The sequence below is a fragment of the Streptomyces aquilus genome (genome assembly GCF_003955715.1).
Lineage (GTDB): Bacteria > Actinomycetota > Actinomycetes > Streptomycetales > Streptomycetaceae > Streptomyces > Streptomyces aquilus.
Genome location: NZ_CP034463.1, coordinates 6,546,362 through 6,770,234, shown reverse-complemented (window position 1 = coordinate 6,770,234; position 223,873 = coordinate 6,546,362). Strand labels below are relative to the sequence as shown.

Annotated in this window: 220 protein-coding genes and 2 pseudogenes (2 of these 222 cut by a window edge); 92 read left to right on the top strand and 130 right to left on the bottom strand. The window is 70.2% G+C overall.

The annotated features are described in order from the left end of the window. The 6 genes and pseudogenes from fabG to EJC51_RS48895 all read right to left on the bottom strand — a co-directional run. A protein-coding gene (gene fabG, locus EJC51_RS31370) for a 3-oxoacyl-ACP reductase FabG (RefSeq protein ID WP_079308114.1) crosses the window boundary here: on the bottom strand, positions 1–587 show its 5' portion. It extends 208 nt beyond the left edge of the window; the window shows 587 of its 795 coding nt (coding positions 1–587); its start codon is at positions 585–587; its stop codon lies beyond the left edge, outside the window. A 15-nt stretch (positions 588–602) separates the two neighbouring features. After that, positions 603–878: an acyl carrier protein gene (locus EJC51_RS31365; RefSeq protein WP_126274148.1), complete on the bottom strand. Its 276-nt coding sequence runs from the start codon at positions 876–878 to the stop codon at positions 603–605. A 30-nt stretch (positions 879–908) separates the two neighbouring features. Beyond that, positions 909–2,102: a ketosynthase chain-length factor gene (locus EJC51_RS31360; protein ID WP_126274147.1), complete on the bottom strand. Its 1,194-nt coding sequence runs from the start codon at positions 2,100–2,102 to the stop codon at positions 909–911. Then, the gene (locus EJC51_RS31355) at positions 2,099–3,370 is read right to left on the bottom strand and encodes a beta-ketoacyl-[acyl-carrier-protein] synthase family protein (RefSeq protein ID WP_126274146.1); all 1,272 of its coding nucleotides are present in this window, start codon (positions 3,368–3,370) and stop codon (positions 2,099–2,101) included. The genes EJC51_RS31360 and EJC51_RS31355 overlap by 4 nt, the downstream gene beginning before the upstream one ends. Beyond that, on the bottom strand, positions 3,367–3,699 hold the full coding sequence (locus tag EJC51_RS31350; protein WP_126277201.1) for a TcmI family type II polyketide cyclase: 333 nt from the start codon (positions 3,697–3,699) through the stop codon (positions 3,367–3,369). The genes EJC51_RS31355 and EJC51_RS31350 overlap by 4 nt, the downstream gene beginning before the upstream one ends. Before the next feature lie 75 nt (positions 3,700–3,774). Further along, a pseudogene (locus EJC51_RS48895) lies at positions 3,775–3,951 on the bottom strand (TcmI family type II polyketide cyclase); the annotation flags it as partial. Positions 3,952–4,106: 155 nt separating this feature from the next. Between EJC51_RS48895 and EJC51_RS31340 the strand changes: the two are divergent. Beyond that, complete coding sequence (locus EJC51_RS31340; protein WP_166682922.1) at positions 4,107–4,532, top strand: nuclear transport factor 2 family protein; 426 nt, start codon at positions 4,107–4,109, stop codon at positions 4,530–4,532. Between the two features lie 62 nt (positions 4,533–4,594). Here EJC51_RS31340 and EJC51_RS31335 read toward each other — a convergent pair whose 3' ends face one another. From EJC51_RS31335 to EJC51_RS31305, 7 genes are all read right to left on the bottom strand, one after another. Next, complete coding sequence (locus EJC51_RS31335) at positions 4,595–4,789, bottom strand: ferredoxin (RefSeq protein ID WP_097268555.1); 195 nt, start codon at positions 4,787–4,789, stop codon at positions 4,595–4,597. A gap of 11 nt (positions 4,790–4,800) precedes the next feature. Next, complete coding sequence (locus EJC51_RS31330; protein ID WP_165951184.1) at positions 4,801–6,021, bottom strand: cytochrome P450; 1,221 nt, start codon at positions 6,019–6,021, stop codon at positions 4,801–4,803. Between the two features lie 100 nt (positions 6,022–6,121). Beyond that, positions 6,122–6,823, bottom strand: a complete 702-nt coding sequence (locus EJC51_RS31325) for a response regulator transcription factor (protein WP_244362939.1) — start codon at positions 6,821–6,823, stop codon at positions 6,122–6,124. Positions 6,824–6,961: 138 nt separating this feature from the next. Further along, positions 6,962–7,390, bottom strand: coding sequence for a nuclear transport factor 2 family protein (locus EJC51_RS31320; RefSeq protein ID WP_126274143.1), 429 nt, complete (start codon positions 7,388–7,390; stop codon positions 6,962–6,964). 221 nt (positions 7,391–7,611) lie between these two features. After that, on the bottom strand, positions 7,612–8,133 hold the full coding sequence (locus EJC51_RS31315; RefSeq protein ID WP_126274142.1) for a hypothetical protein: 522 nt from the start codon (positions 8,131–8,133) through the stop codon (positions 7,612–7,614). 148 nt (positions 8,134–8,281) lie between these two features. Next, the gene (locus tag EJC51_RS31310; protein ID WP_166682921.1) at positions 8,282–8,929 is read right to left on the bottom strand and encodes a TcmI family type II polyketide cyclase; all 648 of its coding nucleotides are present in this window, start codon (positions 8,927–8,929) and stop codon (positions 8,282–8,284) included. Between the two features lie 62 nt (positions 8,930–8,991). Continuing rightward, positions 8,992–10,506, bottom strand: a complete 1,515-nt coding sequence (locus EJC51_RS31305; protein ID WP_126274140.1) for an MFS transporter — start codon at positions 10,504–10,506, stop codon at positions 8,992–8,994. Between the two features lie 356 nt (positions 10,507–10,862). On the opposite strand from EJC51_RS31305, the gene EJC51_RS31300 reads away from it, so the two are divergent. Next, positions 10,863–11,522, top strand: a complete 660-nt coding sequence (locus EJC51_RS31300; RefSeq protein ID WP_126274139.1) for a TetR family transcriptional regulator — start codon at positions 10,863–10,865, stop codon at positions 11,520–11,522. Here EJC51_RS31300 and EJC51_RS31295 read toward each other — a convergent pair. After that, complete coding sequence (locus tag EJC51_RS31295; protein WP_126274138.1) at positions 11,454–12,170, bottom strand: response regulator transcription factor; 717 nt, start codon at positions 12,168–12,170, stop codon at positions 11,454–11,456. The two genes, EJC51_RS31300 and EJC51_RS31295, sit on opposite strands and share 69 nt — an antisense overlap. Positions 12,171–12,492: 322 nt before the next feature. Here EJC51_RS31295 and EJC51_RS31290 point away from each other — a divergent pair, with 322 nt between their 5' ends. The 3 genes from EJC51_RS31290 to EJC51_RS31280 are packed head-to-tail and all read left to right on the top strand — an operon-like array spanning position 12,493 to position 13,644. Then, positions 12,493–13,074 (top strand): Uma2 family endonuclease, encoded by a 582-nt coding sequence (locus EJC51_RS31290; protein ID WP_126274137.1) that lies wholly within the window; start codon positions 12,493–12,495, stop codon positions 13,072–13,074. A gap of 44 nt (positions 13,075–13,118) precedes the next feature. Then, on the top strand, positions 13,119–13,388 hold the full coding sequence (locus EJC51_RS31285) for a type II toxin-antitoxin system Phd/YefM family antitoxin (protein WP_126274136.1): 270 nt from the start codon (positions 13,119–13,121) through the stop codon (positions 13,386–13,388). Next, positions 13,381–13,644 carry a type II toxin-antitoxin system RelE family toxin gene (locus tag EJC51_RS31280; protein ID WP_126274135.1) on the top strand — a complete coding sequence of 88 codons (264 nt, stop codon included), beginning with the start codon at positions 13,381–13,383 and terminating at the stop codon, positions 13,642–13,644. The genes EJC51_RS31285 and EJC51_RS31280 overlap by 8 nt, the downstream gene beginning before the upstream one ends. Before the next feature lie 134 nt (positions 13,645–13,778). Here EJC51_RS31280 and ychF read toward each other — a convergent pair whose 3' ends face one another. After that, positions 13,779–14,867 carry a redox-regulated ATPase YchF gene (gene ychF / locus EJC51_RS31275; protein WP_097268539.1) on the bottom strand — a complete coding sequence of 363 codons (1,089 nt, stop codon included), beginning with the start codon at positions 14,865–14,867 and terminating at the stop codon, positions 13,779–13,781. A 191-nt stretch (positions 14,868–15,058) separates the two neighbouring features. Between ychF and EJC51_RS31270 the strand changes: the two genes are divergently transcribed. Beyond that, the gene (locus EJC51_RS31270; protein ID WP_126274134.1) at positions 15,059–15,598 is read left to right on the top strand and encodes a DUF6542 domain-containing protein; all 540 of its coding nucleotides are present in this window, start codon (positions 15,059–15,061) and stop codon (positions 15,596–15,598) included. Between the two features lie 25 nt (positions 15,599–15,623). On the opposite strand, the gene ppgK is transcribed toward EJC51_RS31270, so the two are convergent. Then, on the bottom strand, positions 15,624–16,367 hold the full coding sequence (gene ppgK / locus EJC51_RS31265; protein ID WP_126274133.1) for a polyphosphate--glucose phosphotransferase: 744 nt from the start codon (positions 16,365–16,367) through the stop codon (positions 15,624–15,626). A 29-nt stretch (positions 16,368–16,396) separates the two neighbouring features. Continuing rightward, positions 16,397–17,398, bottom strand: coding sequence for a 4-hydroxy-3-methylbut-2-enyl diphosphate reductase (locus EJC51_RS31260; protein ID WP_126274132.1), 1,002 nt, complete (start codon positions 17,396–17,398; stop codon positions 16,397–16,399). A gap of 114 nt (positions 17,399–17,512) precedes the next feature. Here EJC51_RS31260 and EJC51_RS31255 point away from each other — a divergent pair, with 114 nt between their 5' ends. From EJC51_RS31255 to EJC51_RS31240, 4 genes are all read left to right on the top strand, one after another. After that, positions 17,513–18,883 (top strand): APC family permease, encoded by a 1,371-nt coding sequence (locus tag EJC51_RS31255; protein ID WP_126274131.1) that lies wholly within the window; start codon positions 17,513–17,515, stop codon positions 18,881–18,883. 141 nt (positions 18,884–19,024) lie between these two features. Further along, positions 19,025–20,233 (top strand): exodeoxyribonuclease VII large subunit, encoded by a 1,209-nt coding sequence (gene xseA, locus EJC51_RS31250; RefSeq protein ID WP_126274130.1) that lies wholly within the window; start codon positions 19,025–19,027, stop codon positions 20,231–20,233. A gap of 9 nt (positions 20,234–20,242) precedes the next feature. Then, the gene (locus EJC51_RS31245) at positions 20,243–20,479 is read left to right on the top strand and encodes an exodeoxyribonuclease VII small subunit (RefSeq protein WP_059192564.1); all 237 of its coding nucleotides are present in this window, start codon (positions 20,243–20,245) and stop codon (positions 20,477–20,479) included. Positions 20,480–20,623: 144 nt separating this feature from the next. Next, positions 20,624–21,214 carry a malonic semialdehyde reductase gene (locus tag EJC51_RS31240; RefSeq protein ID WP_126274129.1) on the top strand — a complete coding sequence of 197 codons (591 nt, stop codon included), beginning with the start codon at positions 20,624–20,626 and terminating at the stop codon, positions 21,212–21,214. A gap of 67 nt (positions 21,215–21,281) precedes the next feature. Here the strand turns inward: EJC51_RS31240 and EJC51_RS31235 are convergent, their stop codons facing one another. After that, positions 21,282–21,815: a DUF4245 domain-containing protein gene (locus tag EJC51_RS31235; protein WP_126274128.1), complete on the bottom strand. Its 534-nt coding sequence runs from the start codon at positions 21,813–21,815 to the stop codon at positions 21,282–21,284. Between the two features lie 127 nt (positions 21,816–21,942). Here EJC51_RS31235 and glpX point away from each other — a divergent pair, with 127 nt between their 5' ends. Then, positions 21,943–22,977 carry a class II fructose-bisphosphatase gene (glpX, locus tag EJC51_RS31230; RefSeq protein WP_109498213.1) on the top strand — a complete coding sequence of 345 codons (1,035 nt, stop codon included), beginning with the start codon at positions 21,943–21,945 and terminating at the stop codon, positions 22,975–22,977. 83 nt (positions 22,978–23,060) lie between these two features. On the opposite strand, the gene EJC51_RS31225 is transcribed toward glpX, so the two are convergent. Then, positions 23,061–23,438, bottom strand: a complete 378-nt coding sequence (locus EJC51_RS31225) for a WhiB family transcriptional regulator (RefSeq protein WP_079083058.1) — start codon at positions 23,436–23,438, stop codon at positions 23,061–23,063. 185 nt (positions 23,439–23,623) lie between these two features. After that, positions 23,624–24,328, bottom strand: coding sequence for a DUF1707 SHOCT-like domain-containing protein (locus EJC51_RS31220; protein ID WP_126274127.1), 705 nt, complete (start codon positions 24,326–24,328; stop codon positions 23,624–23,626). A gap of 176 nt (positions 24,329–24,504) precedes the next feature. Here EJC51_RS31220 and EJC51_RS31215 point away from each other — a divergent pair, with 176 nt between their 5' ends. The 4 genes from EJC51_RS31215 (at position 24,505) to EJC51_RS31200 (ending at position 30,825) form a co-directional block, all read left to right on the top strand. Beyond that, complete coding sequence (locus EJC51_RS31215; protein ID WP_126274126.1) at positions 24,505–26,172, top strand: fumarate hydratase; 1,668 nt, start codon at positions 24,505–24,507, stop codon at positions 26,170–26,172. A gap of 151 nt (positions 26,173–26,323) precedes the next feature. Then, complete coding sequence (locus EJC51_RS31210) at positions 26,324–27,709, top strand: class II fumarate hydratase (protein WP_126274125.1); 1,386 nt, start codon at positions 26,324–26,326, stop codon at positions 27,707–27,709. Between the two features lie 73 nt (positions 27,710–27,782). Beyond that, positions 27,783–28,475: a cytidylyl-2-hydroxypropylphosphonate hydrolase gene (gene fomD / locus EJC51_RS31205; protein ID WP_126274124.1), complete on the top strand. Its 693-nt coding sequence runs from the start codon at positions 27,783–27,785 to the stop codon at positions 28,473–28,475. A gap of 292 nt (positions 28,476–28,767) precedes the next feature. Next, entirely contained in the window at positions 28,768–30,825 is a 2,058-nt protein-coding gene (locus tag EJC51_RS31200) for a SpoIIE family protein phosphatase (protein WP_126274123.1), read from the top strand. A gap of 54 nt (positions 30,826–30,879) precedes the next feature. Here the strand turns inward: EJC51_RS31200 and EJC51_RS31195 are convergent, their stop codons facing one another. Further along, positions 30,880–33,186 carry a transglycosylase domain-containing protein gene (locus tag EJC51_RS31195; protein ID WP_126274122.1) on the bottom strand — a complete coding sequence of 769 codons (2,307 nt, stop codon included), beginning with the start codon at positions 33,184–33,186 and terminating at the stop codon, positions 30,880–30,882. 248 nt (positions 33,187–33,434) lie between these two features. Between EJC51_RS31195 and EJC51_RS31190 the strand changes: the two genes are divergently transcribed. The 5 genes from EJC51_RS31190 to EJC51_RS31170 all read left to right on the top strand — a co-directional run bounded on the left by EJC51_RS31190 (position 33,435) and on the right by EJC51_RS31170 (position 38,224). Further along, positions 33,435–34,367: an SPFH domain-containing protein gene (locus EJC51_RS31190; RefSeq protein ID WP_126274121.1), complete on the top strand. Its 933-nt coding sequence runs from the start codon at positions 33,435–33,437 to the stop codon at positions 34,365–34,367. Beyond that, positions 34,313–34,591 carry a type II toxin-antitoxin system antitoxin gene (locus EJC51_RS31185; RefSeq protein ID WP_399578471.1) on the top strand — a complete coding sequence of 93 codons (279 nt, stop codon included), beginning with the start codon at positions 34,313–34,315 and terminating at the stop codon, positions 34,589–34,591. The genes EJC51_RS31190 and EJC51_RS31185 overlap by 55 nt, the downstream gene beginning before the upstream one ends. Before the next feature lie 104 nt (positions 34,592–34,695). Further along, complete coding sequence (locus EJC51_RS31180; RefSeq protein WP_126274119.1) at positions 34,696–35,220, top strand: PadR family transcriptional regulator; 525 nt, start codon at positions 34,696–34,698, stop codon at positions 35,218–35,220. Then, positions 35,217–35,903, top strand: coding sequence for an ABC transporter ATP-binding protein (locus EJC51_RS31175; RefSeq protein WP_126274118.1), 687 nt, complete (start codon positions 35,217–35,219; stop codon positions 35,901–35,903). Before EJC51_RS31180 ends, EJC51_RS31175 begins: the two co-directional genes overlap by 4 nt. Next, positions 35,900–38,224: an ABC transporter permease gene (locus EJC51_RS31170; RefSeq protein WP_126274117.1), complete on the top strand. Its 2,325-nt coding sequence runs from the start codon at positions 35,900–35,902 to the stop codon at positions 38,222–38,224. Before EJC51_RS31175 ends, EJC51_RS31170 begins: the two co-directional genes overlap by 4 nt. Before the next feature lie 59 nt (positions 38,225–38,283). Here the strand turns inward: EJC51_RS31170 and EJC51_RS31165 are convergent, their stop codons facing one another. The 4 genes from EJC51_RS31165 to EJC51_RS31150 form a co-directional block, all read right to left on the bottom strand. Then, complete coding sequence (locus EJC51_RS31165) at positions 38,284–38,712, bottom strand: hypothetical protein (RefSeq protein ID WP_126274116.1); 429 nt, start codon at positions 38,710–38,712, stop codon at positions 38,284–38,286. A gap of 4 nt (positions 38,713–38,716) precedes the next feature. Continuing rightward, positions 38,717–39,112 (bottom strand): roadblock/LC7 domain-containing protein, encoded by a 396-nt coding sequence (locus EJC51_RS31160; RefSeq protein WP_207924771.1) that lies wholly within the window; start codon positions 39,110–39,112, stop codon positions 38,717–38,719. Positions 39,113–39,154: 42 nt separating this feature from the next. Next, positions 39,155–40,078 carry a MarR family transcriptional regulator gene (locus EJC51_RS31155; protein WP_341870678.1) on the bottom strand — a complete coding sequence of 308 codons (924 nt, stop codon included), beginning with the start codon at positions 40,076–40,078 and terminating at the stop codon, positions 39,155–39,157. A 178-nt stretch (positions 40,079–40,256) separates the two neighbouring features. Further along, the gene (locus tag EJC51_RS31150; protein ID WP_126274114.1) at positions 40,257–41,225 is read right to left on the bottom strand and encodes a hydrogen peroxide-inducible genes activator; all 969 of its coding nucleotides are present in this window, start codon (positions 41,223–41,225) and stop codon (positions 40,257–40,259) included. Positions 41,226–41,361: 136 nt separating this feature from the next. Here EJC51_RS31150 and EJC51_RS31145 point away from each other — a divergent pair, with 136 nt between their 5' ends. Both EJC51_RS31145 and EJC51_RS31140 read left to right on the top strand, forming a co-directional pair. Next, a complete protein-coding gene (locus tag EJC51_RS31145) occupies positions 41,362–41,916 on the top strand; it encodes a peroxiredoxin (RefSeq protein WP_126274113.1) in 555 nt (184 codons plus the stop codon). 6 nt (positions 41,917–41,922) lie between these two features. Next, positions 41,923–42,456, top strand: coding sequence for an alkyl hydroperoxide reductase (locus tag EJC51_RS31140; RefSeq protein ID WP_126274112.1), 534 nt, complete (start codon positions 41,923–41,925; stop codon positions 42,454–42,456). Here EJC51_RS31140 and EJC51_RS31135 read toward each other — a convergent pair. The 5 genes from EJC51_RS31135 to EJC51_RS31110 form a co-directional block, all read right to left on the bottom strand. Next, positions 42,416–43,795 (bottom strand): AI-2E family transporter, encoded by a 1,380-nt coding sequence (locus EJC51_RS31135; protein ID WP_126274111.1) that lies wholly within the window; start codon positions 43,793–43,795, stop codon positions 42,416–42,418. The genes EJC51_RS31140 and EJC51_RS31135 overlap by 41 nt on opposite strands. A 161-nt stretch (positions 43,796–43,956) precedes the next feature. Continuing rightward, entirely contained in the window at positions 43,957–44,640 is a 684-nt protein-coding gene (locus EJC51_RS31130) for an aggregation-promoting factor C-terminal-like domain-containing protein (RefSeq protein WP_207924772.1), read from the bottom strand. Positions 44,641–45,039: 399 nt separating this feature from the next. Continuing rightward, on the bottom strand, positions 45,040–46,365 hold the full coding sequence (phoH2, locus tag EJC51_RS31125) for an RNA 5'-3' helicase PhoH2 (protein ID WP_126274109.1): 1,326 nt from the start codon (positions 46,363–46,365) through the stop codon (positions 45,040–45,042). 315 nt (positions 46,366–46,680) lie between these two features. Further along, entirely contained in the window at positions 46,681–47,454 is a 774-nt protein-coding gene (locus EJC51_RS31115; protein WP_059192585.1) for an isoprenyl transferase, read from the bottom strand. Positions 47,455–48,302: 848 nt separating this feature from the next. Further along, complete coding sequence (locus EJC51_RS31110; RefSeq protein WP_126274107.1) at positions 48,303–49,121, bottom strand: class I SAM-dependent methyltransferase; 819 nt, start codon at positions 49,119–49,121, stop codon at positions 48,303–48,305. Between the two features lie 116 nt (positions 49,122–49,237). Here EJC51_RS31110 and EJC51_RS31105 point away from each other — a divergent pair, with 116 nt between their 5' ends. After that, positions 49,238–49,726: a DinB family protein gene (locus tag EJC51_RS31105; protein ID WP_126274106.1), complete on the top strand. Its 489-nt coding sequence runs from the start codon at positions 49,238–49,240 to the stop codon at positions 49,724–49,726. A gap of 108 nt (positions 49,727–49,834) precedes the next feature. Here the strand turns inward: EJC51_RS31105 and EJC51_RS31100 are convergent, their stop codons facing one another. From EJC51_RS31100 to EJC51_RS31070, 7 genes are all read right to left on the bottom strand, one after another. After that, complete coding sequence (locus tag EJC51_RS31100) at positions 49,835–50,728, bottom strand: LLM class flavin-dependent oxidoreductase (protein ID WP_126274105.1); 894 nt, start codon at positions 50,726–50,728, stop codon at positions 49,835–49,837. Positions 50,729–50,769: 41 nt separating this feature from the next. Further along, positions 50,770–51,441, bottom strand: coding sequence for a hypothetical protein (locus EJC51_RS31095; RefSeq protein ID WP_244362935.1), 672 nt, complete (start codon positions 51,439–51,441; stop codon positions 50,770–50,772). A 38-nt stretch (positions 51,442–51,479) separates the two neighbouring features. After that, complete coding sequence (locus tag EJC51_RS31090) at positions 51,480–52,067, bottom strand: hypothetical protein (RefSeq protein WP_126274103.1); 588 nt, start codon at positions 52,065–52,067, stop codon at positions 51,480–51,482. A 97-nt stretch (positions 52,068–52,164) separates the two neighbouring features. Beyond that, on the bottom strand, positions 52,165–53,529 hold the full coding sequence (locus tag EJC51_RS31085) for a hypothetical protein (RefSeq protein ID WP_208870755.1): 1,365 nt from the start codon (positions 53,527–53,529) through the stop codon (positions 52,165–52,167). Further along, entirely contained in the window at positions 53,526–53,846 is a 321-nt protein-coding gene (locus EJC51_RS31080) for a hypothetical protein (RefSeq protein ID WP_126274102.1), read from the bottom strand. The genes EJC51_RS31085 and EJC51_RS31080 overlap by 4 nt, the downstream gene beginning before the upstream one ends. A 121-nt stretch (positions 53,847–53,967) precedes the next feature. Next, a complete protein-coding gene (locus EJC51_RS31075) occupies positions 53,968–54,993 on the bottom strand; it encodes a hypothetical protein (protein WP_425276812.1) in 1,026 nt (341 codons plus the stop codon). Continuing rightward, positions 54,981–55,637 carry a hypothetical protein gene (locus EJC51_RS31070; protein ID WP_207924774.1) on the bottom strand — a complete coding sequence of 219 codons (657 nt, stop codon included), beginning with the start codon at positions 55,635–55,637 and terminating at the stop codon, positions 54,981–54,983. Before EJC51_RS31070 ends, EJC51_RS31075 begins: the two co-directional genes overlap by 13 nt. Positions 55,638–55,978: 341 nt before the next feature. Here EJC51_RS31070 and EJC51_RS31060 point away from each other — a divergent pair, with 341 nt between their 5' ends. The 3 genes from EJC51_RS31060 to EJC51_RS31050 all read left to right on the top strand — a co-directional run bounded on the left by EJC51_RS31060 (position 55,979) and on the right by EJC51_RS31050 (position 57,736). Beyond that, complete coding sequence (locus EJC51_RS31060; protein ID WP_126274101.1) at positions 55,979–56,359, top strand: DUF192 domain-containing protein; 381 nt, start codon at positions 55,979–55,981, stop codon at positions 56,357–56,359. 220 nt (positions 56,360–56,579) lie between these two features. Then, positions 56,580–57,320, top strand: a complete 741-nt coding sequence (locus EJC51_RS31055) for a DUF4232 domain-containing protein (protein WP_126274100.1) — start codon at positions 56,580–56,582, stop codon at positions 57,318–57,320. Positions 57,321–57,358: 38 nt separating this feature from the next. Beyond that, the gene (locus EJC51_RS31050; protein WP_079308016.1) at positions 57,359–57,736 is read left to right on the top strand and encodes a nuclear transport factor 2 family protein; all 378 of its coding nucleotides are present in this window, start codon (positions 57,359–57,361) and stop codon (positions 57,734–57,736) included. A 19-nt stretch (positions 57,737–57,755) separates the two neighbouring features. On the opposite strand, the gene EJC51_RS31045 is transcribed toward EJC51_RS31050, so the two are convergent. From EJC51_RS31045 to EJC51_RS30970, 16 genes are all read right to left on the bottom strand, one after another. Further along, positions 57,756–58,136, bottom strand: a complete 381-nt coding sequence (locus EJC51_RS31045; protein ID WP_244362933.1) for a hypothetical protein — start codon at positions 58,134–58,136, stop codon at positions 57,756–57,758. Further along, positions 58,133–60,163 (bottom strand): PrsW family glutamic-type intramembrane protease, encoded by a 2,031-nt coding sequence (locus EJC51_RS31040; RefSeq protein WP_126274099.1) that lies wholly within the window; start codon positions 60,161–60,163, stop codon positions 58,133–58,135. The genes EJC51_RS31045 and EJC51_RS31040 overlap by 4 nt, the downstream gene beginning before the upstream one ends. Before the next feature lie 2 nt (positions 60,164–60,165). Beyond that, a complete protein-coding gene (locus EJC51_RS31035; protein ID WP_126274098.1) occupies positions 60,166–60,792 on the bottom strand; it encodes an OmpA family protein in 627 nt (208 codons plus the stop codon). Positions 60,793–60,800: 8 nt separating this feature from the next. Beyond that, entirely contained in the window at positions 60,801–61,388 is a 588-nt protein-coding gene (locus tag EJC51_RS31030; RefSeq protein WP_126274097.1) for a hypothetical protein, read from the bottom strand. Positions 61,389–61,422: 34 nt separating this feature from the next. Beyond that, positions 61,423–62,022, bottom strand: coding sequence for a pilus assembly protein TadG-related protein (locus EJC51_RS31025; protein WP_126274096.1), 600 nt, complete (start codon positions 62,020–62,022; stop codon positions 61,423–61,425). Beyond that, positions 62,022–62,216, bottom strand: coding sequence for a Flp family type IVb pilin (locus tag EJC51_RS31020; RefSeq protein ID WP_079308008.1), 195 nt, complete (start codon positions 62,214–62,216; stop codon positions 62,022–62,024). The genes EJC51_RS31025 and EJC51_RS31020 overlap by 1 nt, the downstream gene beginning before the upstream one ends. A gap of 96 nt (positions 62,217–62,312) precedes the next feature. Further along, complete coding sequence (locus tag EJC51_RS31015; RefSeq protein ID WP_126277195.1) at positions 62,313–63,149, bottom strand: response regulator transcription factor; 837 nt, start codon at positions 63,147–63,149, stop codon at positions 62,313–62,315. Further along, positions 63,149–64,576, bottom strand: a complete 1,428-nt coding sequence (locus EJC51_RS31010) for a sensor histidine kinase (protein WP_244362931.1) — start codon at positions 64,574–64,576, stop codon at positions 63,149–63,151. Before EJC51_RS31010 ends, EJC51_RS31015 begins: the two co-directional genes overlap by 1 nt. A gap of 15 nt (positions 64,577–64,591) precedes the next feature. After that, the gene (locus EJC51_RS31005) at positions 64,592–65,479 is read right to left on the bottom strand and encodes a DUF5936 domain-containing protein (RefSeq protein WP_126277193.1); all 888 of its coding nucleotides are present in this window, start codon (positions 65,477–65,479) and stop codon (positions 64,592–64,594) included. Between the two features lie 24 nt (positions 65,480–65,503). Further along, positions 65,504–66,448 carry a type II secretion system F family protein gene (locus EJC51_RS31000; RefSeq protein WP_126274095.1) on the bottom strand — a complete coding sequence of 315 codons (945 nt, stop codon included), beginning with the start codon at positions 66,446–66,448 and terminating at the stop codon, positions 65,504–65,506. A 12-nt stretch (positions 66,449–66,460) separates the two neighbouring features. Then, positions 66,461–67,798, bottom strand: a complete 1,338-nt coding sequence (locus EJC51_RS30995) for a TadA family conjugal transfer-associated ATPase (RefSeq protein ID WP_126274094.1) — start codon at positions 67,796–67,798, stop codon at positions 66,461–66,463. 13 nt (positions 67,799–67,811) lie between these two features. After that, on the bottom strand, positions 67,812–68,177 hold the full coding sequence (locus tag EJC51_RS30990) for a TadE/TadG family type IV pilus assembly protein (protein ID WP_126274093.1): 366 nt from the start codon (positions 68,175–68,177) through the stop codon (positions 67,812–67,814). 1 nt (position 68,178) lies between these two features. After that, positions 68,179–68,499 (bottom strand): pilus assembly protein, encoded by a 321-nt coding sequence (locus EJC51_RS30985; RefSeq protein WP_126277192.1) that lies wholly within the window; start codon positions 68,497–68,499, stop codon positions 68,179–68,181. Positions 68,500–68,570: 71 nt separating this feature from the next. Beyond that, entirely contained in the window at positions 68,571–69,827 is a 1,257-nt protein-coding gene (locus EJC51_RS30980) for a CpaE/TadZ family protein (protein ID WP_126274092.1), read from the bottom strand. A gap of 7 nt (positions 69,828–69,834) precedes the next feature. Further along, on the bottom strand, positions 69,835–70,542 hold the full coding sequence (gene cpaB / locus EJC51_RS30975; RefSeq protein WP_126274091.1) for a Flp pilus assembly protein CpaB: 708 nt from the start codon (positions 70,540–70,542) through the stop codon (positions 69,835–69,837). Between the two features lie 40 nt (positions 70,543–70,582). Then, positions 70,583–71,425, bottom strand: a complete 843-nt coding sequence (locus EJC51_RS30970; RefSeq protein WP_126274090.1) for a hypothetical protein — start codon at positions 71,423–71,425, stop codon at positions 70,583–70,585. 322 nt (positions 71,426–71,747) lie between these two features. Here EJC51_RS30970 and EJC51_RS30965 point away from each other — a divergent pair, with 322 nt between their 5' ends. Beyond that, positions 71,748–73,442 carry a chitinase gene (locus EJC51_RS30965; RefSeq protein ID WP_126274089.1) on the top strand — a complete coding sequence of 565 codons (1,695 nt, stop codon included), beginning with the start codon at positions 71,748–71,750 and terminating at the stop codon, positions 73,440–73,442. A 13-nt stretch (positions 73,443–73,455) separates the two neighbouring features. Here the strand turns inward: EJC51_RS30965 and EJC51_RS30960 are convergent, their stop codons facing one another. The 5 genes from EJC51_RS30960 to EJC51_RS30940 all read right to left on the bottom strand — a co-directional run bounded on the left by EJC51_RS30960 (position 73,456) and on the right by EJC51_RS30940 (position 78,848). Next, complete coding sequence (locus tag EJC51_RS30960; RefSeq protein WP_126274088.1) at positions 73,456–73,746, bottom strand: hypothetical protein; 291 nt, start codon at positions 73,744–73,746, stop codon at positions 73,456–73,458. A 38-nt stretch (positions 73,747–73,784) separates the two neighbouring features. Continuing rightward, positions 73,785–75,950 carry an RNA polymerase recycling motor ATPase HelR gene (helR, locus tag EJC51_RS30955; RefSeq protein ID WP_126274087.1) on the bottom strand — a complete coding sequence of 722 codons (2,166 nt, stop codon included), beginning with the start codon at positions 75,948–75,950 and terminating at the stop codon, positions 73,785–73,787. Positions 75,951–76,080: 130 nt separating this feature from the next. Further along, positions 76,081–77,310, bottom strand: coding sequence for a glycosyltransferase (locus tag EJC51_RS30950; RefSeq protein WP_126274086.1), 1,230 nt, complete (start codon positions 77,308–77,310; stop codon positions 76,081–76,083). A gap of 150 nt (positions 77,311–77,460) precedes the next feature. Further along, positions 77,461–78,450, bottom strand: a complete 990-nt coding sequence (locus EJC51_RS30945) for a hypothetical protein (protein ID WP_126274085.1) — start codon at positions 78,448–78,450, stop codon at positions 77,461–77,463. Continuing rightward, the gene (locus tag EJC51_RS30940; protein WP_126274084.1) at positions 78,447–78,848 is read right to left on the bottom strand and encodes a hypothetical protein; all 402 of its coding nucleotides are present in this window, start codon (positions 78,846–78,848) and stop codon (positions 78,447–78,449) included. Before EJC51_RS30940 ends, EJC51_RS30945 begins: the two co-directional genes overlap by 4 nt. A gap of 144 nt (positions 78,849–78,992) precedes the next feature. Between EJC51_RS30940 and EJC51_RS30935 the strand changes: the two genes are divergently transcribed. Both EJC51_RS30935 and EJC51_RS30930 read left to right on the top strand, forming a co-directional pair. After that, the gene (locus tag EJC51_RS30935) at positions 78,993–79,502 is read left to right on the top strand and encodes a SigE family RNA polymerase sigma factor (protein WP_126274083.1); all 510 of its coding nucleotides are present in this window, start codon (positions 78,993–78,995) and stop codon (positions 79,500–79,502) included. Between the two features lie 57 nt (positions 79,503–79,559). After that, a complete protein-coding gene (locus tag EJC51_RS30930) occupies positions 79,560–80,849 on the top strand; it encodes a hypothetical protein (protein ID WP_244362929.1) in 1,290 nt (429 codons plus the stop codon). On the opposite strand, the gene EJC51_RS30925 is transcribed toward EJC51_RS30930, so the two are convergent. Then, the gene (locus EJC51_RS30925; protein WP_126274082.1) at positions 80,825–82,141 is read right to left on the bottom strand and encodes an Nramp family divalent metal transporter; all 1,317 of its coding nucleotides are present in this window, start codon (positions 82,139–82,141) and stop codon (positions 80,825–80,827) included. The two genes, EJC51_RS30930 and EJC51_RS30925, sit on opposite strands and share 25 nt — an antisense overlap. A gap of 42 nt (positions 82,142–82,183) precedes the next feature. Further along, positions 82,184–82,639 (bottom strand): ATP-binding protein, encoded by a 456-nt coding sequence (locus EJC51_RS30920; RefSeq protein WP_126274081.1) that lies wholly within the window; start codon positions 82,637–82,639, stop codon positions 82,184–82,186. Between the two features lie 233 nt (positions 82,640–82,872). Between EJC51_RS30920 and EJC51_RS30915 the strand changes: the two genes are divergently transcribed. Continuing rightward, positions 82,873–84,219 carry a M14 family metallopeptidase gene (locus tag EJC51_RS30915; RefSeq protein WP_126274080.1) on the top strand — a complete coding sequence of 449 codons (1,347 nt, stop codon included), beginning with the start codon at positions 82,873–82,875 and terminating at the stop codon, positions 84,217–84,219. Here EJC51_RS30915 and EJC51_RS30910 read toward each other — a convergent pair. Continuing rightward, positions 84,216–84,722 (bottom strand): hypothetical protein, encoded by a 507-nt coding sequence (locus tag EJC51_RS30910; RefSeq protein ID WP_126274079.1) that lies wholly within the window; start codon positions 84,720–84,722, stop codon positions 84,216–84,218. The genes EJC51_RS30915 and EJC51_RS30910 overlap by 4 nt on opposite strands. A gap of 127 nt (positions 84,723–84,849) precedes the next feature. Here EJC51_RS30910 and EJC51_RS30905 point away from each other — a divergent pair, with 127 nt between their 5' ends. Next, a complete protein-coding gene (locus EJC51_RS30905) occupies positions 84,850–85,773 on the top strand; it encodes an adenosine kinase (protein ID WP_126274078.1) in 924 nt (307 codons plus the stop codon). 81 nt (positions 85,774–85,854) lie between these two features. Beyond that, the gene (locus EJC51_RS30900; protein WP_126274077.1) at positions 85,855–87,729 is read left to right on the top strand and encodes a caspase family protein; all 1,875 of its coding nucleotides are present in this window, start codon (positions 85,855–85,857) and stop codon (positions 87,727–87,729) included. Here EJC51_RS30900 and EJC51_RS30895 read toward each other — a convergent pair. The 7 genes from EJC51_RS30895 to EJC51_RS30865 form a co-directional block, all read right to left on the bottom strand. Continuing rightward, complete coding sequence (locus tag EJC51_RS30895; RefSeq protein WP_126274076.1) at positions 87,726–88,379, bottom strand: RES family NAD+ phosphorylase; 654 nt, start codon at positions 88,377–88,379, stop codon at positions 87,726–87,728. The genes EJC51_RS30900 and EJC51_RS30895 overlap by 4 nt on opposite strands. A 44-nt stretch (positions 88,380–88,423) precedes the next feature. Then, positions 88,424–89,125 (bottom strand): hypothetical protein, encoded by a 702-nt coding sequence (locus EJC51_RS30890; protein ID WP_126274075.1) that lies wholly within the window; start codon positions 89,123–89,125, stop codon positions 88,424–88,426. Continuing rightward, complete coding sequence (locus tag EJC51_RS30885) at positions 89,122–90,243, bottom strand: macro domain-containing protein (RefSeq protein ID WP_126274074.1); 1,122 nt, start codon at positions 90,241–90,243, stop codon at positions 89,122–89,124. The genes EJC51_RS30890 and EJC51_RS30885 overlap by 4 nt, the downstream gene beginning before the upstream one ends. Positions 90,244–90,402: 159 nt before the next feature. After that, positions 90,403–91,884: a GntP family permease gene (locus tag EJC51_RS30880; RefSeq protein WP_126274073.1), complete on the bottom strand. Its 1,482-nt coding sequence runs from the start codon at positions 91,882–91,884 to the stop codon at positions 90,403–90,405. Positions 91,885–91,994: 110 nt separating this feature from the next. Further along, positions 91,995–92,405 carry a RidA family protein gene (locus EJC51_RS30875; RefSeq protein ID WP_126274072.1) on the bottom strand — a complete coding sequence of 137 codons (411 nt, stop codon included), beginning with the start codon at positions 92,403–92,405 and terminating at the stop codon, positions 91,995–91,997. Then, positions 92,402–93,166: an IclR family transcriptional regulator gene (locus EJC51_RS30870; protein ID WP_126274071.1), complete on the bottom strand. Its 765-nt coding sequence runs from the start codon at positions 93,164–93,166 to the stop codon at positions 92,402–92,404. Before EJC51_RS30870 ends, EJC51_RS30875 begins: the two co-directional genes overlap by 4 nt. Next, positions 93,163–94,194 carry a sugar kinase gene (locus tag EJC51_RS30865; protein WP_126274070.1) on the bottom strand — a complete coding sequence of 344 codons (1,032 nt, stop codon included), beginning with the start codon at positions 94,192–94,194 and terminating at the stop codon, positions 93,163–93,165. The genes EJC51_RS30870 and EJC51_RS30865 overlap by 4 nt, the downstream gene beginning before the upstream one ends. Before the next feature lie 135 nt (positions 94,195–94,329). On the opposite strand from EJC51_RS30865, the gene EJC51_RS30860 reads away from it, so the two are divergent. Continuing rightward, positions 94,330–95,610 carry an amino acid deaminase gene (locus EJC51_RS30860; protein WP_126274069.1) on the top strand — a complete coding sequence of 427 codons (1,281 nt, stop codon included), beginning with the start codon at positions 94,330–94,332 and terminating at the stop codon, positions 95,608–95,610. Between the two features lie 11 nt (positions 95,611–95,621). Next, positions 95,622–97,205: an N-acyl-D-amino-acid deacylase family protein gene (locus EJC51_RS30855; RefSeq protein ID WP_126274068.1), complete on the top strand. Its 1,584-nt coding sequence runs from the start codon at positions 95,622–95,624 to the stop codon at positions 97,203–97,205. Between the two features lie 3 nt (positions 97,206–97,208). Here EJC51_RS30855 and EJC51_RS30850 read toward each other — a convergent pair whose 3' ends face one another. Both EJC51_RS30850 and EJC51_RS30845 read right to left on the bottom strand, forming a co-directional pair. Continuing rightward, positions 97,209–98,123, bottom strand: a complete 915-nt coding sequence (locus EJC51_RS30850) for a S1 family peptidase (RefSeq protein WP_126274067.1) — start codon at positions 98,121–98,123, stop codon at positions 97,209–97,211. Positions 98,124–98,307: 184 nt separating this feature from the next. Beyond that, positions 98,308–98,979, bottom strand: coding sequence for a hypothetical protein (locus EJC51_RS30845; RefSeq protein ID WP_126274066.1), 672 nt, complete (start codon positions 98,977–98,979; stop codon positions 98,308–98,310). Positions 98,980–99,104: 125 nt separating this feature from the next. On the opposite strand from EJC51_RS30845, the gene EJC51_RS30840 reads away from it, so the two are divergent. The 6 genes from EJC51_RS30840 to EJC51_RS30815 all read left to right on the top strand — a co-directional run bounded on the left by EJC51_RS30840 (position 99,105) and on the right by EJC51_RS30815 (position 105,383). Beyond that, a complete protein-coding gene (locus EJC51_RS30840; RefSeq protein WP_097268373.1) occupies positions 99,105–100,316 on the top strand; it encodes a pyridoxal phosphate-dependent aminotransferase in 1,212 nt (403 codons plus the stop codon). A gap of 75 nt (positions 100,317–100,391) precedes the next feature. Continuing rightward, the gene (locus EJC51_RS30835) at positions 100,392–100,787 is read left to right on the top strand and encodes an SCO4983 family protein (protein WP_126274065.1); all 396 of its coding nucleotides are present in this window, start codon (positions 100,392–100,394) and stop codon (positions 100,785–100,787) included. 247 nt (positions 100,788–101,034) lie between these two features. Continuing rightward, on the top strand, positions 101,035–102,108 hold the full coding sequence (locus tag EJC51_RS30830) for a substrate-binding domain-containing protein (protein WP_126274064.1): 1,074 nt from the start codon (positions 101,035–101,037) through the stop codon (positions 102,106–102,108). Next, positions 102,105–103,274: a toxic anion resistance protein gene (locus EJC51_RS30825; RefSeq protein WP_126274063.1), complete on the top strand. Its 1,170-nt coding sequence runs from the start codon at positions 102,105–102,107 to the stop codon at positions 103,272–103,274. The genes EJC51_RS30830 and EJC51_RS30825 overlap by 4 nt, the downstream gene beginning before the upstream one ends. Beyond that, positions 103,271–104,797 carry a substrate-binding and vWA domain-containing protein gene (locus EJC51_RS30820; RefSeq protein WP_126274062.1) on the top strand — a complete coding sequence of 509 codons (1,527 nt, stop codon included), beginning with the start codon at positions 103,271–103,273 and terminating at the stop codon, positions 104,795–104,797. The genes EJC51_RS30825 and EJC51_RS30820 overlap by 4 nt, the downstream gene beginning before the upstream one ends. Beyond that, complete coding sequence (locus EJC51_RS30815) at positions 104,784–105,383, top strand: hypothetical protein (RefSeq protein ID WP_126274061.1); 600 nt, start codon at positions 104,784–104,786, stop codon at positions 105,381–105,383. Before EJC51_RS30820 ends, EJC51_RS30815 begins: the two co-directional genes overlap by 14 nt. Before the next feature lie 2 nt (positions 105,384–105,385). On the opposite strand, the gene EJC51_RS30810 is transcribed toward EJC51_RS30815, so the two are convergent. From EJC51_RS30810 to EJC51_RS30780, 7 genes are all read right to left on the bottom strand, one after another. After that, complete coding sequence (locus EJC51_RS30810; RefSeq protein WP_126274060.1) at positions 105,386–106,558, bottom strand: hypothetical protein; 1,173 nt, start codon at positions 106,556–106,558, stop codon at positions 105,386–105,388. Continuing rightward, a complete protein-coding gene (locus tag EJC51_RS30805; protein WP_126274059.1) occupies positions 106,555–107,352 on the bottom strand; it encodes a PP2C family serine/threonine-protein phosphatase in 798 nt (265 codons plus the stop codon). Before EJC51_RS30805 ends, EJC51_RS30810 begins: the two co-directional genes overlap by 4 nt. 3 nt (positions 107,353–107,355) lie before the next feature. Further along, a complete protein-coding gene (locus tag EJC51_RS30800) occupies positions 107,356–108,117 on the bottom strand; it encodes a vWA domain-containing protein (protein WP_126274058.1) in 762 nt (253 codons plus the stop codon). 32 nt (positions 108,118–108,149) lie between these two features. Continuing rightward, complete coding sequence (locus EJC51_RS48305; RefSeq protein WP_208870752.1) at positions 108,150–109,076, bottom strand: hypothetical protein; 927 nt, start codon at positions 109,074–109,076, stop codon at positions 108,150–108,152. 91 nt (positions 109,077–109,167) lie between these two features. Continuing rightward, positions 109,168–109,524, bottom strand: a complete 357-nt coding sequence (locus tag EJC51_RS30790) for a hypothetical protein (protein ID WP_244362925.1) — start codon at positions 109,522–109,524, stop codon at positions 109,168–109,170. 85 nt (positions 109,525–109,609) lie between these two features. Beyond that, entirely contained in the window at positions 109,610–110,572 is a 963-nt protein-coding gene (locus tag EJC51_RS30785) for a serine/threonine-protein kinase (RefSeq protein WP_244363474.1), read from the bottom strand. A 277-nt stretch (positions 110,573–110,849) separates the two neighbouring features. Beyond that, complete coding sequence (locus EJC51_RS30780; RefSeq protein WP_126274055.1) at positions 110,850–112,682, bottom strand: phosphoenolpyruvate carboxykinase (GTP); 1,833 nt, start codon at positions 112,680–112,682, stop codon at positions 110,850–110,852. Positions 112,683–113,021: 339 nt separating this feature from the next. On the opposite strand from EJC51_RS30780, the gene trhA reads away from it, so the two are divergent. From trhA to EJC51_RS30760, 4 genes are all read left to right on the top strand, one after another. Continuing rightward, positions 113,022–113,735: a PAQR family membrane homeostasis protein TrhA gene (gene trhA, locus EJC51_RS30775; RefSeq protein WP_126274054.1), complete on the top strand. Its 714-nt coding sequence runs from the start codon at positions 113,022–113,024 to the stop codon at positions 113,733–113,735. Positions 113,736–113,871: 136 nt separating this feature from the next. Continuing rightward, positions 113,872–115,410, top strand: a complete 1,539-nt coding sequence (locus tag EJC51_RS30770) for a DHA2 family efflux MFS transporter permease subunit (protein WP_126274053.1) — start codon at positions 113,872–113,874, stop codon at positions 115,408–115,410. Positions 115,411–115,421: 11 nt separating this feature from the next. Beyond that, on the top strand, positions 115,422–116,051 hold the full coding sequence (locus tag EJC51_RS30765; protein ID WP_126274052.1) for a TetR/AcrR family transcriptional regulator: 630 nt from the start codon (positions 115,422–115,424) through the stop codon (positions 116,049–116,051). A gap of 33 nt (positions 116,052–116,084) precedes the next feature. After that, the gene (locus EJC51_RS30760; RefSeq protein WP_126274051.1) at positions 116,085–116,810 is read left to right on the top strand and encodes a Mut7-C RNAse domain-containing protein; all 726 of its coding nucleotides are present in this window, start codon (positions 116,085–116,087) and stop codon (positions 116,808–116,810) included. A gap of 22 nt (positions 116,811–116,832) precedes the next feature. Here EJC51_RS30760 and EJC51_RS30755 read toward each other — a convergent pair whose 3' ends face one another. From EJC51_RS30755 to EJC51_RS30730, 6 genes are all read right to left on the bottom strand, one after another. After that, the gene (locus EJC51_RS30755) at positions 116,833–119,232 is read right to left on the bottom strand and encodes a galactose oxidase family protein (RefSeq protein WP_126274050.1); all 2,400 of its coding nucleotides are present in this window, start codon (positions 119,230–119,232) and stop codon (positions 116,833–116,835) included. After that, the gene (locus EJC51_RS30750) at positions 119,229–120,401 is read right to left on the bottom strand and encodes a glycosyltransferase (RefSeq protein ID WP_126274049.1); all 1,173 of its coding nucleotides are present in this window, start codon (positions 120,399–120,401) and stop codon (positions 119,229–119,231) included. Before EJC51_RS30750 ends, EJC51_RS30755 begins: the two co-directional genes overlap by 4 nt. Continuing rightward, positions 120,398–122,008 carry an ArnT family glycosyltransferase gene (locus EJC51_RS30745; RefSeq protein WP_126274048.1) on the bottom strand — a complete coding sequence of 537 codons (1,611 nt, stop codon included), beginning with the start codon at positions 122,006–122,008 and terminating at the stop codon, positions 120,398–120,400. Before EJC51_RS30745 ends, EJC51_RS30750 begins: the two co-directional genes overlap by 4 nt. Continuing rightward, complete coding sequence (locus EJC51_RS30740) at positions 122,005–123,273, bottom strand: glycosyltransferase (protein WP_126274047.1); 1,269 nt, start codon at positions 123,271–123,273, stop codon at positions 122,005–122,007. The genes EJC51_RS30745 and EJC51_RS30740 overlap by 4 nt, the downstream gene beginning before the upstream one ends. A gap of 141 nt (positions 123,274–123,414) precedes the next feature. Continuing rightward, complete coding sequence (locus tag EJC51_RS30735) at positions 123,415–125,448, bottom strand: thioredoxin domain-containing protein (RefSeq protein WP_126274046.1); 2,034 nt, start codon at positions 125,446–125,448, stop codon at positions 123,415–123,417. A 49-nt stretch (positions 125,449–125,497) separates the two neighbouring features. Then, complete coding sequence (locus tag EJC51_RS30730) at positions 125,498–126,769, bottom strand: recombinase family protein (RefSeq protein WP_126274045.1); 1,272 nt, start codon at positions 126,767–126,769, stop codon at positions 125,498–125,500. Between the two features lie 158 nt (positions 126,770–126,927). On the opposite strand from EJC51_RS30730, the gene EJC51_RS30725 reads away from it, so the two are divergent. Beyond that, entirely contained in the window at positions 126,928–130,128 is a 3,201-nt protein-coding gene (locus EJC51_RS30725; RefSeq protein WP_126274044.1) for a tetratricopeptide repeat protein, read from the top strand. Between the two features lie 53 nt (positions 130,129–130,181). Here the strand turns inward: EJC51_RS30725 and EJC51_RS30720 are convergent, their stop codons facing one another. Both EJC51_RS30720 and mca read right to left on the bottom strand, forming a co-directional pair. Further along, positions 130,182–130,436: a hypothetical protein gene (locus EJC51_RS30720; RefSeq protein WP_207924775.1), complete on the bottom strand. Its 255-nt coding sequence runs from the start codon at positions 130,434–130,436 to the stop codon at positions 130,182–130,184. Next, positions 130,429–131,289, bottom strand: a complete 861-nt coding sequence (gene mca / locus EJC51_RS30715) for a mycothiol conjugate amidase Mca (RefSeq protein ID WP_165951214.1) — start codon at positions 131,287–131,289, stop codon at positions 130,429–130,431. The genes EJC51_RS30720 and mca overlap by 8 nt, the downstream gene beginning before the upstream one ends. Positions 131,290–131,449: 160 nt before the next feature. On the opposite strand from mca, the gene EJC51_RS30710 reads away from it, so the two are divergent. After that, positions 131,450–131,848, top strand: coding sequence for a DUF4307 domain-containing protein (locus EJC51_RS30710; protein WP_126274042.1), 399 nt, complete (start codon positions 131,450–131,452; stop codon positions 131,846–131,848). Between the two features lie 168 nt (positions 131,849–132,016). Then, positions 132,017–132,517, top strand: coding sequence for a transcription elongation factor GreA (greA, locus tag EJC51_RS30705; protein ID WP_126274041.1), 501 nt, complete (start codon positions 132,017–132,019; stop codon positions 132,515–132,517). Between the two features lie 58 nt (positions 132,518–132,575). On the opposite strand, the gene EJC51_RS30700 is transcribed toward greA, so the two are convergent. The 3 genes from EJC51_RS30700 to ilvA all read right to left on the bottom strand — a co-directional run bounded on the left by EJC51_RS30700 (position 132,576) and on the right by ilvA (position 135,802). Next, complete coding sequence (locus EJC51_RS30700; protein WP_126274040.1) at positions 132,576–133,433, bottom strand: ABC transporter permease; 858 nt, start codon at positions 133,431–133,433, stop codon at positions 132,576–132,578. Next, positions 133,430–134,407, bottom strand: coding sequence for an ATP-binding cassette domain-containing protein (locus EJC51_RS30695; protein ID WP_126274039.1), 978 nt, complete (start codon positions 134,405–134,407; stop codon positions 133,430–133,432). Before EJC51_RS30695 ends, EJC51_RS30700 begins: the two co-directional genes overlap by 4 nt. A gap of 156 nt (positions 134,408–134,563) precedes the next feature. Continuing rightward, positions 134,564–135,802, bottom strand: coding sequence for a threonine ammonia-lyase (gene ilvA / locus EJC51_RS30690; protein WP_126274038.1), 1,239 nt, complete (start codon positions 135,800–135,802; stop codon positions 134,564–134,566). A gap of 163 nt (positions 135,803–135,965) precedes the next feature. Here ilvA and EJC51_RS30685 point away from each other — a divergent pair, with 163 nt between their 5' ends. From EJC51_RS30685 to EJC51_RS30675, 3 genes are all read left to right on the top strand, one after another. Next, complete coding sequence (locus EJC51_RS30685) at positions 135,966–136,472, top strand: MarR family winged helix-turn-helix transcriptional regulator (RefSeq protein WP_179143498.1); 507 nt, start codon at positions 135,966–135,968, stop codon at positions 136,470–136,472. Between the two features lie 183 nt (positions 136,473–136,655). Further along, entirely contained in the window at positions 136,656–137,159 is a 504-nt protein-coding gene (locus tag EJC51_RS30680; protein WP_126274037.1) for a sigma factor-like helix-turn-helix DNA-binding protein, read from the top strand. A gap of 115 nt (positions 137,160–137,274) precedes the next feature. Next, positions 137,275–137,523, top strand: a complete 249-nt coding sequence (locus tag EJC51_RS30675; RefSeq protein WP_126274036.1) for a hypothetical protein — start codon at positions 137,275–137,277, stop codon at positions 137,521–137,523. A 12-nt stretch (positions 137,524–137,535) separates the two neighbouring features. Here the strand turns inward: EJC51_RS30675 and EJC51_RS30670 are convergent, their stop codons facing one another. After that, complete coding sequence (locus EJC51_RS30670; protein ID WP_126274035.1) at positions 137,536–138,693, bottom strand: cystathionine gamma-synthase; 1,158 nt, start codon at positions 138,691–138,693, stop codon at positions 137,536–137,538. 143 nt (positions 138,694–138,836) lie between these two features. On the opposite strand from EJC51_RS30670, the gene EJC51_RS30665 reads away from it, so the two are divergent. The 4 genes from EJC51_RS30665 (at position 138,837) to EJC51_RS30650 (ending at position 142,053) form a co-directional block, all read left to right on the top strand. Next, the gene (locus EJC51_RS30665; protein ID WP_097268305.1) at positions 138,837–139,955 is read left to right on the top strand and encodes a hypothetical protein; all 1,119 of its coding nucleotides are present in this window, start codon (positions 138,837–138,839) and stop codon (positions 139,953–139,955) included. Between the two features lie 74 nt (positions 139,956–140,029). Further along, positions 140,030–140,698 (top strand): peptide-methionine (S)-S-oxide reductase MsrA, encoded by a 669-nt coding sequence (gene msrA, locus EJC51_RS30660; RefSeq protein ID WP_126274034.1) that lies wholly within the window; start codon positions 140,030–140,032, stop codon positions 140,696–140,698. Between the two features lie 105 nt (positions 140,699–140,803). After that, positions 140,804–141,424: a hypothetical protein gene (locus EJC51_RS30655; RefSeq protein ID WP_208870751.1), complete on the top strand. Its 621-nt coding sequence runs from the start codon at positions 140,804–140,806 to the stop codon at positions 141,422–141,424. A 59-nt stretch (positions 141,425–141,483) separates the two neighbouring features. Continuing rightward, positions 141,484–142,053: a DUF4291 domain-containing protein gene (locus EJC51_RS30650; protein WP_126274032.1), complete on the top strand. Its 570-nt coding sequence runs from the start codon at positions 141,484–141,486 to the stop codon at positions 142,051–142,053. Here the strand turns inward: EJC51_RS30650 and EJC51_RS30645 are convergent. The 4 genes from EJC51_RS30645 to EJC51_RS30630 form a co-directional block, all read right to left on the bottom strand. Further along, positions 142,015–143,265 (bottom strand): MFS transporter, encoded by a 1,251-nt coding sequence (locus EJC51_RS30645; protein ID WP_244362923.1) that lies wholly within the window; start codon positions 143,263–143,265, stop codon positions 142,015–142,017. The genes EJC51_RS30650 and EJC51_RS30645 overlap by 39 nt on opposite strands. Positions 143,266–143,270: 5 nt before the next feature. Next, complete coding sequence (locus EJC51_RS30640) at positions 143,271–144,008, bottom strand: GntR family transcriptional regulator (RefSeq protein ID WP_126274030.1); 738 nt, start codon at positions 144,006–144,008, stop codon at positions 143,271–143,273. Between the two features lie 95 nt (positions 144,009–144,103). After that, entirely contained in the window at positions 144,104–144,868 is a 765-nt protein-coding gene (locus EJC51_RS30635; RefSeq protein ID WP_126274029.1) for an SDR family oxidoreductase, read from the bottom strand. Between the two features lie 120 nt (positions 144,869–144,988). Next, entirely contained in the window at positions 144,989–145,372 is a 384-nt protein-coding gene (locus tag EJC51_RS30630; protein ID WP_126274028.1) for a VOC family protein, read from the bottom strand. Between the two features lie 191 nt (positions 145,373–145,563). On the opposite strand from EJC51_RS30630, the gene EJC51_RS30625 reads away from it, so the two are divergent. Continuing rightward, complete coding sequence (locus EJC51_RS30625; RefSeq protein WP_126274027.1) at positions 145,564–147,018, top strand: vWA domain-containing protein; 1,455 nt, start codon at positions 145,564–145,566, stop codon at positions 147,016–147,018. Next, entirely contained in the window at positions 146,993–147,967 is a 975-nt protein-coding gene (locus tag EJC51_RS30620) for a toll/interleukin-1 receptor domain-containing protein (protein ID WP_166682920.1), read from the top strand. Before EJC51_RS30625 ends, EJC51_RS30620 begins: the two co-directional genes overlap by 26 nt. Before the next feature lie 57 nt (positions 147,968–148,024). On the opposite strand, the gene EJC51_RS30615 is transcribed toward EJC51_RS30620, so the two are convergent. Further along, a complete protein-coding gene (locus EJC51_RS30615) occupies positions 148,025–149,065 on the bottom strand; it encodes an NAD(P)-dependent alcohol dehydrogenase (protein WP_126274025.1) in 1,041 nt (346 codons plus the stop codon). A gap of 172 nt (positions 149,066–149,237) precedes the next feature. Here EJC51_RS30615 and EJC51_RS30610 point away from each other — a divergent pair, with 172 nt between their 5' ends. Further along, complete coding sequence (locus tag EJC51_RS30610; RefSeq protein ID WP_126274024.1) at positions 149,238–150,176, top strand: helix-turn-helix domain-containing protein; 939 nt, start codon at positions 149,238–149,240, stop codon at positions 150,174–150,176. A gap of 11 nt (positions 150,177–150,187) precedes the next feature. On the opposite strand, the gene EJC51_RS30605 is transcribed toward EJC51_RS30610, so the two are convergent. Continuing rightward, positions 150,188–150,958 carry a group II truncated hemoglobin gene (locus EJC51_RS30605; RefSeq protein WP_126274023.1) on the bottom strand — a complete coding sequence of 257 codons (771 nt, stop codon included), beginning with the start codon at positions 150,956–150,958 and terminating at the stop codon, positions 150,188–150,190. A gap of 149 nt (positions 150,959–151,107) precedes the next feature. On the opposite strand from EJC51_RS30605, the gene EJC51_RS30600 reads away from it, so the two are divergent. From EJC51_RS30600 to EJC51_RS30585, 3 genes are all read left to right on the top strand, one after another. Continuing rightward, positions 151,108–152,565: an ABC transporter permease gene (locus EJC51_RS30600; protein ID WP_126274022.1), complete on the top strand. Its 1,458-nt coding sequence runs from the start codon at positions 151,108–151,110 to the stop codon at positions 152,563–152,565. Between the two features lie 157 nt (positions 152,566–152,722). Continuing rightward, the gene (locus EJC51_RS30595; protein ID WP_126274021.1) at positions 152,723–153,406 is read left to right on the top strand and encodes an ABC transporter ATP-binding protein; all 684 of its coding nucleotides are present in this window, start codon (positions 152,723–152,725) and stop codon (positions 153,404–153,406) included. Between the two features lie 261 nt (positions 153,407–153,667). Beyond that, positions 153,668–156,919 carry a S8 family peptidase gene (locus EJC51_RS30585; RefSeq protein ID WP_126274020.1) on the top strand — a complete coding sequence of 1,084 codons (3,252 nt, stop codon included), beginning with the start codon at positions 153,668–153,670 and terminating at the stop codon, positions 156,917–156,919. Positions 156,920–156,995: 76 nt separating this feature from the next. Here the strand turns inward: EJC51_RS30585 and EJC51_RS30580 are convergent, their stop codons facing one another. Continuing rightward, the gene (locus tag EJC51_RS30580) at positions 156,996–158,261 is read right to left on the bottom strand and encodes a L,D-transpeptidase (RefSeq protein WP_126274019.1); all 1,266 of its coding nucleotides are present in this window, start codon (positions 158,259–158,261) and stop codon (positions 156,996–156,998) included. A 249-nt stretch (positions 158,262–158,510) separates the two neighbouring features. Continuing rightward, positions 158,511–158,855: a hypothetical protein gene (locus EJC51_RS30575; protein ID WP_126274018.1), complete on the bottom strand. Its 345-nt coding sequence runs from the start codon at positions 158,853–158,855 to the stop codon at positions 158,511–158,513. Between the two features lie 110 nt (positions 158,856–158,965). Between EJC51_RS30575 and EJC51_RS30570 the strand changes: the two genes are divergently transcribed. Both EJC51_RS30570 and EJC51_RS30565 read left to right on the top strand, forming a co-directional pair. Continuing rightward, a complete protein-coding gene (locus EJC51_RS30570; protein WP_207924777.1) occupies positions 158,966–159,256 on the top strand; it encodes a hypothetical protein in 291 nt (96 codons plus the stop codon). Between the two features lie 42 nt (positions 159,257–159,298). Further along, entirely contained in the window at positions 159,299–160,087 is a 789-nt protein-coding gene (locus EJC51_RS30565; protein ID WP_126274017.1) for a hypothetical protein, read from the top strand. 59 nt (positions 160,088–160,146) lie between these two features. Here EJC51_RS30565 and hutH read toward each other — a convergent pair whose 3' ends face one another. The 3 genes from hutH to EJC51_RS30550 form a co-directional block, all read right to left on the bottom strand. Next, positions 160,147–161,685: a histidine ammonia-lyase gene (hutH, locus tag EJC51_RS30560; protein WP_126277189.1), complete on the bottom strand. Its 1,539-nt coding sequence runs from the start codon at positions 161,683–161,685 to the stop codon at positions 160,147–160,149. 79 nt (positions 161,686–161,764) lie between these two features. Beyond that, on the bottom strand, positions 161,765–162,919 hold the full coding sequence (locus EJC51_RS30555; RefSeq protein ID WP_126274016.1) for a GGDEF domain-containing protein: 1,155 nt from the start codon (positions 162,917–162,919) through the stop codon (positions 161,765–161,767). A 133-nt stretch (positions 162,920–163,052) separates the two neighbouring features. Further along, a complete protein-coding gene (locus EJC51_RS30550; protein ID WP_126274015.1) occupies positions 163,053–163,847 on the bottom strand; it encodes an enoyl-CoA hydratase/isomerase family protein in 795 nt (264 codons plus the stop codon). Positions 163,848–164,074: 227 nt separating this feature from the next. On the opposite strand from EJC51_RS30550, the gene EJC51_RS30545 reads away from it, so the two are divergent. Next, positions 164,075–164,704: a hypothetical protein gene (locus EJC51_RS30545; RefSeq protein ID WP_244362921.1), complete on the top strand. Its 630-nt coding sequence runs from the start codon at positions 164,075–164,077 to the stop codon at positions 164,702–164,704. 79 nt (positions 164,705–164,783) lie between these two features. Here the strand turns inward: EJC51_RS30545 and EJC51_RS30540 are convergent, their stop codons facing one another. Both EJC51_RS30540 and EJC51_RS30535 read right to left on the bottom strand, forming a co-directional pair. Beyond that, entirely contained in the window at positions 164,784–165,899 is a 1,116-nt protein-coding gene (locus EJC51_RS30540; RefSeq protein ID WP_126274014.1) for an adenylate/guanylate cyclase domain-containing protein, read from the bottom strand. A gap of 199 nt (positions 165,900–166,098) precedes the next feature. Further along, complete coding sequence (locus tag EJC51_RS30535; RefSeq protein ID WP_126274013.1) at positions 166,099–166,959, bottom strand: biotin--[acetyl-CoA-carboxylase] ligase; 861 nt, start codon at positions 166,957–166,959, stop codon at positions 166,099–166,101. A 110-nt stretch (positions 166,960–167,069) separates the two neighbouring features. On the opposite strand from EJC51_RS30535, the gene EJC51_RS30530 reads away from it, so the two are divergent. Then, positions 167,070–168,665: an acyl-CoA carboxylase subunit beta gene (locus tag EJC51_RS30530; RefSeq protein WP_126274012.1), complete on the top strand. Its 1,596-nt coding sequence runs from the start codon at positions 167,070–167,072 to the stop codon at positions 168,663–168,665. A gap of 8 nt (positions 168,666–168,673) precedes the next feature. Beyond that, positions 168,674–168,883 carry an acyl-CoA carboxylase epsilon subunit gene (locus tag EJC51_RS30525; RefSeq protein WP_126274011.1) on the top strand — a complete coding sequence of 70 codons (210 nt, stop codon included), beginning with the start codon at positions 168,674–168,676 and terminating at the stop codon, positions 168,881–168,883. Here the strand turns inward: EJC51_RS30525 and EJC51_RS30520 are convergent. Continuing rightward, the gene (locus tag EJC51_RS30520) at positions 168,880–169,962 is read right to left on the bottom strand and encodes an SGNH/GDSL hydrolase family protein (RefSeq protein ID WP_126274010.1); all 1,083 of its coding nucleotides are present in this window, start codon (positions 169,960–169,962) and stop codon (positions 168,880–168,882) included. The genes EJC51_RS30525 and EJC51_RS30520 overlap by 4 nt on opposite strands. A 132-nt stretch (positions 169,963–170,094) precedes the next feature. Between EJC51_RS30520 and mmpB the strand changes: the two genes are divergently transcribed. Together mmpB and EJC51_RS30510 are read left to right on the top strand one after the other, a co-directional pair. Continuing rightward, positions 170,095–170,223, top strand: a complete 129-nt coding sequence (gene mmpB / locus EJC51_RS49230) for a morphogenic membrane protein MmpB (protein ID WP_126274009.1) — start codon at positions 170,095–170,097, stop codon at positions 170,221–170,223. Positions 170,224–170,245: 22 nt separating this feature from the next. Then, entirely contained in the window at positions 170,246–170,866 is a 621-nt protein-coding gene (locus EJC51_RS30510; RefSeq protein ID WP_126274008.1) for a Maf family protein, read from the top strand. Here EJC51_RS30510 and EJC51_RS30505 read toward each other — a convergent pair. Next, positions 170,835–171,332, bottom strand: a complete 498-nt coding sequence (locus EJC51_RS30505; RefSeq protein WP_126274007.1) for a hypothetical protein — start codon at positions 171,330–171,332, stop codon at positions 170,835–170,837. The two genes, EJC51_RS30510 and EJC51_RS30505, sit on opposite strands and share 32 nt — an antisense overlap. Positions 171,333–171,695: 363 nt before the next feature. On the opposite strand from EJC51_RS30505, the gene EJC51_RS30500 reads away from it, so the two are divergent. After that, entirely contained in the window at positions 171,696–173,468 is a 1,773-nt protein-coding gene (locus tag EJC51_RS30500; protein WP_126274006.1) for an acetyl/propionyl/methylcrotonyl-CoA carboxylase subunit alpha, read from the top strand. Positions 173,469–173,554: 86 nt separating this feature from the next. Here EJC51_RS30500 and EJC51_RS30495 read toward each other — a convergent pair whose 3' ends face one another. Together EJC51_RS30495 and EJC51_RS30490 are read right to left on the bottom strand one after the other, a co-directional pair. After that, positions 173,555–174,253: a hypothetical protein gene (locus EJC51_RS30495; RefSeq protein ID WP_126274005.1), complete on the bottom strand. Its 699-nt coding sequence runs from the start codon at positions 174,251–174,253 to the stop codon at positions 173,555–173,557. Positions 174,254–174,357: 104 nt separating this feature from the next. Then, positions 174,358–175,347: a helix-turn-helix transcriptional regulator gene (locus tag EJC51_RS30490; protein ID WP_126274004.1), complete on the bottom strand. Its 990-nt coding sequence runs from the start codon at positions 175,345–175,347 to the stop codon at positions 174,358–174,360. Between the two features lie 250 nt (positions 175,348–175,597). On the opposite strand from EJC51_RS30490, the gene EJC51_RS30485 reads away from it, so the two are divergent. After that, the gene (locus EJC51_RS30485; protein ID WP_126277187.1) at positions 175,598–176,140 is read left to right on the top strand and encodes a TetR/AcrR family transcriptional regulator; all 543 of its coding nucleotides are present in this window, start codon (positions 175,598–175,600) and stop codon (positions 176,138–176,140) included. Between the two features lie 81 nt (positions 176,141–176,221). Here EJC51_RS30485 and EJC51_RS30480 read toward each other — a convergent pair whose 3' ends face one another. Further along, positions 176,222–177,154 (bottom strand): DeoR/GlpR family DNA-binding transcription regulator, encoded by a 933-nt coding sequence (locus tag EJC51_RS30480; RefSeq protein ID WP_244363472.1) that lies wholly within the window; start codon positions 177,152–177,154, stop codon positions 176,222–176,224. Positions 177,155–177,356: 202 nt separating this feature from the next. Further along, entirely contained in the window at positions 177,357–178,805 is a 1,449-nt protein-coding gene (locus EJC51_RS30475) for an NAD(P)H-quinone dehydrogenase (protein WP_126274002.1), read from the bottom strand. A 96-nt stretch (positions 178,806–178,901) separates the two neighbouring features. Here EJC51_RS30475 and EJC51_RS30470 point away from each other — a divergent pair, with 96 nt between their 5' ends. From EJC51_RS30470 to EJC51_RS30455, 4 genes are all read left to right on the top strand, one after another. Next, a complete protein-coding gene (locus tag EJC51_RS30470; protein ID WP_126274001.1) occupies positions 178,902–179,339 on the top strand; it encodes a gamma-glutamylcyclotransferase family protein in 438 nt (145 codons plus the stop codon). A 112-nt stretch (positions 179,340–179,451) separates the two neighbouring features. Beyond that, positions 179,452–180,276, top strand: coding sequence for a purine-nucleoside phosphorylase (locus EJC51_RS30465; RefSeq protein ID WP_059192697.1), 825 nt, complete (start codon positions 179,452–179,454; stop codon positions 180,274–180,276). A gap of 108 nt (positions 180,277–180,384) precedes the next feature. Next, positions 180,385–182,019, top strand: coding sequence for a phospho-sugar mutase (locus EJC51_RS30460; RefSeq protein WP_126274000.1), 1,635 nt, complete (start codon positions 180,385–180,387; stop codon positions 182,017–182,019). Positions 182,020–182,151: 132 nt separating this feature from the next. Then, the gene (locus EJC51_RS30455; RefSeq protein ID WP_399578655.1) at positions 182,152–183,321 is read left to right on the top strand and encodes a hypothetical protein; all 1,170 of its coding nucleotides are present in this window, start codon (positions 182,152–182,154) and stop codon (positions 183,319–183,321) included. Between the two features lie 9 nt (positions 183,322–183,330). Here the strand turns inward: EJC51_RS30455 and EJC51_RS30450 are convergent, their stop codons facing one another. After that, on the bottom strand, positions 183,331–184,956 hold the full coding sequence (locus EJC51_RS30450; protein ID WP_126273999.1) for a hypothetical protein: 1,626 nt from the start codon (positions 184,954–184,956) through the stop codon (positions 183,331–183,333). A gap of 133 nt (positions 184,957–185,089) precedes the next feature. Next, a complete protein-coding gene (locus EJC51_RS30445; RefSeq protein WP_244362919.1) occupies positions 185,090–185,740 on the bottom strand; it encodes a PH domain-containing protein in 651 nt (216 codons plus the stop codon). Positions 185,741–185,846: 106 nt separating this feature from the next. On the opposite strand from EJC51_RS30445, the gene deoC reads away from it, so the two are divergent. The 3 genes from deoC to EJC51_RS30430 are packed head-to-tail and all read left to right on the top strand — an operon-like array spanning position 185,847 to position 189,131. Then, entirely contained in the window at positions 185,847–186,812 is a 966-nt protein-coding gene (deoC, locus tag EJC51_RS30440) for a deoxyribose-phosphate aldolase (RefSeq protein WP_373559687.1), read from the top strand. 5 nt (positions 186,813–186,817) lie between these two features. Further along, positions 186,818–188,254: an aldehyde dehydrogenase family protein gene (locus tag EJC51_RS30435; protein WP_126273997.1), complete on the top strand. Its 1,437-nt coding sequence runs from the start codon at positions 186,818–186,820 to the stop codon at positions 188,252–188,254. Further along, positions 188,247–189,131 (top strand): aldehyde dehydrogenase family protein, encoded by an 885-nt coding sequence (locus tag EJC51_RS30430; protein ID WP_126273996.1) that lies wholly within the window; start codon positions 188,247–188,249, stop codon positions 189,129–189,131. The genes EJC51_RS30435 and EJC51_RS30430 overlap by 8 nt, the downstream gene beginning before the upstream one ends. A gap of 80 nt (positions 189,132–189,211) precedes the next feature. Here the strand turns inward: EJC51_RS30430 and EJC51_RS30425 are convergent, their stop codons facing one another. Next, positions 189,212–189,622 (bottom strand): hypothetical protein, encoded by a 411-nt coding sequence (locus EJC51_RS30425; RefSeq protein WP_126273995.1) that lies wholly within the window; start codon positions 189,620–189,622, stop codon positions 189,212–189,214. Positions 189,623–189,682: 60 nt separating this feature from the next. On the opposite strand from EJC51_RS30425, the gene EJC51_RS30420 reads away from it, so the two are divergent. Both EJC51_RS30420 and EJC51_RS30415 read left to right on the top strand, forming a co-directional pair. Continuing rightward, complete coding sequence (locus EJC51_RS30420) at positions 189,683–190,390, top strand: uridine kinase family protein (protein WP_126273994.1); 708 nt, start codon at positions 189,683–189,685, stop codon at positions 190,388–190,390. A gap of 31 nt (positions 190,391–190,421) precedes the next feature. Further along, entirely contained in the window at positions 190,422–190,754 is a 333-nt protein-coding gene (locus tag EJC51_RS30415; protein WP_126273993.1) for a DUF6281 family protein, read from the top strand. 179 nt (positions 190,755–190,933) lie between these two features. Here the strand turns inward: EJC51_RS30415 and EJC51_RS30410 are convergent, their stop codons facing one another. Further along, positions 190,934–191,677, bottom strand: coding sequence for a SigE family RNA polymerase sigma factor (locus EJC51_RS30410; RefSeq protein ID WP_059192707.1), 744 nt, complete (start codon positions 191,675–191,677; stop codon positions 190,934–190,936). Between the two features lie 244 nt (positions 191,678–191,921). Here EJC51_RS30410 and afsQ1 point away from each other — a divergent pair, with 244 nt between their 5' ends. The 5 genes from afsQ1 (at position 191,922) to EJC51_RS30385 (ending at position 195,730) form a co-directional block, all read left to right on the top strand. Next, entirely contained in the window at positions 191,922–192,599 is a 678-nt protein-coding gene (gene afsQ1 / locus EJC51_RS30405; RefSeq protein WP_013001223.1) for a two-component system response regulator AfsQ1, read from the top strand. Next, complete coding sequence (locus EJC51_RS30400; protein ID WP_126273992.1) at positions 192,596–194,164, top strand: sensor histidine kinase; 1,569 nt, start codon at positions 192,596–192,598, stop codon at positions 194,162–194,164. The genes afsQ1 and EJC51_RS30400 overlap by 4 nt, the downstream gene beginning before the upstream one ends. Continuing rightward, on the top strand, positions 194,161–194,775 hold the full coding sequence (locus tag EJC51_RS30395) for a hypothetical protein (RefSeq protein ID WP_126273991.1): 615 nt from the start codon (positions 194,161–194,163) through the stop codon (positions 194,773–194,775). The genes EJC51_RS30400 and EJC51_RS30395 overlap by 4 nt, the downstream gene beginning before the upstream one ends. Positions 194,776–194,879: 104 nt before the next feature. Beyond that, positions 194,880–195,419 (top strand): VanZ family protein, encoded by a 540-nt coding sequence (locus tag EJC51_RS30390; protein WP_126273990.1) that lies wholly within the window; start codon positions 194,880–194,882, stop codon positions 195,417–195,419. A gap of 101 nt (positions 195,420–195,520) precedes the next feature. Then, a complete protein-coding gene (locus EJC51_RS30385) occupies positions 195,521–195,730 on the top strand; it encodes a PspC domain-containing protein (protein ID WP_059193179.1) in 210 nt (69 codons plus the stop codon). 75 nt (positions 195,731–195,805) lie between these two features. On the opposite strand, the gene EJC51_RS30380 is transcribed toward EJC51_RS30385, so the two are convergent. Then, the gene (locus EJC51_RS30380) at positions 195,806–196,165 is read right to left on the bottom strand and encodes an ATP-binding protein (protein WP_126273989.1); all 360 of its coding nucleotides are present in this window, start codon (positions 196,163–196,165) and stop codon (positions 195,806–195,808) included. A gap of 141 nt (positions 196,166–196,306) precedes the next feature. Continuing rightward, entirely contained in the window at positions 196,307–197,470 is a 1,164-nt protein-coding gene (locus EJC51_RS30375) for an adenosine deaminase (RefSeq protein WP_126273988.1), read from the bottom strand. Between the two features lie 113 nt (positions 197,471–197,583). Between EJC51_RS30375 and EJC51_RS30370 the strand changes: the two genes are divergently transcribed. After that, complete coding sequence (locus tag EJC51_RS30370; protein ID WP_126273987.1) at positions 197,584–198,345, top strand: prolyl oligopeptidase family serine peptidase; 762 nt, start codon at positions 197,584–197,586, stop codon at positions 198,343–198,345. 96 nt (positions 198,346–198,441) lie between these two features. On the opposite strand, the gene EJC51_RS30365 is transcribed toward EJC51_RS30370, so the two are convergent. Further along, complete coding sequence (locus EJC51_RS30365; protein WP_126273986.1) at positions 198,442–199,401, bottom strand: LysR family transcriptional regulator; 960 nt, start codon at positions 199,399–199,401, stop codon at positions 198,442–198,444. Between the two features lie 63 nt (positions 199,402–199,464). On the opposite strand from EJC51_RS30365, the gene EJC51_RS30360 reads away from it, so the two are divergent. Together EJC51_RS30360 and EJC51_RS30355 are read left to right on the top strand one after the other, a co-directional pair. Beyond that, positions 199,465–200,733, top strand: coding sequence for an MFS transporter (locus EJC51_RS30360; RefSeq protein ID WP_126273985.1), 1,269 nt, complete (start codon positions 199,465–199,467; stop codon positions 200,731–200,733). A 178-nt stretch (positions 200,734–200,911) separates the two neighbouring features. Next, positions 200,912–201,934, top strand: coding sequence for a sigma-70 family RNA polymerase sigma factor (locus EJC51_RS30355; RefSeq protein WP_126273984.1), 1,023 nt, complete (start codon positions 200,912–200,914; stop codon positions 201,932–201,934). A gap of 30 nt (positions 201,935–201,964) precedes the next feature. Here EJC51_RS30355 and EJC51_RS48890 read toward each other — a convergent pair. After that, a pseudogene (locus EJC51_RS48890) lies at positions 201,965–202,207 on the bottom strand (STAS domain-containing protein); the annotation flags it as partial. Positions 202,208–202,371: 164 nt separating this feature from the next. Between EJC51_RS48890 and EJC51_RS30345 the strand changes: the two are divergent. Next, on the top strand, positions 202,372–203,292 hold the full coding sequence (locus EJC51_RS30345) for an AEC family transporter (protein ID WP_126273983.1): 921 nt from the start codon (positions 202,372–202,374) through the stop codon (positions 203,290–203,292). 1 nt (position 203,293) lies between these two features. Here the strand turns inward: EJC51_RS30345 and EJC51_RS30340 are convergent, their stop codons facing one another. The 9 genes from EJC51_RS30340 to EJC51_RS30300 all read right to left on the bottom strand — a co-directional run bounded on the left by EJC51_RS30340 (position 203,294) and on the right by EJC51_RS30300 (position 213,796). Continuing rightward, the gene (locus EJC51_RS30340; RefSeq protein ID WP_126273982.1) at positions 203,294–203,881 is read right to left on the bottom strand and encodes a Uma2 family endonuclease; all 588 of its coding nucleotides are present in this window, start codon (positions 203,879–203,881) and stop codon (positions 203,294–203,296) included. Between the two features lie 74 nt (positions 203,882–203,955). Further along, positions 203,956–205,239, bottom strand: a complete 1,284-nt coding sequence (locus tag EJC51_RS30335) for a thymidine phosphorylase (protein ID WP_126273981.1) — start codon at positions 205,237–205,239, stop codon at positions 203,956–203,958. Between the two features lie 69 nt (positions 205,240–205,308). Continuing rightward, positions 205,309–205,698 carry a cytidine deaminase gene (locus tag EJC51_RS30330; RefSeq protein ID WP_126273980.1) on the bottom strand — a complete coding sequence of 130 codons (390 nt, stop codon included), beginning with the start codon at positions 205,696–205,698 and terminating at the stop codon, positions 205,309–205,311. Further along, positions 205,695–206,957: an ABC transporter permease gene (locus EJC51_RS30325; protein WP_126273979.1), complete on the bottom strand. Its 1,263-nt coding sequence runs from the start codon at positions 206,955–206,957 to the stop codon at positions 205,695–205,697. Before EJC51_RS30325 ends, EJC51_RS30330 begins: the two co-directional genes overlap by 4 nt. Continuing rightward, positions 206,957–208,078, bottom strand: coding sequence for an ABC transporter permease (locus EJC51_RS30320; RefSeq protein WP_126273978.1), 1,122 nt, complete (start codon positions 208,076–208,078; stop codon positions 206,957–206,959). Before EJC51_RS30320 ends, EJC51_RS30325 begins: the two co-directional genes overlap by 1 nt. Beyond that, positions 208,075–209,718 (bottom strand): ABC transporter ATP-binding protein, encoded by a 1,644-nt coding sequence (locus tag EJC51_RS30315; RefSeq protein ID WP_126273977.1) that lies wholly within the window; start codon positions 209,716–209,718, stop codon positions 208,075–208,077. Before EJC51_RS30315 ends, EJC51_RS30320 begins: the two co-directional genes overlap by 4 nt. Before the next feature lie 247 nt (positions 209,719–209,965). Continuing rightward, a complete protein-coding gene (locus EJC51_RS30310; RefSeq protein ID WP_126273976.1) occupies positions 209,966–211,012 on the bottom strand; it encodes a BMP family lipoprotein in 1,047 nt (348 codons plus the stop codon). Positions 211,013–211,233: 221 nt separating this feature from the next. Then, positions 211,234–212,316: a BMP family lipoprotein gene (locus EJC51_RS30305; protein ID WP_399578676.1), complete on the bottom strand. Its 1,083-nt coding sequence runs from the start codon at positions 212,314–212,316 to the stop codon at positions 211,234–211,236. Positions 212,317–212,575: 259 nt separating this feature from the next. Then, positions 212,576–213,796, bottom strand: a complete 1,221-nt coding sequence (locus tag EJC51_RS30300; protein ID WP_126273975.1) for an amidohydrolase — start codon at positions 213,794–213,796, stop codon at positions 212,576–212,578. A gap of 443 nt (positions 213,797–214,239) precedes the next feature. Here EJC51_RS30300 and EJC51_RS30295 point away from each other — a divergent pair, with 443 nt between their 5' ends. Further along, positions 214,240–214,554, top strand: a complete 315-nt coding sequence (locus EJC51_RS30295) for a hypothetical protein (protein WP_126273974.1) — start codon at positions 214,240–214,242, stop codon at positions 214,552–214,554. On the opposite strand, the gene EJC51_RS30290 is transcribed toward EJC51_RS30295, so the two are convergent. Beyond that, a complete protein-coding gene (locus EJC51_RS30290; protein ID WP_126273973.1) occupies positions 214,523–214,843 on the bottom strand; it encodes a hypothetical protein in 321 nt (106 codons plus the stop codon). The genes EJC51_RS30295 and EJC51_RS30290 overlap by 32 nt on opposite strands. A 90-nt stretch (positions 214,844–214,933) precedes the next feature. On the opposite strand from EJC51_RS30290, the gene EJC51_RS30285 reads away from it, so the two are divergent. Continuing rightward, complete coding sequence (locus EJC51_RS30285; RefSeq protein WP_126273972.1) at positions 214,934–215,593, top strand: class I SAM-dependent methyltransferase; 660 nt, start codon at positions 214,934–214,936, stop codon at positions 215,591–215,593. Positions 215,594–215,609: 16 nt separating this feature from the next. Here EJC51_RS30285 and EJC51_RS30280 read toward each other — a convergent pair whose 3' ends face one another. The 4 genes from EJC51_RS30280 to EJC51_RS30265 all read right to left on the bottom strand — a co-directional run bounded on the left by EJC51_RS30280 (position 215,610) and on the right by EJC51_RS30265 (position 220,421). Further along, a complete protein-coding gene (locus EJC51_RS30280) occupies positions 215,610–216,701 on the bottom strand; it encodes a hypothetical protein (protein WP_126273971.1) in 1,092 nt (363 codons plus the stop codon). Between the two features lie 46 nt (positions 216,702–216,747). Then, the gene (locus EJC51_RS30275; protein WP_097268165.1) at positions 216,748–217,689 is read right to left on the bottom strand and encodes an N-acetylneuraminate synthase family protein; all 942 of its coding nucleotides are present in this window, start codon (positions 217,687–217,689) and stop codon (positions 216,748–216,750) included. Positions 217,690–217,704: 15 nt separating this feature from the next. Then, a complete protein-coding gene (locus tag EJC51_RS30270) occupies positions 217,705–218,922 on the bottom strand; it encodes an N-acylneuraminate cytidylyltransferase (protein WP_126273970.1) in 1,218 nt (405 codons plus the stop codon). Between the two features lie 131 nt (positions 218,923–219,053). Continuing rightward, positions 219,054–220,421: a DUF6716 putative glycosyltransferase gene (locus EJC51_RS30265; protein ID WP_126273969.1), complete on the bottom strand. Its 1,368-nt coding sequence runs from the start codon at positions 220,419–220,421 to the stop codon at positions 219,054–219,056. A 198-nt stretch (positions 220,422–220,619) separates the two neighbouring features. On the opposite strand from EJC51_RS30265, the gene EJC51_RS30260 reads away from it, so the two are divergent. The 3 genes from EJC51_RS30260 to EJC51_RS30250 all read left to right on the top strand — a co-directional run. After that, the gene (locus EJC51_RS30260) at positions 220,620–221,606 is read left to right on the top strand and encodes a glycosyltransferase family 2 protein (protein WP_126273968.1); all 987 of its coding nucleotides are present in this window, start codon (positions 220,620–220,622) and stop codon (positions 221,604–221,606) included. 1 nt (position 221,607) lies between these two features. Further along, the gene (locus tag EJC51_RS30255; protein ID WP_126273967.1) at positions 221,608–222,936 is read left to right on the top strand and encodes an alpha-2,8-polysialyltransferase family protein; all 1,329 of its coding nucleotides are present in this window, start codon (positions 221,608–221,610) and stop codon (positions 222,934–222,936) included. Positions 222,937–223,074: 138 nt separating this feature from the next. After that, a protein-coding gene (locus tag EJC51_RS30250; RefSeq protein ID WP_126273966.1) for a hypothetical protein crosses the window boundary here: on the top strand, positions 223,075–223,873 show its 5' portion. The gene runs 173 nt beyond the window's last position; only the first 799 of its 972 coding nucleotides appear in the window; its start codon is at positions 223,075–223,077; the stop codon falls past the right edge of the window.

Sequence of the window (223,873 nt, the reverse complement as noted above, 5' to 3'; positions counted from 1 at the left end):
GGCGTCTCCACATAGCCGGGGCAGACGGCGTTGACGGTGATGCCGGTGGGGGCGAGTTCGTTGCCGAGCGCCTTGGTGAAGCCGACGACACCGTGCTTGGAGGCGGAGTACGGCGCCCCGAGGACCACGCCCTGCTTGCCCGCGGTGGAGGCGATGTTGATGACGCGGCCGCGGCTCTTGTCCCGCATGCCGCCGGTGGTGAGGACCTCGCGGGTCAGCCGGAAGACGCTGTTGAGGTTGGTGTCGACGATGTCGTCCCACAGCTCGTCGGTGAGGTCGGCGGTCACCCCGCCGCCGCTGATGCCCGCGTTGTTGACGAGCACGTCGACCGTCCCGAACCGGTCGACGGCCGCGCGGACGTAGCCGCGTACGGAGTCCACCGAGCGGACGTCGAGGACGGCGCCGTCCACCTCCAGGCCCTCCTCCTGGAGTCGCTTGACCGTGGTGAGCACCTTGTCCTCGGTGCGTGAGCCGATGAAGACCCGGTGTCCCTGTTCGGCCAGCAGCCGGGCCACGGCCAGGCCGATCCCGCTGGTCGCGCCGGTCACGAGGGCGACGCGCCGCTCCTGCTGTGTCGTGTCGGTCATCTCTTCGCGTTCCTTTCAGGCGGCCGGTGCGACGAGGTGGTCAGCGACGGCGCCGATGAAGGCGCGCGGTGTGGTGGCGTCGCCGATGACGGACTCGTCGAGGTCGATGCCGTACTCCCGCTCGATGCGGCTGGCGGTCTCCAGCAGAGCGAGCGAGTCGTAGCCGATGTCGCTGAACTCGGTGTCGAGGACGTCCTGGGCGTCTCCGTCGAGGCCGCCGCCCTCGGGGGCGCCGGAGCCTTCGAGGAGGATGCGCTTGAGGTCGTCGAAGGTGAACGTGGGCTGGGACATCAGGTTTCTCCTCAAGATGCTGAAAGGCGGTCAGGAGCGGACGACCATCACCGAGTTGAAGCCGCCGTGGCCACGGGCCAGGACGAGGGCCGTGCGCAGTGCGGCGGGGCGGGCCTGGGCGCCGACGAGGTCGAGACCGTGGCGGTCGGCGGGGTCGGTATGGACGGTCGGCGGGATCAGGCCCTCCCGCAGCGCGAGGAAGGCGGTGGCGAGGTCCAGGGCGGCGGCGCCGGCGTACAGGCGTCCTGTCATGGTCTTCGGGGCGGTGACCGGGACGCCCCGGTGACCGAAGACCGCGACGATCGTCTGCGCCTCGATCCGGTCGAGTTCGGGCTCGGCGGCGGCGTCGGCGAAGACGACGTCCACGTCGGAGGGCGCCAGGTCGGCGTCCGCCAGGGCCAGTTCGATCGCCTTGCGCAGGCCCGGTTCGCGGCCGTCGAAGGTGGCGGCGTACCCGGCGATCTCGCCGTACACCCGGGCCCCGCGGGCGCGGGCGGCGTCGGCCGCCTCCAGGATGAGCAACGCGCCGCCCTCGCCCGGGACATGACCGGCGGCCCGCTCGTCGAAGGGCAGATAGGCGCGGCCGGGATCGTCGGCCGTGCTGAGCCGGCCGCTGGTGTGCAGTCCGACCCAGCCCCAGGAGCACAGCAGGGCGTCGACGGCTCCCGCGACCACTAACGAGGTGCCCTTGCGGATCTGCCGCCGGGCCTGCGCCACCGCGTCGAGGCCGCCGGCCTGGTCGGTGACGACGACGCCGCTGGGGCCCTTCATGCCGTTGCGGATGGAGATCTGGCCGGTGTTGACGGCGTAGAACCAGGCGAAGGACTGGTACGCGCTGACGTACTCGCCGCCCTTGCTCCACAGGCTCTTCAGCTCGTGCTGGCTGAACTCGAAGCCGCCCGCGGAACTCGCGGTGATGACGCCCATGTCGAAGGCCGGCAGGTCGGCGGGGCGTACCCCGGCGTCCGCGAGCGCCCAGTCCGCGGCGACCAGGGAGAGCCGGGTGACCTGATCGGTCTGCGGCATGAGCCGGCTGGGCAGGTGCTCCTCGGCGGCGAAGCCGGCTATCTCGCCGGCGAGCTTCGCCGGGTACGGTGCCGCGTCGAAGCGCGTGAGCGGGCCGATGCCGCTCTTGCCGACGCGGGTCGCGCTCCAGTAGTCCTTCGTGCCGAGCCCGTTGGGGGCGGTGATCCCCAGGCCGGTCACCACCACGGAGGCCGTCATGCCGCCGTCCTTTCGGGTCGGGCCAGCACCATCGCGCTCTGGAACCCACCGAAGCCGCTGCCCACGGTGAGGACCGTGTCGACGAGCTGGTCGCGGGCGGTCAGGGGCACGTAGTCGAGGTCGCACTCGGGGTCGGGCGTGTGCAGGTTCGCGGTCGGCGGTACGACGTTGTGGCGGATCGCGAGGACGGACGCGGCGATCTCGATGGAGCCGATCGCGCCCAGCGAGTGTCCGACCATCGACTTGATGGAGCTGACGGGGGTTCGGTACGCGTGGTCGCCGAGGCTGCGCTTGAAGGCGGCGGTCTCGTGCCGGTCGTTCTGCTTGGTGCCGGAGCCGTGCGCGTTGATGTAGTCGACGGCCGTGGGGTTCATGCGGGCCTCGTCCAGCGCGACGGTGATCGCCTGGGACATCTCGGCGCCGTCGGGGCGCAGGCCCGTCATGTGGTACGCGTTGCTGCGGGTGGCGTATCCGGCGATCTCCGCGTGGACACGGGCGCCGCGGCGTCGCGCGCTCTCCAGCTCCTCCAGGACGAACACCGCGGCGCCCTCGCCAAGGACGAACCCGTTGCGGGTGCCGTCGAAGGGGCGGGAGGCGTGCTCGGGGTCGTCGTGGCGTGGCGTGGTCGCCTTGATCGCGTCGAAGCAGGCCATCGTGATCGGCGAGATCGGCGCGTCGGTGGCGCCGGCGACCATGACGTCCGCGGCGCCCTCCCGGATGAGGTCGACGGCGTACCCGACCGAGTCGAGCCCGGAGGTGCACCCGGCCGACACCACGCTGCTCGGCCCCTGCGCCCCCACGGCGCGGGCGACCTCGGCGGCGAAGGAACTCGGCACGAAGTGGTTGTAGAAGAACGGGTCGGCGTAGGCGTGGTCGACCAGGTCGAGCCGGCCGCCGTCGCTGACGGCGCGGTAGTCCTCGTCGAGGCTCATGGTGGCGCCGACCGCGCTGCCGATGGTGACGCCGATCCGGTACGGGTCCAGCGCCTCGGTGTCGAGCCCGCTGTCGGCGACGGCACCGCGCGCGGCGACCACCGCGAACTGCGCGGCCCGGTCCATGCGCCGCACCTCGTGCGGGGTGAGACCGTGGGCGTACGGGTCGAAGTCGATCTCGGCGGCCACCCGTGAACGGAACTGGCCCGGGTCGAAGAAGGTGATGCCGCGGGTGGCGGTGCGGCCCTCGCTGAGCAGGGACCAGAAGGCGTCGGTGCCCACCCCGCCGGGCGCCAGCACCTCCATCCCGGTGACGACCACGCGACGCCCGCTCATACGGCGGCCTGCCAGCTGTAGAAGCGCGTGGCCATGGCGTCGGAGGGGGAACGCCAGGTCTGCGGGTCGAAGACGGTGATGTACGGCAGAAGGTCCTGCTGGATCTGTACGAACCGCGGGTCCAGCTTGGCCTGTTCGATCAGTCGGCCGCCGTCGGCGGACTCGAAGTCCTGGATGTGGAAGTACAGGCCCTCGCAGGCGAAGAGCTGGCGGCGCCGGGTGCCCATGGTGTGCGGCAGTTCGGTGCCGGTGTCGAAGTCGGCGAACAGCTTCGCGACGGTGTCGAGGTCGGACTCGTCGAGCCGGGCCACGATCATGGTGCTGTGCATCCGGTGCGGGTGGGCGACCGGCTGTCCGTGCCACGCGTAGAAGCGGGTCGCGACCGTCTCCAGGGCAGCGGTGACCGGCTCGTGGGGCTCGGCATGGTCCAGCAGCTGGACGTACACGCCCCTGTATTCGAAGAGTTGGCGGCGCAGGAGATTCCGGGTGCCGGACGGTTCGGCGTCGGATTTCGCGAAGTCCTCGGCAATCTGTTCAGCGCTTCCGGGTTTGATCCGGGCCACTATGACACTGCTGTGCATATGTCCTTCTCCATCACGGGAAGCCGTTGATGAGTTCGAGTCTTCCGAGGCCCAATACAGGTTTCAATACAGGCAAGTTCAGGTCTTGTCAGAGGTTCGTCAGAAGATTTCAGGAAAGTGGCGCAGGTGCCTTTCGGGTGCGCAGGATCACAGCCATGACAGATATCGAGGACTTCTTTCGACTCCAGGCTCTGGTGGCCCGTTTCGCGCGTGCGGTCGATCTCCGCGACCACGAGGCGCTGTCCGCGCTGCTCGTCCCGGACGTGGCCATGGAGCTGCTGCCGGACATCCGGATCGAGGGCCGTGCGGCGCTGGCCGGCATGCTCCGGGACGACCGGGTCTGGGCCACCACCATGCACACCGTGGCGAACGTGCTCCCCGAACTCCACGGCGACCGCGCGACCGTGCACGCGAACATCACCGCCGTGCATGTGAGCCCGGGCGGCCCGGGCAAGCACTTCGACCTGGGCGCCCGCTACACCTTCACCGCCGTGCGTGAGGAAGAGAGTTGGCTGTTGTCCCGGATCGGGATCGAGCCCGTGTGGACGACGGGCGACGACCACGGCATGCACGACCACTGACGAACGGGCAGAAGCCGCGCCGGTCCCGCCGGCGCGGCTTCTGTGTGGGGGGACCGCGGGGGTCAGTCCTCCGCGAGGGACAGGGCTTTGGCCGGGCAGATGAAGACCGCCTTGTGGGCGGCGGCCTCGTCGGCGCCCCGCGGCCGCTCGATCAGGACCTTGACCAGCCCGTCGTCGTCCTGGTCGAAGATCCTCGGATCGGTCCGTACGCACTGCCCCGCGCCGATGCAGCGGTCGTGGTCCTTCTCCAGTCGCATGGCGCTCTCCTTCACCAGGTCACGGGCAGTTCGTAGAGGCCGTAGACGAGGGCGTCGCTCTTGAAGTTCAGCTCCTCGGCGGGCACGGCGAGCCGGAGGTCGGGCAGCCTGCGCAGCAGCGTGTCGAAGACGACCTGGAGCTCGACGCGGCCGAGGTTCTGGCCCAGGCATTGGTGGGGGCCGTAGCCGAAGGCCACGTGGTGCCGGGAGTCGCGGGAGAAGTCCAGCTCCTCCGGGTCGTCGAAGACGGCGGGGTCACGGTTGGCGGCGAAGGTGGAGGCGATGACGGCCTCGCCCTTGCGTATGAGGACGCCGCCGATCTCGACGTCGTCCATCGCCAGCCGGTGCGCGCCGAAGTCCGGGATCGTGTAGAAGCGCAGGAGTTCGTCGACGGCCTTGGGGGTGTTCGCCGGGTCCGCCTTGATCTGGGCGAGCAGTTCCGGCCTGGTCAGCATCGAGAAGACACCGAGGTTGATCATGTTGGCGGTGGTCTCGTGGCCGGCCAGCAGAACCAGCAGGCACAGGCTGGCGAGTTGGGGCCGGTCGATGCCGCCGTTCCGCCGCTGGAGCTCGATCTGGCGGCTGAGCAGGTCGTCGCCGGGGTTGGCGATCTTCTCCTCGACGAGCTTGTCCATGTACGCGCGCAGTTGGACGGAGATGTCGATGCGGCCCTGTTCGTCGGTGGTGCGGCGGAGCAGGACTTCGGCCAGCTCCATGAAGTACTCGTGTCCCTCGTAGGGCATACCGAGGATCTCGGAGACCACCAGCGAGGGCACGGGCAGGGAGAAGACCTGGTTGAGGTCGACGGGCCGGGGCAGCTTCAGCATCTCGTCGATGAAGTGGTCGACGATCTCCTGGATGCGCGGCTTCATGGCGGCGACGCGGCGGACCGAGAACTCGCTGATGACGGGCCGCCGGGCCGCCGAGTGCTCCGCACCGTCGAGGATGATCATGAAGGGGGCGTGCTTGGCGAGGGCCGCGTTCTGCCCGGGGACCACGACCGGGAACTCCTTCTTACGGCGGTCCGAGCTGAGCTTGGGGTTCGACATCACGGCCCGCACGTCCTCGTACTTGGTGACCAGCCAGGCCTTTCCGCCGTCCGGGAGGACCACCTGACTGACCGGCGCCTCCTCCCGGAATTTCGTGTAGACCGGCGGAATGGCGAAAGGGCACGTGCGCTGAATGGGAAAGCTGACGAGTTCACTGGTCTCGTCGATATCGGTGTTCGTCATGTCACCCCTCGTTCGGAGTTTCCGCTTCCTGCGGTCCGACGATAACGAGGGAAATTACATGTACGGGTTCAGCGAACGTCAATTCAACGGCAATGTACTGTCAGCGCATGCTGCGGAGTTTGAAACCGACCCCGCGGACGGTGACGATCCATTCCGGTCCGCCGAGTTTGCTGCGCAGACTGCTGACATGGGTGTCGACCGTGCGGCGCGACCAGGACTCGCCCCACACCTTGCGCATGATGGACTCCCGCGAGATCACCTGCCCCGGGGCGCTGGCCAGCAAGGCGAGCAGATCGAACTCCTTGCGGGTGACCGGCACCGGCCGGCCGCTCATCTCGACCTCGCGCGAGTCGCTGTCGATCCGCAGAGGGCCGTGTTCCAGCACCGCCCCGCCGTCGGCGTCCGGGGCGGTGTGCGGGGCGCGGCGCGCGCGGCGCATCACGGCGTCCAAGCGGGCCATGAGCTCGCGGATGCCGTAGGGCTTGATGACGTAGTCGTCGGCGCCGGCCTGCAACGCCAGCACACAGTCGAGTTCGGAGGCGCGCGAGGTGACGGTGATGACGGGGATGTCGCCGGCCACCCGGATCTCGCGGCAGACCTCGAGGCCGTCCAGATCGGGCAGGTCGAGGTCGAGCAGGACGAGGTCGGCGGTCTCGAACCAGGCCAGTGCCTCGGCGCCGGAGTCGACGGCGTCGACATGATGGCCGTGTCGCTCGAGTGCCTCGGTGAGGGTCGCACGGTCGGCCCTGCTGCCTTCGACGACCAGGATCCGCCAGGTGTCCGCGAGGTTCCGGACGGGCACCGGCGATGAGGTCGCCGCACCGGTTCGGCTGCCGAAGGTCGCTCGGGCCGTCGTACGGTGCTCGGTGTCGTGGGTTTCGAGTATCTCTGGTCGAGAACTCGCTTTCACTTGTGCTGATCGCATAAATGCCCACCCAACTCAGTCCGGCGGGTTGCCGGTCTTCCATATCAGGTCGAACGAAAGACGGGAAAGGCGCCAGCCCCGCTCGGTGCGCACCGCGTCGCCGGTGACACAGGTGCCCGACACATAGTGCGGTCGTATCTCGCCTTCCCGCTCGTGGTGCACATGCACGGACGTCATGTTGGCGCGGAGCGTCGCCCGGTTCCCGGAGACGCTCACGACCGACGGCGTGTTCAGATGGTGCGTTCCGGCCCACATGGCCAATGCCCGCCGGTGGTATTCGGCGAGTCCGTCGATGCCGGTGTGCCGACTGATCGGGAATTCGATGACGACGTCGTCGGAGAACAGCTCGGCGGCCCACTCGTCGTCGAGTTTGTCGTAGTCGAGCCCGAGGACATAGCGATCGAGAAGTTCACCTATTTCAGCTTTTGACCATCTCGGATCCACGATTCCACCCTCCAGCTTCCCCCTTGGTCACGCAAGCACAACCGTAGCCATGTGAGTGGCTTCACCACGGATCGATTCCTTCACGAAACCACAGGGGTTCGTTAATTTTCCTTGACGTTCTGCGGACATCGAAAAAGAAACGTCCGCAGCGGTACCGGGCCCGGGCACCGCCAGCGTACACGAGTCGAACTCACAACGGAATCAGAGTTGCTCTTTAATTCTTACGACTCCACATTCAGATTGGCTCGCACGATCTGTACGACCTCGGATCGATCATGCACGGAGGGGACAACGGGCAGGTCACGCAGCCGTCGGCGCAGCTTCCGGCTCTCCGCGCCGGCGTCCGGGTGGGAGGAGCCGGCGAAGTGGACGGTGACGAGGTTCGGGTAGACCGTGGCGAGATCCCGCCTCCACACGTCGAGCACGTGTTCGGCGGCGGCGTCGAGATGGAAGACGAGGCGTCCGTGTCCGTCGCGGTGGCGCAGTTCGAGTCGGCCGGGCATGCCGCGGACGAGGCGCAGACCGGGGGCGAGCCGGTGGACCAGGTAGCCGAGGAGGATCGGCTCCGCGTCCAGGTGCAGACAGGCCGGGCCCGCCGATGCCGCGCGGATGCCGAGGACGCCCTCGTCCAGGGGCTCGACGTCCCGCGCGTACTCGGTGAGCGCCTCCCCCATCCGCTGCTCGATGCTCAACTGCCCCGCGCACACCGCCTCGTCGGCGGTACGGCTCTGCTGTCCTGCCATCGGTCGCCTCACGCGTCTCGGCGTTTGTCCGTATTGCTGTGTGTTGCTCTGTGCTTGTTCGAGGGTGGCCGTGCGGCCGGGCCGGGCCGACACTGCCGTCCGGTCCGGCCCGGCCGCCGCCGCTGTCAGCGGCTCTTCGCGTGGTACGTCAGGACGCCTCCCATCCGTAGAAGCGGATCGCGTGCCCGTCGGGTGTCGGCTCCTGCGGGGCGAGGCGCGGCAGTTCACGCAGCACGTGGCCGAACCAGATGTCCGTCGCGGCCTTCTGCGCGATGTCCGCGTCGTCGCGGCGGGCGTGGTCCTGGATGTGGATGCACAGGTCCTTGAAGACGAAGAGCTGGCGTCGGCGGATGCCCATCAACTGCGCGGTGGCGTCGAAGTCCCGGAAGATCTCGGTGACTTCGGGAATGGCGTCGGCCTCCATCCGGGCGAGAGTGACGGTGGTCTCCGTCGGCCCGGGCCTCCCCTCCGGCTCCCCCTCCCAGGCGTAGAAGCAGGAAGCCGCCGAGTCGGCCGGGGAGTTCCACGTCTCGGGCTCGTACGGCGTCACGAACGGCTGGAGGTCGACCGAGAGCCTGGCCATGCGCGGGTCGGACTTGGCCTTCTCCAGTGCGGCTTGGTCGGACTTCTCGACGAAGTCGTACAGGTGGACCTGGACACCGTGGTGGATGAACAGCTGGCGGCGGTGCAGTCCGATCAGCCCCGGGATCTCCGTGCTGTCGAACTCCGCGAACAGCTTCGACACCTCGGGGATCGCGTCCCGATCCATCTTCGAGACGGTAACCATGCTGCGCATGTGCATCACTTCCTCGTGGGAGAGCCTCGGGTTTGCGGTGCGTTCGGTGACGCTGTTGTCGGCTAGGCGACCGGCGCGGTCTCCGACTTGGGCAGCTTGGCCGCGGATTCCGCCGGGCGGCTCTTGGTGGCGACCGCCGAGAGCAGCAGGCCGACGACCGCGATGGCGGCGCAGACGACCAGCAGCAGGTCCATGCCGCCGAGGAACGCCGTCTGGACGTCGTGGAGCATCGAGTGGTCGCCGAGCCTGTCGGCCACGGCCACTCCTGATCCGACGCCGTCGGAGATCGGCTCATGGTCGAGCGGGCCGAGTTCGGAGTGGTACCGCGTGGACAGCACGGTGCCGAGCACGGCCACGCCGGTGGTGCCGGCGGCCTGGCGCAGCGCCGACAGCAGGGCCGATCCGGCGCCGGCCCGCTCGGGGGTGAGCGCGCCCACGGCCAGGGACATGGAGGTGGGCAGCACCAGGCCGATGCCGAGGCCGACGACGACCATCCAGGTGGCGACGAAGCCGTACGAGGTGTCGATGTCGGTCATCGCGCCGAGCCCCATGCCGAGCGCGAGGGCCCCGAAGCCGAGCATCAGCGTCAGCTTGAGACCGATCTTGTCGCTCAGGCCCTCCAGGAAGTTGGAGGCCACCAGCAGACCGCCGATCATCGGCAGCATCCGCAGACCGCTGCCGAGCGAGTCGACGCCGAGCACCGACTGGAAGTACAGCGGGATGGTGAAGAACAGCCCGAACATCGCGAAGGCGTTGATCAGCTGGAAGAACGTCCCCATGCGGAATCCGCGGTCGCCGAAGAGGCTGAGGTCGGCGAGGGCGTGTTCCCGGGTGCGCTCCCAGGCGACGAAGCCGATGATCAGCAGCAGGCCCGCGCCGAAGGTCGCCCAGGCGATGCCGTCGCCCCAGCCCTCGTCGCCGAAGCGGATCAGGCCGTAGGTCAGTCCGACCAACCCGGCCGCCGAGAGCAGCACGCTCACCGGGTCGATGGGCCGGCGGGTCTGGCTGCGCGTCTCCGGCACCAGCAGGCCCACCGCGAACGCCCCGATGATGACCGTCGGGATGTTCACCAGGAACACCGAGCCCCACCAGAAGTGGTCGAGCAGCAGTCCGCCGACGATCGGGCCGAGCGGCATGCCGAGGGTCACCGCGGTGATCCACACGGTGGTGGCGCGGCCGCGCTCCGCCGGGTCCGGGAAGAGCACCGGGATCATCCCCATCGACAGGGACATCAGCACCGACGCCGCGACCCCGAGCAGCACCCGCGCCATGATCAGCTCGGTCGACGACGAGGCGAACGCGCACCAGACCGAGGCGCCGCCGAACAGCACCAGCGCCCCGAACACGAACTTCTTCCGCCCGAACCGGTCCCCGAGCGCACCGGCGGGCAGCATCACGCCCGCCAGCGTCAGCGTGTACGCCGTGCTGAACCACTGCAGCGCCGCGGTGCCGGCGTGCAGATCACGGGCCAGCGTGGGCAGGGCGATGTTGAGCACCGTCATGTCGAGCCCCACGGTCAGCATCGCGAGTGCGAGTGCGCCGAGGGCCAGCCAGCGACGCGTTGCGGTGACTTCCATGAGCTCCCCTCAAATTTTCGAAGTAACTACGAGTTCAGAGTAGATACGAGATTCCGGTACGTGTCAATACCGATGCACTCAGCTTCCGTACTCACTCGTGGATACACTTCGACAAGGAGGTGTCTCAGCAGGTCAGAAGGGGTGAGGCAGGGAGGTCGAGGCTCCCGGCCGGAGGCATGGCGGGCCTCGGTAAATGGGGACAAAACATCCAGTACGGCCGTCGGGGCGCGCCTCCGACCAGCCTCTTCTCGCTGACGATCACAGACATACCGCGGCCCGGCCCTGTACGCTCACTCAGCGGATCGGCGCCCCTGATGCCGCGCCGAGGACGACGGTCGTTGCGAGAGGGTGCCGGAGTGGCGGGACTGCGAGAACGGAAGAAGGCGCAGACGCGCAAGCGCCTGGCGGACACCGCGTTCACCCTGTTCCGCGAGCGCGGATTCGAGAACGTGACCGTCGCGGAGATCGCGGACGCCGCGGAAGTGGCGGTGAGCACGCTGTTCGCGTACTTCCCGTGCAAGGAGGCGCTGGTCTTCGACGCCGAGGACGAGTACGAACGCGCACTGACGGCGGCGGTCCGCGACCGCGCGCCCGGGACGTCGATGCTGGACGCGCTGGAGGCACATCTGGTGCCCGCGGCGCAGCCCGCCCCCGACGGTCCGTCCGGCGAGGACTTCGTCGAACTGGTCAAGTCCACACCGGCGTTGCTGGAGTACGCCGGCCGGGTGCGGCGGCACTGGGAGGCGAGCCTCGCCGCCACGCTCGCCGAGGAGGCCGGGGTCCCGGAGGGCGACCTGCTGACGACGACGCTCGCCCGTTTCGTGCTGGAGGCCAACTTCCTCGCCACGTACGGCGATCACTCGCCGGAGGACCTGAAGGCCGTCTTCGACCGGCTGCGCCACGGCTGGGCGGACTTCGGCACCGGCACGGGGCAGCCGGTACGGGGATCAGGCCTTGGCCATCATGAATCCGACGCCTCGAACCGAGACGATCAGGCCACGGTCACCCAGCTTTGAGCGAAGATTGCTGATGTGCGTGTCGACGGTGCGCTGGGACCAGGAACTCCCCCACACCGCACTGACGATCTCCTCGCGTGAGATCACCTTTCCGGGATTTCGCGCGAGGAGCAGAAGCAATTCGAATTCCTTGCGGGTCAGCCGCGGAGAACGCCCGCCGTATTTCACTTCCCGCTTCTGTACGTCGATGCTCAGCCGCCCTCTTTCCAGCAGTGGGGGCGCCTGCCCGCAGGACGAGGCCCGCCGCATGACAGCGCCGATCCGTGCCATGAGTTCGCGCAGTCCGTACGGCCGCGCCAGATAGTCGTCGCCGCCGGCCCGCAGGGCCAGCACGGTGTCCAGTTCCGAGGCGGCCGAGCCGATGAAGATGACGGGTGTGTCGGTGGTGGCCCGGAGCAGGCGGCACACATGCAGCCCGTCCAGGTCCCGCAGCTTCATGCCGAGCAGGACGAGGTCGTACTCGCGGGCGCGATCCAGTGCCTCCTGGCCGGTTTCCACTGCCTCGACGTCCTGTCCGCTCCGGGACAGGTCGGCCACGAGGATCTCCCTGCTCGCCGCATCGCTCTCCACGACGAGGATCGTCCACGGGCCCACCTCCCCGGACCTCTGCTCCGGCAGCGCGGACGACACCGCTAAAGGCGAGCCCATAGAAATCTCCCCCAAAATCTCCGCAGGTCTGACTAGATGAGCCTAGCCTCACATGAGCGCGCACCTGCTTCAACGGTTTTCCGGTCGCTCACAGAAAGCGCAACACCGCCTTAACGGCCCCCTCCCCACAACAAAGGACAGCCTAAGGGAAGTTAAAGAAACGATTTAGAGAACAAAGGGCAGGGAAAGCAGAGGACATTTTCCGGACACCCCGATTCCGGAAGGGCGGAACATGAAAAGGAATGCGCCCGGCCCCGCACCGTCACACCACCGCTACGCGGATCACGCGCCCCAGCCCTCGTCCAGTCGCTACCGTTGGGCCATGACCGCACTGCCCGACTGGATGCGCCCGCCGCGCGAGGAAGGCTGGTTCGCGGAGGACCTGGACCGCCTCCCCGAGGCACCCCGCCACACCGAGCTGATCGACGGAGCGCTTGTCTTCATGATGTCGCCGCAGAGGTGGTGGCACGGCCACCTCGTCACCATGCTCACCGTCGCTCTCATGGAGCAGGCGCCCGGCGATGTCAGGGTCGGCCGCGAGATGACCATAAAGCTCGACGAGCGAAACCGGCCCGAGCCGGATCTGCTGTTGACAACGGCCGACTACGACGGAGACCGCACCTGGTTCGCGCCGGACGAGGTGCGACTGGTCATCGAGGTCGCCTCACCCGAGTCCGCGCACCGGGACCGCACGGTCAAGCTGCGCAAGTACGCGGAGGCCGGCATCCCGCACTACTGGTGCATCGAGGACGAGAACGGCGCCCCTGTCGTCCACGTCTACGAACTCGACGAACCGACTGGCGCCTACGCACCCGCCGGCATCTTCCGGGGCACCCTGAAGCGCCCCGTGCCGTTCGAGATCAGCCTGGACCTCGACAAGCTCACCCCGCCGCGAAGCAACTAGGACCCAGATTGTGTACACATGGCACACTCGGTACGCTTGAGCGCATGACGCGGCCGCTGCCCACAGAGTCCATCCGCGACGTGCGCGCCCACCTGGCGGAAGTCGTGGAGCGTGCGGACCGCGACGACGTACCCACGGTCATCACGCGCCGGGGCAAGGAAGTCGCCGCCGTCGTCTCCATCGAGGTGCTGCGCAAGTACCAGGAGTGGGAAGAGCGCGAGATCAACCGGATCATCGACGAGCGCATGGCCAACCCGGCACCCGGCATCCCGATCGAGGACATCATGAGGGAGACGCTGGCGCGCGGTGAGTGAGTATCGGACCGTCTTCCGACCGGAGGCGCAGGCCGAGCTTCGGAAGATCCCTCGCGACATGGCGCTGCGCATCCTGGCCAAGCTGACCGAACTGGAGAGCGATCCCCTCGGGTTCGACACCACCGCGCTCGTGTCGCAGCCGGAACGCCGCCGGCTGCGAGTCGGCGACCACCGGGTCGTCTACACGATCGACAACGGAGAGCTCGTGGTGTGGGTCGTCCATGTGGAACACAGGTCTACCGTTTACGGGACCTGACTGCCGCTGACCCCGCGTCAGAACATCCAGCACCCATCCAGCACGGTGACGGCGAAGGGGTCGGACTCGACAGAGTCCGACCTCTTCTGACCTGCATGTTTGCCACGTCAGCGACGTGGTGTCATTTCATCCGCTCAGACGTTGAAGCGGAACTCCACGACATCCCCGTCCTGCATGACGTACTCCTTGCCCTCCATGCGCGCCTTGCCCTTCGCGCGGGCCTCGGCGACCGAGCCGGTCTCGACCAGGTCGTCGAAGGAGATGACCTCCGCCTTGATGAAGCCCTTCTGGAAGTCGGTGTGGATCACACCGGCCGCCTCGGGGGCCGTGGCGCCCTTCTTGATGGTCCAGGCGCGGGATTCCTTGGGGCCGGCCGTGAGGTAGGTCTGGAGGCCGAGGGTGTTGAAGCCGACGCGGGCGAGGGTGGCCAGGCCCGGCTCCTCGGCGCCGACCGACTCCAGGAGCTCCAGCGCGTCCTCCTCGTCGAGCTCGGCGAGGTCCGCCTCCAGCTTGGCGTTGAGGAAGATCGCCTCGGCGGGGGCGACCAGGGCGCGCTGCTCGTCCTTGAAGGAGTCGTCGGTCAGCTCGTCCTCGTCGACGTTGAAGACGTAGAGGAAGGGCTTGGTGGTGAGCAGGTGCAGGTCGTGCAGGAGCTCGGCGCGCTCGCTGCCCTGGACCAGGCCCTGCGAGAAGAGGGTGTCGCCCTTCTCCAGGATCTCCTTGGCCGCCTCGACCGCCGCCACCTTCGGAGCCACGTCCTTCTTGATCCGCGACTCCTTCTGGAGGCGCGGCAGGACCTTCTCGATGGTCTGGAGGTCGGCGAGGATCAGCTCGGTGTTGATCGTCTCGATGTCGTCCTTGGGCGAGACCTTGCCGTCGACATGCACGACGTTCTCGTCCTTGAAGGCACGGATGACCTGGCAGATCGCGTCCGACTCACGGATGTTCGCGAGGAACTTGTTGCCCAGGCCCTCCCCCTCGGAGGCGCCGCGCACGATGCCCGCGATGTCGACGAAGTCGACCGTCGCCGGGAGGATGCGCTGCGAGGAGAAGATCTCGGCCAGTTTCGTCAGACGCGCGTCCGGGACGCCCACGACGCCGACGTTGGGCTCGATCGTGGCGAACGGGTAGTTGGCCGCGAGCACGTCGTTCTTGGTCAGGGCGTTGAACAGGGTCGACTTGCCGACATTCGGCAGACCGACGATTCCGATCGTGAGCGACACGTTGCGACTTCCCGTACGTGAGGAGGAGAGGAGTGGACGAGGGCTGGGGCAGGGCCTGCCCTGGCGGGCCGATCCACCAGTCTACGGCGTGCACGGGCCCGCCCCGGCGACGAGTCGAACGCTTGGCCAAGGTCCGCCCCTCGGCGTGTCTGAGGGGGGATTCTGCACATAAACCGACCTAAGTTGGTCCAGTGGAGCAACACAGGACGCGACCCCCCAACATCCGAGCGCGCCGCGAGAGGCCTTCCCTGCCCCCGCAGGCGGCCCGCGGCGGGCGCCGTCCTGCCGCGGCGGCACCCGTACGACGCCCGGCCCCGCCGGTGGTCCAGGCGGTCCGCCGCTTCCCCAACCCGCGGCTCACCGGGCTCGGCGGCGGTCTGTTCTGCGGGGCGGCCATGCTCGCGCTCGGCGCCTTGAACGCGCTGCTGTTCGGCTCGTCGCTGACGGCGTACGGGGTGCTGTTCCTGCCGGTGTGCGTGCTGACGGCGGTCTGGGTCCGCCGCGGCGATCTCGCGACCGCGCCCGTGGTGGTGCCGATCGCCTTCGCGGCCGGCCTGGTGCCGGTCGCCGACGGGGAGGGGGTCGGGGGCCGCCTGATGGGCCTGGTGACCGCCCTCGCCACGCAGGCCGGGTGGCTGTACGGGGGGACGCTGATCGCCGGCCTCATCGTGACCGTACGGAAAGTCCGCCTGATGGCCCGCAGGCGGCGGGCGAACCGCCGCCCCGGGTGAGCCACGGCTACGGCTCCTCCTGCTACTACTGCTTCGCCGCCCGCATCGCCGCCCCGACGATCCCCGCGTTGTTCTGCAACTGCGCCGGGACGATCTCCGCCTTGATGCCCTCGATGTGCGGCAGGAACTTGTCCGCCTTGCGGCTGACGCCGCCGCCGATGACGAACAGCTCGGGCGAGAAGAGCATCTCGACATGGGCGAGGTACTTCTGGACCCGGCGGGCCCAGTGCTCCCAGGTCAGCTCGCCGTCCTCCCTGGCCTTGCTGGAGGCGCGCTTCTCGGCGTCATGGCCGTGCAGTTCGAGGTGGCCCAGCTCGGTGTTGGGGACGAGGACGCCGTCGACGAAGAGCGCGCTGCCGATGCCGGTGCCGAAGGTCAGCAGGATGACGGTGCCGCGGCGGCCGTGACCGGCGCCGAACTCCATCTCGGCGACGCCCGCCGCGTCCGCGTCGTTGACCACCGTCACCGGCAGACCGCCGAGCCGCTCGCTGAACAGCGCACGCGCGTCGGTGTCGATCCAGCTCTTGTCGACATTGGCCGCCGTACGGATCGTGGCGCCGCCGGTGACCACGCCCGGGAAGGTCAGCCCGACCGGTCCCGTCCACCCGAAGTGGTCGACGACCTCCTTCACACCGTCCGCCACCGAGTCCGGTGTCGCCGGGTGCGGAGTGAGCACCTTGCACCGCTCCTGGGCGAGGTCGCCCCTCGCCAGGTCCACAGGGGCGCCCTTGATCCCGGATCCGCCGATGTCCACGCCGAAGATCTGCATGGCCCCACGTTACGACGGACGACTGACCGTCACTCCCCGGAGGTGCCCTTGCGCTCCGCGACCAGGGCCGCGGCCTCCTCGCGCAGATCGCGGCGCAGCTCCTTGGGCAGCGAGAAGGTGATGGACTCCTCGGCCGCCTTCACCAGCTCGACGTCGCCGTAGCCGCGCTGGGCGAGGAACTCCAGGACCTCTTCGACCAGCACCTCGGGCACGGACGCGCCGGACGTGACGCCGACCGTGGTCACGCCCTCCAGCCAGGCCTCGTCGATCTCGCTCGCGAAGTCGACCAGGTAGGCCTCGCGGGAGCCCGCCAGCTTGGCGACCTCCACCAGGCGCTTGGAGTTGGAGGAGTTGCGGGAGCCGACCACGATGACCAGCTCGGCCTCGGCGCCCATCTGCTTCACCGCGAGCTGACGGTTCTGCGTGGCGTAGCAGATGTCGTCGCTGGGCGGGGAGATGAGCTTCGGGAACTTCTCCTTGAGCGCGTCGACGGTCTCCATGGTCTCGTCGACGGACAGGGTCGTCTGGGACAGCCAGACCACCTTCGACTCGTCGCGGACCTCGACCTTGGCGACGTCGGCGGGGCCGTCGACGAGCTGGATGTGGTCGGGGGCCTCGCCGGAGGTGCCGATGACCTCTTCGTGGCCCTCGTGTCCGATCAGGAGGATGTCGTAGTCCTCGCCCGCGAAGCGGACCGCTTCCTTGTGGACCTTGGTGACCAGCGGGCAGGTGGCGTCGATGGTGGCGAGCTTGCCGCGCGCGGCCTCCTCGTGGACGGCGGGGGCGACGCCGTGCGCCGAGAACATGACGATGTTCCCGGGCGGCACCTCCTCCGTGCGCTCGACGAAGATGGCGCCCTTCTTCTCCAGGGTCTGCACGACGTACTTGTTGTGGACGATCTCGTGCCGGACGTACACCGGAGCGCCGTACTGCTCCAGGGCTTTCTCGACGGCGATCACGGCGCGGTCCACGCCCGCGCAGTAGCCCCGGGGGGCGGCGAGCAGGACACGGCGGCCAGGCGAAGCAGTCATGCGTCCCATCGTAAGGCCGCGCTCGAGCGGTCCTTGAGCGCGCAGGCGGCGAGACTGGCCGGGAAGTGTGAAGGACGGGAAACGCGCGACGACAGGCGACTGACGGAGGCATCGATGTCCGGGACCGACACGGCGAACCGAGCGCCCGACACGGGCCACGACCTGCGACGCAGTCTCGGCTTCCGGGACCTGGTGGTCTACGGGCTGCTTTTCATCGCCCCCATGGCGCCCGTCGGCGTGTTCGGCACGCTGGACGCCAAGTCGCACGGCGCGGTCGCGCTCGTCTACGTCGTGGCCACGGTGGCGATGGCGTTCACCGCTTTCAGCTACGCGCAGATGGTGCGGGTGGTCCCCCGCGCGGGCTCGGTGTACGCCTACGCGCGCGTGGCGCTCGGCAAGGACGTGGGGTTCGTCGCCGGGTGGATGGCGATGCTGGACTACCTCCTCATCCCGGCGGTGGCCTACCTGTTCTCCGGGATCGCGATGAACGCGCTGGTCCCGGAGGTGTCGCGGTGGGTGTGGACGGCCCTCGCGGTCGTCGTCACGACGCTGCTGAACCTGTGGGGTGTACGGGCGGCGGCCCGGGTCGGGTTCCTGGTGCTGGCGATGGAGATCGTGGTGCTGCTGGTCTTCGTGGTCTCCGCGGTCGTGGTCCTCGCGCGCGACGGCGCGGAACGCGGCTGGCTGTCGCCGCTGTCGGGGGACGGCACGCAGGGGGCGTTCGCGCTGACGGCGGTGATCGGGGCGGTGTCGGTGGCGGTCCTCTCCTATCTGGGCTTCGACGCGATCGCGTCCTTCGCCGAGGAGGTCACCGGCGGCTCGGAGAAGGTGGCGCGGGCCGTGCTGTTCTGCCTGGCGTTGGCGGGTGTGCTGTTCGTGGCGCAGACGTATCTGGTGGCGCTCCTGGAGCCGGTCACGTCCGCCGAGCTGGCCGCCGACCCGGGCAAGCAGGGCTCCGCCTTCTACGACGCCGTCGACGTGTCGGTCGGCACCTGGCTGCACGACCTGGTGGCCGTCAGCAAGGCCGTCGGCGCGGCGTTCGCGGCGCTGGCGGGACAGGCCGCGGCGGGGCGGCTGCTGTTCGCGATGGGCCGGGACCGGCGCCTGCCGAGGGCCCTGGCCAGGACGGACTCGGGCGTGCCGCGGGTGGCGCTGCTGGTCGCGGCCGTGATCACGCTGGTCGCGGCCGTGTGGGCGGCCCGTCGGGACGACGGCATGGACCATCTGGTGTCGGTGGTCGACATCGGCGCGCTGACGGCGTTCACACTGCTGCACGCGAGCGTGGTGAGCTGGTTCGCGGTACGGCGGGCCGGGGGCCCGGTGAGCTGGTGGCGGCATGTGGCGATGCCGGTGCTGGGCGCGGCGATCACGATCGCGGTGATCGTGGAGGCGTCGGGGGCGGCGCAGGTCGTGGGGGCGGTGTGGTTCGTGGTGGGGGTGGCGGTGCTGGTCGGGCAGCGAGGGCGGGTGGGCGTCGACGGGTGAGGCCCTCCGCGGCCGGGTGGCCGATCGTGACGGTGTCGCGGGCGAGGCCCGTGCCCGGGACGGCGGCCGGGGCCGCTCCCGCGAACGCCGCGCAGCACGCAACCCCTTTCGATGTCGGTGCCTGCGGTTACGCTCACCGGCATGGCTGTGAACACGTCCGCGGAATCCCCCATCCCCGTCGGTGAGGTGTCGCGGCTCATCGGGGGCTGGATCGACCGGCTCGGGGCCGTGTGGGTGGAGGGCCAGATCACCCAGCTCTCCCGCCGCCCCGGCGCCGGCGTCGTCTTCCTGACGCTGCGCGACCCGTCGTACGACATCTCGGTGAGCGTCACCTGCTACCGGCAGGTGTTCGACGCGGTCGCCGACGTGGTGAGCGAGGGCGCGCGGGTGGTCGTGCTGGCGAAGCCGGAGTGGTACGCGCCGCGGGGGCAGCTGTCGCTGCGGGCCGCCGAGATAAGGCCCGTGGGCGTCGGTGAACTGCTCGCGCGTCTTGAGCAGTTGAAGAAGGCGCTGGCCGCGGAGGGGCTGTTCGCGGCCGAGCGGAAGAAGCCGCTGCCGTTCCTGCCGCAGCTCATCGGCCTGGTGTGCGGGCGGGCGTCGGCCGCCGAGCGGGACGTGCTGGAGAACGCGCGCCACCGCTGGCCCGCCGTCCGCTTCGAGGTGCGCAACGTGCCGGTGCAGGGGGTGCACGCGGTGCCGCAGGTCGTGCAGGCGGTCAAGGAGCTGGACGAGATCGACGCGGTGGACGTGATCATCGTCGCGCGGGGCGGTGGCAGCGTCGAGGATCTGCTGCCGTTCTCCGACGAGCAGCTCGTCAGGACCGTCGCCGACTGCCGTACACCGGTCGTCTCCGCGATCGGGCACGAGCCGGACACCCCGCTCCTCGACTACGTCGCCGACCTGCGCGCGTCCACGCCCACCGACGCCGCCAAGAAGGTCGTACCGGACGTGGGCGAGGAGTTCGAGCGGGTGCGGATGCTGCGGGACCGGGCGCGGCGGTGCGTGGAGGGGTTCATCGAGCGGGAGGAGCGCGGGCTTGCGCACGCGCTGGCCCGGCCGTCGATAGAGGACCCGCATCGCATGATCGACGAGCGTGCCGACCAGGTGGCCTCCCTGGTCGACCGGACCCGGCGCTGTCTCGGGCACCACCTCGACCGCGCCGAGTCCGAGCTGACGCACACGCACGCGCGCGTGGTCGCGCTGTCGCCCGCGGCGACCCTGAAGCGCGGGTACGCGGTCCTGCAGAAGGCCGACGGCCATGTCGTGCGCGACCCGGAGGAGGTCGCGGGCGACGAGGTGCTGCGGGCGCGGGTGTCCGAGGGTGAGTTCACTGTCCGAGTCGACTCTTAGGGTGGGCGCATGACCAGCAGCAAGGTGGATGAGGCGCTCGGCTACGAGCAGGCGCGGGACGAGCTGATCGACGTCGTACGACGGCTGGAGGCGGGCGGTACGACGCTGGAGGAGTCCCTCGCGCTCTGGGAGCGGGGCGAGGAGCTGGCCAAGGTGTGCCGGCGGTGGCTGGAGGGGGCGCGGGCGCGGCTGGACGCGGCACTGGCGGAGGAAGAGGAGGCCGAGGACCAGGAAGCCGGCGAGTAGTCGACAGACCGTTCACTGTGAAGCGGATCACTAGGCCCCGCTTTTGGTTGAACCTTGAAATTTACTGGCGTACGGTCATGCCTGTCAGCCGAAACGGACCGCGGTCCGGTAACGGACCCAGGCTACAGCCGAGGAAGCCCCCGTATGTCTCTCGTTCTTGACCCCGCCGCCCAGGACCTGCTGTTCCGCGAGGCCCACACCGCGAACGCCTTCGCCGACGAGCCGGTGACGGACGAGCAGGTCCAGGCGATCTACGACCTGGTCAAGTTCGGCCCGACCGCCTTCAACCAGACCCCGCTGCGCATCACGCTGGTCCGCTCCGCCGAGGCCCGCGAGCGCCTGGTGCAGCACATGGCCGAGGGCAACCAGGCCAAGACGGCCACCGCCCCGCTGGTCGCGATCCTCTCCGCGGACAACGAGTTCCACGAGGAGCTGCCGACCCTCTTCCCGGCCTTCCCCCAGGCCAAGGACCTCTTCTTCAGCGAGCGCCCGGCCCGTGAGTCCGCCGCCCGCATGAACGCCGCCCTCCAGGCCGCGTACTTCATCGTCGGCGTCCGCGCCGCCGGTCTCGCCGCCGGCCCGATGACGGGCTTCGACCACGAGGGCGTCCGCAAGGAGTTCCTCGACGACGACCACACCCCGCTGATGGTCGTCAACATCGGCAAGCCGGGCGAGAACGCCGCCTACCCGCGCTCGCCGCGCCTCGCCTACGACGACGTCGTCACGACCGTCTGAGCGACACGCAGACATGGGAAAGGCCCCCGGCCGCACGCCGGGGGCCTTTCCCATGCCTACGGGGTGACTACTTCGCCTTCAGGGCCTTCGCCATCTGCGTCAGCTGGTCGTAGCCGCCCGTGCCGGCCAGGACGGTCGTCGCGCCCTCGCCCTCGTGCACGAGCGCGTCGTAGCGGCCGCCGTCGTAGCGGGTCCAGGTGCGGCCGCCGATCTCCGCGGTGGTCTTCGTCTCCTCGCCGCCCTGGCTGGCGGTGTCGATGAACGCCTCCGGCTTCTGCGTCGCCGACTGTTCGATCTGGGCGTACTCACCGCCCGGGGTGGAGAAGCCCAGGTGCCAGGACTCGTCGTCTGCACCGTCGTAACGGACGGAGGTCGCCTTCCAGGCGGCGGACAGCCCCTCGGGCGCGAGCACCGGGTACGAGGCCGCACGCCGCGCCGTGAGCAGCTCGACGCGGTAGTCGACCTGCTTCACCTCGGGATCGGAGTCGTCGTGCGGGATGAACAGGTAGATGACCCCTGCCATGACACCGATCAGGCCCAGGGAGAGCACCATGTCCCGGACCGTCTTCTGCTTGCCGCTTCTGCCGTTCGAACCTGCCACGCCCCCTATCGTCGCAGGTGCCCGGCCCGCTCATCCGTGGGGTCCCCTGCTCATTTTGTCGGACTGACGATAGAGTCGAGGATCGAACCCTCATCCGGCCGTCGTCGTATCAGAAAGGTGCGCCTCGATGACCGAGCATCATCATCTGCCGTCCGAACTCGAAGTCCCCAGTGAAGCCCCCGACCGCAACCTCGCCCTGGAACTCGTCCGGGTGACCGAAGCCGCCGCGATGGCCGCGGGCCGCTGGGTCGGGCGCGGCGACAAGAACGGCGCCGACGGTGCCGCGGTGCGCGCCATGCGGACCCTCGTCTCCACCGTGTCGATGAACGGCGTGGTCGTCATCGGCGAGGGCGAGAAGGACGAGGCGCCGATGCTCTTCAACGGGGAGCGGGTCGGTGACGGCACCGGTCCCGAGTGCGACATCGCCGTCGACCCGATCGACGGTACGACGCTGACGGCCAAGGGCATGCCGAACGCGATCGCCGTGCTGGCCGCGGCCGACCGGGGGTCGATGTTCGACCCGTCCGCCGTGTTCTACATGGACAAGCTGGTCACCGGTCCCGAGGCCGCCGACTTCGTCGACATCAACGCGCCGGTGTCCGTGAACATCCGGCGGGTCGCCAAGGCGAAGCGCTCCACGCCGGAGGACGTGACGGTGGTCATCCTCGACCGGCCGCGGCACGAGGGGATCATCAAGGAGATCCGGGAGGCCGGCGCGCGGATCAAGCTGATCTCCGACGGTGACGTGGCGGGCTCCATCTACGCGCTCCGCGAGGGCACCGGCGTCGACATGCTGCTGGGCATCGGCGGTACGCCGGAGGGGATCATCTCGGCCTGTGCGGTGAAGTGCCTCGGGGGCACGATCCAGGGCAAGTTGTGGCCGAAGGACGACGAGGAGCGGGCGCGGGCGATCGACGCCGGGCACGATCTCGACCGGGTGCTGATGACCGACGACCTGGTCTCCGGGGACAACGTGTTCTTCGTCGCCACCGGGATCACGGACGGGGAGTTGCTACGGGGTGTGCGGTACCGGTCGGAGACCGCCACGACCGACTCGATCGTGATGCGGTCGAAGTCGGGGACGGTGCGGAGGATCGATTCCGAGCACCGGTTGAGCAAGCTGCGGGCTTACAGCGCGATCGACTTCGATCGGGCGAAGTAGGCAGACACCCCAAGGGGGTGCGGACCCCTGGTGATCACGAAGGGCGCCCCCGGTGCGGTGGGGGCGCCCTTCGTCGTTGCTGTCTAGCCTGCCTGCGCTATGCGGTCCGTCGTCCTGGCCGCCTTTTTCAGTTCCATGTCGCGGCGGCGGCGCCGGGCCAGGACCACTCGGCGCTCCGCGGCGGTCAGGCCGCCCCAGACGCCGTAGGGCTCGGGTTGCAGGAGGGCGTGCTCGCGGCACTCGACCATGACGGGACAGCGGGCACAGACCCGCTTCGCGGCTTCTTCGCGGGAGAGGCGCGCCGCGGTGGGTTCTTTGGAGGGGGCGAAGAACAGGCCGGCCTCGTCGCGGCGGCACACCGCCTCGGTGTGCCATGGTGCGTCTTGGTCCCTGTCTCGCACTGGCACCCGCTGAGCCGGAACAACAGCTACCTGCAGGGACGAATGCGGCGGTTGCAGCACGGTCTACTCCTGACGACGGCTTCGCGAGCGAGAGACGATGCAGCAAGGCCTACCCGTTGTACGCGTGCCTATGCACTGAGTTCCGAACCGCTGGATTCCGGGTGGTGCCGCGCGGGACCGAGAGTGGGCTGCGAGTGGACCGCGAGCGGACCAACTCCCTTCGGGCGGCCTCGGATTCACAACCGTCAACGGTCCAGGTGTTTGCGCAAACTCCTGTCGACCTTGTGCTGGACGCGATCGAGAATGTCCGCGACGAGCCTGCCGCGACGGGGCCTGCCCTCGATGTTGCCGAGGACGGCCCAGCCGTCCACGTAGACCACCGGGGCCGCGGGGTCGGCCGCGTCGAGCGTGTGCACCTCGAAGTTGCCGAGGACACCGCCGCCGGTGCCGCGCAGCGACACGTTCTCCGGGACGCGGACCTCGATGCTGCCGAAGACCGAGATCGCCTTGACCACGACCTGCTGGTACTCGAAGAGGGCCTCGCTGAGATCGATCTCGACGCTGCCGAAGATCGCGTACGCGTGGATACGGCGACCCGCGCGCCAGCGGCCCTTGCGGACGGCCGTACTGAACACCGCGACCACGTTCTCGTCGGGCTCGACCGGGACGGCGCCCACGGTCGGGCGGTTCGGGGCCACGGCGTACGTCGTCGCCGTCTCCCGGCGGGCGTGCGCGGCCGGCAGGTCCTGGATGAAGACGTCCAGCTCGCCCACGGTCTTGGCGGCCAGCACGCCCTCGACCCGCTCGGCGTGCTCGTCGGCGGTCAGACGCCCCTCGGCGAGCGCCTCGCGCAGGATGTCCGCGACGCGGTCGCGGTCCGCGTCGGAGGCGCGCAGGTCGGCGGAGACGGGCGGGGTCGGCTGCGGCAGGTCCTGCTTCTGAAGGTCCACGGCAGCAGCGTACCCAAACGCGATAGATCGCGACTAGGCCTGTGGAAAACCCGGCGGCACCCAGGATCCGACCAACTGAGCCTTACCTCACAAGCTTCCCGCCTTGGACAGGTTCTAGGCTGGTGAGGCCTGCCAACGGAGGCCGGCCCCGTCGTTCGAGTGAGGAATGGGCTGAGATGCCTGAGTTCGCGTACACCGATCTGCTCCCCATGGGAGAGGACACCACCCCTTACCGGCTGGTGACCTCCGAGGGTGTCTCCACCTTCGAGGCCGACGGGCGCACGTTCCTCAAGGTCGAGCCGGAGGCGCTGCGCAAGCTCGCCGAAGAGGCCATCCACGACATCCAGCACTACCTGCGCCCGGCCCACCTGGCCCAGCTGCGCCGGATCATCGACGACCCCGAGGCGTCGAGCAACGACAAGTTCGTGGCCCTCGACCTGCTGAAGAACGCGAACATCGCGGCGGCGGGCGTCCTGCCGATGTGCCAGGACACCGGCACGGCGATCGTGATGGGCAAGCGCGGCCAGAACGTCCTCACCGAGGGCGGTGACGAGGCGGCCCTGTCGAAGGGCATCTACGACGCCTACCAGAACCTGAACCTGCGCTATTCGCAGATGGCCCCGCTGACCATGTGGGACGAGAAGAACACGGGCTCCAACCTCCCGGCGCAGATCGAGCTGTACGCCACCGACGGCGGCGCCTACAAGTTCCTGTTCATGGCGAAGGGCGGCGGCAGCGCCAACAAGTCCTTCCTCTACCAGGAGACGAAGGCCGTCCTGAACGAGGCCTCCATGATGAAGTTCCTGGAGGAGAAGATCCGTTCGCTGGGCACGGCCGCCTGCCCGCCCTACCACCTGGCGATCGTGGTCGGCGGCACGAGCGCCGAGTACGCCCTGAAGACGGCGAAGTACGCCTCCGCGCACTACCTGGACGAGATCCCGGCCGAGGGCTCGGAGCTGGGGCACGGCTTCCGGGACAAGGAGCTGGAGGAGAAGGTCTTCGAGCTGACGCAGAAGATCGGGATCGGGGCGCAGTTCGGCGGCAAGTACTTCTGCCACGACGTACGGGTGGTGCGCCTCCCCCGCCACGGCGCCTCCTGCCCGGTGGCCATCGCGGTCTCCTGCTCGGCGGACCGCCAGGCGGTGGCCAAGATCACGGCCGAGGGTGTCTTCCTGGAGCAGCTGGAGACGGACCCGGCGCGGTTCCTGCCGGAGACGACGGACGAGCACCTGGACGAGGCCGGTGACGTCGTCAAGATCGACCTGAACCAGCCGATGGAGTCGATCCTCGCGGAGCTGACGAAGTACCCGGTCAAGACCCGCCTCTCCCTCTCCGGCCCGCTGGTCGTGGCGCGCGACATCGCGCACGCCAAGATCAAGGAACGCCTGGACGCGGGCGAGGAGATGCCGCAGTACCTGAAGGACCACCCGGTCTACTACGCCGGACCAGCCAAGACCCCCGAGGGCTACGCCTCCGGTTCCTTCGGTCCGACGACGGCCGGCCGTATGGACTCCTACGTCGAGCAGTTCCAGGCGGCGGGCGGCTCGAAGGTCATGCTGGCCAAGGGCAACCGGTCCGCCCAGGTCACCAAGGCCTGCGACACCCACGGCGGCTTCTACCTCGGCTCCATCGGCGGCCCCGCCGCCCGCCTCGCCCAGGACTGCATCAAGAAGGTCGAGGTCGTCGAGTACGAGGAGCTCGGCATGGAGGCGGTCTGGAAGATCGAGGTCGAGGACTTCCCGGCGTTCATCGTGGTGGACGACAAGGGCAACGACTTCTTCCAGGACCCGGCACCGGCGCCGACGTTCACGACGATTCCGGTGCGGGGGCCGGGGCTGGCGTAGTTCGTCGGGCTGGCGTAGTTCGTCGGGCTGGCGTAGTTCGTCGGGGCGGCGGGGGTTCTCTTCGCCCCCGCCGCACCTAACCGTCCCATCCGCTGAGCCCATCCGGCCCACGTCCCGGAACAACCCCGGCTCCTGGACCGCTGTACCCGGCATGAGCGAATACCGCATCGAGCACGACTCCATGGGCGAGGTCCGTGTCCCCGTCGACGCCAAGTGGCGGGCGCAGACGCAGCGGGCCGTCGAGAACTTCCCCATCTCCGGGCAGCGGATCGAGCGGGCGCACATCGAGGCGCTCGCGCGGATCAAGGGGGCCGCCGCGAAGGTGAACGCGCGGCTCGGGGTGCTCGACAAGGATGTCGCCGAGGCCGTTCAGGAGGCGGCCGAGGAGGTCGCCCGCGGGGACTGGGACGAGCATTTCCCCATCGACGTGTTCCAGACCGGGTCCGGCACCTCGTCCAACATGAACACCAACGAGGTCATCGCCACCCTCGCCACCGAGCGGCTGGGCCGGGACGTGCATCCCAACGACCATGTCAACGCCTCGCAGTCCTCCAACGACGTCTTCCCGTCCTCCATCCACATCGCCGCCACCGCCGCCGTCACCCGTGATCTCATCCCGGCCCTGGATCATCTCGCCAGCTCCCTCGGACGCAAGGCCGAGGAGTTCGCCGACGTCGTGAAGTCCGGGCGGACCCACCTCATGGACGCGACGCCCGTGACCCTGGGGCAGGAGTTCGGCGGGTACGCCGCCCAGGTGCGGTACGGCGTGGAGCGGCTCTACGCGTCCCTTCCCCGGCTCGCCGAGCTGCCGCTGGGCGGGACCGCCGTCGGGACCGGCATCAACACGCCGCCCGGCTTCTCCGCCGCCGTCATCGAGGAGGTCGCCCACGTCACCGGGCTGCCGCTGACCGAGGCCCGCGACCACTTCGAGGCGCAGGGCGCGCGGGACGGGATCGTCGAGACCAGTGGGCAGCTGCGGACCATCGCGGTCGGGCTGACGAAGATCGCCAATGATCTGCGGTGGATGGCCTCGGGGCCGCGGACCGGGCTCGCCGAGATCTCGCTCCCCGACCTTCAGCCCGGCTCCTCGATCATGCCGGGGAAGGTCAACCCCGTCATCCCGGAGGCCGTGCTGATGGTCTCCGCCCAGGTCGTCGGCAACGACGCCACCGTGGCCACGGCCGGCGCCGCCGGGAACTTCGAGCTCAACGTGATGCTGCCGGTCATCGCGAAGAACGTGCTCGAGTCCATCAGGCTGCTCGCCAACGTCTCCCGGCTGCTCGCCGACCGGACCGTCGACGGGATCGTCGCGCACCGCGAACGCGCGCGCGAGTACGCCGAGTCGTCACCCTCCGTCGTCACCCCGCTCAACAAGTACATCGGGTACGAGGAGGCCGCCAAGGTCGCCAAGAAGGCGCTCGCGGAGCGCAAGACCATTCGTCAAGTCGTCCTGGAGGGCGGGTATGTGGAGCGGGGGAATCTCACCCTCGAACAGCTCGACGAGGCGCTGGATGTCCTGCGGATGACGCATCCGTAACAACACTCGCCACCCCCGGAGAACCGTGACGCGTGCCGCAGCGTCGTATGCCCATGGCACCTAATATCTGTGCATGGCAGAGGGTGGAGCGGTGAGAGCGGCGGAAGCGGGTACGGCGGCGTCCTTCTGGGAGCCCGGGAGTCAGATCCTGTGGCGCTACCGGGAGAACGGCGGCCGCCGCTTCCACATCGCACGCCCCGTGACCGTCGTGCGGGACGACCCCGAGCTGCTCGCCGTGTGGATGGCACCGGGGACCGAGTGCGTGAAGCCAGTGCTCGCCGACGGCACGCCCGTGCACGCGGAACCGCTGGAGACCCGGTACACCAAGCCCCGTGCCGTCCAGCGCGACCGCTGGTTCGGCACGGGCGTGCTGAAGCTGGCGCGGCCCGGCGAGCCCTGGTCGGTGTGGCTGTTCTGGGAGCCGGGCTGGCAGTTCAAGAACTGGTACGTGAATCTGGAGACGCCGCTGACGCGTTGGGACGGCGGGGTCGACTCCGAGGACCACTTCCTCGACATCTCCGTGCACCCGGACCGCAGTTGGCACTGGCGCGACGAGGACGAGTTCGCGCAGGCCCAGCGCGACGGCCTGATGGACGCCGGACAGGCCGAACAGGTGCTGGCGGCGGGCCGCTCGGCGGTGGAGGTGATCCACGCCTGGGGCCGGCCGTACGCGGACGGCTGGCAGCACTGGCGCCCGGATCCGTCCTGGGCCGTACCGTTGCTCCCGGAAGACTGGGACCGTACGCCCGCGCACGTGTCCTCATGAGACCCTTGATGCGCCCCCGGGCAACAAACGTAGGATCGTCCTCCGCAAGAGCGCGCGGCGGCAACTACCGGAGCGCGCACTGAGCTTGACCATTCGTCACCGAGGGGCGGCAGGACGTGATCGAGGGGTACGAGGGCAACACGGACGCGGTCGGACGGTCCGGCCGTGGCACAGGAACTGCCTCTGACCACGCGGGAATTCCGTTCCTGAGGCAGGTAATCCGGGTATCGGCATTTCTGCGGGACGAACTGCACGCGCGGCGCGCAGCCCCCAACGGACGGAATCGACACGCGTGACGGAGCAGCCCACCTCCTTCGAGCGCCCCCAGACGGGCGCCGACCCCGCGGACCCCCGCGGGGCGCTCCTGCGTGCCTCCACGCCCCCGCACAACGCCTTACCGGTACAAGCCCGCGCCGGCGAGACACCTGCTCCCGGATCCGACATGACCACACCGCCGCCCGGCAGCGACCCCGAGCACTCCCAGCCCACGGTCGCCGCCGAGCCCGACACCCACCGACCGAGGCCCGTGTCCGAGCTGCCCGACGTGATCCCCGCCCAGACCGGGGGCGACTCCGCGTCCAGTGAGCGGCGTACCGGACAGGGCCTGCCGCCCGGCCGGCCCACGCCGATGCGACGGGACGGGGACCGGCTGCGCTTCGTGGGCGCGGCGACCCGGCGGATCGCCCGCGGCATCGACCTCGACGAGATCGTGATGGGGCTGTGCCGGGCGACCGTGCCGACGTTCTCCGACGCGATCCTGGTTTATCTGCGCGACCCGCTGCCGGTCGGCGACGAGCGTCCCACCGGCCCGCTGGTGCTGCGGCTGCGCCGCACGGACCGCATCCCGGAGGAGCGGGACACCGAGGGCGGTTTCGTCTCGCCGGCGCTCCAGCCGGAGCCGACGGAGCTGACCGAGCTGTCGGCCGTCACCGCCGAGCTGTGCGAGGTGCGGACGGGGGGTGCGCTCGCCGAGGTGCTGCGGGGCGTACGTCCGGTCTTCACGGACTCTCCGGCGGCCCGCGCCGCGCTGCCGGAACTGCTCGGCGAGGGCGGCGAGTTGAGCGTGCCCGCCGGTCAGCGGGCGATCCTCGCCCCGCTGCGCGGCCGGCGCCGGGTGATCGGCGCCGCGCTGTTCCTGCGCCGCCCGGACCGCATCGCGTTCGAGCCGGACGACCTCCTGGTCGCCGCCCAGCTCGCCACGCACAGCGCGCTGGGCATCGACAAGGCGGTGCTGTACGGCCGTGAGGCCTACATCGCCGACGAACTCCAGCGCACGATGCTGCCGGAGACCCTCCCGCGCCCCACCGGCGTCCGACTGGCCTCGCGCTATCTGCCGGCCGCCGAGACCGCGCGCGTGGGCGGCGACTGGTACGACGCCATCCCGCTGCCGGGCAGCCGCGTCGCGCTGGTCGTCGGTGACGTGATGGGTCACTCCATGACCTCGGCCGCGATCATGGGCCAGCTGCGGACCACCGCGCAGACGCTGGCCGGGCTCGACCTGCCCCCGCAGGAGGTGCTGCACCACCTCGACGAACAGGCGCAACGGCTCGGCACGGACCGGATGGCGACGTGTCTGTACGCCGTCTACGACCCGGTCTCGCACCGGATCACCATCGCCAACGCCGGGCATCCGCCGCCGGTCCTGCTCCACCTCGGTGGGCGGGCCGAGGTGCTGCGGGTGCCCCCGGGCGCGCCGATCGGTGTCGGCGGCGTCGACTTCGAGGCCGTGGAGCTGGACGCCCCGGCCGGAGCGACCCTGCTCCTCTACACGGACGGGCTCGTCGAGTCCCGGCTGCGGGACGTGTGGACCGGCATAGAGCAGCTGCGCGAGAAGCTCGCCGCGACCGCCCAGCTGACCGGCCCCGACCATCCGCCGCCGCTGGAGGCCCTCTGCGACGAGGTGCTCGACATGCTCGGCCCCGGCGACCGGGACGACGACATCGCGCTGCTCGCCGCCCGCTTCGACGGGATCGCGCCCAGCGACGTGGCGTACTGGTTCCTGGAGCCGGAGGACGCGGCGCCCGGCCGTGCCCGGCGACTGGCCCGACGGGCCCTGTCGCGCTGGGGCCTCGAGGAGATGAGCGACTCGGTGGAGCTGCTCGTCAGCGAGGTCGTCACCAACGCGGTGCGCTACACCTCGCGACCGGTGACGCTGCGGCTGCTGCGGACCGATGTGCTGCGCTGCGAAGTGGGCGACGACGTGCCCCAGCTGCCCCGGCTGCGCCAGGCGCGGGCCACGGACGAGGGCGGCCGCGGCCTGTATCTCGTCAACCGGCTGGCACGGCGGTGGGGGGCGACCCGGCTGAGCACCGGGAAGGTCGTCTGGTTCGAGCTGAACCGGGGCGGCTAGGGCCGGTAGGACACGGAGAGAGGGCGCCCGGTTTCCACCGGGCGCCCTCTGTGCTTACTGTCCGTCCCCCGGGTCCACCGGGTCCTCCGGGAGGCCGTCCGTCGGCGGCCTCGTCGTCGGCGTCTGGGTCGGGGTCTGGGTGGGCGTCTGGGTCGGGGTCTGGGTGGGCGTCTGCGTAGGAGTCTGCGTCGGGGGCTCCGTCGTCGGCTCCTGCGTGGTCGGCTCCTCGGTCGGCGTCTGCGTCGCCGACTGGGTGGGCGACGGCGTCCAGGACGGCTCGACCGCCGCGCCCTGGTCGGTGTCCAGGTCGAACTCGGCGGACGTGGACGTCACGCCGAACATGTACGCGGCCCAGATCTGCGCCGGGAAGCCACCGCCGTTGACGCGGTCGAAGCCGCCGGCGCCGTACATCTTGGCCTGTCCCGGCTTGCCGTGGTTCTCACCGAACAGGCCCACCGAGGTGACCAGGTCGGGGGTGTAGCCGGTGAACCAGGCCGACTTGTTGTCGTCGGACGTACCCGTCTTGCCCGCGACCTCCTGGCCGTCGCGCAGCGGGTTGTCGCGGACGGACGTCTTGGCCGTACCGTCGTCGACCACGCCGGTCAGCACCGAGGTCACCGTGTCCGCGGTCTCGCGGCTGATGACCTGCTCGCCGATCGGGTCCGGCATCTCGACCTTGCTGCCGTTGCGCTCGGCCGACTTGATGATGGTCGGGGTGACCTTCTTGCCGTGGTTGTCGAGGGTGGCGTAGACGCTGGCCATCTGGATCGGGCTCGCGCCCATGGTGCCGAGGGTGTAGGCGGGCAGCGCCTTCAGGTCGCCGGTGTCCATGCCGAGCTTGTCGGCGGTGTCCAGGACCTTGTCCATGCCGACGTCGACGCCCATCTGCGCGAAGACGGAGTTGATGGACTTGTTCATCGCCGTCTGGACGGTGACGTCGCCGTAGTCGGTGTCGTCCTCGTTCTCCGGGGCGAAGGCGATGTCGCTGCCCTTCACGGGCCGCTTGCTCGTGCCGTCGTAGACCGTGCTCGCGCCGATCTCCTTGCCGTCCTGGGTCTTGGCGCGCTCCTCCAGGGCGGCGGCCAGGATGACCGGCTTGAACGTCGACGCGGGCTGGTAGTCCTCGCGGTTGGCGTTGTTGTAGTCGTGCTTGATGTAGTCCACGCCGCCGTAGAGCGCGACGATCTTCCCCGTCTTGGGGTCGACGGAGACGGCGCCGGCCTGGATGTTCTTGTCGACCTCGCGCTTCTTCGGGTCGAGCTTCTCGGTCAGCTGGGTGTTGACCGCCTTCTCCAGCTGGGCCTGCTTCTTCTTGTCGATGTTCAGGGTGATGGTCCAGCCACCCTTGTCGTACTGCGCCTGCGCCTCGTCCTCGCTGAGACCGTCCTGCTTCATGAGCTGCGCGACGAGCTGCTGCTTGGCGAGCTTGACGAAGTAGCCCTTCTGCCCCTTGAGCCCGGCCTCGGCCCGCTGCTTCTTCGGAACCGGGAACTGCATGTCCGCGCGCTCGCCGGCGTCCAGCCAGCCCTCCTCGACCATGTTGTCGAGGACGTAGTTCCAGCGTGCCTTGACCAGCTTCTTGCCGTAGTCCGAGGCGACCGCCCAGTCGTACTGGCTGGGCGCCTGGAGCAGCGCGGCGAGATACGCGCCCTGCTCGACGCTGAGCTGGTCGGCGTCGACACGGTAGTACGCCTGCGCGGCGGCCTGGATGCCGCTGGCGCCGCGGCCGTAGTAGCTGGTGTTGATGTAGCCCTCGAGGATCTCGTCCTTGGACTTCTGACGGTCCACCTTGAGCGAGATCACCAGCTCCCTGAGCTTGCGGGTGATCGTCTGGTCCGGGGTCAGGTAGTAGTTCTTGACGTACTGCTGGGTGATCGTCGAACCACCCTGCTTGCCCTTGCCGGACAGCGTGTTGAGCAGACCGCGGGCGGTGCCCTTCAGGTCGACGCCGGAGTCCTGGTAGAAGCTCTTGTTCTCGGCGGCGACGAAGGTGAGCTGCACCTTCTTGGGGATCTTGGCGAGCTCCACGTTCTCGCGGTTCACCTTGCCGTCCCGGACCAGGACGTCGCCGTTGCTGTACTTGATGGTGTTGCTCTGGAGCTTGGCGTCGGCGTTCCCCTCGGGAACCTCCACCATCATGTACAGCACGATGAAGGCGCCGATGCCGAGCAGGCAGAAGCCGAGGAACGTACCCAGGATCTTCTTCCAGGTGAACAGCCTGCGTATGAGGCTCTTCTCGGCGCCCGCAGCCGCGCCACGGGTGCCGACGCTGCCGCTTGCGGCCGGCCGCGACGAACGGCGCTTGGGCGCGGCGCGTCGACCGCCGCGCTGCCGCGCTCGTCTTTCTTCCGCTCGTCCCATGGGTCCGTTCCGCTCCGCTTCGTTCATGTGTGCACGTCGGTCACACAGGTTCGCCGCTCAGGTCAGCTCAGAAAACTAACATCGGGAGATACGACAAAGGGCTGCCGATCCGGTCTTTTGCGGACGTGACAATCAGCACCCGCCCCCATGGAACCGACGTGCGAAGCGCGCAAAGGGTTGCTCTCGCCGGAAAAAGTGATATCAATTAGATAGACCAACGCTAGACAGCAGAAGAACCGGGGGAACCCATGACCACACACGACGCCACCACTGCCGACGTACCCGAGATGCCCGCCCCGCGCGTGCGGGAGTTCGCCGCGCACAGCATCGGCGGCGGACTCGCCCTGCTCCTCGGCCTGCTGGGGCTGTTCGCCGGTGCCGGAATGATTGCGGGCGCTACGGCGGTGTCGGCGACCGGCGGGAAGGCGGCGCTCATCGTCGGCGGCATCCTGGTCGGTCTCGCCGCCTTCCTCGCCATGTGCGGGCTGAACACGGTGGCGCCGGGCGAGGCGCGGGTCGTGCAGCTCTTCGGGCGCTACCGGGGGACGATCCGGCAGGACGGCCTGCGCTGGGTGAACCCCTTCACCTCGCGCACCAAGATCTCCACCCGGGTCCGCAACCACGAGACGGCGGTCCTGAAGGTCAACGACGCCTACGGCAACCCGATCGAGCTCGCCGCGGTCGTGGTGTGGCGGGTCGAGGACACCGCGCAGGCCACCTTCGAGGTCGACGACTACATCGAGTTCGTGTCGACGCAGACCGAGGCGGCCGTGCGGCACATCGCCATCGAGTACCCCTACGACGCCCACGAGGAGGGCGGTCTCTCGCTGCGCGGCAACGCCGAGGAGATCACCGAGAAGCTCGCCCTCGAACTGCACGCGCGCGTGGAGGCGGCCGGTGTGGAGATCATCGAGTCCCGCTTCACGCATCTCGCGTACGCTCCCGAGATCGCCTCGGCGATGCTCCAGCGGCAGCAGGCCGGCGCGATCGTCGCGGCGCGGCGGCAGATCGTGGACGGCGCGGTGGGCATGGTGGAGGCGGCGCTCGCCCGGATCAGCGAGCAGGACATCGTCGAGCTGGACGACGAACGGAAGGCGGCCATGGTCTCCAACCTGATGGTGGTGCTGTGCGGGGACCGCGCGGCCCAGCCCGTCCTCAACACCGGCACCCTGTACCAGTGACGGACGAGTCCACGCCGAAGGCACGGCGGCCGCAGCAGCGCAAGCAGGTGCTGCTGCGGCTGGACCCGTCGGTGTACGAGGCGCTGGCCCGGTGGGCCGGGGACGAGCTCAGGTCGGCGAACGCGCAGATCGAGTTCCTGCTGCGCAAGGCCCTCGCGGACGCCGGCCGGCTGCCGGGCGAGGCCAAGCCGATCCCCCGCCGGGGGCGACCGCCGACGCAGTAGCAGAACCGTGACAATCGGCTCTCACCTGTGCCTTCACGCTTCCCGCAGCCCTCTACACACTCCGCGTATACACACCGGGTATACGCCGTGTGTACAGTCCTCCCATGTCCATCGGTCACACCCTCCTGGGACTCCTGGAGTCCGGGCCCCGCCACGGCTACGACCTGAAGCGGGCCTTCGACGAGAAGTTCGGTCACGACCGGCCGCTGCACTACGGCCAGGTCTACTCGACGATGTCGCGGCTGCTGAAGAACGGCCTCGTCGAGGTCGACGGCATCGAGCCCGGCGGCGGGCCCGAGCGCAAGCGGTACGCGATCACCGAGGCCGGCATCACCGACGTACAGCGGTGGCTCGCCACGCCCGAGAAGCCCGAGCCGTATCTGCAGTCGACGCTCTACACCAAGGTCGTCCTCGCCCTGCTCACGCACCGGGACGCGGCCGACATCCTCGACTCCCAGCGCTCGGAGCATCTGCGGATGATGCGGATCCTCACCGACCGCAAGCGGCGGGGAGACCTCGCGGATCAGCTCATCTGCGACCACGCCCTGTTCCATCTCGAAGCCGATCTGCGCTGGCTGGAGCTGACCGCCGCGCGCCTCGACAAACTCGCCCAGGTGGTGGCCCAGTGACTCCTGCCGGTTCCCTGCTCGTGGCCGACGGCCTGCGCAAGACGTACGGCCCGACCGTGGCGCTCGACGGCGCCGAGTTCTCCATCCACCCCGGTGAGGTCGTCGCCGTGATGGGCCCCTCCGGGTCCGGCAAGTCGACGCTGCTGCACTGTCTCGCCGGGATCGTGACGCCCGACTCGGGCTCGATCCTGTACAACGGGCACGAGATGGCGACGATGAACGACGCCCAGCGCAGCGCCCTGCGGCGCTCGGAGTTCGGTTTCGTCTTCCAGTTCGGCCAGCTCGTCCCCGAGTTGACCTGCGTGGAGAACGTCGCGCTGCCGCTGCGGCTGAACGGCAGCTCCCGCAAGGAGGCCGAGAAGACCGCTCTGACGTGGATGGAGCGCCTGGAGGTCGACGACCTCCGGAAGAAGCGGCCCGGCGAGGTCTCCGGCGGTCAGGGCCAGCGCGTCGCCGTCGCCCGGGCGTTGGTGACCAGCCCGCGCGTACTGTTCGCCGACGAGCCGACCGGCGCGCTCGACTCGCTCAACGGCGAACGGGTGATGGACCTGCTCACCGACGCCGCCCGGTCCACCAACGCCGCCGTCGTCCTCGTCACGCACGAGGCTCGGGTGGCCGCCTACTCGGATCGCGAGATCGTCGTACGCGACGGCAAGTCCCGGGACATGGAGCGGGCCGTATGAGGCAGTGGGGGCGGGACCTCGCGATGGGGGTCCGATTCGCGTTCGCGGGGGGACGCGAAGGCTGGGTGCGGGTCCTGCTGACGGCCGTCGGGGTGGGGCTCGGGGTGGCGCTGCTGCTGCTGACGACCGCGATCCCGAACGCCATGGCGACGCGCGACGCGCGGGAGACGGCGCGCTCCGACATGACGTACAGCGCGACCCGGCTGAAGAAGGCGGACGACACCCTCGTCGTCGGGGCCATCACGACGACCTACCACGACAAGAACGTGCGCGGCCGAGAGTTGGAGCCCGAGGGGCCCAAGGCACCGCTGCCGCCGGGCGTTTCGGCCTTCCCGGCGCCCGGCGAGATGGTGGTCTCGCCGGCGCTGAAGAAGCTCCTGGAATCCGACGACGGGAAGCTGCTGCGGCAGCGGCTGCCGGAGCGGATCGTCGGAACCATCGGGGAGAGCGGGCTGATCGGCTCGGCCGAACTCGCCTTCTACCGTGGCGCCGAGAACCTCGCACCGAAGATCGACGGCGGCAGCGTGGACCGCATCAAGCGGTTCGGCGCCCCGCAGCAGCCCTCGGATCCCCTGGACCCGGTGCTGATCCTGCTGATCCTGGTCGTCTTCGCGGTGCTGCTGACACCCGTCGCCGTCTTCATCGCGGCGGCCGTGCGGTTCGGCGGCGAGCGCCGCGACCGGCGGCTCGCGGCGCTCCGGCTGGTGGGCTCCGACGCCCGGATGACCCGGCGGGTCGCGGCGGGCGAGGCGATGGCCGGGGCCCTGGTCGGCCTGGTCCTGGGGGCCGGGTTCTTCCTGATCGGACGTCAGATCGCGGGCTCCGTCGAGGTGTTCGACTACAGCTTCTTCCCGAGCTATCTCAACCCCTCCCCGCTGTTGGCCCTGCTGGTCGCCGTCGCGGTGCCCGCGGCCGCCGTACTGGTCACCCAGTTCGCGCTGCGCGGGGTCGTCATCGAGCCGCTCGGTGTGGTGCGTACGGCGAAGCCCTCGCGCCGCCGGCTGTGGTGGCGGCTGCTGCTGCCGGTGGGCGGGCTCGCGATGCTCTACCCGATGATCGGCCAGGGGCGCGAGAGCGGGAACTTCAACCAGTACCTCACCATCGGCGGCGTCATGCTGCTGCTGGTCGGTGTCACCGCGCTGCTGCCGTGGGCCGTCGAGGCCGTGGTGGCCCGGCTCGGCGCGGGCCCGGTGGCCTGGCAACTGGCGGTACGCAGACTCCAGTTGAGCAGCGGTACGGCGGCCCGCATGGTGAACGGCATCGCGGTGGCGGTGGCCGGCGCGATCGCCCTCCAGATGCTGTTCGCGGGGGTCGACGGCCAGTACACGGAGCGGAAGACGGAGAAGGTCACCGGCATGCAGATGGCTGTGGACGTGCCCTCCGGAAGCCCGGTGGCCGCGGCCAAGGAGAAGTTCGCCGCGACCCGGGGCGTCGAGTACGTCTACGACCTCTCCGAGGGGTACCTCGGCAACAGCCGCACCGACCCGCAGAACTTCGCCCCGGTGTCCGTCGGCACCTGCGCGTCCCTGCGCAAGGTGGCGAAGCTGCCCTCCTGCCGGGACGGCGACGTGTTCGTCCTGCGGCCCGGCGACTACGCCTACGACACGAAGAAGATCGTCAAGAGCGGCAGCAAGCTCTGGTTCGACGACTCCGACGACGACAAGACGACGAAGTCGGTGCCCTGGACCGTCCCGGCCGGCCTCAAGACCGTTCAGGGCACCACGGATGCGGACCGGACCGGCCGCGCGGGCCTGCTGATGACACCCTCGGCGCTGCCCGCCGGAGCCGACCGGCTGCTCACCGGCGAGCTGTATCTGGGGCTCGACAACGCCGTGCCCGACGCCCTGGAGTACGTCCGCAACACAGGGGCGACCATCGACCCGTACAACGAGCCCATCCAGTTCGTCTCCAGCCTGCGCGACAAGAACTACGCCGCCATCCGCGGCGGCCTGTTCGTCGGCGCCACCTGCGTGCTGCTGCTGATCGGCGCGAGCCTGCTGGTCTCCCAGCTGGAGCAGCTGCGCGAACGCAAGAAGCTGCTGTCGTCGCTGATCGCCTTCGGCACCCGGCGCTCCACGCTGAGCCTGTCGGTGCTGTGGCAGACGGCGATCCCGATCGGCCTCGGGCTGGTGCTGGCCGCGGCGGTGGGGCTGACGCTGGGTGTGGTCCTGCTGAAGATGACGGACACCCCGGTGTCCGTGGACTGGGCGAGCGTGCTCCAGATGACGGGCGCGGGCGCCGCGGTCGTCCTCGCCGTCACCCTGCTCAGCCTGCCGCCGCTGCTGCGGCTGATGCGGCCGGACGGTCTGCGCACGGAGTGAGCGAGGCCAGGGGCCCTTCCGACCGGGAGGGCCCCTTTCGCGCGTTCAGCGGCCGTACGTCACAGGCTGTACTCCCGCACCACCCGCCTGACCTGGGCGAACAGCATGCCCACATTCACCGACTTACGGCACACCACCACGGCCACCACGTCCTGCTGCTCGCTCAGCCGCACGAACAGGTGGGTGAGGTTCTCGCTGTTGACGAGGATCTCCTGGAAGAAGTGGTTGTCACTGCTGACCCCGCGCCGCTCCTTGAAGACGTCCTCGATCATCACGACCGTGCGGCCCTGGAAGAGGTCGAGGGTCGCGCCCGCCAGCAGGTCCAGGACCTCGGGCGGGTGGTTGTCGACGGTCTCGTACGACAGCAGCATGCCTGTGGACATGTCGACCACGCCCGCCGCCACACAGTCCGGGGCGTCGGTGCGGAGGGATTTGACCAGGCCCATCACCTGGTCGGAGAAACCGGGGGTCATACGCTTCGTCGCCATCCCTTCAGACTCCTTCCGCCGCCTTCTCGGCGGGCGCGCTCAGGATCGTGTCGATACGGTCCAGGGCCGGTTGAGTGGCCCGGTGCAGCCTGTCGACGTCCATGCCCTCGTCACCGATCACGACCATGAGCGCGGTGTCGCCGACGGCGTAGAAGGCGGCACAGCCGTGGCTGCCGTAGGTCACCGTGCGGCGCAGGGTGCCGCGGGCGGTGGCGCCGACGGTGCGGCGCGCGAGGCCGAGACCGGCCGCGGCGAGGGCGGCGAGGCCCTCCGGGTCGATCGAGTCGGCGGTGTCGGCCGCGATGAGCAGCCCGTCGGCGGCCGCGACCGCGGTGTCGGTGATACCGGTCACCTGTTCCCGCAGTCCCCGCATTTCCAGAGCCAGTGCTTCGCGATCCATGCAATCAACTCCCCTATTTCTGTTCACATCTGGTCGGCTTCTTCATTTCGGGGCTCCGTTTCGCAGGCGGAAGAACCCTTTCCAGCTCGCTCCGGTCCTTTCCGGGGCAAGTGCTTCGGCGATACCGCTGGCGCCGGGACGTCTGCGAGGCAGTTCGTCGGGCACGGCGGGCGGTACGGCGCTGACGGGCGGCGCGGCCGTTCGCGATGCGGCCGGCTCCGGTTTCCGCTGCCGGACACCCTGGCCGTCGGGAGGCGGGCGGACCGGGATGGGGACGGGTGCCTCCGGGCACTCCAGGAGCCCGTCGGCGAGCATGCGGGCCACCTCCACGGTCACCGTGTAGACCCCGCGTCCGGTGCGGAAGGCCAGGTCACGGGCGGTGCTGCGGCCGTCTGCCTGGTCGAGCAGGGCGCGTTGCAGGGGGGTGAGCGGGCCGTGGTCCACACCGGGGACGGGGTTCGGGCGCTCACGGTCGGGGCGCAGCGGGTGCGGCAGGGTCGCGAGGGCGGCGAGCCGGCGGGTGGCGTCCTGGAGCAGCCGTACGCAGGTCTCGCCGACGGCGACGGTGGCGAACGGCTCGGCCTCGGCGACGCGTTCACAGCCGTGCACCCGCCCGGCGACGATCGCGAAGACCGCGTCGTACAGCGCCATCACACAGACGACCCTGAGCTGGGCGGCTCCGGCGTGGCCGCGGGCGACCAGCCCGGTAGCGGGCCAGCGCTCCCCGCCCGACTCCCGTACCACCTCGGCCCATTGCTCGCCGCTGACCCGTCCCGAGCGCAGCAGGAGCGTCTCCGGGCCGGGTGCCCCGGGGCTCTCGGCGCCCACGACCAGCCCGGCCCGCAGATGAAGGGTGCCGCCGGGCGCCCCCGCCACCCGCAGCTGTCCGCTGAACTCCTCGCGCCCGCACCGGTGCAGGGCGTGCGCCAGAAGGTCGTAGCCGACGCGGTCGAGGGAGTACCGCATGCCCGCCATCACTCCCCCTGGCATTTCGTACATACGCCTGGCGCGTAGCACTGAGGGGGGTAGGTGTATCAGCCGTAGGGCATATGTCGGAGGGAGTATTCCTACCTGCCGCCACCTGACGGAATTTGAAGTTCGGCGCCGCACAATTCGCTTTGTTCGGCGGTCATTTGAACGATTCTCAGGCGAGATTCTCCGGTCGATCGAGCACCCGGACGGGCAGCGGGCGCAGCGCTTCCCGCAGGGCGCCGGACAGTTCGCGGTACTCCGCGCCGCGGGCCGCGCCGGTGCGCATGGCGAGGGCGACCCGGCGGGCCGGGGCGGGTTCGGCGAAGGAGGCGGTCAGGAGCCGGTCGCTGCGGGAGGTCTCGACCCGGACCGCGGTCCGCGGCAGCAGGGTCACCCCGAGGCCGCCGGCGACGAGTTGGACCAGGGTGGCGAGTCCGGCGGCCGTGGTGGTGACGGGGGCGTCGGCGCGTCCGGCCTCGCGGCAGATGTCGAGAGCCTGGTCGCGCAGGCAGTGCCCCTCGTCGAGGAGGAGCAGGTTGAGCTCCTTCAGCGCCTCGCGCGGGATGCCCTCGCGTCCGCCGAGCGGATGCCCGAGGGGGGTGACGAGCACGAAGTCCTCGTCGAAGAGCGGGAGTTCGACGACCCCGGGCACCCCGAGCGGGACGGCGAGCAGCAGCAGGTCGAGGCGGCCGGTGGTGAGGCCTTCGATCAGGCTGGTGGTCTGCTCCTCGTGCACCTGGAGGTCGAGGTGCGGATAGCGGTCGTGGACGAGCTTCAGGACGGTGGGCAGGAGATACGGCGCGACGGTGGGGATGACACCGAGGCGCAGCACGCCGGTGAAGGGGGCGCGTACGGCCTCGGCCTCCTCCATGAGCGCCCCGACCTCCTCCAGCACCGCCTTGGCCCGTACGGCGAGCCGCTCGCCGGCGGGTGAGAGCAGCACCTTGCGGGTGGTGCGCTCCAGCAGCGTGACCCCGAGGGTCTCCTCCAGCGCCGACACGGCACCGGACAGGGCGGGTTGGCTCATGCCGATCGCGGCGGCGGCGTCCCGGAAGTGGAGGTGCTCGGCGACGGCGGCGAAGGCCCGTAGCTGGGCGAGGCTGGGCTGGCGCCTCTTGGCCCCGACGCTACTCACGGTCACTGATAGCTCCTCTCGATCAACACGCCCAAGTGTAGCGATTTCCGCAATCAATGCTCCTTGTGGAACCATCACTCCCGTCCAACCCACGGGAAAGGCCCTTCACAAGAGGGCGCTTTCCTCGCTGCAAGGAGAGTTTGTGCTCACTGTCGGTGACAAGTTCCCCGCGTTCGAACTGACCGCCTGCGTCTCGCTGGAGAAGGGCAAGGAGTTCGAGACGATCAGCCACAAGTCCTACGAGGGCAAGTGGAAGATCGTGTTCGCATGGCCCGCCGACTTCACGTTCGTGTGCCCGACGGAGATCGCCGCCTTCGGCAAGCTGAACGAGGAGTTCGCCGACCGCGACGCCCAGATCCTCGGCTTCTCCGGCGACTCCGAGTACGTCCACCACGCCTGGCGCAAGGACCACGACGACCTGCGCGACCTGCCCTTCCCGATGCTGGCCGACACCAAGCGCGAGCTGATGCGCGACCTGGGCATCGAGGGCGAGGACGGCTTCGCCAAGCGCGCGGTCTTCATCGTGGACCAGAACAACGAGATCCAGTTCTCCATGGTGACCGCGGGCTCGGTCGGCCGTAACCCCAAGGAGGTCCTGCGGGTCCTCGACGCGCTCCAGACGGACGAGCTCTGCCCGTGCAACTGGACCAAGGGCGACGAGACCCTGGACGCGGCCAAGCTGCTCGCCGGGGAGTGACCTGAGATGTCCCTCGACTCCCTCAAGTCCCGCATACCGGACTACGCCAAGGACCTGAAGCTCAACCTCGGCTCGGTCATCGGCAATTCGGACCTCCCGGCCCAGCAGCTGTGGGGCACGGTGCTGGCGACCGCGATCGCCTCGCGCTCCCCGATCGTGCTGCGCGAGCTGGCGCCGGAGGCCGAGGCGAACCTGTCGTCCGAGGCGTACCAGGCGGCGAAGGCGGCGGCCGCGGTGATGGCGATGAACAACGTCTTCTACCGCACCCGCCACCTGCTCTCCGACCACGAGTACGGCAACCTGCGCGCCGGTCTGCGGATGAACGTCATCGGCAACCCGGGCGTCGACAAGGTCGACTTCGAACTGTGGTCCTTCGCGGTGTCCGCGATCAACGGCTGCGGCATGTGCCTGGACTCCCACGAGCAGGTCCTGCGCAAGGCGGGCCTGGAGCGCGAGGTCGTCCAGGACGCGTTCAAGATCGCGTCGGTGGTCCAGGCGGTCAGTGTGACGCTGGAGGCTGAGGCGGTTCTGGCCGAGTAGCGGCCGCTTCCCCTTCACCCGGGTCCGGGGGCGCCGCCCCCGGACCTTCCGCGTTCTCGGCCACCGCGGGGGCGGGCGGTGACGGCGGCGCCGCCGTCTCGCGTGCGTACGCCCGCAGATAGCCGACCACCGTGTTGGTCACCGCGACCAGCGGCACCGCGACGACCGCGCCGCCGATCCCGGCCACCATGCCGCCCGCCGCGACCGACAGCACCACCGCCAGCGGGTGCACCCGCACCGCGCGGCCCAGGATGAACGGCTGGAGGATGTGGCCCTCGATCTGCTGCACCGCGAGCACGACCGCCAGGGCCATGACCGCCGTGAACACGCCCTGCGTCACCAGCGCGACCACCACCGCCAGCGCCCCGGACACCACCGCGCCGACCAGCGGGATGAACGCGAACAGGAAGATGAAGACCGCCAGCGGCACGGCCATCGGGACACCCAGGAAGTAGATGCCGAGGCCGATGAAGATGGCGTCGATCAGGGCGACTATCACGGTCCCGCGCACATAGGCCGTCAGCGTGCGCCAGGCCCGCGGACCCGCGCCCGCGACGCCCGGCCGGGCCGCCGCCGGCACCAGCTTCAGCGTCCACTCCCAGATGCGCCGGCCGTCGTACAGCAGGAACAGGGTGGAGAAGAACGTCAGCAGGATGCCGGTCAGCGCCTCGACGACGACCTGGACGCCCTCCAGGCCCGCGGACGTGATCTGGTCGGTGTTGGCGCCGACCGCGTCCGCGAGGTTCTTGGAGATCTGGTTGATCTGCTTCTCGGTGACGTGGAAGGGGCTCTTCAGCAGCCAGTCGCGCAGATCGTCGATGCCGTTCTGGATCTGGTCGGAGAGATCGTCGATGTTCTCCATGACCTGCCAGGTCACGAACCAGCCGAGCAGCCCGAGGACGACGAAGCCGAAGATCGCGGTGAGCGCGGTGGCCAGCCCGCGCGGCACCCCGTACCTCTTCAGCCGGGCCACGGTCGGCTGGAGCAGCGCCGTGATGAGCAGGGCCACCGTGAAGGCGAGGACGACGAGTTGGACGGCGCTGATGACCCGCATCAGCACCCAGACGGTGCCCGCGAGGACCAGCAGCCGCCAGCCGGCCTCGGCGGCGACCCGCACGCCCCAGGGCACGGCCTGCGCGGGGTCCGGGCGCTGCGGTACGACGGTCACGTGCTCGGCGAGGGGCCGGGGGCGGTCCTCCGGCACATCCTGGGGTGGCGACGGCGGCGCGTCGGCCTCGGCCTCCTCGCGCTCGACCTCCGCGCGGCGCTCGTCCAACCGCTCACCCATCTCGCTCAGTCCGGCACCCACCCGACCGAGCCACCGTGGCACTCGCGACATGATCCGTCCTCTTCCCCCGCTTCTCCCCACCACTCCCCCCTGGAGTCGTCGGCTCCGACCGTACATGCAGGGGCGGGACAAGGCCGAAGCCCCTCACCGAAAGGACGGTGAGGGGCTCGGAAAGGTTGAGCAGGGTACGGTCCGGTACCCGTGTGGCCGGCCTAGTACCAGTGGTTGGCCTGCCAGAAGGACCATGCCTCGCACGGGCTGCCGTAGCGGCTGTCCATGTAGTTGAGGCCCCACTTGATCTGGGTGGCCGGGTTGGTCTGCCAGTCGGCGCCGACCGACGACATCTTGGAACCCGGCAGCGCCTGGAAGAGACCGTAGGCGCCCGAAGAGGCGTTGACAGCCCGGTAGTTCCAGCTGGACTCGTGGTCCACGATGTTGCTGAAGCACTGGAACTGGCCGCTCGGCACCATCTGGCGCGCCATCGCCTGGATCTGCGCGACCGAGTAGGAGCTCTGCACCGGGAAGCTGGACGCGGACCGGGACGCGGCCGTCTTGGCCTCGGCGCGCTCCTTGGCTTCCTTCGCCGCCTTCTCGGCGGCTTCCTTCTTCTCGATCGCCGACTTGGCAGCAGCCTTGCGGGCCGATTCCTCGGCATCCTTCTTGGCGCTCGCGTCCGCCTGAATGGCCTGGACGTTGGCCTGCTGCGTCAGCGACGCGGTCTGCACCTGGGCCTGCTGGCCCGCGGGTATGTCCGCGAGGAGCGTCGTCTCGGCTGCTGTCGCCTCGGCGTCGTTCGTCTGCGCGGTGCTGCCCGAGGCAACGCCTACGACGCTTCCGACAGCGGTGACCGCGGTGGCAGAGGCCACTGCGAATCCCCGGACCGAAATCGGACTCACACGGTTTCCTTCCAGCGTCGTCCGCTTCGGTGACCCTGGCGGACGCAATCTTGCCCCTGACGCTGACCTCCCCACTGCTGGGTCACGGGAGGTACGGGCCCGGTGGGCAACTCCCGTGCGGGAGGCGCCGCGTGGTGCTCGGGCGGCATACGACGTCGACTATGGAGTTGAAGCTGGTGTTGCTGTGGTGCCGTACCGCTGGCGGTACAGGTGTGTCGTATGCGGGGCCTGACAGGAGTGAGACTCTGCCGTAACCGGACGCCGGGTGGCAATTCTGAGTTGCGTGTGAAAGCTCACATCTCGTTTGACCCCAGGGATTTTGAGAAACCGCAACATGCGAAGGCGCCGCCCGACTAGGCTCTAGGCCTTTTCGGACGGCGCCAACTGGCGGGTACTACCTCAGATTTGGCCGTCCTCCAGCATTTCGGTCACAAGGGCGGCAATCTGGGACCTCTCGGACCGCGTCAGCGTGACGTGGGCGAAGAGGGGGTGTCCCTTCAGCTTCTCCACGACGGCGACGACACCGTCGTACCGCCCCACCCGCAGGTTGTCCCGCTGGGCCACGTCATGGGTGAGAACCACCCGTGAGTTGGCGCCGATCCGGGACAGAACGGTGAGAAGCACGTTCCGTTCCAGCGACTGGGCCTCGTCCACGATCACGAACGCGTCGTGCAGCGAGCGGCCGCGGATGTGGGTGAGCGGCAGGACTTCGAGCATCCCGCGCGCGGTGACCTCCTCGATGACCTCGCGGCTGGTGACCGCGGACAGCGTGTCGAAGACCGCCTGCGCCCAGGGGCTCATCTTCTCGGCCTCGGAACCCGGCAGATAGCCGAGTTCCTGCCCGCCGACCGCGTACAGCGGACGGAAGACCATGACCTTCTGGTGCTGGCGGCGCTCCAACACCGCCTCCAGGCCCGCGCACAGCGCGAGCGCCGACTTGCCGGTGCCGGCCCGGCCGCCCATCGAGACGATGCCGACGTCCGGGTCGAGGAGCAGGTCCAGCGCGATCCGCTGCTCCGCGCTGCGCCCCTTGATGCCGAACGCCTCCCGGTCGCCGCGCACCAGCCGGATGTTGCCCTCGGCGGTGACCCGGCCGAGCGCCTTGCCGCGCTCGGAGTGCAGGGTCAGCCCCGTGTGCACCGGCAGCTCGGCGGCCTCGGGCACATACACGTGCCCTTCCTCGAAGAGGATGTCCACCTGGTCGCCCGGCAGGGTCAGTTCGGACATTCCGGTCCAGCCGGAGGCGTCCGTGATGGCGAGTTCGGCGCGGTACTCCTCGGCGAGGAGACCGACCGAGGACGCCTTGATCCTGAGCGGAAGGTCCTTCGACACGACGGTGACGTCGAACCCCTCGGCCTGCAGATTGCGGGCGACCGCGAGGATACGGGAGTCGTTGTCCCCCAGGCGGTAGCCGCTAGGCAGAACGCTGGGGTCCGAGTGGTTGAGCTCGACACGGACGGTGCCGCCGAGTTCCCCGATCGGGATGGGGGCGTCGAGGCGACCGTGCCTGACCCGGAACTCGTCGAGCAGGCGCAGGGCCTGCCGGGCGAAGTAGCCGAGTTCGGGATGGTGCCGCTTGGCCTCCAACTCCGTCACCACGACGATGGGGAGCACGACCTCGTGCTCGTCGAAGCGGTTCAGGGCGTTCGGGTCGGCCAGCAGGACGCTGGTGTCGAGAACATAGGTGCGCCGGTCAGGCAGACGGCGCTTTGTGCTGGTCACCACGGAAGGACGTACCCCCTCGGATGAGGTCGGGGAGCGACGGAGTGGAGCTGGACCGGTCGACGGCCCGTCTGCACGGGCCGGGAACCGGCCCTCCGCCTGTTCGTCCGTGCGGTCACCGCACGATCGGGCTGGTGCAAAGGGCCTCCCGGGCGGACGGCCCCGTGCCGCCCGCTGAGATCCGACACCCGTGGTTCGGGCATCGACCTGTCTGGCTTATGCCCTCGAACATGCGGTGCCATGCCGACGCAAACGACGGCGCCCTGGTGAACTCCTTGTTACATACGCCCCAAACGGGGTAGACGACGCGGTTTGCGCTCAGCCGCCGTAACGCCGGTGTCGCGCCGCGTAGTCGCGCAGGGCGCGCAAGAAGTCGACCTTGCGGAAGGCCGGCCAGAAGACCTCACAGAAGTAGTACTCGGAGTGGGCCGTCTGCCACAGCATGAATCCGGACAGCCGCTGTTCGCCGCTGGTGCGGATGACGAGGTCGGGGTCGGGCTGGTCGCCGGTGTAGAGGTGGCGGCCGATCGCGTCGATGGTGACGGACTCGGCGAGTTCCTCCAGCGAGGTGCCCTTGTCGGCGGCGTCCAGCATCATCGAGCGCATCGCGTCGACGATCTCCTGGCGGCCGCCGTAGCCGATGGCGACGTTGACGAGTATCCCGTCGACGTGGGCCGTGGCCTCCTCGGCTTCCTTCAGGGCCGTCTGCATCGGGGAGGGCAGCAGGTCGGGGGTCCCGACGTGGTGCACCCGCCAGCGTCCGTCGGCCGCGAGCGTGCGGACGACGTCCTCGATGATGCCGAGCAGCGGCCCGAGTTCCTCCTGCGCCCGGTCGAAGTTGTCCGTCGACAGCAGCCACAGCGTGACCACTTCGACGTCCGTCTCGGAGCACCAGCCGAGGAACTCCTCGATCTTCTCGGCGCCCGCCCGGTGGCCGTGCACGGTACTGGAGCCGGAGGCCTTCGCCCAGCGGCGATTGCCGTCCATGATGACGCCGATGTGCTTGGGCACCTGAGCGTGGTCCAGGTGGCCTTCCACCCGGCGTGCGTAGAGCCTGACCAGCAGGCCGCGCAGCTTGTCGCGCAGGTTCACGTGATTGTCAGCCCCTCCGTACAGATACGGTCCCCGCGCGCGGAAGCCTACCGGGGTGGCGGAGGAAGGCTTGAGCGTGGGTCGAATGCGGGCGCGAGCCAGGGGGTGGGAGGGGCGCGCAGCGGGGATGCGGGGGGCTCGCAGCGGGGAAGTCGGGGGCCTCGCAGCGGGGAAGCCGGGGCATGAAAAACGGGCCGGTCCGTGGGGGGGAGACGGACCGGCCCGAGGGGGGGTTTCCACCATAACCCTTCGTAAGTGATGCTGCGTGCATCGGCGTGCCACAACTACTCTCCGGAGTCATGCGGCAACGGCCCGCTGGCCGCGAAACACCCCATTCACGGCGGACTCATGGCCGGAACACAGCGGATTCCCAGGGCAAACGTGTGAGGAGCGGCGAGATCCAGAGGCTCCAGGACGTTTCCCGCGCCACGCCGCCACACCCTCTTCGCATCCCCCACGCGGGTGACCCGACCCCCGCGCACCGCCTTGACGCGCCCGATCAACGCCACGAGCTGCAAGGCAGGGCACCGCGCAGCCCCCTCCGCCGCGCGGTGCCATCCCGCGTAGCTTTGCTCACGCGAATTACCTTGGTCTGAACTTACGTGAGACGAAGGTAAGAAGCGAGCTGACGGTGATAACGATGTGGAAACCTCGTGAATCCCGTGGAAGCGAAGGGGGAATGAGAGCTCGATGCACTGATTGCCCGATTTGCGATCCAGTGGGACTGGGTCGTACGCGACTCGACCGACGGTTCTTGGCCACTTCTGCGTCCGGAGGCGACCGCGCATGGCCCTCGGCGCTCGGCGCATGGCCCTCGGCGCTCGGCGTTCGGCGCTCGGCGCTCGGCGTCAGGCGGGGTGGGGCTTGCGGGCGTCGAAGAGGTGGCGGGTGCTGTGGGCGACGAAGGGCCCCTCGGCCTCGATGCGCTCGTGCAGGGACCGGAGTTGGGGCTCGTACTTCTCGACGGTGAAGTCGGGGACCATCCACACCACCTTGCGCAGGAAGTGGACGACGGCGGCGATGTCGTAGAACTCCATCCGGAGCCGTTCGGAGCGCAGGTCGACGATCTCGAGACCGGCGGCCTCGGCGCCCGCGCGTTCCCGCTCCGGGAGGCGGGCGGCGCCGCTCTGTTCGTCCGGACGAGGTCCGAGGAAGTGGTCGACGAGCTCTACCGCGCTGCGGGCGCCCACGTGTTGGGCGAAATAGGTCCCGCCGGGCCGCAGTACGCGCGCGATCTCCGGCCAGTCAGGGCTCACCGGGTGCCGGCTGGTGACCAGGTCGAAGGCCTCGTCCGCGAACGGCAGCGGCGCGTCCTCGGGCGCGGCGACGACGGCGACCCCGCGGGGGCGGAGCAGGGCGGTGGCCTTGGCGACGTTCGGCGGCCAGCCCTCGGTGGCGACGGCGAGGACGGGGGCCTTCGGCTCGACATGGGCGAGGGCGAAGTCGAGCACCTCTCCTCCCCCGGTCTGGATGTCGAGGGCGGCGGTCGCACCGGCGAGCCGGGCGGCCATGGCGGTGGCGTACCCCCACGAGGGCCGCGCCTCGGTGGCCCGTCCCTCGAACCAGGAGAAGTCCCAGCCGGCGGTGGGGACGGCGGCGCCTTCGGCGACGAGGTCATCGAAGGTGCCGCGGTGAGCGGGGGCGGGGGTTCGATGGGTGTCGGGCATGCCGTTGATCGTCGCAGAGCATTGTCAGTGGGCGCTGCTAATTTTCCGGCATGACGAATGCAGCGAATGCAGCGAATGCGACGAATGCTGAGGTCACGGGGGACATGGGGGCCGGCATGCCGTACCGCGGCGGCGAGAAGGAGACGCTGCGGGCGAGCTTGGACCGGCATCGGGACGCGGTGCTGTGGAAGCTGGAGGGCCTGGACGACGAGCAGCTGCGCCGCCCGATGACCCCGTCGGGGACAAGTCTGCTGGGCCTGGTCAAGCATCTGGCGTCGGTGGAGTACGGCTGGTTCGCGGAGACCTTCGGCGGCGAGGTCGAGGAGTTCTGGTTCGACCCGTACAAGGAGGAGGACATGCGGGCCGACCAGGGCGAGACGACGGCGCAGATCGTGGAGTTCTACGGCCGCGCGAGAGCGGCGTCGGATGCGGTGATCACGCGGGTGCCCCTGGAGGGGCTGGGCCGCCCGTCGTGGCGTGACCACGAAGTGTCGCTGCGCTGGGTCCTGGTCCACATGATCGAGGAGACGGCTCGGCATGCGGGGCATATGGATGTGGTGCGGGAGTTGATCGACGGGGCTACGGGGGATCATCCGCGGGGGTGAGGGCCTGGCGGGTGCCGGCTGACGGCTGGCGGGGCGTAGGGCCTCGGCGCCGCGCACGAAGGCGAGGACCCCTTCGAGGTGACCGACGACGAAGCCCCTCACCGCAGGTCACGGCACTAGGGGCCGGACTTCCTCGGCGGCGAACCGCACGAATCCCTCCGGGTCGGGCTCGTCGCCGGTCGGCTGGAGGATGACGGCGTCGGCGCCGGCCTCCGCGAGCCGCTGAACGGCCTTGGCGACGGCACCGGCATCGCCGGCGACACCGAGTTCGGGCACGTCCTGGAGCCCTTCGTCGACGAGCTCGGCGTGCAGGCGCCGGGCGGCGTCGGGCCCGGTGGCGGTGAGCAGATAGACGACGACGCGGTGGGAGTCGGCGAGGGTGGCCCCGCTGCGCAGAGCAGCCTCCCGCCCTTCGTCGATGAGCTGCCGTGCCCGGCGTACTCCGTCGGCGGTGGTGGAGGCGGTGAGGATGGTGCCGTCGGCGGCTTCGCCGGTGAGGCGCAGGGTACGGGGGCCGGTGGCGCCGGCGAGGACGGGTGCGGGGGTGGCGGGCGGCCAGTCGAGCCCGACGTCGTCGAGATGAACGTAGCGCCACTGCTCGTCGGTGCTGACACGTTCCCCTCTCAACAACGCCCGCAGCGCGACGAGATGCTCCCGCAGCAGCGTCACCGGCGACTCGACCCGCGCCCCGACCTGCCCCATCCAGTCCTGCACGCCATGCCCGACCCCGACGACGGCCCGCCCCGGGAACATGCGGTGCAGCGAGGCGATTTCCATGGCGGTGATGGCGACGTTGCGCAGGGGTACGGGGAGAAGTCCGACCCCGACCTTTATCCGCTCGGTCCAGGCGAGCGCGGCTGCGGCGGTGGAGATGCCGCCCTCTCTGAAGCAGTCCTCCCAGAGCCAGAGCTCTTCGAGCCCGGCGTCGTCCGCGAGACGGGCTACGTCGCGGAGGTGTTCGGGGGGTAGTTGGGGGCGGAAGACTGCGCCGAGTGCGGTCATGGTGACCTTCCTACCCGTGAGGAGGAAGGTGAACAACTTCTTTACGCGCCGGTCCCCGCAGACCCGGCCTCCAACGGCTGCTCGAAGCGAACCGTCTCCGCGATCTGTCTGAGGATGGCGCGGTAATCACTCCGACGCGCGATGGCCGTCGTGCTCAGGGTGAGCACGACCAGGCGCCGGCAGTCAGGGTGTGGCAGATACGCATGGATCTGCAGCAGCGGCTGCGGCGGAAGGCCTGGTGAGGTCGAAGCGCGCACGGTCCTCTCACTCAAAGAAACTGGCCCGCACGGCAGTTCGAGGTATTCGATGTGGGTGTGGCCTGCGGACGAGGTGACCGCCCGGGCGGCGGTGACACCGCGCGGCGCGACATGGGTGTCGCACCACGAGATGGTGAAGAAGGAGAGCAGAGGGGGGCGGCTGCCCGCGCCTGCCTGTTCCGCGTCGTCACGGTGCAGGCCGAGTGCGCAATAGAGCGTCCCCACATCGCGGAGCGCGGCCAGCACCTGCTGCCCCGCGGCGATGTGGGCGATGAACTGCTGACGAGCCAGGTCATCCGGTGCGGATGCCAGCAGGGGAGCGGCCGCTATGTGGAGGGCATCGAGGGCCGTCGACTCGGGGGCCGGGAGCAGTACCTCGAGAGGCAAGGTCGTGAAGCCGGCGGGTTCGGCGAACCAGAGTTCGGCGAAGGGGTCGTGGAGGGAGTCGTGGAGCAAGATCGTGGGGGTAGTCACAGCACGCCTCTCAGGACGGTTCAGTGGTGGACTGGCAACACGCCTGCCTGCCTTCCACGCTCGATGTCCGCCGGGGTGGCACCCCAGTCCGCGAACCGCTGCCCGGTCCGGACATCGGTCTTCTGCTCGACGATGTGCAGTCGGCGGGGAGACGTCCCCTTCGAGGTGGGCGCAGCGATCAACCCGACGAAACGGGGATCTCCCGCGAACCAGATCGTCTCGATGTCGGCCTTCAAGCGTGGCTTGGCCCGAGGCGCCATACGGCGGCTCCACCATCCGGTGCGGAAGTGTTCGGCGAAGACGAGCGGCAGCCGATGGTCCGCGCGGGCGGGATTGGGAAGTTCGAACCAGCCGTACTGGCGGCCGAGTACCTCCGGCCGCTCGGTCAGCCCGTGTCGAACATCGGACGTGACCTGCCAGGGGTATGTGCGCAGGATACGTAGCATCCACAGCGCCGGTCCGAAGTAGCGGAGTTGGGTCAGGGCTCGGTATGCCCCGTAGATGAAGTACGGCATGCAGACCCAGACCGCCCAGCCGGGAGTCTGGAGCGAAAGGCCTAGCAGCGCGATCCAGCCGCCGATCCAACCACCAAGGCCGATGACGTTCATGGCCATATGCGCTGCCCAGGCGCGACGGGTGGGCGGGTGATCCCACGCAGTGGGATGGTCAGCGGGGCTCATGGGCCTTCGTCCTTCCTCCAGAACCTCAGAAGACATGACTGACCAACCTGAAGATTCCGGCGTTGTCGAGGATGAGACGTGAACCGTCGATGCCTGCGACGGTTCCGTCCTTCACTTTGCTGGCGTCCGCGTCCACCGCCTTGTCGTACAAGCCGAAGCCGCCTGTGCCCACACCGGTCAGCCCGGACGTCGCCGCGACGGCTCGGGCTGCCTTCTCCGGATTGGTGCAACTCCGTACAGCGCGGGCGATCATCGGGTTATCCAGACTGTTGATCGTCTTGGCCTCGTCGAGTGTCTTCGAGCCGTAGGCCGCCGCCTTCTGCCAGAAACCCACGCTCTCGCTACCCGCTCGAATTGCCTGTGTCGCCTCGATGCCACCCTTGAGCGCGGCTCCCAGACCGGGCAGCGCCCCGGCGAGATCAGCGCCCACCGACACCCCGTTGCTCCAGAAGTCGGCGTCGAACTCACCCTTGGTGAACCCGTCCCAGAGCGAGGCACGCACCTCCGGGTCCGACATCCTCAAGGTGAAAGCCGTCAAGCTGACCGCCGACGACGCGAGCATGAGTGCCGCCATCGTCGCCAGGCTCCACCCCAGTGGGCCCGAGAGCAGCAGCGCACCCACCGCGATCGCCCCCGCCACGAAGCTCAGGATGTCCGGCAGGTTGTCGCTCAGCCAGTCGAGGGCCTCGTCGAACCAACCCGGTTCGTGCGGGACCAGCTTCTTCGTCGCGTCGCGGATCTTGCCCGCGCGGAGCCTGGCCGTGTTCTCGTGTTCTTCGGCGAGCTTCTTCGCCCTGCCGATGACTTTGTCGAGTTCGGCTTGGGCCTCTTTGACGTCGCTGTTGGCGTGGGTCAGCGCCTTGTGCGCGGCATCGCTGTCGGCCCCTTTCCCCTTCAGGTGGGGGTCGTCCGCCGCTTCCGCCGCCCGTCCTTTCGCCCGGTCGACCGCCTCCTGGGCGTCCTTCGCGTCCTCCTCTAGCTTCCTGGCCCGCCGCTGGTAGTCGTCGAGTTCGCCTTCCCAGCGGACGAGCTGTTTGGCTGCTTTGCGGATCGAATGGGCGGCGTTCTTCAGGTTCAACGGGAGTGGCCCGCCGTCGAGTTGTTCCCGGAAGGCGACCGCCGCGTCGCCCTCCCAGTAGCTCCCGTCGAGCAGCTTGGTCACCAAGTCGTGCGTGCCCTCAAGGGTCTTGGCGCAATTGTTGAGCTTCTTGTGCAGCCCTCGGACGGTCTCCGTGTCACCCGGCACCGGATTGAAGCCCAGGTGTGGGTAATGCGGGTTCGCAACGGGAGAAGTCGTTTGCAGGCCCTGGGGCTTCCTCAGGTCGTCGTCGTGCCGACGGTAGTGCGGGTCGGTCGAGCGGGTTCGCTCGACACCGGGCGTGAGGGTCACTTCCCGTCCCCGCGCTTCGCTTTCCGGGCGGCCTTCTCCAAGGCCGCCTCCAGCGCCTTGTCCACCTCGCGATAGCTGTCCCTGCTTTTGCCGATGATCTCGGCGAGGTCTTCCGTCTGTTTGCCGATCTCCTCGGCGCCGTACTTCCAGTCGTCCTGAAAGTCCTCGCACGCGGAATCGAGATCGTCCGTACCGAGACCCCGGACACCGGCGTCCGACAGCGCCTTGCGAACCCCGGCGAGCGAGTTCGTCGACTTTCTCAACTTCCCCATGAAGTCGGAGAGTTCATCACCGTCAACGGCCAGCCGACCCGCCATGCACTCGCTCCGCTCTCACCGTGTGCGCGAGTGACGGACTCTATCCATGCCACCGGAACAACAAGCCGGGCGATCACTCTCCCGAGGGGAGTGATCGCCCGACCGTGGGACGTCGTGATCGTCAGCGGTTGACGGCCTGGATCTCCTGTACGACGACATCCTGCGTCGCGCCGAAGTTGCCGTCGGGCAGGTCACCACCCGCACCGCCGGTGCCGGTCCAGGTGATCTTCCAGGTGACCGTGGCCCGGAGGGGGAAGGTCGCGTCGCCCGAGGAGCGCAGGTACTTCACTCCGCAGGGTGGCGTCTGGTCCGCCTTGCCCTTCGCATACGGCTCACCGATGCGGCCGTTGTTTATCTCGCATACGCCGGAGGCCGGGTAGGTGACGGCGTCGGCGGTACCGGGCTCAATCTTCAGTGAGACCGGCTCCGCGGTCGCGGTCGCCTGGATGTGGAGCACCGGGACAGAGGCCGTGACGGAGACCGGCTTGAAGGCGGCGCCGTCGAGCCAGGCCCAGGTGGGGAGGTTGACCTTGGTCGTCTCTGCGGGTGCCAGGGTGACCTTGGTGCCGGGTACGCGAATCTCGTTGTAGGCGAGTTCGGCAAGGATCTCAGGGGTGACGGCGTTCTCGTACTCGGCGGGCGGGGCGTCGCCCGTGTCCACCCAGAAAGGCCCCTTGTCGCAGGCGTCCCAACCAGGCGGGTAGCTCTTGTCGACGTACGAGTCCCACCAATAGCCCTTGCCGGTCTTGTCCTTGTTGAAGCCCTTCTCCTTGTCGTCCGCGTTGTACTTCTTCCGCTGCTCGGCGTCCCACTCGTAGCCGGTCGACTCGGCTTCCCAGATCGGCTCGAGGGTCTTCTGGAGCTGTTCCGGGGTGTACTTGGGGGCGTACCAGCAAGGGGGCGGGGACCAGTTGGTGCTCGAAGTCAGGGCGCCGGTGGAGGTACCGCTGCCGTTCTTGGAACGGTCGAAGACGACGCCTCCGGCGGTTACAGAGAGGTTGTCGCCATTGGCGTCAGCATTTGTGTTGGGTGCCTGAGCGCCGCCGCCGATCGTGTTGTCGGCGAGGGCGGGCACACCACTTAGCAATACCGCGCCGATCACAGCAGGCGCGATCAGAACCCGCGACGTGACGCTCAAGGCTGGCACTTGTCGCTCCCCCTCTGAGACTCAATCTTCTCGACGGCCCAGACGCCCTCGTCGTTCTTGTGCAACTGGGTGATGTAGAGCACGTAGCTGTTCTTCGTAGCCGGCGTCTTGTTGACCTTCTTGGTCTTCAAGTACATGTCGTACGCCTTGCTCTGGTCCTCGCAGTAAACGAGAGAGGCGCTGTCCTTGCCGCTCACGTTGACGGAAGCGTCGTAGTAGCGGTACGCCCCGGTCACCCTTGCTTTGGCCTTGACGTACGCCTGGATGAAGTCCTGCGTACTGGCCGCCGCTTCCCCCTCGTAGTAGAAGAGGTAAGCCTTGTCCAAGGCGTCCTGGTTGACGATTGCCAAGTCGACGGCCTTGATCGACTCCTCACTGTCGGACAAGACGGCGTCCTTGTCCTTGTCGCCCGTCTTGGACCAGTCGAACGTGTACGACAGATCAGAGGGCAGCTCGATCTTCGGGCGGTCGGCGGCCGTTGAGGCCGACGCCGTCGGTGACGCCGACTTGCCGCCGCCGGTGTCGGCTCCTGCGATCTTGTCGTTGTCCTTCTTGGAGCTGTCATCGCTCCCGCACGCGGACAGCGTCAGGGCCGCTGCGGCGGTCAGCGTGAGCGCTGCGATCAGGGTGGGGCGGCGATTCACGATCGGCTCCTGGTGAGGCGAGGCTTCTCTTGAGCGAACCAACGCTATCCAGCGGGGTGGGGCGACACCAGGGTGAAGCGGCCCACCCAGCGGTACGAAAGGGGCCAAATTGGCTACTCCTAGGCTCGATTGAGCGGTCACGGTTGCGTAACGTGCGGCGAACTGGTTGTTCCACTTATGAATGAGCAAAGGAGGAAGTGGCGAGGCCGCTTGCCGTGTCCCTCTGACCTTCTCTTGGGGCGACAGTTCACTTCGGCTCCCTGGGATGCGTGTGTTCTCTTGGGTGGAGCGACGCCATCCAGGGCGCGTCAGTTGCAAGGCGTGAAGAGAGGGGCCCGGGCATGGGGCGGCGGTTGCGGGACGGGCGGGGGTTGTTGGTGGTGCGGGGGGAGGCTGAGAGCGTTTCCGTTCCGCTGGAGATCGCCGCCTCCTATCGGGCCCGTACCAAAGGGCTGTTGGGGAGGGACGGGATCGAGGGGGCGATTCTGTTGTCGCCTGCCAACAGCGTGCACACCTTTCGGATGCGGATTCCGATCGACGTCGCCTATCTCGATCGCCATCTCGTCGTCATCGCCGTACGGACCATGGAACCGGGGCGGTTGGGGATGCCCCGGGTGCGGGCTCGCCATGTCGTGGAAGCTGAGGCCGGCGCCATGGCCGGGTGGGGGCTGCGGGGTGGGGTGCGGGTGGAGGTCTTGGCGAAGGGGGATGCCGTCGAGTAGGGGTGTCGCCCGAGAGCTACGCAGTTGGCTGCCGCTTGACCCGTTTCACACCGTTGACCTGGGGAAACGGAAGTGTCCCGTCCATGTCCTTGATCCGTAACGATCGCGGAGGGTGTCTGGATCGGTGCGCTCCGCTGTGCAGAATTCAGAGCGCCAGGCCGGACAAGTTCAGTCCAGTCCAGTCCAGTTCAGATCAGTCCACATCACTCGGGGGAACACCATGGGCGCTGCCCGCACCAGACTCAAGACGTACGTCCTCGGCGCCGCGGTCGTCGCCACGCTGCTGGCCGCTACCGCGTGTGAGGCGGGCGGGGGTACGGGTGACGCGGTGGCGAGCGGTACGCCGTCCAGTTCGTCCAGCTCCTCCAGCTCCTCCAGCTCCTCCGGTGCGTCCGGTGCGTCCGGTGCGTCCGGTGCGTCCGATGCGTTCAGCAGCACTCCGCGCGCGCCCGGTACCGTCACCCCCGGTGCCGACGACGAGAATGTCGACGAGGCCACCGGTGAGGAAGCCCGGCCCTGCGCCGACTCCGATGTCTCCGTCGTCTCGAAGGTCTACCCGCACGACGAGGCCCGGCATCTGCTCCTCACCGCCACCAATATCAGCGACTCGACGTGCACGCTCTACCTCTACCCGTACGTGTCCTTCGGTGACGGTGCCGTGGAGCAGATCGGGCCGATGGAGTCCAAGCCGAAGAAGCTCGCGACGGTCGCGCCGGGTGGGAAGGGGTACGCGGGGCTGCTGCTGTGGCGGGCGGACGAGGAGACGACCGCCGTGAAGTCGATGACCATCGGCTTCGTGGACAGCGAGGACGTCGAGGCTGGGGTCGCGCAGCTCGCCGTCGAGTTCCCGGACGGGACCGACTTCCTGAACGTCGGGGATCCCTCCGTCAGCGCCACTCCCCAGGTCACCTACTGGAACACCGACCTCGCCGCGACCGAGAAGTTCATGTTCGCCCGGTGACGCTGAGGCGCTCGTACGCCGGCTGGTATTACTGGTCCATGCAGGAAGAGACGGCACGGTCCGCGATCGACACGTTCATCTCCGCCTTCAACGCCTCGGACGACGCGTATGTGACGTCGCTGCTGTCCCAGGCTCTGACCTCGGACGTGGTCTTCTGGGGGCCGTTGGGGCGGAGCGAGGGGATCGAGGCGGTCGAGCGGTTCGTGCTGGACATCCGGCGGCATCCGGCGGGGGCGGGCACGATGGTGCGTTGCTCAGCGGTGGACATGCCTGATGAGTGGGCGCGGTACGAGTGGGTGTTCACCACCCCGGACGGCGGGCCCCGGCTGGCCGGAACGGACGTCGTCCATCTGCGCCGGAGCCTCATCGACCAGATCATCGTCTTCGCCGGGGAGATCAAGCCGTCGGGCGCCTGAGCGGATCCGTTCCCCGGCTTCAGAACTGGATGATGCCGGGCGGCCCGCTCGCCACGTCGATCGATCCCCAGTCCCCTTCGAGGTGAAAGGCCGAACCGTCCCAGAAAAGGGCGTCGATTCCGCCGTAGTCCGCCTCGCCGGAGGCATCCACCGCAGGCGGTGTTCCCTGATCGGTCCACGTGAGGCTTCGAACATGAGGGAATTCGATCCTGGCCCGGATGTAACAGTTCTGCTCACCGGGGGCAGGCGGCCGATAAGCCGGGTGATGCGCGGTGAGGACGAGGTCCACGTCCAGGCACAGTCGGCCAGGCGTGGCCGTTACGCCCAGGACGAAGCTGTCCTCCAGGTAGACATCCTCGAATCCGCTCAGTTGTGGGTAGTCGACCTTCTCAGTGTTCACGGCAAATCCCAGACGATCGGTGTGTGGTTCCCAGGGCTCTTCCTCGTGACCGGATTTCCCTGAGGGTCGATGCGCTCCCCTTGAGCATTCCTTATCTCCACATGCGGCATCCCGCTTCCCGGGGCTCTGCTGCTGCCCTGCTTCAGAGTGATCCGGACAATCCCGTTCTCGTCGACGAACTTCGGCGGACCGTTCTCCGTCTGAGTCTCGGCCCAGCCCTGTTCACGTGCCCACTTGGCGATCGAGGACGCCGACCGATGGCCTCCGATCGCATCGCCGGACGCGGCTGGGCCGGCCTGACCGGCGGCGGAGTTCGCCTGCTGACCTGATCCACTGCCGCCGCTTCCGTTTCCCCCGCCACCCGCTGCCCCGACAGCCATGAGCGCTATCCCGGCCAACCCCAGTCGCGCGGCGAGCGCGGCGCCCAGCGCGCCCTCCCCCGTGGCCGTGACGCCGGCCAGGGCGAGGCCCGCGCCCGGTGGGAACAGGGCCAGGAGGGAGAGGAGGAGCAGGGCGAAGCCGAGGTGGACGAGGAAGCGGTCCAGGGCGTCGAGGAGGTGGGACGGTGGGATCGTCTGGCCTTCCGTGCCGGCCCTTCCCAGGCTTCGCCAGAGCAGGAGGCTTCCGGTGGTGGCCGAGCCGAGGGCCGAGGCGGTGCGGAAGCGGTGGGTGGCGAGGGGTTCGGCGAGGAGAGGGGTGGCGGTGGCCGTCTGGCGCCAGGTGCGGAGCAGGGTCGAGAGTTGCCAGGCGATCCATACCAGGGCGGCTACGGCGAAGGCCCGCAGCAGCTTCGGACCGGTGCCTGTCGTGAAGTACTCCTGCACCTCCGCTGTCGACTTGAAGGAGCCGAGGCCGAGGAAGACGACGGACGGGAGGACGAGGACACAGGGGATCAACAGGGCCAGTGAGCGCCTGGTGCGGGTGGCGGCGGTGGCGCCTGACGCCGCGCGTATGCGGGCTCTCAGGCCGGGGATACGCCATGCCCTGGCGTCGTCGGTTTCCGCGATGCGCGTGGCTGTGTCGGCCACGGCTTGGCGTAGTGGGGCTTGAGGGTGGGGCGGGCCCGTGGCGGCTTCGTAGCAGAGGGAGCGGCGCAGGCGTAGGAAGCGGAGGGCTATCAGCGGGGTCCAAGGGACGCGCAGCGACCCGTAGTGGAGTACCGCCGCGATCGTGTCGCCGTCCCTGCGCTCGGTGGGGAGGAGTGTGTCGGGGAGTGCGCGCTTCGCTCGGTGCAGGGTGATCAGGTCAGCCGTGATGGCCAGCAGCAGGGCGGCCAGTGGGGCGAGGCCGAGGGTGGGGCGGAGGTTCTCCAGCCAGTCGTCCGCGGGCGTACGGGCGTGTGTGGCCGCGTAGTTGTTCAGGGTGTGGTGGGCCACCGCCGCGCCGAGCGGGAGCAGCGCCAGCGGTTTCCAGCGACCCCTCGCTCGCCACAGCACTCCCACGCCCAGGCCCACGATCGTCGACCACACCAGGTGCGTGAACGTCCCGACCGCCACCTCTCCGCCACGGCCCAGGTCCAGAGGGGCGACGGGCGCCGGTAACCAGGACGTGAGTACCTGGTCGGGGCCCGGGACATACGGCGCCGACAGGCTCTCCGGCACGATCCAGCCGCCGTGCGCGGCGATGGCGCGGTCCGCGTCCAAGGCGTACCGCAGCAGCGCCTCCAGCAGACCGAAACCGGCACCGAGTGCGGCCCCCAGGATCGTGAAGTCGGTCAGGCCCCACTGACGGCGGACCCTGGCGTACAGGCCGACCAGCAGGAGTGGGGAGATCTTGACCAGTTCCTCGACCCACGGTGCCGTGGTGTACGCGGTGGTGTTCACGACCCTGATCAGGGACTGGTCCGTCTGCTCGGCGATCAGTCTCGTGTACGTCAGTTCCAGGATCGCCGCCGCCGTGCCGCAGGCGTACACGCCAACGAGGACGGCGAGGAGCGTCGTCGCCGTGCCCACGGAGCGTGTGGGTGCGGAGAGGAGGAGCAGTTGTACGACCCCGTACATGGCGGCGGCCACCATGAGTACGGTCACGGTCAGCCCGCCGAGCGCTGGAAGGAGACCTCCACCCTTCGGTTCTTCTTCCGGCCCGTCTCCGTCGAGTTGTCGGCGATCGGGTACTGCTCGCCGTAGCCGCGTACCTCGTACGTGATGTTCGCGTCGTTCAGTTCGTCGTCGAGGACGTCCTGGACCGCGTTGGCGCGCTGGCGGGAGAGGACGTCGCCGTGCGCCGACGAACCCAGGTTGTCCGTGAAGCCGAAGACCCTGATCCGTGTCGCGTGCTGCTTCTTGATCTCGTCGGCGATCGCTGCGATGCGGGCCTTGGAGTCGTCGCTCAACTTCGCGCTGTCCTTGCTGAACAGGACCTCGGCCTGGAGGGCGAACTTGATGTCGACGTTGGTGTCTTCGCGGCGCTCCTCGCCGCCCTCGTCCTCGACGACCTGCTTGATGTCGAGGACCTTCGGCTCGGCGAGCGTGGCGCCCTCGGGGAGTTTGAGGTCGGGGTCGTTGGGGTCGACCTTGACGGGCGCGGAGGCCGTGGCTTCGGTGCCTGGGGGGACGCTCGGGGTCCCGTCGGCGTGCGCGGTCGTGATGCCGTAGACATTCGTGACGATCAGGACCGTGGCCGCGGCCCAGACCACGCGGGTGGTGGGGAGGGTCATCGCCTGCCTCACCCGGAGATCTTGATCGTGGCGCTGGAGAAGGTGGGGAGTTGGAGGGTGACGTCTGTGGTGGATTCGGGTGGGGAGGGGAATTGCATGAAGACGGGCAGTTCCTCTCCTGCCTTGAGGATGGAGAGACCGGTCGTCGTCAGGGGGCGGCCTTCGGTGTCACGGAGCACGTAATAGCGCTTCTTCTCCTTGGAGTCCACGAGGGTGGCTCCGCCGAGGGACCTGTCGTGCGCGATGATCTCGGTCTCGTCGCCGCGCAACGCGCCTGGCACCGTGACCGCCTTGGCACTGTCGTTCTTGAGCGTGCCGTTCACTGTGACAAATCCGCCAGCATCACGTTCGACGGACGTGACCTGCAGGAGCAGCCCGCTCGAACCCTTCAACTCGGCCTGGACGTCGTCCGACTGGCCTTCCTGGGCGCTCGGGTCGGAGCCCTCCTTTTGAGGAGCGGACGCGGTCGCTTCCGGCTTCTTGTCGCCGTCGCCCCCACCGCCGCCGCAGCCGGCCACACCGACGGCCAGTCCGGCCGCGAGCGCCAACGCGACCACCCCTCTACGGGCCTGCGCAGTGAACCGAATGCTGCTCATGCGTCTGCTTCCTTCGTCACTCGTCGTTCGCTTGTCAGTCGGCCAGGTGGACATCGAAGAGATCCTCGGGCTTCGGCAGATCGCCCAGATCCTCCGGGTCCAGGTCCCAGTTCTCGCCGTCCTTGCAGGTGAGGCGTGGCAGTACGTCGTCCGCCGCGTCCTCGGCTGGAGGTTCGAACGTGCACCGGGGCTCGACCTCGGCGGTGGCGGACGCCTTGGACTGCTTGTTCTCCGTGCCCGGGATGACGGACTCCCCCACGGACTTGTTGGTCCTCACCTCGACCGTGTAGGCCAACGGCCCCTCTGGGTCGCAGACCAGCACCACGGCGTCGTTCTGCGCCGCCAGCTGGTCCGCACGCCCGCAAGAGGGGTCGAGCCCCTCCGCGTTGCCGTCGAAGATGTCCTGCCACTTCGTCGGGTCGAGGACGTCCGTCACCCATTGGCCCGCGAGCTGGTCCCGCCGGTCCTGGGCTGCCGCCAAGGCCGCCGCGTCAGCGGCGGTCTGGGCACCGTTCTTGTTCGCCGCGGCCTGGCCGACCGCAAGGTACGCGAACGCGAGAAAGAGCAGGCCGCCCACCACCGTGATGTAGATGGGGAAGGCCTGCCCTGCGTCTCCGCGAGCGCGCCCGCGCATCAGCCCGTGATCTCGCCGATCTTCGTGGTGATGGCGTCGGCGATCTGGTTGCCGAAGTCCGTGCCGAGGAGGATCAGGATGATCGCTACGACCACCGCGATGATGCCCAGGTACTCCACGGCCGTCTGTCCCTTGTCGTTCCGCTCGACGCGGGCCTTGAGGTACGAGACCGTGGTGTTGATCCAGTTGCTCATGGCGTTGCCCTCCGTTGTCCGTGGTGCGTGCAACGTACGAGGTGACGCCCTTCTTGCCAGAGGGTCCCAGGGCCCAAATCCGGGCCCAAATCGCGCTCACCGCAGGTCTCCATGTGATTCCGGGGCCGTTCCGAGCCACTTGGCGGCGGCCTCGGCTCGGCTGGTGCTGTGGAGTTTGGCGAAGATGCGGTTGATGTGGTTCTTGACGGTCTTCTCGCTGATGAAGCAAGTGGCGGCGATCTGCTGGTTGTTCATGCCGGATGCGATGAGCTCCATGATCTCCGCCTCCCTCACGCTGAGTTGATACCGAGACTGTGCCACAGGTGGTTGCAATCGCGAAAGTAGTTTGCCAGAAGTCCCTTGTGGGCGGGTGCTTGAGATCTCTGTATCGTATGCAGTTGCACTTGCCAGGCCCAGGTTCTCCGGCAGGGGTACGGGCTTCGAGCTTCGTAGTCCGGCCATTACGGCACCCGCCGCCGACACGGTGAAATGGGCGCTGCCCGAGCCGATGTCCCGTACCGCCGCCACCAGTTGGTCCGCGGTGAACTCGCCGTGCACCAAGTAGCCGCCCGCGCCTCGGCGGAGGGCCTCGTGGACGATCTCCGACTCGCTGCTGTACGTCAGCATCAGCACCGGGGCGATCGGCACCAGGTGCGGGAGGGCCGAGATGCCGTCCACCCCGGGCATCCGGACGTCCAGGAGGATCACGTCGGGGCGGTGGCGCCGGGCGGCCTCGTAGGCCTCGCGGCCGTCCGTCGCCTCCGCCACGACCGTGATGTCCTCGCGGCCGGAGAGGAGGGCGGTGAGGCCCGCGCGGACCACCGGGTTGTCGTCCGCCACCAGGACGCGTAGATGGGTGCGTCGGGGTTCCTCGGTCGGCTCAACCGGCTCAACCGGCTCGACCGGGTTGTGGGGGATCGTCTGGTCGGGCATCATGCGGCCTCCTCTCGGATCTCACGGATCTCTCGGATCGTGGCCAGCGGGAGTTCCAGGCGGACCTCCGTGCCCTTGGGGTGGTCTCCTCGGCCGATGCGGATGCGGGCGCCCATCGAGGCTGCCCGCTCGACCATGCCCACCAAGCCGAAGTGGCCTGCTCTGCGGAGTTGTTCGAGGGTGGTGTCCTGGGGGAGGCCGCGGCCGTCGTCGTAGACCGTGATCCGCAGGAGGTCGCCGTGGACCCCTGCGCTCACGTCCACCTGGGTGGGGGACGCGTGGCGGTGGGCGTTCTCCATGGCCTCCGTGGCGATGGTGAGGAGGTTGCGGGCCACGGTGGGTGGGAGCGGGGGGAGGGTGGCCTGGTCGTCGCCGGTGGGGTGGTAGGTGGCGGGGATGTTGGTGCGGGTGCTGAAGTCCGTTGTTCTGGCCGACAGTTCGGCCATCACGTCCATGGACTGGTGCGGAGTTGCCTGGCGGCGTAGGTCGGCCAGGAGTTCGCGGGATTCCGCGGCTGCCCTGCGGGCCGAGCGGGCCACCAGGTCGGCCTGGCTCCTCAGCAGGGCCGGGTCCGTGTCCGTCGCTCCCGCCGAGGCCGCCAGGCCGTCTGCCGCCAGGGCCACGCCGTGCAGGGTCTTCGCCACCGAGTCGTGCATCTCGCGGGCCAGGCGGGCGCGTTCCGTGGCCACTGCTTCTGTTGCTGCCAGGCGGGCCTGGACCGTGGTCAGGGCCTGGGTGGCCGCACCGAAGCGGAGGAGGAGGTTGCGCAGGGTCACGCCCATCGCGCCCGTGACCACGCAGAGGCCGGGCAGGAGCAGCGCCTCGGCGACTGTGGGGTGGAGGTCCTTCGAGGCGGCGTAGACGGTTACGAGGATCAGGCCCTGGAGGGAGGCGAAGCAGCCTGCGCCTCGCCAGCCGTAGACGAGGCCCGCGAGGAGGGGGGTGCAGACGCTGACGTAGGCGAGGGTGGTGTCGGGGCCGGCCGAGATGAGGAGGAGGGCGCCGAAGAGGGTGTCCGCGGCCAGGAGGGTGGGGTGGCGGAGGAGTAGGGGGCCGAAGCGTTCCCAGTCTCTGAAGAGGACGTAGGAACCCATGAAGGTGACCAGTACTGCTGCGGCGACCAGGCGTGCGCTCAGGCCGGGGGCGGCGTTGAGGAGGGCGGCGGGGGCGGCGAGCGCGATCATGGCCAGGCGGAAGCCGAAGACTTGGCGGCACATGGCTTGGAGCGCGTTGGCTTGGAGGGGGATTGTGGGTGCGGGTGCGGGTGCGTGGGTGGGCACACGGCCTTCGGCCGGATTTGGGTTCCCACCCGCACCACCCGTGCAGCTTTCGTCGTCGAGTGCGGGTGGCCCCTGTGGGGCCTCAGCGCCGTCGGCGGCTGACCGCACAGTCGCGAGGGCCTCCGCCCTCGCCTTCGTCATCGCCATCCCCGGCCTCCCGCCCTACTTCCCCGTGATCGAGCCGAAGTCCGTCCCCGAACCCAGGATCAGGCCGGCCCCCAGGAGCAGCATCGTCGCCGGGACCATGAACGTCGTGATCATCATCGTGGCCTTGGGAACCGCGCGCGCGGCCTTGCGGCGGGCGTTCTGGGCGTCGGTGCGGCGCATGTCCTTGGCGAGGGCGATGAGGGTGTCGACGATGGGGGCGCCCAACTCCTCGCCCTGTTGCAGTGCCGACACGAACATCGCGACCTGTTCGGAGTCGTTGCGGCGACGCAGCTCCGCGAACGCCTGCCTGCGGCTCATGCCGAGGTCCATCTGGCGCAGCGTGATGCGCAGTTCGTCGGCCCACGGGCCCTCGTACTTCGTCGCCACCCGGTCCAGCGCCTGCCGGAATCCCAGGCCCGCGCTGACCACCACCGCCAGGACGTCCAGGAAGTCCGGCAGGGTGCGCTCGATGACGTCCTTGCGGACGCGGATCGCCGACCAGATGCCGACCTCCGTCCAGAACGCCCCGAACGCGAAGAGGAGGAGGGCCAGGAGCCAGCTGCCCCGCATGACGCACAGCAGGCCGCCGAAGCCGCCCAGGAAGCCGTACACCGCCCGGCGTGCCGCGTAGCGGTCGATCGTCAGGCCGCCCGGGTTGCCCGCCAGGTCGATCTTCCGCCGGTACTTCGCCACCTGCTTCGGGCCCATCAGCCGCAGTACCGCCGGGGCGTACCGCATCCCCAGCCGGTCGATCACCGAGTCCACCGCGCCCGTGCGCGTGGCGCCGACCTCCAGGGCCAGCATCAGGTCGCTCGGCAGCTTCGCGTCCGCCCGGTACATGCGGATGCCCGCGAAGACGCCCCAGACGGACAGTCCCATCAGCAGCGCGAGTGCGATTCCGATCGTCATGGTCTTCGCTCCCCTCCCTCACACGTCGATACGGGACAGGCGGCGGATCAGGATGAAGCCCACCGCGTACATCGCGAACGCCACGATCACCACGCCCTGGCCGATCGGGGAGCCGGTCATGCGGTCCAGGGCGCCGTCCTTCACCCCGTTCATCAGGAACAGGGAGCCGATGCCGAGGACCGGGACGGCGTACGACGTCATGTTGACCTGGGAGAGTTGCGTACGGACTTCCCTCCTCGTCTCCTTCCGCTCCTCCAGCGTCTCCGTCAAGTTGCGCAGGGCGCCGACCACTTGGCCGCCCGCCCGGTTGGAGAGGACCAGGGTCGTCACCAGGACGACCAGTTCCCTCGACGGCAGCCGCTCCGCCATCTCCCCCAGCGCGTCGTCCAGTGACGCGCCCAGTGCCAGCTGGTTCGCCACCTTGCCCAGCTCCTCCCCCGCCGGGGCCTCCAGCTCCTCCGCCGCCATGCCGATCGCCGTGCGCAGGGCCAGGCCCGCCTGGGTGGCGTTGGCCAGGATGCGGGACAGCTCGGGGAGTTGGTTGATGAACTTCTCGATGCGCTTCTGGCGTTGCCAGTTGAGGAACTGGAGGGCCGCCCAGATGCCCAGCAAGCCCGCGATCGGGCCGAAGAAGGGGGCCAGGGACGCCTGGCCGATCAGGAACAGGCCGGCCGCGCTGGACATCATGTAGACGAAGAACTCGCCCGGCGTGATGTCGAGGCCGGTCGCCGCGAGCCGTAGCTCCAGCTTCCTGCCGAACCGGGTGCGGCGCAGCCGCCGGTCCAGTTTCGGGAAGCGGCGCCTGCGGCCGCCCACCTCGATCTGGCCGGTCGCCGAGAGGCGGTCGATGAGGGCCTGGCGCTGGGCCCTGCCCATGGCGTACGCGTGCAGGCCGGCCACCGCGAGGCCGCAGGTGAGCAGGGTGAGGCCGGTGGCGAGCTGGACGAGGGTGTGCAGTTCCATGGGGGCGTCCACCTACCTGGTCTCTCGGGTCGTCAGCTCGGCCACGGACTGGGCCACGCCGAAGGCCTGCGGGATCGGCTGGCCCGCCATGTAGAGGCGGTTCGCGGTGCGGCGCGGCAGCGGGGCGTACGCGAAGGTGCCGTAGACACGGCCGTCCGCCGCCATCGGCTCGGCGTCGAAGCGGGCGACCGTGGCCAGGCGGTACGGTTCGCCGCCGTGGCTGTCCAGCACGGCGATCTCGGTGATCCTGCGGGCCCCGTCCGGGAAGCGGGTCAGCTGGATGATGACGTCGACCGCGCTGTTGATCTGGTCGTGCAGCGCCTCGAAGGGGACGCCGACCTCGGACATCGACGCGAGGGTCTTGAGCCGCATCAGGGCGTCCTCGGTGCTGTTGGCGTGGACCGTGGCGAGCGAGCCGTCGTGGCCGGTGGACATCGCCTGGAGCATGTCGAGGGACTCGCCGCCGCGGACCTCACCGACGACGATGCGGTCGGGGCGCATGCGCAGGGAGTTGCGGACCAGGTCGCGGATGGTGATCTGGCCCTTGCCCTCGACGTTCGGGGGGCGGGATTCGAGCCGGATGACGTGGGCCTGCTGGAGCTGGAGTTCGGCCGAGTCCTCGATGGTGATGATGCGTTCGTGCTCGGGGATGAGGCCGGAGAGGGCGTTCAGCAGGGTGGTCTTCCCGGTGCCCGTCGCGCCCGAGACGATGATGTTGAACTTCGCCCGCACCAACCCCGCCAGCAGATACAGCATGTGCTCGTCCAGCGAGCCGAAGCCGATCATCTCGTGGAGCGTGAAGGAGCGGGGGAAGCGGCGGATGGTCAGGGTCGCGCCCGTCAGGGACAGGGGCGGGATGATCACGTTCACGCGCTCGCCGGAGGGGAGGCGGGCGTCGACCATCGGGTTCGACTCGTCCACGCGGCGGTTGACCGTCGACACGATCCGCTCGATCGTCTGCATCAGCTGGTCGTGGGAGGGGAAGCGGAGCGGCAACTGCTCGACCCTGCCGCCGCGTTCGACGAAGATCGCGTCCGGGCCGTTCACCATGATCTCGGTGATCGACGCGTCCTCCAGCAAGGGTTCCAGGATGCCGAGGCCGAGTGCCTCGTCGACCACCCTCCGGATCAGCTGCGAGCGCTCGACCGTCGACAGCACCGGGCCCTCACGGCTGATGATGTGCCCGAGCACCCGCTCAAGCCGGGCCCGGCGCTCGGCCGCCGCGAGCGAACTCATCTCCGCGAGGTCGATCTCCTCCAGGAGCTTGGCGCGGTACGACGAGACGAGGTGGCCGTCCTCGCCCCGGGCGCCGTTCTCCTCGGGGGTGCTGATGCGTGCGCGCAGGCTCATGGTCGTACCTCGTTCAGTGGTCGAGCGGCATGGTGGCGGTCTTGGTCGCGTTACCGAAGTCCCAGACGAGGAGGGGGATGTCGACGGTGGCGGTGACCGTCACCGTGTCGTCGCCCTGGGCGGCCGAGCAGGACACGGACAGCCAGTCGCTCACCGTGTTCGCGCAGCCTTCCTGTGCGCTGCGCTCCAGCGAGGCCGCCCGCGCCCCCGCCCTGGCCGCCGTGCCGGCCTGCTGGGCGGCGTAGGCGATGAGCCCGACCTGGACGCCGGCGAGGGCGACGAGGAGCAGGATCGGGATGAAACCCAGGTACTCGATGGCGACTTGGCCCCGGTCACGCCGGGCTTCACGAGCGTCTAGGACTTTCCTGTCGTACGACATCTCAGTCCTTCTCCTCCTGCACGGCCCCCGCGTGGCCCTCGACGGTGAACGGGAAGCCGATCGAGCCGGGGAAGAGCACGGGCACCTTCAGGGACACGTCGGCGGTGACGTAGTCGCCGTCGGCTGTGCAGGTCACCTCGGCGTCCCCCTGCCACGCGCCCGGCAGGTCCTTGAGGCCCGCCTCCTGGCAGGCCGCCTGGCCCTCCGATGCCGTCCCCGCCCGTACCGCCTCGTCGGCGGCATGTCCGGCCAGCGTGAACGTGTAGCCCACCAGCACGAACTGCCACACCAGCACCAGGGTGGCGATGATCAGCGGTGTCATCCCGAGGAACTCGATGGTGACCTGGCCGGAGTCCCGCGGGGCCCACCCGGAATCTCCGTACCGCCGCCGCCTCACGGTCCCAGCTCCCTGCGCCTGCGGAAGCTCACCGCGCCCCGGTCGCCCCGCCCGCCGCCCTTGTGCGCACCGGCCCCCTCCCGTGCCTTGACCAGCCCCAGCTCCCCCGCCAGGGCCCACAGGGCCTGCTTGACGGTGCTCTTGTTGTCGAGTTCGTGCACGCGGCCCGCGTCCACGACTCCCTGGAGTTCCTTGAAGTGGGCGGGGATCGCCGTCCCGGCGACCGGCGTGCCGGTGATCTTCTGGATCAGGTGCGGCTGGATCTCCGTACCGCGGGTGTGCCGGTTGACGACGACGGTCGTCTCCTCGGCCTTGCGGATCTGGAGCCGGTCCCACATGCGGACGGCCCGCTTGGCGCCGCGTACCGCGACCACGTCCGGCGTGGTGACCAGCAGGGCCGCGTCCGCCATCTCCACCGCCGCGGCGCCCGCGCCGCCGAGTTGTGCGCCGCAGTCGACGACGACCACCTCGTAGCGCGAGCGCAGGGCGCTGACGATCTGGCGGGCGGCGCGGTCGGTGACCTCCTCGCCGCGTTCGCCCTCGCCGGGGGCGAGGAGCAGGGCGACGCCCGTGTCGTGGCGGAAGACGGCGTCCGCGAGGACCCTCGGTGAGATGTCCGTGATCGCCGCGAGGTCGACCACCGACCGGCGGAACTGGACGTCCAGGAAGGAGGCGATGTCGCCGGTCTGGAGGTCCATGTCGACCAGCACGGTGGAGCGGCCGGACGCCTGGGCGGCCAGGGCGAGTTGGATGGCGGTGAGGGTCGCGCCCACCCCGCCCTTCGCGCCGCTGACGGTGACCACGGTGCCGCCGACGCCGGTGAACACGTCGGCCCCGGCGCCGAGATGACGTCGTACCCCCACCGACCAGGCGGCGACGGCCTGGACGCGGCTGGCCAGCTCGTCGTAGTGGAGCGGGAGGGCGACCAGGCCGCGGGCGCCGTAGTCCATGGCCGCCTGGAACAGGCCGGGGCTCGCGTCGGAGGTGACGAGGATGACGCCCACCGCCGGGAAGCGCAGGGCGACTTCGCGGATGAGCTCCAGCGCGGGGACCGGGCCGATGCGTTCGTGGACGACGACGACCTCGGGGAGTTCGTCGACGGACTCGGCGGCCAGCCGGGCCAGGGTGTCGACGAGCTGGGTGGAGTCGACCACCGGGGCGACCGGTTCGGCGTCCGGGAGCTGGCTGAGGAGGGTGGTGATGGAGCGGACGGCGTCCGCGTCGCCTACGGCCGGCAGGATCCTCGTGGGCATACGGCTCTCACTTGTCCTTCGCGAGTTCGTACGTGCGGTCCTGGTCGGGGACCTGCTGGTCGCCGCCGGGAGCCACCAGGGCGAGGCGGACCCGCTCGGCGAACGACTCGGCGTAGGTGAGGCGCTGGGCGTCGAGGGTGGAGAGGGCGAAGGTGATCGGGACGGCTTCCTTGGTGCGCTGGTCCCGGTTGCTCTCGTCGGGGTCGAGCGGGGTCAGCCTGCCGACGTCGAGGACTTTGGCATTGGTTACGATGATCTTGGACTGGGCGGGAGCACCCTCCCGCTCGCCCTCGAAGGTGGCGTACACGTTGACCGTGGAGCCCGGCGTGATCTTGCCGGCGACGCCGGTCGCCGCGTCGATCATGATGGCGACCTCCTGCTGCCCGGGCTGCAGAGCCGGCTGTGCCACGATCATGTCGCTCTGCAGCAGGGAGCCCTTCTCCAGCTTGGTCACCGCGATCTTGCCCTCGATGTCGCGGAGATCGGTGACGGCGTTGGCCGACAGCCACCGCTCGGGCATCGAGATCTTCTCGAACTGGGCCCTGCTCAGCGCCGTGTAGGGCGGGATCTCGGCCTTGACCTCGTACGCGGTGACCTCGGGGCCGACCTTGGACTTCACGTCGTCGATGACGGACAGCACACCGGCGAAGGCCGCCAGGGCGCAGACGACCGACAGGATCAGGAGTATGACGCCGCGGCGCTGACGGGAGTTCATGAACCGGACAACCTCATTGGGGGATGTGGGTCGGCAGGGCTCACCCGGTGGTGAGTTGGTGCTGTTCGAGGGGCGATGTCGCGGAGCAGAAGACACAGCGGTCGCCGATGACGTCGATGCCGCACCAGTGGCAGCTGGACTGCCGGACGGACGTCACCAGTTGGTAGAGGACCGAGAGGTCGGGCAGGAAGGTGCAGAACTCGACCAGCTTGGCGGTGCCCCACCAGACGGCGGACTCGGCGGGCAGCGGGGCCTCTCGCAGTCCCTGGACGTTCCAGGCGGGTGCGAGGGTGCCCGCGATCCAGTCGGTCTGGAGCTGGCCCTTGGCGACCAGCATCGAGGTGGCGAACTCGGGCCCCGACAGGGACGCCTCGGGGCCGATGCGGACGAGTTGCGGCTCGGGGTGGGCGATCACGCCGAACTGGCTGCCGGGCACCCAGGACTTGGCGTGGGACTTCAGCCCGACGGGGACGCGGTCGAGCTTGGTGACGGAGCCGAGGACGGCACCGGCGTGGATGTAGTGGGTCAGCAGCCGGCCGGCGGAGGCGAGGACGCCGGGGCTGAGGTCGCAGGAGGCGAGCTGCCGCAACTGGCGGGCCAGGACGGCCAGTCCGAGCGGGGGCAGATCGGGACGGAAGAGCGCGATCCGGTCACTCTCCAGCAGGGAGCGGATGGTGTGCAGCCGCCGTTCCACGCCGGGCGCGACCACCCGCGAGCAGACGACGATCACATGTCCGCACTGGTCGATCAGCTGTTGCAGCGACGTCAGCGCCTGGTCCAGCGGCTGCCGGTCGAGGTCCTTGAGGACGACCGCGGGCACGGTCCGCTCGTCCTGTGGCGGCAGTGCCATGTCGGCACCGGTCACGGCAATGGCAGTTGGCACGCGCAGCTCCCCGTTCCCATGCCTCGCCGGCCCGACCGGCGTTACCCGACCCACCCAGTCGACTTCACTGCGTGACTACGCAAGCACTCTAACCACGCGGTTGTGACCGGAGAACAGCGTTTGTGTAGCTGGCGAGGAACTGCCGTTACACAAGTTGCGCCAAATCGGGGCAGGTTGAGCATCTTGCCCGACATATTTCGGCCCTGGGGCCCTTGCCAGGGTCGTCGGGTGGGCCCAGGGGCCCATACCGGGAGAGCGGTCACGGCGGCCACTTTGGTCTGGACCTATTGACAGATGGATTGGTCTGGACCAGCTTATTGTCATGTCCCCACAGAGACGATCGACCCGGCTCTGGTCCGGAGTCGTCACCGCCGCCCTCGTCGCCTTCTCCCTCTCCCTCGCGGGCGCGGGACAGGCCTCCGCAGCCGACGTCAACAACGCCAAGAACGCCGGATTCGAGTCCGGCCTGACCAACTGGACCTGCACGGCGAGCAGCGGGGCGACCGTCTCCTCGCCGGTCCACTCGGGCGCCGCCGCCCTGAAGGCGACCCCGGCGGGCCAGGACAACGCCAAGTGCACCCAGTCCGTCGCCGTGAAGCCCAACTCGACGTACACGCTGAGCGCCTGGGTCCAGGGCGGCTACTCCTACCTGGGCGTCACCGGCACCGGCACGACGGACGTGTCCACCTGGACCCCCGACTCCGCGTCCTGGAAGCAGCTGTCGACCACCTTCACCACCGGTTCCTCGACGACGTCGGTCACGGTCTACACCCACGGCTGGTACGGCCAGGCCGCCTACTACGCCGACGACCTCTCGGTCTACGGCCCCGACGGGGGCGGCGGCACCGACCCGACGCCGACGGTCCCGGCCGCACCGGCCGGCCTGGCGGTCTCCGGTACGTCGTCCTCGTCGGTGTCCCTGACCTGGAACACGGTCTCCGGCGCCACCGGCTACAACGTCTACCGGGGCGGCACGAAGGTGACGGCGGTGACGGGCACGTCGGCGACGGTGACGGGCCTCGCGGCCTCCACCTCGTACTCCTTCCAGGTCACGGCGACCAACTCGGCGGGTGAGTCCCCGAAGTCGGCGACCGTGACGGGCACGACGACGGCGACCCCGACCGGCCCGGCGCTCCCGAAGCACGCGGTCACCGGCTACTGGCAGAACTTCAACAACGGCGCCACCGTCCAGAAGATCTCCGACGTCCAGTCCCAGTACGACATCATCGCCGTGGCCTTCGCGGACGCGACGACGACGCCGGGCGCGGTGACCTTCAACCTCGACTCGGCCGGTCTCGGCGGTTACACCGTGGACCGGTTCAAGGCGGACATCGCGGCGAAGAAGGCGGCGGGGAAGAAGGTGATCATCTCGGTCGGCGGCCAGAACGGCACGGTGTCCATCAACGACTCCACCTCGGCGGCCAACTTCGCCAACTCGGTCTACTCCCTGATGCAGACGTACGGCTTCGACGGCGTCGACATCGACCTGGAGAACGGCATCAACGCCACCTACATGACCCAGGCGTTGCGGTCGCTGTCCTCGAAGGCGGGCTCGTCGCTGATCATCACGATGGCGCCGCAGACCATCGACATGCAATCCACGTCGAACGGCTACTTCCAGACCGCCCTCAACATCAAGGACATCCTCACCGTCGTCAACATGCAGTACTACAACAGCGGTTCGATGCTGGGCTGCGACGGCAAGGTGTACTCACAGGGCTCGGTGGACTTCCTCACCGCGCTGGCCTGCATCCAGCTGGAGGGTGGACTCGCCCCGTCCCAGGTGGGGTTGGGCCTGCCCGCCTCGACGAGCGGCGCGGGCAGCGGGTACGTGTCACCGACGGTCGTGAACAACGCCCTGGACTGCCTGACCAAGGGCACGGGGTGCGGTTCCTTCAAGCCGTCCAAGACCTACCCCGACCTGCGGGGCGCGATGACCTGGTCGACGAACTGGGACGCCTCGGCCGGGAACGCGTGGTCGAGCGCGGTGGGGCCGCACGTGCACGGGCTGCCGTAGGCGGCCGGACGCCTCAGTCGCCGTCGGCGCCGAGCATCTCGTAGGTCTCGGCGAAGATCCCGGGCTCGCAGGCGTAGTGCTCGCCGCGCACTCCCTCGATGAGCATCCAGCCGGGCGGGATCTCGTCCGGCGCCGAGCCCCGCTCCATCGTGCGGATGCGGAGGACCCGCCCGCCGTCCCGCTCTTCCCAGGCGACGAAGTCGTCGCCGAGGAAGGCGCGGACGGCGGGCAGGTCCTCTTCTCGGCCCGTCCAGAGCAGCGCGCGCACGGTCACCGGACGCTTGCGGGCGCGGACGACTGGCATGAAGGGCTCCTGAGTGGTCGACATCGTGCACCACATTGTCAGGAGGTGGACAGAACAACCAGCCGTTCGGTCGCGCGTGTCATCGCGACGTAGCGGTCCACCGCTCCCTCCACTCCCGTCCCGAAGTTCTCCGGGTCGACCAGGATCACGAGGTCGAACTCGAGGCCCTTCGACAGCTCGGGAGTCAGGGAGCGGACGCGGGCCGTGGGTTCGAAGGTCTCGTCGCCGATGACACACGCGATGCCCTCGGCGGGGTGCTCGGCGAGCCAGGTGTCGAGGATCGACGGGAGGTCCGCGACCGGGCCGTGCAGGACCGAGATGCCGCTGCCGCGGATGGAGGTGGGGACGTTGGCGTCCGGGAGGGCGGCGCGGATGACCGGCTCGGCCTCTGCCATCACCTCTTCCGGGGTGCGGTAGTTGATGCTCAGGGACGCCATGGTGATGCTGGTCAGGCCGACGCGGCGCAGGCGCTCCTCCCAGGTCTCGGTGAAGCCGTGGCGGGCCTGGGCGCGGTCGCCCACGATGGTGAAGCTGCGGGACGGGCAGCGCAGCAGGAGCATCTGCCATTCGGCGTCGGTGAGTTCCTGCGCCTCGTCGACGACGATGTGCGCGAACGGGCCGGCCAGGAGGTCCGGTTCGGCGACGGCGAGTTCGGACTCGTCGACCAGGTTGCGCTGGAAGTCCTCGCGGCGCAGCTGGGTCATCAGGCCCTCGCCGTCCGGGTCGGCCGCGATCAGGTTCTCGACGACCTGCGCCATCTGCTCGCGCTGGGCGGTGAGGGCGGCCTCCTGCCGGCGTTTGCGGCCGTCCGCCTTCGGGTCGCCGAGGCGCTGCCGGGCGGCGTCGAGGAGGGGGAGGTCGGAGACGGTCCAGGCCGTCGGGTTCGCGCGTTGCAGCGTGCGGACCTCGTCGCGGGTGAGCCAGGGCGCGCACAGGCGCAGGTAGGCGGGGACGGTCCACAGGTCGCCCACCAGGTCCGTCGCCTCCAGCAGGGGCCAGGCGCGGTTGAGGGTGCCCACCAGCTCCTTGTTCTGGCGCAGCACCCGGCGGAACAGCTGCGGCGGGACGTCGTCGCGGCGGTCGTACTTCTCCTCCAGGATCGCGACCAGCTTGTCCCAGATCTGGCCGCGGGCCTCATTGTGCGGGGTGCCCGGTTCGGGGGCGTCGAAGGCCTCGGCCCAGTCGGCGGCGGTGAGGCGCAGGTCGGTGTGGTCGACCGTGACGGTCATGCCCTCGGTGGGCGGCTCCTCGTAGAACCGTACGGCCTTCTCGATCGCCTTCACCAGGTCCGCCGAGGACTTCAGCCGGGCCACCTCCGGGTCGGGCTCCAGGCCCGCCGCGGCGCCCTCCTCGACCAGGTCACGCAGGATGCAGGTCTGCACGCCCTCCTCGCCGAGGCTGGGGAGGACGTCGGCGACGTAGGACAGGTAGGGGCGGTGCGGGCCGACGAAGAGGACGCCGCCCCTGCGGTGGCCGAGGCGCGGGTCGGAGTAGAGGAGGTGGGCGGTGCGGTGCAGGGCGACGACGGTCTTGCCGGTGCCGGGGCCGCCGTCGACGACGAGCGCGCCGCGCGAGCCGGCGCGGATGATGGCGTCCTGGTCGGCCTGGATGGTGGCGAGGACGTCCCGCATCCGGTCGGAGCGGTTGCTGCCGAGGCTGGCGATGAAGGCGGACTGGTCGTCGAGGGCGACCTGCCGCTCCAGGCCGTCGGCGGTGAACACCTCGTCCCAGTAGTCGCTGATCCGGCCGTCGGTCCAGCGGTAGCGGCGGCGGCTGGTCAGGCCCATCGGGTGGGCGTGGGTGGCGGCGAAGAACGGCTCGGCGGCCGGGGAACGCCAGTCGATCAGCAGCCGGCGCCCCTCGCTGTCGGTGAGGCCGAGGCGGCCGACGTAGAGCGGCTCGGGGTCGTCGGCGGTGACCATGCGGCCGAGGCACAGGTCGAGGCCGAAGCGGCGCAGGGTGCGCAGCCGGGCGGTCAGGCGGTGGATCTCCGCGTCCCGGTCCATCGCGGCCCGGCCCGCGCCGCCGGGCGCCTTGAGCTCGGCGTCGAGGCGGGCGGACAGGTCGGCGATCGACTCCGCCAGGCTCGCCGCGATCGCCGCGAAGTGCCGCTCGTCACCGGCGATCTGGGTGGGGTCGGCCTTGGCGGAGAGACGGTCGGGGAGGGCGAACGCCGTGGTGGTGGCGGTTCCCTGGGGATTCACGTGATCAGCTCCGATGCGAGGCCGAGTGCGGCCGGTACGGCTGTTTACGGCTTTTTGTTGATTCTTACGACATTACGTGGACGGTGAGGGTCGTGAGGCTCCGGGCTCGGTGCCGTGGCGCCGGGCGGCCCTACCCGGCGGCAGCCTCTTCGAGCAGCAGCTTCGCCGCCACCGTCGCCCCGTCCGTACGGACCTCGGCCGCCAGGGACCGCGCCCGTTCTCGGGTCTCGGGGGCCAGGGCGACGGTGAGCGCGGCCGTCAGGGAGGCGTAGGTCGGTGTCGGGCCGTCGTGGGCCGCGCCGATGCCCAGCTCGGCGATCCGGCCGGCCCAGTAGGGCTGGTCGGCCATCTGGGCCACGACCACCTGGGGCGCCCCGGCCCGGGCGGCGGTCGTGGTGGTACCGGCGCCACCGTGGTGGGCGACCGCGGCCACCCGGCGGAACAGCTCCTGCTGGTTGACCTCGCCGACGACGAAGCAGTCGTCCGCGCCGTCGATCAGCGCCAGGTCGGCCCAGCCGCGCCCGAGCAGCACCCGGCGGCCCCGCGCCCGGACCGCCTCCACGGCCGCCCGGGAGACGTCGGCCGCGTCCCGCAGCGGCATGCTGCCGAAGCCGACGTACACCGGCGGGGCGCCCGCCGCCAGGAACTTCTCCAGGTCCTCGGGGAGCGGCCGGGCGTCGGTGCGGATCCAGGCGCCGGTCTGGACGACGTCGAGGTCGGCCGGCTCCTGCCAGGGGCTCAGGGCCGGGTCGGCCGCGAGCAGCGGGCGGTCGGTGAGGACGTGGTCGCGGAGGTCCGGCACCGGGGGCAGGCCGAGCTGTGCACGTTGGGCGTTGACCGCGCCGCCGAAGAGCTCGTTGAGGATCTCGGCGTTCTGGTCCCACAGCACCCGGTTGTCCGTGACGTCCGCCGGGAGCGGATGGCCCGGGAAGGCGAGCGGTGGGTGGTGCGGGGAGGGCAGATAGGACGGGAAATAGGAGACGAACGCGTACGGCACGCCCGCCTTCTCCGCCGCCGCCCGCGCACCGGCGGCGGCCGGGAGCAGGCCCGTCGCCACCACCAGGTCGCTCCCGGCGGCGACCGGGGCGACCGTCTCGTACACCGAGTCGAACAGTCCGGCGGCCCGCTCGGCCATGGTCGGGGGCAGTTTCGTCGGCTTCCCGGTCAGGGCGTCCGTCGCCAGCGCCCGCACCGACGGTCCGATCGGCACCAGCGGGACACCGATGCCGGCCAGCAGCTCCTCGAAGTCGGGCGGTGCGCACACCCGCACCTCCGCGCCGAGTTCCCGCAGCGCCAGGGCGAGGCCCGCCATCGGCTCCACGTCTCCGCGCGACCCGTAGGTCAGCAGCACAACACGCATCCGGGACTCCCCCATTTCCGCAGGTGACGGCTTCAGGCCGACGATTCTGCGGCACGAGGGGGGCCTTGCCGCAAGGCCCCCGGTGCGCTATACATTGAATATGGCAAGAGGTGTCCGCACCTTCTTGCCTTTCGTGTTTCCGGGCTCGGGTCAGCCTTGCAGGGACGTGCGGTGGCCGTGCGCCGGGTCCGCGGGGCAGACGAAGACGTTGAGGCTGCCGACCCGGCCCACGCTGACGTGGGTGGGGGCGAGGACCTCGTCCTCCAGGGGAATCCAGCTGCGGCTGCCGCCGTGTTCCGAGGGGCGGATCGCCAGCAGGAGTTCCATGGGCGTCCCGCAGGAGCAGACCATCGGGTGCGGTCCGGTGACACCCCAGTAGGCGTGACCGCCCACCTTCCAGCCGGCGGCCACCGCGAAGTCGGCGTCGTAGCTGAGGGGTTCGCCGCCGTCCTCTTCGCTCTCCCAGAGCCCTTCTTCCCACTCCTCGATCCTCAACTGGACCTCCTCATCGAGGAGTTCGGGCCAGGCGTACTCCACGACCCCCGGCTCCGGGTGCAGTACGCAGGGCTCGGGGACCAGGCCCTCGTAGCCGACGACCGGCGGCAGTGGCGGATTCGTGAGTACGGCGTCCGTCGCGGCCTCGGAGTCGCGCCAGCGCAGGTGGACGCCGGGGGTGTGCGGGAGGCCGTGTGCCTCGAAGGGGCACCACAGCACCTGGAGGAGGTCGCGGCCGGGCGGTGCCGGGAGGTTCGGCACGTCGCGGGCGTACAGCTGGGCCAGGGCGAGGAGCGGGACGGGGTGGGTGTCCCCGATGTCCGGGACCTTGTGGCGGCGCTGGAGGGCGGTGAGCCGTTCGCGTTCCCCGTCGGTGAGGGCGCGGTCGTGCGCGGCCGCGTGGATCCGCCGTTCCTCGTGGACGTCCTCGATCCTGCGGCCCTTGTTCCTCCGGTGCTCCTGTGTGCAGGTCGGCCACGGTTCGTCCGCGGGCCACAGCAGCGGGCCGCCCACCGAGCTGTCGTACGGGGTGGGTGTGCCGGGGCGGGGGTGCAGGCGGGTGGTGGTGCCGCGGTGGGCGGCGAGTTCGGGGAACAGGGCCTCGATGTCGAGAGGCCGGGGCGGGGTCGTACGGGGGCGGGTCATCGCAGCGGCTTGTAGTAGCCGAGGATCGCCTGGAGGGCCGCGAACCACTCGCGCAGGCGTTCCTTGGGCTTGGCCTCGACCTGGCACTCGTAGAACTGGCCGTTGTGCAGGACCACCGCGACGACGAGGGCCTTGCCGTTCGGGGTGGCCTTGTAGTGGACCGTGTGGATCTCGGGCCAGCTGAACTCGGCCTCCGCGTCGCGTATTTCGAAGGTGACGCCGGACATGTCGACGACCACGGAGTTGTGGCGGTCCACGGCGAGGAACTCCGGGCCTGCGGGGGCCGGCGGCTGGGGCGCGTATTGCGGGGGGTATTGCGGCGGGTGTTGCGGGGCGTACTGCGGGGGTGGTGGGCCGAAGCCTCCGGGTGGTGGGCCGTAGGGCGGCGGCTGGGTCATCGGTCCCCCGGTGAGTACCTCGTGCGACAGTCGTACAACTTCCGTGACGCAACTTACCTGGGGCCGTGAAACATTTCCCCGGGCCCACCGCATCAGTACAAGTGAGGACGGTGCACGCCGGGCACCCACGAGCAGGGGGAACACATGAGACAGGTCCTTGCGGACCAGTACGCGGAGTTCGCGGCGGCGCGTGCGGGGCATCTGTACCGCTCCGCGTGCCTGCTCACCGCCGGTGACACGCATCTCGCCGAGGATCTCGTGCAGGAGACCCTGGGCCGGCTCTACATCGCGTGGCACCGGGTGAGCCGGGTCGGCAACCCCGCCGGGTACGCGCAGACCGTGCTCACCCGGGCCTTCCTCGCCCACCAGCGGCGGCGCAGCAGCACCGAGCGGGCCACCGACACCTTTCCCGACCGGGCCGTCGCCGACCAGCGCGACGTACCGCTGCGGCTGACGCTGCTGGAGGCGCTGGCCCGGCTGCCCGCCAAGGACCGGGCGGTGGTCGTCCTGCGCTACTGGGAGGACCGCTCGATCGAGGAGACCGCCGACGCGATGCACGCCAGCTCGGCCGCGGTGCGCACGCGGTGCACGCGCGCCCTGGGCAGGCTTCGGGAGCTGCTCGGCGAGGACCTCGGCGAGTACGCCCGCTTCTGAACGCCCCCTCCCCCACGAACTCCTATCACTCAGACCTCGCGGAAACGGTGGTTTGCCATGCCCGTTGACCAGCACAGCGACCCCTTCGAGGATCGCGTCGCCGCCGAACTGCGTGCCGCCGGCGGCGGATTCGAACCGGACCTGACCGCGCTCACGACGGCCGGGCTGGCCCGTGGCCGCCGGCTGCGGCTGCGGCGCCGGGCCGCGGTGGTGGGCGGCGCGGCCTCGCTCGCGCTCGTCGGGGTGGGCGGCGCGCTGCTGCTGCCCGGTGGGGGTCCGGCCCCGGACCGGTCCTCGGTCGCCGCCAGTGGGAGCTCCTCGCCGAGCGCCGAGCCGAAAGTCCCCGCCGTCTCCGGCCAGGAGCTGCTCAGCACGCTCAAGGAGCAGCTCGGGCACGGCAAGTTCAGCGAGGAGCGCGGCAGCGGTACCGGGGACAGGGGAACGTACGCGGCGCTCGTGTGGGACGACGGGGACGGGGCGGCCGCCGTCTCCGTGAACCTGGACCGGGTGCAGCCGGGCGGGGACGAGGCCCGTCAGCTGGCCACGTGCCCGGACAAGCTGTTCATCCCCTACGACGACTGCAAGTCCAGCCGGCTCGACGACGGTTCGGTGCTGAAGATCGTCCAGGGGTACGAGTATCCGGACAAGCGCGTGCCCACCAAGTGGTGGTACGCCGATCTCGTCACCGCCAAGGGGCAGCACGTCTCGGTGAGTGAGTGGAACGCGGCGGCCGAGAAGGACGCGCCGGTCACCCGTGACCAACCGCCGCTGGACAACGCCGGGTTGCAGAAGGTGGCGACCGCGCCGGCCTGGCTGAAGGCGATCGACGCCCTGCCCGCGCCGCCCTCCCAGGAGCCGGAGCCGACGCACTCCGCGCCGGTCACCGATGTGACCAAGAGGCTCGTCAGCCTGCTCCCCGACACCGTGGAAGTGGTCTCGCACAGCAGTGACGAGGACGAGTACGGCTATGTGGTCGTCGACGACGGCAAGGGCAAGAGCCTCGTCGAGATCAACGTGCAGCCGAACATGGGGGACCTCCTCGGCGAGAGCATGTTCAGCGGTGCCGAGGACGTCGGCGACGGGACGATGCTCGTCACCCACGAGGACGCCGGTGACAAGGACGTCGCCGGCGCGGTCAGGTGGACCGTCGACACGGTGCGGATCAACGGCCTGCGGGTCGTGGTCAGCGCCTACAACCAGGGCGGGCCGCACGAGGCGCCCGGCCGTGAGAAGCCCGCCCTGACGATCGATCAGCTCAAGACGATCGCGCTCAGCTCGCTGTGGGGGCCGAGCCGGGAGGACCTCTACGGGCACAAGAGCGGTCAGAAGAACTCCGACCAGGGCTGATCCCAGATCTGCTTCACGCACAGCACCAGGAACAGCAGCCCCGCGATCACCAGCATCGCGTTGCTGAGCGGGCCGTTGCGCCATTCGGCCGGGGTGCGGGTGGAGTTGAGGAGCCAGATCAGGGTGCCGGCGAGGAAGGGGAGGAACGCCGCGCCCAGGACGCCGTAGAGGATGATCAGGCGGAAGGGCTGGCCCTGGAAGAGCAGGACGATGGGCGGGAAGGTCAGCCACAGCAGGTACGCGCGGAAGGGCCAGGAGCGTTCGCGTGCGCCGGAGGCGACCTCCTCGCCCTTCGCCGCCCGGCTGGTGCGGTAGCGGGCGACGAAGTCGGCGAACATCAGGCTCACGCCGTGCCAGACGCCGATGAGGGAGGTGAAGGACGTGGCGAAGAAGCCGATCAGGAAGAACTTGGCGGTCGCCGAGCCGTACTCCTTCTCCAGGATGTCGCCGAGCTGGATGAGGCCCTTGTCGCCGCTCGCGATGGCCACGTTCGCCGAGTGCAGCAGTTCCGCGCCGACGAAGAGCATCGCGATGACGAAGATGCCGGTGGTGGCGTAGGCGACGCGGTTGTCGAGCCGCATGATCTTCATCCAGCCGGTGTCGGTCCAGCCCTTGGCGTTGACCCAGTAGCCGTACGCGGCCAGCGTGATGGTGCCGCCGACGCCGCCGATCAGGCCGAGGGTGTTGAGGACCGAGTCCTTCTCGTCGGGCAGGACGGGGAGCAGGCCGGCGAGGGCGTCGGGGAGGTTCGGGGTGACGCGGATCGCCAGGTAGACCGTCACCACGAACATGACGCCCACCAGGACCGTCATGACCTTCTCGAAGACCTCGTACTTGTTGAACCAGACGAAGACCAGACCGACCAGGCCGCAGGCGACCGCCCACCACTCCAGGTCCATCACGTCGGGGAACAGGGCCTGGAGCGGCAGCGCGCTCGACGACATCGCCGCCGCCCCGTACACGAAGCCCCAGATCACGACGTAGACGACGAAGAACCAGGTGGTCCAACGGCCGAGGCTCGCCCAGCCGTCGAAGAGGGTGCGGCCGGTGGAGAGGTGCCAGCGGCCGGCGGCCTCGGCCAGCGAGATCTTCACCAGGCAGCCGATCACGGCGGCCCACAGCAGGGTGTAGCCGAAGTTGCTGCCGGCGATGAGGGTGGCGACCAGGTCGCCCGCGCCGACACCCGTGGCCGCGACGACGATGCCGGGGCCGATGTACTTCCAACTGGACTTGCGGGGTGTGGCGGTGGTCGATACCTGGGTGGTGGTGGGGTTTCCCGTGGTGTCAGCCATGAAGGTCAACAAACCGCAAAGGTCCGGCACTGACAAGAGGGCCTACGGCTGTCGCGGACCGCAGCCGTCCGCACCGCAGGTGCCCAGCTCGAACCACACCGTCCTGCCCGGCCCGTCCTGGTACCGGCCCCAGTGCAGAGCGAGCGCGTTCACCAGGAACATCCCGCGGCCGTTGGTGGCCCCGCCCGCCGCGGGCGCCCGGGGCACGCGGTGGCCGACGTCGGAGACCTCGCAGCGCAGGACACCGTGCGCGGCGGTGAGGGTGAGGCGGATGCGGCTGCCGGCGGAGTGCAGCAGGGCGTTGGTGGCCAGCTCGCTCACCAGCAGTTCGGCGGTGTCGGTGAGGCCGTCCCGGTCCGCGAGCCCCCAGCCCTCCAACTGCCGCCGGACCAGGGCACGGGCCTCGCGGACCGCGGTGGGACGGGGCTCGTACTCGACACTCAGATGGCCTGCCCCCAGCGGGGGCTGAGGGTACGAGGCGTACCGGGGACGCAGCATGGCATCAGGATGTCCGTCCGGGCCGCCCCGTACACGGGGAGGACCACCCGATTCACTACCTACGTACAGGAGTTCGAGGAGCCGATGCCAGAGTCCGACGCGAGGAGCCGATTCGCGCCAGCGTGTCTTTATGCGCTCTTGACCTGCTCATGCCATGCATCGACGATGAGCCGCACACCCGCACCACGTACGTCGCACTGAATCGCCACTCCCCACTCCCACAAGGAGACTTCATGCGACTTCGGACACGAGGCGCAGGCGCCCGGGGCGGCAGACGCACCGCCGCGTTCGCCGCCCTGCTCGCCCTGGCGCTCGCCGCGCCCCTGACCTCCATGGACGCGTCCGCCGACAGCGCCCGCAAGGCGGCGCCGTCCGCGGACGACATCCGGCAGTACGAGATCCACCAGCACACCACCCCGCTGACCCGCACGGCCATCCAGCAGGCGGGCGTCACGGTGGACGAGGCCGACGAGGAGACCGTCGTGGTCTCCGGGCGGGCCGACCAGATCAAGAAGCTCCGCCAACTCGGCTACGAGGTCCAGGCGTTGGGCTCCGCCCCGGACCGGCTGGCCGAGGACGAGCTGCGGCTCTACGACTTCCCGTCGGCCGACTCGCGCTATCACAACTACGCGGAGATGACGAACGAGATCAACGCCGCCGTCTCGGCCCACCCGGACATCGTGAGCCAGCGTGTGATCGGCACGTCCTACCAGGGGCGGAACATCGTCGCCATCAAGATCAGCGACAACGTGGCGACGGACGAGTCCGAGCCCGAGGTGCTGTTCACCCACCACCAGCACGCGCGCGAGCATCTCACCGTCGAGATGGCGCTCTACCTGCTCGACCAGCTGACCTCCGGCTACGGCACCGACTCACGCGTGACCAGCCTGGTCAACAGCCGTGAGATCTGGATCGTGCCGGACCTCAACCCCGACGGCGGCGAGTACGACGTCGCCACCGGCTCGTACCGCTCCTGGCGGAAGAACCGGCAGCCCAACTCCGGTTCCTCGTACGTCGGTACGGACCTCAACCGCAACTGGAACTACCGGTGGGGCTGCTGCGGCGGCTCGTCCGGGTCGACGTCCTCCGAGACGTACCGCGGGTCGGCCGCCGAGTCGGCTCCCGAGGTGAAGGTCGTCGCGAACTTCGTGCGCAGCCGGGTGGTCGGCGGGGTGCAGCAGATCAAGGCCGGGATCGACTTCCACACGTACAGCGAGCTGGTGTTGTGGCCGTTCGGGTACACGACCTCGGACACGACCACCGGGATGACGGCCGACGACCGCAACGCCTTCGCCACGGTCGGGCAGAAGATGGCCGCGAGCAACGGCTACACGCCGGAACAGTCCAGTGACCTGTACATCACCGACGGGTCGATCGACGACTGGCTGTGGGGCAACCAGAAGATCTTCGCGTACACCTTCGAGATGTATCCGACGTCCAGTTCCGGAGGTGGGTTCTACCCGCCCGATGAGGTGATCGCGCGGGAGACCGCGAGGAACCGGGACGCGGTGTTGCAGCTGCTGGAGAACGCCGACTGCATGTATCGGTCCATCGGGAAGGCGGCCCAGTACTGCAGCTAGTCGTCGGACGCGTCGTCGTTGTCTTCGAAGTACTCGTCGAGGACCGCGTCCAACTGCTCTTCCCACCGCTTGAAATCGGCCCTGGCCGTCGCCTCGATCTCGATCGGGTACCAGCGGCGGTCAGGGGTGTGGACGGTAATCGTGAAGCGCTTGCCGAAGCGGGGTGACTCCGTCTCGACCGCGCCGATCTCGTCCCAGCCGAACTCGCACCGCTCCTCGTCGAGGCTGAGGCGGACGCCCTTCGCGTCGGCGACGATCCTCGCGCGGCGGTCGGAGGCCTCGAAGACGGGGCCCTCGGCCGCCGCGTCCTCCTCGGTCTCCTCTTCGTCGGCCGTCTCCGGTTCCCCGGGGGCGGCCTCCTCCTGCGCGAGGGGCTCCTCGGCGTCCGCCGGCTCGGCGTCCTCGGGCTCGCCGGACACGGGTGAGGTCAGCCCGGGGATGAAGGCCGGGTCGAATCCGGCGCCTTCCAGGGGCTTGCTGCTCGAACCTATGCGCTGCTCCACGGTCGGAAGTATGGCGGACGAAGCTGTGTCATGGGGCCCCGGGGGCGGAAGCGGCGAGAGAAGGCCTTGCGGAAAATTTCTGCAAGATCTTGCCCGTCCGGAAACACCGCTGCTTGACTCGGCTCCCATGAGCCCCGAGACCGATGTCCTCGTCCTGGGCGGCGCCGGCGTCGACACCATCGTCCACGTCCCCGAGCTGCCGCTCCCCTACGCCGACAGCTACATGATCGAGCCGGGCATCGTCAGCCGCGCCGGACAGAGCGGGGACTTCGTCGCGCTCGGCGTGCACGCGCTCGGGCTGCGCGCCCATCACCTCGACGTCGTCGGCGACGACCACGAGGGCGACCTGGTGCGCGCGTTGCACCGGGACCGGGGCATCCCGTTCACCGAGGTGCGCTCGGCCTCGGGAACCAAGCGGGCGGTCAACCTGGTCGGCCCGGACGGGCGCCGGCTCTCCCTGTACGACATCACGCGCGGCCAGGACGCCGACCGGTTCCCCGAGGACACCCTGCGCACCCTCGCGGGTGCCGCCCGGCACGCGCACGTGGTGATCACCCACCCGTGCGCCCACGCGCTGCCGGTGCTGCGCGAGGCCGGGGTGACGGTCTCGACGGACCTGCACAACTGGGACGGCGAGAACCCGTACCACGAGGCGTTCGCCCTCGCCGCCGACCTGGTCTTCCTGTCCACGGCCGCGCTGGCCGACCCGGAGGCCACCATGAGGGACGTCGCCGCGCGCGGCCGGGCGGGTGTCGTGGTCGCAACCGCCGGGGCCCAGGGGGCGTATCTGCTGGCCGACGGCGAGCTGACGCACGTACCGGCCGTCGAGCCGCCCGCTCCGGTGGTGGACTCCAACGGCGCGGGCGACGCCTTCGCCGCCGCATTCCTGCTCGGCCGGCTGGAGGGCGCGGACCCGCTGCGCTGCGCGCGGTACGGGGCGGTCGCGGGCGCGTACGCTTGCACGGTGCCGTCGACCCGGGCGGACGCCATCGGCCGGGACGAACTCCTGGCACGGGTGGCCGATTTGGAGGCGGCGAAGGCCTTCGGCTGACCGGCCGGGGCCCGGAATCCGCCCCGGTACCGACCGGTTCTCCCCGCTCCGCGACCGTCCCGCCTGCCAGACTTTCCGGCCATGGGGACGATCTACGCGTTCATAGCGGGCGTCAACGCCTACCCGCCGCACATCGCCACACCGCTGTCCGGCTGCGTCAACGACGTGCGGGCGGCCCGGGAGTTGCTGGAGGAACGGGGCGGGGATGCCGTCGCGGTACGGACCGTGCTGGACGGGGAGGCGACGGTCGCGGCCGTCGAGGAGGGGGTCCGTGCCTTCCTCGGGGCGGCCGGGCCCGGTGACACGGCGCTGTTCTGGTTCTCGGGGCACGGCAGTGAACGGGTCGCCACCGGTGCGGAGTTGTTCGTCGAGGCGACGGGCTGGAGTCAGGCGGTGGTCTGCGTGGACGGCCCGCTGTCCGACAAGCGGCTGGGCGCGCTGCTGGACGAGGTGGCGGGGCGGGGGGCGCATGTCGTGGCGGTCCTCGACTGCTGCTTCTCGGGCGGCGCGACCCGCGAGGACCGGATCCCGGCGGACCTGACCGCCCGGCACGCGCCGGCCCGCCCGGAGTGGCCGGTCGCCCGCGACACCGCATCCCCGCGAGGCACCGCCCGCCATCTGCTGCTCGCCGCGAGCCGGCTCGACCAACTCTCCTACGAGGGCTGGTTCGACGGGCGCCGCCAGGGCATCTTCACGCACGCCCTGCTGGGCGCGGCACGGGCGGCGGGCCCGGACGTCACCTACCGGCAGTTGCTGGCGGCGGCGGACGCGCGGGTACGGCGGTCGGGGGGCCGGCAGCAGCCGGTGCTGTTCCCGGAGACGGCCGCGGTCGCCGATCTGCCGTTCCTCGCCGGCGCGGTGGCGGAGGACGCCGTCGGTGACCATCTGCTGCGCTGCGGGCCGGAGGGGTGGGAGGTGGACTGCGGGACGGTGCACGGGCTGCGGGGCGGGTCGGATGCCGGGGGCACGGAGTTCGCCGTGGTCGGGACCGGGCTCGCCGTACGGGCTCGTGCGGTGCGGGCCGAACGGGCGCTGGTGGAGCCGGTGGGCTGGGTGCCGGACCCGGAGCGGGTGTACCCAGTCGCGCCGACCGCCCTGTCGACGCCGCCCGCGACGGTGAGCGTCGAGGGGGCGGACGAACGGCTCCGGGCGGCCCTCGCCGCGTACGACACTCCGCTGCTCCAAGTCGTCGACGGTCCCGAGGACTTCGGTGACCTGCACTTCCGGGTGGTGCCGGACGGTGGTGCGGTGGAGGTGCTGGGGCGGGACGGGACGCGGTTCGTGGAGCCGCTGCGGCTCGGCGCGCGGTCGGCGGTGCGGGACGGTTCGATCGCCGGAGGGGCAGCGTCGTACGACGCCGAGGGCCTCGTCGGCTGTCTCGCGCACCTGACCCGCTGGCACCGGCTGCGGGACCTCACCTCCCGCCCCTCCGTCCTGGACAACCAGGTGCGGGTGGAGATCGTCCCCTGGGGCGGCGGGGACGCGCTGGTGCCGGACGGGCACGGGGAGATCGTGTGCGCGTACGGCCCTGACAGGGAGCCGCCGTTGGTGTCCGTCCGGCTCACCAACCGTTCGCAGCGGCCTCTTTGGTGCGTCCTGCTCGATCTCACCGACAGCTACGCCAGCGATCCGGCGCTGTTCCCGGGCCACTTCATCGGGCCGGGGCGGACGGGGCACGCCCTGGACGGGGGGCCGATGCGCCTGGCTCTGCCGGCGTCCAGGGCCGAAACGTCCGGCGCGGAGGTACGGGACTGGCTCAAACTGATCGTCGCGGAGAGCGAGTTGAACACCGTGCCGTTCCGGATGCCGGCGTGGAGCCCGTGGGCGGCCGGCACGGGCGAGGAGGTGCTGCGCTTCGGCGCCCCCTCGGACGGCCGCGACCTCGGACCGGCCGGCCAGGGCACCCCGGGCCGCTGGGCAACCCGCACGGTCGCCCTGCGGACCGTCGTCCCCTAGGGCGCCAACTGCACGTAGTACGGCTGGAGTACGGAGTTGAGCCACTCCCGGCCCTCGGCCGTGTCGAAGTCCACGGTGTCCTCCTCCTCGGCGCGCAGGGCGCCGGCCGGGCCGCGGTCGCCGAACAGGACCACCGTGCGGTCGGCCGGTTCCCGCTTCGACGCCCACAGCAGGCCCTGGGCCCAGGGTTCGGTGTGGCGGCGGATCCAGTGGGCCCAGTCGCGGGTGTACGGGTACTCGTGGGCCTCGGTGTGCACCAGCCAGGTGTCCTGGTGGACGGCGGCCAGGTCCTGGGCGCTGACCAGCGGCAGGACGTTCAGGTCGGCGGCGAGCCGCAGGGTGCTCAGGCGGCGGCCCTCGACCGCGCGGCGCGGCAGCAGGCGCGGTCCGCCGGCCGGGTCGAAGGGCAGCGAGCGCAGCAGGGTCTCGCAGACGGCGGCGGTGGGGCCGAGGCCGGCGTAGAGATACCCGTAGGTGTCGCAGGAGGTGGCGTCGAAGCGGCCGCCGCCGTAGAGGCAGTGGGAGGGCCTCGGGTTGAAGCCGGCGGCGGGGCGGTGGGAGCCGTGGATGCGGTAGAGCGGGGTGCCGCGGGTGAGCGTGACCTTGCCGGGGGTGCCGGTCAGGGCGTCGGGCGGCCGGTAGTTGGGCACGGTCAGTCACTTCCCATCCGGCAGGCCGTCTTCCGTTCTCGGACTCATTCCCCACTCTCCATCAGAAACCGCGCGGTATCGACGAGTTGACGGTCGCGTCCGGTGCCCAGCAGGCTCACCGGGCTGGTGCCGAGCCAGGCGTTGGCGGACAGCCACCAGTCGGCGGCGCCCCACGGGTCACGGTCGGCGGCGAGGAGGGCGTTGACCTCCAGGACGACCAGCCAGGGCAGGGTGTCCTCGGAGAACTGGAACCGCGGCAGGCGCAGCCGTCCGCCGATGCCGGGCAGCCGGATCAGCTCGGGCGCGAAGGGGGCGCCGCCGCGCTGGAGCAGCGTCTCGGCGTCCAACGCGGGCTCGGCGAGCAGCCGTTCGCGCACCGGCCCGAGGACGGGACCGACCATGCGGTGCCCGTCGATGAGCAGGACGGCGAGATCCTCGGCGGCGAAGCCCTGCACGGTCGGCCGGCCGCCACCGAGCACCGGCGTCCCGGTGTACCGCGCCCCGGTGTCCGCTCCGAACTCGTCCGGCAGCCACTGGGCGAGCAGGTCGGCGGCCTGCCGGGCGGCGGCGTACCGCAGCCGTTCGTCCCGTTCCCCGTCGCGGACGACGGCGACCAGGCCGGTCAGCCGCTCGCGTTCCTCGGCGCCGAGGCGGCCGGCGACCCGGTCCCAGCGGGCCGCGGCGGCGGCGAGGACGACGTACGGATCGTCGTGCGGATCGTCGTGCGGATCGTGGGGCGCGCTCATCGGTCGTCCTCCGCGGGGACGTGGGGGGTCAGCAGGCGTTCCAGCAGGTCGGCGCGGGCGTGCCGGCGTACGACGAAGTGGATCTCCCAGTCGGCGCCGCGGGCGAGTTCGGCCTCGACGGCGGCCCACAGCGCGCCGAAGCTCTCCAACGGGGTGAGGCCGCCGCGCCCGGCGCCGAGCAGGGGCAGGCAGACGGACCGCAGGGGCGGGTCGTGGAGGCCGGACTCCTCGGCGAGCAGCGCGAAGACGCGGGCGACGCCGCGGGTGATATCGGCGGGCTGGACGTCGTAGTCGTTGGTCTCGGGGCGGGGTACGGCCACGGCGACGTGGTAGATCCGCCGGATGCCCTGGCCCGTCAGCGCGCCCGCCGAGGTGACCGCGACCGTCCCGGGCTGTGCCGCCCGGCCGGGAGACCCGTGCCGGGCGGTCCAGCCCCGTAACTCGTCGTCGATCGTGTCGTCGACGAGTCCCCCGACGGGGTCCCGGTGCGCGCCCGCGCGGCGCAGGGTGGCGGAGACGGACGACTTGTAGGGCGCGGGCAGCGCGAAGTAGATGTTCGTCGGCGAGACGACGACGTCGATGTCGCGCAGCAGGTCGACGGAGTGGACGTGCACGGTGACGGGGACGGTACGGCGGTCGATGCGCGGGTGCAGGGTGCGGTGGGCGGCGGGCATGCGGTCGGGCGACGGGTCGTACGGCGGTGCGGGCGCTCCCCTCCGGGGCACCCCCTGGGCGACGAGCTGGACGACCTGTTCGGCGACCTGTCCGAGGACCATGAGCTCGTGGTGCTTGCGGAACCGCTCGACGCTCACCCCGTACACCTGGGCGGCCCGCCGGCGCCGGTCGGCGGCCGGCCAGTCGCGGGTGCCCTGGGCGAGGCCGAGGCTGTACTCGGCGGCGGTCTGGAGGGTGCCGCCGCCCATCCTGGAGACGGCGAGCCGCAGTACCTTCTCCACCGGCCCCCCTGGCGACTCGCCGTCTCCCCGCGGGAGTTCACGGGCGGCCCCGGCGAGCGCCGGTACGTCGAGCGCGCGCAGCCTGACGACTCCGGCCCGCCGCACCTTCCGCACCTCCGCGAGTACCGCTCCGTGATCGGGCACGTGAGGCGACGGCGGCATGACGATCAGCATCGCACCGCCGTCGCGACCCTCACAAGCCCGCTCCGTACAACCATTCCAGCGCACGCCCCGGTCGCGAACGGGTCGCGTCCGGGGCGAAGTCGGGGCACAGGGAAGGGAGTTACGAGACGAAAGCAGCTCAGGGCACGGGGAAGGGAGTTACGAGACGAAGAGGCTGAGCACGGCCGCCACCACGAACCCGACCACCGACAGCACCGTCTCCAGCACGGTCCACGTCTTCAACGTGTCCCGCTCGCTGATGCCGAAGTATTTGGCGACCATCCAGAAGCCTCCGTCGTTGACGTGCGAGGCGAAGATGGAGCCGGCCGAGATGGCCATGATGACGAGGGCGACGAAGGCCTGCGAGTGGTCGCCCTCGGCGAGGAGGGGCGCCACGATGCCGGCCGTGGTGACGATGGCGACCGTGGCCGAGCCCTGGGCGACCCGGAGGACCACCGAGATCAGGTAGGCGAGGACGATGACCGGCAGGCCGACGTCGTTGAAGGTGTCGGACAGGGCCTGGGCGACGCCGCTGGCCTTGAGGACGGCGCCGAAGACCCCGCCCGCGCCGACCACGAGGAGGATGTTGCCGACCGGCTTGAGGGAGGAGGTCGACACCGTCTCCAGGGACTTGCGCGACCAGCCGCGGCGGATGCCGAGAAGCCAGTACGCGAGGAGCAGGGCGATCGTCAGGGCGACGAAGGGGCTGCCGAAGAACTCGACGACCGAGCGTCCCGTGGACGGGTCGAGGGCGATCGAGGAGAAGGTCGCGGCGAGGATCAGGACCAGCGGGGTGCCGATGATGCCGAGCACCGTGCCGAGCGGGACGGGGTCCTCACGCGGTACGACACCCTGCGCGCGCTGCTCCTCGATCACCGCCAGCCGCGCCTCCGCCGCCGCCTCGACCATGTCCTGCGGTACGGCCACGAAGATGCGGCGGCCGACCCACGCCGAGAACGCCCACGCGGCCAGCACCGCCGGGATGCCGCAGACGACGCCCATGAGGATGACCCAGCCGAGGTCCACGTGGAGCAGGCCGGCCGCGGCCACCGGGCCGGGGTGCGGGGGCAGGAAGGCGTGCGTCATCGACAGGCCCGCGAGCAGCGGCAGGCAGTACAGCAGGATCGACTTGCCGCTGCGCTTGGCGGCCGCGTAGACGATCGGCGCGAGCACGAAGATGCCGACGTCGAAGAAGACCGGGATGCCGAAGATGAGGCCGGTGAGGCCCATGGCGAGCGGGGCCCTCTTCGCACCGAAGAGATTGAGCAGCCGGGACGCCAACACCTCCGCCCCGCCGCTGACTTCGAGGATCGCGCCGAGCATCGTGCCGAGGCCGATGATGATCGCGACATGGCCGAGGATGCCGCCCATGCCGGACTCGATGGTGGAGACGGCGTCGGAGCGCTGGACGGTGCCGAAGAGTTCGGTGACCGAGAGGCCGGCGAGCAGGCCGACGGCTATGGAGACGGCCAGCAGCGCCACGAAGGGCTGGATCCTGACCTTGATGATGAGGAAGAGGAGCAGGGCGATGCCGAGGGCGGCGACGGTCAGCAGACCGGCGGTGCCGTCGACGAGGAGGAGCAGGCCGCCGGTGTGGGGTGGGGTCTCGGCGGGGGCGGTCGCGGCGAGCGGATGGGGCATGTTCGGGGGTCCTCTGCGTAAGTACATGGAGCTTTCGGGCAGGGGGGATCGCGGTACGGCGCCGGTGTGGGCGCCGCACCGGCGTACGGGGTGCGGGAGTTGAGGGTGCGTCAGCCGAGGACGGCGAGCGCGTCGATCTCGATCAGGAGACCGGCGGGAAGACCGACGTAGACGGTCGTACGGGCGGCAGGCGGCTGGGTGAGCCCCTGCTCCTCGAAGTAGGTGTTGTAGATGCCGTTCATCTCGGCGAAGTGGTCGACGTCCGTGAGGTAGACGCGGATCATCAGCACGTCGTCCCAGGAGGCGCCGCCCTCCTCCAGGATCGCCTTGACGTTGGCGAGGGTCTGGAGGGTCTGCTCGCGCAGGGTGGGCCCGGCGGGGGTCGGGGCCTGCCCCTCCACCGCCGGCAGGAACCCGACCTGCCCGGCGACCTGGAGGATGTTGCCCTTGCGCACCCCGTGCGAGAACTTCGCGGGCGGGGTGGTGTGGGTCTTGGGGGTGAGGGCGATCTTCTCGGTCATGGGGTGACTTCCTTGACGGGGGTTCTGCCGGAGTACTCCCCGCTGATCGTTTCCGCCGTACGGCGGACCAGCGGGAGCAGGGTGAGGAGTTCGTCGGCGGTGACGACGACGTTCGGCGCGGAGACCGACATCGCGGCGACGACACGGCCGTCGGCGCCGCGGATCGGGGCGGCGACGCAGTTGATGGACTCCTCGTGGCCACCGAGGTCGGTGGCCCAGCCCTGTTCGCGCACCCGCTCCAACTCCTTGACGAAAGCGGGGGCGTTGGGGGTCGAACGGGCCGTGTACAGGGGGTAGTCGAGCTTGTCGGCGAGGGCGCGGCGCTCGGCCTCCGGGAGGTCGGCGAGCAGCAGCTTCGCGACGGCGGCGACGGTGATCGCGACGGGCTTCCCGATCCGCGAGTACATCCGCACCGGGTAGCGGCTCTCGACCTTGTCGATGTAGAGGACGTCGCCCTCCTCGTACACGGCGAGGTGGACGGTGTGGCCGACCTGCTCGTTGAGGCGTACGAGGTGGGGGTGGGCGATCTCGCGGATGTCGAGGTTCTCCATCGCCTCCTGGGCGAGGGCGATGAGGCGGGCGCCGAGGCGGTAGCGCTGGTCGGACTGGCGGTAGACCATGCCGTGTTCGTGGAGGGTACGCAGGAGGCGGAGCGCCGTTGACTTGTGGACGCCGAGGCGGTCGGCGACCTGGCCGAGATCGGCGGGGCCCTCGGCTAGCAGCGGCAGGATGCTGAGCGCGCGGTCGACGGTCTGACTCATGGGGTGCGTCCCTCCTCCGGGGCCTGCGCGGCTTGCGTCCAGCCGGGGCCGAGTCGAAGTCTCTCCCACGCGTGGTCGTCGAGGGCGACGAGGCGGTCGGCGTGTGCGCGGGAAGGGGGTGCGGCGAGGTCGCCGGGGGCGGTGAGGGTGGCGGCGGCCCAGAGGTGGCCGTGCCTCAGTCGCTCCCGTACGGGGAGGCCCCGGAGGGTGGCGGAGAGGAACCCGGCGGCGAAGGCGTCACCGGCGCCGGTGGTGGAGACGATGTCGACGGTGGGGGCGGGTTCGAAGGTGCGGGGGGTGGGCGCAGCTTGCGCCGGCGCAAAAGCTGTAGCCCCCGCCGCTCCCTGCTTCACCACCAGCACCGCCGGCTCCGGCAACAGTTCACGCACCGCCGACGGCCCGCCCGTGACCCCCCATGCCTCCTCCGCCTCGTCCTCCCCCACGAACACCACATCCGCACCCCGCGCCAGCTCCAACAGCGCCCGGGGCCCGTCCGCGGAACGCCACAACCCCGCCCGGTGGTTCACGTCGAAGGACACCAGCGGGCGTCCCTCGTACCGTGCCGTCAGGGAGCGCATCAGCTCCAGGCAGCCCCCGGACAGCGCCGCCGTGATCCCGGACAGGTGCAGTATCCGACCGGCGCCCACCTTCACGTTCTCCACCGTCATCGCCGACGCCGCCGACCCCGCCCGGTAATAGGCGACCTCGTGCGCGGACGTCCCCCGCTCCCCCGCCGTACGGAAGTACACCCCCGTCGGCCGCAGCGCGTCCCGGCGTACGCCGCCGACGTCCACGCCGTACGAGCCGATCGTCTCGACCAGGTGGTCCCCGAAGCCGTCCGCCCCCACCCGGCTGACCCACCGCGTGGAATGCCCGGCCGCGGCGAGGACACACGCCACGTTGGACTCCGCGCCGCCGATCGCACGGTCGAAGGACGGTACGTCGGCGAGGCGGCCCGGTCGGGTGGGCAGGAACGTGACCATGGACTCGCCGAGCGCGACGACGTCCACGACGTCCGGGGCGTTCACGATGGTCGTGGCTCCTCGTCGTCTCGGGCCCGGGCGGCTCCATTGACCCGGTGTTGGCCTGGATGTTAGACAGCGTTGAGCGACATACGCAATGGACGTTGCAGAGAGTGCAACTGACCTGATCAGGGAGGCCCCGTGTCTCGTGACACCGGTTCCGAAGCCCTCGCCCGCCTCGCGGAGGAACGCGTGGACCACCGCTTCAAGGGCCTCCCCCCGGACGCCGACGGCCTCACCGTCGGCGAGCTGGCCGCCCAGCGCCGCAACCTCTTCACCGGCGGCTTCACCACCCCGGTGCTGGCCCTCTCCGCCGAGCGCCTCGCACACAACCTCCGGCTCATGGAGACGTACGCCGTCCGGCACGGCCTCGCCTTCGCCCCGCACGGCAAGACGTCCATGGCGCCGCAGCTCTTCCGGCGCCAGATCGAGCACGGCGCCTGGGGTATCACCCTCGCCGTCCCGCACCAGGTCCGCGTCGCCCGGGCGTACGGCATCCAGCGGGTCTTCCTCGCCAACGAACTGACCGACCCCGCCGCGCTCCGCTGGATCGCCGGTGAGCTGGAGTCGGACCCCGCCTTCCGGATCATCTGTTACGTCGACTCCGTGCGCGGCGTCGAACTGATGGACCGGGCGCTGCGGGGGACCGCGCGGCCGGTGGACGTCGTCGTCGAACTCGCCGCCGGTGAAGGGGCGCGTACCGGTGTCCGTACCGAGGCCGAGTGCGCGGCCGTCGCCGATGCCGTGGCGGGCACCGACACCCTGCGGCTCGTGGGGGTCGCCGGGTACGAGGGCGAGGTGCCCCGGGCCGACCCCGAGCGGGTGCACGCCTGGCTGCGGCGGCTCGTCGCGCTCGCCGTCGACTTCGACAAGGCCGGGCGATTCACCGGTGTGGAGGAGATCGTCGTCAGCGCGGGTGGCAGCGCCTGGTTCGACGCGGTCGCCGACGTCTTCGCCGAGATTCCCGAACTGTCCCTTCCCGTACTGAAGTTGCTGCGCTCCGGCGCCTACGTCTCGCACGACGACGGGCACTACCGGAAGATCACCCCCTTCAACCGGGTCCCGGAGGAGGGCGCACTGGAACCGGCGTTCCGGCTCTGGGCGCAGATCGTCTCCCGGCCCTCCGCCGAGCAGGCCTTCGCCAACGCGGGCAAGCGCGACGCGGCCTACGACCTGGACCTGCCGTTCGCCCAGGTGGTACGCCGGGAAGGGACGGCGGAGCGGCCCGCGACCGGGGTCGAGGTGACCGGCCTGTCCGACCAGCACGCCTGGCTGCGCACCGGCCCGGAGGCGGACCTGGAGGTCGGCGACTGGCTGGGCCTGGGCCTGTCCCATCCGTGCACGTCCTTCGACAAGTGGCAGCTGATCCCGGTGGCCGAGGCGGACGGCACGGTCGTCGAGTACATCCGTACCTTTTTCTGAGGGGGCCCGCCATGGAAGAGCTCGTCATCCGGGACGCGGACGTCGTCGACGGCAGTGGTGACCCCTCGTACCGCGCCGATGTGGTGGTCGACGGCGGCCGGATCGTCTCGATCGTCAAGGAGGCCGCCGACGCCGGATGCCAACGGCCCACGGCACGCAGGGAGTTGGACGCGGAAGGGCTCGTCCTCTCCCCCGGCTTCATCGACATGCACGCGCACAGCGACCTCGCCCTGCTGCGCGACCCCGACCACAGCGCCAAGGCCGCGCAGGGCGTCACCCTCGAAGTCCTGGGCCAGGACGGGCTGTCGTACGCCCCCGTCGACGACCGCACGCTCGCCGAGGTGCGCCGCGCGATCACCGGGTGGAACGGGTACGGCGACGACATCGACTTCGACTGGCGGACGGTCGGCGAGTACCTGGACCGGCTCGACCGGGGCATCGCCGTCAACGCGGCGTATCTGATCCCCCAGGGCACGGTCCGGATGCTCGCCGTCGGCTGGGAGGACCGTGAGGCGACCCCGGCCGAGCTGGACCGGATGCGGCAGCTGGTCGCCGAGGGCATGGAACAGGGCGCGGTCGGCCTGTCGTCCGGGCTCACCTACACGCCCGGCATGTACGCCAAGGACGCCGAACTGACCGAACTGTGCCGGGTGGTGGCGTCGTACGGCGGCTACTACTGCCCGCACCACCGCTCCTACGGGGCGGGCGCGCTGGAGGCGTACGAGGAGATGGTGGCCCTGACCCGGGAGGCGGGCTGCTCGCTCCATCTCGCCCACGCCACCATGAACTTCGGGGTGAACAAGGGCCGGGCGCCGGAGCTGATCGCGCTGCTGGACAAGGCCCTGGCGGACGGCGCCGACATCAGCCTCGACACGTATCCCTACACACCGGGCAGTACGACTCTCGCCGCGCTGCTGCCGAGTTGGGCGAGCGAGGGCGGTCCGGAGGAGGTCCTCAGGCGGCTCGCGGACGACGACACCGCCGAGCGCGTCCGGCACCACCTGGAGGTCGTCGGCTCGGACGGCTGCCACGGGGTGCCGGTCGAGTGGGAGACGATCGAGATCTCGGGGGTCGGCGATCCCGCGCTGGCGGACCATGTCGGCCGCCGCGTCGACGGCTGGGCGACCGCCCGCCGGCTGCTGCTCGCCGACCGGCTGGCCCCGTCGATCATCCAGCACGTGGGCCACGAGGAGAACGTCCGGCAGATCATGCGCCACCGCGTCCACACCGGCGGCTCGGACGGCATCCTTCAGGGCGCGAAGCCGCATCCGCGGGCGTACGGCACGTTCCCGCGGTATCTCGGGCACTACGTACGGGAGTTGGGGGTGCTGTCCCTGGAGGAGTGCGTCGCGCATCTGACCGGCCGCCCGGCGGCCCGGCTCCGGCTGCCCGACCGCGGCCTGGTCCGCGAGGGGTACAAGGCCGACCTCGTCCTCTTCGACCCGGCGACGGTGGCGGCGGGCTCGACCTTCGCCGAGCCGCGCACGCTCCCGACCGGCATCCCGCACGTCCTGGTCGACGGCCGTTTCGTGATCGAGGACGGCCGCCGGACGGACGTCCTTGCGGGACGCTCCGTCCGGCGAACCCCCTCGTGAGTGTTACGGCTTGGGCAGCGTGCAGCCGCTCTTGCTCAGGTCCAGCTTGTTGTCCAGGCCGAAGCAGGCCGGGATCTGGTAGGTCTCCTGGGCGTAGTTGATGCCCTCGCGGACGGTGACGTTGCCGCTCGCGTCGACCTCGCAGGGGTTGTTGTCGGTGCAGCGGCCGCCGTCCTCGTTGCCGGTGTTGTTGACGGCGACGACCTTGCCGGTGGCGTTGTCGATGACGGGCGAGCCCGAGGTGCCGCCGATGGTCTGGCAGGCGGAGGTGTAGCGGACCGAGTCCTTCCAGGTCCACTCGCCTTCCTTGAGGCGGTAGGCGAAGCCGTCGACGTTGCAGGCGTACGTGCGCTTCCAGTAGCCGGAGACGACCGTGATGGCGGTGCCGGCCACCGGGTGGGTGTCGTTCAGGGTGAGGGCGTCGATGCCGTACGTGCTCTTGATCGAGGCGTAGGTGCGGGTGAGCTGGTAGATCGACACGTCGGTGTCGGTCATCGTCGCGTAGGCGATCTTGCTGGCGCGGAGCGTGCCGACCCGGGTGCCGGCGGAGTTGAGAAGCCCGAAGCTGCGGGTCGAGGCCTGGTCGACGATGACCTCGCCGGCCGCCGGGAAGCCGGTCTCCAGGCAGTGCCCGTTGGACATGACCAGCGCGGGGTCGTCCGCCTCGGAGTTGGGGAAGCGGATGACGGACCCGGAACAGTTGCTGAGCGAGACGGTACCGGCGAAGCTGACGGCCTTGACCTGGGGCGCGAGCGCCCGGTTCAGGCTCGCCGAGGCGGACGTGACCGTGTCCCAGGCCGTGGCGACGGCGGTGCTGGTGTCCACCGCGCCCGTGCTGTCCGGGGCCGCGACCGCGGGTGCCGCGCCGACCCCGGCCAAGGCCAGGGCGATCACTACGGCACCGAGAGGCTTCTTCATGTGGGGGTCCCCTCATTGCGACGAGGGTGACCGGAGAATCTCCGGCCACCCGCCAAGTTGTCATGCGCATTCTCATCGCAGGGGGGCGGCCGGGCAAGGAGTTCCTTCGAGCGATGGGGGTTTCCCTATGCGTCCCCTGTCAACAGGCGGGCTGCTGCCCACAGTTGGGGACTTCATGCATCCGCTACCTGGGTCGTTTGGTGCTGCCGCGCCCTTTGCCGGGCTTGCCGTCGGAACCGGCGCCCGAGTCGGAGCCCGGACCGGACGGGGTCGCGGTCGGCGTGGGCTCGGGGGCGGGAGCGGTCGTGGTGGCGGAGGCGCCGACGGAGGGCCCGGCCGTGTCCGCCTTCGTGGCCGACGGGCGCGCGGACGGGACCGAGGAGGCGGGCGCGGACCCGATTGCCGGGGAGCCCGTCTCGCCCGGCGCGCCCGAGGCGGGTTCCGGCGACACGTCCGGCGCCGCCGAACCCGTAGGCGCGCCCTTGCCCTCCGGGCCGTCGGACGATCCGGACAGCGAGAACCCGGCGATCAGCGCCGCCACCGACACCGCGCCCACGGCCCCGGCCGCGACCGCCACGCGCCGCGAGCGCCAGGGGCCGGTCTTGGGCTTACGACGGGAGCGGGGTCCGGCGCCGACCGGAGCCGCCGGAGCCTCCGCGAGCCCCGGCGCCCCGAGGGCCAGCGACGGCAGCTCGGCCGTCTCGTCGTACGTGTTCTGCCATCCGTGCGCGATGGCCGGGTCGGCGTACGCGTCGTAGGAGGGGGGTGGTTCGGGCTGCGGGTGGTACACGTTCGGCGCACCCTGGGGCTCTCCGGCCGCGCCGATGCCGTTCTCGTACTGGGGTGGCCTGGACATGGCCGCGCATTGTAGGGACGCGGGGGGTTCCAGAGACAGCTACCGGCGATAACCGTCCAAACCACCCGTCTCACGTGATGGGAAACACCGCCCAAGGGTCGTTACCGGGCCGTAAGCTCCCTGACATGCAGGTGATCCAGTCGACCAAGCTCGCCAACGTCTGTTACGAGATCCGGGGCCCGGTTCTCGAGGAGGCCATGCGTCTTGAGGCGGCGGGTCACCGCATCCTCAAGCTCAACACCGGCAACCCGGCCGCCTTCGGGTTCGACTGCCCGCCGGAGATCCTCGAGGACATCCTGCGGAACGTGTCGTCGGCCCATGGCTACGGCGACGCCAAGGGACTGCTCGCCGCGCGCCGGGCCGTCGTGATGCACAACCAGACGCTCGGCATCGAGACCGACGTCGAGCACGTCTTCATCGGCAACGGCGTCTCCGAGCTGATCGTGATGGCGATGCAGGCGCTGCTGGACGACGGCGACGAGGTGCTCGTACCGTCCCCCGACTACCCCCTGTGGACCGCCGCCGTGTCCCTGTCCGGCGGTACGGCCGTGCACTACCGGTGCGACGAGCAGTCCGACTGGATGCCGGACCTCGCGGACGTGGAGCGGAAGGTCACCGACCGCACCAAGGCGATCGTCATCATCAACCCCAACAACCCGACGGGCGCGGTGTACGACGAGGCCATGATCCGCGGGCTGACGGACATCGCGCGCCGCCACAACCTGCTGGTCTGCTCCGACGAGATCTACGACAAGATCCTCTACGACGACGCGGTCCATGTCCCGACCGCGTCCGTCGCGCCCGACCTGCTGACCCTCACCTTCAACGGCATGTCGAAGGCGTACCGGGTGGCCGGGTACCGGGTGGGCTGGATGGCCATCTCCGGCCCGCGCGCGCACGCCGACTCCTACATCGAGGGCCTGACCATCCTCGCCAACATGCGGCTGTGCGCGAACATGCCGGGGCAGCACGGGGTGGTGGCCGCGCTCAGCGGACGGCAGACCATCGAGGACCTGGTGCTGCCCGGCGGCCGGCTGCGGGAGCAGCGGGACGTGGCGTACGAGCTGCTGACGCAGATCCCCGGGGTGAGCTGCGTGAAGCCCAAGGGCGCGCTGTACCTCTTCCCGCGGCTCGACCCCAACGTCTTCAAGATCAAGGACGACCGGCAGCTGGTCCTGGACCTGCTGCGGCGCGAGAAGATCATGGTCGTCCAGGGGACGGGCTTCAACTGGAGCGAGCCGGACCACTTCCGCGTGGTGACGCTGCCGACCGCGCGTGATCTGCGGGATGCGGTGACGCGGATCGGGAACTTCCTGGACGGCTACAGCCAGCCGTAACCAGATCTACGGTCGGCTCAACTTTAGACAGAATCTAAGCTAGGATGGCTTCCTGACAGTGACGGAGGCCCTCTCATGTACGAACCGATCCGCACCAAGTCGGTCCACAGCACGATGGCCGACGCCCCCACGGACTTCCCACACCGCAGCCGCGAGGAAGAGCTGGACATCCAGCTCGCGGGGCATCTGTCCGCGCTGCTCGCGGTCACGGACGAGCTGCGTGCGCTGGAGCCGTCCACCGACCTGGACACCGCCGCGGAGCGGCTCGCCGAGCAGGTGACGCGGTTGCGGGGTGGCGGCACGCCGGTCCGTGCGGTCACCTCCGGCGCGGGTGACGCCGCGGCTCTGCATGAGCGGGCGCATGCCCTTGCGGGGCGGGCGCTGGTGGTCGCGGCGTCGCGTGCGGACACGGCGGTGGCGATCCTGGCCGCCGAGCGGATGGACGCCCACGCCCTGAGCAGCGTCGGCTGACCCCACGAACGGCCCCGGTCCGCGTGCACCCGCAGCGACGCGCGGACCGGGTGCCATGCACTGCGCTGGCTTGAGCCGGGGCGCCTGTTCGCCGTAGGGGTTCATGTCTCCCGCGGGTGCCGGTCCGTCGTGGTTGATCGCGCAGTTCCCCGCGCCCCTGGGGGCGTTGCAGCACCGGGGCCGGTACGACATCCCCCGTTCACCCTTACCCACGGGGAATGTTTCGTTCCGCGAGCACTCTCCCCCTGTGAGACGAATCATCGGAATCGTCCTCGCGGTTCTGCTCGTCGGCGGTGTGGTGGTGGCCGTCGTCGCAGGTCGCGGTAGTGAGGACAAGGGCACGGCAACGAAGACCGCGCAAGGTGTGATCGGGTCGGAGAAGGCGGAGTTCTTCGCCGATCCCGATGTGGTGAAGGCCCTCGCCGCCAAGGGCTACACCGTGAAGGCCGAGACCTCCGGGTCCTGGGCCATGGAAGGTCTTGACCTCAAGGGGTACGACTTCGCCCTTCCCTCCAGTCAGGCGCCGGCCGTCGAGCTCGCCGAGAAGTACAAGGTACGGGGGACCCTCCCCCGCCCCTTCTACTCGCCCCTCGTCGTCGTGGCGCACCGAAGCGCCGCCGAGGTGCTCGCGGGCAACGGGCTGGCCACGCTGGACGGGAAGAGCCGCGGCACCCTGGACATGGGCGCGTATCTCGACGCGGCCCGCGCGGGGCGGACCTGGCAGCAACTCAAGGGAGCCGGCAAGTACGGGGAGTTGGGCGGCACGCTCTACATCTCCAGCACCGACCCGGAGTCCTCCAACTCCGGCGCCCTCTATCTCGCCGCCACCTCCTACGTCGCCAACGGCGGCAAGGTGGTCGCGAGCGACGCCGACGTCGCGCGCACCGCGCCGCTGCTGAAGAAGCTCGTCAGCGTCCAGGGCACCCAGCAGACCAGCACCGACGCCTCGTTCCGGGACTTCGTCAGCGGGGTCGGCAACCCGCTGGTCCTGGTGTACGAGTCGCAGGTCGCCTCGCTCCTGGTCGGCGGACAGCAGCCCGATGACATGGTCGTCCTCTACCCGGACACCACGGTCAACAGCGACCACACCGTCGTACCGCTCACCGAGGACGGCCGGGCGCTCGCCGAACTCCTGTCCAGCGACCCGGAGTTGCGCAGGCTGCTGGTCCGGCACGGGTTCCGGCCGCAGGGGGCGGCCACCGCGTTCGGCTCGGCCGACGCGCATCTCAAGCAGGAACTGACCGGCGTCCGCCAGGCTCCCGTGCCCACCTCCGCGGTGCTGCACGAGCTGGCCCGCCGCGCTACGGGGGACGACAAGTGACCGACATCGACAACGACTTCGTACTCACTCCGCCGGAGGCCGTCGCCGCCGTGCCGCGGGAGCGGGCCGGTGGGCTCGTGCCCGTCGACGACTCCGTCCGTACGGGGATGGCACAGAAGGCCGCCGACTACGTGGCCGGGCTCGCGGCGCTCGACGCCCGCTCCCCCGAGTTCGCGGGGAAGGTCGGCGAGATCACCGGGCTGGGGGCCGGGGACATGCGCAGTGCCGCCGCGCAGTCCAACCGGATGCTGGAGCGGACCGTGCGCAGCCTGCCCGACCAGGGCGGGGACGCGCAGGCCCGGGTCGCGGGCTCGCTCGTGGAGTTGCGGCGGGTCGTGGAGGACCTGGACCCGCGTGATCTGGCGGTCGCCAAGGGACGGAAGTTCCTGTCCCGGCTGCCGGGTGGCAACAAGGTGCGGGACTACGTCGCCAAGTACGCCTCCGCGCAGGGGACCTTGAACCGGATCGTGGGCGCGCTGCGCGGTGGGCAGGACGAACTGCGGCGGGACAACGCGGCGTTGCAGACCGAGCGGGTGCGGCTGTGGGAGACCATGGGCAAGCTCCAGGAGTACGTCGTGCTGACCGAGGCCCTGGACACGGCGGTCGAGCAGCACATCGCCGGGGTCGCCGACCCGCAGCAGGCCGACGGTCTGCGGGCCGACGTGCTCTTCCCGGTCCGGCAGAAGCACCAGGACCTGCTGACCCAGCTCGCGGTGTGCGCGCAGGGCTACCTCGCGATGGACGTCGTACGCCGGAACAACGAGGAGCTCATCAAGGGCGTCGACCGGGCCGCGACCACGACCGTGTCGGCGCTGCGGATCTCCGTGATGCTGGCCTCCGCGCTCGACAACCAGAAGAAGGTCGTCGAGCAGGTCAACGCGTTGCGCGGGACGACCGAGGACCTCATCCGGGGCAACGCCGAGATGCTCGCCACGCAGAGCGGGGAGATCCAGCGGATCGCCGCCGACCCGGCCGTGGGCGCCGAGACCCTGCGGTCGGCGTTCCAGCAGATCTACCGCACCCTGGACACCATCGACACCTACAAGGTGCAGGCGACCGAGGTGATGGCGTCGACGGTGGAGTCGCTGACCTCCGAACTCCAGCACGCCAGTGCCTACTTGGAGCGCAGCCGGTCCCAGGGCGCGCTGGAAGGGGGCCTCGGATGAGACGAGCACTGATCTGCGCCCTCGCCGCCGTCGCCCTGCTCGCCGGCTGCACCGCCGGCGAGGAGAAGGGCGGCGGGTCGGACCCCGACGCGCTGCACATCCTCGCCTCCAGCGAGCTGAGCGACATGGAGCCGATCCTGGAACGGGTCGGCGCGGACCTCGGCGTCCCCGTGGAGCTGTCCTACGCGGGCACCCTGGACGCCGTGGACCGGCTCGCGAAGGGCACGGCGGACGGGCGGTTCGACGCGGTGTGGCTGTCCTCCAACGACTATCTGCGACTGCGTCCCGAGGCGGCCCGGAAGATCGTGTCCGAGACCACCGTCATGGCCAGTCCGGTCGCCCTCGGCGTCAAGCCCGCCACCCTGCGCGAGCTGGGCTGGAACCCCACCGACGTGACCTGGTCCCAGGTCGAGAAGGCGGTCGCGGACGGCAGGCTGACCTACGGCATGACGGACCCGTCCCGCTCCAACTCCGGCTTCTCGACGCTGATCTCGGTCGCCTCGGCCCTCTCCGGCGCCCAGTCCGCGCTCACCGACGCGGACATCGCCGAGGCCCGCCCGCGGCTGAAGGAGTTCTTCCAGGGGCAGAAGCTGACCTCCGGGTCGTCGGGCTGGCTGGCGACGGCCTACCGGCGGCGCGGGAACGTCGACGCGCTGCTCAACTACGAGTCCGTCCTCAAGGGCATCCCGGGCCTGACCGTGATCCGCCCCCGCGACGGTGTCGTCACCGCCGACTACCCGCTCTCCACGCTCGCCTCGGCCGACGCCACGGACCGTGACACCGTGCGGCGCCTGGGCGAGGCCCTGCGCAGCCCGGAGATCCAGCGCGAGATCACCGAGCGCACCCACCGCCGCCCGGTCGTCGCCGGGGTCGCGCCCGCCGCCGGCCTCGACACCACCCGGCGGCGCGAACTGCCCTTCCCCGGCAGCCGTTCGGTGGCCGACGGGCTGCTCGACTCGTACGAGAACGAACTGCGCCGCCCCTCGCGGACCGTGTACGTCCTGGACACCTCGGGCTCCATGGAAGGCGAGCGCCTGGACGGCCTCAAGACGGCGCTCACCGGCCTCACCGGCGACTTCCGGGAGCGCGAGGAGGTGACGCTGATGCCGTTCGGGTCGGACGTGAAGAGCGTACGGACCCATGTGGTGGACCCCGCGGACCCGCGGTCCGGGCTCGACGCGATCAAGAAGGACACCGCGAGCCTCGAGGCCGACGGGGACACGGCCATCTACACGTCGCTGGAGAAGGCGTACGGCCGGCTCGGCGCCGACGAGGACACGTTCACGTCGATCGTGCTGATGACGGACGGCGAGAACACGGCCGGGGCGGACGCCGGCGAGTTCGAGGACTTCTACGAGCGACTCGACGGCACCGCACGGCAGATCCCCGTCTTCCCCATCCTCTTCGGCGACTCCGACCGGTCCGAGCTGGAGCACATCGCCGACCTGACCGGCGGCCGCCTCTTCGACGCCCAGCAGGGCTCGCTGGACGGCGCCTTCGAGGAGATCCGTGGCTATCAGTAGATACCTGGAGTCCCGCAAGAACATCGCGGGCAGTGCGTGCGGGCTGGTCGGGGTGGCGCTCACGCTCGCCGGGGTGGCGGGGCCGTACTGGCCGGTCGTCGTCGCGGGACTGTACGGCGCGGGCGCCCTCGTCGCCCCGCCGGAGCGGCCGGCGCTGCCGGACTTCCCGGACGCCTCGGCCCAACTGGACGCCCTGCGCGGCGACTTCGAGAAGCTGTGCGGCTATCTGACGGAGGTCGAGCTGCCCCCGGCCGCCGCCGGGCGCCTCACCGAACTGACCGACCTGCTCACCGCGTTGCTGGACCCCGGCTGGGCGACCGAGCTGCTGGCCCAGGACCCGGAGGGCGTGCACACGCTCTCGCGGGTCGTACGGCAGGACGTTCCCGAGGCCGTCGACACCTTCGTACGCACCAGGTGGTGGACCCGGCTCGCGCCGGGGCAGGAGGCGCCGGAACGGCATCTGGAACGGCAGTTGACGCTCCTCCAGGAGGAGGCCGAGCGGCTGGCGGGCGCGCTGCGGGAGACCGAGGCGCGGCGGCAGGAGTCGCACACGCGGTATCTGGAGGACCGGGGGCGGGCGAACTGACGTCACTTGCCGAGGAGTTCGGACACGACCGCGATGATCACCATCAGGACGAGCAGCAGTCCCAGCACCTTCAGCAGGGCGAACCGGTGAGTGGCCGGCGTCGGCACGGGCGCCGGGGGTGCGGGGGGCGGGACCGGCACCGGGACGGGGCCGTTGAAGACGTCGTGGCGGGTCCGGGCGAGCCGCTCGCACCAGGGGCAGGACGGCAGATGGGCGCCGTAGGTGTGCAGCGGGCGGGCCGGGCAGACCCGGATCTGTGAGCGCTCCTGGTCCAGTGCGCGCAGCCAGGCCTCCGCCGGGGGCCGGGCGGCGGGCGCGTGGACGCCGGGGCCGAAGGCGGCGCGGGCCAGGGTGAGCAGGCCGGGCGGCAGGACGGAGGGGTCGACGGTGCCGCGCGGGACGACGACGTGCTCGGGGCGGACCACGTAGGAGCAGCTGGCGGCGATGTTGTCCTTGACGGTCGACTCGGAGGTGCTCTCGTGCGGGACGCCGCCGAAGGGATGGTTGCCGGCGGTGAGGAGCTGGTAGACGAGCACGGCGAGGGCGAAGTCGTCACTGGCGCGGCTCGCGGGGCTGCCGGACTGCCGTTCGGGGGCGGAGTAGTCGGTGGTGTGCATCAGGCACGGGAACGGCTCACCGGTGACGGGGTCGGTGAAGGCGATGGAGTCGCAGTCGAGGAAGGTGACGAAGCCGTTGGCGTCGACGACCACGTTGCTGCTGGAGAAGTCGCCGATGACGAGGTTGTCGTGGTGCATGCGGGCGGTCATGAAGGCGAGGTTCCAGGAGACGCCGAGCAGGAACCGCCAGTCCGCCTCGGGGAACAGCCTCAGGCGCTGGGCGCGGGTGAACAGGCCGACCAGCTGGACGTGTTCGGGCTCGCCGAAGCGGTGCATGGCGTAACCGAGGAACGCGCCCTCGGGGCTGCGGGCGAGCGCGGTGGGCCAGGCCAGTTCGGGCGGCTGGGACCGGTCGGTGGGGCGGGCGGCGAGCGGGGACATGGTGAGCATGCGGGCCAGCCGGCGCTCCTGGTCGGGGCCCGGCGGGTCGCGGTAGAGCTTGACGACGGTGCCGTGGTCGCCTTCGACGGGGAAGACGGCCGCCTGGCCGCCGCCCTTGAGCGGGGCCTCGGCGAGCACGACCGGTTTCCCGTCCAGGTGGACGACGCGGCCGCTCATCGCCGCGTCCTGCGCACGGCCCGCAGCAGGGTCTTGTCGTCGGCGTTCAGCGCGGTCAGCCGGTCCGACCGCAGGAGGGCGGCCAGGTTGTCGTGGGCGGCGTCGGAGACCGGTCCGGGCGTGTCGAGGGAGCGGAAGACGGCATCGACGAAGGAGGCGTTCGGGGTGGTCGCGCCGGCGCCGGAGCGGGACAGCGCGGCCTGCGCGAGACCGTCGGTGGACAGCAGGACGCCGTCGACGCCCGGGTCGGCGACGCAGTCGGTGTGCACCCAGCGGGCGGCGTCCGGGGAGGTGAGGAAGACGGTCTCGTTGCTGTACTCGCCGGCCGCCGCCGGCTGCGGCAGCAGATGGAACTGCCGTTCACCGTCCTCGCTGCCCGCGCGGAGTACGACGAATCCGTCGCCGACGGAGAGATGGCCGAGCCAGCCGGGGGCGAGGACCACGACGGTGAGGGTGGTCGCGAAGTCGCCGGCCGCCGGTCCTGTCGTGTCCAGGAACACCTTGGTGACCTCGTGGAACGCGTCCGTGAGCAAGTCGTGCACAGCGGCGCCGGGCGGGCTGTCGACGGCCGCCGCGGCGCGTCGTACGAACCGTTCCGCGGCCAGCTCCACCGCGAGCCGCGACCCCTCGTCGGAGCGCGGCCGGCTGCCGGCGCCGTCCGCGACGGCGAGCACGGCGACCGGGCCCGCGTCGGTGTGCGCGCACGCGTCCTGGCAGGGGAGCCCGTCCCGGCGGTGCCGGTAGCCCTCGACGCTCATGCCGTGGATGCGCCAGCCGGCCCGGTCCGCGGCCATCGCCTAGCTCTCCCAGGCCGGGCGCTGGGTCTTGAACTGGCTGAAGATCTTCTCGAAGACCTCGTCGCCCGCGCCCTTCTGCTCGGCGCCCGCGCTCGCGGACATCATCTGGAGCAGCTCGCGGAACGGGAAGCCCTGGATGGTGGCGTTGAACTTCGGGGCGAACGCCCGCAGGACCTGCTCGCCGAAGTCGGTGATGCCGCCGACGCCGATCGCGTACAGCCGGAAGCGGCGGGCGTTCTGCTCCTCGGCGAGGACGGGGACCAGCCGGTGCCAGGAGTCGGTGCGGTGGCCGGTGGCGTCGGTGGGGATGCCGTCGGTGACCAGGCAGATCTGCGGCCGGTAGTACTGGAGGCCGGAGGCGCGCAGTTCGGCCTTGCGGGCGGCGACGATGTGCATCGACAGCTCCAGGGCCTCCGTCATCAGCGTCACGCCCGCGGCGGTGAGCTGCGGCGGCCGGAACATGTGCGCGGGCACGAACGGGCTCACCGGGGCGCCGGGCACGAGCGGCTGCGGCCCGCGCCAGGCGGCGACGCCCTGCCCGCCGAAGGTGACGACCGCGACCTCGACGCTGTAGCTGAGCGAGACGTCGTCGTGCAGCTCCCGGGTCCATTCCACGAGGGCGTTGTTGAGCGTCTGGATCGGCGGCCCCGCCATGGAACTGGAGGTGTCGAGACACAGCACGAGGGGCAGCCGCTGGGCGTTGTTCTCGAACTCGATGTCGGCGTACTCCGCCGGCAGGGTGGGCGGGTAATCGCTGGACATGGGCTTCTCCTGGTGGCGCGGCGGTACCTGGGTCAACGGGCGTGAGCGTGACGCCCGGCGGCGGGCGGAAAGGCGTACAGGACGCCGGGGTCCGGACCGTCGGCGACATCGACCCGGGAGCCGGGCGGGGGCGCCGCCTGCCCGGGCTCGGCCCACACCGCCCGGTACAGGACGCGGTCGAGCTCGACGTATCCCTGCGGGTGCAGATCGGTTCGGACCACGGCGGGGTGGGTGGGGCCGGTGCGGGTCACGGTCCGGGCGCGGGTGGTGCGGAGGGCGCGGGTGGGTTCGTCGGGCGTGCGGGCGGCGGGCGCGGGGCCGGTGGCGGGCGCGGGGGCGGTACGGGTGTGGCGTACGACGAGGACGAAGGCGGCGAGGAGGAGGGCGAGCAGGGCGGCGGTGGCGGGGAGGAGCCACTTCTCGACGTCGCTGCCCTGGTTCTGGGCCCCGTCCGCGACATAGGAGCGGTGCTCGGTGACCCGGCCGCTGCTGATCAACTCCTCGCCGGAGACCGGGTCCTGCTTGCCGTTCTGGACGACCAGGTCGTCGCACAGCGACTTCCGCGGCTCCGTGCAGAAGGCGGTCAGCTCGTCATGGGTGCTCTGGTGCAAGCGGTCGATCCGGGCGTCCGGGTCGACGAGCCGGTTCTCCCGCTTCGCCAGGATGAGGAGCACGGTTCCGCCCTCGCCGGTGGAGACACCGGCCGGCACCTGGACCACCAGCTTGTCGCTGTGCTCCTCGATCGTCCTGATGATCTCCGCACGCGTCTTCTTGTCGCCTTCGAGCGGCAACGCGTGGTCGAGGCTGAGGGTGACGGGATCGTCGTCGAGCCGCCCCGTCCAGCACTTCAGCCGGTCGGAGAGGTTCCCCTCGTCGCACGGAGCCGCCGCCGCGGGAACCGCCGGCAGCAGGGCGAACACAATTCCGAGAAGAACGACGACACGCAGCACTCGCCCCATGGGCACCCCCGTGGCCCGAATAAGACCCGTGCTCATAGTGGAGCAACTGACCCGCTCCGGAAAGGGGTTTACGCAATCACACGCCTCCCTTCTACAACTGGAACACCTGATGACAACGGGTGAACATCTGCCGCGCCCGTTCCACCCAATCGCTGGCCAAAGCATCGAAGTCCGCTTGGGCGATACGGCAGGTCAGCGGCAGATCGCACACCCCTGCGAGACAGGGACGAGGGCCTCGGACATCCCACACGGACAACATGGGATTCAGTTGTTCGGTGTTCCACGCGTTCGACGCCGCGGCCGCGACGGCCAGTTGATCGTGGCGCAGGAAATTCCCGTCGGTGACAAAGGCGACCAGCAGCCGTTTGGTGGTCATGAATCTGACCGTCAGCAGGCGACCCGTTTCCTCGATATCGCATTGCAGGGACACGGAATCGGTGTCCGTCACGATGTGCAGGTTCCGGCCCGCCGCCCAGTTCCGCACCAACTGCCGCCAGTACGTACCGATCTCATGGGCCGGCCCCGTCGAGTGCTCAGGCGCTACCACGGTCCACCGCCCGGGCGACCATCGCGTCGGTGAGCCCGGCGTCCAGCAGGGCCTGGGCGTGCAGCATCAGACAGGACGGCACCGAGACACTCGTACCGGACTTGCGGCGGGCGTTGAGCTCGCTCACCCGGACCTCGATGGTCCGCCGCACCTTCGGAGGCGGCCAGGACGGCGACTGCGGTGCCTCGTCGAGGAGTTCGGCCAGCAGCTCCGCCAGCCGGGGCCGGTCCGCGGGCCGCTTGGCGAGGCAGTGCGCGATCAGCGGCCGCATCGACTGCGGTACGCCGTCGAGGTCGGGCTCGCCGAAGACGACCTGGTAGCGGACGGCCTCCCCCATACCGTGCGGCGGATGCCCGGAGAGCGCGTACACCAGCACCCCGCCGAGGGAGAACACATCGCTCTCCGGCCCGGCCGGGGCGCCCTTCATCTGCTCCGGCGACATGAACGGCGGTGTGCCCACGACGAGTCCGACCCTGGTCAGGCCGGGTGCCCCGGCGACCCGGGAGATGCCGAAGTCGATGACGCGCGGCCCGTCGGAGGCCAGCAGGACGTTGGCCGGCTTGAGGTCGCGGTGCACGACCCCCGCCGCGTGCACGGCCTGCAACGCCTCGACGAGGAACGCGCCGAGCCGGCGCCCCTGGTTCTCGGGGAGCGGGCCGTCCGTGCGGACGGCTTCCGCGAGGGAGGGGCCGGGCACGTACATCGTGGCCAGCCAGGGCAGTTCGGCCTCGGTGTCGGCGTCGATGACCGCCGCGGTGTAGGCGCCGCTGACGACGCGGGCGGCCGCGACCTCGCGCGCGAAGCGTTCCCGGAACTCGGACTCCGCCGCCAGCTCGGGGCGTACCACCTTCACCGCCACCTCGCGCCCGGCGGGCGAACGCCCGAGATACACCCAGCCCATGCCGCCGGAGCCGAGCCGCCCGACGATACGGTACGGCCCCACCTTCATAGGGTCGCTGACCGGTGTGCGCACCCCGCTCACCTCATTTCGGGGTTCGTTGCAGGATGTCCCGAGTGTCCCGCGAAATCCCCGCCCGCACAGAGGTGATGACGAAAAAGACGAGGGCCTGTCGCTGTGTCCCCCGTCGGGGCGGACGGGGTCACAACGACAGGCCCATGGCTCCGCACGCCGTTGTACGGAACCTCGTCGGTTCACACCGCGGCCGGCCGTGACGATCGCTGGTCAGGGCACATCCAAACCGGCCGCGGAGTCTTCGGCGTGGGCTCTAGCCCAGGCGCTCCACCAGCGCCCGGTACTCGTCCCACAGCTCCTTCGGGGTGTGCTCGCCGAAGGTGTTGAGGTGCTCGGGGACCAGCGCGGCCTCCTCGCGCCAGACCTCCTTGTCGACGGTGAGCAGGAAGTCGAGGTCGGACTCGGAGAGTTCGAGGCCCTTGGTGTCCAGCGCGTCCTTCGTCGGCAGGATGCCGATCGGGGTCTCGACGCCCTCGGCCTTGCCGTCGAGGCGCTCCACGATCCACTTCAGGACGCGGCTGTTCTCGCCGAAGCCGGGCCAGACGAACTTGCCCTCGTCGTTCTTGCGGAACCAGTTGACGTAGTAGATCTTCGGAAGCTTCGCGGCGTCCTTGTCCTTGGCCACGTCGACCCAGTGGCCCATGTAGTCGCCCATGTTGTAGCCGCAGAACGGCAGCATGGCGAAGGGGTCGCGGCGCAGCTCGCCGACCTTGCCCTCGGCGGCGGCGGTCTTCTCGGAGGCCACGTTGGCGCCGAGGAAGACGCCGTGGTTCCAGTCGAAGGACTCCGTCACCAGCGGTACGGCCGAGGCGCGGCGGCCGCCGAAGAGGATCGCCGAGATCGGCACGCCCTTCGGGTCCTCCCACTCGGGCGCGATGATCGGGCACTGCGAGGCGGGCACGGTGAAGCGGGCGTTGGGGTGGGCGGCCGGGGTCTCCGACTCCGGCGTCCAGTCGTTGCCCTTCCAGTCCGTGAGGTGGGCCGGAGTCTCCTCCGTCATGCCCTCCCACCAGATGTCGTTGTCGTCGGTGAGGGCCACGTTGGTGAAGACGGAGTTGCCCCACAGGGTCTTCATCGCGTTGGCGTTGGTGTGCTCACCGGTGCCGGGGGCGACACCGAAGAAGCCGGCCTCGGGGTTGATGGCGTAGAGGCGGCCGTCCTCGCCGAAGCGCATCCAGGCGATGTCGTCGCCGATCGTCTCGACGGTCCAGCCGGAGATGGTGGGCTCCAGCATGGCGAGGTTGGTCTTGCCGCAGGCCGAGGGGAAGGCCGCCGCCACGTACTTGGACTCGCCCTGCGGCGGGGTGAGCTTGAGGATCAGCATGTGCTCGGCGAGCCAGCCCTCGTCCCGGGCCATCACCGACGCGATGCGCAGGGCGTAGCACTTCTTGCCGAGCAGGGCGTTGCCGCCGTAGCCGGAGCCGTAGGACCAGATCTCGCGGCTCTCGGGGAAGTGCGAGATGTACTTGGTGGAGTTGCACGGCCAGGGGACGTCCGCCTCGCCCTCCGCGAGGGGGGCGCCCAGGGTGTGGACGGCCTTGACGAAGAATCCGTCGGAGCCGAGCTCGTCGAGGACCGGCTGCCCCATGCGGGTCATGGTGCGCATGGAGACGGCGACGTACGCCGAGTCGGTGATCTCGACGCCGATCGCGGAGAGGTCCGAGCCGAGGGGGCCCATGCAGAACGGGACGACGTACATCGTCCGGCCCTTCATGGAGCCGCGGAAGATGCCGCCCTGCCCGTCCTTGCCGGCGAAGATCTCCCGCATCTCCGCGGGGGCCTTCCAGTGGTTGGTCGGGCCCGCGTCCTCCTCCTTCTCGGAGCAGATGAAGGTGCGGTCCTCGACGCGCGCGACGTCGGTCGGGTCGGAGGCCGCGTAGTAGGAGTTGGGGCGCTTGATCGGGTCGAGCTTCTGGAAGGTGCCCTTCGCGACGAGCTCCTCGCACAGGCGCTCGTACTCGGCCTCGGATCCGTCACACCAGACCACGTTGTCCGGCTGGGTCAGTTCGGCGATCTCGTTCACCCACGAGATCAGTTCCTGGTGCTTGGTGGGGATGACGGGGGGAGCCGCGATGTCGCGCGCCACGATTGCTCCTAAATGAGGGATTTTTTGTTGGAGGCCCCGTGGGGGCTGCGACCCGGATGCGTCCAGCGCCTCTCGGTGGTGACCTTGGCGCTCATCCGGTGCCGACCGCACTCATCTGATCATCCGTCCCGAGTGCCCATCTGTCCAGAAGGCATCACAGGTGAGCGGAGTGAGCATTGCCACGTGTCGGAGTGTTGCCATGCGTGCACTTTGAGTTCGCTTGACGGTCCCTTGACTACGCCCCCGCATGGTCAACTCCCGTGAGATGATGGCCACTCTCGGCCGATTACCGGTCCCTGCTCATCCGCGACTTACGGTTCCGTAGGTACGATGCCGGGCATGACTGCGTCCGCCTCCGACGCGCCTTTGGACCCCTCGGCCGCCGGCCGTGGCCCCGTGGCGCTCTCTCTCCCGCACCCGGTCAAGCCCAAGCTCCGCGGCTGGCTGCATCTCGGGATGTTCCCGGCCGTACTCATCGCGGGCCTGGTGCTCACCGCCCTCGCCGACTCGACCCGGGGCCGGATCGCCTGCGGCATCTTCGCCCTGACGGCCTGCCTGCTGTTCGGCGTCAGCGCCCTCTACCACCGCGGCAACTGGAGCCCGCGCATGGACGGCGTCCTGCGCAGACTCGATCACGCCAACATCTTCCTGATCATCGCGGGCACCTACACCCCGCTGACGATGCTGCTCCTGCCCGGCGCGAAGGGGCAGTGGCTGCTGTGGGGCATCTGGGCCGCGGCCCTGGCCGGCATCGCCTTCCGGGTGTTCTGGGTCGGCGCCCCGCGCTGGCTCTACACCCCCTGCTACATCGCGATGGGCTGGGCGGCGGTCTTCTTCCTGCCGGACTTCATGCGCACCGGCGGCATCGCGGTCCTGGTGCTGGTGATCGTCGGCGGCGTGCTCTACAGCGCCGGTGGCGTCATCTACGGCATCAAGCGCCCGAACCCGTCCCCGCGCTGGTTCGGCTTCCACGAGGTCTTCCACTCGCTCACGCTGGCGGCGTTCGTCGTCCACTACGTGGGGATCTCCCTGGTGGCATACCAGCACGGATAGCAGTACGGGTGGCGACACCCACCCGCACCTCCCGAAGGGCCACGGCTTGCGAGCCGTGGCCCTTTTTGACATGCCCAACCGTATGCCATCAGGTTCCTATTGACAGACACCCTGTTTTGAGAGCTACTCTCATTTCATGGACACCTTCACTCCAGACCCCCGTCGCTGGTGGGCGCTCGGCGCCCTGGTCGCGAGCATGCTGACGCTCGGCTTCGACATGACGATCCTCAACGTGGCACTGCCGACCATGGCCGCCGACCTCGGCGCGACCACCGGCCAGCAGCAGTGGATGGCGGACGCGTACGTCGTCGTCTTCGCGGCGCTCATGCTCCCCGCCGGACTCCTCGGCGACCGGTTCGGCCGGCGCCGGATGCTCGTCGTGGGCCTCGGCATCTTCCTCGCCGCATCCCTGCTGGGCGCCCTCGCCGACGACGTGAACTGGGTCGTCGCCGCCCGGGCCCTGATGGGCGTCGGCGGTGCCCTGGTCACCCCGCTCGCGCTCTCCGTACTGCCCTCGCTGTTCGGCGCCGACGAGCGCGCCAAGGCCGTCGGCATCATCTCCGCCGGCAGCGCGCTCGGCCTGCCGCTCGGCCCGATCATGGGCGGCTGGCTGCTCAACCACTTCTGGTGGGGCTCGGTCTTCCTCATCAACGTCCCGATGGCCGCGATCGGCATCCTCGCCTGCGTGCTGCTGCTGCCCGAGACCCGCGACCCCGCCTCCCCCAAGGTCGACACCGTCTCCACCGCGCTCACCGCGACCGGCCTCGGCGCCCTGATCTACGCGATCATCGAGGCCCCCACCCGGGGCTGGACCGACGCGCTGGTCCTCGGCATGCTCGCGGGCTCGGTCGTCCTCCTGACCGCCCTGGTCCTGCGGGAACGCCGGCAGTCCCGGCCGATGCTCGACATGTCCCTGCTCGCCCACCGCGGGTTCCTGTTCAACACCCTCGCCGCGACCCTGGTGATGTTCATCCTGTCCGGCCTGCTGTTCGTCCTGCCGCCCTACCTCCAGGCCGTCCTCGGCAACGACGCCCTCGGCACCGGCGTGCGGCTGCTGCCGATGATGGGCGGTCTGCTCGTCGCCACCCGGCTCGCGCCGCAGGTCGTCACCCGCTTCGGCGCCCGGGCCACGGTCAGCACCGGCCTGGTGGTCCTCGCGTTCGCCGCCTTCCTCGGCAGCCGCACCACCACTGACTCCGGCTACGGCTTCACCGCGACCTGGCTCTCGATCACCGGCCTCGGCTTCGGCCTCTCCCTCATCCCCGCCATGAACGGCGCCCTCGGCACCCTGCCCCGCGACCGCGCCGGCAGCGGCTCCGGCCTCCTGACCACCCTGCGCCAGGTCGGCGGCGCGATCGGCATCGCCCTCCTCGGCAGCCTGCTCGCGAGCATCTTCCGGGACCGGCTCGACGTCACCGGGCTGCCCGCGCAGGCCGCCGACACCGCCGGGGACTCCGTGATCGCGGCCCACCTCGTGGCCCAGAAGACCGGCTCGGCGGACCTGCTGGCCTCCGCGAACAGCGCCTACGTCCACGGCATGGGCGTCATCCTGCTGGTCTGCGGCGCCGCCGCCCTCGTAGCGGCACTCCTGGCGGCGGTCTTCCTGCCCGCGACCCCGAAGACCGAGGAGACCGCGACCACCCCGGAGATGGCTCCCGAGCCGGCGGATGCCTGACAATGGCCTCCATGACACCCGCACGTACCTCTCCGCCCACGGACGTCCCCCAGCTGGGACTCCGTGAGCGGAAGAAGATCAAGACCCGGACGGCGATCCGCGACGCGACGTACGCCCTCATCGAGGAGCAGGGCTACGACGCCACCACGATCGAGCAGATCGCCGACCGCGCCGAGGTGTCGCCGTCCACGGTCTTCCGCTACTTCCCCACCAAGGAGGACATCGTCCTCACGGACGAGCACGACGTGCTCATCCTGGAGGAGCTGAAGGCCCGGCCCAAGGACGAGCCGTGGACGGAGTCCGTGCGGGCCATCATGCACAAGGCCGTCCGTCTCGGCCACGACCGGGAACCCGAGATCACCCGGATCCGCGCGCACCTGATGGTCCAGGTCCCGACGGTGCGCGCCCGGATGATGGAGAGCATGTCGGTCGCCTCCCACATGCTCGCCGAGGGCATCGCGGAACGCACCGGGCGCGACGTGGACAGCCTGGAGGTACGCGTCTACACGATGTCGGTGGTCGCCGGACTCGCGGAGATCTCCCGCTACTGGGCGGAGAACGACTTCCAGGACGATCTCTCCGAACTCCTCGACCGCGCCCTGGACGTCCTCGCCAACGGCCTCACCACGAAAAACACCTGAGGCCATGGGCGTCGGACGTGACATCCTGGCCGGGTGAACGGACCGGAGATCCACCTCGAAGTCGCCCCCGGACTGGCCCTGTTCGTCCCGCACGGACGCCGGTCCGGAGCCACCCCCGTCACCACCGACGGCGTCTCCACCCTCGGCCATGTCGTCGAGTCCCTCGGCGTCCCGCTGACCGAGGCCGGGACGCTGCTGGTCGACGGCCGCGAGGTGCCCACGTCGTACGTCCCGGTGGCGGGCGACCAGGTGGAGGTCCGGCCCGTCACCCGGCCCCAGCGGGTCCCCGGCGCCCCGCTCCGCTTCCTCCTCGACGTCCACCTCGGCACCCTCGCCCGCCGGCTGCGGCTGCTCGGCGTGGACACGGCGTACGAGTCGACGGACCTCGGCGACCCGGCCCTCGCCGCGCTCTCCGCCGCCGAACGGCGCGTCCTGCTCAGCCGCGACCGGGGGCTGCTGCGGCGCCGCGAACTGTGGGCCGGCGCGTACGTCTACAGCACCCGCCCCGAGGAGCAGCTCCACGACATCCTCGACCGCTTCCGCCCCGAGCTGCGCCCCTGGACCCGCTGCACCGCCTGCAACGGCCTGCTCAAGGAGGCCACGAAGGAGGAGGTCGCGGACCAGCTGGCGGGCGGCACGCACCGGTCGTACGACGTCTTCGCACAGTGCACGGACTGCGGGCGGGCGTACTGGAAGGGCGCGCACCACGAGCAGCTGGAAGCGATCGTGGCACGCGCCCTCGAAGAGTTCGCCGGCTAGGGGCTGCCCAGCCGGTTGGGGGCTACCCCTTCCTGATGTCCGCCTTCCCGCAGGCGATCCCGTCCTTGTTCCGGTCCAGGCCCAGCGGGTCGTCCTTGCCGTTGACCTTCAGGCGGCCGTAGTCGTTCTTCTTCAGCCAGGTGCAGCGGGCGGCCGTCGTCGCCTTCACCTCCTTCGGGAACGCCGTGGGCACGCAGACGTTGAGCGAGCCGTAGTGGCGGTCGCAGCCGGAGACGGTCGGGCTGACCTTCTGCGAGGTGCGCTTCTTGCCGGGGCCGGTGACCTTGCCGGAGAGGTCGTCGGCGAAGGAGTGGACGTGGGCCGAGGCGTCCGTCGCGCTCAGCGCGGCGGGGCCTTGCAGATGGACCCACTTGGCCACCGACGGCACCCCGTTGGCGTCCACCGCGAAGAGCATGTACCAGCCGGGCGGCGCCAGGTTGGGGTTGCTCGTCACGTTCAGGTCGACGTTGTTGCCGTTCACCGACAGCGGCAGGTCCACGAACCGCTGGTTGGGGTCGGAGGAGTGCGTCACCGCGGCCGGGCGGATCAACTCGGCCTTGGCGATGGGCCGGTCGACGGTGATGCGCTGGGTGTCGCCGTAGGTCCACTCGGTGTCGATGACCGAAGTGATCGACGGCCGCGTGCCCTTGAGGAGGTACGGCGGCGTGTAGATCGACACGTTGTGGTTCCAGGTGCCGTTGCCCGGGTTGTCACCGGTCGCCATGACCCGGCCGTCGGGCAGCAGGAACGCCGAGGAGTGGTAGCCGCGGGCCTCGGGGTCGGCGGCCACCGGGTCGAAGGTGCCGGTGTCGGGGTCGTAGAGCGAGGCCTCGTGGACGGGGTTGGCCCGGTTGTGCAGACCGCCGCCGGTCTCCAGCACCTTGCCGTCCGGCAGCAGGACCGCGGAGACGTACATCTTGCCCTGGTCGCCGGTCTCCGGCTGCGGGCCGTTGCCGAGGTCGACCGTGCCCTGCGGGAGCGGCGGACCGGCGACGTACGCCGGGTTGGGCTGCTTGAGGTCGATGACGTCGGTCAGCCGGTTGCCCTCCGGGTTGGAGTCGATGTTGCCGCCGCCGAGGGTGAGGACCCGCTGGTCCTGTGCCGGGGGCAGCAGCACGCTGGCCGACTGGTCGCGCTCGTCCTTCCGCTGGAGGCCGGGCACCTGGGTGACCGTGTTGGCGCCGTAGTCGTAGATCGCGCTGCCGGTGCCCGGGATGTTGTTGCCGAAGACATGGCTGCCCGAGTAGAAGAGCCGGCCGTCCTGCATCAGGATCATCGACGGGTACAGACCCCAGTACGACCAGGTCTGGTTGACCTTCCACAGCGGCTGCCACTGCTGCTCCGCCTGGGAGAACAGCTCGGCCGTCACCGAACCGGTCGAGTCCTCGCGCAGCCCGCCGAAGGAGATCACGTCACCGTTGCCGAGGACGGTCGCCGACGGGTACCAGTGGCCGTCGTTCATGTCGTTGGTCTTGCTGTACGTCTCGGTGACCGGGTCGAAGATGTACGAGTCCTTGAAGCCCTCGTAGCCGTGACCGCCGACGACCGGGTACGCCTTGTTGCCGCTCATCACCAGCACCCGCCCGTCCTGGAGCTGGACGTGCCCGGCGCAGAACATGTCCTTCGGAGTGGGGATGACCTTGTAGGTGCCGGTGGCCGGGTTGTAGACGGCCGAGGTGAAGGTGCCCGCGTTGAACTGCTCCTCGCTGTTGCCGGAGCCCGCGATGAGCAGCACCTTGCCGTTGTTGAGGACGACGGAGTGCATCGAGCGGACCGGGTTCTGCGTGGGCAGCACGTCCCAGCGGCCGTTGGCGCACTCGTTCGCCGTGCCGGTGCACTGCGCCGGCGGGAGCGGGTCGGCGACCTGCTCCATCGTGTAGTCGTCGGTGGTCGCGGAGCCGGTGCCGTAGACGGAGACGCCCCAGGTGATCCGGTCGGTGCCGGTGGGGACCTCGGGGGTGCGGACGCTCGCCTGCGTCCAACTGCCCGCCATGTCCAGGGTCTTCAGATCCGTCCAGTACTGCCAGCCGGCGGTGGTGTCGTGCCGGAAGAGGGTGATGGCGGCGTCCGGGGTCGTCGTCTTGTACCAGAGGCCCAGGTCGTACTGCTTGCCCGGCGTCACGCCCGGCGCGCACTCGGCCGACTCGGTGATCAGCGCCTTGCGGTCGCCCTCGACGCGGCGGGTGAGCTCGACCTTCATGGCCTTGGAGCCGGAGTGGGCGCCGGAGACGGTGGTGAACGTGAAGTCGTTGTCACCCCAGCCGGACTTCTCCCAGCAGTACGGCATGTCGCCGCTGCCGGCGGTCTCGAAGCCGGGGTTCTTGATGAGGTTGGCGGCGGAGGCGGGTTGCGGTGTGGCGAGGAGGAGACCGGCCGTGAGGGCGGTCACCCCCAGCAGAGCGGGTCTGCGGCGGTTCTTCATGCGGTGCGGCTCCTGTTGCGTCGGGTTCTACGCGGGAGATAGACCAGCGCTTCGGTCCCGACGAAGCGCAGGACGAACGTGATGACCAGGGCCAGCGCGGTGGCGGGCAGCGCGGACAGGCCGAAGTGCGTGACCAGGAGTGCGATCAGCGGGATGCGCAGCACCAGGTCCGCGTTGGCGAGCAGCGCGAACCGGACCGTGCGGTCGGCCCAGTGCCGGTGGCGGCGCCGGTCGCGGAAGAGCACCTTCTCGATGAGGAGGAAGTTCCAGGCCACGCCGAACTGGTTGGCGACGATCTCGGCGGGCAGATAGTGCAGGCCCGCGTGCGTGAGCGCCCACAGGGCGACCAGGTTGGGCACGAAGCCCGTGAGCCCGATCAGCCCGAACACGATCATGCGGGCCAGCGGGGTCGCCGTGCGCAGTCCGGCCAAGTGGCGCAGGAAGCGGCGCCCCTCCTCGGCCGTGGACTTGGACTCGCCCGCGAACCGCTCCTGGAACACGAACGGCACCTCGGTGACCGCGCGCGGCCGGTTCCGCACCGCCAGTTCCAGCAGGATCTTGTAGCCGAGCGGCTGGAGGACCTCCGCCGTGATGTCGCTGCGCCGGATCGCGAAGAAGCCGCTCATCGGGTCGCTGATGCCGTGCAGCCGGCGCGGGAAGAGGGATTTGGTCAGCCAGGTCGCCCCGCGGGAGACGGCCACCCGGTAGCTGCCCGCGAGCCCGGCGCGGCTGCCGCCCTTGATGTAACGGGAGGCGACGACGAGCCCGGCGTTGGCCCGCTGCCCGGTGGCCACCAACTCCGGTACCAGGGACGGCGGATGCTGGCAGTCGCCGTCCATGACGACGATCCAGTCCGAGCCCGCCGCCTTCATGCCCTCCACGACCGCCCCGCCGAGTCCGCCGACCGGCTCGTCCCGGTGCAGCACGGTCACCGGGAAGGGGCAGTCCTTCGCGGCCTCGCGGATGACCTGGGGGGTGTCGTCGGTGGAGTCGTCGACGAAGACGACCTCGCAGGGCAGCCGGCCGGGCACCGACTCGGTGATCTGGTGCAGGAGTTCGCGGACGTTCGCGGACTCGTTGTACGTCGGTACGACGATGGTGACGGCGGCCGGTTCGGGAACCTCGGAGGCCGTCAGATCCGGTACGGGCGCGGTGTACTCGTGGCTCATCGGGCACCTCCGGTGGCGTTCTGGATCTGTCGGATCTCGATCCGGTCCGCGCCGGTGCCGAAGACGGCGACCGGCGTGGAGTGCTGGATGGCGGCCTTGACGTTGGGCAGGTCGACCGCGTCGCGTCGCACGGTCGGCGAGGCCACGACGTAGTCGAGGTCCTTCCAGCCGTGCGGCATCGTCTTCGTGACCGCCGGGTCGAGGTCGGCCTTGTAGAACCAGATGACGCCGAGCCCGGGCCGGTACCCGGAGTGCACCAGGTCCAGCCAGAGCGCGTCGTCGACGAGCACCCGCGTCTTCTCGGGCCGCGCCACCTCGGTGGCCATCCACCGCGCGGCGGCCCGGTAGGGGGCGTTGGCCTCGGCGGTGACGGCGGTGCGGTCACCGTCGTACCAGCGCGGTACGACGTACGCGCAGGCGGCGACGGCGAGGACCGCCGCGATGCCGTAACGGCCCACCCAGCGCATCCGGTTGAGGACGGCGTGGGCGACCGAGGCGGTGCCGCCGGCGAGGACGAGGGCGAGGAAGGGCAGCGCCTGGATGATGTACATCGCGGGCAGGTAGCCGCTGGGCCGCATCGCGACCAGGGCCAGGATGCCCACGGCCAGCGAGGGTCCGGCGAGCGCGCGGGCGGTGACGGACCAGCGCCAGGTGGCGAGGAGCAGGAGCGCGCCCGCGAGTCCGCCGAGGGGCAGGACCCGGTCGTAGTAGAGCCAGGACCTGAGCACGCCGTGCGAGCCGGACGCGGCGTCGAGGATGAAGCCCGAACCTGGCCTGGTCATCTGGTACTTGATGCCGTCCCACAGCGAGACGTGCCCGCCGCCGGGAAGCAACTCACCCTTCAGCAGGGCGAAGAGAGGGTAGGCCAGGCCGATCAGTGTGCAGGCGGTGAGGGCGCCGGTGAGGGCGAACTTGCGGGTCTCGCGGTGGCTGTGCCGCCACATGGTGACGAAGACCGCCGGGAGGACGAAGATCATCGTCTCCTTGGTCAGCACGGCCGTCGCCGCCGCGATGCCCGCGCCGAAGTGGTGCCAGAGGTGGCGGCTCGGGGACGCGGCGAGGGTGAACGCCAGCAGGGTCCACATCACCGCGAGGTTGTCGAGGAAGATCTCCCGCTGGAGGACGACGGAGAGCGGGGAGAGCCCGAACAGGGCCATGCCGAGCCCGGCGGCCCAGCGGGGCAGGGACAGCCGCCGCCCGAGCACGTACACGAGGACGGCGCTGATGCCGCTGATCAGCAGCATCGTGACCCGCATCGAGCCGACGGTCATCGAGTCGGGGCTCAGCAGTTTCGGTATCCAGGTGAGCAGGGCGAGCTGGATCCAGCCGAGCGGCGGGTGGTCGTACCAGTAGGTGTAGTGGGCGAGGCCCTTGCCCTCCTGGACGGCCCAGGCCTGGGCGAGGTAGGTGCCCTCGTCGTCACTGAGGGTCGGGTAGGAGGCGATGTTCCAGCCCTGCACGACGAGGATCGCGACGAGGAGGGCACCGCAGAGGAGGAGGTCGGGGCGCCTGGACGGGCTTGTTCGGCCGGCCGAACGCGCTTCAGGCACAGGCTTTCGCTGCGCGGGGACCTTCGGAGCGGTCACCACGGGAAGGGTGGAGGTCACGCAGGGACGTCCTCTCGGATAACCGCCGTGTTGTGGAGGTGGGCACCCACGTGGCTGGTCAACTCCCAGTCGTTGCGGCCGCGTTGCTCACGCCATACGGCGCGCATCGCGGCCCCGGCCAGGAGGACCTGGTAGAAGGGGCCACCCACGATCAGCTTGAGGTAGTGCACGAAGCGCACCCGCAGGCCGTACTGCTTGCCGAAGTCGTGCAGTCCGACGAGCTCGAAGACGAAGGTCACCAGTGCCGTGACGGCCGGCAGGAAGGTGATGAAGGCGATGCCGACGGGCACGTCGAGGAAGAGCGCGATCGCCACGTTGAGCGGGATGATCACGCCGGAGAAGGCCTGGAGGAACGGGGTCATGAGGGTGTAGCGGGCGAGCAACCGCTGCCCGAAGCCCGGGAGTTGCTTCCAGTCCTTCTTGCGGTAGACCTGAAGGAAGCCCTGGTTCCAGCGGGTGCGCTGCTTGAGCAGGGACATCAGGCTGCCGGGGGTCTCCTCGCGGGTGACCATGTCGGAGTCGTAGGCGACGACGACCTTCTTGCCGATGGACGACAGCCGCACCCCGAGGTCGCAGTCCTCGGCGAGGCACTCGGAGTCCCAGCCGTCGGCGTCCCTCAGGACGTCCGTGCGGACGAAGACGGTGTTTCCGCCGAGCGGGATGAACCCCTTCTGCGCGTGCAGATGGAGCCGCGAGCGGAACCAGAAGAAGTACTCCAGGCAGTTGCGCAGGGAGTACCAGCTGGAGTGGAAGTTGATGAGCTGGACGCCGCCCTGGACGACGTCGGCCCCGGTGGTCCGGAAGGCGTGGTCGACGTGGGCGAGGAGCTCCGGGTGGACCTGGTCCTCGGCGTCGAAGACCCCGACGACGTCGCCGCGGCAGTGCGGCAGCGCCGTGTTCATCGCCTTCGGCTTGTTCTTCTTCTCGTGGGTGTCGACGACGACCCGGACGCGCGGATCGCCCGCGGCGGCCGCTTCGGCCACCGCCGTGGTCTCGGGATCGTCGTGCCCGACGATGACGATGATCTCGAAGTCGGTGTGGCTGGATTCCAGCAGGCGCTGGATGGTGTGGTCGAGGACGGCCTGCTCGTGCCGCGCGGGCAGCAGGAGCGAGAACGAGACGTGTTCATCCCCGTCCGGTCTGCTGAACCGGGTGGAGGCGAGCACCTCGGGCGTACGCCACGCGTGCATCTGCCACCACAGAGTGAACGCCGCCATCCAGAACAAGGCCAGTGAAACGGCAACGATGAAGCCAGACGTGAGCAAAAAGATCCCCCCAGATCCCGAAAACCCCCTGTCGTGGCAGGCCGGTTACTCCTGCCACGTCACTGTGGAGAGGTTATGGGTGATCTGTGAAGTGCGAGGGATCTTCCGATAAATACTATGTTTCGTAGGGGTGTGGTGACTTCACCCGTTCAAGGCTGATCGAAGCCGTTCGACCTCGGTCGTCGGTGCGTCACAAGTGAAGTTACGGCAGATGTACGCGGCCGGTTCACCGCCGACGAGCGGCCGGTCCGCCAGCAGCGGGAGTTCGTCACTCCCCACGGCCCCCGCGGCGACGACGGCACCGGGAGCGGTCCCCAGAAGTGCCGTACGGTGCAAGGCCTTTGTGGCCGGATCATCGAGGGCGGGCCCCACGACGGCGACCTCCCGCGGCCCGTCGAGCAGCGCCTCGGCGACGGCGAGCCCCCACCCGATGAACCGCGGCACCCGCGGCCCGAGCGCCTTCACCACGCCCAACGCCCGCTCGGCGGCGGTGCGATGAGGCTCGGCACCGGTCTGCGCGGCATAGCTCAACAGCGCCCCCGCGGCGGCGGTCCACCCGGACGGCACGGCGTTGTCGGTCGGGTCCTGGGGCCGCCGGATGAGCCGCTCGGCGTCGGAGGCGGTGTCGTACAGCGCGCCCGACTCCTCGTCCACGAACCGCACGAGCACATGGTCGAGCAGGAACCCGGCGAACTCCAGCCACACCCCCTCCCCCGTCACGGCCGTGAGCGCCAGGAACCCCTCCGCGACATCGGCGTAGTCCTCCAACACCCCCGCGTTGGCGCCGACATGCCCGTCCTTGCTGGTCCGGGCGAGCCGCGCCTGCTCGTCGAGATGCAGCCGTACGAGGAGATCGGCGGCGGCGACGGCGGCCTCGACCAGGTCGGGGCGGTCGAAGTAGGCGCCGGTCTCGGCCAGCGCGGCGATCGCGAGCCCGTTCCAGGCGGCGACGACCTTGTCGTCCCGCCCGGGAGCGGGCCGTTCGGCACGAGCGGCGAGGAGCCGCCGCCGGACCGACTCGACCTTCTCGGCGTCGAACACGCCCTCGTGCTGCGGCAGTTGCAGTACGGAGGCGCCTTCCTCGAAGGTCCCTTCGTCCGTCACCCCGAAGTACTGCGCGGCGAGTTCGGCATCCGCCTCGCCCAGCACCTCGGTGAGCTGCGCGGGCGTCCAGACGTAGTACGCCCCCTCGACGTGCTTCCCGCTCCCGTCGTCGCTGTCGGCGTCCAGCGCGGAGGCGAACCCGCCCTCGTTCGTACGCAGTTCACGCACCATGAAGTCGGCGGTCTCCAGGGCGACGCGGCGGGCGAGCTCGGAGCCGGTGGACCGCCAGAGGTGGGCGTAGACACGGCACAAAAGGGCATTATCATAGAGCATCTTCTCAAAGTGGGGCACAACCCACTCCCGGTCGACGGAGTACCGCGCGAACCCGCCCCCCAGCTGGTCGTAGATCCCTCCGCGCGCCATCCGCTCACACGTGTCCCGCGCCATCTGCAAGGCGCCTTCGGACCCGGTCCTGGCGTGGTGCCGCAACAGGAACTCCACGGCCATGGACGGCGGGAACTTCGGCGCCCCGCCGAATCCGCCACGCTGGGCGTCGTACTCCCGCGTCAGCCCGAGCAGCGCCTGAGCGAGCTCCTCCTCGCCGGGTGCCCGCGAGTCGCCGTAGGAGATCTCCCGCCCGGCGAGGTCCCGCACGATCTTCTCCGCCACCTCCGTGACCTCGTCCCGCCGATCGGCCCACGCACTGCGCACCCCTTCCAGCACCTGCCGGAAGGACGGCATCCCGTGCCGGGGCGCGGGCGGGAAGTAGGTACCGAAGTAGAAGGGCTCGGCGTCCGGGGTGAGAAACACGGTCATCGGCCACCCACCCTGCCCGGTGGCGGCCTGCACGGCCTCCATGTAGACGGCGTCGACGTCGGGGCGTTCCTCACGGTCGACCTTGATGTTGACGAAGTGGGCGTTGAGGTAGTCGGCGGTCTCCTGGTCCTCGAAGCTCTCACGCGCTAGAACATGGCACCAATGGCAGCTGGAATACCCGACGCTGAGATGCACGGGCACGCCTCGCTCGCGCGCCTCCGCAAAGGCCGCTTCCGACCAGGGCCACCAATCGACAGGGTTGTCGGCGTGCTGGAGAAGGTACGGGGAGGTCTCATGGGCCAGTCGGTTCGGCATGTGCCCATCCTGCCCGAGAGCTCCGTCGAACCGGCGGACGGACCTACGCTCAATGCCAGACAGGCTGCACGCGAGAGTGGTCCCAAGCGTGCTCTCCCTTGACACCAGGCCGGACACGGCAGCAGGACAAGACGGATGTGATGATCTTCCGCTTCTCATCCAGTCCCAACTCGCCGACCTGCCAGCGGCAACGTGCATCCTCCCGAAGCCGCGTCCGCCCGGGCGCTTCAGAGAGCACCAGCCGTTCAAGAGCTTCGTCCGCCAGCGGTCCGCTGATGCTGCAACGGCTGCACTCGCGACAGGAATAGACGTAGGGGCTCTTCTTGCTTCTCCCCTTCTGAGCGCACAAAGCGCCGTTACACAGCGAGCCGTCACTGCGCCTCGCTCCGCACCGAAGGATGCCGCTGGCAAGGTGGCGGGGAGCAGCGCGCTTCTCTGTGAGTCTCGGAGCCCCACTTCCCCTGTGCAGGTACAAGCTGCCCGCACCGAAAGTCGCGCATACCGCTGCCCACTGGTCCGGCGCCACGATGGGCTCCCACTGACCGATCACGGGCCGACTCGTCTCCGGCTCCAACAGGAGCGAACCTCGGTTGGCCCGGTAACCGCACACTCTGGGCGCGGTCATGATCTGCGTGACGGTCTGCGCGTTTGGCCTGCCTCCTCGGGTGCCACGCACGCCAAGGTCGCACCACTCGCGTGCGATGGCGCGTACGGCCTTTCCGGTCAGCCGCTCGGCGATGGCCTGCTCCACGAGTGGCGCCTCGACGGAGTGCAGGGTGATCCGGTCCTCCTGCCAGCCAAAGGGACGCGGTCCACTGTGCGGTACACCCTCGACAGCCCGTGCCCAGTGCCAGTTCGCCAGTCTTCGGCTCCTGACCCGCGTCTCCGTCTCGGCCGCCTCCAGTGATCGCACGGCCTCCAGAATTCCCTCCTGCGAGTACGGGTCCCGAACGCCTTGCGGATCGACGTAGACGCGCCCTGGACGGCAGGTCAGAGCGGCAAGAAAGCGGGTGAGGTCTGCCGCGCGGCGATACAGCCGGTCATCCGCGACACAGACGACACCCTCGATCACCTGCCCCTCCAGGGTGCACCCCCGCGCCAAGTCCTCGACCAACCGCTCGAATCCGGGACGCACCGCCCCCTCCTTCGAGGCGCTACAGCCGTTGTCGGTGTATTCGAGGACCACGCGGCATCCCTGCTCGCGAGCGCTCCGCTCGTTGACGCGCAACTGATGGCGCACCCCGTGACCGTCCCGCCGGCGGAAGTCCTCCGACGTCCGCGCATAGGACGCCACCGGAAGCAGCCCCATCGGCTCGTTCACCGCTCCTCCCCATTCGACAGTTCGCCCGACAGTCAGAGAAACGATCGAACGATCTGAAGGTCACCGGACCCCATCCGTTGATCGCCGCCCTCTCGCGCTCACGCCTCGGCCGAAGGACACTCATAGGCAAAGAAGTTGTCACCGGAGGGGGACGGGACATGCGGGACAGCCATCGGGTGGAGGCCGAGCGGCTGGTGGTCCGGGCCGTGGAGGAGGAGGTGCGGCGGTCGGGCGGGCGGATCGACGGGGGTGTGCTGCTGTCGCGGGCGCGCGGCGCGCTGGACGCCATGGCCGAGACGGCCGCCGAGGAGTACGAGGCCTACACCCGCGCGCTGGACGAGGCGGCGGCCGGGCAGCTGACGTTCGGGCAGCGGTACGCGCAGCAGGGCGGTGGAACTCCCCTGCTGGTGGCCGGAGTCGCCGCCGCGGCGGCCGTCGTCGCCGACCTGGCGCTGGGGACCGGCGCGGGGACGGCCCTGGGTGCCGGGGTGGCCGTGGGTGTCGTAGGGGCCGCGGCGACCGTGGTGAAGGTCGCCGGGTCGCATCTGCCGGCGGCGCATCACCAGGCGGGCGCGGCGAGTCAGCCGGGCGGGCCCGAACAGCTGCGGCTGTCGTGGCTGACCGCCCTCGAGGTGCGGGGCATCCGGCCGTTCCTCGATCAGCAGCGGGTGCGCAGTGCCTCTACCGGACCGAAGAAGACGGGGCCGCGGCTGAAGGGCGCCGACAAGAGCGCGGCGGCCCGCGGGCGGAGCGTGCTGGAGCAGTCGTTCGGGCAACTCCCGGAGCCGGTCGCGGAGTTCGCGGGACGCCGGCAGGAGCTGGGGCGGATCAGACAGTGGGTGCAGTCGGCGCGGGCGAGCACGGAGACCCGGCCGACGGTGGTCGTGCTGCACGGTCCGTCCGGCAGCGGCCGTTCCGCACTCGCGCTGCACGCCGCGCACGATCTGCGGGACTACTTCCGCGGCGCGTGCGTGGTGGACCTGCGCGGCGACAGCCCGGAGGAGCCGCCGCTGCCCACCCGCGACGCCCTGCTGCACCTGCTGAACCGGCTCGGCGCGCCCCGCGAGCAGCTGCTGTTCCGGGAGCGTTCCTCCCCCGACCAGCAGGTCAAGCGGCTGAGCGAGCTGTACCACCAGCATCTGACGGGCCTGCCGGTGACGGTCGTCCTGGACGACGCCTCGGACCCCGAGCAGGTCCGCACCCTCGTCCCCGAGCGCTCGGACAGCCTGGTCCTGGTCACGAGCCGCACCGCTTTGCAGCTGCCCGCCGATCTGCCGGCCTGGGTGCACCATCTGCCGGTGGAGGCGCTGGACCCGGCGGGCGCGGAAGAGCTGCTGAGCGCGACGGCGCAGGACAAGTCGGGGCCGTACGACGCCGAATCCGCCGACCGGATCAGACAGTTGTGCGGTGGTCTGCCGCTCGCGCTGCGCATCGCGGGCTCGGCTCTCGGCCCGCGTTCACCGCGTCAACTGGCCGCGGACCTGGGCGCGTACGGCCCGGTGGAGCCGATCGAGCGGGTGCTGTGGCTGCGCTACACCGACCAGTCGGACCCGGCTCGCCGCCTGCTGCGCCGCCTGGCGCTGGCGGGCCGGGCGTCCCTGGGCGCGGCCGCGGCGGCGGCACTGCTCGCCACCGACCAGGCGGAGGCGAGGCGGCAGCTCGTCGCGCTCTCCCGCGCGGGCCTGCTCGACCATGTCCGCGGGGACCGCTACCGCCTGCACGACCTGGTCCGCGCCTTCGCCCAGGCCCGCCTCCTCGACGAGGAGGAACCGGCGGAGCGCGCCTCGGCGCAGGAACGTCTCATCGTGAACTACGCGGAGCTGGCGGATTCCGTGCTGCGCCTGGTCGACGGCAACATGTCGACCCGCTCGGACCGTTTCAGCCCGCACGGCTTCACCTCGCTGGACGAGGCGCTGCGCTGGCTGGACGACGAGTCGAGCTTCATCACCTCGACCCTGCGGCACGCGGAGGGCGTCAACCAGGCGGCGGTGCTGAGCCTGCTGGGCGCCCTGTGCGACTACTGCCTGCTGCGCGGCGACCTCTACCGCCTCGGTGAGATCAGCGAGCTGGCCCAGGCCGTCGACCAGGGCCTGCTGGTGCGCTCGGTCCAGTGGCGCACCGGTATCGCGGCCCGTCAGCTCGGCGAGCTGGACAAGGCGCGCACGACCCTGACCTCGGTGGTCGACCTGTACATGGAGGCCCACCACGACGCGGGCGCGGCCAGGGCCCTGTGCTCCCTCGGCATCACGCTCCACCACCAGGGCAACCTGACGGAGGCGGCGGCCAAGCTGCACGAGGCCCTGGACCTCCAGGCGGCCCCCGAGCTGGCGACGGACCGCGCCTGGACGATGCACGCGCTGGCGGCGGTGGAACGCGACCGCGCGCACCTGTCGGAGGCCATGGATCTGCTCACCCAGTCCCTGGTGCTGCATCGCGCGGGCGAGTCCGTGCACGGCGAGGCCTGGGCCCACTTCCAGCTCGGCCAGCTGGGCCTGCGCATGGGCGACGTCCCCAGAGCCGAGCGGGAGCTGCGCACGGCCCTGGATCTCTACGGCCGCACGCGCGACGCCCGCGGCGAGGCCTGGGCCCTGACCCAGCTGGCCCGGGCCCGGCTGGTCGCCGGCGATCCCTCTCCGGCGGTGGACGGTCTGCGCCAGGCGGCGTCCCGGCACCGCGAGAACGAGGACGCGCGCGGCGAGGCCTGGTCGGTCTACTACCTGGGCCAGGCACTGGAGGAGGCCGGCAACCTGGATCTGGCGGTCCGCGAGCTGGAACGCTCCCGGACGATGTTCTCCCGCATCCGCGACGTCTACGGCCTGGCCTGCGCCCGGCACCACTCGGCGCGCGTGACCCGTGACCAGCGGGCGGCCCAGACGGGTTCCCTGCGCAACTCCGGCTTCGCCCGTCAGCTCCTCGTCGACGCCCGCGCCGACTTCCAGCGCATCGGCGTCGCGCACGGCGAGGCGTGGACGTGCCTGGAGCTGGCGGTGGTGGACGCGGGCAACGCCCGCACGCCGCAGGCCCTCGCCCTGTGCGACGAGGCGATCGGCCTGTTCACGTCGTACGGCGACCGCCGCGGCGAGGACTGGGCCCGCTTCCTGCGCTGCACCCTGCTGCCGTACGCGGCCCCGGGCGGCGTGGAGATCGGTACGGCGGTGGCGCAGGAGGAGCTGTCCCAGCTGTCCCGCGCCGGCCACCCGTCCCGGGACGAGAAGCTGGACGACTACGTGGAGGCGTATCTGCTGCTTCTGGAGCGGGGCATCAGCCTGGAGTCCGGCTGGCAGGCCTGGCGGCTGGGGATGGTCCCGAACCGGCACGCGCGGGAGGTCATGGGGGTGGCGGTGGCGGCCAGGAGCTGACCGCCTCCGGGGTGACCAGGGTCAGCTCTGACCGCCACCCGCCATGACCGGGGTCAGCTCCGGCCGGCGCCGGGCTTGGCCGAGGCCGTCTCGGAGGCGGTCTCGGCCTCCGGGTCCGGGGTCTCCTCGAAGTCGACCTTCCCCAGCCGCCGGCTCATGCTCTTCATCAGGCCCCACACCGCCAGCGCCATCACCGCGAAGACGATGAAGCCGAGGACGCCGGGGGTGACCTTGTTCTCGTCCACCTCCTTGGCGAGGGGGGCGAGGTGCGTCATTGCCAGGCTCACGCTTGCGCTCATGTCAGGCATTGTCGCGGATGCCCGCGAAGAGGTCGTCCTCGGGGAGGGAGGTATCGACGAGGGACTTGGCGAGCTCGTACTCCTCCGTCGGCCAGACCTCCTTCTGGATCTCCATCGGGACCTTGAACCAGCCGCCGTCGGGGTCGATCTGCGTGGCGTGCGCGATCAGGGCCTTGTCGCGGATCTCGAAGAACTCGGCGCACGGGATGTGCGTGGTCAGGGTGCGCTCGGTGCGCTCGATCTCGTTCCAGCGCTTGAGCCAGTCCTCGTACGGCGACTCCAGGCCGCGGTCCAGCATCGCCTGGTGCAGCGCCTCGGTGCGGGGGCGGTTGAAGCCCTGGTTGTAGTAGAGCTTCCGCGGCTGGTAGGCGGGGCCGAAGTCCGCCTCCGGGTACTTCTCGGTGTCCGTCGCGCCCTCGAACGCCACCATCGAGATCTTGTGGGTCATGATGTGGTCGGGGTGCGGGTAGCCGCCGTTCTCGTCGTACGTCGTGATGACCTGGGGGCGGAACGCGCGGATCTTGCGGACCAGCTCGCCGGCCGCCTTGTCGACGTCCTCCAGGGCGAAGCAGCCCTCGGGGAGCGGGGGCAGCGGGTCGCCCTCGGGCAGGCCGGAGTCGACGAAGCCGAGCCACTCCTGCTTGACGCCGAGGATCTCGCGGGCCTCGTCCATCTCCTTCTTGCGTACCTCGTGGATGTGCTCCTCGATGTACTTGTCGCCCTGCAGCTTCGGATTGAGGATGGAGCCGCGCTCCCCGCCCGTGCAGGTCACGACCAGCACGTCCACCCCCTCGGACACGTACTTCGCCATGGTGGCCGCGCCCTTGCTCGACTCGTCGTCGGGGTGCGCGTGAACGGCCATCAGTCGCAGCTGGTCAGTCAAGACTCGATCCTCAGTAAGTCGGCGCCCCGGTGTCTTCGGGTGCGATCGGCGGCTTCTATAGTGACCGAATCGGAGGGCGAATAATTCCGGGGTCCGGCTGCGGCCCGGTTTCCGTCCGGTTTCTGCCGAGAGGACGATCATGAGCGCGTCGACCACGCGACTGCCCGAGGGCCGTTACGGCCGCTCCTCGGACGAGCGCGCCGACCGCAAGCTCAGGATCGCCGCCGTCGCGTTCGGGGCCCTGCTGGTCGCGCTGCTGGGCTATTTCGCCTGGCACTACGTCGCCAAGAACGAGATCAGCGCCGAAGTGATCACCTTCGAGCCGGGCAAGGACTCGGTGCAGGTCCATCTGGAGGTCCGCAAGGACGCCGGCGCCAGCGGCTACTGCACGATCCGCTCCCAGGCCGAGAACGGCGCCGAGGTCGGCCGGGCCGATTTCCGCTTCTCCGGTGACGCCACCCGGATCGACAAGGTCGTCACGCTCCGTACGACGTCCCCGGGCACCACCGCCGAGCTGCTGGGCTGCCACGCCGACTGAGTTCAGCCGCATTACGTAGTGGCTGACCTGCTTTGACGTGATTCTGATGGCTTATGTCCTCCCCCTTCGGCCGCTGAATTGTTAGGCTCGTGGTTTCGCCCATCCGTGAAGGAACATTCTTCTGGGTAGGGCGATGCTTTGTATTCCCAGTACCTACGAGGAGCACCTGTGACCCAGACCAGCGAAGACGTCACCTGGCTTACGCAGGAGGCGTACACCAAGCTCAAGGAAGAGCTGGCGTACCTGTCTGGTCCCGCGCGCGAGGAAGTCACCGCGAAGATCGCGGCCGCGCGCGAGGAGGGCGACCTGCGCGAGAACGGCGGGTACCACGCGGCCAAGGAAGAGCAGGGCAAGCAGGAGCTCCGCATCCGCCAGCTGACCCAGCTCCTGGAGAAGGCCAAGGTCGGCGAGGCCCCGGCGTCCGCCGACGGCGCGGTGGCCCCCGGCATGGTCGTGACGATCGCCTTCGACGGCGACGAGGACGACACGATGACCTTCCTGCTCGCCTCCCGCGAGTACGCCAGCTCCGACATCGAGACCTACTCGCCGCAGTCCCCGCTGGGCTCCGGCGTGATCGGCCACAAGGTCGGCGAGGACGCGGAGTACGAGCTGCCCAACGGCAAGAAGGCCTCCGTGAAGATCCTGAAGGCGGCGCCCTACAACGGCTGAGCCGGCTGCACCCCGCCCGTGACGGCCCCCGGTGTCCCCTGGGACACCGGGGGCTTTGTCATGCGGTCGCCGAGCGGTACTTCCTGACCGACAGGGTCCTGAAGACGACGATGATCAGGATCGAGTAGATCAGCGAGGCCCACACCGGGTGCTGCATCGGCCAGGCCTCGGAGGGCGAGACGCCCGGGTTGCCGAAGAGCTTGCGGCAGGCCTGGACGGTGGCGCTGAACGGGTTCCAGTCGGCGATGTGGCGCAGCCACGGGGTCATGTGGCTGGTGTCCACGAACGCGTTCGAGATGAAGGTGACCGGGAAGAGCCAGATCAGGCCGCTGGAGGTGGCCGCCTCGGGGGTGCGGACGGACATGCCGATCAGGGCGCCGATCCAGGTGAAGGCGTAGCCGAGCAGGAGCAGCAGCCCGAAGGCGCCCAGCACCTTGCCGGCGTTGGTGGGCGCGTCCGATCCGACGCGCCAGCCGACCAGCAGGGCGACCACCGCGAGGACGACCAGGGTGAGCGCGGTCTGGACGAGGTCGGCGAAGGTGCGCCCGGTGAGCACCGCGCCCCTGGCCATGGGCAGGGAGCGGAAGCGGTCGATGAGCCCCTTGTGCATGTCGTCGGCGATGCCCGCGCCGGAGCTGGCGGTGGCGAACGTGACGGTCTGCGCGAAGATGCCGGCCATCAGGAAGTTCTTGTAGTCGACGGCGCTGGTGCTGCCGCCGATCTGCATGGAGCCGCCGAAGACGTAGGTGAACAGCACCACGAACATGATGGGCTGGATCAGCCCGTAGATGATCATCTCGGGGATGCGGGACATCCGGATGAGGTTGCGCTGGGCGACGACCATGGAGTCCCGGACGGACTGGCTGACCGGGTTGCCGGCCGGTGCGACGCGTGCGGTGTCGGTGGCGGTGCTCATTTCTTGACGGCCTCCTCGTTGTTCGTGATGGCCTCCTCGGCCACATGGCCGGTCAGGGAGAGGAACACGTCGTCGAGGGTGGGGCGGCGCAAACCGATGTCGTCGATCTCGATGCCCCGGGTGTCGAGCTCGCGGATGACCTCGGCGAGCAGCTTGGCGCCCCCGGTGACGGGGACGGTGAGCTTGCGGGTGTGCTCCTCGACCGTGGTGTCGCCCTTGCCGAAGCCGCGCAGGACCTCGGAGGCGGTCGCGATGTCCTCGCGCTCATGGACGACGACCTCGACGCGCTCGCCGCCGGTGCGGGCCTTGAGCTGGTCGGAGGTGCCCTGGGCGATGAGCCGGCCGTGGTCGACGACGGCGATGTCATGGGCGAGGTGGTCGGCCTCTTCGAGGTACTGCGTGGTCAGCAGCAGGGTCGTACCGCCGGAGACCAGGCGCTTGATGACGTCCCACAGCAGCTGGCGGTTGCGGGGGTCCAGGCCGGTGGTCGGTTCGTCCATGAACATCACGGGCGGGGAGACGACCAGGGCGGCCGCGAGGTCGAGGCGGCGGCGCATGCCGCCGGAGTAGGTCTTGGTGGGGCGGTCGGCGGCGTCGGCGAGGTCGAACTGCTCCAGCAGCTCGGCCGCCCGGGCCTTCGCGGCCTTCGCCCTCATCTGGTAGAGCCGGCCGACCATCTGGAGGTTCTCGCGGCCGGTCAGATACTCGTCGACCGCCGCGAACTGGCCGGACAGTCCGATGGAACGGCGCACGGCGTCGGGGTGCTTGAGGACGTCGATGCCCGCGACGACCGCCGAGCCGCTGTCGGGCCGCAGGAGGGTCGTCAGACAGCGGACGGCCGTCGTCTTGCCCGCGCCGTTCGGCCCGAGCAGGCCCAGGACGGTGCCTTCCGGCACGTCCAGGTCGACGCCGTCCAGAGCCCTTACGTCACCGAAGGTCTTCACCAGGCCTTCGGCATAGATGGCGCCTGGCATATGAGTCTCCACGTCGTCGGGGATTCTTCGAAAAGCCTAGGTTTGCGCTGGTTGCGTCGCCTGTCTTTTTCTCTCGACTTCTCTCGACGCACCATAACGCGATGTATCGCGAGTCTCAACGGATTTTCCCGAAAGGGTGAATCCAAGCCGCTGACCTCAGTCGATGACCGTGTAACCCGCGTTCCGCAGGGCCTGGCCGACCTCGGCGCAGTGCTCGGGACCCTTCGTCTCCAGGTGCAGCTCGACCTCCGCCTCCGTGAACCCGAGCCGGGGGTCGGTCCGCACATGGCTCACGTCGAGGACATTAGCGTCGACCACTGACAACACCCCGAGGAGCGTGGCGAGGGCGCCGGGACGGTCCGTCAGGCGCAGACGTACGGCCAGGTAGCGGCCCTGCGCGGCCATGCCGTGCCGCAGGACGCGCTGAAGCAGCACCGGGTCGACGTTGCCGCCGGACAGCACCGCGACGACCGGTCCCTCGAAGGCGCCGGGGTCGCTCAGCAGCGCCGCGACGGGGCTCGCGCCGGCCGGCTCGACGACCAGCTTGGCCCGCTCCAGGCTCAGCAGCAGCGCGGCGGACAGCTCGTCCTCGCTGACCGTCCGCACCTCGTCGACGAGTTCGCCCACGATCTCGAACGGCACGTCGCCGGGCCGCCCGACCTTCATGCCGTCGGCCATCGTCGCCGGGTTCTCGATCGACATCGGGCGCCCGGCCGCCAGCGAGGGCGGGTACGCCGCCGCGCCCGCCGCCTGGACGCCCACGATCCGCACATCGGGCCGCAGCGACTTCACCGCGACCGCGACGCCGGCCGCGAGACCGCCGCCCCCGATCCCGAGGACGATCGTGCGCACCTCGGGGCACTGCTCCAGGATCTCCAGGCCGACCGTGCCCTGGCCCGCGATGACGTCCGGGTGGTCGAAGGGGTGGATGAACACCGCCCCCGTCCGCTCCGCGTACTCCTGCGCGGCGGCCAGCGTCTCGTCGACCACCTGCCCGTGCAGCCTCACCTCGGCGCCGTACTCCCGGGTCGCGCTGATCTTGGGCAGCGGGGCGCCCTTCGGCATGAACACCGTCGACCGCACACCCAGCAGCGACGACGCCAGCGCGACACCCTGCGCGTGGTTGCCCGCGCTCGCGGCGACGACCCCGGCCGCGCGCTCCTCGGGCAGCAGGCCGGCGATCCGGACGTAGGCGCCACGCAGCTTGAAGGACCCCGTGCGCTGGAGGTTCTCGCACTTGAAGTGCACCGGCGCACCCACCAGCTGGGAGAGGTGCCGGCTGCCCTCCATCGCGGTCACCCGCGCCACGCCCGTGAGCATCTTCTGGGCGCCGCGCACATCGTCGAGGGTGACGGGCCGCAGGGAGTGCAAGGAGTCAGCCGTGCCATAGCTCATGACACAAGCATCGCAGTTCACAGGCGGGAGCGACCGCTGTGACCAACCTCCGAGACCGGTTTGCGCAGCGCCGGTACGGCCCGCCTTCCGGCCGCGTACCCTGTCCCCCAACCCAGCACCCTTTACCTGAAGCGAGCCCCCGGCCATGCCCACAACACCTGAAATGTCGATGGACATGACGACCGTCGGTGACACCGGTCTCCTCGACACGCTCCAGCACGAGGTGGCGGTCTTCGCCCGCCGTGCCGAACAGACCCGGCTCGGCGGGGTGGGGCAGGTGCGCAACTCCATGGACCGCGCCGCATACCTGCTGCTCAACCGCCTCGACAAGGAAGGCCCGATGGGCGTCAAGGCGCTCGCCGCGAGCATGGGCATCGACTCGTCGACGGTCACCCGGCAGGTGGCACCGCTCGTGGACACCGGGCTCGTCAAGCGCACCTCGCACCCGGAGGACGGGCGCGCGGTGGTGCTCCAGCTGTCCCCGCGCGGGCTGTCGCGCCTGGAGGAAGTACGTTCCTCCCGGCGTCAGTTGATGGCCGAGCTGACACACGACTGGGCGCCGGAGGAGCGCGAGGCGTTCTGCACGCTCCTCACGCGCTTCAACACCGCGCTCTCCTCCCGGATGGCGGCCCAGGGGCTGCCGGGGGCGGATGCGCCGACGGCTTCCTGACGGACGCCGGAGAGCTCCAGGGTCGCCGTGCGCGCCCGCCGGGGCGGAACGGCGCGCGGCTCTTGACCGAAAGGCCACCCCTGGCCTCATATGAGACCGGGTCCCGAGTCGCACACGGTTCCGTATCCCGTACGCGACCAGGGTCCCGTTCCCTCGTACGGTCGGCCTGAGGCGGGAGGCGCGGTGCGACAACGGCATGCGTCGCAGGACGCCCGCCGGGCCCGGGAGTTCAAGTCGTTCGTCGCGGGCGCGGCCGGCCGGCTGCTGCATGCCGCGACGCTCCTCACGGCGGAGGCCCCGGACGCCAACCCGCGCGCGCGGCGCCTGCTCACGCTGTCGCTGGCGCACACGTACGCGTGCTGGGACGGACTGCACGGCGAGGACCCGTACGACCGGACCCGCCAGTACCTGGCCACCCGCTTCGCCCGCAGCGCGTGGCACCAGTACGGCGGCCTGTTCGGCGCCCGCCCCCATCCCGCCTGCCCCCTGGCCGGCCTGGCGCCGCAGGAGCGGCTCGTCCTCGTCCTGCGGCTCTACGAAGGGGTCGCCGAGGAACAGACGGCGGCACTCCTCGGCCTGCCGACGGAGCGCGTCCACACGATCTGCGACCGGGCGACGGCGACGTTGCTCCACCCGCCACGGGGCCCGGCCCCGACGGTGGGCGGGGCGAAGGTGGCGGCGTCATGAGGGGGCCGGGGCGGATCGGCGGCCCGGCAGGCAGGAAGGGGGCGGCGGTGAACCGGCCCGAGCGGCTCATGAGGGGGCCTGGGCGGGTCGGCGGCCCGGCCGGAAGGGGGCGGCGGTGAATCGGCCCGAGCGGGAGGCCGCGGTGCGGCGGGTCATGGACCAGGTGCCGCCGCTGGTGCCGCCGGAGCTGCACGACGAGGTGGTGCGCCGGGGCGCCCGGATGCTGCGGCGCAGGCGGGCGGCCCGCCGCGTGCTGTGGTTCCTGCTGTTCGCGGCGAGCGTGGCGTTCGTGGTGTGGGCGGTGATGGCCCGCCCCTGGGTGGAGCCGCCGTCGACGACGACTCCACCGCTGACCGACTGGTGAGCCGGACGGGCCCTAGCGGCCCAGCGCCTGCTGGAGGTCTTCCAGCAGGTCGTCGACGTTCTCGATGCCCACGGACAGGCGCACCAGGTCGGCCGGCACCTCCAGGGCGCTGCCCGCCACGGACGCGTGCGTCATGCGGCCGGGGTGCTCGATCAGGGACTCGACACCGCCCAGGGACTCGCCCAGCGTGAAGACCTTGGCGCGGTTGCAGACCTCGACGGCCGCCTCCTCGCCGCCCTCGACCCGGAACGACACCATGCCGCCGAACGCGCGCATCTGCTTGGCGGCGACCTCGTGCCCGGGGTGGTCCTCCAGGCCCGGGTAGAGGACCTTCGTCACGCGCGCGTGCCGGGTCAGCATGTCGGCGACCTTGGTGGCGTTCTCGCTGTGCCGGTCCATGCGGACGGACAGCGTCTTGGTGCCGCGCAGCACCAGCCAGGAGTCGAAGGGCCCGGCGACCGCGCCCATCGCGTTCTGGTGGTACGCCAGTTCCTCGCCGAGTGCCTCGTCACCGGTGACGAGCGCACCGCCGACGACGTCGGAGTGGCCGCCCATGTACTTGGTCAGGGAGTGCACGACGACGTCGGCGCCGAGCGCCAGCGGCTGCTGGAGGTACGGCGTGGCGAAGGTGTTGTCGACGACGAGCTTGGCGCCCGCGTCCCGGGCGACCTGGGCGACGGCGGCGATGTCGGTGATGCCGAGCAGCGGGTTGGAGGGGGTCTCCACCCACACGGCCTTGGTCTTCGGGGTGATGGCGGCCCGCACGGCGGCGGGGTCGCTGGTGTCGGCGACCGACCACTCCACGCCCCAGCGGGCGACGACCTTGGCGAAGAGGCGGAACGTGCCGCCGTACGCGTCGTTCGGGATGACCACGTGATCGCCGGGGCTGAGCAGCGTACGCAACAGGCAGTCCTCGGCCGCCAGTCCGGACGCGAACGCGAGACCCCGGCGGCCGCCCTCGAGGGCGGCGAGGTTCTCCTCCAGGGCGGTGCGGGTGGGGTTGGCGCTGCGGCTGTACTCGTAGCCGCCGCGGAGCCCGCCGACGCCGTCCTGCTTGTAGGTGGAGACCTGGTAGATCGGCGGGACGACCGCGCCGGTCAGGGGATCGGCGGTGTTGCCCGCGTGGATCGCGAGGGTCTCGAAGTGCTGACTGATGTGCCTGTCGCTCATGGGCCCCGAGCGTAGTCCGCATTCCGGACCGATGTCGGCGATGAGATGTACATGCCGTCCGCTGGGGAAGGATCGAGGGCGGGTTGTCCACAGGCCGGGGGCCTGGTTGGCCAATTGTCGGCGGCGTCTGGAACGCTTGTGGCATGGAGATTCTCTGGGTCCTGATGGCCGTGGTCATGCTGGGCTTCGTGGTGCTGCCCGTCCTGAGGCGTCGACGGGGCATGATCGAGCAGGTCCCGCCGGGCCACCCCGACGCCGCGGACCCGGCGGACTACGGTTTCGTACGGCAGGAGGAGCTGGACGTCCGGATGCCCGGCCCCGACCAGGACCTGCTGGACGTCCTGGACCTGGTGCAGCGCACCCAGGACTACCGCGCGGCCTCCCAGCTCCTCGCCGGCACCGAGGCGGCGGGCGAGCTGCGCTGGCAGCGGGTGCAGGCCTTCGCGGGGGCGGCCTCCCTGGAGCTGGCGCGGCGGCCGGGCGGGGTGAGCGAGACGCCGGGCGGGCAGTGGCTGCGGGTGTGGCGGGCCGAGGCGCCGAAGGACGCGGGCGGCGCGGCGGTGCACGCGGAGTTCCTGGTGCAGCAGGCGTGGCGGACGGCGACGCCGGGCACGGACGACTTCCGGATCATCATGGAGGAGGCGAAGGCGGCGTGCGGCGAGGCGGCGCTGCTGGCTCCGGGTGACCCGATCCCGTACATCGTCGAGCTGTCGGTCGCGCGCGGACTCGCGTACTCCCGCGAGGAGTTCGAGCAGCTCTGGCTGAAGATCCTGGACCGCGCGCCGGCGCACATGGGTGCGCATCTGGCGGCGCTGCACTACTGGTGCGAGAAGTGGCACGGTTCGCGCGAGCAGGCGATGTCCTTCGCGGAGGCGGCCGCGGCCCGCGCGCCCCAGGGCTCCCTCCTCTCGGCGATGCCGCTGTTCGCGGTCTTCGAGCACCTGCCCGAGGTCAACCTGGTCGCCGGCTTCTATCAGAGCGAGGTCGTGACGAAGGCGATACACGGCGCCCTGCACGCCGTCCACTCGGCCCGCGCGGACGACCCGATGCTGGCGCACGTCCGGCACATGCTGGTGTTCTTCCTGGTCCGCGGCGAGCGTTGGGCGGAGGCCATGAACCAGCTCCTCCACATCGACGGCCATGTGGGCGCCCTGCCGTGGACCCTGTCCCCCGACCCGGCGGCGGAGTTCGCGGTCTACCGGGCGCTGGCGGTGGCGGGTTACGAGGCGAACGGCGGCAGCCCGGCGACGCTGCCGCACTGAGACCGGGTACCGGAATGCCGTGGGGCGGGCCGGTGTTGACGGCCGTGCCGCCCTCCCCGACGAAGGAGTCAGCCATGCTGTTCGGCCGTACGCCCGTCCTGCCCACCGCCGAACAGGCGCTGAAGGGCCGCCCCGAGCCGCTGTACCGTCTCCCCGACCACCACACCGTGCTCGGCACCCCGCTCCTGGGCCCCTACCCCGAGGGCCTGGAGATCGCCGACTTCGGCCTGGGCTGCTTCTGGGGAGCCGAGCGCAAGTTCTGGCAGCTCCCGGCCGGTGTGTACACGACCCTGGTCGGCTACCAGGGCGGCCACACCGAGAACCCCACCTACGAGGAGGTGTGTTCGGGCCTCACCGGCCACACGGAGGTGGTCCGCGTGGTCTTCGACCCCGCCGTCCTGCCCTACGACCGTCTCCTGAGGACCTTCTGGGAATCCCACGACCCCACCCAGGGCTTCCGCCAGGGCAACGACGTGGGCACCCAGTACCGCTCGGCGATCCACACCCACACCCCCGCCCAGGCCGAAACGGCACTGTCCTCCCGCGACACCTACCAGAAGGCCCTGACAGCCTCGGGCCACCACCGCACGATCACCACGGAAATCCTCCCGACGGAAGGCCGCCCGTTCTACGCGGCGGAGGCGTATCACCAGCAGTACCTCGACAAGAACCCGGCGGGATACTGCGGCATCGGCGGGACCGGGGTGTCGTGTCCCGTAGGGGTGGTCGAGGCCGGTCGGTGAGTCCAGGTAACCGACGTCGAGGTGCTCGCCCGGCTGTTCGCTGGTCCGGTGAATCCCCTCCTCGATCTACGACGCCACCCACCCCGCCCTCGGGGTCGTCGGTTCATGGATCATGGCGGTGTGGACCAGCACCAGCTCACCCCGTATCAACAAGCCCTCCGCGACCGGTTTCTCGCCGCCCCCGTGCTGCCCGCGCCCGCCCCCTGGCAGCCCGTCTTCTCCCCGCGTCACGCCTCCTGCGCACCGGTCGGCGGGCTGCTCGGGATCGGGTTCGCGACGCATCCCGAGAGTGGGAACGACCTGGTCATGGTCGTCTCGCAGGACGGGCACGGGCTCTTCGACGCCGTCAGCGGGGAGAAGATCGCCCGGGACCGGGATCCCGGCGACGAGGACTGCACCCCGGACGGGACCGACGACCTGACCTGCCCGGGGCTCGGGCCGGTCGCCGGTGCCAGGGTGCGCATCGCCGGGCTCTTCGGCGGGGGGCTGCACATGACGGCCGTCGGCGGGTGGGGACTTGAGGTCGTCCAGCCCGCCTGGCCGCATGATCGGGTCCTGCTCACCCACGGTAGTGGCATGCCGCACCGTGAGCCCCACGGCGAGGGGTGGTGGCACATCTTCCACTCGTACTACAGCGAGCTGCGGGCCGTCGGCTTCTCCCCTTCCGGCCGCACCCTCGCCGTCGCCACCAGCAGCGACCTCACCCTCTGGACCCGCCCCATCTGACGGCATCGACGCGGAAAATCATTCGTCACCCCTCGTCCGTCACCCGCACGCTGTACCGCATGGAAGTCCCCCAGCATCAGATCCGCGCCGTCCACACGCCCTCCACCGTCACCGTCTACCAGGCCTACTCCCCCGCGATCGGCCTCCCCGCCGCCCGCGACGGGCGTTTCCCCGCGGCCTGGAAGCGTGACCGTATGACCTGGATCAAGCCCAGCTTCCTGTGGATGATGTACCGCTGCGGATGGGGCACCAAGGAAGGCCAGGAGACCGTCCTGGCCGTGGAGGTCACCCGCGACGGCTTCGAGTGGGCGCTACGGAACTCGTGCCTGTCGAGCTACGTCCGCGAGGTTCACCCCGACCGGGCCACCTGGCAACGGCAGTTGAAGCGCTCCCCGGCCCGCGTCCAGTGGGACCCCGAGCGGGATCTACGGCTGCGGCCACTGCCGTACCGATCCTTGCAGCTCGGCCTTTCCGGCGAGGCCGCCCGCCGCTACGCCGACGAGTGGACGGTGGCCATCCGTGACGTGACACCGCTCGCCCATGAGATCCACGCACTGGTCAGCAACGGCGAGCTGGAGTCGGCGGCGCGGCTACTGCCGCCCGAGCGCCCCTTTCCCACCCCGGAGTGACCACAGGCAGGCGGGAAGCGCGCTCAGCGTCATCCCCGTCGCGCCGATCCACAGCGTGGCCGCCGGACCGACGGCCGAGCCCGTCGCCCCTCCCAGCAGCCCGCCCAGCGGAATGCCGCCCCAGGACACGAAGCGGGCCGTCGCGCTCATCCGGCCCAGCAAGTGGTCCGGAGTCAGCGCCTGTTGGAGGCTCGACTGCGCCACGACACGGACGACCCCGCCCAGGGAGAGCGCCGCGAGACCCAACGCCGCCACGTACACGCTCCACCCCGGTCTCGCCATCGGCATCAGGGCCGTCAGGGGGCAGGTCACCAGGGGTGCCAGCCAGATGACCCGTCCCTGCCCCACGCGCGCCGCGACCCTCCCGGCCGACAGCGCGCCCAGCAGCGCACCGCACCCCATCCCGGACAGGACCAGGCCGACGCCGAAGGAGGCGAGGCCCACCTCCCGTGCGAGGTGGACCATCAGCATGGTCTGGTACATGACCAGGGAGAGGTTGAAGACGGCGTCCCCGAGGACGGTCGCGCGCAGGGCGGGATGGTCCAGGACGAATCTCACGCCCTCCCTGATCTCCCGTCCCAGCCGCGGGTGTTCACGAGGCACCGGCCTCGGTTCGCGGGTCCGGATGCCCGTCGCCAGCAGCCCCGACACGGCCATGCCCGCCGCACTCACCACCAGCGTCGCGGGCGCGCCCACCGCGCCGATGAGCGGTCCCGCCAGCGCCGGACCGCCGATGCTGGTCACCGAACGGATCGCGGAGAGCCGCGAGTTCCCCTCGACGAGCCGTTCGCGCCCCACCAGCCGCGGCAGCCAACTGACGTACGCGACATCGAAGAAGACCGTCAGCACCCCGTGCACGAGGGCCACCGCGTAGAGCCACCAGACGGTCAGCACGCCCGCCCACCACGCCACCGGGATCGTCGACAGGGCCAGCGCCCTGGCCAGATCGGTGCCGATCACCACCGGCCGTTTCCGCATCCGGTCCACCCACGCTCCCGCGGGCAGCCCCACCAGGAGTGAGCCCGCCGTGGTCATGGCGGTCAGCAGTCCGACCTGGAACTCGTCCGCCCGCAACGCCACGATCGCGACCAGCGGCAGCGCCAGGAAGAGGACGCGATCGCCGAGCTGCCCCAGGGCGGTGGCGGCGAACAGACGCCGGAAGCCCGGATCACGGAGCAGCCCGGAGGCAGCCGGGGTGGACGGTGCGGTCACCCGACTCACCGGGCATCGGCCTTGAACTCGTACACCACTTCCCGGCATCCGTCCGGGATGACCATGTCGGCGGTCTCCACCGGGCGTCCGGTGGTGTCGTAGAGGGTCCGTTCGATCAGGAGCACCAGGTCCCCGGCCCCGATCCCCAGCAGATGCGCCTGCGCCGGGGTCGCGCGAGCCGGGCGCGGCAGTTCTACGACGGTCTCGACCTGTACGCCGATGGAGCGCATCCGCGCCACCACGCCCCGGCCGGCCAGTGGACCCCGCTCGGGCAGCATGACCGGCGTTCCGTCCGTGAGGGCCAACGGCTCCCAGGACTGGGAGAGTTGGACGGGGCGGCCGTCGGCGAGGAACTCGTAGTGCGTGGTGACGCAGAGGTCGCCGGGGGCGATGGCCAGCCGCTCGGCGATCGCCTCGGACGCGGGGACGCCCGTCTCGCTGTGCGCGTCCCAGGAGTTGGCCCTGCCGCGCTCCTCCGGCACGGCACGCCCACGGTACCGGGAGCGGACCATCCGCAGGCGTTCGCGGGGTGTGCGGAGGTACGTCCCGGAGCCGGCCCGGCCCTCCAGCAGCCCCTCGGCGATCAGCCGGTCCACGGCCCGCTGCGTCACGTTGCGCCCGACGCCGTACTCCTCGGCGAGTCGCGCACGCGACGGAAGCCGCCCGCCGACGGCCCACTCCCCCGCGAGAATCCGCGCCCGCAGCGCGTCGGCCACGGCGAAGTAGGGCGCTGGTCGGGGCATCTGCGACTCTCCGGGTGCTGGTTCTCCAGGACGTCGGAAAGCTACTGCACCGCGCGAAAGCTACTGGAGCAGAAGCACCCGAGGCCACTGGGCCCTCAGACCCGCTCCGCCAGGAACTCCTCCCACGTCCGCTTGCCCTTCTCCGCCCCTTCCAGCGTGAGGTTCGCGCCCGCCCGATACGCCTTCCCGGCCTTCCCCGGGATCCGGACCGGCACCCGCAACCGGCCACGCGCGCCCCGCAGTTCGCGATACGGACGAGCCAGCTCGGCGATGTCGTGGACCTCCGGGCCCGCCATGTCCGGGACCAGCCCCGCCGGTTCGCCCAGCGTCAACTCGACCAGCCTCGCCGCCACTTCCGCCGAGTCGACCGGCTGGAGGCGCAGGCCGCCCGGTACCGGCAGGACGGGGAGCTTCGTCATCTTCTCGATCATCGTCAGGGTCAGGTCGTGGAACTGGGCCGCCCGCAGGGTCGTCCAGGGGATGCCCGAGTCGGCGATCGCCCGCTCCGCGTCCAGCTTGGTGCGCAGCCAGGCCAGGGGGACGCGGTCCGCGCCGATGACCGAGATGTAGACGAGGTGCCGTACGCCGGCCGCGCGGGCCGCCCGTACCAGGGTGCGGGTCGCCTCGTCGTCGCCCTTGGGGCCGCCGGCGAGGTGGAGGACCGTGCCGACACCGGCCAGTGCGGCGTCGATGCCCTCGCCCGTCATCAGGTCGCCGGTGACGTACTCGATCCCGTCCGCGCCCAGGCGCTCACGGCGGCTGAGGACCCGCACCGTGCGACCCGCCGCCCGCAGCAGCGGGACCGCGTGGCTGCCCAGGGTGCCCGTGCCGCCGGTGACCAGGATGGGTGTCGTCGTCATGACTGCTCCAGTTTTGTGAGCCGAAGAACTGCCGTCGCGGACATGACGCGAGGGACTGGAGCGATGTGACAGCCGGGGGCGGACTCGGTTGCGAAATCCGCTCTCGGCGCTCTTCGGACGTCAGCCGCCACTGCCGTAGGGCCTGGTCAGGATCTCCAGGTTGTGGCCGTTCGGGTCGTCGAAGTACGTGCCGCGGCCGCCGTCGTTGTGGTTTATCTCGCCCCGCTGTCGGTGGAACGGGTCCGCCCAGTACGTCAGACCCCGCTTCTCGATACGGCCGAAGATCGTGTCGAAGTCGTCCTCCGACACCAGGAACGCGTAGTGCTGCGGCGTGATGTCCCCGGACGCCTCCATGAAGTCCAGGGTCACTCCGTTGGGTATCTCGACGGGGATGAAGGGACCGTACTGCGGGCCCACTTCCAGTCCCAGGATGTCGGCGAGGAACCGGGCCGACGCCTGCTGGTCGTGTGCGGCGACGATGGTGTGGTTCAGCTGAACAGTCATCGTGTTGGCCTCCTCGTTCCGACCATACTCTCGCCGGTTGCCGTGTCCGCTGTGGCGGGCGAGGCCGTGCAACCTCCGGATGCCATAAGGGATATGACGGAGTGTGAGGCTGATTCGCTTGGAATACCGTCACGGGGATGGCCGATGTGCTTCGCTGTTGTACCTAGGGGGAACAGCAGGGGGAACATCACATGGACGACCGAGCGATCGAAGTCCTCGTCCTCCCCGAGCGGCCTGCCGCGCGGAACGACGAGGTGACCGAATTCGACGTGGCGATCGAGGTCAGGTGCCGTTACGCCACGAGTACCGAACGGTCCGGCAGCGCCATGAATCTCTGCCTGGTCATCGACCGCAGCGGCAGCATGGGCGCGCAGGACAAACTCGAGACCGCCAAACGCAGTTGCGTGGACATCTTCCGGCGGATCACCGGCGACGACCTGTTCACCGTCGTCGTCTTCGACCATGCCGCTCAGGTGGTGGTCAATCCGCAGACTCCGCGGGACCAGGTCGAGGACCGGCTCCAGGCCATCCGGCCCGGCGGCTCGACCAACCTCTCTCTGGGCTGGTACCAGGGGCTGCTGGAGTTGCAGAGCCATACGACAGAAGACCACTACGGCCGGCTGGTCCTGCTGTCGGACGGGCAGGCGAACGCCGGAGAGACGAAGAAGTCGGCGCTGGCCGCCGTCGCGTCCCGGGCCCGGGACGAGGGCATCACGACGTCCACCATCGGCATCGGCAGCGACTTCCAGGAGGACCTGCTGGAGGCGATCGCCACCGCCTCGGGTGGCCGGTTCTGGTACATCGCCGAGACCGGCATCGACAACATCCTGGAAGAGGAGTTCCGCAGCGCCCTCACCACGGTCCTCGACCGCCCGAGAATCGAGCTGACCCTGCCGCCCGGAGTGACCGTCAGCGAGGAGCTGAACTCTCTGCGGAAGATCTCCCGGCGTTACGGCCTGCGCCCGCTGAAAGGGCAGGACACCTTCAACTTCGCGGTACGGCTGGAGATCGATCCGGCACAGGTGAAGGCCCCGGAGTTCGCCATCGGGGCGACTCTGTACGACGGCAGCGAGGAAAAGGCCTCCGCCGAGCGGACCATCGCCCTCGCGCCGCAGGACACGGTGGTCACCACCGGGGTGCACGCCCTGGTCAGCAGCGTGGTGGCCCAGTACCGGGCCGAGCAGAACGAGGAGGAGATGCTCCGGAACATGGCCGCCGGAAACGTCAGCGGGATGAAGGAGATGTTGACGCTCGAGATCACCCGGATGCAGACGGTCGAATTGGGTCTGCTCAGTCAAAGGCCGATGATCGGCCAGACTCGTGTGGTGAATGAGATAGACCATCTCCGGCATCACCTCGACATGAACATATCGGCGCTGCTCGTGTTCGATCTGGTGGATGCCTTCCCAGAAGAGCCCGAGACCCGGAGCCTGCTGATGAGCATGCGCAAGATCCTCATGTCAGAGGGCCAGCGCAAGAAGTCCCGCGAGTTCGATGTCACCGACATGGACGAGGAGATGGAGATCGCGCTGCTCGTCGAGGCGATCGGCACCGTCGACCGACTGCTCCAGCGCCTGCCCCAGCAGAAGACCCCACTCGAAGAGACGCGCGGGAAACTCCGTGAGCGACTGGCACGCATCGAATAGCGGCGACTGGACCCCCATCGGCGGCAGAATGCTCGCCGGCCACGGCGGCGGCGTCGGTCCATACGCGGCCTCGTACGTGATCGACCTGGAGCCCGGACCGGTGCTCAACGGCTCCGTCTCCGCCGAGATCCGGCTGACCTCCCGTCGGGCGACCGGCGCCGGGCTGATCTGCCGGGCCAACAAGGACTGGACGTTCGTCGCCTTCTACACGACCCCGCACGACCCGGCGGCCGACACCACCGTCGCCCGGCTGTCCGTGTTCCAGGAGGGCATGCTGACAGCGGTCGCCCAGCTCGACGAACCGGTGCTCCTGGACCGCGGGTACAACCGGTTCACTCTGGAGTTCTACTCCGGCCAGGTGCGCGGCGAGATACGCGCAGGCGAGCGGACGTACGAGATCACCGCGTCCTGCGCCCATGTGCCCTTCCCCGGTTACACGGGCTTGATCAAGTTCTACGGCGCCGGTGTCCTGGCCAGGTCCTGGGCGACGGAGCGGACCCGGATTCCGTTCGTCACGGCGGACGCCCGACGAAAGGAAGGGCAGATGTTCGAGTACGACGTGTTTCTGTGCCATGCCTCGCAGACCGCGAAGGAAGTGGAAGGCATCGCCAAGCTGCTCGCCGACCGGGGTATCAGCTACTGGCTGGACAAGGAACAGATCACCTTCGGTGACCGTGTCTCGGAGAAGATCGAAGAAGGGCTGCGCGGCAGCCATTACGTCCTGCCCTGCATCAGCAAGCACATCAGCGGGAGCGGCTGGACCCGCGCCGAGTACGGCGGGATCCTCAATGCCGAACTGAGTGGTGACTCCACCCGCATAGTCATCCCGCTGCTGCTGACCGACAGTGAACCGGCCGACATTCCACTGCTCTTCCGGGACAAGCTGTGGGTCTCCAGCACCAACAAAGTGGAGTTCGACCGGTTCATCGACTTCCTGCTCAGCAACTGAAGGCGCGCGGTGCCGACCCGGACGTCCTGGCCGGCATCGGCACCGCGCACAGTTCCGTCAGATCGTCGCCGTGTCGATCACGAACCGGTACCGGACGTCGCTCGCCAGCACCCGCTCGTACGCCTCGTTGATCTCCGAGGCGCTGATCAGCTCGATCTCGGCGCCGAAGCCGTGCTCCGCGCAGAAGTCCAGCATCTCCTGGGTCTCCTGGATGCCGCCGATACCGGATCCGGCGAGGGTCTTGCGGCCGCCGATCACCGAGAAGAGGTTGAGCTTGACCGGCTCCTCGGGGGCGCCGACGTTCACGAAGGCGCCGTCCGTCTTCAGCAGGGACAGGTAGGCGTCGAGGTTCAGCGGGGCCGAGACCGTCGACAGGATCAGGTCGAAGGTGCCCGCCAGTTCCTTGAAGGTGGCCTCGTCGCTGGTGGCGTAGTAGTGGTCGGCGCCCAGCTTCAGACCGTCGTCCTTCTTGCGCAGGGACTGGGAGAGGACGGTCACCTCGGCGCCCAGCGCGTGCGCGATCTTCACGCCCATGTGGCCGAGGCCGCCCATGCCGAGGATGGCGACCTTCTTGCCGGGGCCGGCGTTCCAGTGCTTGAGCGGGGAGTACGTGGTGATCCCGGCGCACAGGAGCGGAGCGGCCTCGTCGAGCGAGAGGCCGTCGGGGATGCGGACGACGAAGTTCTCGTCGACGACGATCTTCTCCGAGTAGCCGCCGTAGGTCGGCTCGCCGTCCTTGCCGACGGCGTTGTACGTGCCGACGTTGCCGCCGGTGCAGTACTGCTCCAGGCCGGCCTTGCAGTTGTCGCACTCCCGGCAGGAGTCGACGAGACAGCCGACCCCCACCCGGTCGCCGACGGTGTACTTGGTGACGCCGGGGCCGACCTCGGAGACGACGCCCGCGATCTCGTGACCGGGGACCATCGGGAAGATCGCCTCGCCCCAGCCCTCGCGGGCCTGGTGGATGTCGGAGTGGCAGATGCCGGCGAACTTGATGTCGATCAGGACGTCGAACTCGCCGACCGGGCGTCGCTCGATGGAGGTCCGCTCCAGCGGGGCCTTCGCGGCGGGGGCGGCGTACGCGGCAACGGTGGTCATGCGGGGGTTCTCCTAGAGAGAGGGGGTCGCGCCCGGCTGCCTTCCGGCCGGGCACGATGTCCAGCGTGCCCGAGCGATCGCTGTTCACCCAGGTCACAGCTTTGCGTACGTTCGCTGGTCCTACTACTGGCGGGGACAGGATGGTGGACGTACAACCGTGAATACTCGACGTATGGACGAGAGAGCCGAGAGGGCGACGGAGCGGGGCGGAGTCGGCGGCACGCTGGACCGGCGGGCCGAGCTCAGCGAGTTCCTGCGCACCCGGCGGGCCCGGCTGAAGCCGGAGGACGTGGGGCTGCCGGACTTCGGGCGGCACCGGCGGGTGCCGGGGCTCAGGCGCGAGGAGCTGGCGCAGCTGGCGGGCGTCTCGGTGGCGTACTACACCCGCCTGGAGCAGGGAAACGGGCGGAACGTGTCGGCGGAGGTCCTGGACGCCATCGCCCGCGCGCTCAGGCTGAGCGATGCCGAGCACGCGCACCTCACCCATCTCGCGAAGCCGAAGCAGCACAAGAAGAAGCAGACGACGCGCACGGAGCAGGTGCGCGGGGCGCTCGGGCAGCTGCTGGACTCGATGGACGGCGTCCCGGCGTACATCACCGGCCGGCGCTCCGACATCCTCGTCTGGAACCGGATGGCCGCCGCCGTCTTCGGCGACTGGTCGGAGCTGCCGCCGCAGGAGCGGAACTGGGCGCGGCTGGTGTTCCTGCGGCCCGAGTACCGCGAGCTGTTCATGGAGTGGGACCAGAAGGCGTACGACATGGTCAGCTTCCTGCGCATGGACGCGGGCTGCCACCCCGACGACCCGCGCCTCGCCGCCCTCGTCGGTGAACTCTCCGTCAAGAGCGAGGACTTCAGGCGGCTGTGGGCCACCCACGACGTCAAGGAGAAGAGTTACGGCGTCAAGCACCTGATGCACCCGCTCGTCGGCGAACTCACCCTGAACTTCGAGTCGTTCCGCCTGACGGACGGCACGGACCAGGCCCTGATCACCTACTCCGCCGAGCCGGGTTCCCCGTCCGCCGAGGCCCTGCGCCTGCTGGCGAGCTGGGGAACGGACGCGACGCGGGTGGGCCAGGACTCGGCGGCACCCCAGCCCCGACCCCGGCCCTGACTCCCCGCGTCTCACCCCCGGTACGGCGGCGCCACCCCCCACCCCCACGCGGGGACCGGCTGCTCCGCCGGCGGCTTGGCGTCCGGGCCGGAGAAGTACACGGCGAGCCGCGTGCCCCACTCCAGGTACGCGAGGAACGCCGAGCGGAACTCGGCGTCCGTCGGCAGGCCCGCCTCGTCGGCCGCGTCCTGGATCAGGTTCACCCAGCGGCGCCGCTGCGTCTCGGTGATGCCGCGCCCCAGGTGCTTGGCGACCATGTGACCGTGGCCGCCCTGGGTCTCGGAGTACGTCGCCGGGCCGCCGAAGACCTCCGCGAGCCACATCGCCACGTGCGAGGCGTGCTCGGGCGCGAGCCCCTCGAACACCGGGGCCAGCAGGTCGTCCCTGAGCACCTTCTCGTAGAACACCGACGTCAGCCGCGCGAAGGCCTCCTCGCCGCCCGCCCACGCGTACAGGGTGGGCACGGCCGCGCCCGTCCCTCGTACCGTCGTCGGCTTGTAGTGCCGCATCTCCTCGATGTCACCGACGTAGGCGCGGATCTCGGCGAGGAAGTCGGCGAACAGCTCGGACTTGCGGAAGCCCTCGGTGTGGTCGTGCGTGGACGTCCAGGTGATGCGCAGGACGTAGTGCTCGAAGTCCTCCTCGCAGCGGGCGAGTTCGTAGTCGACGCACTGCGGGGCCGCCGCCAGCTGCGCCGCGGCGCGGGTGTAGGCGGACAGGAACTCGGCCGAACGGTCTTCCGGGATGCGGTAACGGATGTACTCGACGGTCTCTGCGGTCATGACCCCACACAAACACGCCCTGCGCGCCGGACGCTGCCGCTCCGCCTGACAGGTGCGTACGGGCCCCCTCCTGGCCCACGGACAGCCTTCTCATCCTTCTCTTATTTCAGCCTTATCCAGCCATCACGCGCCGTACCTACGGTGCGGCCATGTTCTTCACCTACCTGAGGCGCGAACTGCGCCGCCGCAGAAAGGCGGCCCTCGTCGTCGCCTCCGGGCTCGCGCTCGGCATCGCGCTGGTCATCGTGGTCAACTCCGTGTCCTCGGGGATGGGCAAGGCCCAGGACAAGGTCCTCCAGTCGCTGTACGGCCTCGGCACCGACATGACGGTCACCAAGGCCGCCGCCGCGCCCTCCGCCAACAGCTCCGAGCGTCCGCGCTTCAACTTCGACGCGCAGGACAGCGACTCCGACGAGGAGCAGAGCAGCGACCGCGTGCTGGTCCAGGGCTTCCAGACCCTCGCCACCTCGACCGTCACCAAGGTCGGCGACCAGAAGGGCGTCGCGGACGCCGTCGGCGGCCTGAGTCTTCAAGTCATCAAGGTCAGCGGCCAGTTCACACGCGGCCAGTTCCAGCAGAACGACGACGGGGGCGGCCGGCAGGGCGGCCCCGGCGGTGGCGGCACCGGCCAGCCCCAGGGTGAAGTGCAGGGCGGCGGCGCGAACTTCGACGTCAACAACTACTCCGTCTTCGGCACCGACGTCACCGAGCCGGCCCTCGGCCCGCTGACCTCCTCAGAGATCACCAGCGGCCGCACCTTCAAGACCTCCGAGACGGACGCCAAGGTCGTGGTCGTCGACTCGGCGTACGCCAAGGAGAAGAAGTACAAGGTCGGCTCGACGATCACGATCAAGGGCACCAAGTACAAGACGATCGGCATCGCCACCGCCAGCAGCGGTGACGCGGCGGCCAACCTCTACATCCCGCTGAAGCAGGCGCAGACCCTCGGCGACGCGAAGAACAAGGTCACCACGATCTACGTCAAGGCGACCGACTCCCAGCAGATCGACACCGTCAAGTCGACCATCCAGAAGAACATCTCCGGTACGACGGTGACGACCTCCGCCGACCTCGCCGACACCGTCTCCGGCTCCCTCTCCACGGCGTCCTCCCTGGCGACGAACGTCGGCAAGTGGCTGTCGATCGCGGTCCTGGTGGCCGCGTTCCTGGTCGCCGGCCTGCTGACCTCGTCGGCGGTCTCCCGCCGGGTGCGCGAGTTCGGCACGCTCAAGGCCCTGGGCTGGCGCTCCGGCCGGGTCACCCGGCAGGTGGTCGGCGAGGCGATGGTCAACGGCCTGCTCGGCGGCGCACTCGGCATCGCCCTGGGTCTGGCGGGCGCGTACGTCGTCACGGCCATCAGCCCGACGCTGCAAGCCCAGTTGGGCGGCGGGGGCGGTGGCGCGGGTGGCCCCGGTGGCGGCTTCGGCGGCCCTGGCCGACAGGCGGCGGCCAGGACACTGGACGTGGCCCTGACGGCCCCGGTGAGCGCGACGACGGTCGCGATCGCGGTGGCCCTGGCGGTGGCGGGCGGCCTGATCGCGGGCGCGTTCGGCGGCTGGCGGGCGTCGAGGCTGAGGCCGGCGGACGCATTGAGGCGAGTCGAGTAGCGAGGGGTTCCTTTATGGCTGGCGGGAGCTGACCCACCCAGGGGCGCGGGGCTGTATCTGATATGCGGCTCCGCCGCCTGAGCGCGACAAGCCCCCACCGGCCCGCAGCCGTAACGCATCCGCACCACCCCCGAACCCCACTCAGGAGCCATCCCAAATGTACGAACTCAAAAGCGTCACCAAGCGCTACACCCGAGGCAAAGAAACCGTGGACGCCCTTGCAGGCGTCGACCTCACCATCGCCGACGGCGACCGCCTGATCATCCAGGGCCCCACCGGTGGCGGAAAATCCACCCTCCTCCAAATGCTCGGCGGCCTGGACAAGCCCACCGCCGGCGAAGTCGTCCTGGACGGAACCGACTTGGCAAGACTGTCCGAAGCCAAGCTCACAAAGGTCCGCAGCGAGAACATCGGCTTCGTCTTCCAGAGCTTCAACCTCATCCCCACCCTGACCGCCCAGGAAAACGTGGAGACGGCCCTCGTCCCGCTCGGCGTCAAGGTCAAGGACCGCAGGGAACGAGCCGCTGAGGCCCTCAGGTCGGTCGGCCTGGGCGAGCGCCTCGCGCACCTCCCCTCCGAGATGTCCGGAGGCCAGCAGCAGCGTGTCGCGATCGCCCGCGCCCTCGTCAAGCAGCCGAAGGTGCTGCTCGCCGACGAGCCGACCGGCAACCTCGACGAGTCGATGCGCGACGAGATCATGGACGTACTCGAACGCATGTGGAAGGAGCTCGGGTTGACGTTCATCATGGTCACGCACGACTCCGCGATCGCGAAGAAGGCCCCGCGGCTGGCCACCATTCGCAAGGGAAAGATCACGGTGAAGGAGAACGCGAGCTCGTGACCAGGAGAATGCGAACTCCTGATTATGAGCATCGCGTAACAGTCCGAGTCTGTGCGTCACCTGTCCCTTGAGGTGCCTGATCACCCCCCGGCATACTGCGTAATCCGGGGGGTGCACGCTTGTCTGTGCGGGACCACCCCCGGCCGGGTGAACGGGGAAATTCACCCGGAACTTCAGCAAGGGGGAATCTTGCGCAGACAAGTGAAAAGAGTTTGTGCTGCCACCGTGGCCACGGGGGCGGCGGTCGCTCTCGCCGCGGGCATGACCAGCCCGGCGTCGGCGAAGCCGGAGGCTCAGGCACAGCCGGCGGGCTGGTCGAGCCAGCCGTTCAGCGCTCATCACCGCATCACCCTGATCACGGGTGACCGGGTAGCCGTCGACGCCAAGGGCCGGGTCGTCGGCGTGGAGCGGGCCAAGGGACGGGAGCACATACCCTTCCAGGTCCGCAAGGCCGACGGGCACACCCTGGTGATACCGGGTGACGCGGCCCGTCTGGTCGCCGCCGGCAAGCTGGACCAGCGACTGTTCGACGTCACCGAGCTCAACAAGTCCGACACCCGCAAGTCGCAGGCCAAGGGCCTGAAGGTGATCGTCGGCTACCAGGGCACCGCCACCGGCGCGAAGGACGACGTCCGCGACGCGGGCACCCTGCGCCGCACCCTGAAGACGCTCAACGCGGACGCGGTGCAGACGTCGACGAAGCAGACGCCCGAGCTGTGGGACGCCGTCACCAACGGCGACAAGACGGCTTCCGGCATCGCGCACGTCTGGCTGGACGGTGTCCGCACCGCGAGCCTCGACAAGTCCGTCCCGCAGATCGGCGCCCCCAAGGCGTGGGCCGCGGGCTACGACGGCAAGGGCGTCAAGATCGCCGTCCTGGACACGGGTGTCGACGCCACCCACCCGGACCTCAAGGACCAGGTGATCGAGGCCAAGAACTTCTCCACGGCCGCCGACGCCACCGACCACTTCGGTCACGGCACGCACGTCGCGTCGATCGCGGCGGGCACCGGGGCCAAGTCGAACGGCAAGTACAAGGGCGTGGCGCCCGGCGCCAAGATCCTGAACGGCAAGGTCCTCGACGACACCGGCTCCGGTGACGACTCCGGCATCCTCGCCGGCATGGAGTGGGCGGCCGCGGAGGGCGCCGACGTCGTCAACCTGAGCCTCGGCGGCCAGGACACCCCGGAGGTCGACCCGCTGGAGGCGGCGGTCAACAAGCTGTCCGCCGAGAAGGGCATCCTCTTCGCGATCGCGGCGGGCAACTCCGGTCCGGAGTCGATCGGTTCGCCGGGCAGCGCGGACGCCGCGCTCACCGTCGGCGCCGTCGACGACCAGGACAAGCTGGCCTTCTTCTCCTCCACCGGCCCGCGCGTCGGCGACGGTGCGATCAAGCCGGACGTGACCGCGCCGGGTGTGGACATCACGGCGGCGGCCGCCAAGGGCAGCGTCATCGACCAGGAGGTCGGTGAGAACCCGGAGGGCTATCTGACGATCTCCGGTACGTCGATGGCGACGCCGCACGTGGCGGGCGCGGCGGCGATCCTGAAGCAGGAGCACCCGGACTGGACGTACACCGAACTGAAGGGCGCCCTCACGGGCTCCACGAAGGGCGGCAAGTACACCCCGTTCGAGCAGGGTTCGGGCCGGATCCAGGTCGACAAGGCCATCAAGCAGACCGTGATCGCCGACCCGGTGTCGGTGAGCTTCGGCACGCAGCAGTGGCCGCACACCGACGACAAGCCGGTCACCAAGAAGCTGACGTACCGCAACCTCGGTACGGCGGACGTCACGCTGAAGCTGTCCTCGACGGCCACCAACCCCAAGGGCGCGGCGGCTCCGGCGGGCTTCTTCAAGCTCGGCGCCACCTCGGTGAAGGTCCCTGCGGGCGGCACGGCCTCGGTGGACTTCACCGTCAACACCAAGCTGGGCGGCACGGTCGACGGCGCGTACTCCGCGTACGTGACGGCGACGGGCGGCGGCCAGACGGTGCGTACCGGCGCCGCGGTGCAGCGTGAGGTGGAGTCGTACGACCTCACCGTCAAGCACATCGACAAGGACGGCAAGCCGACCCCGGACTACAACACCATCGCGGTCGGCTACACGGGGCTGGCCAAGGACCGCGTGTACCAGGTGACGATCGACGAGTCCGGCACCACCAAGATGCGGCTGCCCAAGGGCACCTACGCGCTGGACGCCTGGATCGCCAAGGACTGGGTCACCTTCAAGGGCGGCCTCGACTGGGTGATGCAGCCGAAGCTGAGCCTGACCAAGAACCGTTCGGTGACGATCGACGCCCGCACGACCAAGGCGGCCGACATCACGGTGCCGGACGCCTCGGCCACGCCGCTGTCCGCGATGATCAGCTACTACTACGAGCCCGCGCTGCTGCCGGTCGGCGTCAACATGGACTCCTTCGCGAACATCCGCATCGCGGCTCTCGGTGCCGATGTCTCCGGCGGTCTGACCCAGACCTGGTACGGGCAGTGGGCCAAGGGCGCGAACGCCGAGTACAACGTGGCGACCCAGGCCAAGGTCAAGCACCTGGTGGGTGACAAGGTCCGGCACTACAAGGCGAGCGACTTCGCCACGGTCAAGGCCAACATGGGTGCCCCGGCGAGCGGCAAGACCGGTGCGATCAGCCCGTGGGGCGAGCTGCCCGAGGACGGTGTCTTCGGTACGTTCGTCGAGCAGCAGCTGCCGGGTACCCGCACCATGCTGATGTCGACGGGCGACCAGATCAAGTGGGGCCTGGACTTCCTTCAGTTCGGGGGAGCCAAGGACGAGCAGGGCAACTCGATCCCGGAGGCCGGCTACACGCTGGGGAACCCGCAGACCTTCAAGGCGGGCACCACGTACAAGAAGACCTTCAACACCGCGGTCTTCGGCCCGCACATCAACAAGGACTACGGCGTCTTCCGCGAGGGCAACTACCTCTACGGGTCGCTGCCGCTGTTCGCGGACGGGGCTCAGCACTCGGGCTCGTCGGACTTCACCTCGGTGAAGACCGAGCTGTACCGCAACGGCACGAAGGTCGGCTCCAACAAGGACCCGCTCTTCGGTGAGGCGTTCACGGTTCCCGCCGGAAACGCCGAGTACAAGCTGACGTCGTCCGTGAAGCGGAGCGTCAAGCTGGCGGCGGCCTCGACGCGGATCGACGTGAGCTTCACGTTCCACTCGAAGAAGGCGGCCACCGAGGACCAGGTCACGCTGCCGGCCTCCACGGTCCGCTTCAACGCCAAGACCGGCCTCGACAGCCGCGTCAAGGCGGGCGAGACGGTGAAGATCCCGGTCACCGTCGAGGGCGCGGCCAAGGGCTCCAACCTCAAGTCCCTGGCGGTGTACGTGTCGTACGACTACGGCCAGACCTGGAAGAAGGTCACGGTCACGGACGGCAAGATCACCGTGAAGAACCCGGACAAGGGCAAGGCCATCTCGTTCCACGCCAAGATCACCGACAAGAAGAACAACAAGTCGACGGTCTCGATCTACAACGCGTACTACGGCAAGTAACCCACTGAGAAAGGCCCGCCGGAAGCTGCTCCAGCTTCCGGCGGGCCTTTCGCACAGCGGCGTGCAGGTGTCGGCGTCAGACCGCCGAACCCGCCTTCCAGTCCGCCCAGCTCAGGTTCCAGCCGTTGAGGCCGTTGTCCGGGGCCACCGTCTTGTCGCCGGTGTTCTGGACGATCACGACGTCGCCGATGATCGAGTTGTTGTAGAACCAGTAGCCGGCCGTGCCCTTGTCGTTGGCGCCCTTGGTGTCGGAGAGGCCCACGCAGCCGTGGCTGGTGTTGACGCTGCCGAAGATGGACTTCGCGCCCCAGTAGTTGCCGTGCACGAAGGTGCCGGAGTTGGTGAGGCGGATGGCGTGCGGCACGTCCTTGATGTCGTACTCGCCCTTGCCGTCGTTGTCGGTGAAGCCCACGGTCGCGCCGTTCATGCGCGTCTCCTTGAACTTCTCCGACATCACCATGATGCCTTCGTACGTCTTGTTCTCGGGGGAGCCCGCGGAGATCGGGATCGTCTTGATCGTCTTGCCGTCCTGCGTGACCTTCATCTGCTTGGTCTTCGCGTCGACGTAACTGATCTGGTTGCGGCCGATCTTGAAGGTGACCGTCTTCTGCTGGACGCCGTAGACGCCGTTCGCGCCCTCGACACCGTCGAGCGCGAGCTTCAGCGTGACGGTGGAGTTCTCGGTCCAGTAGTCCTCGGGGCGGAAGTCGAGGCGGTTGGCGTTGAACCAGTGCCCGACGACCTCCTGGCCGCTGGAGGAGGAGACGGTGATGCCCTTCTGGACGGCCGCCTTGTTGGTGATGGCCTTGTCGAAGTTGATCGACACCGGCATGCCGACGCCGACCGTGGAGCCGTCGTCCGGCGTGAAGTAGCCGAGGAAGCTGTTGGACGGGGAGACCGTGGTGAAGGACGCGTTCTCGTGGGCGATGCGGCCCTCGGAGTCCTTCGCCTCCGCGTTCACCTTGTAGGTGGTCGACCGCTCCAGCTGGGCGCTGGGCTTCCAGCTGGTCTTGTCCGCGGATATCTCGCCGCTGACCGCGGCGCCGTCGGCGGTGGTCATCTTGACGTCCGTGAGCGTGCCCTTGCTCACGGTGACGGCCGCGGAGTTGTTGATGGAGGCGTTCTCGGAGCCGTCCTTGGGCGTGATCTTGATGTCGGCCTCGGACGTCTTCTTGGCCGCGGCCTCGTCGGCCTTGGCCTGTGAGGTGTCCTTGCTGCCACTGCCGGAGGCGTCGTCGTCGCCACCGGAACAGGCCGAGAGCACCAGCACTCCGCCGAGCAGTGCGGACGCGACCGCCAGGCCCCTGCGCCGCTTACTGACCGTCATCACACGCTTCTCCATCGTTGCCGATTCCCCAAAGAGCCGAGAGTCCCCGTCGAACCCGGAAGTCGTACCCGAAGCCGAACCCGGGAGCCCCGTCAATGAAACCTAAACGCTACGACCGGTTCGTCCCGTTCCACATTCTCGGAACGTGTGGGGCACACCACGTCCGCCGTGACGGGTGGTGCGCAGCTCGGTCCGTGCGCCCCCTGAGACGACGAAACCCCGGACGGCGGTTGCCACCCGGGGCCACAAGTTCCCCAAGAGCGCTCAGCCGACCGCCTCTTCGTCGTCGTCCGCTTCCTCATCATCCTCGTCGAGGTCCCACTCCGGCGAATCCGGGTCGTAGTCGATCCGCTCGCTGGACCAGGAGGCCTGTACGAGTTCGACCCCGGGCACCTCGCTGACCAGGTCGAACGGGTCGACGAGATACGCGAGGGCCTCCGCGGTGTCTTCCGTCACAACGGCCTCGGCGTGCGCCTGCTCGTCGGCCGGCATCTCGGGATCGTCGGCGATCCGCTCCAGCGCGGCCTTGGCGACGGCGTCCTCGTGATCGATCTCCACCACCAATTCCACCCGAAGCCGCACAAACCGTGAAGTCTCTTCAGTGCTCATGCACCGGAGAGTACGGCCCTTTTCTCCCGTGACTTTCCCGTGACCCGCGCCTTTCACTAACATCGGCCCACACGGCCAATTCGCCAGCGCCACAAGGGGATCGATATTCCGTGTCATCCGCTCGCCGTCCGTTGCTGACCGCCACCGCCGCAGGCACGCTCCTGTGCGCCCTGTGGTTCGTCCCGTCCGCGGGTGCGACCCAGGAGGAACCGGCGAGATCGCAGGTCACGCAGCAGGCCAGGGTGACCACCGTCACCACCCAGGACACCGTCGAGGGCACCCGTCTCGCCGACACCGGAAGCTTCGACACGACCCCGTACGTGGTCGGCGGCACGGCGTTCCTCGCGCTCGGTGCCGGGTTCGTCACTTACTCGGTACGTCGGGAACGTCACGGTTTTTGAATCGACTTGACGGACGTTTGACCAAAACCTCATAGTCCGCTCATGAAGAGATCATCGGGGGCCCGTATAGGCGCCACGCTCGCAGTGAGCGCGCTGTCGCTCGCCCTCATCACCGGCTGCTCCGACAACGGCTCGGACGACGCCAAGGGCACCGACACCAAGGAGTCCGCCGGCGCCTCGTCGGCGCCGGCCGCGAAGGCGCTGACCTCCGCCGAGCTGGAGAAGCTGCTGCTCGCCAAGGGCGACGTCAAGGACTTCGAGGCCGAGTCGGGCGACGACACCCTCCCCAAGTCCAAGAGCGAAGTGAAGACCGACAAGGCGGCCTGCGACCCGCTGGCCTGGGCCACGGCCGCGCTGGCCCCGGGCGACACGGACGCGAACGCCAGCAACACCCTCACCGCGAAGCCCTCGGCGGCCTCCAAGGACCCGTCGAAGCTGACCGACGCCGACATCGAGAACGCCTTCGACGTGAGCATCACGTTCGTCGGCCTGTCCTCCTACGACGGCGACGGCGCCGAGAAGGCCCTCAAGGCCGTCTCCGACGGTGTGACGGCCTGCTCCGGCGGCTACGGCCTCAAGGCCGAGGACGAGAGCTCCAAGGTCACCAAGGTCAGCACGGCGAAGAGCTCCGGCGCCGGTGACGAGTCGGTGGCGTTCGCCGAGGACGTCGACATGGACGGCGAGGGCACGGCCACGTTCCTCACCGAGGTGGTCCGCAAGGGCAACACCGTCGCCACGTTCTACTCGGTCAACCTGGCCGCGCTGGGCAAGGGCGGCAAGACCGAGATCCCGGCCGAGCTCGTCACGGCCCAGGTCGCGAAGCTGAAGTAGGCAGCACGACAGTGGGGCCCCGTCGCGGCGCGACGGGGCCCCTTCTCGCACGCGTACGACTACCGCAACGGCCCCGTCACCGACTCCGCCGCCGCCACCAGCTGCCCACTGCGCACGAACGCGTCCGCCGCGGCCAGGTCCGGCGCCAGGAACCGGTCGGGGCCCGGGCCCTGCACGCCGGCCTTCCGGACGGCCTCGATGACGGCCCGCGAGGCCGGCGCCGGGGTCAGTCCCTCGCGCAGCTCGACGGCGCGTGTGGCGGCGTACAGCTCGACGGCGACGACCCGGGTGAGGTTGTCGACGGCGGTGCGCAGCTTGCGCGCGGCCGACCAGCCCATCGAGACGTGGTCCTCCTGCATGGCGGAGGACGGGATGGAGTCCGCCGACGCCGGCACGGCCAGCCGCTTCAGTTCGCTCACCAGCGCGGCCTGCGTGTACTGGGCGATCATCAGCCCGGAGTCGACACCGGCGTCGTCGGCGAGGAACGGCGGCAGCCCGTGCGACCGGTTCTTGTCGAGGAGCCGGTCGGTACGCCGTTCCGCGATGGACGCGAGGTCGGCGGCGGCGATGGCGAGGAAGTCGAGGACGTAAGCGACGGGCGCGCCATGGAAGTTGCCGTTGGACTCGACCCGCCCGTCGGGCAGCACGACGGGGTTGTCGACGGCGGCGGCCAGCTCCCGCTCGGCGACGAGCCGCGCGTGCGCCATGGTGTCGCGTCCGGCACCGGCGACCTGCGGCGCGCAGCGCACCGAGTAGGCGTCCTGGACGCGCGGGGCGTCGTCCTGGTGGTGCCCGGTGAGCTGGGAGTCCTTCAGTACGGCGAGCATGTTGGCGGCGCTGGCGGCCTGCCCCGGGTGCGGGCGGATGGCGTGCAGCTCGGGCGCGAGGACCTTGTCGGTGCCGAGGAGGCCCTCCAGGGACAGCGCGGCGGTGATGTCGGCCGACTTGTAGAGCGTGTCGAGGTCGGCGAGGGCCATGATCAGCATGCCGAGCATGCCGTCGGTGCCGTTGAGGAGCGCGAGGCCCTCCTTCTCCTTCAGCTCGACGGGCGCGATGCCGTGCTCGGCGAGCAGCTCACCGGCGGGCCGCACGACCCCGTCCGGACCCTCGGCGTCGCCCTCGCCCATCAGCGTCAGGGCGCAGTGGGAGAGCGGCGCGAGGTCGCCGGAGCAGCCGAGGGAGCCGTACTCGTGCACGACCGGGGTGATCCCGGCGTTCAGCACGTCGGCCATGGTCTGCGCGACCTCGGGCCGCACACCGGTGTGTCCCGAGCAGACGGTCTTGAGCCGCAGGAACATCAGGGCCCGTACGACCTCCCGCTCGACGCGCGGCCCCATGCCGGCGGCGTGCGAGCGGACGATGTTGCGCTGGAGCTGAGCACGGAGCTCGGTGCTGATGTGCCGGGTCGCCAGGGCGCCGAAGCCGGTGCTGACGCCGTAGACCGGGTCGGGCTTGGCGGCCAGCGCGTCCACGATCTCGCGGGCGGCGGCGAGGGCCGCGACCGCCTCCGCGGAGAGCTCGACCCGGGCGCCGTCGCGCGCCACGGCGAGGACGTCGGACGCGGTCACCCCGGACGTCCCCACCACCACAGTGTGCATATCCATATTCAGGAGCGTACGCAGTGAAGACGGAGATGTCACGAGTGGGGGCGGGGTTCGCCCCTTACTTGTGCGTACGTCACAGTCGGCGCCCCCGGAACCGGCGGCGCTCCCCGTGCGCCTCCCGCTCCCCCGAGGGCGCGTCCGCGAGCCGTACGACGGGGTCGTCCGGCCCTTCCCGCCCCGCGACGACCGGCTGGGCGGCCCGCTCGGCCTTGGCGCGGTACTGGGCCGCGTCGGCCAGCCGGAACAGCCGCCGGGCCGAGCGCACCGGCCCGATGGGGTCCTCGGTGGAGGCGACCCCGCAGGCCACCCCCTCCCCCAGCTCCAACTCGGCGGCCCGTCGGCAGAGTTCGTCGGCCGCCTTGACGACCTCGTCGGCGGCCGGCCCGACCGCGAGCAGACAGAACTCGTCACCCCCGAGCCGCGCGGCCAGCGCCCCCGGCAGCATCGCCCCGCACAGCGACAGCACGGAGCCGAACCGTTCCAGCAGCCGGTCGCCGACGGCGTGCCCGAGGGTGTCGTTGACCCGCTTGAGCCCGTTGAGGTCGCACACGACGAGGCTGACGACCACACCCTCCCGCTTGTGCCGCTCGACGGCCTCGTCGAGCCGTACGTCGACGGCACGGCGGTTGGCGAGCCCGGTGAGGGCGTCGGTGAACGCCAGCCGGCGCGCCTCCTCAAGGCGCTCGGCCTGCGCGATCCCGGCCGCGACGACGGCGGCCAGCACGGTGGCGAAGTCGGCGTCGGCCCGGTCGAAGACGGGGTCACCGGCCGCCCGCGCCACGTACAGCTCGCCCCAGGCACGGCCGTTCAGCACGATCGGCGCGACGACACAGCAGCCGCGCCCTCTCCTGCGGAGGGCGGCGACGCGCTGATGGACGTACCCGGGACGGCGCCCCGCGGCGGGCCCCTCGGCGGTCTCCACCCACGCGTTGGGCTCCCCGCCGCCCGCCCACCGCTCGTGCAGGAACTCGGTGATCTCCGGGAACTGGTGCACGGGGTAGGCCTCGGCGTCGGGGAACTCGTCCTCGTCGGGCGCGCGGTCCCCGACGTTGACCAGGACGCGGAGCCGCCCCAGCTCGCGCTCCCACACCGACAGGGCGGCGAAGCTGCCGCTCAGGGCGCGGCAGGCGCCGGTCGCTGCCGCGCGCCAGGCCTCGCGTGAGCCGTGGGCCGCGGCCATGCCTTGCGCCAGCGCGACGACTGCCGTGAGCCGCGTGTCCTCCGCCATTGCTCCAGGTTAGGGAGGTTTTGGGGGATAAGCGGTGTTGGAGGGGCGCCAAGGGTGACGGGGGTGGCTGGTTGTGCGGCGCGTGCGGGTGTGCGGGGGCTGGTCGCGCAGTTCCCCGCGCCCCTGGGTATCTCTACTCGCCCGGCCATTCCGGGGGCCGCTTCTCATTGAAAGCCGCCACGCCCTCCGCTCTGTCCCCCGAGAACGCCACCGAGCGCCAGGCCGCGTCCTCGACCTCCAGGCCTGCCCTCAAGTCCAGGCCGTGTCCGAGCCGCAGGGCCCTCTTCGCCGCCCTCAGTCCCACCGGCGAGTTGGCGGCGATCCTGGCGCCCATCGCCAGGGCCTCGTCCCTGTCCTGGCCCGCCTCCACCAGGACGTCCACCAGGCCCAAGTCCCTTGCCTCCGACGCCTCCACCCGCCGTGCCGTGAAGATGAGCTCCGCCGCTCGGGCCGCGCCCACTCGGCGTGGGAGCAGCTGTGTGCCGCCACCGCCGGGAATCACCCCCACCGACACCTCGGGCAGGCCCACGACGGCCGTCGCGTCGGCCACGATCAGGTCGCAGGACAGGGCCAGCTCGAACCCGCCACCGAGGGCGAAGCCGTGGACGGCGGCGATGGTCGGTACGGGGAGTTCCAGCACGCCGGTGTAGGCGCCGCGCGCGACGGGCCGCTGCCGGACCAGATCGGCGTCCGTGAAGGAGTTCCGCTCCTTCAGGTCGGCGCCGACGCAGAACGCCCGCTCGTGGGTCGAGGTCACCACGACGGCCCGTACGTCCCGGTCGTCGCCCAGCGCGGTGCAGGCGGCGGCGACCGAGCGGGCCATCTCCGTCGACACGGCGTTCATGGCCTTCGGCCGGTCCAGGGCGAGTTCCGCGACGTGCCCGTGCCGCCGCACCAGCACGAACTCCCCGTACCGTTCCTCGCTCATGACACCCTCCAGTTAACGTGGGTTAACAGACTTCACCGGGCCCGATCATCGCAGCCCGACCCCGGGGACGAAAGGGCGGGCGGGCGCGGGGCCGGTTCCCTTGTCGGCGCCCGACACCCCGTTCGAGTGACATCCCACCCAACTCCGCCCCCATCGCCCACAGGAGCGCATAGCGTGCGCTCCGCCACGGCGCACAGGGGGCGCGAGCGCATCGGGGAGGGGTCGCCATGACGACGTTGACGGAGACGCAGGCCACGGCCGCCGAGACGGCGCTGCCCGACGTCGTGGACGCCGTACCGCAGCGCCTCTTCGGCTCACGCGGCCGGCACCGTCGCCCGCGGCCCCGCAAGGCCCTCCTCGCCGTCGGCGGACTGGCCGTGGCGGCCGGTGCGCTGAGCCTCGTCCGCATGGCTCCCGACGGGGGCCTGGGCGGCGGCCTCGGCACCGCGGAGGCCGAACCCCGCCTCGACGATCCACACGCCGGTTCCGGCACGGACCGCGCGACCAACGCCGCCGCCACGGTGGCGGCGATCCCGAAGGTGAGCCCGTCGGCGACGGCACCGATGGGCGGGGCGAGCGCCACACCGACGTCGGCGGTGACCTTCGTACCGGTGCCGTCGTCGACACCGGCGGGGGCTTCCGTGGACGCGCCCGACCCGACGACCATCCCCGAGGCCCCGAATCCGACCACCCCGGCCCCGCAACCGACATCAACGCCGTCCCCGGCACCGACTCAGAGCACCTATTCGCCACCGCCCGCGACCCCGACTCCCCAGCCGACCCAAACCGGCGGTGGTGGTGGCGGGGGTCTGTGCGTGCCGGTCATCGGCCTGTGCGTGGGCCCGCTGGCTCGGTAAACGCCCCAAGGGGCGCGAGGAACTGCGCGACCAGCCACAACGAACCCGCACCCGCCCGGCAACCCCACCCGGCACACCCTCAGGCGCTCGGCTCACTCCGCCGAGTGAGCAACCAGGGCTCCACCACCCCAAGCCCTCGCACCGGCCGCTGCCACATCGGCTGAAGCGCGAAGCGATACGTCGGCGGCTCCTCGCCCTCCTTCTCCGCCGCGGCCGCGGCCTCCGCCGCCTCCGCCTCGGACGCGGGCGCCTCGGCGGTACGGATCAGTTCCTGGGCGAAGTCGCTGTCGACGAGGACGGCGTCCCGGGGGGCTATGGACGTGAGCCGGGAGGCCAGATTGACGGTCGTGCCGAAGACATCGCCCATCCGGGTGGTGACCGTGCCGAAGGCGATGCCGACCCGCAGCTCGGGCATGGTCTCGTCGTTCGCCATGGTCTCGATGAGGCGCAGCGCGATCTCCGCGGCGACACCGGCGTCGTCGGCGGCGTAGAGCACCTCGTCGCCGAGGGTCTTGATGAGGCGCCCGCCGTGCGCGGCGACCAGGTCGGCGGCGGTGGTCTCGAAGGCCTCGACGAGCTCGCCGAGCTCCTCCTCCTCCATGCGCCGGGTGAGCCGCGTGAACCCGACGAGGTCGGCGAAGCCGACGGCGAGGCGCCGGTCGACCATCTCCTCGTCGTCGGCGGCCTGCACGACCCGGCCGGCGGAGGCGGCCAGCTGGCGGCGCCAGACGTAGACGAGGAACTCCTCCAGCTCGGGCAGGAGCAGCTCGATGATCGGGTACGTCACCTCGGTACGGGTCATACCGGGCTCGGGCGGCTCGGTCAGCCCCTCCAGGAACGAGTCGATCTGCCACTCGGCGAGGCGGGCGGTGGTCTGTCCGGTGGACCGGGCGACCTGCACGGCCATGGCCTCGCTGAGCAGCCCGGCCTCGACGAGACCGGCGAGGCGCCGCAGGGCGAGGACGTCCGCCTCGGTGAAGGCCTTGGCCTGGCCGACGTCGGCGAAGCCCATGGCCCGCCAGAAGCGGGTGGCCAGCTCCATGGAGACACCGGCGGTACGGGCCGCCTGAAAGGGCGTGTAGCGGCGCTCGGCACCGAGGATCAGCGCTTCGAGACGCACGGCGAGCGGGTGCGGGGCCCCTCCGGGGTCGGCGCCGTTCGAGTCCGCGCCGGAACCCGTGTCGTCGACGGTCACGCGTGCTGCCCTTCCGATCTGTCACGGTCAGGTATCGACCGGCCTTCACTTTACGGCAGGTGTGCGGTAGCTCACTCCCGTGGAGCCGACAGAGAGGGGTGGTGGGTCGTCGTCCTCGGCTGCGGGGCTCCGTGGCCTGTCGCGCCCGCGCGGCGGAGCCGCACATCGATACAGCCCGGCGCCCCTGAGGCCAATCCACTCACGCCGGTCGCAAGTGGACGATGTCTCCCGCTCCCACCGGTTCCTGCACGCCCTCCTCCGTCGCGATCACCAAGCGCCCGTCGCCATCGATCGCCACCGCCTCCCCCGTGATCGAACGGTCGCCCGGCAACTCCGCCCGCACCGTTCTCCCCAGCGTCGCGCACCCCGCCGCGTACGTCTCCTGGAGCCCACTGACCGCCGGATCGCCCCCGGCCCGCTGCCAGCGCCCGTACCACTCCTCCAGCGACCGCAGCACCGCCCGCAGCAACGGGTCCCGGTCGGTCGTGACCGCCCCGGCCAGCGCCAGCGAACCGGCCATCGGCACCGGCAGCTCGTCCTCGCGCAGGGTGACGTTGATGCCGACCCCGACGACGACCCCGTCCTCCCCGGCCCGCTCGGCGAGAATCCCGCCGGTCTTGCGTTCCTCGCCGGCCACGGTCACCAGCAGGTCGTTGGGCCACTTGAGTGCCGTGTCCACGCCCGCGGCCCGGGAAAGGCCCGTGGCGACCGCCACGCCCGTCAGCAGCGGCAGCCAGCCCCAGCGGGCCACCGGCACCCCGGCCGGCTTCAGCAGGACGGAGAAGAACAGCCCGGAGCGGGCCGGTGCCGTCCACTGACGGTCGAGGCGTCCCCGGCCGGCGGTCTGCTCCTCGGCGACGAGGACCGCGCCCTCCTCGGCGTCCCCCTTGACGGCCAGACCCACCAGATCGTTGTTCGTCGACCCGGTGCGCTGGACGACCTCCACATCGCAGTACAACCCGCCGTCCCGCACCAGCCCACGCCGCAGCGCGGCCCCGTTGAGCGGCGGCCGGTCCAGGTTCGACCAGCGGTTGTCGTCTGAAGCATCTCGCGGCGTCATGCAAGCCACCCTAGGTGTGTCCTACGCCGCACTGCTGATTGGTAGGCCCGCCACTACTCTACGGATGAGTAACCGTCCCCCCTTTTGAGCAGGCAGGGAGCCGCGACCCGATGGCCGAGCCGGAAGAGATCGACATCCACACCACCGCGGGCAAGCTCGCGGACCTTCAGCGCCGCATCGACGAGGCGACGCACGCCGGCTCCGCACGTGCCGTGGAGAAGCAGCACGCCAAGGGCAAGTTGACGGCCCGTGAGCGGATCGAGCTGCTGCTCGACGAGGGGTCGTTCGTCGAGCTGGACGAGTTCGCCCGGCACCGGTCCACCAACTTCGGGCTGGAGAACAACCGCCCGTACGGGGACGGGGTCGTCACCGGGTACGGCACCGTCGACGGCCGCCCGGTCGCCGTGTTCTCGCAGGACTTCACCGTCTTCGGCGGCGCCCTCGGCGAGGTCTACGGCCAGAAGATCGTCAAGGTCATGGACTTCGCGCTGAAGACCGGCTGTCCGGTCATCGGCATCAACGACTCCGGCGGCGCCCGCATCCAGGAGGGTGTCGCCTCCCTGGGCGCCTACGGCGAGATCTTCCGCCGCAACACCCACGCGAGCGGTGTCATCCCGCAGATCTCGCTGGTCGTGGGCCCCTGTGCGGGCGGCGCGGTGTATTCCCCGGCGATCACCGACTTCACCGTCATGGTCGACCAGACCTCGCACATGTTCATCACCGGCCCGGACGTCATCAAGACCGTCACCGGTGAGGACGTCGGCTTCGAGGAGCTGGGCGGCGCCCGCACCCACAACTCCGTCTCCGGCGTGGCCCACCACATGGCCGGCGACGAGAAGGACGCCGTCGAGTACGTCAAGCAGCTGCTGTCGTACCTGCCGTCCAACAACCTCTCCGAGCCGCCGGTCTACCCGGAGGAGGCGGACCTCACCGTCACCGCCGAGGACCTGGAGCTGGACACGCTCGTCCCGGACAGCGCGAACCAGCCGTACGACATGCACACGGTGATCGAACACGTCCTGGACGACGCCGAGTTCTTCGAGACGCAGCCGCTGTTCGCCCCGAACATCCTCACCGGCTACGGGCGGGTGGAGGGCCGCCCGGTCGGCATCGTCGCCAACCAGCCGATGCAGTTCGCGGGTTGCCTCGACATCCAGGCCAGTGAGAAGGCCGCGCGCTTCGTGCGGACCTGCGACGCCTTCAACATCCCCGTCATCACCTTCGTCGACGTCCCCGGCTTCCTGCCCGGCGTCGACCAGGAGCACGACGGCATCATCCGCCGCGGCGCCAAGCTGATCTACGCCTACGCCGAGGCGACGGTCCCGCTCATCACCGTCATCACCCGCAAGGCCTTCGGCGGCGCCTACGACGTCATGGGCTCCAAGCACCTCGGCGCCGACCTCAACCTCGCCTGGCCGACCGCCCAGATCGCCGTCATGGGCGCCCAGGGCGCGGTCAACATCCTGCACCGCCGCACCCTCGCCGAGGCCGAGGCCAACGGGGAGGACCTGGAGGCGGTGCGCGCCCGGCTGATCCGGGAGTACGAGGACACCCTCCTCAACCCCTACGTCGCGGCCGAGCGCGGCTACATCGACTCCGTCGTGATGCCGTCGGACACCCGCCACCACATCGTCCGCGGCCTGCGCCAGCTGCGCACCAAGCGGGAGTCCCTGCCCCCGAAGAAGCACGGCAACATCCCCCTCTAGGAGTCGCCATGACGATCAAGGTCGTACGGGGCAACCCCACCCCCGAGGAGCTCGCCGCCGCCCTGGCGGTGGTCCGAGCCCGCGCCGCGGCGGCAGCGGAAACACCGCCCGGCGCCCCCCAGCAGCGGGACGGGTGGTCGGACCCGTCCCGCATCGCCACCCGCAGGCTGCCGCAACCGGGCCCGGCCACGTGGGCACGTACGTACTGGCCCGGTTAGAGAACAGCGGCCAGCGCGTCGGCCATCACCTCGTACCCGAGATCGTTCGGGTGCAGGTGATCGCCGAAGTCGTACGCGGGGTGCAGCCGGTCCGGGTCCCCCGGACCGGCCATGACCCGGTGCAGATCGACCACCGCGTCGAACTCACCCGCACCCCTGATCCACTCGTTCACCTCGTGGCTCACCTTGGCCGCATGCTCCCCCCAGTGGTCCGAGCCCCCGAACGGCAGCAGCGTGCAGCCCACGACCTTGAGGCTGCCCGCCTGCCGTATCAACTCCCGGTACCCGGCGATGAGTTCCTCCGCCTCCACCACCGGCGCCGGCTTGTACGTGGGCTGCTCGTCCGTCTCGCTGAACCCGATGTCGTTCAGCCCCAGCAGCACGACGACCGTGTCCACCCCGGCCTGACCGAGCACGTCCCGCCCGAACCTCCGAACCCCCCTCTCCCCGTACCACGCGGAGTCGTTGAGCAGCAGGTTCCCGCCGATCCCGGCGTTGAGCACGGGCCGCCCGGTCAGCCGGGCCAGGGCGTCCGACCACCGCCGGTCGGCGCCGACCGTGGACCCGAAGCCGTCGGTGAGGGAGTCACCGAAGAGCACCACCCCGTCGCCGCGCCCGGCAGCCACCTCCACCGCGCTGAGGAAGTACCAGGACTCCGACACCGCGTCGAAGCCCTCGGCGGACTCCAGCAGGTCCCCCTCCCCGCGCAGGCTGGGCGCGAAGGCCTGCGCGTGGAACGTCGCCGGGCCGGTCGCCGCCTCGAAGTAGAGCGTGACCGCTACCGACTCCCCCGCCGCGACGGCGAGTCGGGCCGGATCGCTGACGACCTCCCCGCGCGCCGGGATCTCCACCCCGCGCCGGCCCCCGAAGCTCAGCCGCCGTCCGTCCACGGCGGCCTCGGCGACCCGCACGGGCGAGGTGCCGTACGCGTTCGACAGCCGTATCCGCACCCGTTCCCCGCCCCCGGTCAGCGGGACGACCTGCCGCAGCGACTGGCGCCAGAAGCCCTCCCTCGACCAGTTGGGGGTGAACCCCTCGCTCGGCGGCTGGGGCGAGGCGGCCCAGACAGTGGTGAACATGGCAGCACGACCTTCCAAACGGGACCAGAGTTCCTTTAGTGAGAGACACACTAACGGAACCTCAGACCCTTTTGGTGAAGTTGAGTACGCGTACTCAGGCGCCGCCCCGCCCCGCCCCCGCACGCTGGACGCATGCTCTGGTCCGACCCCGAGAACGAACCGCCCAAGGAACTGCGCGACATGCAGGAGATGTTGCGCAGACTGGGCCTGTTCCTGGCGTTGGCCATGGTGCTGGCGATGATCGTGCTCGGCGTGAAGTGACGGGCGCCGATACCCTGACCGCATGACTGATCAGCCGCGCCGCCGACTCGTCCTCGCCTCCCAGTCCCCCGCCCGGCTGAATCTGCTGCGGCAGGCCGGACTGGCCCCCGAGGTGATCGTGAGCGGCGTCGACGAGGACGCCGTCACCGCCCCCACCCCCGCCGAGCTGGCGCTCGCGCTCGCCGAGGCGAAGGCCTCCGTGGTGTCGGCGAAGCCCGAGGTCAAGGGTGCGCTCGTGATCGGCTGCGACTCCGTGCTCGACCTCGACGGCCAGGCGCTCGGCAAGCCCGCGGACGCCGAGGAGGCCACCGCCCGCTGGAAGGCCATGCGCGGACGCGCGGGCACGCTCCAGACCGGCCACTGCGTCTACGACACCGTCTCCGGCCGGTACGCCTCGGCCGTCGCCTCGACCGTCGTCCGCTTCGGCGAGCCGACCGACGAGGAGGTCGCCGCGTACGTCGCCTCCGGCGAACCCCTCTACGTCGCCGGGGCGTTCACCCTCGACGGCCGCAGCGCCCCGTTCATCGACGGCATCGACGGCGACCACGGCAACGTGATCGGCATCAGCCTGCCCCTCGTACGGAAGCTGCTGGCCGAACTGGGCGTCGGGATCACGGAGTTGTGGGCGCCGGCGGCGACGTGACCGGCCCGGTGCCGTTGCCCTCCTTGGCCGGGCCGCCGTCCCCCTGGTCGCCGGGGGCGGCGTCGGCGGGCTCCTGAGGACTGTCGTACGTCATCAGGAGCAGCACTATCAGCGCCAGCACGACCACCATGAACACGAACTCGGCCGGGCCCAGCAGGCCCCACGCGAACGCGCCCAGCAGCGCGTGCACCACGGCCGCGCTGATCAGCAGGATGCGGCCGAAGCCGGCCGGGGCGCGGTCGCGCAGGGCGACCAGCAGCGCCACCAGGCCGCAGAAGGCGAAGTAGAGCCCGAAGACGATCCCGCCGATCTTCGAGGACGTCGACATCATGCCGGGGTCGAGGCCGGCCAGGGACATGTCCTGACGGTCGACGACCACCCCGAGGAACCAGTTGACCGCCGCGATCCCGAACGCCTCCAAGAAGAGGACGATCGCCACGATCCACGCCACCGGCCTGCGCACCACCGGTCCCCACCCACTCTCAAGCCGAGCCCTGGTTACCCCAAGTACGTTCGATACACGCGAACGCTACTAACGGGTAAACCCAGGGACAAGGGTTCTGCGAACGGCAAAGAATCATTGGGCCATTCGTAGGGACTCCACAAAGAATCCGAGTGGCCCGCAGCACGTGATGACAGAGACCTTGACCACAGGGGCGGGCTAGGGTTTTCCGGAGGAGTCCTGCGTACCGAAGCGTGACAAGGGATTTCGCGGATCCAGCGATCCTCGAATCACGCTCCGTGTGGGCAAGCTCACCATTGGGGACGGGTCGAACTGCCGTGTCGGCAGTCCCTAAACTCGGCTTGTTTCAAGGAGGGAGCCTCAATCGTGCGCAAGGTGCTCATCGCCAACCGTGGCGAAATCGCTGTCCGCGTGGCCCGGGCCTGCCGGGATGCCGGTATCGCGAGCGTGGCCGTCTACGCCGACCCGGACCGGGACGCTCTGCATGTCCGCGCCGCGGATGAGGCGTTCGCCCTGGGCGGTGACACCCCGGCCACCAGCTACCTGGTCATCGACAAGATCCTGAACGCGGCCCGGGAGTCGGGGGCCGACGCCGTCCACCCCGGCTACGGCTTCCTGTCCGAGAACGCCGAGTTCGCACAGGCGGTCCTGGACGCGGGCCTGATCTGGATCGGCCCGCCGCCGCAGGCCATCCGCGACCTCGGTGACAAGGTCGCCGCCCGGCACATCGCCCAGCGCGCCGGCGCGCCGCTGGTCGCCGGCACGCCGGACCCGGTCTCCGGGGCCGACGAGGTCGTGGCGTTCGCCGAGGAGCACGGCCTGCCGATCGCCATCAAGGCCGCCTTCGGTGGCGGTGGCCGTGGTCTGAAGGTCGCCCGGACCCTGGAAGAGGTCCCGGAGCTGTACGAGTCCGCGGTCCGTGAGGCCGTGGCCGCGTTCGGCCGGGGCGAGTGCTTCGTCGAGCGCTACCTGGACAAGCCGCGGCACGTGGAGACCCAGTGCCTGGCCGACACCCACGGCAACGTGGTCGTCGTGTCCACCCGTGACTGCTCGCTCCAGCGCCGCCACCAGAAGCTGGTCGAGGAGGCCCCCGCGCCGTTCCTCTCCGACGAGCAGGTCGCCGAGCTGTACGCGTCGTCGAAGGCCATCCTCAAGGAGGCCGGGTACGTCGGCGCCGGCACCGTCGAGTTCCTGGTCGGCCTCGACGGCACGATCTCCTTCCTGGAGGTCAACACCCGTCTCCAGGTGGAGCACCCGGTCACCGAGGAGGTCGCCGGCATCGACCTGGTGCGCGAGATGTTCCGCATCGCCGACGGCGAGGAGCTCGGCTACGGCGACCCGGAGCTGCGCGGCCACTCCTTCGAGTTCCGCATCAACGGCGAGGACCCGGGCCGCAACTTCCTGCCGGCCCCCGGCACCGTCACCACCTTCGCCCCGCCGACCGGCCCGGGCGTCCGCCTGGACGCGGGCGTCGAGTCCGGCAGCGTCATCGGCCCGGCCTGGGACTCCCTGCTGGCCAAGCTGATCGTCACCGGCGCCACCCGCGAGCAGGCGCTCCAGCGGGCCGCCCGCGCCCTGGAGGAGTTCCAGGTCGAGGGCATGGCGACGGCCATCCCGTTCCACCGCGCGGTCGTCAAGGACCCGGCGTTCGCCCCCGAACTCACCGGCTCCGCCGACCCGTTCACGGTCCACACCCGCTGGATCGAGACCGAGTTCGTCAACGAGATCAAGCCCTTCGCCGCCCCCGCCGACGCGGAGACGGACGAGGAGCCGGGCCGCGAGACGGTCGTCGTCGAGGTCGGCGGCAAGCGCCTGGAGGTCTCCCTCCCGGTCTCGCTCGGCATGTCGCTGGCCCGCACCGGCCTCGCGGCGGGCGCCAAGCCCAAGCGCCGCGCGGCCAAGAAGTCCGGCCCCGTCGCCTCCGGTGACACCCTCGCCTCCCCGATGCAGGGCACGATCGTCAAGATCGCGGTCGAGGAGGGCCAGGAGGTCAAGGAGGGCGACCTGGTCGTCGTCCTGGAGGCCATGAAGATGGAGCAGCCCCTCAACGCGCACAAGTCCGGCACCATCAAGGGCCTGTCCGCGGACGTCGGCGCGTCGATCACGTCCGGCGCGGCGATCTGCGAGATCAAGGACTGAGCAGGTCCCGTACGACATCCCGGGGCGCCCGGCGGACTGGAGCAGTCAGTCCGCCGGGCGCTCCGTGTTTCCCCCGAGGCGATGGTCTACGAGGTGCTGCGGACCCATCCCGTGCCGTGCCGGACGAAGGCGAGGGCCGCGTAGCCGAAGGGCACGGCGAGCATCACGAACGACAGGACGGTCACCGGTTCGATGCCGCCCGCGTAGCCGGCGACGTTGAACGGCATGGACAGGATCAGCAGCCAGGCGGCCCACACCGGCACGGTCCGGCTGCGCAGCAGCGCGACGCCCAGCAGGATCGCCCCGATGACGTGGGCGGCGACGAAGTAGAGGATGGGCACGCCCACGACGACCAGGTCGTTGGTGCCCTGCGCGACCTTCGCCAGGGTGTCGACGTCGACGCCCTTGTCGAGCGCGCCGAGGGCGACGGCGTCGAGCGACGGGGTCGCGGTGATCGCGAGCAGCCCGGTGCCGAAGAGGACCGAGCCCCACAGGCCGAGCTTGGCGGACCGCGCGGTGGCCAGCAGTCCGACGGCGATCAGACCCGGGGCGAGGACGACGGTCCCGACCGTCCACAGCCACACGGACGCCTCCGTGGCGCCCTGGTGGGCGGCGATGACCCGGGCGATCTCGTCGGCGTCGGCGTTGGTGTCGTACGGGCTGATCAGGAACGCCGCCGCGAGCAGCAGCGGCCCCAGCACGGCAGCGAGCCCCGCGAGCCGCCGCGCGGTCCCGGCGGGCGCCGTCTCGGTGGTGGTGGGCGGGTGTGACGACGTCGTGGCCATGAGAGTCCCCTTGAGGTCGCGTCTTGCGGAGCGCCTCACGCCAGTGAACCGAGCGGACCCGGCTGATGACCACACGTCAATTCTGGGGGTTGCGGGGGCCGGCCTCAGTCGGTCAGCAGCCCGAGATCCCGCCCCCGCCGCAGCAGCGCCGCGGTGTGGCCGGCCTCCAGCTTCCGGTGCAGGGAGGCGATGTAGCCGCGCACGGTGGTCGGCGACAGCCCCATCCGCCGGGCCGCCTCCGTCGCCGTACGGCCCTCGTGAAGGTGGCGCAGCGTCCGGTACTCCTGCTCGGTCACCCCGAACACCCGGGCGAGGGTCCGCCCCCGGGCGAGGTCGCGGAGCAGCAGCAGGACGGGCAGCCCGGGACCGGCCGACGGTACGGGCCGCACCTCGACGTCCCGGACGGTGAGCGGCTGCTCCCGGCCCAGCCGGGGATCGTCCCGTACGACGGCCAGGAGCTCGGCGGCGAGGGCGTTCAGCGGCTCCGCCCGGCCGTCCTCGCCGAGCACGGCCACGCCCCACCCATGGCTCGCGGCGAGGCCCAGGGCGGCCGCGGAGAGCGCGACGAGCCGCTGCCGCTCACCCAACCGCTGTTCCACCCCGGCGAGTTGGAGCTGGGCGAAGCCGAACAGATCGCGCTCCCGTTCGCTGAAGTCGGCGCCGGACCTCACCAGCGCGTACCCCTCGACCGCGCTCCCACCCGCCCCGGCCGTCGCCACCAGGTGCCGGCGCAGCCCGAAGGGCCGGAAGTCCAGGTTGTAGCAGTGGGTGCGCCGCCACTGCCGGTCCCCGGCGACGTCGCTGACCCGCCAGGCCTGCGAGGTGGGCGTCTCCAGCATGATGTCGGTGAGCGGGTGGTCCAGCGGATGGTCGTAGATCACCATCGGATCGGCGTGGAAGGAGTCCTCGGGCACGGACAGCGCGAAGACCCCGCTCCCGTCGTGGGAGAGCCGGTACGCCTGCCCCGCGTCGGCCGGGATCAACTCCATCAGCGCCCCCAGGGCCCGCTCCCGCAACTCCCACTCCGACCCGGCGTCTTCCAGCTCGCTCGCGATCCCGAGCACCCGCCGCGCGTCCGCACCGGCGATCTCCATACGCTCTCTCCCGGCGCTGCTCTCGCCATGAGAAGTCCTGAGATGTCCGGGGAAACCCCGAGAAGGACACCCCTGAGAAGACGGTACGGCCTGAGGGCGTCGCGGCAAGCCCGGTCGGCCGTCTGTCGATGGCATCCTGGAGGCACAACGGGGGCGTGCGAGAGAGCAGGTGGGAGCCATGGTGAGCGCGATCTCACGGGAGACCGCGGGGAACAGCGAGACCCCGGCACCCGCCGCACCGGCCCGCCCCATGCGCGCCGACGCCCGCCGCAACTACGAACGCCTCCTCACCGAGGCCCGCACGGCCTTCGCCGCCCATGGCGCGGAGGCGTCCCTGGAGGACGTGGCGAGACGCGCGGGCGTGGGCATCGGCACCCTGTACCGCCACTTCCCCAACCGCAACGCCCTGCTGAGCGCGGTGTTCGAGGACGCCGTGGCGGACCTGCTGGCACGCTCCCGCGAACTGCTGGCCGACCCGAACCCCTGCACGGCGCTGGTCACATGGCTGCGCGAGATCGTCACGCATGCGGGCGAATACCGGGGGCTGGCAAGGGCGTTGATGGCCGTCTCCCACGACGACACATCGGCACTGGCACGCTGCAACGACCCGATCAGGGAGGCGGGCGGCGCGCTGCTGGCGAGAGCCCAAGAGGCGGGCGCGGTAAGGAAGGACGTGGCGATCGCCGACCTACTCCAGCTGACGCACGCGATCGCACTGGCGGCGGAGGAAGCACCGGGAGACGATCACTTGGCGGACAGACTGTTGCAACTAACGCTGCGGGGACTTACTTAGGGGCGCGGGGAACTGCGCGACCAGCCACGAAGTACCCGCACCCGCACAACAACACGAACCCTTACGGCGATTGGGCGCCTCTCAACGCCGCCGCATGTCGGCAACCCGCGCCCGCTGCTGCTGCTCCGGACCGGCGTCGGACGTCAACGTCCTCAACCCGGCCCCCGGCACCTGCCCCCGCCGCGGCCCCGGCAGGGCCACGTCACGGCGCCCTTGGCGCGGGGGGACGGAATCACCCCCCGAGGCCCCCGAGACCCCGGAGTTTCCCGACGCCCCCGCGACAGCGATCTGCACGCCCTGGTCGGCCAGCGCCTGCAACTCCGTGCCGGCGCGGTCGTCATGAGCCGGCGGCTCATCCGTCACCAGGCGCGTGATCACATCGGTCGGCACGGTCTGGAACATGGTGTCCGTACCGAGCTTGGTGTGATCGGCGAGCACGACGACCTCCGCCGCGGCCTGCACCAACGCCCGGTCGACGGACGCCGACAGCATGTTGGACGTGGACAGCCCGCGCTCGGCGGTGAGGCCGCTGCCGGACAGGAAGGCCCGGGAGACCCGCAGCCCCTGGAGGGACTGCTCGGCACCGGAGCCCACCAGCGCGTAGTTGGAGCCGCGCAGAGTGCCGCCGGTCATCACGACCTCCACCCGGTTGGCATGGGCCAACGCCTGTGCCACCAGCAGGGAGTTGGTGACGACGGTCAGCCCGGGTACGCGAGCGAGCCGGCGGGCCAGCTCCTGTGTCGTCGTACCCGCCCCGACCACGATGGCTTCGCCTTCTTCGACGAAGTTCGCGGCGAGGTCGGCGATGGCCGTCTTCTCGGCGGTCGCGAGATGTGACTTCTGCGGAAAGCCGGACTCCCGCGTGAACCCGCCCGGCAATACCGCACCGCCATGCCGGCGGTCGAGGAGTCCTTCTGCCTCCAGTGCGCGCACGTCCCGCCGTACGGTCACTTCGGAGGTCTGGACGACGCGGGCGAGCTCACGGAGCGACACGGCCCCGTTCGCTCGCACCATTTCGAGGATCAATTGGCGACGTTCTGCAGCGAACACGAAACTGACAGTAACGCGGACGACCGTCTGCTTTCAGCAGTATGCGCCGAATAAACGAAGTTGTTCGCACGGCAGAGTCGGAAGTGGTATAGGGCCTAATCGACCCGACTATGCCGCACGAATGGTCGACAACTCCCTGTGACCAGCGGGGAGTCGGTTTCGGCCGTCAGGCCCCGCCGGTTTCCTTCCGGGTGTGGAGCTGCCGGGCCACCTCCGCGATCGACCCCGAAAGGGAGGGATACACGGTGAACGCGTTCGCGATCTGTTCGACGGTCAGGTTGTTGTCGACGGCGATCGAGATCGGATGGATCAGTTCCGAGGCGCGCGGCGCGACGACCACACCGCCGACCACGATGCCGGTGCCCGGACGGCAGAAGATCTTGACGAAGCCGTCGCGGATGCCCTGCATCTTGGCGCGCGGGTTGCGCAGCAGGGGCAGCTTGACGACCCGCGCGTCGATCTTGCCCGCGTCGACGTCGGCCTGCGTGTAGCCGACGGTCGCGATCTCCGGGTCGGTGAAGACGTTGGAGGAGACGGTCTTGAGGTTCAGCGGGGCCACCGCGTCGCCCAGGAAGTGGTACATGGCGATGCGGCCCTGCATGGCGGCCACGGACGCGAGGGCGAAGACACCGGTCACGTCACCGGCGGCGTACACACCGGGAGCGGTCGTCCGCGACACCTTGTCGGTCCAGATGTGCCCGGAGTCGCGCACCTTGACGCCGGCCTCCTCCAGACCGAGGCCCGCGCTGTTGGGGATGGCGCCGACGGCCATGAGGCAGTGGGTGCCGGTGATGACGCGGCCGTCGGAGAGGGTGACCTCGACGCGGTCGCCGACCCGCTTGGCGGCGGCGGCACGGGAGCGGGCCATGACGTTCATGCCGCGGCGGCGGAAGACGTCCTCCAGGACGGCGGCGGCGTCGGGGTCCTCACCGGGCAGCACGCGGTCACGGGAGGAGACCAGGGTGACCTTGGACCCGAGGGCCTGGTAGGCACCGGCGAACTCGGCACCCGTGACACCGGAACCGACCACGATGAGCTCTTCCGGCAGCTCGGTGAGGTCGTAGACCTGCGTCCAGTTGAAGATGCGCTCGCCGTCGGGCAGCGCGTCCGGCACCTCGCGGGGGTGGCCGCCGGTCGCGATGAGGACGGCGTCGGCGACGAGGGTCTCCTCGCTGCCGTCGGCGGTGCTGACGACCACCTTGCGGGAGCCGTCGAGCGCCTGCATGCCCTCCAGGCGGCCGCGGCCGCGCATGACCCGGGCGCCGGCCCGCGTGACGGAGGCCGTGATGTCGTGCGACTGCGCGAGCGCGAGGCGCTTCACACGCCGGTTGACCTTGCCGAGGTCCACGCCGACGACCCGGGCGGCCTGCTCCAGGGGTGGCGTGTCGTCGGCCACGATGATGCCGAGCTCTTCGTACGACGAGTCGAAGGTGGTCATCACCTCGGCCGTAGCGATAAGGGTCTTCGACGGCACGCAGTCGGTCAGCACCGACGCTCCGCCCAGACCGTCGCAGTCGACGACGGTCACCTCCGCGCCGAGCTGCGCCGCGACCAGCGCCGCTTCGTATCCGCCGGGTCCGCCACCGATGATCACGATCCGAGTCACGTACTCCATTGTCCCGCACGCTTCAAGGTGCTACTGCCCGGGGCCCCGCCCGAGACGTCACTGTTACGGGAGAGACGCCGGATGCACCTGCCGTACCCTCTCCCCATGTCGCTCTACGCCGCCTACGCCGGCAATCTCGACGCCCGGCTGATGACGCGCCGCGCACCGCACTCGCCGCTGCGCGCCACGGGCTGGCTCAACGGCTGGCGGCTCACCTTCGGCGGCGAGCAGATGGGCTGGGAGGGCGCCCTCGCGACGATCGTCGAGGACCCGACCGCCCAGGTGTTCGTCGCGCTGTACGACATCGCCCCGCCGGACGAGGAGTCCCTGGACCGCTGGGAGGGCGTCGGGCTCGGCATCTACCGCCGGATGCGGGTACGGGTGCACACCCTCGACACCGAGGAGTCGGCCTGGGTGTACGTCCTCGACGCCTACGAGGGCGGCCTGCCCTCGGCCCGCTACCTCGGCGAGATCGCGGACGCGGCGGAGTCGGCGGGCGCGCCGCACGACTATGTGATGGAACTGCGCAAGCGCCCCTGCTGACCCGCGCGGCAACCGGAGTCACGCCCTTCGTTGGAAACGACAAGACAACGATCGCCATCCCGTTCGCTCTGTCATCTACGCGCGTAGGCCGGAACCGGCTACGCTCATCCGCGTGAACGCATCTCTTCTTCCGGACGACATCCAGGGCGACCCGCACGCCGCCGCCGACGCCGCCGCCGCGCGCCTGCGCGAACTGACCGGCGCCGAGACCCACGACGTCGCCCTCGTGATGGGCTCCGGCTGGGCGCCGGCCGTGGACGCCCTCGGCGCCCCCGACGCCGAGTTCCAGGTCACCGAGCTGCCCGGCTTCCCGCCGCCGGCGGTCGAGGGCCACGGCGGCAAGATCCGCTCGTACCAGATCGGTGAGAAGCGCGCTCTGGTCTTCCTGGGCCGCACGCACTACTACGAGGGCCGCGGCGTGGCGGCGGTCGCGCACGGCGTCCGTACGGCGGTGGCGGCGGGCTGCAAGACGATCGTCCTCACCAACGGCTGCGGCGGTCTGCGCGAGGGCATGCGCCCCGGCCAGCCGGTCCTGATCAGCGACCACATCAACCTCACGGCGACGTCCCCGATCGTCGGCGCGAACTTCGTCGACCTGACGGACCTGTACTCGCCGCGGCTGCGCGCCCTGTGCAAGGAGATCGACCCGACCCTCGAAGAGGGCGTGTACGCGCAGTTCCCCGGCCCGCACTACGAGACCCCGGCGGAGATCCGCATGGCCCGGGTCATCGGCGCGGACCTGGTCGGCATGTCGACGGTCCTGGAGGCGATCGCCGCGCGCGAGGCGGGTGCGGAGGTGCTGGGCATTTCCCTGGTCACCAACCTCGCCGCCGGTATGACGGGCGAGCCCCTCAACCACGAGGAGGTCCTCCAGGCGGGCCGCGACAGCGCGACGCAGATGGGCGCCCTCCTGGCCCAGGTGCTCGGCCGCATCTGACCGCCCCGTCTCGGTCGGCTGGAAGGTGAACCATTCAGTCGGCCGAGACGCGTGGGCGCGAGCACCCTCACGCACCCGCACCGCACACACGACGAGAGGCTGACCCCGGTGCACGACGACGACCTCATCACCACCGCCAACACCTGGCTCGCCGAGGACCCCGACCCCGAGACCCGTGACGAACTCGGCAAGCTCATCGAGGCCGGGGACGTCACCGAGCTCGCCGCCCGCTTCAGCGGCACCCTCCAGTTCGGCACCGCGGGCCTGCGAGGCGAACTCGGCGCGGGCCCCATGCGCATGAACCGCGCCGTCGTCATCCGCGCCGCGGCCGGCCTCGCCGCGTACCTGAAGAAGCAGGGCAGCACCGACGGCCTCGTCGTCATCGGCTACGACGCCCGCCACAAGTCCGCGGACTTCGCCCGCGACACGGCGGCGGTGATGACCGGCGCGGGCCTGAAGGCCGCCGTCCTCCCCCGCCCCCTCCCGACCCCCGTCCTCGCGTACGCCATAAGGCACCTCGGCGCGGTCGCCGGCGTGGAGGTCACCGCCAGCCACAACCCGCCCCGCGACAACGGCTACAAGGTCTACCTCGGCGACGGCTCCCAGATCGTGCCGCCCGCCGACGCGGAGATCGCGGCGGAGATCGACGCGATCGCGAGCCTCCACGACGTCCCCCGCCCGGACGCCGGCTGGCAGACCCTCGACGACGCCGTCCTCGACGCCTACCTGGCCCGCACGGACGCCGTACTGGCCGCGGACTCCCCCCGCACCGCCCGCACCGTCTACACGGCGATGCACGGCGTCGGCAAGGACGTCCTCCTCGCGGCGTTCGCCCGGGCCGGCTTCCCCGCCCCGGTCCTCGTCGCCGAGCAGGCCGACCCCGACCCGGACTTCCCGACCGTCGCCTTCCCCAACCCGGAGGAGCCCGGCGCGATGGACCTCGCCTTCGCGACGGCCCGTGCGACGGACCCGGACCTGATCATCGCCAACGACCCGGACGCCGACCGCTGCGCCGTCGCCGTCAAGGAGCACGGCGACTGGCGGATGCTGCGCGGCGACGAGGTCGGCGCCCTGCTCGCCGCCCACCTCGTGCGGCGCGGCGCCCGGGGCACGTTCGCCGAGTCGATCGTCTCCTCCTCGCTCCTCGGCCGGATCGCCGAGAAGGCCGGACTGCCGTACGAGGAGACCCTCACCGGCTTCAAGTGGATCGCCCGCGTGGACGGTCTGCGGTACGGCTACGAGGAGGCCCTCGGCTACTGCGTCGACCCGGACGGCGTACGCGACAAGGACGGCATCACGGCGGCGCTCCTGATCACGGAGCTCGCGTCCGTCCTCAAGTCCGAGAACCGCACGCTCCTCGACCTGCTGGACGACCTCGCCGTCGAGCACGGCCTGCACGCCACCGACCAGCTGTCCGTGCGCGTCGAGGATCTGTCGGTCATCGCCTCCGCCATGCGGCAGCTGCGCGAGCAGCCGCCCACCGAGCTCGCCGGACTCGCCATCACCAAGGCCGAGGACCTCACCCGGGGCACGGACCGGCTCCCGCCCACGGACGGCCTGCGCTACACCCTCGACGGCGCCCGGGTCATCGTCCGCCCCAGCGGCACCGAGCCGAAGCTGAAGTGCTACCTGGAGGTCGTCGTCCCGGTCGCGACGCACGCCGACCTCCCGGCGGCCCACGCCAAGGCGACGGACGTACTGGAGACGATCAAGCGGGACCTGTCGGCGGCGGCCGGCATCTGACCGCCACGCTCAGGGGCGCCCCGGACCACGAGGGGCGCCCCAACGGGTGATTTCGCGCCCGCATCCCACACCCGCTCCCCTGCCCGGGAAACGGTGGACGGACAACCGTCCCCCGAGCCCCGGAGCCGCCCCGTGTCCTCGACCGCCCCCAGCATCCCGGGCAGCCGGCGACCCGACACCGCGCCCCAGACCCGCCTCCTCGCGCCCACCCCGCGCCGGGCCGCCCCCGCCCTCCTGGCCTACGTCGCCGTACGCCTCCTCGGCCTGCTGTTCCTCGGGTTCTGGGCGCACCGGCAGGGCCATGGCGTCTGGCCGGTGCTGGCGACGCAGTGGGACGCGAAGTGGTACCTGGGCATCGCCGACCACGGCTACGCGCACGCGCTGGGCACCGCGTACGACGCGAACAACCTGGCCTTCTTCCCGCTCTACCCGGTGCTGGTGAAGGCGGTCGCGGCCGTCACCCCGGGCAGCCGTGCCACCGTCGGCCTGCTGATCGCCGTCCTCGCCTCGCTCGCCGCGGCCTGGGGGATCTTCGCCGTCGGCGACCGTCTGCACGGCCGCCGCGTCGGCATCCTGCTCACCACCCTCTGGGCGGCTCTCCCGGTGGGGCTCGTGCAGTGGATGGGCTACACGGAGTCCCTGTTCACGGCATGCGCCGCGTGGGCCCTGTACGCCCTCCTCGCCGACCGCCCCCTCACGGCGGCCTGGCTCGCGGTCCTCGCCGGTCTGACCCGCCCGACCGGCGTCGCGGTCGCCGCCGCGGTGTCGGTGACCTGCCTGCTCGCCCTGCGCCGCGGCTTCTCGGCACGCGCCCTCACGGCCGCCCTCCTGGCCCCGCTCGGCTGGTGCGGGTACGTCGGCTGGGTGGGCCTGCGACTGGGCCGCTGGGACGGCTATTTCGCCGTACAGCGGCTGTGGCACAACGACGTGGACGGCGGCCGCGAGACCCTGCGCCGGTTCCGGGAGCTGCTGGCCCAGGACTCGACGCCCGAGCTGTTCCTGGTCCTGGTGACGGTGACGCTGCTGGCGTCGACGGCGTTGTTCGCCCTGTCGCTCCGAGACCGTCAGCCGCTCCCCCTGCTCCTGTTCACGGGCGTGCTGCTGACGATCGTCCTGACCAGCGGCGGCGTCTACTTCCCGCGCGCCCGCTTCCTCCTCCCGGCCTTCCCGCTCCTGCTCCCCCTCGCCGTCCGCCTCCTCCGCCTCCCCGCCCACTACCGCGCGCTGGCGCTGACGGGGGCGGTGCTGGGGTCGGCGTACTGGGGGGCGTACATGGTGCTGGTGTGGCCGAGCGCGCCGTAGCGGACCCGCTCAGGGCATCAAGTACAGGACCGCCGTCCAGGCGAGGAGCAGTGCCAGCGTGACCGGCCACAGGCGGCGGTCCCGCTCCCGTGCGTCGATCCCGCCCGTCGGCCGGACCTCCGGGTCCTTCCACATCGCCGTGATCTCGGCGGCGACCCGCTCGTAGGGGTGGACGACGCCGAGTCTCCGTTCCAGCCAACGCCAGCGCAGTGTGAACGCCGACCACTGCGCGAAGGTGGCGCGGCGGCTGTCGATCTTCAGCTCGTTGCCCTTGCAGCGGACGATCCGGATGTGGTCCCACGCGACGTGCTGGGTACGGCGGACCCCGTTGAACCACAGCCCTGCGCTGTCCGCGGTGATGCGCCAGCCGACGCAGTAGGTCAGCAGCCAGGCCCCGCAGAGCGCGAGGGCGGCGCCCAGGACCCACCGCCACACCCCCGTCTCGCTCCACGCCCACTGCCCGGCCCACAGCACGACGGCCGTGGCGCTGAGCCAGTCGGGCCACCCGGCCCGCCAGCGCCGTACGGCACCCGGCTTCGGGACCGGGGGTGCCACGACGGCCCGCTTCTCCTTGCGGAGCGCACGGCGTACGGCGCCCTCGGACACCGGTCGTACCGGCCCGGTCGAGCACTCGACGACGGGCGGCCCGTCCGGCTCCTCGTCGGCGGTGAGGAGCACGACCTCGGCGCCGTCGTAGGGAGCGCCGTAGAGGACGGCCTCGCGCAGCGGCCCGGGAGCGTCGTCGTCGAGCCGGTCGAGGAAGGCGTTCAGCTCCTCCTCGTCGACCTCTTCGTCCTCTTCGTCCTCTTCGTCCTCGTCGTTCTCGTCGTTCTCGTCGTCGAGCTCCAGCGTCGAGACCGTGAACAGCGGGCGCAGCGCGCCCACGTCGTCGGCGGCGAAGACCTCCGTGTCGACGTCCGCGTTCTCCCGCACCAGCACCCGCAGCACCGGCACCGGCTCCCGGCGCAGCGCGACGGCCCGGCGGCGGCCCAGGGCGGCGGAGAGCAGGACGGTCAGGCCCAGCCCGGCCAGGTAGAGGCCGCAGGTGCCGATCCCCTCGCGGTCGACGACGTCGTCCCAGAGGCCCGAGGTGGCGCTCGCCGCGGCCCCGGCCACCGTCACGACGGAACCGAACCAGGCGAGGCCCTTCCCCCGCGGCACCGGCCGGTCGGCGTACGGCACCGGCGCGCTGACGCCCCCGGCCGCAGCGAGGGCTGCCTCGCGCTGCCGCTTCCGGGCGGCGAGCCGGATCTCGGCGGCCCGTGCGCACAGCCCCGCGAGAACGGCGCAGGCCAGGAGAAGCGGCCAGGAGGGCTCCAGTCCCACGACCATGACGACCGCCGTCGGCGCGGTGAACCGGACGACCTCGGGCCGGGTCACCAGCCACACCGGCTGGAGCCCGAGGAACGCGGCGAGCACGAGCGGCACGTCGTCCATGACGGCGACCGGCAGCAGCGCGGCGCCCATCCCGAGCACCACCACCGCCATCACGGTGTCGGTCTTGCGCGGCACCGGCACCCAGCGCGGAGGCAGCGCGTCGGTCCAGCGCCGGGCCTGCTCCCCGCCCCAGGACGGACAGCCGTCCGGTATCGCGGAGGCGGGCAGCGGCAACGGCCGCGCAGGATTCGTACTCATCGTCTTCCAGACGTTCGGACCACGCCGGTGGTTGCGGTCCTCGGGTCCGGTCCGGCCGTGAAGGTCGTGACCGGTCCGGCTGTGAAGGTCGGGAAGGGCGCGGGTCAGCCGGCGGCAAGCAGGACCGCGGGAGTCAGCCGGTGGCGAGCAGGATCGTCAGCAGGACCGCGCCCGCCAGGGCCGGCGCCAGCACCTCGTACGCCCAGCGCACCGACACCTCGCCCTGCGCGCTCTCCGCCTTCTCCCGTGCCTCCCACAGCTCGCGCAGCTCGTCCATGACCTTGTCGGTCTCGGCGCGCAGCGGACCGTCGGCGGCGTCCGCGGCGGCAGCGGTGGAGCCGGCGCCCGGGAAGCCGAGGCCGCCCATTCCCCGGGTACGTGAGCCGCCACGAGCGCCGGACTCGGCCCGGGCGGTGCGCCGTGCCGCCTTCTTGCGGGCGCGCAGGGACACCGGGATGGCCCAGAGCTGGTACTTGGTGCCGGAGGCGGCGACGACCTCGTTGGAGTAGCTGGAGCGGAACGCGGCGACCTGGCTCCAGGGCAGCACGATCACGCGGAACGGGTTGCGCACGCGCAGCCGGTCCTGGCCCGCGAAGACGGCCGGGCGCAGGGTGAAGGCGACGACCACCGGGATCACCAGGATCATCGTGGCGAGCGCCAGCCAGGGCACCCGGTCCGAGCCCTGGACCAGGGCGTCGATGCCGAGCCAGACGGCGATGGCGAGCAGCAGCACGCCTCCGGCGATGGCCGCGGGTGAGCGGTAGATCCGGTCCTTGGTCGTCATGGGGCCGATTCTGCCCGACGGGCCGGCGGCGCTCATACGCGGTGGCCTCCGACGGGATGAGCATCCGGGGGTGTACAGCCGCTACGCGCGTAGATATGCTCGTGTGGTGACCATGCCCACCACTGCATCTCCCGCACACGCTCTTACGGACGTGACCGCGTCCGACAGCACGCTGCGTCGCTTCCTCCACGGGCTGCCCGGCGTCGACGCGGTCGGCCTGGAGGCGCGCGCCGCCTCCCTCGGCACCCGTTCCATCAAGACCACCGCGAAGGCGTACGCCATCGACCTCGCCATCTCGATGGTCGACCTGACGACGCTGGAAGGCGCGGACACCCCGGGCAAGGTCCGGGCGCTCGGCGCCAAGGCGGTCCACCCCGACCCGACCGACCGGACGACCCCCGCGACCGCGGCCGTCTGCGTCTATCCCGACATGGTGGCCGCCGCCAAGGAGGCCGTCGCGGGCTCGACCGTGAAGGTCGCCTCGGTCGCCACCGCCTTCCCGGCGGGCCGCGCCGCCCTCTCCGTGAAGCTGGCCGACGTGCGCGACGCCGTCGCGGCCGGTGCGGACGAGATCGACATGGTCATCGACCGCGGGGCGTTCCTCGCGGGCGACTACCTGAAGGTGTACGACGAGATCGTCGCCGTGAAGGAGGCCTGCGGGACGTCGTCCCGTCTGAAGGTCATCTTCGAGACCGGCGAGCTGTCGACGTACGACAACATCCGACGGGCGAGCTGGCTCGGCATGCTGGCGGGCGCGGACTTCATCAAGACGTCCACCGGCAAGGTCGCCGTCAACGCCACCCCCGCCAACACCCTGTTGATGCTGGAGGCCGTACGGGACTTCCGTGCCGCCACCGGCGTCCAGATCGGCGTGAAGCCGGCCGGCGGCATCAGGACGACGAAGGACGCGATCAAGTTCCTGGTCCTGGTCAACGAGACCGTGGGCGAGGACTGGCTGGACAACCACTGGTTCCGCTTCGGCGCCTCCTCGCTCCTGAACGACCTGCTGATGCAGCGTCAGAAGCTGGCCACCGGCCGCTACTCCGGCCCCGACTACGTGACGGTGGACTGATCCACATGGCATCTGCATTCGAGTACGCCCCGGCGCCCGAGTCCCGCTCCGTCGTCGACATCGCGCCCTCCTACGGCCTGTTCATCGACGGCGAGTTCACGGAAGCCGCCGACGGCAAGGTCTTCAAGACGGTCTCGCCGTCCACCGAGGAAGTGCTGTCCGAGATCGCCCAGGCGGGCGAGGCGGACGTCGACCGCGCGGTGCGGGCCGCCCGCAAGGCCTTCGAGAAGTGGTCGGCGCTGCCCGGCTCCGAGCGCGCCAAGTACCTGTTCCGCATCGCCCGGATCATCCAGGAGCGCAGCCGCGAACTCGCCGTCCTGGAGACCCTGGACAACGGCAAGCCCATCAAGGAGACCCGCGACGCCGACCTCCCCCTGGTCGCCGCGCACTTCTTCTACTACGCGGGCTGGGCCGACAAGCTCGACCACGCCGGCTTCGGTGCGAACCCGCGCCCCCTCGGCGTCGCGGGCCAAGTCATCCCGTGGAACTTCCCGCTGCTGATGCTGGCGTGGAAGATCGCCCCGGCGCTGGCGACCGGCAACACGGTCGTCCTCAAGCCCGCCGAGACCACCCCCCTGTCGGCCCTGTTCTTCGCGGACATCTGCCGCCAGGCCGGTCTCCCCAAGGGCGTCGTCAACATCCTTCCGGGATACGGCGACACGGGCGCCGCGCTGGTGGCCCACCCCGACGTCAACAAGGTCGCCTTCACCGGCTCCACCGCCGTCGGCAAGCAGATCGCCCGCACGGTCGCGGGCACGTCGAAGAAGCTGACCCTCGAACTGGGCGGCAAGGGCGCCAACATCGTCTTCGACGACGCCCCGATCGACCAGGCCGTCGAGGGCATCGTCAACGGCATCTTCTTCAACCAGGGCCAGGTGTGCTGCGCGGGCAGCCGCCTCCTCGTGCAGGAGTCGATCCAGGACGAGTTGATGGACTCCCTGAAGCGCCGCCTGTCCACGCTGCGCCTCGGCGACCCGCTGGACAAGAACACGGACATCGGCGCGATCAACTCCGAGGAGCAGCTGGCCCGGATCACCTCGCTCGTCGAGCAGGGCGAGGCGGAGGGCGCCGAGCGCTGGTCGCCGGCGTGCGAACTCCCCTCCTCCGGCTACTGGTTCGCCCCGACGCTCTTCACGAACGTCACCCAGGCGCACACCATCGCGCGGGACGAGATCTTCGGCCCGGTGCTGTCGGTGCTGACCTTCCGTACGCCGGACGAGGCCGTCGCCAAGGCCAACAACAGCCAGTACGGCCTGTCGGCGGGCATCTGGACCGAGAAGGGCTCCCGCATCCTCGCCGTCGCGAACAAGCTCCGCGCGGGCGTCATCTGGTCCAACACGTTCAACAAGTTCGACCCGACCTCGCCGTTCGGCGGTTACAAGGAGTCGGGCTTCGGCCGCGAGGGCGGTCGGCACGGCCTGGAGGCGTACCTCGATGTCTGACCGTTTGAGTGTCTTCAAGACCTACAAGCTGTACGTCGGCGGGAAGTTCCCGCGTTCCGAGAGCGGCCGGGTGTACGAGGTGACGGACTCCAAGGGCAACTGGCTGGCCAACGCACCCCAGTCCAGCCGCAAGGACGCCCGTGACGCGGTCGTCGCCGCCCGCAAGGCCTTCGGCGGCTGGGCGGGGGCCACGGCCTACAACCGCGGCCAGATCCTGTACCGCATCGCGGAGATGCTGGAGGGCCGCAAGGCGCAGTTCGTTCGCGAAGTGGCCGACGCGGAGGGCCTGTCGAAGTCGAAGGCGGCCGACCAGGTCGACGCGGCGATCGACCGCTGGGTCTGGTACGCGGGCTGGACCGACAAGATCGCCCAGGTGATCGGCGGCGCGAACCCGGTGGCGGGCCCGTACTTCAACCTGTCGTCGCCCGAGCCGACGGGTGTCGTCGTGGTCCTGGCCCCGCAGGAGTCGTCGTTCCTCGGCCTGGTCTCGGTCGTCGCCCCGGTCATCGCGACCGGCAACACGGCGATCGTCATCGCGTCCGAGAAGTCCCCGCTCCCGGCCCTCTCCCTCGGCGAGGTCCTGGCCACCTCGGATCTGCCCGGCGGTGTCGTGAACGTCCTGTCCGGCCGTACGGCGGAGATCGCGGCGCCGCTGGCCGCGCACCAGGACGTCAACGCGATCGATCTCGCCGGCGCCGACGACGTACTGGCGAAGGAGCTGGAGATCGCGGCGGCGGACAACCTGAAGCGCGTTCTCCGTCCACAGCCTGTGGATTACGCGACCGTTCCCGGGATCGACCGCATGACGGCGTTCCTGGAGACGAAGACGGTCTGGCACCCGACGGGTTCGCTGGGCGCGTCCGGCTCGTCGTACTGACGCGGGCCGCAGAGACCGGAGAGCCGCGTCTCCCCTCCGTCCGGGGGAGCCGCGGCTCTCCGCTGCGCCCAGGGGTGGTCTCAGCCGTTGCCGAGCAGGCTCGTGACCTGTCCGACCACCGGCATGCTCCCGATGGACTGGGCCTGCGCCACGGGCGCCGTGAGCATCTGCGTGGCGACCGGCTGGAAGTCGGCCACCTGGGTGCCGAGGCCGTTGTCGAGCGGGTCGACGCCCGTGCCCGCGAGAGGGTTGGGCTTGAGGCCGGCGACCGGGCCGGTGACATAGCCGACCGTGCCGGCGATGCCCTGGAGGCCGGCCTGCGGGTCGATCTGCCCCAGGGAGGTGGGCCGGGTGCGGACCAGCTCGTCGACGACCGGCTGGGTGTCCGCGGCGGCCGACGCGGCGCCTGCGCCCAGGGCCACGCCCGCGGTCGCGAGGGCGGCCAGGGCGCGCTGGGCGGTGGGGGTGGAGGAGGACGCGTGTCGGGCCATTGCTGCTGCCACCTTCGACTTGCACAGGGTAATCAGGTCGACACGAAGGGTAGTTGACGTGTGACGCGCGCTTCAAAGCCGACCCGCGGGGTCGTTGAACAGCAGGTGAATGCCTCACACTGGTGTCCCGTGAGTTCCCCTTCGTCCATAGCGACGCGCGTCGTGCTGCTCTGCGGCCCCTCCGGCTCCGGCAAGTCCCTTCTCGCGGCCCGCTCCGGCCTCCCGGTGCTGCGCCTCGACGACTTCTACAAGGAAGGCGACGACCCGACGCTGCCGCTGGTGGCGGGCAGTTCCGACATCGACTGGGACCACCCCGACTCGTGGGACGCGGACGCGGCGGTCGCCGCGCTCACCGAGCTGTGCCGCACGGGCCGTACGGACGTCCCGCAGTACGACATCTCGCTCAGCGCCATCACCGGCAAGGAGACCGTCGACATCGGGCGCACCCCGCTGTTCATCGCGGAGGGCATCTTCGCCGCCGAGATCGTCACGCGCTGCCGGGAGACCGGCGTCCTCGCCGACGCGCTGTGCCTGAGCCGCGGTCCCGTGCAGACGTTCCGCCGGCGTTTCCTGCGCGACCTCAAGGAAGGCCGCAAGTCCGTGCCGTTCCTGCTGCGCCGCGGCTGGCGGCTGATGCGCCTGGAGCGCACGATCATCGCCCGCCAGACGGCACTGGGGGCTCACGCCTGCGACAAGGACGAGGCACTGGGCCGCCTCGCGGCAGCAGCGGCGGGCCGCCGCCCGGCGGCTTCGACGCGGGCGGGCTGAACGTCTTCGGGGCCTCCGTCGTCGTAGGACCATGACGACGATCAGATGGGGAGCGCTGCTGGCGACGGCCGCGGTGCTGGCCCTGGCCGGATGCACGGAGTCGGACGGCGGCGCGGCCTCCTGCGCGGGGCTGGTGAGGTACGACGGGCGGGGCTATCTGCCCACCGAGAAGTCCGTCTTCACCGTCGGCGAGCGGCTGGGCACGGTGAGGGTCGAACCCTGCGACGACACCGGGGACGGCGTGTACGACGGCTCTGGCGAGCACGAGACGAACGCGTACGCCATCGAGGGCGTGGACCCCACCGAGAGCATCGCCGTGGGAGACAGCCGGGCCGACGCGGCTCCCATGACGGTCCACCGCTGACCGCGCACAAGAAAACGGGGCTGGACGGACCCCCCGGCCCTCCAGCCCCGCCATCCCCCGTGTTCCCCCGTGGTGCTTCCCCCGTGAAACCCCCCGGTTACTGCTCCCCCGTACTACCGCACCACCGTTACCGCTCCCCCGTGGTGGTGCTTCCCCGTGGTGGTGCTCCCCCCCAACCTTCAGGCGACAAGCTCCCCGAAGGCGTTCTCCTCGTCACGGCCGTGGCTGAGGACCTCGTCCTCGCGCAGCCGGCGGAGCGACCGCCAGATGCTCGACTTGACCGTGCCGACACTGATGTCGAGGATCTCCGCGATCTCCGGGTCGGTGCGGCCCTCGTAGTAACGCAGGACCAGCATCGTCCGCTGGAGTTCGGGCAGCCGGGCCAGCGCCTGCCACAGGACCGCGCGCAGTTCGGTGCCGCGCATCGCGTCCGTGTCGCCGGGCGTCTCCGGCAGTTCCTCGGTCGGGTACTCGTTCAGCTTGCGGCGGCGCCACGCGCTGATGTGCAGATTCGTCATGGTGCGGCGGAGGTAGCCCCCGACCGCGGCCTTGTCACTGATCCGGTCCCAGGCCTTGTACGTCGAGAACAGCGCGCTCTGCAGCAGGTCCTCGGCCTCGAAGCGGTCCCCGGTGAGGTGGTAGGCGGTTGCGTACAGGGAGGCACGGCGCTCCTGGACGTAGGCGGTGAACTCCGCCTCCGACAGTGACCGACGCTCCCCCGAGCCCTCCCCGTACGCCGCACCCCCGTGCGATTCCCCCGTGAAACCGTCAACCACCGTCATGTACGCGGTGTGCTGACGCCCGGTGCCGCGAGCGCACCCCCGCCCGCTCACGGCACCGGACTTCTCGGAACCCCGGCCCCCGTTCACGTCGTGCAGACGCGTGATCACTGCGCTGGTGCTGTTGCTGTGCAGCGTGTTCATCTCGCGCCCCCCGTCGTGGACTTCCGGTGTTCGGCTTGCTCAGGCGCTGGAGTTCGTTGCCGCTTCCTTGCCTGTGCCGAAAAGCTTGCCCTCGCACCTTCATGGCCGTGTCCGCCGACTGTCACAGACCTGTCACAGGGCCTTGTCCCAGGAATCGCACAGGCCGATCACTGAGTGCAGCGGTATGTGCACGTACCCGTACAGGTGTCGAAACCCCACCCCACCATGGGCCAGAATGAGCCCCGTGCCTTCCCTGTTGCTGATCGAGGACGACGACGCCATCCGTACGGCCCTGGAGCTGTCTCTGACGCGCCAGGGTCACCGGGTTGCCACCGCTGCCACCGGCGAGGACGGCCTGAAGCTGCTGCGTGAGCAGCGGCCGGACCTGATCGTGCTGGATGTCATGCTGCCCGGCATCGACGGGTTCGAGGTGTGCCGGCGCATCCGGCGCACGGACCAGTTGCCGATCATTCTGCTGACCGCGCGCAGTGACGACATCGACGTGGTGGTCGGCCTGGAGTCCGGTGCCGACGACTACGTCGTCAAACCCGTGCAGGGGCGGGTGCTCGACGCCCGAATCCGTGCCGTGCTGCGGCGCGGCGAGCGGGAGGCGAACGACGCGGCGACCTTCGGCAGTCTGGTCATCGACCGGGCCGCCATGACCGTCACCAAGAACGGCGAGGACCTACAGCTGACGCCGACCGAGCTGCGGCTCCTCCTTGAGCTGAGCCGGCGGCCCGGGCAGGCGCTGTCCCGGCAGCAACTCCTGCGCCTGGTCTGGGAGCACGACTACCTCGGTGACTCGCGGCTCGTCGACGCCTGTGTGCAGCGGCTGCGCGCCAAGGTCGAGGACGTGCCGTCCTCCCCGACGCTGATCCGTACGGTCCGTGGTGTCGGCTACCGGCTGGACACGCCTCAGTGACCCAAGCGCAAGGGGGGGTCCGCGGCTGGGCCGCGGCTCGCAAGGGACATCTGTCGCGGCTGCGTTTCACCAGTCTGCGGCTGCGGCTCGTCGTCGTCTTCGGTCTCGTCGCACTCACCGCCGCCGTGTCGGCGTCCGGGATCGCGTACTGGCTGAATCGCGAGGCCGTGCTCACCCGTACCCAGGACGCGGTGCTGCGGGACTTCCAGCAGGAGATGCAGAACCGCGCGGGCCTGCTGCGCGCCCACCCCGAGCAGTACGAACTCCAGCGCACCGCCCGGGAGATGGCAACGAGCAGCCAGCGCTTCAGCGTGCTGCTCGTCGCGCAGGACTCCGACGGCACGGACATCTCCGCCAACTCCGGTGCCCTGAACGGCTTCTCGCTCCAGGACGTGCCCAAGTCGCTGCGCACGGCGGTGAACGAGGAACAGAAGGTCGACTCCCACAACAAGTACGCGTACCACCTGTACTGGCAGCGCGTGGTGGAGGACGGCACCCCGTATCTGGTGGCCGGTACGAAGGTCATCAACGGCGGCACCACCGGGTACATGCTGAAGTCCCTGGAGCCGGAGGCGAAGGACCTCAACTCCCTTGCCTGGTCGCTGGGTATCGCGACCGGTCTCGCCCTGATCGGCTCGGCGCTGCTCGCGCAGGCCGCCGCCACGACCGTACTGAAGCCGGTGCACCGGCTCGGCGTCGCCGCGCGCCGGCTGGGCGAGGGCAAGCTGGACACCCGGCTGCGGGTGTCCGGGACCGACGAACTCGCCGATCTGTCACGGACGTTCAACGACGCGGCCGAGGCGCTGGAGAAACGGGTCGACGACATGGCCGCGCGGGACGACGCGTCCCGGCGGTTCGTGGCGGACATGAGCCATGAGCTGCGCACGCCGCTCACCGCGATCACCGCCGTGACGGAGATCCTGGAGGAGGAGCTGGAGGCGGAGTCGGGTTCGATGGACCCGATGATCGAGCCGGCGGTGCGGCTGGTGGTCAGCGAGACCCGCCGCCTCAACGACCTCGTCGAGAACCTCATGGAGGTCACCCGCTTCGACGCGGGCACCGCCCGCCTCGTCCTGGACGACGTCGACGTCGCCGACCAGATCACCGCCTGCATCGACGCGCGGGCCTGGCTGGACGCGGTCGACCTGGACGCCGAGCGCGGCATCCACGCCCGCCTCGACCCGCGCCGCCTGGACGTGATCCTGGCGAACCTGATCGGCAACGCCCTCAAGCACGGCGGCTCCCCGGTACGGGTGGCGGTGCGCACGGCGGACGCCGAGGGCGGCGAGGCCGCCGAGGTCGTCATCGAGGTGCGCGACCACGGGCCCGGCATCCCCGAGGACGTCCTGCCGCACGTCTTCGACCGCTTCTACAAGGCGAGCGCCTCCCGCCCCCGCTCCGAGGGCAGCGGACTCGGCCTCTCCATCGCCCTGGAGAACGCCCACATCCACGGCGGCGAGATCACCGCCGCCAACTCCCCCGAGGGCGGCGCGGTGTTCACGCTGCGGCTGCCCAGGGACGTGTCGGAGCTGGCGCAGGAGGGCGAGGAGAAGAAGAGCCCATGAGCGTACGACGTCTTCTCGCGCTGCCGGTGGCGTTGCCCGTACTGGCCGCGGTGCTCACGGGGTGCGGCATCCGGGCCACCGAGGTGCCGACCGACTTCGGTCCCGCGCCGTCCCGGGTGGCCTGCTCCGCCTCCTCGCCGGACATCTCGACGCAGTCCTCGCGCGGGCTGCCGGTGCAGGTGTTCCTGCTGTGCGGTGCGTCGCTGGTGGCCGTCGACCGGACGGTGAGCGTCGAGGACGGTACGGCGGACTCGCGGCGTCGGGTCGAGGTCGCGCAGGAGCTGCTCAACCAGCTCGCGGCGGCCCCGTCGTCCGGTGAGCAGGAGGCCGGGTACACCACCACGGTCCGCGACGGCATCACGGTGAGCGGGCCGCGTCCCGGGGACCCTGACGACACCCTGAGGCTCAGCTTCCCGCCGGACGCCCTCACCGACTCCGCGCTCGCCCAGATCGTGTGCACGTTCTCCGATTCGGCGGCGGCCGAGGGCGACGGCTCGGTCATCCTCGGCGGCCCGGACAAGGCCCCGCTGCGCAGTTACGAGTGCACGGACGACGTCCGGGCCGCCCCGAACACCGAGAAGGCGCCGTCCTCCGAGGTCACGGGCGGCTGACGGGCCCGGGCCGGGCGGTCGGCGTACCCCTGTGGCGCACGCCTCACCCAGGCGCATCGGGGTATTCCGGAACCGATCGCGCCGGGCCCGGCGTCTAGGGGGGCGTGCAGCGTGAAGGCTTCATCGGCGGCAACGCCGCGATCCGTGTCCGTGCGGCGGGGGGTGTCCTCCTCGTCGCACACCTCGCGTTCGTCGCCTGGTTCACGCTGCGTCCCCTGGACGTGCCCTGGGTGATGCCGCCCAATCTGACGCCGTTCGCCGGCATCCGGGCCGACCTGGCCCTGGGCCGGCCCGAGGCGGCCCGGCGGATCGCGGAAGGGCTGGCGCTGCTGGCTCCGCTCGGTGTGCTGCTGCCGACGACCCACGGCAGGCTGTGGACCTCGACGCTGGGGTCCCTGATCCGTACGGCCCTCGCGGGCGCCCTGGTCTCCCTCGGCATCCTGCTGCTCCAGACCGGCGTGCCCGGCCGGGTCCCGGACGTGGACTCCCTGCTCCTGAACACGGCCGGCGTGGTGCTCGCCCATGTCGCCGTCGTGCCCGTGTCCCGCTCCTGGCTGCGCCGCCACGCGCGGAGGGCCGTTCCCCAGGAGGAAGCGGCTCAGGGTCGGACCCCGACGTTTCCCAGGGTCGGGATCGCACCGTAGAGCGACGCTTTGCCCCCTTCGTCTCCGTAGCGTTGAAGGCAGATGAGGCGACCGGACAAGCCGGTGAAGAAGCCTCCGCGACGCTCACGAAGGAGCAGATGATGAACCGCCTTGCCCGCCCCACCCACGGCCGGATGATCGGCGGAGTGTGCGCCGCGCTGGCTCGGCGCTTCGGCACCTCCGCGACCACGATGCGGGTGATCTTCCTGCTCTCGTGCCTCCTGCCCGGCCCGCAGTTCCTGCTCTACATCGCGCTGTGGATCCTGTTCCCGTCCGAGGGCAAGGCCGACCGGACGCAGGCCGCCTGGTAACTCCCGCTCGCAGACACGCCGAGGGGGCGCACCCGGATCAACGGGTGCGCCCCCTCGGGCGTTCGAGGGCGCCGCTCAGCCCAGCGGGAGCCCGTTCACCGGCAGACCGTGCGTGGGCAGACCGGTCTGGCCCACCGGCAGACCACCGAGGAGGCCGGCGACCGGGGCGGTCGGGCCGTCGGCGAGCACCTTCTGGGCGGCAGGCTGCACCGCGGACAGGCCCGCGGCGACCGCCGGCTGCGCCTGCGACAGGGCCTCACCGGCACCGGGCAGCGCCTGGGAGACGTTCTCCGCCGGGAGCGTCCTGGTGACGGTGTCCAGCGCCTGGGAGGCGTCCGGAACGGCCGGGGCGGCGTTCGCGGCGCCCGCGCCGGTGGCGGCGAAGGCGGCACCGAGGGCGGCGACACCGAGGGTCTTGGCAGCAGACTGCTTCATGAAATTGCGTCCTCGAAATGAGATGACGGTGGGTGTGAGCGGTCCACGACCGTAAACATGCCAGGCCACCCGCCGCAAACATCGAAATGCGGACGGTTGGTGAATGCCCGTCCGCATTTCGATCCCCCCTTTGTCACTCGATCAGCCCTCATCTCCCACAGAACCGCTGGTGGAGGCGGTCTGCTGGAACAGCCATTCGGACTTCAGCTCGGCATATCCGGGCTTGATGACGTCATTGATCATCGCCAGTCGTTCATCGAAAGGAATGAACGCTGATTTCATCGCATTGACGGAGAACCACTGCATGTCGTCGAGCGTGTAGCCGAATGCTCCGACCAGATGCTCGAATTCCCGGCTCATGCTGGTGCCGGACATCAGCCGGTTGTCGGTGTTCACCGTGGCCCGGAAATGCAGCCGCCGCAGCAGCCCGATGGGGTGCTCGGCATAGGAGGCGGCGGCCCCGGTCTGGAGGTTGGAGCTGGGGCACAGCTCCAACGGGATGCGCTTGTCGCGGACGTACGAGGCGAGCCGGCCGAGCTTGACGCTCCCGTCGCCCTGCACCTCGATGTCGTCGATGATCCGCACCCCGTGCCCGAGCCGGTCGGCGCCGCACCACTGGAGCGCCTGCCAGATCGACGGCAGCCCGAAGGCCTCGCCGGCGTGGATGGTGAAGTGGTTGTTCTCCCGCTTGAGGTACTCGAAGGCGTCGAGGTGCCGGGTGGGCGGGAAGCCGGCCTCGGCACCCGCGATGTCGAAGCCGACGACGCCCAGGTCGCGGTAGCGGTTGGCGAGTTCGGCGATCTCCAGGGCGCGGGCGGCATGCCGCATGGCGGTGAGGAGGGCGCCCACACGGATGCGGTACCCGTCCTCGCGGGCCCGCCGCTCACCTTCCCGGAAGCCCTCGTTGACGGCCTCGACGACCTCTTCGAGGGTCAGCCCCTTCTCCAGGTGCTGTTCGGGCGCGTACCGCACCTCGGCGTAGACGACCCCGTCCGCGGCGAGGTCCTCGGCGCACTCGGCGGCGACCCGCACCAGCGCGTCCCGGGTCTGCATCACGCCGACGGTGTGCGAGAAGGTCTCCAAGTACCGTTCCAGCGAACCGGAGTCGGCGGCCTCGCGGAACCAGATGCCGAGCTTGTCGGCGTCGTGCTCGGGGAGTTGGGTGTACCCGGTCTCCCGGGCCAGCTCGACGATCGTGCCGGGACGCAGCCCGCCGTCGAGGTGATCGTGCAGCAGAACCTTGGGCGCCCGGCGGATCTGGTCCGAGCTCGGGGTCTTCCCCATCCGGTCAGTCTGGCTCGTCATTTCCGCACTCTAACTCCTACGCGCGTAGATCGCGCGGTGTACAACACCGCCGATACGTAACGGTGACCGCCCCGACAGGTGGCGTACACCGTTGCTTCTGACACTGTTCTGTCATGGCACAGCAATCGACGCCGGTTCGCACGGCCCGGCTGGGGCGGGCACCGGGCCCGGAACCGACGGCGGTGAGCGGCGTGGTGCTGCTGCTCCCCGGCGGCGAGGAGGTCTCCGAACGCAGGCCGTCGCCCATGATGGCCAACGCCGCCGTCCGCGCCCTCGGCCGCCGACTGGCCCGCGCGGGCCGCGAGGACGGGCTGGCCACGCACGTCGTCCACTACCGCTATCGCGGCTGGAACGGCTCGGAGGCCCATCTCGCGCGCGACGCGGCGTGGGCCGCGGACGAGGTCGTACGACGTTACGGCGACGTCTCCGTGTGCCTCGCCGGAGTCGGGATGGGCGGCCGGGCGGCGCTCCACGCGGGCGGCCACGAGGCCGTCAACTCCGTCGTGGCGCTGGCCCCTTGGCTGCCGGAGGAGGATGTGGCGGCGCCACCCGAACCGGTGAAGCAGCTCGCGGGGCGGCGGGTGCTGGTCGTGCACGGCACGCATGACGAACGGACCGACCCGGAGCTGTCGTTCCGCCTCGCGGCGCGGGCGAAGAAGGCGAACCGGGATGTGTGCCGGTTCGAAGTACACGCCGATGGCCACGGGTTGCGGCAGTACCGGGAGGAAGTCCTGGCGCTGGCCGAGGACTTCGTGATGGGGGCGTTGTTCGGGAGGCCGTTGTCGCGACCGGTGGAGGACGCGTTGGCCGCTCCGCCGCCGCTGGGATTGCGGATGCCGTTGGCTTCTGGGTTCGGGCGGAGTCTGCGGCGGTAGAGCTCGGTGGGCTGAGGTTGTCTTCGGGGTGCGGGTCGTCTGTGGCCGGTCGCGCCCACGCAGCGGAGCCGCACATCGACACAGCCCCGCGCCCCTTCAGGTCAGCAAGCTCCCCCTCTTCGAGAGCAGGAACTTCTTGAAGGCGGCCACTGGCGGGGTGTCCGGGTGGCCGTCGAGCCATGCGACGCCGATTTCCCTCGCCGCTCTCGGCGCCGTGACCGTCAGTTCGGCAACTCCCGGGCGGGCCACCGCCGGAGGCGGGAGCAGGGCCACCCCCAGCCCCGCCGCCACCAAACCCCTCAGCGTCTCCGCCTCCTCCCCCTCGAAGGCCACCCTCGGGCGGAAGCCCGCCTCCTTGCACAGGTCGTCGGTGATTCTGCGCAGTCCGTAGCCCGGTTCCAGGGTCACGAAGGTCTCGTCGGCGGCCTCGGCGAGGCGGATGCGCTTGCGGGAGGCCAGGGGGTGGTCGGCGGGCACGACCAGGCGGAGTTTCTGTTCGTCGAGGCGGCGGGCGACGAGGTCCGGGGCGTCGGGCACGGGCGAGGTCAGACACAGGTCCAGCTCACCCGCGCGCAGCCGTTCGATCATCGCCTCGCCGTAGTTCTGGACGAGGCTGAAGCGGACGCGGGGATGGTCGGCGCGGAAGGCGCGGATCAGGCCGGGGACGGTCTCGGAGCCCATGGTGTGGAGGAAGCCGAAGGCGACCTTGCCGGTGGCCGGGTCGGCGTCGGCGCGTACCTCCTCGGCGGCGCGTTCGATCTCGGCGAGGGCGCGTTCGACGTGTGTGAGGAAGGCGCGGCCGGACGGGGTGAGGGAGACCGTGCGGCCGATGCGGGCGAACAGGTCGACGCCCAGGTCCTGTTCGAGGCGGACCATCGCGCGGGAGAGCGTGGACTGGGGGACGTTCATCTCCAGGGCGGCCCGGGTGACGTGCTCGGTGCGGGCGACGCCGGCGAAGTAGGCGAGCCGCGGGGCCAGCAGCATCGACATCTCCGACGTGTCTTCTGTGTCACTGGACGGTGACAGGCGGGGCTGTGAGCTGGGTTGATGCACCATGGGAACGATTATGGCGAGTTCATGCATTGGACGCATCAACGCAGGTGGTCGTAGCTTCGAGTCATGCCTGCCAGTACCGAGGCGTCCACCACCCGCGTGGGCGCCGACCCCGTCGTTCCTGTCGTCGACTCCCGTCTGTCCCCGGGCGGCCCCGGTTACCGCCGGATGAGCTTCGCCCTCTTCCTCGCCGGTGTCGCGACCTTCGCCCTCCTCTACTCCACGCAGGCCCTTCTGCCGCTGATCTCCGACGAGTTCGGGGTGGCGGCGAGCGACGCGAGCTGGACGGTGGCGGCGGCGACGGGCGGGCTGGCCCTGTTCGTGCTTCCCATGAGCGCCCTGTCCGAGCGGTTCGGACGGCGTACGGTCATGACGGCCTCGCTGGCCGTGGCGGTGACGGTCGGGCTCCTCGTCCCGCTCGCGCCCTCGCTGCCGGCGCTGGTCGCGCTGCGGGCGGTGCAGGGTGCGGCGCTGGCCGGGCTGCCGGCCTCCGCGACCGCGTATCTGGCGGAGGAGGTCCGCCCCAAGGCGCTGATCACCGCTATCGGTCTCTTCGTCGCGGGCAACAGCGTCGGCGGGATGAGCGGCCGGGTCATCACCGGATGGGTGGCCCAGGAGTGGGGCTGGCGGGTCGCGCTGGCCGTCATCGGGGTCATCGCCGTCGGCTGCGCGGTGGCGTTCCGGCTGCTGCTTCCGGCGCCGAAGCACTTCGTCGCCGGGTCGCTGCGGCCCCGGGTGCTGGTGGGGACGGTCCGCGACCACCTCGCCAACCCGCTGCTGCGTCGGCTGTACGCGATCGGCGCGCTGTTCATGACCGTCTTCGGCGGCGTGTACACGGTGATCGGCTACCGGCTGACGGAGGCGCCGTTCGGGCTTCCGCAGGGCATCATCGGGTCGATCTTCCTGATCTACCTGGTGGGCACGGTGTCGGCGTCGACGGCCGGTCGGCTGGTCGGGCGTCTCGGACGCCGGGGCGCGCTGTACGCGGCGGGCGCGACGACGGCGACGGGGCTGGTCCTGTCCCTGGCCGACTCCCTCGTACTGGTCCTGCTCGGCCTGGTCCTGATCACCGGCGGCTTCTTCGCGGGGCACGCGGTGGCGTCGTCGGCGGTGAGCAAGACGGCGACGGAGGGCCGCGCGCAGGCGTCCGCGCTCTACCAGTCGGCGTACTACATCGGGTCGAGTGCCGGTTCCACGGTCGGCGCGCTCGCTTTCCACGCGGGCGGCTGGGCCGGGACGGTGGGGGTTGGTCTGCTGGCGGTGTTCGGCGTGGTCACGATCACGCTCCTGGGTACGCGTGCGGCTCGGGTTCAGCAGCGGCTCCTGACTGCCTGAGCCGCACGTCCGCTCCCCCCTGTCTTCCCCCTGGTCGAGGTCGGTCGGCCAGGGGGATTGGCTTTCTGACCTGCGTGTTTGCCTGCTCCGGGGGCCATTGTCAGTGCCCTGCGATAGCTTCGAACGTGCTGGGCGCGAAGGCGCGACACAGAACGGCCACAGGGGTGGGTGGACGACGATGACGGACACGACTACGGCGGATCTCGACATCAGGCTGGAGAAACACCGGGTCGAGCTGACCGGGTACTGCTACCGGATGCTCGGTTCCTCCTTCGAGGCCGAGGACGCGGTGCAGGACACGATGGTCCGGGCCTGGCGGAGCTACGAGAAGTTCGAGGGCCGGTCGAGTCTGCGCTCGTGGCTGTACCGCATCGCGACGAACGTCTGTCTGGACATGTTGTCCGCGGGCAACAAACGCGCCCGGCCCATGGATCTCACCGAGTCCACCCCCCTCGCCCAGGCCGCCCTCTCCCCCCGCCCGGACCACACCTGGCTGGAGCCGATGCCGGACGCCCGCATCCTGCCCACCGTCGAGGACCCGGCGGAGGCTGCCGTGGCCAAGGAATCCGTGCGGCTCGCCTTCATGGCCGCCCTGCAACAACTGCCGCCGAAGCAGCGGGCGGTGCTGATCCTGCGCGAGGTGCTGGCGTGGAAGGCCAGCGAGGTCGCCGAGTTGCTCGGCACCACGGTCGCGTCGGTGAACAGCGCCCTCCAGCGGGCCCGCGCGACCCTCGCCGAGAGCGACGGCAAGCAGGGCGCGGAGGCGGCCGTCTCCAACCCCCTCGACGAGGAGCAGCAGAAGCTCCTGGACCGCTATGTGGCGGCCTTCGAGGGGTACGACATGACGGCCCTGACGGCGTTGCTGCACGAGGACGCCATCATGACGATGCCGCCGTTCGACCTGTGGCTGACGGGCCACGACGACATCACGGGCTTCATGACGACGCTCGGCTCGGCCTGCGAGGGCTCGCGGCTGGTGCCGGTGCAGGTCAACGGTCTGCCGGGCTTCGCGCAGTACAAGCCGGACCCCGAGGAGGGCGGCTGGACCCCCTGGGCGGTGCAGGTGCTGGAGATCTCAGACGGTCGGCTCACCGGGTTCCACTTCTTCCTCGACACCCAGCGGTGGTTCCCGCTGTTCGGCCTCCCCCTCCATCTCGACGCTCTCGAAGCGGAGTCCGACCAGGTCGAGGAGGGCGTGTAGGGCCGGGTCGGGATCGCGCAGTCTGATCCGTCCCCCGGCCCGCCGGGCGGTCAGCTGGAGCCGCGCGAGCAGGTCCACGACACCGAGCCCCGGCGGCCCCAGACCGCCTACGTCACAGATCACGACCCCCGCCCCGGTGGCCTCCAGCAGGCCCCGCACGTCGTCGCACAGCCCCGCCACCTCGTCCCGGGTGACGGGGCGGGTGAGCACGAGTACGGCGGGTGTCAGGGAAGCGTCCACGAGCGGTAGACCGGGCGGAAGGGCGGAACTCATCGCGGGGCGTCCTCAAGGTCGTCGCTGCCGGGCCGTCGCGGCGGTGTCCGCCGATCGGGATCACATTGACCTGCGACCCTTCTGCCCCGGAGGGTTAGGTGCATGCCCCACATATCGGCACCGCCCCTGATCTCGCACGCCCTTCTCACCGGTGAGGAGGCTCCGTGCAGGGAGTGCTGACGGGCTTCGCCGTGATCGCGGTCGTGATCGGCGTCGGCTATGTCATCGGTCTGCGCGGCTACTTGGGCGACCAGGGGCGTGAGGTGCTGACCAAGCTCGCCTTCCATGTCGCCTCCCCCGCCCTGCTGTTCACCACCCTGGCGAAGGCCGACCTGTCGGTGGTCTTCTCCAGCCGCCTGCTGGTGACGGCGCTCAGCACGGCAGCGGCGGCGGGCGTCTTCGTCGCGGTGGGTGTCGTACGGCACTGGGGGGTGGGCCGGACGACGATCGGCGCGCTCTGCTCCAGTTACGTCAACTCCGGGAATCTGGGCATCCCGATCGCCGTGTACGTCCTCGGCGACGCCTCGCTGGTGGCTCCGGTGCTGCTGTTCCAGCTGGTCCTCGTCGCGCCGATCGCGGTGACGGTCCTGGATCTGTCCGGTGACGGTGACAAGGGGCCGCTCGGCCGCCGGCTGCTGACGCCGCTGCGCAATCCGATCGCCGTGGGTTCCCTGGCAGGCGTGCTGGCGGCGGCGACCGGCGTGCACGTGCCGAGCCCGGTGATGGACCCGCTGACCCTGATCGGCGGCATGTCCGTCCCGGCGGTCCTGCTCGCCTTCGGCATCTCCCTGTGCGGCAGCACGATGCCGGGCAAGGGCCCCGACCGCGCTCCGGTCCTGCTGTCGGTCGCCCTGAAGTCGTTCGGCCAGCCCGCGCTCGCCTGGGTGCTGGCGGCGGGCGTCTTCGGCCTGCGCGGCCACCAACTCCTCGACGTGGTGGTCACCTCGGCACTCCCGGCGGCGCAGAACCTCTACACGTACGCGTCCCAGTACGGGGTCGGCGAGCGGCTGGCGCGGGACTCGATCCTGGTGTCGACGGTGTTGTCGGTACCGGTGCTGGTGGTGGTGGCGGCGTTGCTCGGCTGACTCACGTCTCCGGGAACTCGCCGGTGTCGATGACGAGGTCGAAGGGGGCCGGAACCGTCAGGAGCTCGCCGAACTTGGCGACGGCCAGGGGCCGGTAGACATCGCCCCGCGGTTCGCCGTAGAGCGTCGCGGTGGGGCCTTCGGGGGCCCAGCGGTCGACCAGGAGGTAGAGCGGGATGCCCGCGGAGGCATAGGCGGCCGGCTTGCTCACGCGGTCGTGGCGGGCGTTCTTCCTGGAGGTGATCTCTACTACGAGTTCCGCGAGGGCGGCCGGAAGGCAGCTGTCCGCCTCGGTGCACTCCTGGACCGGCGCCACCAGGATGTCCGGGATGAACATGCCCAGCCGCGACGGGACGGCGATGGCCTGGGTCTGGAAGACCCCCCAGTCCTCGGGGATCACCCCGTAGAGGCGCCGCTGCACCGGCTCGACGGTGCCGTGGTGAGCCTGGGCGGAGTAGGGCGTCACCGTGATCAGCCCATCGATGATCTCCACCTTGCAGCCCTTGGGGACGTCGGTCTGCCCCCATACCCAGACGAGTTCGTCCCACTCACTGTCCGTCAGGATGTAGTCGCCTTCGCATGCCCTCATGCCCACATCCAACACGCCGAACGGGACCGGCGGCAGTCCACCGATCCCGTTCACCGGAAAGAGGAAACCGCAGCTCAGGCGATACGTTCCAGCACGACGGGCGACGCCGTGAAGTCCGTGCCCGCGGCGGCGATGTCGTAGGAACCCTCGATCGCCTGGAGCGCGTACTCGAAGCGTTCCGGCGTGTCCGTGTGGAGGGTCAGGAGGGGCTGGCCCGCCGTCACCGTGTCGCCGGGCTTGGCGTGCATCTCGATGCCCGCGCCCGCCTGCACCGGGTCCTCCTTGCGGGCGCGGCCCGCGCCGAGGCGCCAGGCGGCGACGCCGATGTCGTAGGCGTCGAGGCGGGTCAGGACGCCCGCGGCGGACGCCTTCACCACGTGCTGCTCCTTCGCCACCGGCAGCTCCGCGTCCGGGTCGCCGCCCTGGGCCGCGATCATCCGGCGCCAGACGTCCATCGCGGAGCCGTCGGCCAGGGCCTTCGCCGGGTCGGCGTCGCGGACGCCGGCCGCGTCCAGCATTTCGCGGGCCAGGGCGATCGTCAGCTCGACGACGTCGGCCGGGCCGCCGCCGGCCAGGACCTCCACCGACTCGCGGACCTCCAGCGCGTTGCCCGCCGTGAGGCCGAGCGGGGTCGACATGTCCGTCAGGAGCGCGACCGTCTTCACGCCGTGGTCGGTGCCCAGGCCGACCATCGTCGACGCCAGCTCACGCGCGTCCTCGATCGTCTTCATGAAGGCGCCGGAGCCGACCTTCACGTCCAGGACGAGGGAGCCGGTGCCCTCGGCGATCTTCTTCGACATGATGGACGAGGCGATCAGGGGGATCGCCTCCACCGTGCCGGTCACGTCCCGCAGGGCGTAGAGCTTCTTGTCGGCGGGGGCCAGGCCGTCGCCCGCCGCGCAGATGACCGCGCCGGTGGTGTCGAGGACGTGCAGCATCTCCTCGTTGGAGAGCAGCGCGCGCCAGCCGGGGATCGACTCCAGCTTGTCCAGGGTGCCGCCGGTGTGGCCGAGGCCGCGGCCGGAGAGCTGGGGCACGGCCGCGCCGCAGGCCGCCACCAGGGGGGCCAGCGGGAGCGTGATCTTGTCGCCGACGCCGCCCGTGGAGTGCTTGTCCGCCGTCGGGAGGGAGAGGGACGAGAAGTTCATGCGCTCGCCGGACGCGATCATCGCGGCGGTCCAGCGGGAGATCTCGCGGCGGTTCATGCCGTTGAGGAGGATGGCCATGTTCAGCGCGGCCATCTGGTAGTCGGCGACCTCGCCGCGGGTGTACGCGTCGATGACCCAGTCGATCTGCTCGTCGCTGAGCTCACCGCGGTCCCGCTTGGTGCGGATGACGGAGATGGCGTCCATGGCCATGGATTTCCTTCCGGACGTACAGGGAAATCGCACGGCCCCCCTGAGCGATTCAGAGGGGCCGCACGGGAGTTACTTGGTGAGATGCCCCGGCCCGAAGGCCTGCGGCAGCATCTCCGACAGCGGGAGGATGCCCGCCGGTGTCTCCAGCAGCAGGTCGGGGCCGCCGAACTCGTACAGCAGCTGCCGGCAGCGGCCGCAGGGGACGAGGATCTCGCCCCGGCCGTCGACGCAGGTGAAGTGCGTCAGGCGGCCGCCTCCGGTGCGCTGCAACTCCGAGACCAGCCCGCACTCGGCGCACAGGCCGAGGCCGTAGCTGGCGTTCTCGACGTTGCAGCCGGAGACCGTGCGGCCGTCGTCGACGAGGGCCGCGACGCCGACCGGATAGCCCGAGTAGGGGGCGTACGCGTGGCTCATCGCCTCGCGCGCCAGCTCCCTGAGGGCCTCCCAATCGGCGGTCACTTGCCCTGGCCCTTCCGGTACGGCAGGCCGTCCGCCTTCGGCATCCTCAGGCGCTGCGCGGACAGCGACAGGACGAGGAGGGTGATGACGTACGGGCTGGCGGTCACGACCTGGTTCGGGACGTCGTCCGTGGTGGCGTACCAGACGAACATCAGGGCCGAGATCGCGGCGGTGATGGCGGCGGGGACGTACTTCTTCTTCCAGACGAGGTACGCGACGCCGAACACCAGCAGGATCGCGAGCAGCAGGATCAGCGCGTGGACGTTGGTGGTGCCGCCGCGCAGCTTGAGGCTGTCGGTGTAGCCGAACAGGCCCGCGCCGAGGGCGAGTCCGCCCGGCATCCAGTTGCCGAAGATCATCGCGGCGAGACCGATGTAGCCGCGGCCGGCCGTCTGGCCGTCGAGGTACACGTTGGACGACACGATCGACAGGAAGGCACCGCCGAGGCCGGCGAAGCCGCCGGAGATGATCACGGCGATGTACTTGTACTTGTAGACGTTGACGCCGAGGGACTCGGCCGCGATCGGGTTCTCGCCGCAGGAGCGCAGCCGCAGACCGAACGAGGTGCGCCACAGCACGTACCAGGTGGCGGGTACGAGGGCGACGGCGACGACGGTGAGCGGCGACAGGTCGGTGATCAGACCGCCGACGAGGCCGGCGATGTCGGAGATCAGGAACCAGTGCTTCTGGTTGAGGGTCTCCAGCCAGCTGGACAGCCCGGGCACGTCGAAGGTGCCGAGCGAGTCGATCGGCGGGGACTGCTTGGAGGAGCCCTGCGGGGCGTCCTCGAAGGTGAACTTCGACAGATAGCGGGTGGTGCCGAGGGCCAGGATGTTCAGGGCCACACCGGAGACGATGTGGTTGACGTTGAAGGTGACCGTGGCGATGGCGTGCAGGACGGCGCCGAGCGCGCCGCCGATGATGCCGACGACGACGCCGGTCCACGGGCCCCACTGGTAGCCGGCCCAGGCGCCGAACCAGGTGCCGAGGATCATCATGCCTTCGAGGCCGATGTTGACGACGCCCGCCCGCTCGGCCCACAGACCGCCGAGGCCGGCGAGGCCGATCGGGACGGCCGCGCGCAGGGCGGTGGACATCTGGCCGGTGGAGGTGATGCCGTCCGCGCCGGTGATGAGGCGGACGATCGACGTCAGGATCAGGACGCCCGAGATGATCAGGAGGAGGACGGGCAGCGACATGCGGCGGCCGCCCTTGCCGGGCTGCTTCGCCGGTGCCTTGGCGATGGTCGCGGTGCTCATCAGACCGCCACCTCCTTCTTGGTGTTCTGGGCGGCGGCCGCGGCGAGTTCCTCACCGACGCGCTTCTGCTGCCGGCGCAGGCCCCAGGTGCGGACGACCTCGTAGGAGATGACGACCGCGAACACGATCAGGCCCTGCATGATCGTGGCGATCTCCTTCTCGTACGGCTCGGGAGTCGCGTAGTCGAGCGCGGGGGACGCCTTGTCGAGGAAGGCCCACAGCAGGGCGGCGAGTGCGATGCCGCCGGGGTTGTTGCGGCCCAGCAGGGCGATGCCGATGGCGGTGAAGCCGAGACCGGCCGGGAAGCTGAGGCTGTACGTGTGGGCGTCGCCGAGCAGCAGCGGCAGGCCGGAGATGCCGGCGACGGCGCCGGAGATCAGCATCGCGGTGAGGACCATGCGCTTGGCGTTGACGCCCGAGGCCGCGGCGGCGGTCTCGGAGGCACCGGTGGCGCGCAGGTCGAAGCCGAAGCGGGTGCGGTTGAGGACGAACCAGTAGCCGATGCCCATGGCGATGGCGAGGAAGACCAGGCCGTAGATCTCGCCGACGTCGGAGCCGAGGTCGATGCCGGGGACCCAGCCGGACTCCTTCATCACACCGGTGGTGACGTTGTCGCCGAGCGGGACGCCCCAGTTGTCGGTGAGGGTGAGGTAGCCGATGAGGCTGGTGGCAATCGAGTTCAGCATGATCGTCGCGACGACCTCGCTGACGCCCCGGGTCACCTTCAGGACGCCCGCGATACCGGCCCACATGGCGCCGGTGAGCGCGCCGACCAGGAGCAGCAGGGGCACCTGGAGGGCGGCCGGCAGAGCGACGTGGGCGCCGACGACGGCGGTCATCATGGCGCCGAGGCGGTACTGGCCGTCGACGCCGATGTTGAAGAGGTTCATGCGGAAGCCGAGGGCGACCGCGAGGGCGGCGATGTAGTACATCGACGCCTGGTTGATGATCAGAACCTGGACGTCGGAGTAGCCGGCCTGCTCGATCATCAGCCGGTAGGGCTCGATCGGGCTCTTGCCGGAGGCGATCAGCACGACCGAGGTCAGCAGGATCGCCGCGACGAGCGCCAGGGCCGGACCGGCCACGGCGAGGAGCAGGCGCTCCTTGTCGAACTTCTTCATCGGGCCTCGTCCTCCGGGGCGGATTCGGCGGCTGCTTCCGCGCCGTTCTCTACGTGCTCAAGGTGTCCGGACGCGGCACCGGTCATCGCGGAGCCGAGCTCCTCGGGGGTGATCGTCGCGGGGTTGGCGTCGGCGACCAGCCTGCCGTCGTAGATCACCCGCAGGGTGTCCGACAGGCCGATGAGCTCGTCCAGGTCGGCGGAGATCAGCAGCACCGCCAGGCCCTCGCGGCGGGCGTCGCGGATGCGGTCCCAGATCTGGGCCTGCGCGCCGACGTCCACACCGCGGGTGGGGTGGGCGGCGATCAGGAACTTCGGACTGTGGCTCATCTCGCGGCCGACGATCAGCTTCTGCTGGTTGCCGCCGGACAGGGAGGCGGCGGTGACGTCGATGCCGGGGGTGCGGACGTCGTACTCCTCGACGATCCGGCGGGTGTCGGCCTGGGCGCCCTTGGGGTTGAGCCAGACGCCCTTGGCGTTGGGGGCCTCGGTGACATGGCCGAGGATGCGGTTCTCCCAGAGGGGGGACTCCAGGAGCAGGCCCTGGCGGTGGCGGTCCTCGGGGATGTAGCCGACGCCGGACTCGCGGCGCTTCCGGGTGGGCCAGGGGGTGATGTCCTCGCCGAGGAAGGCGATGGTGCCGGAGTCGGCGTTCTTGGTGCCGATCAGCGCGTCGATGAGCTCGGTCTGGCCGTTGCCCTCGACACCGGCGATGCCCATGACCTCACCGGCGTGGATGGTGAAGGTGACGTCGTCGAGGACCTTCTTGACCTCGCCGCCCTCGGCGGCCAGGCCGACGCCGCCGGACGGCTCGGCGTCGACGCCCAGGGAGGCGCCGCCGCTGGCGTAGACGGTGAGGCCCGCGACCTCGATGACGGCCCGGTCGGTGACGGTCGACTCGGCGGTCTCCGGGGTGGGCAGCTCGCTGCCGACCATCATCTCGGCGAGCTGGCGCGGGGTGGTCTCGGCGGGGACGGCCGTACCGACGGTCGTACCGCGCCGGATGACGGTGATGTCGTCGGCGACGGACAGCACCTCGCCCAGCTTGTGGGAGATGAAGATGACCGACAGGCCCTCGGACTTGAGCTCGCGCAGGTTGTCGAAGAGCGCGTCGACCTCCTGCGGCACGAGGACGGCGGTGGGCTCGTCGAGGATGAGGGTGCTGGCGCCGCGGTAGAGGACCTTGAGGATCTCGACGCGCTGGCGCTCGGCGACACCGAGGTCCTCGACGAGGACGTCGGGGCGCACGTTGAGCCCGTAGCGGTCGGAGATCTCCTTGATCTTCTTACGGGCGCCGCCGCCGATGCCGTACAGCTTCTCGCTGCCCAGGACCACGTTCTCCAGGACGGTGAGGTTGTCGGCGAGCATGAAGTGCTGGTGGACCATGCCGATGCCGCGGGCGATGGCGTCGGCGGGGCTGCCGAAGGTCACCTGTGCGCCGGCGACCGCGATGGTGCCCTCGTCCGGCTTCTGCATGCCGTAGAGGATCTTCATCAGGGTCGACTTGCCGGCGCCGTTCTCGCCGACGAGGGCATGGACGGTGCCCTTTCGTACCGTCAGGTGGATGTCGTGGTTGGCGACGACACCCGGGAACCGCTTGGTGATCCCCGCCAGCTCGACCGCGATCGTCGAATGGTCGATGTGCGGCGGAGGCGGGCTGCTGGTCGCGTCGATGGCGCACTCTCCTTGTGGAAGGGGCCACTCTACGCGCGTAGCGCCCCTGCTTTAAATAGTGCCCGGACCTGATCGTCCATTTTCGGCCAACGATCCGTTCCGAGCATTCTGCCGCGCGAACGGGGCGCGAAGAGCATCGTCTCCGCACCCCGTTCCGCGGCCGTAACGCTGCCATTACAGCGCTTATTTGGCCAAGGCCTGTGACCGGGTGGGGTCAGGAGGTCTTCACCTTGATGGAGCCGTCCTTGATGCCCGTGACGGCCTTCTCGATCGCGGCCTGGGTGTCCTTGTTGTCCGCGAACACCGGGTTGGAGTTGGACAGGCTCACGCCGCCGTTGGAGAGGCTGCCGCGGATGACGCCGGTCTCGGGCTTGCCGTCCTTGACCGACTTGGCCAGGTCGTAGACCGCGCCCTCGACGTTCTTCATGGCGGAGGTCAGGATCGAGTCCTTGTACGCCTTGAGCGCGTCCTGCTTGTACTGGTCGGAGTCGACGCCGATCGCCCAGACCTTGTGCGCGTTGGCGGCCTTGATGACGCCCTGGCCGGACAGACCGGCGGCGGCGTAGACGACGTCCGCCTTGTCGTCGATCTGGCCCTCGGCGGCGGCCTCACCCTTGTCCGGGCTGGAGAAGCCACCCTCGGCGGCGGTCTCGGTCAGGTACTGCGACTTGACCGTGACCCCCTTCTTGGTGTCGGCGACGCCCTGCTTGAAGCCGGCCTCGAACTTGTGGATCAGCGGCACGTCCACACCGCCGATGAAGCCGACCACGTTGGTCTTGGTGGTCTTGGCGGCGGCGACGCCGGCCAGGTAGGAGGCCTGCTCCTCGGAGAAGACGAGGTCGGCGACGTTGTCGGCCTTGATCTGCTCGTCGTCGACGACACCGAAGGTGGTCTTCGGGTACTTGGCCGCGACCTCCTTGACGGCGGGCGCGTAGGCGAAGCCGACACCGATGACCGGGTTGTAGCCCTGCTTGGCCAGGTTCTCCAGGCGCTGCACCTTGTCCGCGTCCGACTCGCCGTCCTGCGGCTCGACGGCGTTGGACTTGTAACCGAACTCCTTGTCGGCCTTCTCCATGCCGGCGGTCGCGGCGTCGTTGAAGGACTGGTCGCCCTTGCCGCCGACGTCGTAGGCCAGGGCGAGGCCCAGGTTCTTGCTGTCGCTGTTCGACGACTCGCTGGACGAGCTGCCGCACGCGGACGCGGTCAGAGCGAGGGCTGCGGTTGCAACGCCTGCAACCGTGATACGGGACACCCGGCGCATGGAACGAGACTCCTTTGTGCAAGCGCCCAAACCAGGCGCTGGTTCCGCCGCAGCGTAACGCGCGTAGACCAGACGGAAAACCCCTTCTGTCCGGTCCGTTATCGAGCTGTGGCCGCAGATGCAACACAGATTACGGACAGCAGTACGCCCCTTGCGGGAGGCAAGGGGCGTATGAGCTGCAATGGGGCCCGGGCGGGCGTATCCGGGGGTCCCTGCGGGGCTTAGTCGGTGGTCTTGACCGTGACCTTGCCGTCGATGATGTCCTGCTTGGCCTTCTCGACGGCCGCGACGACGTCCGTCATGGCCTTGTACTTCGGGTTGGAGTCGGCGAAGCCGACGCCGCCGGACTTCAGGTCGCCGCGCTGGACGCCGGTGAGGGGCTTGCCCTCGTAGACGGACTTGGCGAGGTCGTAGACCGCGCCGCCGACGTTCTTCAGTGCCGAGCCGAGGATGTAGTCCTTGTAGTTCTTCAGCGCGCTCTGGTTGTACTGGTCGGAGTCCACGCCGATGGCCCACACCTTCTTGGCGGCGGCCTCGGAGATCACGCCCTGACCGGAGAGACCGGCGGCGTGGTAGATGACGTCGGCGCCCTTCTCGATCTGGCCGCTGGCCGCCTCCTTGCCCTTGTCGGGGCTGGAGAAGCCGCCCTCGGCCGGGGTCTCGGTCAGGTACTGCGACTCGATCTTGATCTTCGGGTCGACGGACTGGACGCCCTGCTTGAAGCCCGCGCCGAACTTGTGGATCAGGGGGATGTCCACACCGCCGATGAAGCCGACGTGCTTGGCCTTGGAGGCCTTGGCGGCGGCGACACCCGCGAGGTAGGAGGCCTGCTCCTCGGAGAAGACCATGTCGGCGACGTTGGCGGCCTTCACCTGCTCGTCGTCGATGACGCCGAACGTGATCTTCGGGTACTTCGCGGCGACCTCCTTCACCGCCGGCGCGTAGATGTAGCCGACGCCGATGATGGGGTTGTAGCCGGCCTTGGCGAGCTGCTCCAGGCGCTGGATCTTGTCCGCGTCGGACTCGCCGTCCTGCGGCTCGATGTCCCTGCCGCCCATGCCGAATTCCTTCTCGGCCTTCTGGAAGCCGGCGTAGGCGGCGTCGTTGAAGGACTGGTCGCCCTTGCCGCCGATGTCGTACGCGAGCCCGATGCCCTTGCCCGAGTACTTGCCGTCCGCCGAGGTGGACGCCTTGTCACTGTCGGCCTTGGTGCTGGACTCACCGCACCCGACGGCCGCGAGGGCGATGACCGACACGGCTACTACTGCTTGGGAGAACCTGGTCCTCCGAGATATCCGACGCACAGCAAGCACCCCTTCATCCCCACGGCACCGTCGAACGGCCCCGCAAACCCCAATGTGCCGCCAACGGTGGCGATTTCGGCGCACAGTAACGCGCGTAGAAGGGGAGGGGAACGGGGTTTCTCGTGGCCGTTATCGAACCGTGCCGACAGCGGGTTACGTTCGCGAGAACCCGGTTACGCGCGGGTGACACAAGGGGACGAAGGGGCACCAAAGGTGATCTCGGACCGGTGCCCCTTCACACGATCTCTCCGCTACGGCCTCAGGAGGCGCCGTCCAGCAGCGCGGCCGCGGTGAACATCTCCACGCCCACGGTGATGGCCGACTCGTCGGCGTCGAAGTCGCCCTGGTGGAGGTCGCGGACGGTCCGCTCACCGGGGGTGCGGACGCCGAGGCGGGCCATGGCGCCCGGCACATGCTCCAGGTACCAGGAGAAGTCCTCGCCGCCGAGGCTCTGCTCGGTGCCCTCGACGGACTGCGCGCCGCGCCGCGCGGTCATGGCGTCCCGCAGCAGCTCGGTGACCTCGGGGTCGTTGACGACGGGCGGGACGCCCCGCACGTAGTTGATCTCGGACTTGGCGCGGTGCAGATTGGCGATCTCGTCGATCGCGGCGACGACGATGTCGGGCGCCTGACGCCAGGCGTCCAGGTCCAGGCAGCGCACGGTTCCGGACAGCTCGGCGTGCTGCGGGATGACGTTGGGCGCGTGGCCGGATTCGATGCGTCCCCAGGTCAGGGCGAGTCCGCTGCGGCTGTCCACGCGCCGGGCGACCACGGCCGGCACGTCGACGACGACGCGGGCGGCGGCGGTGACGAGGTCGGTGGTGAGGTGCGGCCGGGCGGTGTGGCCGCCGGGGCCGTCCAGGGAGACCTCCAGCCGGTCGCAGGCGGAGGTGATGGCGCCGGTGCGCAGGCCGATCCGCCCGGCGTCGACCCTCGGGTCGCAGTGCACGGCGATGATCTTCCCGACCCCGTCCAGCACGCCGCACTCGATGGCGTCGGCGGCGCCGCCGGGGAGGACCTCCTCGGCGGGCTGGAAGAGCAGCCGCACGGGGCGGGGCAGCCGGCCCTGCCGGTGCAGGTCGGCGAGGACGAGTCCGGCGCCGAGCACCACGGTCGTGTGCACGTCGTGTCCGCACGCGTGCGCCCGGTCGGGCACGGTGGAGCGGTACGCGCACTCACTCTTCGTGTCCGGAATGGGCAGGGCGTCGATGTCGGCACGGAGCGCGAGCATCGGCTTGCCGCCGTCCCACTCACCGATGTCACAGATGAGCCCGGTGCCTACGGGGAGGACGCGGGGGTGCAGCCCGGCCTTCTCGAGCCGCGCCTTGATGGCCGCGGTCGTGCGGAACTCCTGGTTGCCGAGTTCGGGGTGCATGTGCAAGTCGCGTCGGAACGCGACGAGTTCGGCACGCAGATTCTCGGGCAGCGTGCCGGGAAGCACGGCTTCCCCGACTGGCTCGGCCTCAGGCTCTTGGGACATCAATTGCTTCACCCTCTGAAGGGTAGGACGCCCGAGTGGCCAACTGACCCTCGATCAACAAAAGTTCAACCCGTTAGGGGAAGAAAATCTGGCCGCTGGGCGCATACGTATCGGCTTGGATGGGTAAACTCGCCCGGCTTTCCGGCCGGATGGATCTTGTGCTTCACGTCGATCCACGGAGAGTGACCCTCGGCTGAGCGCCGGCTGACCTGCGACTGCCTTGATCGAAGGCCTCCGGCCCCATCCGTCACTCACCCACTCCTCCTGGGATACCACGTCGCGCCGCCGTCCCGTCGGCCTTGTTCACCTGTCGGGACCGCGCCACGCCGGGAATCCACCCTGCCTCCACTGAGACGCTTGTTCCGGTCCCGGAATCATCACCGCCGCGCGACGATTCCGCCACGCGGGGTGACGGAGGTGAGAGGGCGGGGCAGATTCCCGGCATGACGATCACGACGGCCCCGACGACCCCCTTGGCAGACGGCTGGCAGGCGTGCGGCTGCGGCGAGGAGAAGGTCCCGGGCCTGCTGGCGAGGGTCGGCTTCTACGGCACGGTGGGCCTGGGCCTGGCGACGCTGGTCCTGATGATCGCGGCGGGGTGGGCGCTGGGGGCGGTGGTGTGGCTGGTGCGACGGAGGCGGGACCGGTCGGTGCCGGAAGAGGAGAGCGGCCCGGGCGGGCTGGCGGGGTTCACCTGGACGGCGGACGAGGAGCGACCGACCTCGGTCACAGCTCCACCCACTCCCCCAGCCCGGTGAACGACCCCGTCCGGAGGAAGCTGTGCACGACGTCCCACGCGCGGTCGACGCCCATGACGAAGTACCCCGTGAAGATCGCCAGTTCCTCCATGACCGGAACCTCGACCGTCTCGTCCCACGCCACGGTGCCGTCCCCGACCAGCAGGGACACGGTCTCCTCGTCGGTGAACAGGTGAACGACCGCGTGCTCGGCGCGAAAGCTCAAGGTCAGGTAGGGGTACGTGCCACCCGGCAGGTCCACTTCCAGATGTCCCTGACCGCGGGAGCGCAGCTCGCTGAAGTCATCCATCCGCGCCGTCTCTCCCCCACCGCATCATCCTTCCCGAACAGGCCCCATCATCTTCACCCCGCTGTCGTGGCCCCTCGCTAGGGTGCCCCCATGACCGCCGAGATCCCCGCTTTCATACGGGCCACCAGTGCCGCCTACGACACGATCGCCGACGACTACGCCGAGCAGTGCGCGGACTGGGCCGGGGTCCATACCTTCGACCGGGCCCTGATCAGCGGGTTCGCGGAGTTGGTGAAGGAGCGGGGGCGGGAGCCGGTCGCCGATGTGGGGAGTGGGCCGGGGGTCGTCACCGCGCGGTTGCATGCGCTCGGGGTGCCCGTGTTCGGGGTCGATGTCTCGTCGCGGATGGTGGCGAAAGCCCGGCAGACCTATCCCGAACTCCGGTTTCATCTCGGGTCCATGACCGCCCTCGACCTGCCGGACGGCACACTCGGTGGGATCGCCGCGCTGTACTCGACCATTCATGTGCCGGACGATCAACTCCCCGGCGTGTTCCAGGAGTTCCGGCGCGTCCTCGCGCCCGGCGGCTATCTGCTGCTCGCCTTCCAGTACGACGAGGAGAGCGATCACCTGCATCTCGACGAGCGGTTCGGGCATGCCATCTCGCTCGACTACTACTGGCGCAGGCCGGAGGACGTCGTCGAGCTGCTCACCGCCGCCGGGATGCAGCTGCACAGCCGTACCGTGCGCGAGCCGCAGGGGCAGGAGAAGTACCGGAAGGCCTACGTCCTCGCCCGCAAGGACGGGTGACCCGCGGACGCGGGCGTCACACCGCCGCCACCGCCGACAGTCTCGTCACGTCCCTCGCCGTTCCCGTCACCCCGGACAGGAACCCCTGCGCCCGCGGTGACGCGTTCTCCGTCAGCCACGCCGGGTCGATGTCGCAGACCGCGACCTTGACCTCCGTGCCGGCGAGGGCGAGCGGCAGGGTGTGGACCACCGTGGACGGGAAGCTGAGGATCGTACGGCCGATCGGGCCCCTGCGGGCGATCAGCTCCAGGGGGAGGTCGGGGCGGACCACCTCAAGCCCTGTCTCCACCGCCAGCCGGTGCAGTTTCTCCGCGCTCTCGCGGCGGTGGGCGAAGTAGCGGGTGGTGCCGTGCGTCTTGGACAGCAGCTTCACCGCCTCCAGATACGCGTCACCGTCCACCACCCCGGTCTCCACCAGCGACGTACCGACCATGTCGGCGCCCTTGGTGATGCGGGGCGGGCCGAAGCGGGAGCGGGTCCAGGCGAAGGTGTTGGCGACCACCGTCACGCCCTCCGGCTTCTCCCCCATCGGCATCGAGGAGAAGATCTCGACCCGGCGGTCGCCGGACGGCGTCAGGCGTTTGCGGGCCACCGACGACACCGGGGCGAAGACCAGGTCGCGGGGGCCCGGGCGGCCGCCCTTGCGGTGCCAGCGCACCAGGCGTTCGCCGCGGGCCAGTTGGGCCACGAACTCCATCGTGGCCGTGCCGTCGTCGACCACCACCAGCTCGCCGGCCCGGGTGATCGTCAGCAGCAGTTGTACGTAGCGCGAGAACGGGTCGCCGAGCACGACCCGGCCGGCCTTGCGGAGCATGCCCGCGAGGCCGCCGATCGTCTGGAAGGGGGCCGCGGGACCGCCCCGGGCCTCCTCCCAGCGGACCTCGTGCCCCTCTTCGCGGGCCAGCTCCGCCATGCGGCGCAGCTGGCCCCGGGTCATCGGGTCCGTCGGGGACAGGACGACGAGGGTGAGCCCCCCGCCGGAGGCCGCGCCGGGCGCCGTGCCGGACACTCCCTGCGTGTGCGCCCACTCCAGCACGTTCAGCAGCTGTACCGGGCTCTCGACGAACGCGAGAGTGGAGGTGCCGGCGGATCCGGCGCGGCGGCTCATCGGCGTACTACCGTCCCCTAAGCGACTCAATGGACCAGACTCGGTTTCAGACGCCGACCGGCTCGCCCGCCGCCGCGGCGATCTCCGCCTCGGCCACGACACCGGTGACGCGGCGCAGCTTCTTCATCGGGCCGAGCTCGGAGTCGTAGACCTTCTTGACGCCGTCGCCGAGGGAGGCCTCGATGGTGCGGATGTCGCGGACGAGGCGCGTGAGGCCCTGCGGCTCGACGGAGGCGGCCTGGTCGGAACCCCACATCGCGCGGTCGAGGGTGATGTGACGCTCGACGAAGGTGGCGCCCAGGGCGACCGCGGCGAGGGTGGTCTGGAGGCCCGTCTCGTGGCCGGAGTAGCCGATCGGGACGTTCGGGTACTCGGCCTGGAGGGTGTTGATCACCCGCAGGTTGAGCTCCTCGGCCTTCGCCGGGTAGGTCGACGTGGCGTGGCAGAGCAGGATGTTGTCCGAGCCGAGGACCTCGACCGCGTGGCGGATCTGCTTCGGGGTCGACATGCCGGTGGAGAGGATGATGGTGCGGCCCGTGGCGCGCAGGGCGCGGAGCAGCTCGTCGTCCGTCAGGGAGGCGGAGGCCACCTTGTGGGCGGGGACGTCGAACTTCTCCAGGAAGGCGACGGCCTCGGTGTCCCACGGGGAGGCGAACCAGGCGATGCCCTTCTCCTTGCAGTACTCGTCGATCTGGCGGTACTCGTCCTCGCCGAACTCCACGCGGTGGCGGTAGTCGATGTAGGTCATCCGGCCCCAGGGGGTGTCGCGCTCGATGTCCCACTGGTCGCGCGGGGTGCAGATCTCGGGGGTCCGCTTCTGGAACTTCACGGCGTCACAGCCGGCCTCGGCGGCCACGTCGATGAGCTTGAAGGCGTTCTCCAGCTCACCGTTGTGGTTGATGCCGATCTCGCCGCAGATGTAGACGGGCTGGCCGGGTCCGGCGATGCGCTCGGTACCGAAGGTGCGGAGACGGGAGTTGGCAGACATGGCTACAGACGTTCCTTACTTGTCGAGGGAGTCGAGAGAGGGGCCGAGGATCCAGCTGGCGATCTCTCGGATCGCGCCGTCGCCACCGGGGACGGTGGTGACCGCACGGGCGGCGCCGCGTACCACGTCGTGGGCGCTCGCGACCGCCACGGGCCAGCCCACGAGGGCGAAGCACGGGAGGTCGTTGACGTCGTTGCCGACGTAGAGCACGCGCTCGGGCGCGATGCCCTGCTCCTCGCACCACTGCTTGAGGGCGAGGTCCTTCCGGTCGATGCCGTGCAGCACGGGGATCTTGAGTTTCCGTGCGCGGGCGGCGACGACCGGGTTCTGCTCCGTGGAGAGGATCAGCATCTTCAGGCCCGACTTGCGCAGGGCCGCGATGCCGAGTCCGTCGCCGCGGTGCACGGAGACGAACTCCTTTCCATCGGCGTCGATCAGCACCCGGTCGTCTGTCTGGGTGCCGTCGAAGTCCAGTACGACCGCGTCGACGTCCGCGAAGGACGGCAGCGCGCCGGGGCGGTCGGCGTCGAACAGGGGCGCGAGGGCCCGTGCCCGGGCGAGGTCGTGCGGGTCGTCGATCTCCAGCACCCGTGCGGGGTCGGTCCGTACGAGCTCGGTGCGACCGAAGAAGCGGTGCTGGTGCTTGCGGAAGCCGGCCGCGTCCATCGCGTAGGCGGCGCCGGTCTCCAGCAGGTCCTGGGGGCGCTCCTGGCGGCGCGGGCGGTAGGCCTTGTCGTGATTGACGCCGTAACCCCCGGTCTCCTGCGTGGAGTCGACCTCGTCGCGCCAGATGAAGCCGTGGAAGGGCGCGACGGTCACCGCGGTGTCGGCCCCGCCCTCGACGACCGCCGCGGCGACCGCTTCGACGTCCTCACGGACGATGAAGGGGCTGGTGCACTGCACGAGCATCACCACGTCGACGGCCGCGCCGTGCAGCGCCTCGTGGGTGTCCATGGCGTGCAGCACGGCCGCCTCGGAGGTCGCCGTGTCCCCGGCGATGGCGGCGGGCCGCAGCACGACCTCGGCGCCGGCCTCACGGGCCGCGGTGGCGATGGCCTGGTCGTCGGTGGAGACGACGACGTCGGTCACGAGCCGGGTCGCCCGGCACTCCCGCACGGCCCGCGCCACGAGCGGCACGCCACCGACGGGGGCGAGGTTCTTCGCGGGCACGCCCTTGGAGCCGCCGCGCGCGGGGATGACCGCAAGAACGCGGCGTACCGACGGGTTGGACATGGCTTGCACTCCTAGCGCAGGGTTCTGGAAGGGGGCGGCGGAGCCGCCTTCAAGGGGCGCGGGGAACCGCGCGACAAGCCCCGACGGCGCCGCACCCGCAACACGGCCGGCCCCGGCACTCTCGTAGGTGCTCACAGCTCCCCCATCCGCCGGATGACGGGAGCCACCCGCTGCACCCCGTGCCGATACGCGCCCCGCGCAGCCCGCCGCACGATCTGCCGGACGGCGCCGGGCTCCTTGTCCGCGGCGGGAGCCCCCGGCAGCGGACTGCCGTCGGGGCCGAGGTGATGACGGGCCAGAATCCCGGGCAGATAGCCGGGCGCGGTCGCCGGCGTGTAGTACGGCGTCAGCGGCGGCAGCGCGCCGGCCAGCAGCTTCGCGATCCGCTCCCGCGCCGCGTCGAAGGCGGTGGCGTACGAACCGTCCGCCACGACCCCCTGCCGCGCCACCCACTCCGGGTCCGGCGACGGCCGGTGCCCGTCGTCGAGCTGGTCCCAGGAGGCGAGGCACCCCGAGCCGACGAAGTGGTGGTTGCCGAGGACCTCGCGCACGCCCAGGTCGGTCAGGACGACCGTCGGGATGCGCCGGTGCAGGGATTCGAGAGCCGCCGTCGAGCTGATGGTCACCAGCAGGTCCGTGCGGTCCAGGACCTCGCCCATGTTCCCGTACACGAGACGGAAGTTGGGCGGCGGAGCCAGCCGCTGGACGAGCTTCTGGTACGGCTGCTCCTCGATGTGCGTGGTGTGCTCCCCCGGCTTGGAGCGCAGCTTCAGCAGCACCTCGCGCTCGGGGTGCAACCGGGCATGCTTGATCAGCCGGTTGAGCAGATACGTACGGTCCTTGCGGCTGTCCGGCACGGACGGCTGGACGGCGAACACCACGGTGTACGGGCGGCGTTCGGCCGGGGGTCCGGGGGTTGTCCCCCGGGACGATGCAGCGCCCTCGTAGGCCGCACCGCCCAGGAACGGCAGCGCCACTTCGGTCACCGCCGAGGCGTCGGCGCCGACCCCCTCGTACACGGACCGGAAACGCTCCGCGTCCTGACGGGAGTTGGCCAGCACCAGATCCGCGCCGTGCCGCAGCAGCAGTCCGTCCGCGAGCTTCTCGTAGACGACGCCGACATAGCCGGTGACGACGACGGGGCGATCCGCCCGCCCCTCCCACACCCGCTTCAGACCGTGCAGCATCGCCTGCACGCCCCCGCCCACGAGGGCGAGCACGACGATGTCGTACGACTCCTCGGCCATCGCCCGCAGGAACTCCACCGACGTCACCTCGCGCAGCGACTCGGCCTCGACCCCGACCTCCGCGAGCTGGCGCGGGGTGGGGGTGGCGCGGCCGCGCAGCAGGAAGCCGCTCAGACTGAGGGCCTCTTGCGCGTCGTCACGCGGTGCGATGCGATGGGCGGTCAGCGCACCCCATTTCCAGCGGGTGTCGGAGTCCGCGAGGACCGCGATTCGCAGCGGCGTCGTTGAAGTTGCTGGCGTACTTGCTGGCACGTCGAAGACGCTAGGAAGCAATTCCTAGGTGTGGCCCAACCGCGAATCAACGAAAAGTTAACAACAGCCCACCGAGAACCGAACTGGCCCGTCAAAGCCCCGGAAGTACATGGGATGCACCATTCCGACACATCGAGTTCACCCTCCGTACCATCGGCGTCAAGTTGCCCTGCCGGACGGCCTTCTAGCGTTTCTCGGGTGCCAAAGCTCTCCGTGATCGTGCCGTTCTACAACGTGCAGCAATACGCCCCGGAAACCCTCAGAAGTCTGCGGCTCAACGCCCGGAGCGACTTCGAGTTCATCCTCGTCGACGACAAATCGAAGGATGAAACGCCCGCCATTCTCGAACGGGCGGCCGAGTCGCTTTCGGATGTCGCGCGGGTGAGATATATCCGCCATGAGACGAACGGGGGTCTCGCCACCGCCCGCAACACCGGCCTCGACGCGGCGACCGGCGAGTACCTGACCTTCCTGGACGGCGACGACTGGCTCGCGCCGGGCTACTTCGCCGAGCTGGTGGCCGCCATCGAGGGGATGGGCTGCGACTTCGTACGGACCGACCATGTGCAGGCGACCGCCCGCGCGCGGTCCGTGCACCGCGCCCCGGTCGGGCTGCGCGGTGCGGTGCTCAACCCGCGCGACGCGATCCTGCCCGCCGACCGGACGACGTCCGTGGACTACGCGTACGCGTGGGCGGGGGTGTATCACCGCCGGCTCCTCGACAAGGGGCTGCTGCACTTCACGGACGGGCTGCGGACCGCCGAGGACCGGCCCTGGATCTGGAAGCTGCACCGCGAGGCCGAGTCGTTCGCCGTGGTGAGCCTGCTGGGCGTGTTCTACCGGCGCGGGGTGGCGTCCTCGCTCACGCAGATCGGCGACGCCCGCCAGCTGGACTTCATCCGGGCCTTCGACCAGGTCATCGAGGAGACGGCCGCCGACCGGGACGCGGACAAGCTGCTCCCCAAGGCCGTGCGCACCTACTGCGCGATCATCGCCCACCATCTCTCCGACGAGGCCAAGTGGGAGCCGGCCGTCGCCAAGGAGCTGCGCACGCGCAGTGCGGCGGCGATCAAGCGGATGCCGCAGGACATGCTCGGCGAGGTACTCGACACGATGGACCTGCGCCGCTCCGCCAAGCTGCGGCGGCTGCGGCGCAGGATCAGCACAGCGAAGGCGGCTGCCTGAGATGCCCACGACCCAGATCTTCTGCGCCTCCACGCTGTACGGGGCGGCCACGCTGGCCGCCGCCGTCGACTCCGACCTCTTCGACGAGGCCGAGCGCCGGGTGCTGCTGGTGTTCAACAACTCGGCGACCCCCGAGACCACGCTCCCGCTCGACCGGATGCCCGGCTTCGAGCCGCTGCGCGCCCACTTCGACGCGGTGCTGTCCTGGAACGAGGCCATCCGCCCCTTCCACCCCGGTGCCTGGACGCCGCGCGCCGACGACATCCCGCTCTTCGAGCGTTATCTGCGGCTGCTGTGGGGGCTCGGGGACGACCGGGTGGAGCTGGTCCTGGAGTCCATCCAGGTCACCCCGGCACTGACCGTGGCCCAGCTGTTCACCGGCGCCCCCGTGCACGTCTACGCGGACGGCCTGATGAGCTACGGCCCGACCCGCAACAAGCTCGACCCGCTGGTCGGCACGCGCGTCCGCCGCCTGCTCCACCTGGACCTGGTGCCGGGCCTCACGCCCCTGCTGCTCACCGAGTTCGACGTGCCCGCCCAGATCGTCCCGACGGGCGCCTTCCTGAAGGTCCTCCGCGAACTCGCCGACACCGTCGAGGACTTGCCGGTACTGCCCGACAACTCGGCGCTGCTGCTGGGCCAGTACCTGTCCGCGCTGAACATCCTCTCCGCGGACCAGGAGGAGAACCTGCACGTGCGGATGCTGCGCGGCGCGGTCGACCGCGGGCACCGGTCCGTCGTGTTCAAACCGCACCCCACCGCACCGGCCCGCTTCAGCCGGGCCCTGGAGACGGAGGCGGAGAAGCTGGGCGTCGACCTCACCGTCCTCGACACTCCCGTCCTCGCCGAGGTGCTCTTCGAGAAGGCCCGCCCCGGACTGGTCGTCGGCTGCTTCTCCACGGCCCTGTTCACGGCCGCCGAGTTCTACGACCTCCCGGTCGCCCGCATCGGCACCGAGACGCTGCTGGACCGGCTGACCCCGTACCAGAACAGCAACCGCGTCCCGGTGGTGCTGGCCGACGCGGTGCTGCCGGACCTGGAGCAGCGCAAGGGCGAGGAGCCCTTGCCCGCCGAGGAGTTGACCGAGCTGATCGCCGCGGTCGGATTCACCCAGCAGGACCGCATCTACCCCGCGCGGCGCGCGACGGCGGAGAAGTACCTCGCCAAGCGGCTGCGCCCGCGCACCCAGCGCTACTTCAGGAAGAAGCGCCTCACCTCGCTGGGCCTGCCCGGCGGTATCCCGGAGCGGCTGGCGTTCCTGCCGCACAACTCGACGGCCCGCCGGGTCGTCCGTCAGGCCCGGGCGCTGAAGAAGGCCGTGAAGCGCTGAGCGAATCGGACATGAACTCCCCGGAAAGGGCATGGAAATACAGCCCAATGATCGAGTTACTCCGTTGATTCAATGGTGAAGCGGTGTTCGAGGTCCCTAGGATCACGGGCACCGCTCTCCGAATCCCGTGAGGCCCTCATGACGAAGCTCGGCCGGCTCTACTCCCTCTTCGACAGCGTCGAGCTGCCGGAGAACCTCCCGTACACCCAGTGCAGCACCTGGGAGCTGGAATTCCTGTACCTGCTGGGGCGCCACCACCTCACGGGCCAGGGGCAGATCGTCGAACTCGGTTCCGGGGGCGGCGGCTCGACGTACGCCCTCGCGCTGGGGCTGAGCGAGAGCCCCGTGTTCGACACGCGGAAGAGCCGGCTGCACGCGTACGACTTCTTCCGCGTCGGCAAGGGCACGTTCGCCTCGGAGAAGTTCTTCGACTCCGGTCACAAGCCGGACGACGACAACTCCTTCCTGGCCGACTTCGAGCGCCGCCTCGGCCCGTTCCTGCCCTTCATCGAGATCCACGCCGGTGACCTGTGGCAGACCTCGGACCCGGAGGACACCACCCCGGTGGAGTTCCTGCACATCGACATCGCCAAGACGGCCCGGGTCTTCCGCTGCGTCTCGGAGCGGTTCCTGAGCCGGATGCAGGTCGGCACGGTCGTCCTGCACCAGGACTTCGCCGGTCCCCGGCTGCCGTGGCTGCACCACAGCACCGGCGCGCTGCTGCCGTACATCGAGATCGCCGGGCCGCCGATCCGCTCCACGCTCGCCTTCGAGGTGACGAAGCCGGTCCCGGCGGACGTCCTCAAGCGGATCACCGAGGACGACTACACGGTCGACGAGAAGCTCGCGCTCATCTCCGCCGTCCAGGACAGGATCGACCGCGACCACACCGGCGGCATCCCCTTCAAGTCCGTCCTGGAGCTGTCGAAGGCGTACG

Coding starts and splice junctions, on each gene's coding strand:
- EJC51_RS30880 (WP_126274073.1), bottom strand. CDS start 91,884: ATGCCCCATCCGCTCGCCGCGACCGCCCCCGCCGAGACCCCACCCCAC.
- EJC51_RS30995 (WP_126274094.1), bottom strand. CDS start 67,798: ATGAGCCTGCGCGCACGCATCAGCACCCCCGAGGAGAACGGCGCCCGG.
- EJC51_RS30670 (WP_126274035.1), bottom strand. CDS start 138,693: ATGAGCGACAGGCACATCAGTCAGCACTTCGAGACCCTCGCGATCCAC.
- EJC51_RS31055 (WP_126274100.1), top strand. CDS start 56,580: ATGGGCGCTGCCCGCACCAGACTCAAGACGTACGTCCTCGGCGCCGCG.
- EJC51_RS31090 (WP_126274103.1), bottom strand. CDS start 52,067: ATGAACGTCATCGGCCTTGGTGGTTGGATCGGCGGCTGGATCGCGCTG.
- EJC51_RS31365 (WP_126274148.1), bottom strand. CDS start 878: ATGTCCCAGCCCACGTTCACCTTCGACGACCTCAAGCGCATCCTCCTC.
- EJC51_RS31295 (WP_126274138.1), bottom strand. CDS start 12,170: ATGGGCTCGCCTTTAGCGGTGTCGTCCGCGCTGCCGGAGCAGAGGTCC.
- EJC51_RS31350 (WP_126277201.1), bottom strand. CDS start 3,699: ATGCACAGCACCATGATCGTGGCCCGGCTCGACGAGTCCGACCTCGAC.
- EJC51_RS30605 (WP_126274023.1), bottom strand. CDS start 150,958: ATGACCGCAGAGACCGTCGAGTACATCCGTTACCGCATCCCGGAAGAC.
- EJC51_RS30435 (WP_126273997.1), top strand. CDS start 186,818: ATGGCATCTGCATTCGAGTACGCCCCGGCGCCCGAGTCCCGCTCCGTC.
- EJC51_RS31190 (WP_126274121.1), top strand. CDS start 33,435: ATGACCACACACGACGCCACCACTGCCGACGTACCCGAGATGCCCGCC.
- EJC51_RS30960 (WP_126274088.1), bottom strand. CDS start 73,746: ATGCCAGTCGTCCGCGCCCGCAAGCGTCCGGTGACCGTGCGCGCGCTG.
- EJC51_RS31100 (WP_126274105.1), bottom strand. CDS start 50,728: ATGACCGCACTCGGCGCAGTCTTCCGCCCCCAACTACCCCCCGAACAC.
- EJC51_RS30395 (WP_126273991.1), top strand. CDS start 194,161: ATGAGCGTACGACGTCTTCTCGCGCTGCCGGTGGCGTTGCCCGTACTG.
- EJC51_RS30835 (WP_126274065.1), top strand. CDS start 100,392: ATGTACGAACCGATCCGCACCAAGTCGGTCCACAGCACGATGGCCGAC.
- EJC51_RS30480 (WP_244363472.1), bottom strand. CDS start 177,154: ATGGTGCGAGCGAACGGGGCCGTGTCGCTCCGTGAGCTCGCCCGCGTC.
- EJC51_RS30340 (WP_126273982.1), bottom strand. CDS start 203,881: ATGAGGGCATGCGAAGGCGACTACATCCTGACGGACAGTGAGTGGGAC.
- hutH (WP_126277189.1), bottom strand. CDS start 161,685: ATGCACACTGTGGTGGTGGGGACGTCCGGGGTGACCGCGTCCGACGTC.
- EJC51_RS30665 (WP_097268305.1), top strand. CDS start 138,837: ATGGAGATTCTCTGGGTCCTGATGGCCGTGGTCATGCTGGGCTTCGTG.
- EJC51_RS30870 (WP_126274071.1), bottom strand. CDS start 93,166: ATGAGTCAGACCGTCGACCGCGCGCTCAGCATCCTGCCGCTGCTAGCC.
- EJC51_RS30275 (WP_097268165.1), bottom strand. CDS start 217,689: ATGTCTGCCAACTCCCGTCTCCGCACCTTCGGTACCGAGCGCATCGCC.
- EJC51_RS30525 (WP_126274011.1), top strand. CDS start 168,674: ATGACGATCAAGGTCGTACGGGGCAACCCCACCCCCGAGGAGCTCGCC.
- EJC51_RS31110 (WP_126274107.1), bottom strand. CDS start 49,121: ATGCCCGACACCCATCGAACCCCCGCCCCCGCTCACCGCGGCACCTTC.
- ppgK (WP_126274133.1), bottom strand. CDS start 16,367: ATGCAGATCTTCGGCGTGGACATCGGCGGATCCGGGATCAAGGGCGCC.
- EJC51_RS30555 (WP_126274016.1), bottom strand. CDS start 162,919: ATGGCGGAGGACACGCGGCTCACGGCAGTCGTCGCGCTGGCGCAAGGC.
- msrA (WP_126274034.1), top strand. CDS start 140,030: ATGCTGTTCGGCCGTACGCCCGTCCTGCCCACCGCCGAACAGGCGCTG.
- EJC51_RS30930 (WP_244362929.1), top strand. CDS start 79,560: ATGCCCGTTGACCAGCACAGCGACCCCTTCGAGGATCGCGTCGCCGCC.
- EJC51_RS30735 (WP_126274046.1), bottom strand. CDS start 125,448: ATGCCGAACCGACTGGCCCATGAGACCTCCCCGTACCTTCTCCAGCAC.
- EJC51_RS30585 (WP_126274020.1), top strand. CDS start 153,668: ATGACCAGCCCGGCGTCGGCGAAGCCGGAGGCTCAGGCACAGCCGGCG.
- EJC51_RS30625 (WP_126274027.1), top strand. CDS start 145,564: ATGGACGACCGAGCGATCGAAGTCCTCGTCCTCCCCGAGCGGCCTGCC.
- EJC51_RS30320 (WP_126273978.1), bottom strand. CDS start 208,078: ATGAAGAAGTTCGACAAGGAGCGCCTGCTCCTCGCCGTGGCCGGTCCG.
- EJC51_RS31165 (WP_126274116.1), bottom strand. CDS start 38,712: ATGGCGACGAAGCGTATGACCCCCGGTTTCTCCGACCAGGTGATGGGC.
- EJC51_RS30355 (WP_126273984.1), top strand. CDS start 200,912: ATGACGGACACGACTACGGCGGATCTCGACATCAGGCTGGAGAAACAC.
- EJC51_RS30755 (WP_126274050.1), bottom strand. CDS start 119,232: ATGAAGAACCGCCGCAGACCCGCTCTGCTGGGGGTGACCGCCCTCACG.
- EJC51_RS31310 (WP_166682921.1), bottom strand. CDS start 8,929: ATGCGCAGCATGGTTACCGTCTCGAAGATGGATCGGGACGCGATCCCC.
- fomD (WP_126274124.1), top strand. CDS start 27,783: ATGGCAGAGGGTGGAGCGGTGAGAGCGGCGGAAGCGGGTACGGCGGCG.
- EJC51_RS30725 (WP_126274044.1), top strand. CDS start 126,928: ATGCGGGACAGCCATCGGGTGGAGGCCGAGCGGCTGGTGGTCCGGGCC.
- EJC51_RS30295 (WP_126273974.1), top strand. CDS start 214,240: ATGACGATCACGACGGCCCCGACGACCCCCTTGGCAGACGGCTGGCAG.
- EJC51_RS30785 (WP_244363474.1), bottom strand. CDS start 110,572: ATGAAGGTGGGGCCGTACCGTATCGTCGGGCGGCTCGGCTCCGGCGGC.
- EJC51_RS30575 (WP_126274018.1), bottom strand. CDS start 158,855: ATGAGCACTGAAGAGACTTCACGGTTTGTGCGGCTTCGGGTGGAATTG.
- EJC51_RS30925 (WP_126274082.1), bottom strand. CDS start 82,141: ATGGCTGACACCACGGGAAACCCCACCACCACCCAGGTATCGACCACC.
- EJC51_RS30640 (WP_126274030.1), bottom strand. CDS start 144,008: ATGCCCCGACCAGCGCCCTACTTCGCCGTGGCCGACGCGCTGCGGGCG.
- EJC51_RS31180 (WP_126274119.1), top strand. CDS start 34,696: ATGTCCATCGGTCACACCCTCCTGGGACTCCTGGAGTCCGGGCCCCGC.
- EJC51_RS30285 (WP_126273972.1), top strand. CDS start 214,934: ATGACCGCCGAGATCCCCGCTTTCATACGGGCCACCAGTGCCGCCTAC.
- EJC51_RS30425 (WP_126273995.1), bottom strand. CDS start 189,622: ATGGCCCGACACGCGTCCTCCTCCACCCCCACCGCCCAGCGCGCCCTG.
- EJC51_RS31030 (WP_126274097.1), bottom strand. CDS start 61,388: ATGAGCAGCATTCGGTTCACTGCGCAGGCCCGTAGAGGGGTGGTCGCG.
- EJC51_RS30595 (WP_126274021.1), top strand. CDS start 152,723: ATGTACGAACTCAAAAGCGTCACCAAGCGCTACACCCGAGGCAAAGAA.
- EJC51_RS30710 (WP_126274042.1), top strand. CDS start 131,450: ATGAGCGCGTCGACCACGCGACTGCCCGAGGGCCGTTACGGCCGCTCC.
- EJC51_RS31315 (WP_126274142.1), bottom strand. CDS start 8,133: ATGGCAGGACAGCAGAGCCGTACCGCCGACGAGGCGGTGTGCGCGGGG.
- trhA (WP_126274054.1), top strand. CDS start 113,022: ATGACTGCGTCCGCCTCCGACGCGCCTTTGGACCCCTCGGCCGCCGGC.
- mca (WP_165951214.1), bottom strand. CDS start 131,289: ATGGCCGTTCACGCGCACCCCGACGACGAGTCGAGCAAGGGCGCGGCC.
- EJC51_RS30510 (WP_126274008.1), top strand. CDS start 170,246: ATGACTGATCAGCCGCGCCGCCGACTCGTCCTCGCCTCCCAGTCCCCC.
- EJC51_RS30535 (WP_126274013.1), bottom strand. CDS start 166,959: ATGACGCCGCGAGATGCTTCAGACGACAACCGCTGGTCGAACCTGGAC.
- EJC51_RS31025 (WP_126274096.1), bottom strand. CDS start 62,022: ATGCGCGGGCGCGCTCGCGGAGACGCAGGGCAGGCCTTCCCCATCTAC.
- EJC51_RS31240 (WP_126274129.1), top strand. CDS start 20,624: ATGTCTCTCGTTCTTGACCCCGCCGCCCAGGACCTGCTGTTCCGCGAG.
- EJC51_RS31060 (WP_126274101.1), top strand. CDS start 55,979: ATGGGGCGGCGGTTGCGGGACGGGCGGGGGTTGTTGGTGGTGCGGGGG.
- EJC51_RS31000 (WP_126274095.1), bottom strand. CDS start 66,448: ATGGAACTGCACACCCTCGTCCAGCTCGCCACCGGCCTCACCCTGCTC.
- cpaB (WP_126274091.1), bottom strand. CDS start 70,542: ATGAACTCCCGTCAGCGCCGCGGCGTCATACTCCTGATCCTGTCGGTC.
- mmpB (WP_126274009.1), top strand. CDS start 170,095: ATGCTCTGGTCCGACCCCGAGAACGAACCGCCCAAGGAACTGCGCGAC.
- EJC51_RS30545 (WP_244362921.1), top strand. CDS start 164,075: ATGACGACGTTGACGGAGACGCAGGCCACGGCCGCCGAGACGGCGCTG.
- EJC51_RS30845 (WP_126274066.1), bottom strand. CDS start 98,979: ATGTCCAGGCCACCCCAGTACGAGAACGGCATCGGCGCGGCCGGAGAG.
- EJC51_RS30750 (WP_126274049.1), bottom strand. CDS start 120,401: ATGAGCCACGAGTACACCGCGCCCGTACCGGATCTGACGGCCTCCGAG.
- EJC51_RS31195 (WP_126274122.1), bottom strand. CDS start 33,186: ATGGGACGAGCGGAAGAAAGACGAGCGCGGCAGCGCGGCGGTCGACGC.
- EJC51_RS30375 (WP_126273988.1), bottom strand. CDS start 197,470: ATGACGAGCCAGACTGACCGGATGGGGAAGACCCCGAGCTCGGACCAG.
- EJC51_RS30810 (WP_126274060.1), bottom strand. CDS start 106,558: ATGAGCGGCCGCGTCGTCCACCTGGACGGGAAACCGGTCGTGCTCGCC.
- EJC51_RS31020 (WP_079308008.1), bottom strand. CDS start 62,216: ATGAGCAACTGGATCAACACCACGGTCTCGTACCTCAAGGCCCGCGTC.
- EJC51_RS30980 (WP_126274092.1), bottom strand. CDS start 69,827: ATGCCCACGAGGATCCTGCCGGCCGTAGGCGACGCGGACGCCGTCCGC.
- EJC51_RS30985 (WP_126277192.1), bottom strand. CDS start 68,499: ATGACACCGCTGATCATCGCCACCCTGGTGCTGGTGTGGCAGTTCGTG.
- EJC51_RS31215 (WP_126274126.1), top strand. CDS start 24,505: ATGCCTGAGTTCGCGTACACCGATCTGCTCCCCATGGGAGAGGACACC.
- EJC51_RS31160 (WP_207924771.1), bottom strand. CDS start 39,112: ATGGATCGCGAAGCACTGGCTCTGGAAATGCGGGGACTGCGGGAACAG.
- EJC51_RS48305 (WP_208870752.1), bottom strand. CDS start 109,076: ATGGGGCGAGTGCTGCGTGTCGTCGTTCTTCTCGGAATTGTGTTCGCC.
- EJC51_RS31015 (WP_126277195.1), bottom strand. CDS start 63,149: ATGCCCGACCAGACGATCCCCCACAACCCGGTCGAGCCGGTTGAGCCG.
- EJC51_RS30935 (WP_126274083.1), top strand. CDS start 78,993: ATGAGACAGGTCCTTGCGGACCAGTACGCGGAGTTCGCGGCGGCGCGT.
- EJC51_RS31255 (WP_126274131.1), top strand. CDS start 17,513: ATGTCCGGGACCGACACGGCGAACCGAGCGCCCGACACGGGCCACGAC.
- EJC51_RS30580 (WP_126274019.1), bottom strand. CDS start 158,261: ATGGAGAAGCGTGTGATGACGGTCAGTAAGCGGCGCAGGGGCCTGGCG.
- EJC51_RS31210 (WP_126274125.1), top strand. CDS start 26,324: ATGAGCGAATACCGCATCGAGCACGACTCCATGGGCGAGGTCCGTGTC.
- EJC51_RS30270 (WP_126273970.1), bottom strand. CDS start 218,922: ATGTCCAACCCGTCGGTACGCCGCGTTCTTGCGGTCATCCCCGCGCGC.
- EJC51_RS30610 (WP_126274024.1), top strand. CDS start 149,238: ATGGACGAGAGAGCCGAGAGGGCGACGGAGCGGGGCGGAGTCGGCGGC.
- EJC51_RS30850 (WP_126274067.1), bottom strand. CDS start 98,123: ATGAAGAAGCCTCTCGGTGCCGTAGTGATCGCCCTGGCCTTGGCCGGG.
- EJC51_RS30495 (WP_126274005.1), bottom strand. CDS start 174,253: ATGGCCACGACGTCGTCACACCCGCCCACCACCACCGAGACGGCGCCC.
- EJC51_RS30370 (WP_126273987.1), top strand. CDS start 197,584: ATGGCACAGCAATCGACGCCGGTTCGCACGGCCCGGCTGGGGCGGGCA.
- EJC51_RS30805 (WP_126274059.1), bottom strand. CDS start 107,352: ATGGCCGCGGACCGGGCCGGCTGGCGCATCCACGGCATGAGCGTCGAG.
- EJC51_RS30530 (WP_126274012.1), top strand. CDS start 167,070: ATGGCCGAGCCGGAAGAGATCGACATCCACACCACCGCGGGCAAGCTC.
- EJC51_RS31355 (WP_126274146.1), bottom strand. CDS start 3,370: ATGAGCGGGCGTCGCGTGGTCGTCACCGGGATGGAGGTGCTGGCGCCC.
- EJC51_RS30565 (WP_126274017.1), top strand. CDS start 159,299: ATGAAGAGATCATCGGGGGCCCGTATAGGCGCCACGCTCGCAGTGAGC.
- EJC51_RS30950 (WP_126274086.1), bottom strand. CDS start 77,310: ATGCGTGTTGTGCTGCTGACCTACGGGTCGCGCGGAGACGTGGAGCCG.
- EJC51_RS30855 (WP_126274068.1), top strand. CDS start 95,622: ATGGAAGAGCTCGTCATCCGGGACGCGGACGTCGTCGACGGCAGTGGT.
- EJC51_RS31155 (WP_341870678.1), bottom strand. CDS start 40,078: ATGCGGTACTCCCTCGACCGCGTCGGCTACGACCTTCTGGCGCACGCC.
- EJC51_RS30875 (WP_126274072.1), bottom strand. CDS start 92,405: ATGACCGAGAAGATCGCCCTCACCCCCAAGACCCACACCACCCCGCCC.
- EJC51_RS30820 (WP_126274062.1), top strand. CDS start 103,271: ATGAGACGAGCACTGATCTGCGCCCTCGCCGCCGTCGCCCTGCTCGCC.
- EJC51_RS31290 (WP_126274137.1), top strand. CDS start 12,493: ATGACCGCACTGCCCGACTGGATGCGCCCGCCGCGCGAGGAAGGCTGG.
- EJC51_RS30890 (WP_126274075.1), bottom strand. CDS start 89,125: ATGAGCGCGCCCCACGATCCGCACGACGATCCGCACGACGATCCGTAC.
- EJC51_RS30360 (WP_126273985.1), top strand. CDS start 199,465: ATGCCTGCCAGTACCGAGGCGTCCACCACCCGCGTGGGCGCCGACCCC.
- EJC51_RS30450 (WP_126273999.1), bottom strand. CDS start 184,956: ATGAGTACGAATCCTGCGCGGCCGTTGCCGCTGCCCGCCTCCGCGATA.
- EJC51_RS30600 (WP_126274022.1), top strand. CDS start 151,108: ATGTTCTTCACCTACCTGAGGCGCGAACTGCGCCGCCGCAGAAAGGCG.
- EJC51_RS31135 (WP_126274111.1), bottom strand. CDS start 43,795: ATGTCGCGAGTGCCACGGTGGCTCGGTCGGGTGGGTGCCGGACTGAGC.
- EJC51_RS30485 (WP_126277187.1), top strand. CDS start 175,598: ATGCGCGCCGACGCCCGCCGCAACTACGAACGCCTCCTCACCGAGGCC.
- EJC51_RS31010 (WP_244362931.1), bottom strand. CDS start 64,576: ATGGCGATGACGAAGGCGAGGGCGGAGGCCCTCGCGACTGTGCGGTCA.
- EJC51_RS30650 (WP_126274032.1), top strand. CDS start 141,484: ATGGAAGTCCCCCAGCATCAGATCCGCGCCGTCCACACGCCCTCCACC.
- EJC51_RS31105 (WP_126274106.1), top strand. CDS start 49,238: ATGCCGTACCGCGGCGGCGAGAAGGAGACGCTGCGGGCGAGCTTGGAC.
- EJC51_RS31305 (WP_126274140.1), bottom strand. CDS start 10,506: ATGGAAGTCACCGCAACGCGTCGCTGGCTGGCCCTCGGCGCACTCGCA.
- EJC51_RS31285 (WP_126274136.1), top strand. CDS start 13,119: ATGACGCGGCCGCTGCCCACAGAGTCCATCCGCGACGTGCGCGCCCAC.
- EJC51_RS30325 (WP_126273979.1), bottom strand. CDS start 206,957: ATGAGCACCGCGACCATCGCCAAGGCACCGGCGAAGCAGCCCGGCAAG.
- EJC51_RS30445 (WP_244362919.1), bottom strand. CDS start 185,740: ATGACGACCAAGGACCGGATCTACCGCTCACCCGCGGCCATCGCCGGA.
- EJC51_RS31330 (WP_165951184.1), bottom strand. CDS start 6,021: ATGACGAACACCGATATCGACGAGACCAGTGAACTCGTCAGCTTTCCC.
- EJC51_RS31260 (WP_126274132.1), bottom strand. CDS start 17,398: ATGACTGCTTCGCCTGGCCGCCGTGTCCTGCTCGCCGCCCCCCGGGGC.
- EJC51_RS30550 (WP_126274015.1), bottom strand. CDS start 163,847: ATGAGCGAGGAACGGTACGGGGAGTTCGTGCTGGTGCGGCGGCACGGG.
- EJC51_RS30800 (WP_126274058.1), bottom strand. CDS start 108,117: ATGTCCAGCGATTACCCGCCCACCCTGCCGGCGGAGTACGCCGACATC.
- EJC51_RS30990 (WP_126274093.1), bottom strand. CDS start 68,177: ATGTCGTACGACAGGAAAGTCCTAGACGCTCGTGAAGCCCGGCGTGAC.
- EJC51_RS30685 (WP_179143498.1), top strand. CDS start 135,966: ATGTCGATGGACATGACGACCGTCGGTGACACCGGTCTCCTCGACACG.
- EJC51_RS30365 (WP_126273986.1), bottom strand. CDS start 199,401: ATGGTGCATCAACCCAGCTCACAGCCCCGCCTGTCACCGTCCAGTGAC.
- EJC51_RS30310 (WP_126273976.1), bottom strand. CDS start 211,012: ATGCGCCGGGTGTCCCGTATCACGGTTGCAGGCGTTGCAACCGCAGCC.
- EJC51_RS30415 (WP_126273993.1), top strand. CDS start 190,422: ATGACGACGATCAGATGGGGAGCGCTGCTGGCGACGGCCGCGGTGCTG.
- EJC51_RS31335 (WP_097268555.1), bottom strand. CDS start 4,789: ATGCGACTGGAGAAGGACCACGACCGCTGCATCGGCGCGGGGCAGTGC.
- EJC51_RS30255 (WP_126273967.1), top strand. CDS start 221,608: ATGCCCACGACCCAGATCTTCTGCGCCTCCACGCTGTACGGGGCGGCC.
- EJC51_RS30700 (WP_126274040.1), bottom strand. CDS start 133,433: ATGAGCACCGCCACCGACACCGCACGCGTCGCACCGGCCGGCAACCCG.
- EJC51_RS30885 (WP_126274074.1), bottom strand. CDS start 90,243: ATGCCGCCGTCGCCTCACGTGCCCGATCACGGAGCGGTACTCGCGGAG.
- glpX (WP_109498213.1), top strand. CDS start 21,943: ATGACCGAGCATCATCATCTGCCGTCCGAACTCGAAGTCCCCAGTGAA.
- EJC51_RS31080 (WP_126274102.1), bottom strand. CDS start 53,846: ATGGCGGGTCGGCTGGCCGTTGACGGTGATGAACTCTCCGACTTCATG.
- EJC51_RS30770 (WP_126274053.1), top strand. CDS start 113,872: ATGGACACCTTCACTCCAGACCCCCGTCGCTGGTGGGCGCTCGGCGCC.
- EJC51_RS31340 (WP_166682922.1), top strand. CDS start 4,107: ATGACAGATATCGAGGACTTCTTTCGACTCCAGGCTCTGGTGGCCCGT.
- EJC51_RS30915 (WP_126274080.1), top strand. CDS start 82,873: ATGCGACTTCGGACACGAGGCGCAGGCGCCCGGGGCGGCAGACGCACC.
- ilvA (WP_126274038.1), bottom strand. CDS start 135,802: ATGAGCTATGGCACGGCTGACTCCTTGCACTCCCTGCGGCCCGTCACC.
- EJC51_RS30635 (WP_126274029.1), bottom strand. CDS start 144,868: ATGACGACGACACCCATCCTGGTCACCGGCGGCACGGGCACCCTGGGC.
- EJC51_RS30410 (WP_059192707.1), bottom strand. CDS start 191,677: ATGAACACGCTGCACAGCAACAGCACCAGCGCAGTGATCACGCGTCTG.
- EJC51_RS30965 (WP_126274089.1), top strand. CDS start 71,748: ATGTCCCCACAGAGACGATCGACCCGGCTCTGGTCCGGAGTCGTCACC.
- EJC51_RS30380 (WP_126273989.1), bottom strand. CDS start 196,165: ATGAAGCAGTCTGCTGCCAAGACCCTCGGTGTCGCCGCCCTCGGTGCC.
- EJC51_RS31170 (WP_126274117.1), top strand. CDS start 35,900: ATGAGGCAGTGGGGGCGGGACCTCGCGATGGGGGTCCGATTCGCGTTC.
- EJC51_RS31140 (WP_126274112.1), top strand. CDS start 41,923: ATGTCCCTCGACTCCCTCAAGTCCCGCATACCGGACTACGCCAAGGAC.
- EJC51_RS30655 (WP_208870751.1), top strand. CDS start 140,804: ATGGATCATGGCGGTGTGGACCAGCACCAGCTCACCCCGTATCAACAA.
- EJC51_RS30385 (WP_059193179.1), top strand. CDS start 195,521: ATGAACCGCCTTGCCCGCCCCACCCACGGCCGGATGATCGGCGGAGTG.
- EJC51_RS30900 (WP_126274077.1), top strand. CDS start 85,855: ATGGGGACGATCTACGCGTTCATAGCGGGCGTCAACGCCTACCCGCCG.
- EJC51_RS30695 (WP_126274039.1), bottom strand. CDS start 134,407: ATGCCAGGCGCCATCTATGCCGAAGGCCTGGTGAAGACCTTCGGTGAC.
- EJC51_RS30300 (WP_126273975.1), bottom strand. CDS start 213,796: ATGTCCCAAGAGCCTGAGGCCGAGCCAGTCGGGGAAGCCGTGCTTCCC.
- EJC51_RS31360 (WP_126274147.1), bottom strand. CDS start 2,102: ATGACGGCCTCCGTGGTGGTGACCGGCCTGGGGATCACCGCCCCCAAC.
- EJC51_RS30490 (WP_126274004.1), bottom strand. CDS start 175,347: ATGGAGATCGCCGGTGCGGACGCGCGGCGGGTGCTCGGGATCGCGAGC.
- EJC51_RS31050 (WP_079308016.1), top strand. CDS start 57,359: ATGCAGGAAGAGACGGCACGGTCCGCGATCGACACGTTCATCTCCGCC.
- EJC51_RS30615 (WP_126274025.1), bottom strand. CDS start 149,065: ATGACCACCGTTGCCGCGTACGCCGCCCCCGCCGCGAAGGCCCCGCTG.
- EJC51_RS30475 (WP_126274002.1), bottom strand. CDS start 178,805: ATGGAGTACGTGACTCGGATCGTGATCATCGGTGGCGGACCCGGCGGA.
- EJC51_RS30920 (WP_126274081.1), bottom strand. CDS start 82,639: ATGCTGCGTCCCCGGTACGCCTCGTACCCTCAGCCCCCGCTGGGGGCA.
- EJC51_RS30720 (WP_207924775.1), bottom strand. CDS start 130,436: ATGCCTGACATGAGCGCAAGCGTGAGCCTGGCAATGACGCACCTCGCC.
- EJC51_RS31245 (WP_059192564.1), top strand. CDS start 20,243: ATGACCAGCAGCAAGGTGGATGAGGCGCTCGGCTACGAGCAGGCGCGG.
- EJC51_RS30335 (WP_126273981.1), bottom strand. CDS start 205,239: ATGGCCATGGACGCCATCTCCGTCATCCGCACCAAGCGGGACCGCGGT.
- EJC51_RS30290 (WP_126273973.1), bottom strand. CDS start 214,843: ATGGATGACTTCAGCGAGCTGCGCTCCCGCGGTCAGGGACATCTGGAA.
- EJC51_RS30840 (WP_097268373.1), top strand. CDS start 99,105: ATGCAGGTGATCCAGTCGACCAAGCTCGCCAACGTCTGTTACGAGATC.
- EJC51_RS30430 (WP_126273996.1), top strand. CDS start 188,247: ATGTCTGACCGTTTGAGTGTCTTCAAGACCTACAAGCTGTACGTCGGC.
- EJC51_RS30280 (WP_126273971.1), bottom strand. CDS start 216,701: ATGAGCCGCCGCGCCGGATCCGCCGGCACCTCCACTCTCGCGTTCGTC.
- EJC51_RS30905 (WP_126274078.1), top strand. CDS start 84,850: ATGAGCCCCGAGACCGATGTCCTCGTCCTGGGCGGCGCCGGCGTCGAC.
- EJC51_RS30520 (WP_126274010.1), bottom strand. CDS start 169,962: ATGTTCACCACTGTCTGGGCCGCCTCGCCCCAGCCGCCGAGCGAGGGG.
- EJC51_RS30940 (WP_126274084.1), bottom strand. CDS start 78,848: ATGACCCAGCCGCCGCCCTACGGCCCACCACCCGGAGGCTTCGGCCCA.
- xseA (WP_126274130.1), top strand. CDS start 19,025: ATGGCTGTGAACACGTCCGCGGAATCCCCCATCCCCGTCGGTGAGGTG.
- EJC51_RS30470 (WP_126274001.1), top strand. CDS start 178,902: ATGTCGCTCTACGCCGCCTACGCCGGCAATCTCGACGCCCGGCTGATG.
- EJC51_RS30765 (WP_126274052.1), top strand. CDS start 115,422: ATGACACCCGCACGTACCTCTCCGCCCACGGACGTCCCCCAGCTGGGA.
- EJC51_RS30945 (WP_126274085.1), bottom strand. CDS start 78,450: ATGACCCGCCCCCGTACGACCCCGCCCCGGCCTCTCGACATCGAGGCC.
- EJC51_RS30630 (WP_126274028.1), bottom strand. CDS start 145,372: ATGACTGTTCAGCTGAACCACACCATCGTCGCCGCACACGACCAGCAG.
- EJC51_RS31035 (WP_126274098.1), bottom strand. CDS start 60,792: ATGACCCTCCCCACCACCCGCGTGGTCTGGGCCGCGGCCACGGTCCTG.